This window comes from Aggregatibacter kilianii, from assembly GCF_003129965.1.
In the GTDB taxonomy this organism is placed as follows: domain Bacteria; phylum Pseudomonadota; class Gammaproteobacteria; order Enterobacterales; family Pasteurellaceae; genus Aggregatibacter; species Aggregatibacter kilianii_A.
In genome coordinates this window covers 1-208,287 of record NZ_NRCJ01000003.1, presented here as the reverse complement: position 1 = coordinate 208,287, position 208,287 = coordinate 1, and the positions used below count along the sequence as shown (strand labels likewise).

The 208,287-nt window shown below is 44.9% G+C and carries 180 protein-coding genes, 8 tRNA genes, 1 pseudogene, 1 riboswitch and 1 other annotated feature; of the genes and pseudogenes, 78 read left to right on the top strand and 111 right to left on the bottom strand.

Going from position 1 to position 208,287, the window contains the following annotated elements:
* Window positions 1-150: 150 nt before the first annotated feature.
* On the bottom strand, window positions 151-2,445 hold the full coding sequence (gene cas3 / locus DK430_RS03485) for a CRISPR-associated helicase Cas3' (RefSeq protein ID WP_109077727.1): 2,295 nt from the start codon (window positions 2,443-2,445) through the stop codon (window positions 151-153).
* 248 nt (window positions 2,446-2,693) lie between these two features.
* Between cas3 and glnE the strand changes: the two genes are divergently transcribed.
* Together glnE and DK430_RS03475 are read left to right on the top strand one after the other, a co-directional pair.
* Window positions 2,694-5,627 (top strand): bifunctional [glutamate--ammonia ligase]-adenylyl-L-tyrosine phosphorylase/[glutamate--ammonia-ligase] adenylyltransferase, encoded by a 2,934-nt coding sequence (glnE, locus tag DK430_RS03480; protein WP_109077726.1) that lies wholly within the window; start codon window positions 2,694-2,696, stop codon window positions 5,625-5,627.
* 199 nt (window positions 5,628-5,826) lie between these two features.
* On the top strand, window positions 5,827-6,777 hold the full coding sequence (locus tag DK430_RS03475) for a bile acid:sodium symporter family protein (RefSeq protein ID WP_109077725.1): 951 nt from the start codon (window positions 5,827-5,829) through the stop codon (window positions 6,775-6,777).
* 77 nt (window positions 6,778-6,854) lie between these two features.
* Here the strand turns inward: DK430_RS03475 and DK430_RS03470 are convergent, their stop codons facing one another.
* The 3 genes from DK430_RS03470 to prfC all read right to left on the bottom strand — a co-directional run bounded on the left by DK430_RS03470 (window position 6,855) and on the right by prfC (window position 9,273).
* Window positions 6,855-7,154, bottom strand: coding sequence for a helix-turn-helix domain-containing protein (locus DK430_RS03470; protein WP_109077724.1), 300 nt, complete (start codon window positions 7,152-7,154; stop codon window positions 6,855-6,857).
* Between the two features lie 5 nt (window positions 7,155-7,159).
* Complete coding sequence (locus DK430_RS03465) at window positions 7,160-7,501, bottom strand: type II toxin-antitoxin system RelE/ParE family toxin (protein WP_109077723.1); 342 nt, start codon at window positions 7,499-7,501, stop codon at window positions 7,160-7,162.
* A 188-nt stretch (window positions 7,502-7,689) separates the two neighbouring features.
* Window positions 7,690-9,273, bottom strand: coding sequence for a peptide chain release factor 3 (gene prfC, locus DK430_RS03460; RefSeq protein ID WP_109077722.1), 1,584 nt, complete (start codon window positions 9,271-9,273; stop codon window positions 7,690-7,692).
* Between the two features lie 829 nt (window positions 9,274-10,102).
* Here prfC and DK430_RS03455 point away from each other — a divergent pair.
* The gene (locus DK430_RS03455; RefSeq protein ID WP_109077721.1) at window positions 10,103-11,116 is read left to right on the top strand and encodes a porin; all 1,014 of its coding nucleotides are present in this window, start codon (window positions 10,103-10,105) and stop codon (window positions 11,114-11,116) included.
* Between the two features lie 4 nt (window positions 11,117-11,120).
* On the opposite strand, the gene DK430_RS13150 is transcribed toward DK430_RS03455, so the two are convergent.
* A complete protein-coding gene (locus tag DK430_RS13150) occupies window positions 11,121-11,264 on the bottom strand; it encodes a hypothetical protein (protein WP_162616800.1) in 144 nt (47 codons plus the stop codon).
* 77 nt (window positions 11,265-11,341) lie between these two features.
* On the opposite strand from DK430_RS13150, the gene DK430_RS03445 reads away from it, so the two are divergent.
* The 7 genes from DK430_RS03445 (at window position 11,342) to rnb (ending at window position 19,911) form a co-directional block, all read left to right on the top strand.
* Complete coding sequence (locus DK430_RS03445; RefSeq protein WP_109077719.1) at window positions 11,342-12,202, top strand: phosphoribosylaminoimidazolesuccinocarboxamide synthase; 861 nt, start codon at window positions 11,342-11,344, stop codon at window positions 12,200-12,202.
* Window positions 12,203-12,266: 64 nt separating this feature from the next.
* Window positions 12,267-13,118: an SDR family oxidoreductase gene (locus tag DK430_RS03440; RefSeq protein WP_109077718.1), complete on the top strand. Its 852-nt coding sequence runs from the start codon at window positions 12,267-12,269 to the stop codon at window positions 13,116-13,118.
* Window positions 13,119-13,186: 68 nt separating this feature from the next.
* Window positions 13,187-14,524 (top strand): argininosuccinate synthase, encoded by a 1,338-nt coding sequence (argG, locus tag DK430_RS03435; RefSeq protein ID WP_109077717.1) that lies wholly within the window; start codon window positions 13,187-13,189, stop codon window positions 14,522-14,524.
* A 179-nt stretch (window positions 14,525-14,703) separates the two neighbouring features.
* A complete protein-coding gene (locus DK430_RS03430; RefSeq protein ID WP_109077716.1) occupies window positions 14,704-14,949 on the top strand; it encodes a YgjV family protein in 246 nt (81 codons plus the stop codon).
* 236 nt (window positions 14,950-15,185) lie between these two features.
* Entirely contained in the window at window positions 15,186-16,955 is a 1,770-nt protein-coding gene (gene ggt, locus DK430_RS03425) for a gamma-glutamyltransferase (RefSeq protein WP_109077715.1), read from the top strand.
* Window positions 16,956-17,068: 113 nt separating this feature from the next.
* The gene (locus tag DK430_RS03420) at window positions 17,069-17,857 is read left to right on the top strand and encodes an enoyl-ACP reductase FabI (protein ID WP_109077714.1); all 789 of its coding nucleotides are present in this window, start codon (window positions 17,069-17,071) and stop codon (window positions 17,855-17,857) included.
* A 74-nt stretch (window positions 17,858-17,931) separates the two neighbouring features.
* Window positions 17,932-19,911: an exoribonuclease II gene (gene rnb / locus DK430_RS03415; RefSeq protein ID WP_109077713.1), complete on the top strand. Its 1,980-nt coding sequence runs from the start codon at window positions 17,932-17,934 to the stop codon at window positions 19,909-19,911.
* A gap of 120 nt (window positions 19,912-20,031) precedes the next feature.
* Here rnb and DK430_RS03410 read toward each other — a convergent pair whose 3' ends face one another.
* Window positions 20,032-20,514: a Dps family protein gene (locus DK430_RS03410; protein ID WP_109077712.1), complete on the bottom strand. Its 483-nt coding sequence runs from the start codon at window positions 20,512-20,514 to the stop codon at window positions 20,032-20,034.
* 197 nt (window positions 20,515-20,711) lie between these two features.
* Between DK430_RS03410 and DK430_RS03405 the strand changes: the two genes are divergently transcribed.
* The 5 genes from DK430_RS03405 to DK430_RS03385 all read left to right on the top strand — a co-directional run bounded on the left by DK430_RS03405 (window position 20,712) and on the right by DK430_RS03385 (window position 26,430).
* The gene (locus tag DK430_RS03405) at window positions 20,712-21,872 is read left to right on the top strand and encodes an EmrA/EmrK family multidrug efflux transporter periplasmic adaptor subunit (protein ID WP_109077711.1); all 1,161 of its coding nucleotides are present in this window, start codon (window positions 20,712-20,714) and stop codon (window positions 21,870-21,872) included.
* 9 nt (window positions 21,873-21,881) lie between these two features.
* Window positions 21,882-23,399 carry a DHA2 family efflux MFS transporter permease subunit gene (locus tag DK430_RS03400; protein WP_109077734.1) on the top strand — a complete coding sequence of 506 codons (1,518 nt, stop codon included), beginning with the start codon at window positions 21,882-21,884 and terminating at the stop codon, window positions 23,397-23,399.
* Between the two features lie 69 nt (window positions 23,400-23,468).
* Window positions 23,469-23,570: riboswitch (TPP riboswitch) on the top strand.
* An 87-nt stretch (window positions 23,571-23,657) separates the two neighbouring features.
* Entirely contained in the window at window positions 23,658-24,716 is a 1,059-nt protein-coding gene (locus DK430_RS03395) for an ABC transporter substrate-binding protein (protein ID WP_109077710.1), read from the top strand.
* Window positions 24,717-24,868: 152 nt separating this feature from the next.
* The gene (locus tag DK430_RS03390; RefSeq protein WP_109077709.1) at window positions 24,869-25,150 is read left to right on the top strand and encodes a helix-turn-helix domain-containing protein; all 282 of its coding nucleotides are present in this window, start codon (window positions 24,869-24,871) and stop codon (window positions 25,148-25,150) included.
* Window positions 25,150-26,430 (top strand): type II toxin-antitoxin system HipA family toxin, encoded by a 1,281-nt coding sequence (locus DK430_RS03385; RefSeq protein ID WP_109077708.1) that lies wholly within the window; start codon window positions 25,150-25,152, stop codon window positions 26,428-26,430. The genes DK430_RS03390 and DK430_RS03385 overlap by 1 nt, the downstream gene beginning before the upstream one ends.
* A 79-nt stretch (window positions 26,431-26,509) precedes the next feature.
* Here DK430_RS03385 and DK430_RS03380 read toward each other — a convergent pair whose 3' ends face one another.
* The 5 genes from DK430_RS03380 to DK430_RS03360 all read right to left on the bottom strand — a co-directional run bounded on the left by DK430_RS03380 (window position 26,510) and on the right by DK430_RS03360 (window position 31,524).
* Window positions 26,510-27,277, bottom strand: coding sequence for an HNH endonuclease (locus tag DK430_RS03380; RefSeq protein ID WP_109077707.1), 768 nt, complete (start codon window positions 27,275-27,277; stop codon window positions 26,510-26,512).
* A gap of 66 nt (window positions 27,278-27,343) precedes the next feature.
* Window positions 27,344-30,208, bottom strand: a complete 2,865-nt coding sequence (locus DK430_RS03375) for a valine--tRNA ligase (RefSeq protein ID WP_109077706.1) — start codon at window positions 30,206-30,208, stop codon at window positions 27,344-27,346.
* 27 nt (window positions 30,209-30,235) lie between these two features.
* Window positions 30,236-30,721, bottom strand: a complete 486-nt coding sequence (locus DK430_RS03370) for a hypothetical protein (protein WP_109077705.1) — start codon at window positions 30,719-30,721, stop codon at window positions 30,236-30,238.
* A gap of 1 nt (window position 30,722) precedes the next feature.
* A complete protein-coding gene (yqfB, locus tag DK430_RS03365) occupies window positions 30,723-31,031 on the bottom strand; it encodes a N(4)-acetylcytidine aminohydrolase (RefSeq protein WP_109077704.1) in 309 nt (102 codons plus the stop codon).
* A gap of 43 nt (window positions 31,032-31,074) precedes the next feature.
* Window positions 31,075-31,524: a DNA polymerase III subunit chi gene (locus DK430_RS03360; protein WP_109077703.1), complete on the bottom strand. Its 450-nt coding sequence runs from the start codon at window positions 31,522-31,524 to the stop codon at window positions 31,075-31,077.
* 212 nt (window positions 31,525-31,736) lie between these two features.
* On the opposite strand from DK430_RS03360, the gene fumC reads away from it, so the two are divergent.
* Both fumC and DK430_RS03350 read left to right on the top strand, forming a co-directional pair.
* A complete protein-coding gene (gene fumC / locus DK430_RS03355; RefSeq protein ID WP_109077702.1) occupies window positions 31,737-33,131 on the top strand; it encodes a class II fumarate hydratase in 1,395 nt (464 codons plus the stop codon).
* 100 nt (window positions 33,132-33,231) lie between these two features.
* The gene (locus tag DK430_RS03350; protein ID WP_109077701.1) at window positions 33,232-33,837 is read left to right on the top strand and encodes a hypothetical protein; all 606 of its coding nucleotides are present in this window, start codon (window positions 33,232-33,234) and stop codon (window positions 33,835-33,837) included.
* A gap of 48 nt (window positions 33,838-33,885) precedes the next feature.
* Here DK430_RS03350 and ycfP read toward each other — a convergent pair whose 3' ends face one another.
* Genes ycfP through nfsA form a run of 3 tightly spaced genes read right to left on the bottom strand, consistent with a single transcriptional unit; the run spans window position 33,886 to window position 36,080 of the window.
* Window positions 33,886-34,425, bottom strand: a complete 540-nt coding sequence (gene ycfP, locus DK430_RS03345; RefSeq protein WP_109077700.1) for an alpha/beta hydrolase YcfP — start codon at window positions 34,423-34,425, stop codon at window positions 33,886-33,888.
* Window positions 34,422-35,339: an ATP-grasp domain-containing protein gene (locus DK430_RS03340; protein WP_109077699.1), complete on the bottom strand. Its 918-nt coding sequence runs from the start codon at window positions 35,337-35,339 to the stop codon at window positions 34,422-34,424. The genes ycfP and DK430_RS03340 overlap by 4 nt, the downstream gene beginning before the upstream one ends.
* Before the next feature lie 6 nt (window positions 35,340-35,345).
* Window positions 35,346-36,080, bottom strand: a complete 735-nt coding sequence (nfsA, locus tag DK430_RS03335) for an oxygen-insensitive NADPH nitroreductase (protein ID WP_109077698.1) — start codon at window positions 36,078-36,080, stop codon at window positions 35,346-35,348.
* 132 nt (window positions 36,081-36,212) lie between these two features.
* On the opposite strand from nfsA, the gene DK430_RS03330 reads away from it, so the two are divergent.
* Complete coding sequence (locus DK430_RS03330; RefSeq protein ID WP_109077697.1) at window positions 36,213-36,476, top strand: GrxA family glutaredoxin; 264 nt, start codon at window positions 36,213-36,215, stop codon at window positions 36,474-36,476.
* Window positions 36,477-36,549: 73 nt separating this feature from the next.
* Here the strand turns inward: DK430_RS03330 and DK430_RS13255 are convergent, their stop codons facing one another.
* The 15 genes from DK430_RS13255 to DK430_RS03255 form a co-directional block, all read right to left on the bottom strand.
* On the bottom strand, window positions 36,550-37,902 hold the full coding sequence (locus DK430_RS13255) for a hypothetical protein (RefSeq protein ID WP_204352505.1): 1,353 nt from the start codon (window positions 37,900-37,902) through the stop codon (window positions 36,550-36,552).
* Between the two features lie 59 nt (window positions 37,903-37,961).
* Window positions 37,962-39,437, bottom strand: a complete 1,476-nt coding sequence (locus DK430_RS03320; RefSeq protein WP_109077696.1) for a VWA domain-containing protein — start codon at window positions 39,435-39,437, stop codon at window positions 37,962-37,964.
* 42 nt (window positions 39,438-39,479) lie between these two features.
* Window positions 39,480-40,985 (bottom strand): vWA domain-containing protein, encoded by a 1,506-nt coding sequence (locus tag DK430_RS03315; RefSeq protein ID WP_109077695.1) that lies wholly within the window; start codon window positions 40,983-40,985, stop codon window positions 39,480-39,482.
* A gap of 42 nt (window positions 40,986-41,027) precedes the next feature.
* Entirely contained in the window at window positions 41,028-42,335 is a 1,308-nt protein-coding gene (locus tag DK430_RS03310) for a vWA domain-containing protein (RefSeq protein WP_109077694.1), read from the bottom strand.
* A 96-nt stretch (window positions 42,336-42,431) separates the two neighbouring features.
* The gene (locus tag DK430_RS03305) at window positions 42,432-42,920 is read right to left on the bottom strand and encodes a hypothetical protein (protein ID WP_109077693.1); all 489 of its coding nucleotides are present in this window, start codon (window positions 42,918-42,920) and stop codon (window positions 42,432-42,434) included.
* Between the two features lie 9 nt (window positions 42,921-42,929).
* Window positions 42,930-43,646, bottom strand: a complete 717-nt coding sequence (locus tag DK430_RS03300) for a hypothetical protein (protein ID WP_109077692.1) — start codon at window positions 43,644-43,646, stop codon at window positions 42,930-42,932.
* Window positions 43,647-43,693: 47 nt separating this feature from the next.
* Window positions 43,694-45,292: an SUMF1/EgtB/PvdO family nonheme iron enzyme gene (locus DK430_RS03295; RefSeq protein WP_109077691.1), complete on the bottom strand. Its 1,599-nt coding sequence runs from the start codon at window positions 45,290-45,292 to the stop codon at window positions 43,694-43,696.
* Window positions 45,285-46,511, bottom strand: a complete 1,227-nt coding sequence (locus tag DK430_RS03290) for an ABC transporter permease (RefSeq protein ID WP_109077690.1) — start codon at window positions 46,509-46,511, stop codon at window positions 45,285-45,287. Before DK430_RS03290 ends, DK430_RS03295 begins: the two co-directional genes overlap by 8 nt.
* Window positions 46,498-47,223 carry an ABC transporter ATP-binding protein gene (locus tag DK430_RS03285; RefSeq protein ID WP_109077689.1) on the bottom strand — a complete coding sequence of 242 codons (726 nt, stop codon included), beginning with the start codon at window positions 47,221-47,223 and terminating at the stop codon, window positions 46,498-46,500. The genes DK430_RS03290 and DK430_RS03285 overlap by 14 nt, the downstream gene beginning before the upstream one ends.
* A gap of 27 nt (window positions 47,224-47,250) precedes the next feature.
* On the bottom strand, window positions 47,251-49,200 hold the full coding sequence (locus DK430_RS03280) for a VWA domain-containing protein (RefSeq protein WP_162616802.1): 1,950 nt from the start codon (window positions 49,198-49,200) through the stop codon (window positions 47,251-47,253).
* A 44-nt stretch (window positions 49,201-49,244) separates the two neighbouring features.
* Window positions 49,245-50,231 (bottom strand): hypothetical protein, encoded by a 987-nt coding sequence (locus DK430_RS03275; protein WP_109077687.1) that lies wholly within the window; start codon window positions 50,229-50,231, stop codon window positions 49,245-49,247.
* 21 nt (window positions 50,232-50,252) lie between these two features.
* Window positions 50,253-52,937, bottom strand: a complete 2,685-nt coding sequence (locus DK430_RS03270) for a putative virulence factor (protein WP_239496780.1) — start codon at window positions 52,935-52,937, stop codon at window positions 50,253-50,255.
* Window positions 52,934-55,981, bottom strand: coding sequence for a virulence factor SrfB (locus DK430_RS03265; RefSeq protein ID WP_109077685.1), 3,048 nt, complete (start codon window positions 55,979-55,981; stop codon window positions 52,934-52,936). Before DK430_RS03265 ends, DK430_RS03270 begins: the two co-directional genes overlap by 4 nt.
* A gap of 20 nt (window positions 55,982-56,001) precedes the next feature.
* A complete protein-coding gene (locus DK430_RS03260) occupies window positions 56,002-57,621 on the bottom strand; it encodes an SrfA family protein (RefSeq protein WP_109077684.1) in 1,620 nt (539 codons plus the stop codon).
* Between the two features lie 105 nt (window positions 57,622-57,726).
* The gene (locus tag DK430_RS03255; RefSeq protein WP_109077733.1) at window positions 57,727-60,756 is read right to left on the bottom strand and encodes a glycoside hydrolase family 2 TIM barrel-domain containing protein; all 3,030 of its coding nucleotides are present in this window, start codon (window positions 60,754-60,756) and stop codon (window positions 57,727-57,729) included.
* A 169-nt stretch (window positions 60,757-60,925) separates the two neighbouring features.
* On the opposite strand from DK430_RS03255, the gene DK430_RS03250 reads away from it, so the two are divergent.
* Window positions 60,926-62,140: an aromatic amino acid transporter gene (locus DK430_RS03250; protein WP_109077732.1), complete on the top strand. Its 1,215-nt coding sequence runs from the start codon at window positions 60,926-60,928 to the stop codon at window positions 62,138-62,140.
* Window positions 62,141-62,225: 85 nt separating this feature from the next.
* On the opposite strand, the gene DK430_RS03245 is transcribed toward DK430_RS03250, so the two are convergent.
* The 6 genes from DK430_RS03245 to ulaG form a co-directional block, all read right to left on the bottom strand.
* A complete protein-coding gene (locus tag DK430_RS03245; RefSeq protein WP_109077683.1) occupies window positions 62,226-64,826 on the bottom strand; it encodes a restriction endonuclease in 2,601 nt (866 codons plus the stop codon).
* Between the two features lie 9 nt (window positions 64,827-64,835).
* Window positions 64,836-66,719 (bottom strand): site-specific DNA-methyltransferase, encoded by a 1,884-nt coding sequence (locus DK430_RS03240; protein WP_204352507.1) that lies wholly within the window; start codon window positions 66,717-66,719, stop codon window positions 64,836-64,838.
* Window positions 66,720-67,111: 392 nt separating this feature from the next.
* On the bottom strand, window positions 67,112-67,807 hold the full coding sequence (gene araD, locus DK430_RS03235; RefSeq protein WP_109077681.1) for an L-ribulose-5-phosphate 4-epimerase: 696 nt from the start codon (window positions 67,805-67,807) through the stop codon (window positions 67,112-67,114).
* On the bottom strand, window positions 67,801-68,661 hold the full coding sequence (locus DK430_RS03230; RefSeq protein ID WP_109077680.1) for an L-ribulose-5-phosphate 3-epimerase: 861 nt from the start codon (window positions 68,659-68,661) through the stop codon (window positions 67,801-67,803). The genes araD and DK430_RS03230 overlap by 7 nt, the downstream gene beginning before the upstream one ends.
* Window positions 68,662-68,701: 40 nt before the next feature.
* Window positions 68,702-69,451 (bottom strand): HTH-type transcriptional regulator UlaR, encoded by a 750-nt coding sequence (gene ulaR / locus DK430_RS03225; protein ID WP_109077679.1) that lies wholly within the window; start codon window positions 69,449-69,451, stop codon window positions 68,702-68,704.
* Between the two features lie 90 nt (window positions 69,452-69,541).
* Window positions 69,542-70,633, bottom strand: coding sequence for an L-ascorbate 6-phosphate lactonase (ulaG, locus tag DK430_RS03220; protein WP_109077678.1), 1,092 nt, complete (start codon window positions 70,631-70,633; stop codon window positions 69,542-69,544).
* 396 nt (window positions 70,634-71,029) lie between these two features.
* Between ulaG and DK430_RS03215 the strand changes: the two genes are divergently transcribed.
* The 3 genes from DK430_RS03215 to DK430_RS03205 all read left to right on the top strand — a co-directional run bounded on the left by DK430_RS03215 (window position 71,030) and on the right by DK430_RS03205 (window position 74,068).
* A complete protein-coding gene (locus DK430_RS03215) occupies window positions 71,030-72,802 on the top strand; it encodes a PTS ascorbate-specific subunit IIBC (RefSeq protein ID WP_109077677.1) in 1,773 nt (590 codons plus the stop codon).
* Window positions 72,803-72,858: 56 nt separating this feature from the next.
* A complete protein-coding gene (locus DK430_RS03210; protein ID WP_109077676.1) occupies window positions 72,859-73,320 on the top strand; it encodes a PTS sugar transporter subunit IIA in 462 nt (153 codons plus the stop codon).
* 73 nt (window positions 73,321-73,393) lie between these two features.
* Window positions 73,394-74,068, top strand: a complete 675-nt coding sequence (locus DK430_RS03205) for a 3-keto-L-gulonate-6-phosphate decarboxylase UlaD (RefSeq protein WP_109077675.1) — start codon at window positions 73,394-73,396, stop codon at window positions 74,066-74,068.
* A 154-nt stretch (window positions 74,069-74,222) separates the two neighbouring features.
* Here the strand turns inward: DK430_RS03205 and DK430_RS03200 are convergent, their stop codons facing one another.
* On the bottom strand, window positions 74,223-74,558 hold the full coding sequence (locus DK430_RS03200) for a DUF496 family protein (RefSeq protein ID WP_109077674.1): 336 nt from the start codon (window positions 74,556-74,558) through the stop codon (window positions 74,223-74,225).
* Between the two features lie 189 nt (window positions 74,559-74,747).
* Between DK430_RS03200 and serC the strand changes: the two genes are divergently transcribed.
* From serC to aroA, 3 genes are all read left to right on the top strand, one after another.
* Window positions 74,748-75,830, top strand: coding sequence for a 3-phosphoserine/phosphohydroxythreonine transaminase (serC, locus tag DK430_RS03195; RefSeq protein WP_109077673.1), 1,083 nt, complete (start codon window positions 74,748-74,750; stop codon window positions 75,828-75,830).
* A gap of 227 nt (window positions 75,831-76,057) precedes the next feature.
* Window positions 76,058-77,155 (top strand): histidinol-phosphate transaminase, encoded by a 1,098-nt coding sequence (gene hisC, locus DK430_RS03190; protein ID WP_109077672.1) that lies wholly within the window; start codon window positions 76,058-76,060, stop codon window positions 77,153-77,155.
* Window positions 77,156-77,165: 10 nt separating this feature from the next.
* A complete protein-coding gene (aroA, locus tag DK430_RS03185; RefSeq protein WP_109077671.1) occupies window positions 77,166-78,497 on the top strand; it encodes a 3-phosphoshikimate 1-carboxyvinyltransferase in 1,332 nt (443 codons plus the stop codon).
* 85 nt (window positions 78,498-78,582) lie between these two features.
* On the opposite strand, the gene rnhA is transcribed toward aroA, so the two are convergent.
* The gene (gene rnhA, locus DK430_RS03180) at window positions 78,583-79,050 is read right to left on the bottom strand and encodes a ribonuclease HI (protein WP_109077670.1); all 468 of its coding nucleotides are present in this window, start codon (window positions 79,048-79,050) and stop codon (window positions 78,583-78,585) included.
* A 67-nt stretch (window positions 79,051-79,117) separates the two neighbouring features.
* Here rnhA and dnaQ point away from each other — a divergent pair, with 67 nt between their 5' ends.
* From dnaQ to DK430_RS13330, 4 genes and pseudogenes are all read left to right on the top strand, one after another.
* Complete coding sequence (gene dnaQ / locus DK430_RS03175) at window positions 79,118-79,879, top strand: DNA polymerase III subunit epsilon (protein WP_109077669.1); 762 nt, start codon at window positions 79,118-79,120, stop codon at window positions 79,877-79,879.
* A gap of 93 nt (window positions 79,880-79,972) precedes the next feature.
* Window positions 79,973-80,049: transfer RNA gene (locus tag DK430_RS03170), tRNA-Asp, on the top strand.
* Between the two features lie 23 nt (window positions 80,050-80,072).
* Window positions 80,073-80,149, top strand: a tRNA-Asp gene (locus DK430_RS03165).
* A gap of 97 nt (window positions 80,150-80,246) precedes the next feature.
* Window positions 80,247-80,327: pseudogene (locus DK430_RS13330) on the top strand (type II toxin-antitoxin system mRNA interferase toxin, RelE/StbE family); the annotation flags it as partial.
* Between the two features lie 65 nt (window positions 80,328-80,392).
* Here DK430_RS13330 and DK430_RS03155 read toward each other — a convergent pair.
* Window positions 80,393-80,731, bottom strand: a complete 339-nt coding sequence (locus DK430_RS03155) for a cupin domain-containing protein (protein ID WP_109077668.1) — start codon at window positions 80,729-80,731, stop codon at window positions 80,393-80,395.
* A 341-nt stretch (window positions 80,732-81,072) separates the two neighbouring features.
* Between DK430_RS03155 and yedE the strand changes: the two genes are divergently transcribed.
* From yedE to queA, 3 genes are all read left to right on the top strand, one after another.
* Complete coding sequence (gene yedE / locus DK430_RS03150) at window positions 81,073-82,134, top strand: YedE family putative selenium transporter (RefSeq protein WP_109077667.1); 1,062 nt, start codon at window positions 81,073-81,075, stop codon at window positions 82,132-82,134.
* Between the two features lie 173 nt (window positions 82,135-82,307).
* Window positions 82,308-83,696, top strand: a complete 1,389-nt coding sequence (gene trhP / locus DK430_RS03145; protein WP_109077666.1) for a prephenate-dependent tRNA uridine(34) hydroxylase TrhP — start codon at window positions 82,308-82,310, stop codon at window positions 83,694-83,696.
* A 288-nt stretch (window positions 83,697-83,984) separates the two neighbouring features.
* The gene (gene queA, locus DK430_RS03140) at window positions 83,985-85,076 is read left to right on the top strand and encodes a tRNA preQ1(34) S-adenosylmethionine ribosyltransferase-isomerase QueA (protein ID WP_109077665.1); all 1,092 of its coding nucleotides are present in this window, start codon (window positions 83,985-83,987) and stop codon (window positions 85,074-85,076) included.
* 58 nt (window positions 85,077-85,134) lie between these two features.
* Here queA and DK430_RS03135 read toward each other — a convergent pair whose 3' ends face one another.
* On the bottom strand, window positions 85,135-86,271 hold the full coding sequence (locus DK430_RS03135; protein ID WP_109077664.1) for a pyridoxal phosphate-dependent aminotransferase: 1,137 nt from the start codon (window positions 86,269-86,271) through the stop codon (window positions 85,135-85,137).
* 504 nt (window positions 86,272-86,775) lie between these two features.
* Between DK430_RS03135 and tgt the strand changes: the two genes are divergently transcribed.
* From tgt to adhE, 8 genes are all read left to right on the top strand, one after another.
* A complete protein-coding gene (tgt, locus tag DK430_RS03130) occupies window positions 86,776-87,927 on the top strand; it encodes a tRNA guanosine(34) transglycosylase Tgt (protein ID WP_109077663.1) in 1,152 nt (383 codons plus the stop codon).
* A 73-nt stretch (window positions 87,928-88,000) separates the two neighbouring features.
* A complete protein-coding gene (locus DK430_RS03125; protein ID WP_109077662.1) occupies window positions 88,001-88,519 on the top strand; it encodes a hemerythrin domain-containing protein in 519 nt (172 codons plus the stop codon).
* A gap of 17 nt (window positions 88,520-88,536) precedes the next feature.
* Window positions 88,537-88,755, top strand: a complete 219-nt coding sequence (locus DK430_RS03120; RefSeq protein ID WP_109077661.1) for a sulfurtransferase TusA family protein — start codon at window positions 88,537-88,539, stop codon at window positions 88,753-88,755.
* 42 nt (window positions 88,756-88,797) lie between these two features.
* A complete protein-coding gene (locus DK430_RS03115) occupies window positions 88,798-89,166 on the top strand; it encodes a hypothetical protein (protein WP_109077660.1) in 369 nt (122 codons plus the stop codon).
* A 154-nt stretch (window positions 89,167-89,320) separates the two neighbouring features.
* Entirely contained in the window at window positions 89,321-89,620 is a 300-nt protein-coding gene (yajC, locus tag DK430_RS03110) for a preprotein translocase subunit YajC (protein WP_109077659.1), read from the top strand.
* Between the two features lie 30 nt (window positions 89,621-89,650).
* The gene (secD, locus tag DK430_RS03105; protein WP_109077658.1) at window positions 89,651-91,501 is read left to right on the top strand and encodes a protein translocase subunit SecD; all 1,851 of its coding nucleotides are present in this window, start codon (window positions 89,651-89,653) and stop codon (window positions 91,499-91,501) included.
* Between the two features lie 16 nt (window positions 91,502-91,517).
* Window positions 91,518-92,483 (top strand): protein translocase subunit SecF, encoded by a 966-nt coding sequence (gene secF, locus DK430_RS03100; RefSeq protein WP_109077731.1) that lies wholly within the window; start codon window positions 91,518-91,520, stop codon window positions 92,481-92,483.
* Window positions 92,484-92,720: 237 nt separating this feature from the next.
* Window positions 92,721-95,342: a bifunctional acetaldehyde-CoA/alcohol dehydrogenase gene (gene adhE, locus DK430_RS03095; RefSeq protein ID WP_109077657.1), complete on the top strand. Its 2,622-nt coding sequence runs from the start codon at window positions 92,721-92,723 to the stop codon at window positions 95,340-95,342.
* 159 nt (window positions 95,343-95,501) lie between these two features.
* On the opposite strand, the gene DK430_RS03090 is transcribed toward adhE, so the two are convergent.
* The 8 genes from DK430_RS03090 to DK430_RS03055 all read right to left on the bottom strand — a co-directional run bounded on the left by DK430_RS03090 (window position 95,502) and on the right by DK430_RS03055 (window position 105,467).
* Window positions 95,502-96,455, bottom strand: a complete 954-nt coding sequence (locus DK430_RS03090; RefSeq protein ID WP_109077656.1) for an ABC transporter permease — start codon at window positions 96,453-96,455, stop codon at window positions 95,502-95,504.
* Between the two features lie 50 nt (window positions 96,456-96,505).
* On the bottom strand, window positions 96,506-98,011 hold the full coding sequence (locus DK430_RS03085) for a sugar ABC transporter ATP-binding protein (protein WP_109077655.1): 1,506 nt from the start codon (window positions 98,009-98,011) through the stop codon (window positions 96,506-96,508).
* Between the two features lie 62 nt (window positions 98,012-98,073).
* Window positions 98,074-99,006 (bottom strand): sugar ABC transporter substrate-binding protein, encoded by a 933-nt coding sequence (locus DK430_RS03080; RefSeq protein ID WP_109077654.1) that lies wholly within the window; start codon window positions 99,004-99,006, stop codon window positions 98,074-98,076.
* A gap of 83 nt (window positions 99,007-99,089) precedes the next feature.
* The gene (locus tag DK430_RS03075; RefSeq protein ID WP_109077653.1) at window positions 99,090-100,028 is read right to left on the bottom strand and encodes a substrate-binding domain-containing protein; all 939 of its coding nucleotides are present in this window, start codon (window positions 100,026-100,028) and stop codon (window positions 99,090-99,092) included.
* A gap of 301 nt (window positions 100,029-100,329) precedes the next feature.
* On the bottom strand, window positions 100,330-101,469 hold the full coding sequence (locus DK430_RS03070) for a Gfo/Idh/MocA family protein (RefSeq protein WP_109077652.1): 1,140 nt from the start codon (window positions 101,467-101,469) through the stop codon (window positions 100,330-100,332).
* Window positions 101,470-101,558: 89 nt separating this feature from the next.
* Entirely contained in the window at window positions 101,559-103,067 is a 1,509-nt protein-coding gene (locus DK430_RS03065) for a CoA-acylating methylmalonate-semialdehyde dehydrogenase (protein ID WP_109077651.1), read from the bottom strand.
* A 235-nt stretch (window positions 103,068-103,302) separates the two neighbouring features.
* A complete protein-coding gene (locus DK430_RS03060) occupies window positions 103,303-104,646 on the bottom strand; it encodes an MFS transporter (protein WP_109077650.1) in 1,344 nt (447 codons plus the stop codon).
* Between the two features lie 26 nt (window positions 104,647-104,672).
* A complete protein-coding gene (locus DK430_RS03055; protein WP_109077649.1) occupies window positions 104,673-105,467 on the bottom strand; it encodes an inositol monophosphatase family protein in 795 nt (264 codons plus the stop codon).
* A 262-nt stretch (window positions 105,468-105,729) separates the two neighbouring features.
* Between DK430_RS03055 and iolB the strand changes: the two genes are divergently transcribed.
* Together iolB and DK430_RS03045 are read left to right on the top strand one after the other, a co-directional pair.
* Window positions 105,730-106,560 (top strand): 5-deoxy-glucuronate isomerase, encoded by an 831-nt coding sequence (gene iolB, locus DK430_RS03050; RefSeq protein ID WP_109077648.1) that lies wholly within the window; start codon window positions 105,730-105,732, stop codon window positions 106,558-106,560.
* Between the two features lie 147 nt (window positions 106,561-106,707).
* Window positions 106,708-107,547 (top strand): MurR/RpiR family transcriptional regulator, encoded by an 840-nt coding sequence (locus DK430_RS03045; RefSeq protein WP_109077647.1) that lies wholly within the window; start codon window positions 106,708-106,710, stop codon window positions 107,545-107,547.
* Between the two features lie 38 nt (window positions 107,548-107,585).
* On the opposite strand, the gene DK430_RS03040 is transcribed toward DK430_RS03045, so the two are convergent.
* A complete protein-coding gene (locus DK430_RS03040; RefSeq protein WP_109077646.1) occupies window positions 107,586-109,496 on the bottom strand; it encodes a bifunctional 5-dehydro-2-deoxygluconokinase/5-dehydro-2-deoxyphosphogluconate aldolase in 1,911 nt (636 codons plus the stop codon).
* A 310-nt stretch (window positions 109,497-109,806) separates the two neighbouring features.
* Between DK430_RS03040 and iolD the strand changes: the two genes are divergently transcribed.
* Genes iolD through iolG form a run of 3 tightly spaced genes read left to right on the top strand, consistent with a single transcriptional unit; the run spans window position 109,807 to window position 113,721 of the window.
* A complete protein-coding gene (gene iolD, locus DK430_RS03035) occupies window positions 109,807-111,753 on the top strand; it encodes a 3D-(3,5/4)-trihydroxycyclohexane-1,2-dione acylhydrolase (decyclizing) (RefSeq protein ID WP_109077645.1) in 1,947 nt (648 codons plus the stop codon).
* Window positions 111,754-111,811: 58 nt separating this feature from the next.
* On the top strand, window positions 111,812-112,708 hold the full coding sequence (iolE, locus tag DK430_RS03030; RefSeq protein WP_109077644.1) for a myo-inosose-2 dehydratase: 897 nt from the start codon (window positions 111,812-111,814) through the stop codon (window positions 112,706-112,708).
* Between the two features lie 2 nt (window positions 112,709-112,710).
* Entirely contained in the window at window positions 112,711-113,721 is a 1,011-nt protein-coding gene (gene iolG / locus DK430_RS03025) for an inositol 2-dehydrogenase (protein WP_109077643.1), read from the top strand.
* A gap of 107 nt (window positions 113,722-113,828) precedes the next feature.
* Here iolG and DK430_RS03020 read toward each other — a convergent pair whose 3' ends face one another.
* The 3 genes from DK430_RS03020 to DK430_RS03010 all read right to left on the bottom strand — a co-directional run bounded on the left by DK430_RS03020 (window position 113,829) and on the right by DK430_RS03010 (window position 117,523).
* Window positions 113,829-114,341, bottom strand: coding sequence for an MltR family transcriptional regulator (locus tag DK430_RS03020; RefSeq protein WP_109077642.1), 513 nt, complete (start codon window positions 114,339-114,341; stop codon window positions 113,829-113,831).
* A 67-nt stretch (window positions 114,342-114,408) separates the two neighbouring features.
* Window positions 114,409-115,557 (bottom strand): mannitol-1-phosphate 5-dehydrogenase, encoded by a 1,149-nt coding sequence (locus DK430_RS03015; RefSeq protein ID WP_109077641.1) that lies wholly within the window; start codon window positions 115,555-115,557, stop codon window positions 114,409-114,411.
* 85 nt (window positions 115,558-115,642) lie between these two features.
* Window positions 115,643-117,523, bottom strand: a complete 1,881-nt coding sequence (locus DK430_RS03010) for a PTS mannitol transporter subunit IICBA (RefSeq protein ID WP_109077640.1) — start codon at window positions 117,521-117,523, stop codon at window positions 115,643-115,645.
* Window positions 117,524-117,884: 361 nt separating this feature from the next.
* Between DK430_RS03010 and DK430_RS03005 the strand changes: the two genes are divergently transcribed.
* Entirely contained in the window at window positions 117,885-118,943 is a 1,059-nt protein-coding gene (locus DK430_RS03005) for a hypothetical protein (RefSeq protein ID WP_109077639.1), read from the top strand.
* 317 nt (window positions 118,944-119,260) lie between these two features.
* Window positions 119,261-119,716, top strand: coding sequence for a hypothetical protein (locus DK430_RS03000; protein WP_109077638.1), 456 nt, complete (start codon window positions 119,261-119,263; stop codon window positions 119,714-119,716).
* A 138-nt stretch (window positions 119,717-119,854) separates the two neighbouring features.
* On the opposite strand, the gene DK430_RS02995 is transcribed toward DK430_RS03000, so the two are convergent.
* The 12 genes from DK430_RS02995 to rsmC all read right to left on the bottom strand — a co-directional run bounded on the left by DK430_RS02995 (window position 119,855) and on the right by rsmC (window position 134,590).
* A complete protein-coding gene (locus tag DK430_RS02995) occupies window positions 119,855-120,976 on the bottom strand; it encodes an SEL1-like repeat protein (RefSeq protein ID WP_109077637.1) in 1,122 nt (373 codons plus the stop codon).
* A 70-nt stretch (window positions 120,977-121,046) separates the two neighbouring features.
* Entirely contained in the window at window positions 121,047-122,051 is a 1,005-nt protein-coding gene (locus tag DK430_RS02990; RefSeq protein ID WP_109077636.1) for a hypothetical protein, read from the bottom strand.
* Window positions 122,052-122,496: 445 nt separating this feature from the next.
* Window positions 122,497-123,642, bottom strand: coding sequence for a tetratricopeptide repeat protein (locus tag DK430_RS02985; protein ID WP_109077635.1), 1,146 nt, complete (start codon window positions 123,640-123,642; stop codon window positions 122,497-122,499).
* A 204-nt stretch (window positions 123,643-123,846) separates the two neighbouring features.
* Window positions 123,847-125,109 (bottom strand): serine hydroxymethyltransferase, encoded by a 1,263-nt coding sequence (glyA, locus tag DK430_RS02980; protein WP_109077634.1) that lies wholly within the window; start codon window positions 125,107-125,109, stop codon window positions 123,847-123,849.
* Window positions 125,110-125,242: 133 nt separating this feature from the next.
* Entirely contained in the window at window positions 125,243-125,785 is a 543-nt protein-coding gene (locus DK430_RS02975; protein WP_109077633.1) for a hypothetical protein, read from the bottom strand.
* 138 nt (window positions 125,786-125,923) lie between these two features.
* On the bottom strand, window positions 125,924-126,619 hold the full coding sequence (locus tag DK430_RS02970; RefSeq protein ID WP_162616799.1) for a YidX family protein: 696 nt from the start codon (window positions 126,617-126,619) through the stop codon (window positions 125,924-125,926).
* A gap of 96 nt (window positions 126,620-126,715) precedes the next feature.
* The gene (locus tag DK430_RS02965) at window positions 126,716-127,945 is read right to left on the bottom strand and encodes a DUF711 family protein (protein ID WP_109077631.1); all 1,230 of its coding nucleotides are present in this window, start codon (window positions 127,943-127,945) and stop codon (window positions 126,716-126,718) included.
* 97 nt (window positions 127,946-128,042) lie between these two features.
* Window positions 128,043-129,332, bottom strand: coding sequence for a phosphoribosylamine--glycine ligase (gene purD / locus DK430_RS02960; RefSeq protein WP_109077630.1), 1,290 nt, complete (start codon window positions 129,330-129,332; stop codon window positions 128,043-128,045).
* Between the two features lie 104 nt (window positions 129,333-129,436).
* Window positions 129,437-131,038 carry a bifunctional phosphoribosylaminoimidazolecarboxamide formyltransferase/IMP cyclohydrolase gene (gene purH / locus DK430_RS02955; RefSeq protein ID WP_109077629.1) on the bottom strand — a complete coding sequence of 534 codons (1,602 nt, stop codon included), beginning with the start codon at window positions 131,036-131,038 and terminating at the stop codon, window positions 129,437-129,439.
* A 165-nt stretch (window positions 131,039-131,203) separates the two neighbouring features.
* Complete coding sequence (locus DK430_RS02950) at window positions 131,204-131,953, bottom strand: hypothetical protein (protein ID WP_109077628.1); 750 nt, start codon at window positions 131,951-131,953, stop codon at window positions 131,204-131,206.
* 124 nt (window positions 131,954-132,077) lie between these two features.
* Window positions 132,078-133,499 carry a sucrose-specific PTS transporter subunit IIBC gene (locus DK430_RS02945; protein WP_109077627.1) on the bottom strand — a complete coding sequence of 474 codons (1,422 nt, stop codon included), beginning with the start codon at window positions 133,497-133,499 and terminating at the stop codon, window positions 132,078-132,080.
* An 86-nt stretch (window positions 133,500-133,585) separates the two neighbouring features.
* On the bottom strand, window positions 133,586-134,590 hold the full coding sequence (gene rsmC, locus DK430_RS02940; protein WP_109077730.1) for a 16S rRNA (guanine(1207)-N(2))-methyltransferase RsmC: 1,005 nt from the start codon (window positions 134,588-134,590) through the stop codon (window positions 133,586-133,588).
* Between the two features lie 67 nt (window positions 134,591-134,657).
* On the opposite strand from rsmC, the gene DK430_RS02935 reads away from it, so the two are divergent.
* Window positions 134,658-135,092 carry a DNA polymerase III subunit psi gene (locus DK430_RS02935; protein ID WP_109077626.1) on the top strand — a complete coding sequence of 145 codons (435 nt, stop codon included), beginning with the start codon at window positions 134,658-134,660 and terminating at the stop codon, window positions 135,090-135,092.
* A 9-nt stretch (window positions 135,093-135,101) separates the two neighbouring features.
* Window positions 135,102-135,545, top strand: a complete 444-nt coding sequence (gene rimI / locus DK430_RS02930; protein ID WP_109077625.1) for a ribosomal protein S18-alanine N-acetyltransferase — start codon at window positions 135,102-135,104, stop codon at window positions 135,543-135,545.
* 2 nt (window positions 135,546-135,547) lie between these two features.
* Here rimI and recC read toward each other — a convergent pair whose 3' ends face one another.
* The 17 genes from recC to DK430_RS02845 form a co-directional block, all read right to left on the bottom strand.
* Window positions 135,548-138,940, bottom strand: coding sequence for an exodeoxyribonuclease V subunit gamma (gene recC, locus DK430_RS02925; RefSeq protein WP_109077624.1), 3,393 nt, complete (start codon window positions 138,938-138,940; stop codon window positions 135,548-135,550).
* Window positions 138,941-138,978: 38 nt separating this feature from the next.
* Window positions 138,979-139,281 carry a DUF5374 domain-containing protein gene (locus DK430_RS02920; protein ID WP_109077623.1) on the bottom strand — a complete coding sequence of 101 codons (303 nt, stop codon included), beginning with the start codon at window positions 139,279-139,281 and terminating at the stop codon, window positions 138,979-138,981.
* Window positions 139,256-139,954: a DUF2572 family protein gene (locus tag DK430_RS02915; RefSeq protein ID WP_109077622.1), complete on the bottom strand. Its 699-nt coding sequence runs from the start codon at window positions 139,952-139,954 to the stop codon at window positions 139,256-139,258. Before DK430_RS02915 ends, DK430_RS02920 begins: the two co-directional genes overlap by 26 nt.
* Window positions 139,951-140,691, bottom strand: coding sequence for a PulJ/GspJ family protein (locus tag DK430_RS02910; protein WP_109077621.1), 741 nt, complete (start codon window positions 140,689-140,691; stop codon window positions 139,951-139,953). Before DK430_RS02910 ends, DK430_RS02915 begins: the two co-directional genes overlap by 4 nt.
* Complete coding sequence (locus tag DK430_RS02905) at window positions 140,681-141,202, bottom strand: type II secretion system protein (RefSeq protein ID WP_109077620.1); 522 nt, start codon at window positions 141,200-141,202, stop codon at window positions 140,681-140,683. Before DK430_RS02905 ends, DK430_RS02910 begins: the two co-directional genes overlap by 11 nt.
* Window positions 141,203-141,407: 205 nt before the next feature.
* Window positions 141,408-141,484: transfer RNA gene (locus tag DK430_RS02900), tRNA-Lys, on the bottom strand.
* Window positions 141,485-141,509: 25 nt separating this feature from the next.
* Window positions 141,510-141,585 (bottom strand) — tRNA-Lys (locus DK430_RS02895).
* A 222-nt stretch (window positions 141,586-141,807) separates the two neighbouring features.
* The gene (gene pal / locus DK430_RS02890) at window positions 141,808-142,275 is read right to left on the bottom strand and encodes a peptidoglycan-associated lipoprotein Pal (protein ID WP_109077619.1); all 468 of its coding nucleotides are present in this window, start codon (window positions 142,273-142,275) and stop codon (window positions 141,808-141,810) included.
* Between the two features lie 14 nt (window positions 142,276-142,289).
* The gene (gene tolB, locus DK430_RS02885) at window positions 142,290-143,570 is read right to left on the bottom strand and encodes a Tol-Pal system beta propeller repeat protein TolB (RefSeq protein ID WP_109077618.1); all 1,281 of its coding nucleotides are present in this window, start codon (window positions 143,568-143,570) and stop codon (window positions 142,290-142,292) included.
* A 34-nt stretch (window positions 143,571-143,604) separates the two neighbouring features.
* Entirely contained in the window at window positions 143,605-144,855 is a 1,251-nt protein-coding gene (tolA, locus tag DK430_RS02880) for a cell envelope integrity protein TolA (RefSeq protein WP_109077617.1), read from the bottom strand.
* A 16-nt stretch (window positions 144,856-144,871) separates the two neighbouring features.
* Window positions 144,872-145,294, bottom strand: a complete 423-nt coding sequence (gene tolR / locus DK430_RS02875; RefSeq protein WP_109077616.1) for a colicin uptake protein TolR — start codon at window positions 145,292-145,294, stop codon at window positions 144,872-144,874.
* A gap of 87 nt (window positions 145,295-145,381) precedes the next feature.
* On the bottom strand, window positions 145,382-146,071 hold the full coding sequence (gene tolQ, locus DK430_RS02870; protein ID WP_109077615.1) for a protein TolQ: 690 nt from the start codon (window positions 146,069-146,071) through the stop codon (window positions 145,382-145,384).
* 29 nt (window positions 146,072-146,100) lie between these two features.
* Window positions 146,101-146,505, bottom strand: coding sequence for a tol-pal system-associated acyl-CoA thioesterase (gene ybgC / locus DK430_RS02865; RefSeq protein ID WP_109077614.1), 405 nt, complete (start codon window positions 146,503-146,505; stop codon window positions 146,101-146,103).
* Window positions 146,506-146,620: 115 nt separating this feature from the next.
* The gene (gene ybgE / locus DK430_RS02860; protein WP_109077613.1) at window positions 146,621-146,908 is read right to left on the bottom strand and encodes a cyd operon protein YbgE; all 288 of its coding nucleotides are present in this window, start codon (window positions 146,906-146,908) and stop codon (window positions 146,621-146,623) included.
* Window positions 146,909-146,912: 4 nt separating this feature from the next.
* Window positions 146,913-147,011: a cytochrome bd oxidase small subunit, CydX/CbdX family gene (locus tag DK430_RS02855; protein WP_109077612.1), complete on the bottom strand. Its 99-nt coding sequence runs from the start codon at window positions 147,009-147,011 to the stop codon at window positions 146,913-146,915.
* Window positions 147,012-147,022: 11 nt separating this feature from the next.
* A complete protein-coding gene (gene cydB, locus DK430_RS02850; RefSeq protein WP_109077611.1) occupies window positions 147,023-148,159 on the bottom strand; it encodes a cytochrome d ubiquinol oxidase subunit II in 1,137 nt (378 codons plus the stop codon).
* 14 nt (window positions 148,160-148,173) lie between these two features.
* Window positions 148,174-149,739, bottom strand: coding sequence for a cytochrome ubiquinol oxidase subunit I (locus DK430_RS02845; RefSeq protein ID WP_109077610.1), 1,566 nt, complete (start codon window positions 149,737-149,739; stop codon window positions 148,174-148,176).
* Between the two features lie 447 nt (window positions 149,740-150,186).
* On the opposite strand from DK430_RS02845, the gene DK430_RS02840 reads away from it, so the two are divergent.
* On the top strand, window positions 150,187-150,513 hold the full coding sequence (locus DK430_RS02840) for a DUF5339 domain-containing protein (RefSeq protein ID WP_109077609.1): 327 nt from the start codon (window positions 150,187-150,189) through the stop codon (window positions 150,511-150,513).
* A gap of 51 nt (window positions 150,514-150,564) precedes the next feature.
* Here DK430_RS02840 and ruvB read toward each other — a convergent pair whose 3' ends face one another.
* From ruvB to aspS, 9 genes are all read right to left on the bottom strand, one after another.
* A complete protein-coding gene (ruvB, locus tag DK430_RS02835) occupies window positions 150,565-151,578 on the bottom strand; it encodes a Holliday junction branch migration DNA helicase RuvB (protein ID WP_109077608.1) in 1,014 nt (337 codons plus the stop codon).
* A 15-nt stretch (window positions 151,579-151,593) separates the two neighbouring features.
* Window positions 151,594-152,208, bottom strand: coding sequence for a Holliday junction branch migration protein RuvA (gene ruvA / locus DK430_RS02830; RefSeq protein ID WP_109077607.1), 615 nt, complete (start codon window positions 152,206-152,208; stop codon window positions 151,594-151,596).
* Window positions 152,209-152,271: 63 nt separating this feature from the next.
* Window positions 152,272-152,844, bottom strand: a complete 573-nt coding sequence (gene ruvC, locus DK430_RS02825; protein WP_109077606.1) for a crossover junction endodeoxyribonuclease RuvC — start codon at window positions 152,842-152,844, stop codon at window positions 152,272-152,274.
* A 58-nt stretch (window positions 152,845-152,902) separates the two neighbouring features.
* Entirely contained in the window at window positions 152,903-153,316 is a 414-nt protein-coding gene (locus DK430_RS02820; protein ID WP_109077605.1) for an ACP-like domain-containing protein, read from the bottom strand.
* A 9-nt stretch (window positions 153,317-153,325) separates the two neighbouring features.
* Window positions 153,326-154,066 (bottom strand): YebC/PmpR family DNA-binding transcriptional regulator, encoded by a 741-nt coding sequence (locus DK430_RS02815; protein WP_109077604.1) that lies wholly within the window; start codon window positions 154,064-154,066, stop codon window positions 153,326-153,328.
* A 12-nt stretch (window positions 154,067-154,078) separates the two neighbouring features.
* The gene (nudB, locus tag DK430_RS02810; protein ID WP_109077603.1) at window positions 154,079-154,534 is read right to left on the bottom strand and encodes a dihydroneopterin triphosphate diphosphatase; all 456 of its coding nucleotides are present in this window, start codon (window positions 154,532-154,534) and stop codon (window positions 154,079-154,081) included.
* A gap of 105 nt (window positions 154,535-154,639) precedes the next feature.
* Entirely contained in the window at window positions 154,640-155,908 is a 1,269-nt protein-coding gene (locus DK430_RS02805) for an NRAMP family divalent metal transporter (RefSeq protein ID WP_109077602.1), read from the bottom strand.
* A gap of 283 nt (window positions 155,909-156,191) precedes the next feature.
* On the bottom strand, window positions 156,192-156,563 hold the full coding sequence (locus DK430_RS13325; RefSeq protein ID WP_239496779.1) for a hypothetical protein: 372 nt from the start codon (window positions 156,561-156,563) through the stop codon (window positions 156,192-156,194).
* A 126-nt stretch (window positions 156,564-156,689) separates the two neighbouring features.
* A complete protein-coding gene (aspS, locus tag DK430_RS02795) occupies window positions 156,690-158,468 on the bottom strand; it encodes an aspartate--tRNA ligase (RefSeq protein ID WP_109077601.1) in 1,779 nt (592 codons plus the stop codon).
* Between the two features lie 151 nt (window positions 158,469-158,619).
* Here aspS and cmoA point away from each other — a divergent pair, with 151 nt between their 5' ends.
* Window positions 158,620-159,345, top strand: coding sequence for a carboxy-S-adenosyl-L-methionine synthase CmoA (cmoA, locus tag DK430_RS02790; protein WP_109077600.1), 726 nt, complete (start codon window positions 158,620-158,622; stop codon window positions 159,343-159,345).
* 84 nt (window positions 159,346-159,429) lie between these two features.
* On the opposite strand, the gene DK430_RS02785 is transcribed toward cmoA, so the two are convergent.
* On the bottom strand, window positions 159,430-162,003 hold the full coding sequence (locus tag DK430_RS02785; protein WP_109077599.1) for a GDYXXLXY domain-containing protein: 2,574 nt from the start codon (window positions 162,001-162,003) through the stop codon (window positions 159,430-159,432).
* A gap of 375 nt (window positions 162,004-162,378) precedes the next feature.
* On the opposite strand from DK430_RS02785, the gene DK430_RS02780 reads away from it, so the two are divergent.
* The 5 genes from DK430_RS02780 to priC all read left to right on the top strand — a co-directional run bounded on the left by DK430_RS02780 (window position 162,379) and on the right by priC (window position 167,974).
* Entirely contained in the window at window positions 162,379-164,334 is a 1,956-nt protein-coding gene (locus DK430_RS02780; protein WP_109077598.1) for a TonB-dependent receptor domain-containing protein, read from the top strand.
* A gap of 150 nt (window positions 164,335-164,484) precedes the next feature.
* On the top strand, window positions 164,485-164,892 hold the full coding sequence (gene gloA / locus DK430_RS02775; RefSeq protein WP_109077597.1) for a lactoylglutathione lyase: 408 nt from the start codon (window positions 164,485-164,487) through the stop codon (window positions 164,890-164,892).
* A gap of 87 nt (window positions 164,893-164,979) precedes the next feature.
* Window positions 164,980-165,633, top strand: a complete 654-nt coding sequence (rnt, locus tag DK430_RS02770) for a ribonuclease T (RefSeq protein ID WP_109077596.1) — start codon at window positions 164,980-164,982, stop codon at window positions 165,631-165,633.
* A gap of 131 nt (window positions 165,634-165,764) precedes the next feature.
* Window positions 165,765-165,894: a sequence feature (His leader region), on the top strand.
* Window positions 165,895-165,993: 99 nt separating this feature from the next.
* Window positions 165,994-167,346, top strand: a complete 1,353-nt coding sequence (locus tag DK430_RS02765; RefSeq protein ID WP_109077595.1) for a Na+/H+ antiporter family protein — start codon at window positions 165,994-165,996, stop codon at window positions 167,344-167,346.
* Window positions 167,347-167,407: 61 nt separating this feature from the next.
* Complete coding sequence (gene priC / locus DK430_RS02760) at window positions 167,408-167,974, top strand: primosomal replication protein PriC (protein ID WP_109077594.1); 567 nt, start codon at window positions 167,408-167,410, stop codon at window positions 167,972-167,974.
* Window positions 167,975-168,037: 63 nt separating this feature from the next.
* On the opposite strand, the gene miaB is transcribed toward priC, so the two are convergent.
* Window positions 168,038-169,462, bottom strand: a complete 1,425-nt coding sequence (gene miaB, locus DK430_RS02755; RefSeq protein ID WP_109077593.1) for a tRNA (N6-isopentenyl adenosine(37)-C2)-methylthiotransferase MiaB — start codon at window positions 169,460-169,462, stop codon at window positions 168,038-168,040.
* A gap of 152 nt (window positions 169,463-169,614) precedes the next feature.
* Here miaB and DK430_RS02750 point away from each other — a divergent pair, with 152 nt between their 5' ends.
* Window positions 169,615-170,790: an FAD-dependent oxidoreductase gene (locus tag DK430_RS02750; protein ID WP_109077592.1), complete on the top strand. Its 1,176-nt coding sequence runs from the start codon at window positions 169,615-169,617 to the stop codon at window positions 170,788-170,790.
* A gap of 15 nt (window positions 170,791-170,805) precedes the next feature.
* Here DK430_RS02750 and DK430_RS02745 read toward each other — a convergent pair whose 3' ends face one another.
* Genes DK430_RS02745 through ispB form a run of 3 tightly spaced genes read right to left on the bottom strand, consistent with a single transcriptional unit; the run spans window position 170,806 to window position 173,453 of the window.
* Window positions 170,806-171,540 (bottom strand): epoxyqueuosine reductase QueH, encoded by a 735-nt coding sequence (locus tag DK430_RS02745; RefSeq protein WP_109077591.1) that lies wholly within the window; start codon window positions 171,538-171,540, stop codon window positions 170,806-170,808.
* Window positions 171,541-171,557: 17 nt separating this feature from the next.
* Complete coding sequence (locus tag DK430_RS02740) at window positions 171,558-172,469, bottom strand: restriction endonuclease (protein ID WP_109077590.1); 912 nt, start codon at window positions 172,467-172,469, stop codon at window positions 171,558-171,560.
* A gap of 12 nt (window positions 172,470-172,481) precedes the next feature.
* Window positions 172,482-173,453, bottom strand: a complete 972-nt coding sequence (ispB, locus tag DK430_RS02735) for an octaprenyl diphosphate synthase (RefSeq protein ID WP_162616801.1) — start codon at window positions 173,451-173,453, stop codon at window positions 172,482-172,484.
* A gap of 265 nt (window positions 173,454-173,718) precedes the next feature.
* On the opposite strand from ispB, the gene rplU reads away from it, so the two are divergent.
* From rplU to DK430_RS02705, 6 genes are all read left to right on the top strand, one after another.
* The gene (rplU, locus tag DK430_RS02730; protein WP_005695431.1) at window positions 173,719-174,030 is read left to right on the top strand and encodes a 50S ribosomal protein L21; all 312 of its coding nucleotides are present in this window, start codon (window positions 173,719-173,721) and stop codon (window positions 174,028-174,030) included.
* Between the two features lie 20 nt (window positions 174,031-174,050).
* Entirely contained in the window at window positions 174,051-174,308 is a 258-nt protein-coding gene (gene rpmA / locus DK430_RS02725) for a 50S ribosomal protein L27 (protein ID WP_005539872.1), read from the top strand.
* 61 nt (window positions 174,309-174,369) lie between these two features.
* Window positions 174,370-175,302, top strand: coding sequence for a DMT family transporter (locus DK430_RS02720; protein ID WP_109077588.1), 933 nt, complete (start codon window positions 174,370-174,372; stop codon window positions 175,300-175,302).
* A gap of 85 nt (window positions 175,303-175,387) precedes the next feature.
* A complete protein-coding gene (locus DK430_RS02715) occupies window positions 175,388-176,305 on the top strand; it encodes a DMT family transporter (RefSeq protein ID WP_109077587.1) in 918 nt (305 codons plus the stop codon).
* Between the two features lie 36 nt (window positions 176,306-176,341).
* Complete coding sequence (cgtA, locus tag DK430_RS02710; protein WP_109077586.1) at window positions 176,342-177,517, top strand: Obg family GTPase CgtA; 1,176 nt, start codon at window positions 176,342-176,344, stop codon at window positions 177,515-177,517.
* Between the two features lie 229 nt (window positions 177,518-177,746).
* Window positions 177,747-181,088: a DEAD/DEAH box helicase gene (locus DK430_RS02705; protein WP_109077585.1), complete on the top strand. Its 3,342-nt coding sequence runs from the start codon at window positions 177,747-177,749 to the stop codon at window positions 181,086-181,088.
* 63 nt (window positions 181,089-181,151) lie between these two features.
* On the opposite strand, the gene DK430_RS02700 is transcribed toward DK430_RS02705, so the two are convergent.
* On the bottom strand, window positions 181,152-182,012 hold the full coding sequence (locus tag DK430_RS02700) for an ABC transporter six-transmembrane domain-containing protein (protein ID WP_109077584.1): 861 nt from the start codon (window positions 182,010-182,012) through the stop codon (window positions 181,152-181,154).
* A 142-nt stretch (window positions 182,013-182,154) separates the two neighbouring features.
* On the opposite strand from DK430_RS02700, the gene DK430_RS02695 reads away from it, so the two are divergent.
* Window positions 182,155-182,586, top strand: coding sequence for a MarR family winged helix-turn-helix transcriptional regulator (locus tag DK430_RS02695; protein ID WP_109077583.1), 432 nt, complete (start codon window positions 182,155-182,157; stop codon window positions 182,584-182,586).
* A gap of 67 nt (window positions 182,587-182,653) precedes the next feature.
* Here the strand turns inward: DK430_RS02695 and smpB are convergent, their stop codons facing one another.
* Window positions 182,654-183,136 carry an SsrA-binding protein SmpB gene (gene smpB / locus DK430_RS02690; protein ID WP_109077728.1) on the bottom strand — a complete coding sequence of 161 codons (483 nt, stop codon included), beginning with the start codon at window positions 183,134-183,136 and terminating at the stop codon, window positions 182,654-182,656.
* 116 nt (window positions 183,137-183,252) lie between these two features.
* Between smpB and ubiD the strand changes: the two genes are divergently transcribed.
* From ubiD to oppF, 6 genes are all read left to right on the top strand, one after another.
* Window positions 183,253-184,719 (top strand): 4-hydroxy-3-polyprenylbenzoate decarboxylase, encoded by a 1,467-nt coding sequence (gene ubiD, locus DK430_RS02685; protein WP_109077582.1) that lies wholly within the window; start codon window positions 183,253-183,255, stop codon window positions 184,717-184,719.
* 205 nt (window positions 184,720-184,924) lie between these two features.
* Complete coding sequence (locus DK430_RS02680; protein WP_109077581.1) at window positions 184,925-186,550, top strand: ABC transporter substrate-binding protein; 1,626 nt, start codon at window positions 184,925-184,927, stop codon at window positions 186,548-186,550.
* 99 nt (window positions 186,551-186,649) lie between these two features.
* Complete coding sequence (oppB, locus tag DK430_RS02675) at window positions 186,650-187,570, top strand: oligopeptide ABC transporter permease OppB (RefSeq protein ID WP_109077580.1); 921 nt, start codon at window positions 186,650-186,652, stop codon at window positions 187,568-187,570.
* 9 nt (window positions 187,571-187,579) lie between these two features.
* Window positions 187,580-188,518, top strand: coding sequence for an oligopeptide ABC transporter permease OppC (gene oppC, locus DK430_RS02670; RefSeq protein WP_109077579.1), 939 nt, complete (start codon window positions 187,580-187,582; stop codon window positions 188,516-188,518).
* A gap of 9 nt (window positions 188,519-188,527) precedes the next feature.
* A complete protein-coding gene (locus tag DK430_RS02665) occupies window positions 188,528-189,511 on the top strand; it encodes an ABC transporter ATP-binding protein (protein WP_109077578.1) in 984 nt (327 codons plus the stop codon).
* On the top strand, window positions 189,508-190,506 hold the full coding sequence (gene oppF / locus DK430_RS02660; protein WP_109077577.1) for a murein tripeptide/oligopeptide ABC transporter ATP binding protein OppF: 999 nt from the start codon (window positions 189,508-189,510) through the stop codon (window positions 190,504-190,506). Before DK430_RS02665 ends, oppF begins: the two co-directional genes overlap by 4 nt.
* A 98-nt stretch (window positions 190,507-190,604) precedes the next feature.
* Here the strand turns inward: oppF and arcA are convergent, their stop codons facing one another.
* From arcA to DK430_RS02640, 4 genes are all read right to left on the bottom strand, one after another.
* Complete coding sequence (gene arcA / locus DK430_RS02655) at window positions 190,605-191,312, bottom strand: two-component system response regulator ArcA (protein WP_109077576.1); 708 nt, start codon at window positions 191,310-191,312, stop codon at window positions 190,605-190,607.
* 263 nt (window positions 191,313-191,575) lie between these two features.
* On the bottom strand, window positions 191,576-191,716 hold the full coding sequence (ykgO, locus tag DK430_RS02650; protein WP_109077575.1) for a type B 50S ribosomal protein L36: 141 nt from the start codon (window positions 191,714-191,716) through the stop codon (window positions 191,576-191,578).
* A 9-nt stretch (window positions 191,717-191,725) separates the two neighbouring features.
* A complete protein-coding gene (locus DK430_RS02645; RefSeq protein ID WP_005559134.1) occupies window positions 191,726-191,992 on the bottom strand; it encodes a type B 50S ribosomal protein L31 in 267 nt (88 codons plus the stop codon).
* A gap of 221 nt (window positions 191,993-192,213) precedes the next feature.
* Entirely contained in the window at window positions 192,214-192,774 is a 561-nt protein-coding gene (locus DK430_RS02640) for an LOG family protein (protein WP_109077574.1), read from the bottom strand.
* Between the two features lie 166 nt (window positions 192,775-192,940).
* On the opposite strand from DK430_RS02640, the gene DK430_RS02635 reads away from it, so the two are divergent.
* Together DK430_RS02635 and DK430_RS02630 are read left to right on the top strand one after the other, a co-directional pair.
* Window positions 192,941-194,707 carry a protein-disulfide reductase DsbD gene (locus tag DK430_RS02635; RefSeq protein WP_204352504.1) on the top strand — a complete coding sequence of 589 codons (1,767 nt, stop codon included), beginning with the start codon at window positions 192,941-192,943 and terminating at the stop codon, window positions 194,705-194,707.
* A 103-nt stretch (window positions 194,708-194,810) separates the two neighbouring features.
* Window positions 194,811-195,209 carry a DoxX family protein gene (locus tag DK430_RS02630; RefSeq protein ID WP_109077572.1) on the top strand — a complete coding sequence of 133 codons (399 nt, stop codon included), beginning with the start codon at window positions 194,811-194,813 and terminating at the stop codon, window positions 195,207-195,209.
* A 233-nt stretch (window positions 195,210-195,442) separates the two neighbouring features.
* Here the strand turns inward: DK430_RS02630 and DK430_RS02625 are convergent.
* Window positions 195,443-195,532 (bottom strand) — tRNA-Ser (locus tag DK430_RS02625).
* A gap of 92 nt (window positions 195,533-195,624) precedes the next feature.
* On the bottom strand, window positions 195,625-198,498 hold the full coding sequence (gene rne, locus DK430_RS02620) for a ribonuclease E (protein ID WP_109077571.1): 2,874 nt from the start codon (window positions 198,496-198,498) through the stop codon (window positions 195,625-195,627).
* 474 nt (window positions 198,499-198,972) lie between these two features.
* Between rne and rluC the strand changes: the two genes are divergently transcribed.
* Window positions 198,973-199,932: a 23S rRNA pseudouridine(955/2504/2580) synthase RluC gene (rluC, locus tag DK430_RS02615; RefSeq protein WP_109077570.1), complete on the top strand. Its 960-nt coding sequence runs from the start codon at window positions 198,973-198,975 to the stop codon at window positions 199,930-199,932.
* Between the two features lie 117 nt (window positions 199,933-200,049).
* On the opposite strand, the gene trxA is transcribed toward rluC, so the two are convergent.
* From trxA to DK430_RS02600, 3 genes are all read right to left on the bottom strand, one after another.
* Window positions 200,050-200,373: a thioredoxin gene (gene trxA / locus DK430_RS02610; protein ID WP_109077569.1), complete on the bottom strand. Its 324-nt coding sequence runs from the start codon at window positions 200,371-200,373 to the stop codon at window positions 200,050-200,052.
* A 95-nt stretch (window positions 200,374-200,468) separates the two neighbouring features.
* Window positions 200,469-201,464, bottom strand: coding sequence for a 2-hydroxyacid dehydrogenase (locus DK430_RS02605; RefSeq protein WP_109077568.1), 996 nt, complete (start codon window positions 201,462-201,464; stop codon window positions 200,469-200,471).
* 23 nt (window positions 201,465-201,487) lie between these two features.
* Window positions 201,488-202,597 carry a methionine biosynthesis PLP-dependent protein gene (locus tag DK430_RS02600; protein ID WP_109077567.1) on the bottom strand — a complete coding sequence of 370 codons (1,110 nt, stop codon included), beginning with the start codon at window positions 202,595-202,597 and terminating at the stop codon, window positions 201,488-201,490.
* 241 nt (window positions 202,598-202,838) lie between these two features.
* Here DK430_RS02600 and DK430_RS02595 point away from each other — a divergent pair.
* From DK430_RS02595 to DK430_RS02585, 3 genes are all read left to right on the top strand, one after another.
* A tRNA-Gly gene (locus DK430_RS02595) sits at window positions 202,839-202,914 on the top strand.
* Between the two features lie 7 nt (window positions 202,915-202,921).
* Window positions 202,922-202,995 (top strand) — tRNA-Cys (locus DK430_RS02590).
* A 30-nt stretch (window positions 202,996-203,025) separates the two neighbouring features.
* A tRNA-Leu gene (locus tag DK430_RS02585) sits at window positions 203,026-203,112 on the top strand.
* Window positions 203,113-203,262: 150 nt separating this feature from the next.
* Here the strand turns inward: DK430_RS02585 and DK430_RS02580 are convergent.
* Window positions 203,263-203,997 carry a hypothetical protein gene (locus tag DK430_RS02580; protein ID WP_109077566.1) on the bottom strand — a complete coding sequence of 245 codons (735 nt, stop codon included), beginning with the start codon at window positions 203,995-203,997 and terminating at the stop codon, window positions 203,263-203,265.
* A gap of 412 nt (window positions 203,998-204,409) precedes the next feature.
* Between DK430_RS02580 and DK430_RS02575 the strand changes: the two genes are divergently transcribed.
* Both DK430_RS02575 and DK430_RS02570 read left to right on the top strand, forming a co-directional pair.
* Entirely contained in the window at window positions 204,410-204,715 is a 306-nt protein-coding gene (locus tag DK430_RS02575) for a hypothetical protein (protein WP_109077565.1), read from the top strand.
* A 28-nt stretch (window positions 204,716-204,743) separates the two neighbouring features.
* Complete coding sequence (locus tag DK430_RS02570) at window positions 204,744-205,136, top strand: hypothetical protein (RefSeq protein WP_109077564.1); 393 nt, start codon at window positions 204,744-204,746, stop codon at window positions 205,134-205,136.
* A gap of 97 nt (window positions 205,137-205,233) precedes the next feature.
* Here the strand turns inward: DK430_RS02570 and DK430_RS02565 are convergent, their stop codons facing one another.
* The 5 genes from DK430_RS02565 to DK430_RS02545 form a co-directional block, all read right to left on the bottom strand.
* Window positions 205,234-205,959: a hypothetical protein gene (locus DK430_RS02565; RefSeq protein ID WP_162616798.1), complete on the bottom strand. Its 726-nt coding sequence runs from the start codon at window positions 205,957-205,959 to the stop codon at window positions 205,234-205,236.
* Window positions 205,872-206,171, bottom strand: coding sequence for an RHS repeat domain-containing protein (locus DK430_RS13500; protein ID WP_109077562.1), 300 nt, complete (start codon window positions 206,169-206,171; stop codon window positions 205,872-205,874). The genes DK430_RS02565 and DK430_RS13500 overlap by 88 nt, the downstream gene beginning before the upstream one ends.
* 186 nt (window positions 206,172-206,357) lie before the next feature.
* Window positions 206,358-206,972 (bottom strand): hypothetical protein, encoded by a 615-nt coding sequence (locus DK430_RS02555; RefSeq protein ID WP_109077561.1) that lies wholly within the window; start codon window positions 206,970-206,972, stop codon window positions 206,358-206,360.
* A 368-nt stretch (window positions 206,973-207,340) separates the two neighbouring features.
* On the bottom strand, window positions 207,341-207,682 hold the full coding sequence (locus DK430_RS02550) for a hypothetical protein (RefSeq protein WP_109077560.1): 342 nt from the start codon (window positions 207,680-207,682) through the stop codon (window positions 207,341-207,343).
* A 66-nt stretch (window positions 207,683-207,748) separates the two neighbouring features.
* Complete coding sequence (locus tag DK430_RS02545; RefSeq protein WP_109077559.1) at window positions 207,749-208,201, bottom strand: hypothetical protein; 453 nt, start codon at window positions 208,199-208,201, stop codon at window positions 207,749-207,751.
* Window positions 208,202-208,287 lie beyond the last annotated feature (86 nt).

The window sequence follows — 208,287 nt, the reverse complement described above, 5'->3', positions numbered from 1 at the left end:
GAACCCACCGAGAGTAGCCCACGCAAAGCGGGGGAGCTAGTAGGAATCCCCGTCCTTTAGGGCGGGGAGGATGTCAATTTTTTTAATTGCGCTGATGATATGCTTTTCAAAAATAAAAAGCAATTTTTTGTTCTAAAAATGTTAAGTTAGCTAAAACACCAAACTCTCCCCCTTCAAAAACGCCGTATCCTCCCAACTCACCCCTGCCATGTCATCATACAAATCCAGCCCAATCAGCGTATAAAACTGTTTGCCGAAGTTTTTTTCGTTAATCGGTTCGATACGTCCGGCTTTATACAAGGCGGTGAGGGCTTTTTCGGGGATTTGGACGGTGTAAGGTTGCAGTTTGCGCAGCAGTCCGCCGACGTGGTCGGCGTGGCGCAGGGTGTCGATGAGGCGTTCGGCTTCAACATCGAACGGGATAATCAGCGGCTGCATATGGCTTTCGATCATGCGGAAGCGGGCGGCGACGGTTTGGAAGGGGAAGTCGAGGCTTTGCCCTGTGTCGCTGTGCATTTTTAGGATTTTTTTGTTGTCCAGTTCGCTGCCTTTTAATTGATAAAGCTCGGCGAAATAGGCGGCGACGGCTTGGGTGGATAAGAGGTCGTCTGAAAAGTCGTCGGCGGTCAGGCGCATGACGGCGGCTTGTGTGGCAAGTTCGGGCGGGGCTTTCCATTGTTCTTCGGGCGCAAATATCCATACGAAGCTGTTTTCAGGTAGCCTTTTGCCTTCTCGGTTGCAGCGTCCGGCGGCTTGGGCGACGCTGTCCAACCCTGCTTCGGCGCGCATCACCAGCGGGAAATCCACGTCAACGCCGGCTTCGATTAAGGAGGTGGCGATGACGCGGCAGGGTTCACCGTTTTTCAGACGACCTCGGATGTCGTCGAGCTGTCGGCTGCGGTGTTTGGCGCACATTAAGGTGGTCAAGTGGAACGTGCCGTCAAACGGTTTGGCTTGGTCGTACAGGCTGCGGGCGTGGCGGCGGTTGTTGACGATAATGAGCATTTGCGGGTGTTCGCCGAGTTTGGCGAGCAGATCGGCGTCGGTTTGCGTGCCGATGTGTTGCACGGTAGTGCGGCGCAATTTGTCAAAAAGTGCGGTCGGTTTTGGGGCAATTTCTCGCACGTTTTCAAAGCCGCGATAGAAGCCGTTTTCCGCTTGCACGGCGGGCTGGGTGGCGGTGCACATGACGACGGAGCAGCGGTAGTTTTGCGCCAGTTCTTTAATCGCCTGCATGATGGGCAAGAGAAGATTGAGCGGCAGCATTTGCGCTTCGTCGAGAATGATGACGCTGCCTGCGATGTTATGCAGCTTGCGGCAACGTGAGGAGCGGTCGGCAAACAGGGATTCGAAGAATTGCACGGCGGTGGTAACGACGACGGGCGCGTCCCAGTTTTCCGAGGCGAGGCGCAGTTTGTCTTTGGTAGCTTCGCCTTGCAGTTTGCCGTCGTCAAAAGTGCTGTGCTGTTCCAACACGGCTTGTTCGCCCAATTCGCCGAAGGCTTTGCGGAACTCGGCGGCGTTTTGTTCGATGATGCTGGTGAAGGGGATGGCGTAGATGATGCGCCGCATACTGTGCCGTTTGGCGTGTTCCAGCGCGAATGCCATGGAGGTGAAGGTCTTGCCACCACCGGTAGGGACTGTCAGCGTAAACAGTCCTGGCGGTTCGGCTGCTTGAGCGACGGCGTGATCGAGAATTTCACTACGCAGGCGGTTTAAGGTGGCGTTGCGTTGTTGGGCTTCGGTTTGCTGCGGAGTTTGGGCGATACGTCGTCTGAACGTGTCGATAAATTGATTGAAATTGCATTGCAGGGCATTTAAATCGGGATAATCGCCGCGTTCGGCAATTTTGTTTTCTAAATTTAAGTAAAAGGCTTCGGTATCGAGATAATCGGCATCCACCAGGCAGGAATAAAGCATTCGGGTAAAAAAGGCGTAGGAGAAATAAGGATGATGCGCGTTGGCCTTGAGCGGTGGTGCAGACAAGGTTTCAGGCAGCTTGATTTCTTGTTGCCATACGCTATCGAGTGCGGGAATATCTTTGCCAAACTGCAATGCCAGACGCTGTTTCAAAGTGCTGCGGTTATCGCCTTCGCTCGCACCATTCGCCAAACCGGCATGATGCCCCGCAATACAAAACGCCATCAGCTTGCCGATAGCAATGTTACCCCAGCGTTCAAAAGCGATTTTGGCACCGGCGGTTGCGTGATCAACTGAAGGACCGCCATGCAAGCGACAATTAAATGGTTCTGAGTATTTCCCCAAATCATGCAATTGTCCGGTGTGGTAGGCAATTTCCTGCGCGCCGAAGATTTGGGCGAACTCCGCCGCCATTTTCCCGACATTTTGAGCGTGGGATTGGAGGGTTTGCCAGCGTCCGTAAGGCAGGAGGTTGCCGAGTGGATCTTGGGCGGAATGAGCGTAGCGAATAACGGATTGGGGCATGGCGGTTTCCTAAGGTTTAATACAATATCGTTTTTATTTAATGCAATAAAGTGCGGTTTCTTTTAAGAATAAATTGCTATTTTTTAGAAACATAAAATCGCGCTTACTTGTAGCTGGAGGGTATCAAAAATATTACGTAGCATCTAATATCTTTCTCTCATTCTGAGACACCAATCACACTTTTTCCCCCCTGAAATTTCCCCCATTTCATGCTAAAGTTGACGCACCATTTTTCATAAGGATTCATCATGTCTTTTGTTGCGCCATTCACAGATAAACTCCATTCCCTTGCCGAAGTGCTGATTCAATCTTTTCCGGAACAATTCGATGCGACGTTGTTTGAACAAATCGACCGGCAGAAAGACGATCCTGCAACGAATATCGGGCAGATTGCCGTGGCGGTGGCGATGTCGGATTTTGTGGCGGATGTGTGGCAAAAACAACCGCACTTTTTGGCGAAATGCTGGAAAAAACTACCGCACTTTGAGGACTGTGACGGCTATGCTGAACGGTTGAATGAGGTGTTGCAGGATGTGCAGACGGAAGAACAGCTTTACCAGGAATTGCGTCGGTTTCGCGCCCGTGAAATGGTCAAGTTAAGCGTTTGTCAGAGCATCAATTTCGCCACGGTAGAACAGATTTTCATTCGTCTGTCGCAACTGGCGGAAAGCCTGATTATCGGCGCGCGGGATTGGCTTTATGTGCGGGCGTGCGAGGAAATGGGAACGCCCACCGATGCGCAGGGCAACGCACAGCAATTATACATTCTCGGCATGGGAAAATTGGGCGGGTTTGAGCTGAATTTTTCCTCCGACATCGACTTGATTTTTACTTACCCGAGCCAAGGGGAGACGGTGGGCGCGCGCCGCAGCATAGACAATGCGAAGTTTTTTACCCGTTTGGGACAACGTCTGATTAACGCCTTGGATCAATACACCGCCGACGGCTTTGTGTACCGCACCGATATGCGCCTACGCCCTTTTGGCGACAGCGGTGCGTTGGCGCTCAGTTTTAACGCCATGGAGCAGTATTATCAAGATCAGGGGCGCGATTGGGAACGTTACGCCATGATCAAAGGGCGAATTTTAGGCGCACAGGCAACGGATCCGAATGTTGCCGTATTGCAAAATCTGCTGCGCCCGTTCGTGTATCGTCGGTACATTGATTTCAGCGTGATTCAGGCATTACGCGACATGAAGCAAAAAATCGAACGGGAAGTGCGCCGTCGCAATCTCACCGACAACATCAAACTGGGCGCGGGCGGCATTCGCGAGGTGGAATTTATCGTGCAGGTGTTTCAGCTGATTCGAGGTGGGCGTGAAATCGCACTACAGCAGCACGAATTGCTGAATGTATTGCCGGAACTGAGCCGGCTCAATTTAATTTCTGCCGAACAGGAAGCGGATTTACGTCATGCCTATCTCTTTTTGCGCCGTGCGGAAAACGTGCTACAAGCCATCAAAGATCAGCAAACCCAACAACTGCCCGACAATGACTTGGATCGTGAACGTCTCATCTTCGCCTGTGCAGAATTCACCCAATGGAACGGGCAACAAGAAAGCGTTGCCGTCGCCTACCCGATTCAGGATTGGGACGGTTTTCTTGCCGTTTTACAGGCACATCAACGCAAAGTGCGGTCGGTTTTTCAGTCATTAATCGGCGACGAGCCGGAAGAAAACACGGCGGAAAATGAGTGGGAAGATTTTCTCGAAACCGATTTCGACGAACAGGAATTGCTCGGCATTTTGCAACAAAACGGCGTGCTGGAAGCGGAACAGGATGCGGTGTTGGATCGTCTGCTACAATTTCGCAACGAACTGCCCCGTTATGCCATCGGTGTGCGCGGGCGGGCGGTGCTCAATCGCTTAATGCCCAATGTGTTGCAACAAGTGTTGCACACGCCCCGTTGCCACATTTTGCTGCCGCGGATTCTGAACATCATCGAAAAAATCCTCACCCGCACCACCTATCTGGAATTGTTGGCGGAGAATCCGCAAGCCTTGACGCAGCTCATTGAGTTTTGCGCCCAATCGAAATTCATTGCGGAACAGGTGGCGCGCCACCCGATTTTGCTGGACGAGTTGCTCGATCAAAAATCCCTGCGAAATCCACCGCACTTTACCGAATATGCTTCTGAATTACAGCAATATTTGTTGCGTCTTCCGCAAGACGATGAGGAGCAATTTATCGACGGCTTGCGCCAATTTAAACACGCCGCCCTGCTCCGCATCGCCGCCGCCGACATTCTCGGCGTGTTGCCGGTGATGAAAGTGAGCGATCATCTCACGTATCTGGCGGAGGCGATTATCGGCGCGGTGGTCAATCTGGCGTGGCAACAAATCGCCGTTCGTTTCGGCGTGCCCGAACATTTGGCGGAAGGGCAAAAAAACTTCTTGGTGGTGGGCTACGGCAAATTAGGCGGCATCGAATTGGGCTACAAATCCGATTTGGATCTGGTGTTTTTATACGATCCCGTCAGCAACAGCCAAACCGTCGGCGGCAAAAAAGTCATCGACAGCAACCAGTTTTATTTACGCCTCGCACAGAAAATCGTCAGCATTTTCAGCATGAACACCAGCGCGGGGATTTTGTATGACGTGGATATGCGCCTGCGTCCGTCCGGCGACGCGGGATTGCTCGGCTGCTCTTTCGCGGCGTTTGAGAATTATCAACTGAACGAAGCCTGGACTTGGGAAAAACAAGCCTTGGTGCGCAGTCGTGCGGTGTTCGGTGAAGCGTCGTTACGGGAGGAATTTGATGCCATTCGTCGCAACGCGCTTTCCGCGCCGCGTGATATGGCGCAACTCAAACAGGACGTACGCGATATGCGCGAAAAAATGTATCGGCACTTGGCGCAACATGAGGAAAGCCAATTTAACATCAAAACCGACGCGGGCGGCATCACGGACATCGAATTTATCGCCCAATATCTGGTGCTCGCCCATTCACCGCAACAACCTGCACTCACCCGCTGGTCGGATAACGTGCGAATTTTCGAGATTATGGCGGAATACGGCGTGATTTCCGAAACAGATAGCGAACGCTTAAAACAATGTTATGTGGATCTACGCAACCGCATTCATCACCTGAACCTGCTCGGCTTGCCTTCCGTGGTGGACGCCTCGGAATTTCATGAGGAGCGGGCGTTTGTGCGGGAGATTTGGGCGCAGTTATTCAATTAAAGTCAGGCGATTCCATTAAAGTGCGGTTGTTTTTGACGACGTTTTTTCATTTCCTTAAAAAAACGTGAATTTATTTACCAAAATAAAATAAATTCACGTTTTCTGCTTTTCAACCCGGAAAATATTTTTTCATTTCGTCTATTTTCTGCTATGTTGACTACCTTTTTTCACTATCCGCATTTCAATTTAAGGACAGTTTATGCACGCATTGCTTAAATTCACACAATTTGTCAGCAAAACCTTTGCCCTTTGGGTTTTGCTTTTCGCCCTTCTCGCCTTTGTTTCGCCGGAAACCTTTTTAGGACTCCGCCAATACATTCCTTATTTGCTCGGCATTGTTATGTTCGGTATGGGGATTACGCTCACCTTCAACGATTTCAGCGAAGTAGCAAAACACCCGAAAGCCGTCATAGTCGGCGTGGTCGGACAGTTTGTGATCATGCCGTCTATCGCTTTTGTGCTCGCAAAAGCATTGAATTTACCGGACGATTTAGCCGCCGGTGTGATTCTGGTGGGTTCCTGCCCGGGCGGCACATCCTCTAACGTGATGACCTATTTAGCCCGTGGCAACACCGCACTTTCTGTGGCTTGTACGACAATTTCCACCTTGTTGGCGCCGTTGCTGACACCGATTATCTTCTATGTGCTCGCCAGCCAATGGATTGAAATCAACGCCACCGCCATGTTCGTTTCTGTGTTGGAAATGGTGCTCTTCCCGATTTTCTTAGGCTTGGTGGTTCGTGCCCTGTTCAAAAAACAGATGTCGCAACTCAGCCAAACCATGCCGCTGGTTTCCGTTGTCGCCATCGTCTTGATCCTTGCCGCCGTGGTTGCGGGCAGCAAAGACAAAATCATCGACTCCGGTTTATTGATTTTTGGTGTGGTCGTGGTGCATAACTGTTTAGGCTATTTATTGGGCTTTATCGCCGCGCGCGCCTTGAAACTCAACAATTACGACAGCAAAGCCATCGCCATTGAGGTGGGTATGCAAAACTCCGGTTTAGGTGCCGCCCTCGCCACCGCCCACTTAAATCCGATCGCCGCCGTACCAAGCGCCGTGTTCAGCTTCTGGCACAACGTCTCCGGCCCGATTCTGGCAAACTACTTCTCCACCTTGAAAAACGGCAATGAAGAAGAAAGTAAGAAGTAAGTAAAAACATCTAAAAAAACGACCGCACTTTGATCGATAAAATCAAAGTGCGGTCGTTTCTTTTATCAAATCAAAATTTAAATCCGGAAAATCCGCTGATGTCCATTAGGCATTTCCACACTAAGGCGCAATTTCCCGCCCATGGCTTCAATATAGCGTTTTAATGTTGCCAACTTAATTTCATTACCACGTTGTTCCATTTGATTAATCGCCGGTTGCGTCACACCTAAGATCGTTGCAAGTTGTTGCTGCGACATATTCAATTCATCACGTAGCAGTTGCAAACCCGTTTCAAGAATTAACTCTTCCGCCATGACTTGAATACGCTGTTGACTGTCTCTTGAACGTTCATTGATGACTTGCTGTAATGTTTTCATGTTACTTACTCCATGCCTGCTAAATAATGATTCAGTTCTTGATCCGCGATCCGAATCATATTGTGATAAAACCGCTTGTCATTGCCCTTATCCCCGCCGCATAACACAACGGCTCTACGCTTCGGATCAAAAGCAAAAAATATCCGAATTGCTCTTCCGGAATGTTGAACTCGTAACTCTTTCATATTGCTATGCGCCGAACCTTCTATACTGTCTACATACGGGCGAGCCAGATTGGGGCCAAAATGTTCCAATCGCACTAAATGAGCCAAAACCCGCTCCTGAATTTTAAAAGATTGTTGATTTAACCAGTTTTCAAACCGTTCCGTTAAAATCACTGTCCACATAACCGCCTCATTTTATAATCTATAACTTATATCTTCAATAATAAATAGGGCAAGTATGAGAAATGCTTCTAAGCAATCAAGAAAGCGAGATTAGTTTTACGACGATGATCGCAAAACATCTAAAAAAAGGACCGCACTTTGATCGATAAAATCAAAGTGCGGTCTTGTTTTTGGGTATTTTCGTGAAATCAGTGTTCGCGGGTTTTGAAGAAGGTTACGTCGGGGTAACGTTCTTGGGCGAGGTTTAAATTCACCATGGTCGGGGCGATGTAAGTGAGGTTATCTCCGCCGTCGAGTGCCAAGTTTTGTTCGTTTTTACGTTTAAATTCTTCGAATTTCTTTGCATCGACACACTCAACCCAGCGCGCGGTTGCCACGTTGACGGTTTCGTAAATGGCTTCCACGTTGTATTCGGATTTTAAGCGGGACACCACCACGTCAAACTGCAATACGCCTACCGCACCAACGATTAAATCGTTGTTCAGCAACGGGCGGAAAACCTGTACCGCGCCTTCTTCGGAAAGTTGTACCAAGCCTTTTAGCAATTGCTTTTGTTTAAGCGGATCTTTCAGGCGGATGCGGCGGAACAATTCCGGCGCGAAATTCGGAATGCCGGTGAATTTTAACTCTTCCCCTTGGGTGAAAGTGTCGCCGATTTGGATCGTACCGTGGTTATGCAAGCCGATAATATCGCCGGCGTAAGCCTCTTCCGCGTGGGCGCGGTCGCCTGCCATGAAGGTTAAGGCATCGGAAATCACCACGTCTTTGCCGATACGTACGTGTTTGAGTTTCATGCCTTTTTCGTATTTGCCGGACACCACACGTAAGAACGCCACGCGGTCGCGGTGTTTCGGATCCATGTTAGCTTGGATTTTAAATACGAAACCGCTGAATTTTTCTTCGTCGGCAGATACTTTACGCACGTCCGCCTGACGGGCTTGTGGCGCCGGCGCCCATTCCGTTAAGCCGTCGAGGAAATGATCCACGCCGAAGTTGCCCAACGCCGTACCGAAAAACACCGGTGTGAGTTCGCCGCTTAAGAATAAATCCAAGTCAAATTCGTTGCTGGCGCCTTTCACCAGTTCCAATTCATCGCGCAATTGTTGTGCCAAGTCATCGCCCACGGCGTTATCCAGTTCAGGATTATCTAACCCTTTGATAATACGTACTTCCTGAATGGTGTAGCCTTGTCCTGTTTGATAAAGATAGGTTTCGTCTTTGTAGAGGTGATACACGCCTTTGAACAATTTGCCGCAGCCGATAGGCCAAGTAATCGGCGCACAGTGGATTTTCAACACATTTTCCACTTCGTCCAGCAATTCCATCGGATCACGAATATCGCGGTCAAGTTTGTTCATGAACGTGATAATCGGTGTGTCGCGCAAACGGGTCACTTCCATCAATTTAATGGTGCGCTCCTCGACCCCTTTTGCCGAGTCGATGACCATCAAACAGCTGTCCACGGCGGTTAACGTGCGGTAGGTATCTTCGGAGAAATCCTCGTGCCCCGGGGTGTCCAGCAGGTTCACCAAACAATCGTTATACGGGAATTGCATTACGGAAGTAGTAATGGAAATCCCGCGTTGTTTTTCCATTTCCATCCAGTCGGATTTGGCGTACTGCGCCGAACCTTTGCCTTTCACCGAACCGGCTTTTTGAATGGCATTGCCGTAAAGCAATACTTTTTCGGTGATGGTGGTTTTACCCGCATCGGGGTGGGAAATAATCGCAAAAGTGCGGCGTTTGTTAACCTGTTCTTGTGGGTGTGTCATCGGTGTTGTCTGTATTATTTGGTTAAAGAAATAAAGAAACCGCCTTAAATGACGGTTCAAAAATGAGTGGCGCAACTATATGCTTTTTAGCCTGTTTTTTCAAGCACGGAAATAGCTGTCGCGATCGTAATGTCGCCATAAAGTGCGGTCGGTTTTCAGAGTGTTTCTGTAGGGTGGGTTTGCTAACCCACCACAGGTTGCCCCCACCCATAGATAAGGTCAAGATTTTATTGGTGGGCTGGCAAGCCCACCCTACCCGTCGCCTTTATGGCTCTCTATCAAGCATGATGTTAAAAATACCTGAAATTTTCACCGCACTTTTTCTTTAAAAACGTATTTTCTATCTAAAATTCATCATAAAACTCAAGTTAAAATGGAGTAAAAAAAGCCTGCACTCCATTGTTTTAAAAGGGATTTATGGTATTGACTCTGTGATCTGAATCACAAAAATAATACGAATTTCTCCGCTTAATTAAAAAATATTAATTTTATTTTTTCGTTAAATTTTAAAATAATTTAATTTCCATGATTATCAATGAATTAGAAAAATATGGATATAAAATCCTATATTAAAAAAATATTGAAAATGTGATCCAAATAACATTTATAAATGATTTAAAAACTTCATATAAAACCATAACACATTGATAAACAATAAATTTCAAAATAAAGAAAAATTTCCTAACCAGTTGACAGCATAAAAGCCTTTGATTAGCGTTAGCTCAAAATTAAGTAAAACACCATTAAATAATAAAAAATGGAGTGAAAAATCTTAATTTTAGTAAAGGATGACATCAATTTTATTTAAACCAACTGCAAGGTGACCAATATGAAAAAAACACTTCTCGCATTAGCCTTAACGGCAATGGCAGCGACCTCCGCAAATGCCGCTGTAATTTACCAAACCGACGGTACGAAAGTTGATTTAGACGGACGTGGAGCGTTAGAAATCGTGAAAGCGAAAGGCAAACGTACCGACTTGGTAGATCGCGGTTCCCGCGTACGCGTTCGCGCCTATCAAGACATCGGCGGCGGTTTTACGGCATTAGGTGCGGTAGAAATTCGCTTTACAACCAACGGCACCGTGGGTGACGGCGTGAAAACCCAACGTTTATTCGTCGGAATGTCGCATGAAGATATCGGTTCATTAACCTTCGGTCGTCAACTCACATTAGGCGACCACATTCCAAAAGCCAACTACTCCTATGAATTAGGCGGCAACGTGTTACATGATTCCGCCCCGAAAGCGGCGCACTTTATGTCTAGCAAATTTGCAGGCTTCCGTTTTGCCGCCGATTATTATTTCGGTGAAGCGGATAAAACCAAAGCCGCAAGCGGTCAAGGCTACGGCGTCGGTGCGTTCTATGACGGACAATGGGATGACTTGGCGGTAAGATTCGGTTCCGGTTATGTGGAAATCACCAAAGGAAACACAAAAGCGGATGACTACAAACAAAAAATGTTGGGTGTAGGCTTTGATGTGAAATATAAAATCGTTAGCGTCGGTTTAGACTGGGCGCATGGTAAATCAATCAAGGGCCACAAAGATTACAATTTCAAACATAGCATGAGTGCTAAATACGAAAAAATCGACCGTTTCGATTTAGGCTTCAAAGTCCAAGCCACCGAGAAAAACGCCGTTTACGGCGCTTACTTGTGGGGTACGGGTAAAAATGCGGATCAGCCGAAAGGTAAATACCGTGGTTGGACATTGGGTGTCGATCATAAATTCAACAAATATGTTTCAGTTTACCTTGAAGGCGGTAAAGCGCAAGTAAAAGAAAACGGCAAAAAAGTGGCGGAAGGCGCCCGTGTGGGTTTAGGTACTCGAATTACTTTCTAGTTTTTTATCTATAACAATAAATACTGTCTTTTTTGACCGATGACGCGAGTTGTCGGTCTTTTTGCTTTTCTTGCCCGTACAGTTTAAAAACACGGTGAAAATCAACCGCACTTTCCGGCAAAAAATCACCCGCCGAAGAATCTTGCATAAAAAATGCAAACGTTTGCGTTAAAAGTGCGGTAGAATACGCGGCACGATTTTTACGCAGATAAAAAGGTAAATGAAATGACACAACTCAGTCTTAAAAAAATCTATTCCGGCAAAGTGCGGGATTTGTATGAAATCGATGACAAACGAATGCTGATGGTGGCGACGGATCGGTTGTCGGCGTTTGATGTGATTTTAGACGATCCGATTCCGCGTAAAGGCGAAATTCTCACGCAAATCTCCAATTTCTGGTTCAACAAACTTTCCCATATCATGCCCAACCATTTCACTGGCGACAGCGTTTACGATGTGCTACCAAAAGCCGAAGCGGATTTAGTGAAAGATCGCGCGGTGGTTTGCAAGCGTTTAACCCCGATTAAAATCGAATCAATCGTGCGCGGTTATTTAACCGGCAGCGGGCTGAAAGATTACAAACAAACCGGCACGATTTGCGGTTTAGAATTGCCGAAAGGCTTAACAGAAGCCAGCAAATTGCCGGAGCCGATTTTCACCCCGTCCAGCAAGGAAGAAATCGGCAACCACGATATTAATATCAGCTACGCCGAATGCGAAAAATTGATCGGCAACAATCTCGCGGCGCAAGTAAAAGAAAAAGCCATCGCCCTTTACACGGAAGCGGCAAAATACGCGCTGAGCAAAGGCATTATTATTTGTGACACCAAATTTGAATTCGGTTTGGATGAAAACGGCACATTAACCCTAATGGACGAAGTCCTGACCCCGGATTCCAGCCGTTTTTGGTCGGTGGAAACCTATAAAGAAGGCACGAATCCGCCGTCTTTTGATAAACAATTTATCCGTGACTGGCTGGAAAACAGTGGCTGGAACAAACAACCGCCGGCACCGAAAGTGCCTGCCGAGGTCATTCAAAAAACCGTTGAGAAATATCAAGAAGCCTTGGATTTATTAACGAAATAACTTTAAAGCCATCCCTTCTATGGATTAGAATAGCGGGGATTTTTCATCACGAAACAGGAGTAATATGAGGTCGGTTGCGATTGTCGGCTTGGGTTGGTTGGGCTTACCGTTGGCACGCCATTTGAAAAATCTGGGTTGGGAGGTCAAAGGCACGAAACGCACGCATGATGGTGTCGAGCAAATGCGTTTATTGCGATTAGAAGCCTATCACTTGGAACTCACCCCTGAAATTAACGCCGATCCTGACGATTTAACCGCGCTGTTGTCCGTTGATTCGTTGGTCATCAATATTCCGCCGAGCCAATATTTTTTCGACCTCAAACAGTATGTGCGCGGCGTACAGAATCTGGTGAACGAAGCCCTGTTGCACGGTGTTCAGCACATTATTTTTATTAGCTCCACGTCTGTTTTTCCTGAAATTTCCGCGCATTTTGACGAATCCGTCACCCCTCGCCCCGAAACGGATGTAGGTCGTGCCTTGGTCGAAATCGAGAACAATCTGGCGCAGTTACAAAACGTCGATTGTGATGTCATCCGTTTTGCCGGTCTCGTGGGGCAGGATCGCCACCCGATTTTCTCCCTCGCCGACAAACCGGATCTCAAGTGCGGTCATTCGCCGGTGAATTTAGTGCATCTGGACGATTGCGCCCGTGCCATTCAGCTTTTACTGGAAACGCCCGGCGGTTATCGCCTATATCATTTGGCAGCGCCCGTGCATCCGCCCCGAGAAGCCTATTATTGTCTGGCGGCAGAAAAATACCGTTTAAATCCACCGCACTTTATCAGTACGCCGGACGATCCGCAGCGTATTATTACGGCGGATAAAATTTGTCGTGAACTGGATTTCGTTTATCAATACCCCGATCCGAATCTGATGTTTGCGGAAGAGAAGAATGAAAGTGCGGTGCGTTTTTAAAATGTTTTTTCACCGCACTTTTACACCAATTAATTAACCCAAAACAAACACAAATAAGGAAAGAAAATATGTCAAATACCATTTTGCAACACTTACCGAAAGGTGAAAAAGTCGGTATCGCCTTTTCCGGTGGCTTAGATACCAGCGCGGCATTACTTTGGATGCGTCAAAAAGGCGCCATTCCTTGCGCTTACACCGCGAATTTAGGTCAACCGGATGAAGATGATTACAACGCCATCCCGCGCAAAGCGAAAGAATACGGCGCAGAAATGGCCCGTTTAATCGACTGCCGCACACAGTTAGCCCAAGAAGGCGTTGCCGCCATTCAATGCGGTGCATTCCACATTTCTACCGGCGGCGCAACCTATTTCAACACCACCCCGCTAGGTCGTGCTGTAACAGGCACGATGTTGGTGTCCGCCATGAAAGAAGACGATGTGCACATTTGGGGTGATGGTAGCACCTACAAAGGCAACGACATCGAACGTTTCTACCGCTACGGTTTATTAACCAACCCGCAATTAAAAATCTACAAACCTTGGTTAGACCAACAATTTATCGACGAATTGGGCGGTCGTTTTGAAATGTCCAATTTCTTAATTGAAAATGGCTTTGACTACAAAATGTCCGTGGAAAAAGCCTACTCCACCGATTCCAATATGCTCGGCGCCACCCACGAAGCGAAAGATTTAGAATTTTTAAATTCCGGCATTCGTATCGTTAACCCAATCATGGGCGTGCCGTTCTGGCGCGAAGACGTGCAAATTAAAGCGGAAGAAGTGACCGTGCGCTTTGAAGAAGGCGTGCCGGTAGCGTTAAACGGCAAAACGTTCGACAACATCGTGGAATTATTCCTGGAAGCCAACCGTATCGGCGGTCGCCACGGCTTAGGCATGTCCGACCAAATCGAAAACCGCATCATCGAAGCTAAATCACGCGGCATTTACGAAGCCCCGGGCATGGCGTTATTGCACATTGCCTACGAACGTTTAGTCAGCGGCATCCACAACGAAGACACCATCGAACAATACCGTATCAACGGTATTCGTTTGGGCCGTTTGTTATATCAAGGTCGCTGGTTCGATCCGCAAGCCTTAATGTTACGCGAAACCTCTCAACGTTGGGTGGCTCGCGCAGTGACCGGCGAAGTCACGTTAGAATTACGTCGCGGCAACGACTACTCTATTTTGAACACCGAATCGCCGAACTTAACCTACCATCCTGAACGTTTGAGTATGGAAAAAGTGGAAAATGCACCGTTCGATCCGCTTGATCGTATCGGTCAATTAACCATGCGCAATCTGGATATTATCGACACCCGCGATAAACTGGGCATCTATTCCAGCACCGGTTTATTGGCGGTAAACAAAGAATCCGCCTTGCCGCAGTTGTATAAAAAGGCGTAAACGTTCTTCCCCTAGGGTAACAAAGTTACCCTAGGTCACGCATAACTCAGCCCCTTTGGGGCTGTTTTTATTTTCCCCAAAAAGGGAATTTAACCGAATTCCCCATCTGCAAAGATTTTGCAACCGACCGCCATTTGCAATATCATAGCGCCCTTTCTTATTTCATCTTTGAGATTATTATGTTTGAAATTAATTCCGTTGAAATTTTAGGCTACGTCGCGACATTGATTGTCGCCGCGTCTTTTTTATTTAAATCCATCGTGCCGCTCCGCATTGTCAACTGTGTCGGTGCCGCATTATTCATGATTTATGCCCTTATCACGCACACTTACCCGGTGGCATTATTGAACGCGTTTTTAGTCGCCGTGCATATTTATCAATTATGGCGCTTGAAACACACCAGCAAACTCAACAGCATTAAATAGTACTTTTCTACTAAAAGTGCGGTCGTTTTTCGGCACATTTTTCATAGCAAACGATTGCTTTCTTCCCTACCACAACTCTCGACTCATAAACGTTATTTATCCCAAGTATTAAAAAAAGTATCAAAAAACATGATCTATGTCACAAAATTACCGTTCATTTTGTGATCGTCTGTTGTTTTAATCAGCAAAATTAGGTTAATCTCAAAGCGGTTATTTCACACACAACAGGAGAAAATATGAAGAAATTTGCCACAAAATGCTTATTCAGCAGTTTAGCGCTTTCTATCGCCCTCGCCGTCGGCTCCCCGGCGATCGCCAATCAGCAAGCTCCCGCCATGAGTTCAACGGAACTGGCGGCAGCCCGTTATGACAGCGCAAACGATATATTTCATCCTGTTTATGCCAAGCACGGCATGGTCGCCAGTGAACAAGGCTTAGCCAGTGAAGTGGGCGCGGCGATTTTACGCCAAGGGGGTAACGCGGTGGATGCGGCAGTTGCCGTAGGCTTTGCCCTCGCCGTGGTGCTGCCGAATGCCGGTAACATCGGCGGCGGCGGTTTTATGGTGCTGCACGATGCCAAAAGCGGTGAAAACTATTCCGTGGATTTCCGCGAAACCGCACCACTCAAAGCCTCTCGCGATATGTATCTGGATAAAGACGGTAACGTGATTGACGGAAGCTCCCTTTACACTCATGCCGCCGTGGGCGTTCCCGGCACGGTGGCGGGCATGGAATACGCCTTGAAAAAATGGGGAACCTTATCCCTTGCGCAAGTCATTGAACCTGCAATTCAATTAGCGGAAAAAGGCTTTACCGTCGGACCGATGCTCGCCAAAACCTTAAAAGAAGAAAAGGATAATTTAGGCAAATGGCCGCAATCCACCGCGATTTTCTTTAAAAACGGCGAACCATTGCAAGAAGGCGATTTGCTGGTGCAAAAAGATTTAGCCTATTCCTTAAAACTGATCGCTAAACAAGGGGCGAAAGCCTTTTATGAAGGCGATATTGCGAAAAAAATCGTCGCCGAAATGGAAAAACATCAAGGATTGATCACCTTGGACGATCTCAAAGGCTACAAAGCCGTCGAGCGCAAACCCATTGAAGGCGAATATCGAGGATTCAAAGTGGTCACCATGCCGCCACCGAGCTCGGGCGGGATTCATTTAGTACAAATTCTGAACATTTTAGAACGTTACCCGCTTGCCGATTACGGCGTGAATAGCGCGAAAAGCATTCACTATCTGGCGGAAGCCATGAAATTAGCCTATGCCGACCGTTCCGAATATTTAGGCGACCCGGATTTTGTGAAAATCCCGATGAAAGGTTTAACCTCAAAAAAATACGCCGACGAACTGGCGAAAAGCATTAACGAAACCGCAGTAAAACCGGCGGCGGAAATCAAACCGGGGAAACCGCAACCTTACGAAAGCGACCAAACCACCCACTTCTCCGTGATGGACAAAAACGGCAACGCCGTAGCGGTGACTTATACACTGAACTTCAATTTCGGTAGTGGCATTGTGGCGGAAGGCACAGGGATTTTATTGAACGACGAAATGGACGACTTCTCTGCCAAACCGGGCGTACCGAACGGCTTCGGCTTAATCGGCGGTGAAGCCAACGCCATCGCGCCGCAAAAACGCCCGCTTTCCTCCATGACACCGACGCTTGTCATGAAAGACAACAAACCTTGGTTAGTTACAGGTAGCCCGGGCGGCGCACGCATTATCACCACCGTGCTACAAAGCATCTTGAACACTGTGGATCACAACATGAACCCGGCGGAAGCCATCGTCACCCCACGCGTCCACCACCAATGGTTGCCTGACGAACTCCGCGTGGAAGAAGGCTTGAGCCCCGACACTTTAGCTATTCTGAAAGCCCAAGGCTACGCCATCAAAGAAAAAGCCCCAATGGGACGCGTACAAATCATCCAAGCCCGCGAAGACGGCTTCTACGGCTACTCTGACCCGCGTAACCCGGAAGGGAAAACGGTGGGGTATTAAAACTTTTAACACTGGTCCAACATAAGGGGATTGACACCATTGCATAATTGCTCAATCCCCCCGAAACAAGTATAATCCTGCCAATTTTTTCACTAAAACAAATAGGAATAACTATGGGTTTCTTAACAGGTAAACGTATTTTAGTCACCGGTCTTGCCAGCAACCGTTCTATCGCTTATGGCATTGCAAAAGCAATGAAAGAACAAGGCGCGGAATTGGCTTTCACTTATTTAAATGAAAAATTACAACCGCGCGTGGAAGAATTCGCAAAAGAATTCGGCGCGAATATCGTGCTTCCGTTAGACGTTGCTACCGACGAAAGCATTCAAAACTGCTTTGCGGAATTAAGCAAACATTGGGATAAGTTCGACGGCTTCGTGCACGCCATTGCTTTCGCACCGGGCGATCAATTGGACGGCGATTATGTGAACGCGGCAACCCGTGACGGTTATCGCATTGCCCATGACATCAGCGCGTACAGCTTTGTCGCCATGGCACAAGCGGCACGTCCTTACTTAAATCCGAACGCAGCATTATTAACCCTTTCTTACTTAGGCGCAGAGCGTGCGATTCCGAACTACAACGTGATGTGCTTGGCAAAAGCCTCTCTTGAAGCGGCAACCCGCGTAATGGCTGCTGATTTAGGCAAAGACGGCATTCGTGTAAATGCCATTTCTGCCGGCCCGATCCGCACCTTAGCGGCTTCCGGCATTAAAAACTTCAAGAAAATGCTGGCGACATTTGAGAAAACCGCGGCATTACGTCGCACCGTCACCATTGAAGATGTGGGCAACTCCGCTGCTTTCTTGTGCTCTGATTTGGCTTCCGGTATCACCGGTGAAATCGTGCACGTTGACGCGGGCTTCAGTATCACCGCCATGGGCGAATTAGGCGAAGAATAATTTTTTCTTCCTTTCTTTATCGGCAGGTTTTTTAACCTGCCTTTTTAATTTTTTAAATCAAATACCGATAATTTATGTTTCAAGATAATCCTCTACTCGCCCAATTAAAACAACAAATTCACGACAGCAAAGAACGCGTGGAAGGCACGGTGAAAAGCACCGATAAAGCCTATAGTTTTTTAGAATGCGACAAAAAAAGCTATTTTATTGCCCCACCGGCAATGAAAAAAGTCATGCACGGCGACAAAATCAGCGCCACCATTGAAAAACAAGGCGACAAAGAACAAGCGGAACCGGAAGCCTTAATCGAGCCGATGCTCACCCGTTTTATCGCCAAAGTGCGGTTCAATAAAGACAAGAAATTGCAGGTGCTTGTGGATCACCCGAACATCAATCAACCAATTGGCGCCCAGCAAGCCAAAGCCGTAAAGGAAGCATTGCAAGAAGGCGATTGGGTGGTGGCGACGCTGAAAACCCACCCATTACGTGACGATCGTTTTTTCTACGCGCAAATCACCCAATTTATTTGCCGTGCCGATGACGAATTGGCACCTTGGTGGGTCACACTTGCCCGTCATGAACAACCGCGCGAACCGGTTCAAGGGCAAGATCAGTATGAAATGCAGGATCCGGAAACGCGAGAAAATCTGACCGCACTTCACTTCGTCACCATCGACTCGGAAACCACGCAAGACATGGACGATGCCTTGTATATTGAGCCATTAACAGAAAACGGCGAACAAACCGGTTGGCAGCTGGTGGTGGCGATTGCCGATCCGACGGCTTACATCAGCCCGGATTCGCAAATTGAAAAAGATGCCAAACAGCGTTGTTTCACCAACTACCTGCCCGGCTTTAACATTCCCATGTTGCCACGGGAACTGTCCGACGAACTTTGTTCCTTAAAACCGAACGAAACCAGACCGGCATTGGTGTGTTACATTCAAACGGATTTGCAGGGCGAGATCAGTGCGCCGGCAAAATTCGTGTTAGCCGACGTACAATCGAAAGATAAATTGTCCTATAACCGCGTTTCCGATTACTTGGAAGGCAAAGAAAACGCCTGGCAGCCGGAAAATCCGCAAACGGTGCAACAACTGCATTGGTTGCACCAATTCACCCTTGCCAGAACGCAATGGCGTAAAACCCACGCGTTGCTCTTTAAAGAAAAACCGGATTACTCTTTCGTCTTGGGCGAAAACGGCAAAGTGCAGGAAATCAAAGCGGAATATCGTCGCATTGCCAACCAAATCGTAGAAGAATCCATGATTATCGCCAACATCTGTGCCGCCCAATTTTTACATGAAAACCTACAATGCGGCATTTTCAACACACACAGTGGGTTCGATAAAAAATTCCTGGAAAACGCGCACAATTTCTTAGTGGCAAATCTTGCTAACGAAGAAAATCAGGCGGCGTTGCAAGCGCGTTATTCTTTAGACAATCTGGCAACCCTAAACGGCTATTGCCAAATGCGCCACGATATTGAACCCATTGAGGGAGATTATTTGGAATTCCGCTTACGCCGCTTCCTCACTTTCGCGGAATTTAAAGGGGAATTGGCACCGCACTTTGGTTTAGGCTTGAACGGCTATGCCACCTGGACGTCGCCAATTCGGAAATATTCCGACATGGTGAATCACCGCTTAATCAAAGCGCATTTAGCCAATCGTGCTTTTGCGAAGCCGGAAGAGTCCGTGCTAGCGCGCCTGCAAGAAGCCCGTCGTCAAAATCGTCTGGTGGAACGCGACATTGCCGATTGGTTATATTGTCGCTATCTTGCGGATAAAGTTGTCGAAAAAGCAGAATTTGAAGCAGAAGTGCAAGATGTTACCCGTGGCGGTTTACGCGTATTATTGTTGGAAAACGGCGCGTCTATGTTTATCCCGGCGTCGACGTTACATGACAACAAGGAGGACGTGCAGATCAATACCGATGAAATTGCTTTTTACGTCAAAGATCAACGACTTTATAAAATCGGCGATATTTTACGCGTGCAGTTAACAGAAGTGAAAGAAGCGACGCGTAGCATTGTGGGAACAGTCATCAAGTAAATAAAAAAGTGCGGTGGATTTTTGACGTGTTTTAAAATACCCGAAAAAACCACCGCACTTTTCATCAAAAAATCCTGCTTAAACACCCGTTCAAGCAGGATTTTTTATTTCACTAACCAACTAGTTTGCACAAGTTTGGCAAGCGGCTTGGAACATCCAAACCAGTTTTTCTTGTTCTTTAATGTAATCACTCATTTGTGAAACGGTGCCTTCGTCATCGGCTTCACCGGCAAGGGCTAAAATTTCACGTTGTTGACTCAACAACACTTTAAAGCCTTCTAACGTACCTCTTAAACAAGCGGCGGCAGAGCTCACGGCAATGTCTTCTTTAATGCGTGAATTGGTCAAATATTGACTGAACGCATTATTCGGCGTGTAACCCAAAGTGAGAATACGTTCTGCCACTTCATCCACTTTTTCCACAAGATTCGTATAAATTTCTTCAAATTTGGCGTGTAATTCAAAGAAATTCACATCTTTGATGTTCCAGTGATAACCACGCACGTTGGTATAAAATACTTGGTAAGTAGCTAATAATTCATTTAATTTTGCAGCTAAAACTTCAGATTTGGCAGTATCTAAACCAATGACTGTTTTTGACATAATGTTTCTCCTATACTTTATCTATTTAATAAAAAGATGAACGATCTCAACCCCAAGACCGCTCGTTTTTGTTGGCGTAAGTATAGAAAAAAGCACATAATAGAACAAATTGTTACATTGAATAGAATTGATAGATTATAGAAATCAAATAACTAAAAACAATTCTCAAAATCTATTAAAAATAAAAAGGATTCCACATGACTGAAGTAAGCGAACCGACCATTTCCGCACAAAAAAATATGCGCAAAAAAGCCTTAGGTATTTTCTTCTTTCTCCTCATCCTTATCAGCGTTCTCACCGGGTTATACTGGTTCTTTTTCGTTAAAAATTACCAAACGACGGAAGACGCTTATGTGAGCGGCAATCAAGTGATGATTTCCTCACAGATCGCAGGCAATGTACGACAAATTAACGCAGAAAATATGGATTTTGTGCACGCAGGCGATGTGCTGTTAGAACTGGATGATGCGGATTATCAACTGAGTTTCAGTCAGGCGCAAAATACGCTGGCAAGCGCCGTGCGTCAAATTTCACAACTCGGTTATACCGTGAAACAACTGGAAGCCACCGTACAAGCCAATCAAATCGCATTGAATAAAGCGCAAGGCGATTTGGCGCGTCGTGAGATGTTAGGTAAAAGCGGCGCCATTGATAAAGAATCCCTTCAACACGCCAGAGAAGCGGTTGTCACGGCAGAAGCTAACTTGAAAGCCGTCAAAAATCAGCTCGCCGCCAATAAATCCTTATTATTGAATGTGCCGCTCAAAGAACAGCCGGAAATTCAAAAAGCCGTCAGCTCGCTGAAACAAGCGTGGTTGAATTTACAACGTACTAAAATTGTCAGCCCGGTAGATGGCTATGTGGCGCGTAGAAGCACGCAAGTGGGACAAAAAGTCGCCGTCGGTAGCGCACTCATGGCAGTGATTGCGACCGACCAAATGTGGGTTGACGCCAATTTTAAAGAAACCCAATTGAGAGACATGCAAATCGGACAACCGGTGAAACTGTCGTTTGATTTATACGGTCACGATGTGAAATTTGACGGCAAAGTGGAAGGTATTGAAATGGGCACCGGCAGCGCATTTTCTTTATTGCCTGCGCAAAATGCCACCGGCAACTGGATCAAAGTGGTGCAACGGGTGCCTGTGCGTATCAGCCTGGATCCGCAACAAATTGCCCGTTATCCGTTGCGCATCGGCTTATCGACCTTAGTTGAAGTGAATATTTCCGACACAAGCGGCGAAATGCTGTCGCAACAAAAACGTACCGCGCCGCTCTATTCCACCAACACCTTGAATTACGATCAAAGTGCGGTGGAAAATTTGATCGAAAATATTATTCGCGACAACACAAACTAAGGCTTGGCAATCATGCAAAAACCGCTTGAAGGTATCGCCCTTGGCATCATTACGTTAGCGCTTTCCCTTGCCACATTCATGCAAGTGTTGGACTCCACCATCGCGAACGTGGCAATTCCGACCATTTCAGGCGATCTGGGTGCGTCATTCAGCCAAGGCACTTGGGTTATCACCTCTTTCGGCGTCGCCAACGCCATTTCCATCCCGATCACCGGCTGGCTTGCCAAACGTTTCGGCGAAGTAAAATTATTCCTGATTGCCACCGCACTTTTTGTTTTTGCCTCTTGGCTATGCGGCATTTCCCACAGCTTGGAAATGCTGATTTTATGCCGTATTTTCCAAGGCTTGGCGGCAGGTCCGATCATTCCGTTATCACAAAGTTTACTCCTCAATAACTACCCGCCGGAAAAGCGCGGTATGGCATTGGCATTTTGGGCGATGACCGTGGTTGTGGCGCCGATTTTCGGCCCGATTCTTGGGGGCTGGATTAGCGATAATCTGCACTGGGGCTGGATATTCTTTATTAATGTGCCCGTTGGTCTCATTATTATCGGCTTTAGCTGGAAAATTTTAATGCCGCGGGAAAGCGAAATCCAACATCAACCCATTGATACTGTCGGTTTAGTCTTGTTGGTACTGGGCGTAGGTTGCTTGCAATTAATGCTGGATCAAGGGCGTGAGCAGGATTGGTTCAACTCCACAGAAATTGTCGTTCTCGCCGTTATTTCTGCCGTCACGCTAACCGCATTAGTGATTTGGGAGCTCACTGACGACAATCCCGTTGTGGATATCTCCTTGTTCAAGCTACGCAATTTTAGCGTAGGCTGCTTATCCTCCAGCTTGGCGTTTTTAATTTATCTCGGCTCAGTGGTCTTAATTCCGTTATTGCTCCAACAAGTGTTCGGCTATACCGCCACGTGGGCAGGCTTGGCATCGGCACCCGTGGGGCTATTCCCGATTTTGTTATCGCCGCTCATCGGCAAATTCGGTTACAAAATCGATATGCGCATTTTGGTCACCATCAGCTTCGTGGTGTATGCCATCACCTTTTATTGGCGTGCCGTCACGTTTGAGCCCAATATGGCGTTCATTGATGTTGTTCTCCCGCAATTGGTGCAAGGCTTAGCGGTAGCCTGTTTCTTTATGCCGTTGACCACCATCACCTTATCCAATTTGCCTGCGCACAGAATGGCTTCCGCCGCCAGCCTATTTAACTTTTTGCGTACCCTCGCCGGTTCTATCGGCACCTCGCTCACCACGTTTTTATGGTATAACCGCGAAGCCGTCCATCACACACAACTCACTGAGGCGATTACGCCTTACAATCCTATCGCCCAGCAGTATTATCACATGATGGAGCGTTTTGGCATGAATGAGGTGTCCACGTCCTCCCTGCTTGCCCGCAATATCACCTCGCAAGGTTTCATCATCGGCGCCAATGAAATTTTCTGGCTGTCCGCGATTCTATTTATGGTGCTATTTATTTTGGTCTGGTTTGCCAAACCGCCCTTTGGTAGCCGCCATTAAAAGTGCGGTCAAAAAATAAAATATTTTCCCTCATACATTTACAAACCAATAACAAGCTCTTATAGTAATGCGCGTTAGTCGGGGTGCTCCGTTGTTTAAATAACGAAGCTGAGAAATACCCGTGAACCTGATACAGTTAGCACTGACGTAGGAAACTAATGCACTTCACTCTGCTTTTCATGGCGCCTTCCGCCGATTTCCCCGTTTAGCTGTTAGCCGGTATTGTTTTTCAATCTTATTTCACCGAGGATTAAATCAATGACCATGCTTTCTAAAAATAGCTCACCATTAAAAACATCGTTAAAAACAACCGCACTTTGCCTGCTCCCAATGCTTTTTTATATGCACAACGCCCACGCGGAGGGCAAACTGACCGTTTATTGCAGCGTGCAAAATGTCACCTGTGAAAAAGTCACCCAACGTTTTGCGGAAAAATATAAGGTCGAAACGAAATTTGTCCGCAATAGCACAGGCACCGTACTTGGCAAAATCAAAGCAGAAAAAGATAACCCGCAAGCGGACGTCTGGTTCGGCGGCACGTTTGAGCCACACTTGCAAGCTGCCGATCAAGGCTTGCTGGCGGTTTATCGCTCCCCATTACAAAAAGACATCATGCCGCAATTCAAAAAGTTGATGGACGAACGGGGCGATTACACCTCGATTATCTATTTAATGGAAGTCGCCATTGGCGTGAATACGGAAAAATTAAAACAGCTCAACATCCCTGAACCGAAATGTTTTGCGGATCTGCTCAAGCCGGAATTTAAAAATCAAATTCAATACGCCGATCCTCGGGTTTCCGGCACGGGGTATTCCTTGCTCACCACATTAGTACAACTTTGGGGCGAGGAAAAAGCCTTCGATTATTTGAAAAAACTCAACGCGAACGTGGCGCAATATTCTAAAAGCGGCTTGGCGACCGGCAACTTAGCCACCGGCGAAGTGGGTGTCGATATCGCCTTCATGCACGGCTATGTGCGGGAAAAAGACAAAGGCGCACCGGTCAAAGGCATTTTGCCATGCGAAGGCATTGGTTATACATTAGGTGCGGCAAGCATTATCAAAGGCGCCCGCAACCTTGAAAACGCCAAGCATTTCATTGACTTCGTGCTCGACACCGAAGCCCAAGAAATCCCATGGCGCGAATCCGACTCTTACCAAATTCCAACCAATATCCGCGCCAAAGCCTCACCCAAAGCCAGCGATCCGACCAAACTTAATTTATTGGATATTGACTTCATCCGCTTCGGCGCCGACGCAGAAAGCAAGCGCCTAATCGAACGTTGGGTTGAGGTAGTAAAAGGCGAAAATAACTAAAAATACAAGTGCGGTGGGTATTTTAATCATTTTGTATTTTTATATCTCATAAGGTATAAAACATAAATTATACTTTACAGGATATAAAATCAACTTTATACTCCATGGCGTATAAAACAAATTCTATACGCTACAGAGTATAAGGAGTAGAAATGGTTATTACCACCGCAAAAATGCTTTCACATGTGATTAGGGAGTTCCGCTATCAAAGCGATCTATCACAAACCGATGTCGCCAAACTCGCCGGCACCACACAAGCCAGAATTTCAGCTTTTGAGAATGAGCCTGAGCGCACAAAGTTAGAAACGCTATTTAAAATTCTGGCAGGATTAGAGTTAGAACTGACTGTTCAACCTCGTAAAAAATCATCGGATACGGCTGCCCATTTAATCCAAGAACCAACAGCAACCTACGATGACGATGAGGCGTGGTAATGAGCAATGCTATCTTAAACGTTGCCATGAATGGTTTGTTGGTCGGCGAATGGCGTAAACGCACAAACGGTGCAACAGAATTTCAATATGCAGAGAAATGGCTTGAATCTGCGCGCTCCCGCCCGATTTCCTTGTCGCTTCCCTTATCGCAGAAAGTTTACCGAGGCGATTCGGTTTATAATTTTTTCGATAATCTCTTGCCTGACAATGAACAGATCCGCTCGCGCATTCAGCAACGTTTTCAGACCTCGACCAAATCACCGTTTGATTTGCTTTCGGCAATTGGGCAAGATTGCATCGGTGCGATTCAGCTTTATCAGGGAAAAAGTCATTCTGTACGGCAAATCTATGCGGAGCCGTTAAATGATAATGAAGTGGAAAACGTGCTAAAAAACTACCGCACTTTTCCCCTTGGCATGGAGGAAAGCGAGGATTTCCGCATTTCTTTAGCCGGCGCACAGGAAAAAACGGCTCTACTTTATTATCAAAATCAATGGCAACGCCCTCTACATTCCACCGCAACCAGTCATATTTTCAAACTTCCTATTGGCATGGTGGCACAAGGACAACTTGACCTTTCCGGCAGCTGTGAAAATGAATGGCTTTGCTTAAATATCATGAAAGCGTTCGGCTTGTCCGTTCCTAGAAGCGAAATCCATTATTTCGGAGAAATTAAAGTATTAATTGTTGAACGTTTTGATCGTCGTTGGTCTGAAAACAGAAACTGGTTAATCCGCTTGCCACAGGAAGATATGTGTCAAGCCCTCAACATTGCGCCTGCGCGAAAGTATGAAAACGACGGTGGACCGGGCATTCTTCAAGTAATGTCGCTACTTAACGGTTCGTCCTATGCACAAGCAGATCGCAAACAATTTTTTAAAGCTCAAATTATGTTCTGGCTACTCTGTGCTATTGATGGTCACGGAAAAAATTTCAGTTTATTTTTAGAGCAAGGAAATCGCTATCGTCTAACGCCTTTTTACGACGTCATGTCCGCCTACCCGCTTATTAAACGCAACGGACTACAAAAGCAGAAAGTCAAAATGGCAATGGCGTGGCACGGTGAAAATAAACATTATCTATGGGATAAAATCCAACTTCGTCATATTTTCAACACGGCTAAGCTCGCAGGCTTGGCAAAAGAAACCGTAGAAGACATTTTGCATGAAATTAACGTGTTATATCCAAGAATTGGAGAAATCAATATAAACGGATTGCCTGATGAAATTGTCGAACCGGTTTTTGTGGGATTGGAAAAGCAGATGAAAAAAGTGCGGTGAATTTTCACCGCACTTTTACTATAAAAATCTAATTTGTATATGAATACCGCTTGAACAGTGCTACACACCTGAGCATATCCTACCCTCTAAAAATATTTTCTCTGTGAAATCTTAAAAAATCTAAACTTGGTGTAAGCCGTTCTGGCAAAATAATTTCTTTATTTTCATAAGGTTTAAACCACTGCATGGCATTTTCTGAAGAACACAACTGATGAGATAAGATAACTCTAAAATTTTCATCTAACGTGAATAATCCTCTATCAAAGGCTTTGTCATGAAGGGCGTTAAGACACAATCCATTTTGTGGATTTAAACGATTTTCCACATCATCTTTCCAAGGTTTAATATGACTCGCAATTAATAGTTCAGGAATATCAATTCCTGTGATACAACAACGATAATTGTAAGCCGCTAAAACGCTATCTCTGAAAAAAGATTGGTTCACGCGCACATTTACTTCTCTTTTTTCTTCCTTTCCATGGAAAGCATTATATCCCGGTACAAATGAAGCATCGGGTACTTTCTGCGATTGTTTTAAAAACTGATCGACGACTTTCTGATATATCTCATTAAGCAGACTCCATTTTCCTTCAAATTCATTCCATACATTTTCATCTAGTTGGCTGGCATTAGGTAAACCACCAATATTTTTTTCACGCAACGTTTTATCAAAACTGCCTAAATTGCCAATCTTCATTGTTAATGCTGATGGCGTTCGCCCTATCAAGGCGGCATATTCTCTAATCAAAGGATGAAATTTATTAACCTTATTAAAAGGAATCGTGAAATAGAGATAAAGCGCAATAATGACCTCATCCCTCGTCCAATTTCTACGCTTGTCGCTCATGCGGTTCTCCAAGTATAAAAAAACAGCTAACCTATTTTCATAAATTAGCTGTTTTACAGTTAAAAACTACAACGCCTCAATCGCCCTATACTGCTCGCGGATTTTATCTAACCCTGATTGGTATTCGGCCATTTTTTCGCGTTCTTTGGCGATGACGGCTTCCGGGGCTTTGGCGACGAAGGACTCGTTGCCAAGTTTGCCTTCGATGCGTTTCACTTCATTTTGATATTTTTCAATCTCTTTGGTTAAACGCGCAAGCTCGGCTTCTTTGTTGATAAAGCCTGCCATCGGTACGAGGATTTCGGTGTTGCCGACCAATTTCGCCACGGCTAACGGGGCGGCCTCACCTTCTTTCAGCACACTGACGTTGTCGAGCTTCGCCATGGCTTTTAAAAGTGCGGTCTGTTTTTCCAGTATTTTTTGTTCGTTCGCAGGAAGGTTGCGGAATAACAAATCCAAGCCTTTGCTCGGTGCGATATTGCATTCGGCGCGAATGTTACGCACGGCAATAATCACGTCTTTCAGCCAGTTGATTTCGGCTTCTGCATCCGCATCAAAGGCGTGCTCTTCCGCTTGCGGGAACGGTTGCAACATAATGCTGTCGGCATCGATACCCACGAAGCCTTTCACTTTTTGCCAGATTTCTTCCGTAATGAACGGAATCACCGGATGCGCCAGACGTAATAATTTTTCCAACACGCGCACCAAGGTTTGGCTTGCCGCGCGGATTTGCGCTTGGCTGCCGTTGGCGAACACCGGTTTGGTGAGTTCCAAATACCAGTCGCAGAATTGGTTCCAAGTGAATTCATAGATGGTGTTCGCGCACAAATCGAAACGGAATTGGCTTAACGCGGTGCGGAAGGTTTCCACGGTGCGGTTGAATTCCGATTGAATCCAACGGTCGGCGACGGAAAATTCAATTTCGCCTTCGCTTAAATCCAATTTTTCATTGGTGAGCACGAAACGGCTGGCGTTCCATAATTTGTTACAGAAATTGCGGTAGCCTTCCAAGCGTTTCATGTCCCAGTTGATATCGCGGCCGTTTGTGGCAAGTGCGGCAAGGGTGAAACGCAAGGCGTCGGTGCCGTGCGCCACAATGCCTTCCGGGAATTCTTTGCGGGTAGATTTGGCAATTTTTTCCGCTAATTGCGGTTGCATCATGTTGCCGGTGCGTTTTGCCACTAAATCTTCTAGGCTGATGCCGTCGATCATGTCTAACGGATCGATAACGTTGCCTTTGGATTTCGACATTTTTTGTCCGTTTTCATCACGGATCAAGCCCGTTACATACACAGTTTTGAACGGCACTTGCGGCTTGCCATTTTCATCTTTGATGAAGTGCATGGTGAACATGATCATGCGCGCCACCCAGAAGAAAATGATGTCGAAACCGGTGATCAGCACGTCTGTTGAGTGGAACATTTTCAGTTCTTTGGTTTGTTGCGGCCAGCCGAGGGTGGAGAACGTCCACAAGCCGGAGGAGAACCACGTATCCAGCACGTCTTCATCTTGTTTGAGCACCACATCAGAATTTAACTGATATTTTGACCGCACTTCCGCTTCATCACGCGCCACATAAACGTTGCCTTCCGCGTCATACCACGCCGGAATGCGGTGTCCCCACCAAAGCTGACGGGAAATACACCAATCCTGAATGTCACGCATCCAAGAGAAATACAGGTTTTCGTATTGTTTCGGCACAAATTGAATTTCGCCGTCTTCCACCGCTTTAATCGCCACGTCTGCCAGCGGTTTCACGCTCACATACCATTGGTCGGTCAACATCGGCTCGATTGGCACGCCGCCACGGTCGCCATAAGGCACTTTCAAATCGTGCGGTTTGATTTCATCTAACAGACCTAACGCTTCAAAATCCGCCACGATTTTCTTACGCGCCGCGAAACGCTCTAAACCGCGATAATCTTCAGGAATAATCGCTTCATAGCCCGTCATCGGTTTGCCGTCGGTGCCGATAATTTCCGCTTCATCGCGAATATCTGCGTTCAGTGTAAACACGTTCACCATCGGTAAATTATGGCGTTTTCCCACTTCGTAGTCATTGAAGTCGTGCGCCGGGGTAATTTTCACCACGCCCGTCCCGAACTCACGATCCACATACTCATCGGCAATGATCGGAATTTCACGATTGGCAAGCGGCAGAACCACGGTTTTGCCGATAAGAGATTGATAACGCTCATCTTCCGGATGAACGGCAACGGCGGTATCACCCAACATAGTTTCCGGACGGGTGGTCGCCACTACCAAATAATCCTTTCCGTCGGCGGTTTTCGCGCCATTGGCGAGCGGATAGCGGAAATGCCACAGACTGCCTTTGGATTCTTTATTTTCCACTTCCAGATCGGAAATAGCGGTGTGCAATTTAGGATCCCAGTTCACTAAACGTTTACCGCGATAAATCAAACCTTCGTCATGCAAACGCACGAACACTTCTTTCACCGCGTCGGAAAGCCCGTCGTCCATGGTGAAACGCTCGCGCGTCCAATCCACAGAATTACCCAAACGGCGAATTTGCTGGCTAATGGTGCCGCCGGATTGCGCTTTCCATTCCCAAATTTTGTCGATAAAGGCGTCACGACCATAATCATGACGGGTTTTATTTTCTTCCGCCGCAATTTTGCGCTCCACTACCATTTGGGTCGCGATACCCGCGTGGTCTGTTCCCGCTTGCCATAAGGTGTTATGCCCTTCCATGCGGTTAAAACGGATTAAGGTATCCATCAAGGTTTGCTGGAACGCATGCCCCATGTGCAGGCTACCGGTTATGTTCGGTGGCGGAATGGCGATGGAATAACTCGGCACATTCTCATTTTCGGAGGGTTTAAAATAACCGCTCTCTTCCCAATGTTGATAAAGGGCTTGTTCTACTGCAGACGGGTTGAATCGGTCTGCCATTTCGAATTTTTGTGTCATTGTTGCTCTCTTTTGTAAAGTTATAACTTACATATCTGAATTTTCTAATGTTTTATCTTTTGCAATTAGCTTAATTAATTTTTCACTACCCTCTAATGATAGAATTGCTATTTCTCTTATAACTTCTATAACTTCTTCACTTTTTGGATTATTTCTTAAATCATCTTCTTGTATATTTTCTAGTCTAATCCATAATTTTCTATATTCGCCTTCAATCTCTTTTCTATTTTCTTCTGTGAAATAAAATAAATAAATTATCGCAGGTTCAATATTCTCAAATATAGTACGCAATTTTATGAAATCATCTACGGTTATAAAGCTGCTTCTTTTTATCCTAAATGCATATTGACTGAATTCTAGAAAATATCTTATTACTTCTCTTATTGCTTCAGGTTCTTTTTGTTCTTTCCAAGAATCTGCAGTATCCTTTGCAATACAGGCTAATTTAATAGTAAATATAGCAATAACAAATGTACTTATAGATGTTATCCAGTCTGTAACATTAATACTCATTTTATTCCCTCAATTTAAATTTAATCAGTACAAATTCATTTTCACCCGGATAAATCCCCCGAATCACCTCTTTCAACTCCTCCAACCCCATATTTTCCTGCTTTGCATGCTGTTCCGTCAGTTCCTCAAGGGTAATCGGCGAGACACTTAACACTTCAATGGTGCAGAAATATTGATTATCTTCAAACCGCCCCACCCGCAAAATATCACCCGCTTTAAAATAGCTTTCGGATTTATCCCGAATGGTGATGGTTTTACGCCCGGCGAGAATATCGGCTTCAAAACGCTGATAGAAAGTGATGTCGTTCATAAAAGTGCGGTCATTTTTTTAAGTGTTTTTGCAACGATATTGCCTATCCGGCTTGTTCCGTACTCAACGCCCAGCCCAATTGTCTCAACTGTTTATAACGCTCCCGCGCCGAGGCTTTTTGCGCTTCTTCAGCGGGGACGAAATCGATAATCTGATTAAAGCTGTTGATGAATTCCGGTAATTGCGGTTGCAGGTTAATCAGTAAATCGCGGCTTTGTGCGTTGCGTTTGCCCGTCCAGCTGATTTCAATGGGCGTGGCGTAAGTAGTGGCTTCGCCGGAAAGATTGTGCGGGACGAATTCGTCCGGCTCGCGCTGCCAAAGGGCTTCATCAATATTGAGCGCCTGCGCTTCGGTTTCACACGCCAACAGAACCCGCTTTCCCAAACGCCAGGCGGACGCCGCCAAATCGCAGGCAAGGCATTCCGTCGCAGACAAATTCGGTTGTGCGGGCGAGGCGTCGGAAAGCAGGTAAAATTGCGCGGTTTTTGGCATAAAACGGTCCAAATAGGAAAAATGAATCGCTAGATTTTAGCGGAAATCAGCCTAAATAGAAAATGTTAATTTCCGAAACGTTTTGCAAACCGACCGCACTTTATGATCTAGGTCACAAAACCGTTTTTCTGTTTGTAATTTCAGTTCATAGATCGCGTTGCCAATGCTAGAATTCAGGCAATTTTGTTAATAATCATTAAGAGGTAATCACAATGGCATTTCGCATTGAAAAAGACACTATGGGTGAAGTTCAGGTTCCGGCAGAGAAATACTGGGCGGCGCAAACGGAACGTTCCCGCAATAATTTTAAAATCGGTCCTGCGGCTTCTATGCCACATGAAGTGATCGAAGCCTTTGGTTATTTGAAAAAAGCGGCGGCGTTTGCTAATGCGGATCTTGGCGTGTTGCCTGCGGAAAAACGGGATTTAATCGCACAAGCCTGCGATGAAATCTTAGCCAATAAATTAGACGATCAATTCCCGTTGGTAATTTGGCAAACCGGTTCCGGTACACAATCCAACATGAACGTGAACGAAGTGGTGGCAAACCGCGCGCACGTGTTACACGGCGGTAAATTGGGCGAAAAATCCATCATTCACCCGAACGATGACGTAAACAAATCCCAATCTTCCAACGACACCTTCCCGACGGCAATGCACATTGCGGCATACAAAAAAGTGGTGGAAACCACTATTCCTGCGGTAGAACGTTTGCAAAAAACCTTTGCGGCAAAATCCGACGCGTTCAAAGATGTGGTGAAAATCGGTCGTACGCACTTAATGGACGCCACGCCGCTCACATTGGGGCAGGAATTCTCCGCTTATGCGGCGCAATTACACTTCGGTTTACTGGCGTTGAAAAACACCCTACTGCATTTGCGCCAATTAGCCCTTGGCGGTACGGCTGTGGGCACCGGTTTGAACACACCGAAAGGTTATGATGTGAAAGTGGCGGAATATATCGCCAAATTCACCGGTTTGCCGTTCATCACCGCCGAAAACAAATTTGAAGCTTTGGCGGCACACGATGCTATCGTGGAAACCCACGGCGCGTTACGTCAATTAGCCATGAGCCTGTTCAAAATCGCCAACGACATTCGTTTATTGGCGTCCGGCCCGCGTTCCGGTATCGGTGAAATCTTAATTCCGGAAAACGAACCGGGCTCTTCCATCATGCCGGGCAAAGTGAACCCTACCCAATGCGAAGCCATGACCATGGTGTGCGCGCAAGTGTTCGGTAACGACACCACCATCGCCTTTGTAGGCTCACAAGGTCACTTCCAATTGAACGTGTTCAACCCGGTGATGATTGCCAACTTCCTGCAATCCGCACAATTGTTGGCGGACGCCTGTGTTTCCTTTGACGAACACTGCGCAACCGGCATTGAACCGAACTATCCACGCATTAAACAACAACTTGAAAATTCATTGATGTTGGTGACTGCGCTGAATACCCATATCGGTTACGAAAATGCGGCGAAAATTGCGAAAACCGCCCATAAAAACGGTACAACCTTGCGTGAAGAAGCCATTAATCTCGGCTTGGTTTCCGCCGAAGATTTCGACAAATGGGTACGCCCGGAAGATATGGTGGGCAGCTTAAAATAAGGCTTAAGCCTTGAATTAAGCCATTAATACAGAAAGACGGGATCAATTTCCCGTCTTTTTTGCTATAATCGCCCACATAAATTTTTATGACGGACTGTTTATGAAATTAAAATCGCTGTTATTTATTTTAACTTTATTTCCAACCGCACTTTCCGCGCATTGGCTCAATGTGGGAAACGCCGATTATAACTGGGGTCCGTTCCTGGTTTATACCATTGATTTGGAAACGGAAAACGGCGCTTATGAAGCGAATCAGTTGCCGTTCATGCTTTCTTTTAAATACGAAAAGCCCATCGAAGGCAAAAATTTTGCCATCAGCCTGGCGAAAGAAATGGAGCATATCAACGTTGATAAAGCGCAAAGCGATTTGTGGCTGAAACAAATGCAGCAGATTTTCCCCGATTTCTCCCCGAACGACATTTTGCGTTTTGTCGCGTTGCCGGAAAAAAGTTACTTCATTTTAAACGACACCATTTTGGATCATGAATTTGAACCGCAGTTTGCGCAGGCACTAATTGGCATTTGGTTGTCGCCGAACAGCAATTTTATTCAGTTACAACCGCAATTATTGGGCAAAGAAAAGAATTCCGACTCGCCGGAAAAATTTAAGCGTACACCGGAAGTGGATACGCTGGGTGAAGACGACGCCAGCCCACAATTGCCGCCGAATTATCAGTTTAGTGATCAAAATCCGGAATTAGGCTAAATCATCCGTCAAAAACTAAGGGTAGCTTTTTTTCGGCTACCCTTTTTTTTATCGCTCTTTAAAGGCTTTGATTTGTTGCAAATGCTGGGAGATTTGCTTGAATTTATGGCTTTCGTTTTCATCCCACATGATGTCGTAATAAGGCGACAGAAAGTCTGCACTGCGCTGTGAATCTAACACACCGTCCTCAACGGACAAAAACACCAAGCAACGATCTTTATTTTTCATACGGAAATTTTCCACACACTTGGTGGCGATGTCTTCATATTCTTCCGGGCGATCGATTTTGCCCGTCATATTTTCCTGCGGGAATAAATTCGGATTAAAAATCGCCTGTTTAATGCCGCACAAAAAGCCGACGCGCTCCGCCCAATAACCGCCTAAACCGACACCGCAAATCAGTGGTTTTTCATCTTTCGATTCGGACACCAATTTGTGCACTTCATTGAGCAAAAACGTCATATCATGGCGCGGGTGTAAAGTGCTGTAATTGACAAAACGCACATCGTCGTCAATAAATTTTAACTGCATGACTTTTTCATGATTGCCCGGACTACTGGAATCAAAACCGTGTAAATAAATAATCATTTTATTACTCCAACTTGATGACGGATTTTCTGCTCTAAATATAAAATCATTTGTAACGCGATATTAATACCGCTGGTTTTCTCAATCATTTCAAGCCCCGGGCTGGCGTTCACTTCCAGCACCAGCGGTCCTTGTGCCGAACGGATTAAATCCACGCCTGCAACATCCAGCCCCAAGGCGTTGGTGGCGTTCACGGCAATTTGTTTTTCCTGTTCGCTTAACACCACTTTCTCTGCCGTTGCGCCACGATGGCAATTAGCACGAAATTCGCCGTTCTGCCCAGTGCGCTGCATAGCCGCAACCACGCGTCCACCAATGACAAAACAGCGTAAATCCGTGCCGTCGGCCTCAGTGACAAATTCCTGCAACAGCACCGGCACATCCGCCTGCTTTAATGTTTCCAAAATACTGACCGCACTTTGCGTCCGTTCCGCCAAGATCACGCCAATGCCTTGCGACCCGCTCAGGGTTTTCAGAATGGAAGGCGCGCCTATGTGTTGCACCGCATGATTGGCGTTCACTTCAATCCCGGCAAACAACGAATCCGGCACGGCAATGCCATGTTCTAATAACAATTGCAAACTAAGCCATTTGTCCCGCGCCGTGCGAAACGCCTCGGCGCTATTTAAACAAGGCACGCCCTGCGCTTGGAAATAATGCAACACGCGACAACCCATCGGCGTGCTGGCGGTGCCGAAACGGGGCAAAACCGCGTCGTAATCGGGCAACAATTGCGCTTCGCTTTCTTCATCTGCCTGATAATACAGAACAAAGTGCGGTGGATTTTTTTGGAGTTTTATCAGGCAACGATTAGGATCCAAAATAGCCATTTGATGCCCGTTTTCTTCCGCCGCCTGTTTGAGCCGTTGACAGCTATACAAACGCGGCTCGCGACACAACATGAGAAATTTCATACAAGGTTATTTTTTAATGAAGCCCTGTTGCTGCAAATACGCCAGCACTTTCGGGCGAATCGGTTTATCCAAACTCTTGATCACATTGCGCGACCAATCCATGTCAATGTTGCTGCGTTGGCGATAATATTCCGCGACGGTGGCGTTATATTCGTCAAGTTTGCCGGTATCCAACGGCTGATAGGCGTTTTCAAAGAACAGGGTTTCTTTCGGCAAACGCGGTTTGGTCGGCGGATCTTGATCCGGATAACCCAAACACATGCCCACAATAGGCAGGCAATGTTCCGGCAGATTTAACAACTTACCTACGGCTTCCATTTCATTACGCAAGGAACCGATATACACGCCGCCCAGCCCCAAACTTTCCGCCGCTAACAATACGTTTTGCGCCATAATGCCGGTATCCACCGCGCCGATTAACAGCACTTCCGCATAATCCAACTGCGCCGTCGGGCAAATTTGTTTGTGCTTATGAAAATCCACGCAGAACACCCAAAATTCCGGCGCGGATTTCACATATTCCTGATTGGAGCTATACACCATCATTTGTTCGCGAATTGCCGGATCGGTAATACGCACGATGGAAACGCATTGCAAATGATTGGACGTAGAAGCAAAGCGCGCCGCATTCACAAGCTGTTTGATCACTTGGTCGGACACCGGCTCATGAGTAAAACGGCGAATGGAACGGTGGGATAAAATGCAATCTAAGGTTTCAGAAGTGCGTTTTTTCTCAGACATAAAAATTCCTTGTATAACAAACATCAAATTTGTTGCTATCTTACACCAATTACAACAACGCCGAAAAACACTTTATTCTTTTTTCGCGAATCCTTAAAATCAGCACGACTTCACTCAAAAAAAGGAAATATTATGTTCGTAACAATTTATGGTCGTCTAAGCTGCCCTTATTGCGTGCGCGCCAAAACTTTGGCGGAAAAACTGAAAAATACCGTAGAAAATTTTGATTATCGTTACATCGATATTATCGAGCAAGGCATGAGCAAAGAAGACATTGCGAAAATTATCGGCAAGCCCGTGCAAACCGTGCCGCAGGTGTTGATTGATGATAAACCTATCGGCGGTTGCACCGATTTTGAAGCCCTCATGCGCGATCAGTTCGGCGATATTGATTAATTCTTCTGATAGAAAAAAGTGCGGTTAAAAAAACACTTAAATTTTTAACCGCACTTTTATTTTCATCAAGTCGTTAATTCGGCACTGTCACATCAGAAATCAGACGTAAATCCGGGTTCACATAAACCACGCGAAAATCATCGCCCTGTTTCACCACTTCAATCATCTTAAGCTTGCGTTGGCATTCCCGAACCGGCTTGCGATAAGCATAGGTGCGCATTCTGTCGTTGAGCTTAATTTGCAGCTCGAAGCCATGCCCGCTATCCAATAATTTACACATATAACCGCCCGGCACTTGATGCGCGCCGAATTGTTCCACAGTGAAAACGTATCTGCCGTTCGGCATTTTATTGCGATTCACCGCCACGATGTTTTCCACCGGGGACGTGAAGTTTCGTTTTTTACTGCCGCAGCCCACGCCGTTCATGTCCACATCCAGCACCGCATACCCATTGGAACACTTGTTGGCATGGGCGTTTAAGGTGTTGAGTTGCAAATCCAAGTCCTCACCGTTATGCCACGCTAAAGATGCGCGGAAATCGCCATTCGGATTGCCGCCCGACGCCTTCACTTTCTCGGCAATGCTGTTGTCGATTTTCTTTGGCTGTTGAACGACTTTCTTCTCTTCTTTCGGTTTTTCCGGCTTCACCTCCTTTTTCGGCTTAGCTTTTTCTTTCACCGGCTTCGGCTCTTCCTTTTTTGGTTCAGGTTTTGGCTCTTCTTTTGGAGGTTCCGGTTTTGGTTCCTCTTTCACCGGCTCCGGTTCAGGTTTAGGCTCTTCCTTAACAGGTTCCGGTTTCGACGCCTCTTTCGGTGGTTCAGGCTTCGGTTCCGGTTTGGCAATTTCAATTTTCACCAGTTCCGTCGGTTCAGGTTTAACAGGTTCCGTACGGAAGAATAGCCACCACGCCAATCCACCTAACAATAACAACAATAACGGCAACAACCAAAGCCACCAACGGGCTTTTGGCGCAACCGGAACAGGTGGCGGCACAGGAACCGGTTTCTTCCCTAAGCCCCACCCTGTGATCACAGGCTGTTTGTTCACCACATAAATCTGGATCGTGTCATGTTGTGCCGCGTCAACCAGTTTCTCTAACAAAGCGGCTTGCTCGGTGGAAATCGCGCCTTTTTGCGTCAGTTCCTGACGTAATTTATCAATGGATTCCAAACGCTGAACAATTAGTGCTTCCGCCTGTTTACGGGTTTGTTGATCAGCTTCGGAATTACCCAATAAGTAAGGTTGTCCCTGTAAATCGGAATACCATTCCACCACATCGCCGTTTACTTCCGGACGCGCCAACATAGTCGCCGTGCTCGGCGGCAAATGACGATTTAAAAGACCGACAATTTCATCATAATGCCCGAACAGTTCAACAGCTTGTGTATTTTGTTGATCTAATGTGACCCGCGCCAAACGCTGCATAATGACTCCTAAAAAACGTTTTAAATTTCGACCGCACTTTTTTGTTTCGTAACGTGCGCTTATTTACACTCTTCTTTTTCCACCATCGGCTTAATGGCTTGGTTAATCATGTTCGTAACCTGCGCGCGGCTATTGGCGGTAAACACTTTGCCTTTAGTCGCCGTCGCCAGGCAGTTAGCCGCTTTTGCACCGCCAATGTCCACCACATTGATTTTCAGTTTCGGTTTTTGTTTGGCGAGTTGGCGTCCCAAACCACAAACATCGAGTTTAGCGCCATTACAGTTATCTTCACCATCACTTAGCACTAAAATGAAAGCTTCCCGCTTAACGCCATCCACCATTGCCGCCGCTTGTTGTAAACCGCTATAAAGCGCAGTTCCGGTGCCTTGATCACTTTCCTTAGGCATTAACGAGCGAATTTGGGCTTTCAACGCTTTTCGTTTACCTGGACCAAACATACCGTGATTACGGGCGCCGGGACACATTTTCAAACTGACTAGCCCAATATCAATATTCGGATCGATTTTATCGATGATCGACGCAGCAGATTTCTTCGCTGTGTTGATCCGATTAGGTTCTCGACGCATATAGGCAAGTTCTTCATCAGATACGCCGATCATCTCCCAACGTCGCTCAAATGCTTCTATTGCTGCCTTAGTTTCACTTAATGACCACAACATTGAACCGGAATCATCAAAAACTATCACCATTTGCGGACGCTGTGCCGGGGTAATGGTTTTGGTGCAATATTTTGGTTTTTCCACCTTCTTAGGCGGTTCTTCCACTTTCGCCGCTTCATCGACTTTTGGTGGTTCCTCCACAGGCGGCTCTTCCACTTTTGGCGGTTCTTCTACCTTAGGTTCTTCCGGCTCCGGAATAAATTCCAGTTTCTGCGGTTCCGGTTTCGGCTCTTCTTTTGGTGGTTCAGGCTTCGGTTCCAGTTTGGCAATTTCAATTTTCACCGGTTCCGTTGGTTCTTCTTTAACGGGCTCAGGACGGAAAAATAGCCACCACGCCAATCCGCCTAACAGTAACAACAATAACGGCAACAACCAAAGCCACCAACGGGATTTTTGCGGCACAGCCACCACAGGCGGTGCTACAGGAATCGGCTTTTTGCCTAAACCCCAGCAGGTAATCACGGGCTGTTTATTGACGATATAAATTTGAATGGAATCATGCTGCGCGGCATCCACCACTTTTTCCAATAACGAGGCTTGTTCTGTTGTAATAGCCCCCTTTTGGAGCAACTCCGTACGTAGCTTATCCACCGCTGCCAAACGTTGTGCAATCAAAGCTTCCGCCTGTTTGCGGGCTTGTTGATCGCGCTCTGAGTTGCCTAATAAATACGGCTGACCTTGCAGTTCGGAATACCATTCCACGATGTTGCCGTTGACTTCCGGACGCGCCAACATAGTCGCCGTGCTCGGCGGCAAATGACGGAGCAACATCGTCGTGATCTCGTCGTAATGGCTGAACAGCTCCACAGCGGCGCTATTTTGTTGATCCAGATTGACTCTTGCTAAGCGTTGCATAATTTCTCCAACTTCAAAAATGCGGCGAAAAACCACCGCACTTTATTCGCAAATTTCTTGTTCTACCGATTTCATTGATTTTCTAATGGCGTTGGTGAGTTTCGCTTGAGACGTCATATCGCCACTAATAATCTGCCCCCCCGTTTCTTTGGCAAGACAGTCAGTGTAATCTACAATTGAATTAATGCTCACGATATTCACTTTTAATTTTGGTCTTGCCTGTTTTTCTTGCTTAATTAGCTGACAAATATTTCGATGCGTACAATCATCATTACCTTCCGTAATTAATACAATCAGTGCCTCACGTTCTTTACCGTCCACTAAGGTTAACGCCTTTTGTAATCCCTCATAAATTGGTGTTCCAGTAGCATAATGCTGACGTACATGCATATTTTTCAACTTTGCTTTTAACCGCCCTCGCTGACCACCGGAAAAAATACCATGATTCGTTGCAAAGGACGTTGCCGTTGAGGTGGATAAACAGCTTTTTAATTCAACAAGTCCAATATCCACGGCAGCAGGAATACGATCAATTAACTGGGCGACGGATTTTTTCGATGCCGTCGAACGATTTGGTTGACGGAACATATACTTAATTTCCTCATCAGTAACACCTTGCATCCCCCATCGATCATTAAAAGCGATTACTGTTCTGGCGCTTTCTAATAAGGTATATTGCATTCCTGACGCATTATTAAAAATAATCGCCATTTGTGGAACATCTGTTGGCTTTTTAACGACACGACAGTTTTTCTGCGGTTTCTTTTTCACTTCTGCAACGGGTTCCAGCTTAGGCTCCTCTTTTACCGGTTCAGGCTCCGGTTTTGGTTCTTCTTTTACCGGCTCCGGTTCGGGGAGCGGTTCTTCTTTCACAGGCTCAGGCTCCGGAATAAATTCCAGTTTCTGCGGTTCCGGTTTCGGCTCTTCTTTCGGCGGTTCCGGCTTCGGTTCCGGTTTGGCAATTTCGATTTTCACGGGCTCCGTCGGTTCTTCTTTAACGGGCTCAGGGCGGAAAAATAGCCACCACGCCAATCCGCCTAACAGTAACAGCAATAACGGCAACAACCAAAGCCACCAACGGGATTTTTGCGGCACAGCCACCACAGGCGGTGGTACAGGAATCGGCTTTTTGCCCAAACCCCAGCCGGTAATCACGGGCTGTTTATTGACGATATAAATTTGGATGGAATCATGCTGCGCCGCATCCACTACCTTTTCCAATAACGAGGCTTGTTCTGTTGTAATAGCCCCCTTTTGGAGCAACTCCGTACGCAGTTTATCCACCGCAGCCAAACGTTGTGCAATCAAGACTTCCGCCTGTTTGCGGGCTTGTTGATCGCGCTCTGAGTTGCCTAACAAATACGGCTGCCCTTGCAATTCGGAATACCATTCCACGATGTTGCCTTTGACTTCAGGGCGCGCCAGCATGGACGCCGTACTCGGCGGCAAATGACGGAGCAACATCGTCGTGATCTCGTCGTAATGGCTGAACAGCTGCACAGCGGCGCTGTTTTGTTTATCTAAATTGATTCTCGCTAGGCGTTGCATAACTTCTCCAACTTCAAAAACGCGGCGAAAAACCACCGCATTTTATTCGCAAATTTCTTGTTGTACCGGTTTCATTGCCTGTTTGATGGCATCGGTTAATTTTTCTTGGCTGGTCATATCGTGGTCAAAAATCTGTCCGCCCGTGGATTTTGCCAGACAATCCGTGGCGTTCCACGGAGAATTAATGCTCACGATATTCACTTTTAATTTGGGGCGTTCTTTGGCGACATTTTCCATTAAGGCGCAAGCTTTGCGCTCGGTACAATCACCGTTGCCTTCAGTGATTAACACAATTAGGGCTTCCCGATCTTTGCCGTCGAGAAGGGTTAAGGCTTTTTCCAATCCCTCATAAATCGGCGTGCCGGGCACACGGTGTTCGCGTACAGTCATGTTTTTCACCTTATCTTTCAACTGATTGCGTTGTGCACTTTGGAAAATGCCGTGATTAATGACGGCGGACACCTCGGGCGACTTACTCTCGCAGCTTTGTAATTCAATCAAACCAATATCAATGGCGTTAGGAATATCATTAATCAAGTGATTAACCGCTTCTTTCGCAGCCACGGAGCGATTCGGCTGGCGATCCATGTAATCAATTTCCTGTTGCGGAAGACGTTGCTCCAACAATTTATCATCAAAGGCTTTAATCGCTTCCTTGCTTTCCAATAAGGTATATTTCATGCCTGTGGCATTATTAAAAATAATCGCCAGTTGTGGAATGTCCGTATGATTTTCGACTTTACGGCAATGTTTCGCCGCTTCCTGTTTAGGCGCCACGACAGGTTCGATCGGCATGGTTTGGGGGCGGAAATAGAACCACCAGAGTAAAAATCCGGCAAGCAAAAGCAATAAAAAAAGTAGAAGCCATAACCATGGGCGGGAGGTTTTAGATTTGGCGATAATCGGCGCCGCTTCAGGCGTTGTCTCTTGCTTCAAGCCGAAACCGGTAATCACCGGCTGATTGTTGACCAGATGAATTTGTATTTCATGCTGTTGAACAAGATCGACGAGTTTTTTCAGTTGTTCGGCTAATTCAGGTGCGATGGCATTTCTTTGCAACAGATCCTGACGCAAGGCATCAATGTGCTGTAAGCGTGAATCAATGAGGTTTTTCGCCTGTTCCCGCGCTGTTAAATGCACGACAGAATCGCTTTCCAATAAATAAGGCTGACCTTGCAGATCGGAATACCATTCCACCACGTCGCCATTGACTTCGGGGCGCGCCAACATGGTTGCCGTGCTCGGTGGCAAATGGCGGGTCAACACCGCAACGATATCATCGTAGTGACGAAATAATTCAACGGCTTCTTGGTGATATTGATCTAAACCGACTCGCGCCAGATGCTGCATACTATGCCTTAAAACAAAAAACACCGCCAAAAGCAACCGCACTTTTGGGACGAAAAGCGGAATAAAAGGGCTACAAACATCGTAGCCCTCGATTTCTTATTGTAAACCTAATGCTTTTTGCAGATTAGATAACTTACGTTGTAATTGCTCCAGCTCCGCTTGTTTTTCCATTTCGGAACCGCCGCTGTTATTCACCGCCTTCATTTGTTTTTCCACTTCGGCGATTTCAGCCTGCAAGTCTTGTCTGCCTTTGGCTTTTTGTTTCAATTCGGTAGTCAGTTTATCCACCGATTGATTCAACTTGGCTTGCTGTGCTTTTTTCTGCGCAATAGATTGGTTAACGGATTTTTGCTGCGCTTTGATGTCCGCATAAATTTTGTTGAATTTGGCGTTTTCTTTCTTCGCGTCTAACACCAATTTTTCTTTTTGTTCAATGCGTTTATCGTAACTGCCGGAAAATTGGCAAGTGGCTTTGCTGAAAATGTTTAATTCAACACTTGGATCGCATTCTTCCGGCGTGTTGGTGCATGCGGAAAGCATGATTGCGGCACTGAAAAGTGCGGTGGTTTTTAGCAACGTTTTCATACTCACTCCTTAACCCACGTTCAAGGCATTACGTTGTTGTGACACAAGCGCAACCTGTTTTTCCAACGCGGCGATTTGTTTTTGGTATTGGGCGATTTGCGAATCAAGTTTTGCCACGTTCATACCGCTGCCGCGCTCTTGTTGCGCCACTCTTTTCCAATCTTGCTCGCTTTCTTTCATTTTCTTCAATTTATCTTTTAAGTAAGCGATATTGCTGTCAATTTCTTTCAACTGACGTTTAGCTTCGTCTTTTTGAATGCTGTTATTTTTTAATTGCGAGTTCAAATTCGCCAAGGTTCTCTGGTTTTGACTCAACACGGTTTTTGCCGAATTCGCCAAGGTTCTTGCTTCTTGAGTATTTTTGTTTAAATCTTTCAAATAGGCGTTTAAACGCTCTTCTTTGTTGGCATAGCTGGTACGTTGTTGTTCTAAATAATAGTTACCGCCCATCAAAATACCGCAACCGGCAACCGCCGCCACCGCAGAACAAAGCGCCGCATTATCGGTACCGCTTAGCAAGCACGCCCCCACACCGGCAGCCGCACCCGCCGCACAAGCAGTTAAACCGGACTTACTAAAAAACTCCGCCTGATGGCCGGAGGTTAAACGGCTATCTACGTCAGAATCGGAACCGAATCCCGGCATGCTTTCACAACCGGTGAGCGCCAATGTCGCAGACAAGGTGAAAACACCCAATAAAGACTTCTTAGATTGAAGATTAAACATATTTTGTTTTCCTTTTTATGATAAAAAATCGTTTTGCAATGAGGACGTTATTTTACGTCACGGCAACTTTTTAACCAACCCTCGCGGTCAACTTTTCCGTCTTTGTTATATTGCGATAATTGCTCCCAATAAGATTGAATAAACTGCGCCGCATTATTTTTTTCTCGGTTTTGCAAGCGTTGTTTGGTGGCTTCCACTTGCTTTTCAATCATGCCCGCGTTGTATAAGGTGGCGTTATCCACCAAGGTGTCGGCATAATATTTCAACGTAAACTTGAGAGCATTTTCCGCTTTCAGTTTTTTCTCGTTCAGATTGTTAATTTGCTCATCGGAACACAAACCCTCTTTCGGTGCGCCGTCACAGGTTTGTTTGATATTTTCCGCCAGATTCAACGCGTTTTGGTAAGTATTGTCCAAATCCACAATATTGGTGCACAGGAAACCACCCAAACGCAAAGACGCCTGAATGGCGGAATCACGCTGTTCGTCGCGGGCTTGGTTGGCTTGACGCAAGGTGTCGTTAAGTTTTTTCAGTTCTTTTTCCAACTGTTCTTTTTCGATAGTTTGGTTTTGTACGTCTTTTGCCAACTGCTCTAACTGACCAACCACATTGGAGCCGGCGCCGTGTTTGTCGTCTTTGTTATCATCCCGTCCGAGCTTCGCCCATTCTTCTTTCAGCTCTTTGATTCGCTGTGCCGACGTGAGTACCGGCGCGACCAACGCTACGCGAAAACCGATGTCTTTGGCTTTATCCGCATTGCCGTTGTTATACAACGGACGTTCAATACGATAAGCGTTGTTCAGGCTTTCCGCCGAATTTAAATAACTGCCGCCGCGCACGGTGACGCCGCCACTTTGCCCGTGGTAATGATCCAAGCGATTGAGTTTGAAGGCATCAAACATCATTTCTGCGGCATTGCCTAAAGTATCGAATAAACCTAACGGATTACCTTCCAACTGACCGGTTAACTGAATTTTGCCGTTGGCGTTTTTATTGCTCCAAACGTACTTTTCTGCGCCGTCTTTCATCGGGAACAAGGGTTCACGGAATTCAGAGGAAGACACCGCCGCCCCACCACGCGCCGCATATTCCCACTCGGCGTTGGTCGGTAGCCGCACGAAGCCTTTCGCGCCGTCTTCCGTCGGCAATTTATCCGCCGCATGTTTTAACAACCATTCGTTGTATTTACGGGTAAATTCCACTGCGTCAAACCAGCTCACATCGGTAATCGGCAAACGCCCTTTCATGTTTGCCGACGGGCATTGCTCGTTCATCACCGACTGATATTGCAACTGCGACACTTCATATTTCGCCAGCAGGAAATAACGCCCTTGGGCTTTATCGCCGAAGCTCCCTGCGATGGAATTCGGGGTAGAATATTCGGCAATTTGATCGGCGGAATTGTCGCTACCCAACACCACGCTTTTTTCCTGTAACGGCGACTGGGTTTCCGTTTTGATCACGCGAAACACCATATTGCCCTCACAAGGCATCGGTAACACCACATCGCCTTCTAAGGGTTTCGGATTATAAAATTTTTCTTCCCAAGGCGCTGCGTGAGCGGCCTGCGCTATAAACTGCGCCAAAAGTGCGGTGGAAAAAAACGTTATTTTTGCGTTACGCCATTGTTTCGTTGTGTTAGACATCCCGTAAACTCTCCGCCGGTTGAATGCGTACCGCCTGTCTTGCGCCGATACCCGCCACCACAGCGGCAAGGAATAAGGCGATAACAAAAGCGATAAGTAAATGAATAAAATGCAGACTGCTGATGAAAATATCGCTAGACAAATTCTGACCTAAGACAAAATTGAAAACCTGACTGCCCGATAGGAACAGCAAATATGACAAAACAAATGCCATACTGCTTAAACAAAGGGCTTGCATGATCAAATATAAAATCACCGCGCCGGTTTGAAAGCCGAATAATCGCAACAGGGCTATTTCTTTGCGTTTGCGATCGATGTTCGCCAAAAATGCACCGATGAGGGATAGCACGCAACCCAACACTGCCGTGGTGGCAATCACCATGAAAATCACGTTCAGCACGCCGTCAATGGCTTTGACATTTTCGATGGCTTTGGCTTCCGTGGCAGTTTCAATATTTTTTTGGCGTAATTTTAACGCCAGCGGCGCCACATCATCTAAACCGTCGGCGTAAATGCGCGCGCGGGCAAAATGCTCCCGTTGTTGTTCGCGAGCAGGATCCTGTCGGTTAGCAAAAATTGCCGTTTGATAACCGTCACGAAAATCTTCCATCGCCAGAAGCGTATCCAGTTGCACAAATGCCCCCGAACGCGGGAAACGGGTTTCCGGCACAATGCCTTCAACCACCAGTTCTGCGATGGCTTTTTCCACTTGATTATGTTGCGAACGGGTTACCACCAGATTGATTTTATCACCCTTGTTTACCTGTAATTTTTCTGCCGTTAAAGCGCTGAGCAAAACGCCGTTCGGTTGGCTTAATGCAGTTTCCGTCAGCGGGTCATTAGGCGCAGTGGGAATGACCTCCACATCCTGCACGAATTTCTTCGCGCTGTTTTGATTAGCGGATAAATCCGCAATGGTATTGAGCGAGCGGGTCAAGGGCACTACAAAACGGGTTTCCGGTTGCTGTTGTAGCCAATCAAACCAGTTTTTATCCAAGTTCAAATTGCCGATAATTTTGATTTCCAGATTACGCGGATCATTAATCAGCTGATGACGCAATTGAGACACCACGCCGAATTTCAAGCTGAACAGCAATAGTAACGGGGCAATCACTGCAATGAGTGAAGCGATAATGCAAAAAGACACTTTGCGATCGTAATACAAATCGCGCAAAGCAAGTTTGCCGAGCAACGCATAGGAGAGTTTAACTTGCTGCATGCGTGGCATCCTTCGGTAAAAATACCGATTGGGCGGGAGTAGAAAGATCCGCATATAAACTGGGTAAGTTGTTGTTTTCCACTAAATCCCAATCGTGGGTCACTAACAGTGCGGTGATTTTTTGTTCTTCCACCAGTTTAATCATCAAGGAAAGCAAAATTTGCGCGTTATTCGGATCGAGTGCTGCAGTGGGCTCATCCGCCAACAATAAACTGGGTTTATGAATCACGGAGCGAATAAAAGACACCCGCTGCCGTTCCCCAATGGAAAGCTGGCGTGGGTATTTTGAAAGCAATGAAGTAATGTTGAGGGATTCCGTTAAATAGACAAACCAGTCCTTATCCAACGGTTTATTTAGCATCTCACAAGGTAATGTAATGTTTTGTTGCACCGAAAGGAACGGCAACAGCCCGCCGGTTTGCAGCATAAAACCGAGTTTAGCCGCGCGTAGCCGAGAAAGTGCGGTCTGATTTTTCTGCAAAATGAAAGGTTGCAAATCTTCTACTTGCTCCGCATCGCCCAGCTGATAGGTTTTAAGGCTATCAGGCTGTAAAATCAGCCCGATCATTTCCAGCAAGGTACTTTTTCCGCAACCGCTGGCGCCCTGAATGGCAAGAATTTCACCGTCCTGCAAGGCAAGTTTCGGCAGCAATACATTAAACTGCTGACCGCCCTGCCCTCGGCGAACCGCCATTTCTTCAATTAATAACACCGCACTTTCTCCGTGACTTAACTGAAATTACGGTAACGCTTCAAGGGGCACAGGATACACATAATCGCGCGGGTCACTGCCTTCCGATAAAGAAATCCAGCGGGATTGGTCTTCGTTAAATACGCGGTAATGGCGTAATTTACTGTTCAAATCACGAATGAATTTTTCCTGCTCCAGCGCGCTCATGCCTTTCCAGACCTGTTCGTCCAAACCGGTGACCTGACTTTTATACGGAATACCGTCCAAATATTCGCCAAGCAAGCCTAATTCACCCAGTTTGGTGGCATTTTCCTGTTTCAACTTATTTGGATCCTGCCCCATGGCGGCGGCAACGGAACGCAATTGTGCGAACATGGAATCCGGCGAAATTAAACCTTCATTCGCCGCATCGGCAATTTTTTTCACCACATCACTCAAATCGCTCAACTGCGCTTTGGTCATTAACACGCGCGCTTCTGCGGTCGGCACGGTCGGTTTCACGAAATCTTTATCGCTAATCCAAGCTTTAAAGACCGGCGGTGCTTTGGTACCGTTTTTATCGCCCAAATACGCTAACTGCATGGCTTTGCCAAGCAATTCGGCATCTTTTTCCATTTCCGTTTTGGCTTTTTCCTGTTTCGGCTCATCAATTACCGTACCGGCGGCATTTTCGCCCTGATACGCTAATTTCACCTGCGCGGTCAACGCTTTTGCCAAAGCATTGGCTTTCTCGCCGAATTCATTTACATCGCCCGCATTCACCGCGTAATACAACGGTTTATTCAGATAATTGTTGAAAGACAAATCCGTGTATTGATTTTTCGCCTGTTCGTGATTTTTCGCCCCAGACGGCGTTTTTAAATGTAACGTATAAATCGCCACACCGCGATGTTGTGCTTCCAGACGTAACTGTTTGGCATCCATTCCGGTGGAAGACAGCGGGTTATTACCGTCCAATGCGCCTGCGTCGGTCACCAACACAATGTAACGACCACCAAAATTATTCCAATTGATTTCATTTAACGCTTGAGAAATACCGGCAAAAGAATCTTCGCTGAATTCTTTACTGGAGACTTTCGCCTGTTTCAACTCGGCGGCTTTTTGCAGGAAATCCTGCGTATCTTTTACCGTGCTCGGATCAACGAACATTTTGGAGACATATTCCAACCCCGGAACCGCTTTGGTACTGGAACGGAAGCCCACCAAACCGAATTTCACCTGCTTACCCAGCTTCTCTTTTTCGATTTGCTCGGACACCTGCTTGATAACATCGCGGGTGCGGTTAATGTAAGGATCCATGGAAATACTGGCATCCACCACAAACACTACCGCCGCGCTAAAACCGGTTAACACCTGCGGCTCGTTTTTGGTGTTTTTAGGATCAGCGGCTTTGGTCGTCTTCGGATCCGCTTGTGCCTTTTCGTCCTGTTTTGCCGTCGGATCATTTTTCGTCACCGACGCCACTTCCAAAATACGCTCATAAAAACCTTGCGCATTCATCACTTCTTCCCCTTGTAAAATCGGTAGAAGATAGAAATTTTTTTGGAAATCGACGAATTCTTTCGGCTCTTGCGCCACGATTTGCGCAGGGGTTTTATTATTGGCTAAGTCGGCGCGAATCGGTTCAAGGATTTTCTTAGCATCATCGGCATTGACCACATTTTCAATGTCCGCCTTGGATTTAAAGAACAATAACGGTTCGCGATCTACCGGATTGGTAAACGCCAGCGTCATTTGCATATTCCAAGCAACGGTGCAATCGCCGTCCAGCCAGCCCACGGTTTTGCCAAAGCTGTCGGGGCCGACTTTCAGCCATTCTTTGCCATTCACATTTTGCCGTTGATAGACATAAAATCGGGAAAATGCCGGTTGTTTTTTGCCTGCCGTCGCCCCCGCACTTTCGGTTAGTTGACAGGTAGGTGTGCTTAACACCCGTTGATATAAGGTTTTCTTGCCTTCTTGTTTAAGAGGTTCATCCGCCAAGACGGTATTTGCCATAAATCCTGCCAATAAGGCGATGGCACTGACTTTAAAAGACTTCATCATTTTTTCAATTCCGCTAAACGTTGTTTGGCTTCCGCTAAATTCGGATTGGCTTCCAAAGCGGTTTCATACCAATAAATTGCTGTGCCTTTGTCGGCTTTAAAGCAACTGCTGTTGGCATTTTCCTCATATTCTTTTGCATAAGCTAACGCAATTTCCGCATTGCCGCCTTGTGCCTGATTGGCGTATAAACGTTGTGCAATGGCACATTTGTTTTCCGCTTTCGCCTGATTAATCAACGCCAAAATTCGTTGGCTGTCAGGCTTGGTTTTTAGACAACTTTGAATGAAAGCTAATTCATCATTTTTATTTTGACTTAAACTGCACTCGTCTGCAGGTTGCGGTTTTTCTTCCGCTTTGTCTTTATTCAGGAAGAAATACGCGGCAGCCCCCGCAATCGCCAATAGAAGCACTAACAAAATAATTAAGCCAAGCTTGCTTTTCTTTTTCGGCTCCGGTTGCGACGGCACGATAATTTCCGGTTCTTCCACTACGGCTTCCGGCTCGATCACGATTTCTTCTTCAAGCGGCACTTCAATTTCTTCAATGGGTTCAATGATCGGTTCCGGCTCAGGATCAGGAATTTCCGTCAAGATCTGATTATCCACCGAACGTACATCATCGCCGCGCTCCGTGTTACCGCTGGCGGAGGACGCCAAAACGTCATTAGACAATTTCAGCACGCCCATGTCTTTGGTCTCGGCGTCACGCACCATCATGCGATATTGCATCGTCGTGCTTTGTTGCACCAAGGCATCAATCAGCCAAGGACCCAACACTCCGCTTAACACGCCATCCTGCAGGCTCAGCTGTTCGTTTACTTTTAACCAAACGGGTTCAATATTCCAATTTTGCCCTTCGGCAAAATAATAAGAATCCTGACTGCGTTGTACGCTGATTTCAATATTTTCCGCGCCCCCTTTCCAGTTGGTTGCGCTAAACTCCGCATAACCGGGACGCACGGCTTTTAATTCTATTCTTAACATAATTTATCCTTGATTTTCGGCTTATTCCGCCACTGCCGAATCTCTGAAAACATTTAAAATTTCACCTAAACGGGCATTTTGTACCGCATCAATTTCACGTCCGGCGCTGTGCCCGGCGTTGCTTTGGGTAAATTCCATAAAGGCAATAAACCAGTCGGCGAGATAATTTTTCGTGTAATCACCGGTATAGTCGCTTAATTTCGGCAAATTATTAATTTTTTCTACCGCTTTGATTTCAAAAATTTGCCCATCACGAATGCGACTTGCCGGACGTTCTGCCGCAGGAACTTGGTCAAAACCTAGCCAAGCAAGGAAATCGGCGATTTCCGTGGTTACCGAGAACACTTGACGCTCCACGATTTGATCCCGTTTACTCGCGCCCACTTCATTGCGATTAATCACTTTGGTTAAGCGATTTAATAAATTCAAGCGGTTAGCGCCGGTAATCAATTCGCCCACGATACCTTCCACACATTGCACCGAGAACGGATAGAAGCGGATGTTGCGCGGATCCATGGAAATACCGCGAAGATGCTCAATCCATGCTTTAAAGACCGCCTGCGCAAAACGGGATTCAGGCAGTTTTTCATCCGCAGAAACGTTCGGATTTTCCACCGCACTTTTTGGCTCATCAAACAAATCAAAGCCGTCATCAAAGCCGAAACCTGATGCAAACGCGTTGGTTTCATTTTGTCCGACACTCTCTTTCGCCGCAGGAGACAACAAATCATCTTCGTTATCGGCAAAATAAAGGGAATGAATGGTTTCTTCCGGCAATTGCAGGCTGCGTAAAAATTCACCGACGATGAGGGCGCTTTTTTGTAGCTCGCCGATCACCAATTTGGCTAATTGTTGTTTACGCTGCACTTCTTCCGCGCCATCACTTTGATACCAGCTTGCAAAGCGATTTTCTACAATGTGACGAATGGCGTGATTCAGTTGCTCCGCAATCCGTTTTTGTTTCACTTGCGGTAACGCCACGGTTTTTAAATAATCGCTGATGCGTTGCATGCCGCCGTCATTGAGCAACATCATGCCGTCCCAGGCTTCTTCCGGGTGGGCGATGTGTTTTTGAATATCCGGATCATCGGCAAAGGTACGACGTAATAAATTCAGCTGCGCCGTTTCATTCGGGCGGACGCTTAATTCCTGTCCGTCGTCCACATCAAGGAAAGGTACTTTGAAACCCGGTTTGCGCACTAAAAAGGTATTATTAAACGGCTTACCGTTGGACCAATCGTTCAGCCAAGGATAATTACCGAATCGCTCCAAAATGGTTTGTTTCAATAATCCGCCGGATCCCCAGCTGATTTTCAGCATATTTTCGTCTTTCGTCAGATCCGCGCTAATCCGTTTATCGAACATGGTGATCGCCCACAACAATCCCGGCTTACGTTGCGCACGGGCTTCCGGCGTTTCGCCTTGGGTTTTGTGGATCCAGCGCTCCAACACCGGCCCAACGCTGTTCACATCGGATTGTTTATCCGACGGCGTACAGACGATAAGCAGGTTCATTTCCTGACTGTCGGTATAGCGTTCAAACAAATACGCCACTTTACCGCGCAGAATTAATTGAGAAACCGGATTGCCTTCCTGAATTTCTTTTAAACTGGCAATCGCCAAACGTCCGCGATAACCCGGAAAATCCAGTAAATCCACGCTTTCCACCGCCGGCACGCGGGTTGGATTCATCAGAGGGAAAACCAATTCGGCGGTAAGTGCGGTCAATTGTGCAAGCGAAATTTGTACCGGCTCACCGATATTGTCATCGGAAAAATACGGACGCACGTGAATTTGTTCGTCTTTGTCCGTATTCAGTCTTTCCAGCATATCCACGTTCATAATGCTATCTGCCTGAGAAAGCTCGCCGTTGACTTCTTTTACCACCGCACTTAAAGGTGCATAGACGCGATCCGCATTGCCCAAAGAGGCTAAAGTTTGCGCAAATTGCACATAAATTGCAGTTAAATCCGCTTCTTCGCCCCATAAAATAGAAAACAACTGAGCGCGATCATTGATGCTTAAATAAGGCGCGATTAAGGTCGCTTTCGCCCAATAACCGCCTTGTAACATCGCCAGCGATTTACCGAAACTTTCCGTGGCATAATCCTGCAAATCCACCACATCGTCTTCGGTGACGCCGGTCACGCGCTGCGCCGACATTTTGCCGGTCATGCGTCTTAACAAGGCATTGATACTTTGCTGTTCCAGTTTGTAATCGACTTTTTCTTTATCGAAATCGTTGAAATAGGAGTTCATCAACATTTTCGCAATTTCAATTTCATGGAACAGGCGAAGTTCCAGCGGATAGCCCTGAATCCCGCCTCTTGCCGTGCGGCTGAAACGGGTAACCAAACCGGTGGCTTCTTTACCGCCGCCCGGCGGGTTGACATGTTTGATGAAGTCTAATTTGCGACCGTCGAATAAGGTCTCCAGATTGCCATTGGCATCGGCGGCTAAAGCGGAAATTAAGAAAGATTTGCCTGCTTGAGATAAGCCGAAAAAACCCGTTGTCATCGGACGTTCGGACACGGCGCCAAGGCGTTTTGCGGTGTTGCGCAGACGGCGTAATTCTAAAATTAAGCCGTCCGCTTCGTTATTTAAGCGGGCGACATTCGGACGAACCTGATTGACCCAATCAATTGCCTGTTGGGAACCGTCAAAAATATTTTGCCATGCTTGGGCTAATTGATTTTCTGCACTCATCTTTTCACACATCCACTATCTAACCAATATTGCGTTTCGCCTAAACCGGCATCCACCATGGTGTTCAAGGTCAATTTAATATCTTCGTTGCGACGACAAGAACGTCCGTCGGAAGCGGAAACGGATTTAATGTAAAAATTCTCCGCACTTTCCTGACTGTTGCCCGAACCATTTTTATTTTTCACGCCGAGCACCACTTTCAACACCGTACCGTCAATGGCTAAGCGGCGTTTAATGTCATCATTTTCAATGGTTAATAAATAAATCGGTGAAGCCACCCAACGTTCTACGTTTAACTGACGGAAACCGATACGCATTGCCCCGCGCACCTCAAATTCCGTATCCGGGAAGTCGTAATCCTCATTATCCAAATCAATTTCCGAGTAATACAGATTGCTGTCTTTGATCACATTATTGTTATCCAACAAGCCGATGTAGCGGATAGTAGAATAAGAACGCATAGACGCCGCACGGAAATAGAAGTTCGGCAAACGCATATTGTTACTTAAGAAACACAGCATGGCGCCCACGGCAGCGGTGGTTTTCGGATCGTCAATGCGCCCTTGTTTATGGAACGGATACCAGTTGCCGGTGCGATAATGATGCAACGGCATAATACGTCCCACCGGCAACGGCAAACGGGTACGGAAGAAACTTTGTACCCCCGGCAAACGGGAAGGACGACCCGTTAATAACAAGACATCACATTGATATAAATTGATAATTTCGCATAACGCATTGAAAGTTTTACAAATATCAAAATGCCCGCGAATAAATAATTTATGAATCGCCGCCAAATCCACATGAATCGGTAAATCCAGAATATTAAAATTCGGATCGCCAAGTTCACGGGCAATCGGCGTATTAATGTAATTCAGCACATTTTCCGTCGGCTCATCCACTTGTGCCAGCAAGCTACGGAAGGTTGCGCCGGCTAAGGTATTCTCGGAGCCGAACGGATCGAATTCTTCATATTCTTTCAAAATACGCAAACCGATCGGACTAAACACTTGTAACGTAAGCTGTTGACGCAACAAGGCATCTTGTACTTTCAGGGTTTGTGAACCGATATATTGCGCCAGAATCGGTTCGGGATCGCGCAAACCGGCTTGTTTCAAACCGTTGCTTAATGCGGGAACCACAATATCACGAATTATATCCAGCAAAATATCATCTCCCGCCACTTTGAAACCGTCGCGGAATAACTGCTCCGGTTCAATGTAGGCGTTACTGCTGTTAGTATTGCTGTTTTCGCCGTAATCCATTTTATATTTGTTGATCACCAAATCCGTGGTACCGCCGCCAATATCTACGCTGGCGATAGTGATCGATTTATCTTTTGCCAATTTATCCGGGCGGGATAAGGCGGCAAAAAATTCTTCCGGGCGACCACCGTAGTTATTTTGCGTTTCATTAAATAAATATACGATTTGTCCGCAAGTAGCTTCATCCCACTGAATATGCACTTCCGGCAACATCGGCCAATATTTTTCTCTGCCTTCCGGGGTAGCGAAATCAAAGTTATCGTCGGATTTATCCCAACCCAAACTTTTCCACACCAGCCCGATTGCCTGATACATGGCATTTTTGAAAATTTCCCGTTCCGGCTTCGGCATTGCCGGCGGAATGGTTAAGATGATAGAACGCAGGAAACGCGGGGTGCGGGAATGTTCCAGTTTGGCGCGTTGCGCCGGGCTGTTAATTTGCATTAAAGCGTGCATTAACACTTCCGACAACATAAACGTCATTAAAGAACTGCGGGAATATTTCGGTTGGAACACCGGCATTTTGCGCTCAAACTCTTCTTCCACGTCATCGCGTAAAATATGTAACGCTTCGCCGTATTCGTTAATTAAGCCGGACAGCGGTTCCGCCGTAGCATAAGGCTCGTGATCGGTTTTGACATAAGCGGAATTGAAGCGCCACATTTGCTCGTATTTATCCAAATCCCACAAATAACGTTTCGGGCTGGATAACCCGGTGGATCCTTCATTACCGTTACGGCGACTTGCCAAACGTCCCGCCTCTTTTCCCACGCGGGCGATGGTCGGCCATTGGAAGGCATCGCGGCGACCGCTTTGCAATGACCAATGATCCTTGCCGAAAAAGGCTTGGGCAAATTCCACACGGCTTTCAAACGGCTCGCTGTAAATACGTTCCGGGTTGGTTAAATCACGCAATTCCAATTCATAACGTTTTTTCAACCCGTCTTTTTCCTGCACATGGTCTTCAATGAGAATACCGCAAGTACGGGAGTTGCCCACATCCAGCACCATATCTACCGGAATGGCTTTCATGATGTCATCGGTTTTGTTGGAAACCACTTTGATTCTCGGCATGGCGATTTCAGAACCTAAAATCGCCAAAATATTGAGATAATGCCCTTGGTGAACTTTGCGTTCGATTTCCTGTACCAAATCTTCCGGATGAATTTTTAACCGATTGGCTTCCGGTGCTAATTCTTTAAACAATTCCAACAACCAATTATTTACCCAGTTGAAATCCAGGAACCAGGACATTTGATCGGATTGATGCGCCAAACCGAACAACACGCCGGAGCGCACGTCTTCACCGGTCGGTGCCAAATAAGCGGTATCTTGGCTGTTCGGGAAAATTTTGGTATCAAACGCAAAAGTGACGCGGTGGGTATAACCGTCCGGATCCGCGCCCTCTTCCAACGCTACGATACGCACGCGCGCCCAGTTGTACGGCCCTTCATCAAAACGATCGGGCGGCACGGTGCGCAACACCGGCACCGGCAACCAAACGCCGTCAAATAATTTAAAGGATTGTTCTACGCTGATTTCTTGTTCGGTGCGCACCAAAATCCCGGGGCGACTCGGGTCGCAGTAACCTTCGCCGTTCTTATCGGCGATTAAACGGCGCAACGGACCGTTCACGGCGGATGACACGAAATTACCATTGCCTTTTTCGCGCCAGGCTTTATCTTTCCAGTTGATGTTCAGCGCAAAATCGATAAATTGCACGCCGCTGTTCATCACTAAAGAAAGCTCTTTACCAAAATGATGTAATTCAGGAAACATAGTCTATCTCTCTATCATGCTTATTTCTTAATGGTAATCGGGAACTGATTGTCGCCGTAAGAACCGTTACAATCCGCCGACGCGCTATTCGGTTTACAGCTGATTTCCGGCAATTGATAAGTGGTGCCGTCGCTGCAACTTGCCACGTTCTTATTGGAAATGGTCAATCCACCGCCGCTCACGTTGGCATTCACATCACCTACACATTTCACGCCGTCACCGCGTTGTAGCGTCACCTGACCTTTACCTTTATCGTCAAAGTTATAGCTCAACCGCATCGGTTTACCGGTAGTCTTATCCTGAATACCGCCGCCCGCATTCCACGCGCCGTTCAGGAAGTCCACTTTGCCTTCTTTCAGACTGTTTTCCGGAATTTGCAGTTTTTGTTGAGCCGTATTGTCCGGCTTATTGCCATTGACATCGGTCTTACTATCAGCTTTGTTATCCGTTTTATTGTCAGTTTTGACATCGGTTTTATTATCTGTTTGCGGATTATTTTTATCCTTCCCGTTCAGGTTCGGATCCGCCGGCGGCAATTTCGGATCATTCGGATTCACCTGATTTTTATCCAACTCGTTCTGTGCCAAGCCTTTGTTCAGCTCGTCTTTATTTAGTTCATTGGCTAAATCGGTTTTATTCTCTGCGGTGACATCAGTCTTCACATCGGTATTGCCGGTGACAGCAGTGTTATCCGTCGCATTCACCTCAGCCGCTTTATTTAGCTCACTTACCAAGTTGGTATCGGAAACCACCGTGCCGTTGGCATCTACCCATCGACCGTTCACATAACGATAACTCGAGCCGTTGATGTTCACCACGCTGTCTTTTTTATCATCAACCACAAGCGCTTGTTTCTCGTCCTTTTTCTCTTTATCGTCTAAAAGTGCGGTGGTTTTTTCAGGTGTTTTTTGCACTTCCTGCTTGGTCAGCGGATCCAATTCGATTTTCTTGCTAGCAGAATCAAAACAACCGAGCAAATAGCAAAGCAGCAAGGCAAGCAACAATAACAAAGGTAGCAACCACCACAGCCAAGACATGTTTTTCTTGGTCGGTTCGGCAGCGGCTTCAGGAATCGGTGCGGCTGCCACTAAGGGCGCGGCAGGTTTTAAGCTGAGGAACGGATCACCGTGCAAATTGGTGTTTTTCTCAATGAAGCCCCAGAAGGTAATCACCGGGCGATTATTCACCAAGTAAACATGTTCCGGGTTTGGAAAGCGAAGGGCTTTTAGGTTTTCGGCGGATTGCGGGTTGTTCGGCTCCGCCCAAAGCAGACGGGAAAACAGCAGTTGATCGCCTTTTAGGTTGGCTTGTTTGCTCATTTCCAAGCCGAGATCCGCCATGTTTTTTTCAAATACTTTCAGCTCGGCAAGGGCTTGTTGACGTTCCTCATCGGTGGCGGAAGACCAAGGAATAATCATGTATTTGCCGTCGGCGCGCTCCGATTCAAAAGGCACATACCAGTCAATTTTGCTGCCTTGGTCATTGCGTTGCGGAATCGCCAGATAATCGGAAAACATTCTGCCGCGTTTCAGGCGAATGGTGTCGCGTAATTGGGAAGCAACGGAATACACCGCCTGGCCGTCTTGTCCAAGAGCGGTATAATCTTTTATATCGCCGGTTCTTAAAAGAGTGCTTAACATACACAGTCCTCAAGTTGAAAATCTTATCGCTTATCAAGGTGTTAATCGGGCGGGATTTTACCGCAAAAACCGCTAAAAACCTAATATTCCAAGTAAAAATATAGGTTATTCACACATCAGCTTCAGTTTGAAATCAAAGGTCGTTTCATTGAATCGATACACTTCTTTCAAACTTGGACCGCAGGAATTGGAGCCGATTCCGCTCATTTTGTAATCCACGCACAGCACCGTGCTGTCGCTTTCCTCCAGCTCATATTGATGTTGTTTCGTCGCCAATTCCTCTTGGCTGTAAGGCGACAAATTGAAGCTAAACGGCGCGTTTGCCGTGACAAAAAATTCTTGATTTTCCGACCGCACTTTAACGTATGAACAACCGTAATGACTGCCGTTTTCCTGCGGTTTTAAATAAGGCGCATGATTTTGTTGTGGCGTGGTTTGGTAAACGCCCAACTGCGTGGCGTGGTGTTTATCCACATAGCTTTCCGTCGGGCCGTAGCCGAAATAATCGGCGAAATCAAAGGATTTCCGTAGGAAAAATCGCAAACCGAAACGCGGCAGGAATGGCAAATGCGGTGCTTTTTCGCCGTGAATTTTTATCGTCAAATCGCCTTGCACATCAATGTGATAAATCACCGTTAAAGTTAAAATGCGCGCTTTCGACACGGCGACCAGCGCCGATTTAACCAAAATTTCCACCGCACTTTCATGCTGCGCCACACGGCATTCATACGCCCGCGTTTCCGCCCGATCATAACCCGCCGCCTGCCAATGGGCTTTGATGAGCGCGTCATTATCCAAAGGCGCGCGCCAAATGTTGAAATCCGCCGGCGCATTCAGCCAAGGCTCGCCCGCCTTGCTGATTTGCTGAAGAATGCCTTTTTGCTTATCGAAAACATATGCCTTATCCGCCACGGCAACCTGAATTTGCCGAGGATCTTCGCTGACAGAAATCGCTTGCGCAGCTTTTTCCGCGTCATGCGGCAACGGCAGGGTTTGTTCCGCCAAAATAATTTGGTCAAAACCCAAACAATGATTTTCCGGCACTAAACCTTGCGCGACTTTTTGGTCATAACGCAAGGTTAGCATTTGCAACGTGCCGTTGGATTCGGGCAGTTCCAGCGGCAAAAGTGCGGTCTGTTTTGGCGCTATTTTTAACTCGTTAAATTCGCCTTCCTCCACGATTTTGCCGTTTTCCGTAAGTTGATAGTGAATCCGCAACATCTCAGCAACGTCGGTGAAATCCAGATAATTCGTAAGCCAAACCTTGCCATCGCACAAGTGAGCACGCAACGGGCGTTGCACATTTTTCAGTTCCAACAAATTGCTTTGAATTTGACGATCCGCCGTTACCAATCCGTCGGCGCAAAAATTGCCGTCGTTCGGCACATCGCCGAAATCGCCGCCGTAGCCCATGCGTTCGGTTCCCGCCAAATACGGCGAATGATTGCACCATTCCCACACGAAGCCGCCACAGGCGCCGGGATATTTTTGCATGGCTTGGAAATAATCCTCCGCGTCACCGCAGGAGTTGCCCATGGCGTGTAAATATTCGCAGAACACATAAGGCTTACGGTTTTTCGGATCGGCAAAGTAGGCGTCCATGTCTTCAGTACTTGTGTACATTTCGCTGTGTAAATCCAAATTAGACGTGTCATTTTGATGTGCGGAATGTTGGAAAATGGCGTTTTCGTAATGCACCAAACGGCTAGCATCACGCCCTTTCACCCAAGCGGCGACGGCTTCAAAATTCTCGCCGTAACCGCTTTCGTTGCCGAGCGACCAAATCACCACAGAGGGGCGGTTTTTGTCCCGTTCCACGTTGGCAAACGTGCGGTCTAAAATCGCTTTTTTAAATTCCGGTGCACGGGCGGTGTAGCAATAATTGTCAATGGTTTGTTGGCGAATGGCTTCATGATCGATGTCCGTTTTCACGCCGAGCAAAATGCTGGTTTCCGGAGTCGGCACGTACACCGCGTTGGTGCCGTGGGATTCGATATCGCTTTCTGCAATCACATAGAAACCGTATTCATCACACAGTTCGGTAAACCACGGAGCGTTCGGGTAATGGGCGGTGCGAATGGCGTTGAAATTATGCTGTTTCATCAGGCGCAAATCTTGCAACGCCTGCTCGCGGCTAATCGCATAGCCGGTGCGCGGTTCGCTGTCATGGCGGTTTACGCCCTTGAATTTAATCGCCTGCCCGTTGAATAATAACACGCCGTCGCGCACTTCAATTTTCCGCAAGCCGATACGCTGACAAATCACTTCCAAACCGTAACTCAACACCAAGGTATAAAGCGTCGGCTGCTCTGCGTTCCAAAGTTTCGGTTGTTTAATAAAACACTCGAAATTTTGACCGCACTTTTCCGCCAGCAGTTGCTGTTGCGGGTCAAATAACTGCCAATGAATCTCGCGTGCCGCTCCGTCGGAAAAGTCACATTGCACGGTAATTTTCGCTTCGCTGAAATCTGCGTTCAGTTCGGTTTGAATAAAGAAATCCTGCAAATAATGGGCTTCCCGTTCCAGCAAATACACGTCGCGAAAAATCCCCGACATGCGGAATTTATCCTGATCTTCCAAATAGCTGCCATCGCACCATTTCAGCACGATGACGGTAATTTTATTCTCACCAGACTGTAAATAATTCGTTACATCAAATTCGGAGGTACAATGGCTGATTTGGCTATAGCCCGCAAATTGCCCGTTCACATACAAAAACAAACAGCTGTCCACGCCTTCAAAATTGAGTAAATAGCGCTTGTTCGGTTTCGGTTCCATATTCAATGAGCGCTGATACCAACCGCACGGGTTCTGTTGCGGCACATAAGGCGGGTCGAATGGGAAGGGATAATTCACGTTGGTATATTGATGTTGATCGTAGCCGTGGTTCTGCCAGTTGGACGGCACGGGAAGTTGCCCGTTCGGCGTAAGCTGCTGAAAATCATCCGGTAAATCCCAATAACTCGCAAAATATTGAAACTGCCACTCGCCGTTTAGGCTGGTGAAATACGCAGAAAATTCTCTTGGATTTTCCACCGCACTTTTGCGATTTGGATGAGGAATAAAATAAGCATGGTGCGGCGTCGTATTGATGTGTAACACATCAAGATCTTGAAAATAATTCGGCAATGTCATGGGAATTCCTTACTGCTTGGTGAAAGTGCCTACTATACTCAATCCGCACCATGAATTTCATCTAAAATTAAAATTTTGTGAGTAATATCACGATCTTTGTTTTACAGAATGTAAAATTTGAAATACAATCGCTGTCAATTTTTCAATACACATTTAAGGAACATCTATGATGAACAAAACCGTTGGCAGCACCCTGCTGGTGTCGGGCACGATGATTGGGGCAGGTATGTTGGCAATGCCGCTCACCTCCGCCGGTATCGGGTTCAGTTTCACCCTGCTTTTATTATTAGGCCTATGGGGACTTTTAACCTTCACCGCCTTATTATTCGTCGAGCTTTATCAAACCGCACCGAGCGACGCCGGCATCGGCACCCTTGCCGAGCAATATTTCAGTCGCCCGGGACGCATCATTGCCACTGCCGTGTTAATCATCTTTTTATACGCCCTCATCGCGGCTTACATCAGCGGGGGCGGTTCCTTATTGGCGGACACCCTGCCGACCATCGGCGACAAAGATATCACGGGCAAAATCGCCGTGCTCATCTTCACTGTTTTCTTCGGCGCCTTTATCGTGATCGGCACGCACAGTGTGGACAAAATCAACCGCTTGCTGTTTTTCACCATGATCGCCACTTTTGTGGTGGTATTGGCGCTCATGTTGCCGGCAATCAAATTGGACAACCTCATGGCAATGCCGATTGATAATGCACTTATCATCTCCGCCAGCCCGGTCTTTTTCACCGCCTTCGGCTTCCACGGCTCCATTCCGAGCCTAAACAAATACCTCGACGGCAACGTGAAAGCCCTGCGTATTTCCATTTTAGTCGGCTCCGGTATCACCTTATTCGCCTACATTTTATGGCAGCTTTCCACCCACGGCTTGCTCACACAAAACGAATTTCTGCAAATTCTGCAACAGGATCCGACCCTAAACGGCTTAGTCACCGCAACGCTCACCATCACGCAAAGCAGCATTATGGCGAATGCAGTGAAAATCTTCTCCGCCTTGGCGTTAATCACCTCATTTTTAGGCGTGGGTATCGGCTTGTTGGAATGTATCGAAGACTTGCTCAAACGCTCCTTTAACATCAACGCAGGGCGTTTCTCTCTAGGCTTGCTCACTTTCATCCCGCCTATCGTCTTCGCCCTGTTCTATCCACAAGGCTTCATTCTAGCCCTCGGCTACGCCGGACAAATGTTCGCTTTCTACGCCGTGGTGCTGCCGGTGGCGCTCGTATGGAAAGCCCGCCGAATCCACCCGAACCTACCGTATAAAGTTTGGGGCGGCAATCTGACGCTGGCGGTGGTTTTAGTGCTGGGCGTGATTATCACCTCTATCCCATTCGCCATTCGGGCTGGGTATCTGCCGTTTGTGGTGGGATAAAACGTTTGGGAAAATGACCGCACTTTGATCGCCAAGCTCAAAGTGCGGTCTGTTTTTGAAATGAATGTTGAAGTAATCAACGAAACTAAATCGCCAGTTCTTCCACTTTTTCTACCACGCGATATTCCAGATCATCGTAATCGTTATGCAAGTGTTCAAAATTCTTTCTGGCATACGCGATTTTCATTTGTTCCGAAGGATCTAGTTTATTTTCATCGACGCCGCGCTGAATGCCCTTGCCGGTGTTTTTGGTTTCCGCCACAAAGTAAACCTTATTCTGTCCTTTAAATACTACCGCCCAGTCGGGATTGTAGTTGCCCAACGGCGTGGGTATTTTAAAATTTTTCGGCAGTTTAAAATAAAACTCGACGTTTTCACTGCTTTCACAATGATGCGCAAAGGTATTTTCGGTGTTGGAATCCAGTGCGATATAGCCTTCATAAATGGTTTTGGCTTGATTGGTGACGGCAAAACTGTATTGATTCAGATAAAACTCAAAATCCTTAAATAAGGTCATTTCATACGTTCTGCCTGCAATGCGGTGATATTCCACGCCGTCCGCCATAATGTGGCTTAACGCCTCATTGATTTTTTCCGCAACCAGATCAATAAACCGTTGTGGATTGTGGTAAATCTCACTTAAACGCCCCGATTGCTGCAAAATGCGACAAAGGGTTTGGCGCGTTAGCCCGGTTTTCTTCTGTAATTCGCCCAACACATCGGGAATATCCCAGTGCGTTTGCGCTTTTGCCTGACCTGAAGAACGATATTCCGGCGTTACGCCTTTTTCATTAATCGCAAAGGCAACCTTTTCATGTCGAATTTTCACTTCATCAATGCGCGGCATTTTAACCACATTTTTGACCGCACTTTGAACCAGTTCATCCTGTGAAAAACTGACCCGATAAGTCGTTTGATGTTTAATACGCTCCCAAATGGCGGAAAATTCCGGGTGTTGGCTAAAATCTTTGCGATAACGTACATATTTTCGGTCTTGTTTATTTTTGATTTGCCCTTTATCAAAGGACACACCGCAATCTTCTTCGATTTCCCGCTGTAATTTGGTTGCAAATTCCTCATAGCTTTCATTGGCAATCACCGTCAGGATATTTTTATCCCGCTCATGGCTTCTTACGCCCGATTGGTTCACCGGCAGGCGCAACCCGCGTCCGATTTCTTGCCGTTTTTTCATGTTCGAATGAGTGTCATTTAATGTACAAATTTGGAACACATTCGGATTATCCCAGCCTTCACGCAAAGCAGAATGAGAGAAAATAAAACGCAACGGTTTATCCAACGACAACAAGGTTTCTTTATCCCGCATAATCAAATGATAGGTGTCATTGTCCGCCTGCGTTGTGCCGTTGGTATCTTTCAATACGCCTTTTTTATCTTTAGAGAAATAGCCTTCATGCACACCCGCAGGATCTTCATCGGTTAATTGGCGATAAATTTCTTCAAACCATTGATAAAATTTACCGTCGTTGCGGTAGTTATCCACTTTATCAATAAAAAATAGCGACAACACTTTAATGCCTAAGGGGTTTAAACGTTTTTCTTTACGCAAGTGTTCCTCGATGGTGCGACGAATTTGCATTTTTTGAATGTCATCTTTCAATAGCGAATTATCAACGCCTTTCGTGACCTTTAACCCGCCGGAAAACTGAATCCATTGTTCATCCACGTTCATTGCTTCCAAAATATAACCGGTGCGATAAACCTCATTTTGTTTGGAAAGATCAAATAAGTCTTGATTTGGCTTAACGGTGACGACTTTCTTTTTCATCGACTTATCATTCACCAAGATTTCCACTTTTGCCGACCAGCTTTTCGCACCGGCGTTAATTTCTTTTAACGCCACATAAGCGCCGTTCACGTCGTTATCCGCCAATATGCTGTCCACTTCGATTTGTTTTACCAAACCTAATTCATACGCCTGTACGGGGTTGAGACGAAAAATTGGGTTATACGCGTTTTTGTGGGTCGCCGAATAGCGCAGCGTAAACAAGGGATTGAGGCCGGCAATGGCATCACGGCGAATGTCCGTTTCCATATTTTGCGGTTCATCAATAATCACAATGGGATTGACGTTTTGAATATAACGAATGGGCGCATCCCCGCTTTCATTCGGCGTATTAATCACATTGCTTTCCTTAGCAAAGGCATCAATGTTCATCACCAAAATTTCAATATGATTGCCGGTGGCGAAAGCTTTTAAGCGGGAAAGTTGATTGCTTTTATACTCATATTTCGGGTTCACGCTCGGGTTATCAAACAAGGTGGCGAAGTGATTACGCGTCGTTTCCAACGTATGCAATACCCCTTCACGAATGGGGACGCTCGGCACCACAATCACAAACTTCTGCCAGCCATATTGACGATGCAATTCGAAAATCGTGCGCAAATAGACATAGGTTTTCCCCGTGCCGGTTTCCATTTCTACGGTGAAATGCCTACCCTGCTCATGAACCAAAGTGCGGTAAGTATTCAGGTTATTTTGTTGCGCATCCAAGTTTTCTTGCAGCTGCTCCTCGCTAATTTGCAACGACAAATTCGCCACGAAACGCATATCATTTTGCGCCGTTAAACCGAATTCCGTTTGCTGATTAGGTTGCCCGATGAACAAATCCACCGCAGCTTGAATGGCGCGCGTTTGGTAATCCAAGGTTTCAAATTGAAGTTCCATTTCGCCTCCTTAAAGCACAAAGAAGGCAATGCCCGCGTCATTCATTTGCAACTCGGCATTTTTCTTTAAGGCATCATTGCCGTGAAACAGCAAATCCAGCGTCACCACTTTTTTCGGCTGGGCGGCAATCACCTGATCCAACAAATCCGCATTCAGGGTTTCAAGCAACAAGGCAAACTGCTGCCCGTTTTCATCACTCACCCAAAACACCTGATTTTCCGACCGCACTTTTGCCGTTAATTTCAAGCCCAAGCGCAATAGTATTTCATAAAGCATAGCGTCAGGCGTTGCCTCTTTCCGCAGGGGATCTACAAATAATTCGATTTGTTGCGCTAAATTTTCTGCCGACGGCGATTGCCATTGTTTAAAGTGGCTGTCGGTCAGTTTGAACACTTTAAAACCGGTATCCAGTTGTTTATCAGGATGATTTTCGGCAATCTGTTTGCCGGCACGGCGGATGCGTTCTTTGGAGATTTCGGCGATGTTTGTAGGCTTACCTAATTCTTTACATAATTCATAAGCTGATTTTTGATCTTTATCATTTGGATCTAAACACTCCATTAATTGAACACAAATATACTTACGCTTGCCCTGATCCTGAGAATTAAGAGCCATCACAGAATGAGCAGTTGTTCCGCTACCACAAAAGAAATCTAAAATTAAACAATCTTTATCGTCTTGCATTTCTAACAAACGTTTTAATAATGCAACAGGTTTCTTGCCATTTGGGAATGGTATATTTCCTTCTTTTGTCAAATTTTTAGTTTCTGAAACAAAATCCCAGTAAGTTCCTTGCATTTCTTTTTTATATAAAACACCGTTAATTTCTTCCGAAACATCTCTTAACCAAGCAAATAATCTGAAGCTATCTCCCTTATAAAATTGTTCATAAACAATTCCTTTATTTTTTCCGCTTCTAGGAACATATTTAATAGAAAATAGCTCACTCTTAATTCCTAGTTCTGATATAGCTCTCATAACTCTAGGTCTTATAGAACTCTGTGGCATTGCTGTCTGAAAAATTTTAGAAGCATATTTTTTATAAACTTCTGTTTCTGGTAAATTTTCTAATTTAGATAACTCTGAAACTGATTTTATTTCGTAATTTTCTCTTGAATAAATTTTAATTTCATTACCATCTCCATCAACAGTAGAACAAACATAATTAGCTTTTCCATCATCTACTAATACACTAGTATATTTCCAACTTTTACCGATTTTTTTATACTCCTCAACTAAATCACTAATTTCTATGTATTCATAAACATTTTTAAATCCCTTAAAATTTTCATATGACTTTACATAAACTAGGAGAATTTCTACATTTTTCTTTAATCTTTTATCCTCTCCACCACCTGAAGCTCCTGCAATATTTTTCATATTGATAGCAATGGAATTAACAAAATTCTCCTCCCCAAACACCTCATCGCATAACAACTTCAACTGCGCCTGTTCATTGTCATCAATGGAAATAAAAATCACGCCGTCCTCTTTCAGCAAATTTTTTGCCAAGTGCAAACGGGGCAACATCATATTCAGCCATTTGCTGTGGAAATGTCCGTTTTCTTTATTGTTTTTCTTAAACGCCAGTTTGAGTTTGCCTTCCTCATCCAATTCACCGCTTTGTTCCTGATAATCCTTAAGATCCTGTCTGAAATTATCGTTATAAACAAAATCATTGCCCGTGTTATACGGTGGATCGATATAAATCATTTTGATGCTGTTGAAATAGGATTTTTGCAAGACTTTCAACACATCCAAATTTTCGCCCTCAATAAAAATATTTTGGCTGGCATCAAAATTGACGCTTTCCAAAGGTTGCGGCGTAAGGGTTTTGTGGGTTTGTTCCTGCAAGACGCGATAAGCTTCCGATTTACCTGCCCAGTTCAGCATATAACGTTCGGGCTCGGAGGTGATGTGATGGGAAAAAAGTTGTTGGAATTTTTGGAAATCAATTTGCTCTTCGCAAAAAATTTCAGGAAGAAACGATTTTAGTTGCGTTAATTTGATGGATAGGTTATCCAAGTGCTGTGCTGTGCTGTGCTGTGCTGTGCTGTGCTGTGCTGTGCTGTGCTGTGCTTCAGGCATTGTAGTGTTCCTTAAGTGGTTGTCAAACGATAGGTTGAGTATTTTTGAAATTAATAAATCCGCTGTCAAGGAAATTGATGATATTTTCTCCCCTGCCGAAGCCTAAAAAACACCGAAAAAAATGACCGCACTTTTGAGGCGTTGACGTCTCCTACAAAAGTGCGGTCTGTTTTTAAAATGAATTTTAACGTCTGAAATTACTGCCCGTAATACGCATTTTTACCATGCTTACGCAGATAATGTTTATCCAGTAATTCTTGTTGCATGGATTGTAGGTTCGGGCGGAGTTGGCGGCTAAAGAGGTTCATGTAGCCGATTTCTTCCAGCACGACGGCGTTATGCACGGCGTTGTCGGCATCGGTGCCCCAGGCGAATGGGCCGTGGGAATGGACTAACACGGCGGGCACGTCTTTCGGGTCGATGCCGCGTTTACGGAAGGTTTCCACGATCACTTTGCCGGTTTCCAGTTCGTATTCGCCTTGAATTTCTGCCGGGGTCATTTTGCGGGTGCAAGGGATGGAGCCGTAGAAATAGTCGGCGTGGGTGGTGCCGGCAGCGATTAAGTCTTCGCCCGCTTGTGACCAAATGGTGGCGTGGCGGGAATGGGTGTGCACGATGCCGCCGATGGTCGGGAACTCGCGGTATAATTCCAAGTGGGTCGGGGTGTCGGAGGACGGTTTTTTGCTTCCTTCCACCACTTTGCCGGTGAATAAATCCACCACCACCATGTCTTCCGCCGTCATCACGTCATATTCCACGCCGGACGGTTTAATCACCACCAGATTTTTCTCGCGGTCAATGGCGGACACGTTGCCCCAGGTGAAGGTCACCAAATGGTATTTTGGCAACGCGAGATTGGCTTTGAGTACTTTTTCTTTCAATTCTTCTAACATTGGAAACCCCCTTCTTTCATTTTTTGTTCAATCCAATGGCGGGCGTTAATAATTTCCGCAATCGGCTCTTCCGCTTTTTCCGTCCACATTTCAATTAAGAATGCACCACGGTAATTCAATTCCGCCAAGGTTTTGAAACAGGCGGCAAAATCCACGCAACCGTCGCCGAACGGTACGTCGCGGAATTGCCCTTTGCAAGTTTCGGTGACTTTGTAAGTGTCTTTCAAATGGATGGCGGAGATTTTATCGATACCCAGTGTTAATTCCTCTGCGACGTTGTCGTTCCACGCGCTTAAATTGCCGAGGTCAGGATACACGGTGAACCACGGGGATTTGATAATGTCATCCCATTTTTTCCAACGGCTGATGGAACTCATAAATTGGGTGTCCATAATTTCCACTGCAAGCGTTACTTGATTGCTTGCCGCCAACTCCACCGCCCATTGCAAGCCTTCTTGGAAGCGTTGAATGGTGCCTTCGTCCTGTTCTTCGTAATAGACGTCATAGCCTGCCAGCTGAATGGTGCGAATGCCTAAATCCACGGCTAACTTAATGGCTTTTTCCATGATTTCATAGGCGCGTGCGCGGGTGGCTTCGTCACGGCTACCGAACGGGAAACGGCGATGTCCGGAAAGGCACATGGAAGGAATGGTGACGCCGGTTTTAATGATGGCTTTCACCAACTGAATGCGCTCTTTTTCGCTCCAGTCCAAACGTGCGAGGCGTTCATCGCTTTCATCAATAGAAATCTCGACGAAATCAAAACCGCACGCTTTGGCGATGGACAGACGATCCTGCCAGCTGATGTTTTTCGGCAGGGCTTTTTCGTAAATCCCCAGTTTATGTTTTCTCACAATACGCTCCTCTACTTATGTGTCAGCAATCAATCTGTCATCAGGCGAGAATGACTTCTAATCCGTGTTCCCGTAATTCCCGAATAATTTGGGGATCGGCTTCTTTTCCCGTCACCAATAAATCAATATCTTTCAGTTCACTAAATAACATCCCGACTTCGCGCCCCAGTTTGGAACTGTCCACCAACGCCACCAATTTGCTGACTTTTGATAAAATATGCTGTTCCGAATTAGCGATAATCATGTCGGTTTTATATAAACCGTCTGTGGTCATGCCTTTGCCGCTGGTAAACATAATGTTGGCGGCATAGGCGGGTTCATTCGTGGAATTCAGGGATAAGGTTACTGCTTTATTTTTATTGTATTGACCGCCCATGATCACCACATCGTCGTGGTTGTGTTCGATTAAAAAATTAGCAAGCGGCAAATAATTGGTAATGATTTGTACGTTGCGTCCGCACAGGCTATCCGCCAGCATTTGCATAGTGGTTCCGCAAGTAAGCACCATACTTTGCCCGTTTTCACACAATTTGGCGGCGGCTTCGGCAATGCGTTGTTTTTCTTCGGCATTATTCACAACATGGGTTTGCGCATATTTTTTGCCGTTAAGGGCGAGATATTCGGCGCCGTTGCGCACTTTTTTGAGCAAACCCTGTTCGTTCAATTTGTTAATATCACGACGTGCGGTTGCCGGCGAAATATTAAAGGTTTCGATAATTTCGTTAGTAGAAAGAAGACTTCGTTCTTTCAATAAATCTAATATTTGATTATGACGATAACTTTCGTTCATTATGTTTCCTTTTTCTTCTCTGCATCCATAACCTAATGAACTCGCTAAACATTACCGCCGCTAAAAAGCGACGGCAATGTGTTATATGACTTAAAGCATAGATTTAAACTGGATGTTCGGTTCCTGCTCGAAGCAATCATCAAAACCGCGCGGATGATGATATTCAATCAAATCTTTATCACGCGGATAAACATATTTACCACCGACTTCCCAGATAAACGGATGGAATTTATATTGCAGGCGATCTTTACGCATACGCCATAAATCAATGATTTCCTGCGTGCTTGCCATAAAGTTCGTCCAAATGTCGTGGTGAACAGGAATGATGACATTGGTGCGCAAACATTCTGCCATACGAAGTAAATCAATTGAAGTCATTTTATCGGCGATACCGACCGGGTTTTCACCGTAGTTATTTAATGCCACATCAATGTCAAATTCTTTACCATGTTTGGCAAACTGAATGGAATAGTGGGAATCCGCACCGTGATAAATGTTGCCGCCCGGGGTTTTGAACACATAGTTTACCGCTTTGCGTCCCATTTCTTCATCAGACGGGCAAAGACCTTTCAATTCGCCGCCTTGTGCTTCCGCGCCTTCCACAGGCAAAGTCACCAAGCAAGTGCGGTCAAAAGAATCTAAGGCGTGAATTTCAACGTCTTTCAGTTTCACCACATCACCCGGTTTCACTACGATAATGCGTTCTTCCGGCACGCCCCATTTTTTCCATAATTCGGCACAATGCCACGGACCAACGAATTTTACATGATCTAATTTAGGATTATTCACAATCGCCGCCGCCACATTAACGTCAATGTGGTCGCTGTGGTAGTGAGAAGCTAAAATGAAATCTACTTCGTTAATGGCAAACGGATCCAACACCATCGGCTGTGCGCGCAGGTTCGGTTGCAGTTTGCGCACGCCCGCCATGTTTGCCATTTGGTGACCGCGCACCATGTCTTTTACTTTTTTGGTGCTTTTACCACGACTGCACCATAAATCCATACAAATATTGGCGCCGGCAGGGGTTTTGATCCACACGCCGACACAACCTAACCACCACATGGCAAAATTGCCTTCAGGCACCACTTCGTTTTCAATCTCTTCATTCAACCAAGTGCCCCACTCAGGGAAAGTAGAAAGAATCCAACTTTCACGGGTAATTTCATTAACTTTAGCCATATGCTAACTCCTTATATTTAAGTTTCAGGGGAGGAATACATCTAATCATTTACAATCATAAACAATCATAAAGAAAAAGGGAATCTTTTTTTCAAAAAATTTTTGAGAAAATAGGCGAACAACTTATCGGACCACTAGATACAGCATAAACCAGCATTGCATAAGCATTCTATAACTGCATAATCTCTCTCATATAAATGCACCTTAAAATAATCACCCAACGATTATTCATGATTAAAAATCGTGACGACACTCACATTTTATCAAAAATAATCTTCCATAATGCATTGGGAATCGTTATTATTTAGCAGATCGCATTTATCCCGCCTCATCGGTGTATAAATGATTAGCAGGGTTCTCCCGGCTTCATATCAATCCCATTAGGAGAATATCACTATGGAAATCTTCATGTGGATCAACGAACAGATCCTCTCTAAAGCACCGTTACTGCTCGGTATCGTAGCCTGTATCGGTTATATTCTGTTAAGAAAAGACACGGCAACCATCATTAAAGGGACGATTAAAACCATCGTCGGCTTCATGTTGGTACAAGTGGGTGCGGCGACCTTGGTTGCCGGTTTTAAACCGATTATCGAAAATCTGGCAAAATTCCATAACTTAACCGGTGCGGTCATTGACCCGTACACCAGTATGCAGGCAACCATCCAAACCATGGGTGATAACTACGGCTGGGTCGGTTATGCCGTATTACTGGCGTTAGCATTGAACATTTTATTAGTGGTATTCAGACGTTTTACCGGTATCCGTACCATCATGTTGACCGGTCACATCATGTTCCAACAAGCGGGCTTGGTTGCGGTGTTCTATATGATTATCGGCGCCTCTATGTGGGAAACCGTCATCTATACTGCCGTGATCATGGCGCTCTATTGGGGGATTTCATCCAATATTATGTATAAAGCCACCCAATCCGTGACCGGCGGTGCAGGGTTCTCCATCGGGCACCAACAACAGGTAGCCTCATGGATCGCCACCAAAGTCGCACCGAAACTGGGTGACAAAAACGACAACGTGGATCACATGGATTTACCGAAATGGTTACACATTTTCCACGACAGTATTTCCGCCACCGCCATTGTGATGTCCGTGTTCTTCGGCATTATTTTGCTTTCCTTCGGCTTGGATAATCTGCAAACCATGGCAGGCAAAACCCACTGGTCTATTTACATTTTAGAAACCGGTTTGAAATTCGCCGTAGCAATTCAAATCATCGTTATGGGTGTGCGGATGTTCGTTGCAGAACTTTCCGAAGCCTTTAAAGGGATTTCCGAACGCGTCATTCCGAATGCAGTACTCGCTATCGACTGTGCAGCGATTTATGCCTTCTCGCCGAACGCCATGGTATTCGGTTTCATGTGGGGTGCTATCGGTCAATTCGTGGCGGTAGGTATTCTGCTCGGCTTCAGCGCACCGATTCTCATCATCCCGGGCTTTATCCCGATGTTCTTCTCTAATGCCACCATCGGTGTGTTCGCCAACCATTTCGGCGGTTGGAAAGCGGTCATGAAAATCTGTTTCGTGATGGGTATCGTTGAAGTATTAGGTTCCGCTTGGGTCATTCAACTCTTAGCCAGCCAAGGCACGACTTTCAACGGCTGGATGGGTATGGCTGACTGGGCGTTGTTATTCCCGCCGGTCTTACAGGGGATCGTCAGCGTTCCGTTCTTCTTCTTTGTTATCGTCGCCTTATCCTTGGTTTACATGTTCTTCGCCTCTAAAAAATTACGTGCTGACGAAGCCGCAGCCGCTGCCGCAGGCAAAACCTTGGAACAAATGGACGGCTACAATTTAGATGACGAACCGGTCACTGAAATGCAAAGCCAAGCGCAAACCGTGGAACAAAGTGGCGATCGCCCGATTCGCATCTTAGCCGTATGCGGCTCCGGTCAAGGCTCCTCCATGATGATGAAAATGAAGATCAAAGGTTACCTGGACAAACGCGGCATTCCGAATATTATGGATTCCTGCGCCGTGACAGACTACAAAGGCAAATTAAATGAAGTGGACATCATCGTCGCTTCCAAACACTTAGCCGGCGAAATCGAAGTGGGCGAAGGCAAAGCCGTACTTGGTGTACAAAATATGCTTAACCCGAACTCTTTCGGCGATGAATTGGTCGAATTAATTAATAAACATCATTCCGCCTAATCACCTACCGACTTCTCCTGCACACAGGAGAAGTCCTACTTAAAAGGAGTAACGCTATGTTAAAAGAATCCCTTATTGAAAATAATTCCATCAAACTTAATCAAACCGCATCAACTTGGGAAGAAGCCATTAAAATCGGAACGGATCTCTTAGTCGCCTCCGGTGCCATCGAGCCGCGTTATTATGACCACATTGTCGATAACATCAAAAAACTCGGGCCTTACATCGTACTGGCACCGGGGCTTGCCATGCCTCACGCACGTCCGGAAGAAGGCGTGATAAAAACCGCATTCGGCTTAACCACCTTAACCGCACCGGTGGATCTCAACGGCGAATCCATTTCTGTGTTACTCACCCTCGCCGGCAGCGACTCCAACTCCCACATGGAAGGCATTATGGAAATCACCCAAATCTTCGACGATCCCGATAGCGACGACGGCGTGAATATCCAAAAATTCCTGGATTGCAACACCACAGAAGAAGTTCTGGCGGTAATTGACGCAGCGCTGAATAGTTAATCCCATTCAAGCCAAAAAACATCTTTAAAAATCACCGCACTTTTATCAACGAATATCAAAAGAGGAAGCAAAAATGAGCAAACCATTACTTCAAATCGCCCTGGATTCACTCAGTTTAGAAAAAGCCGTTGCCGATGCCAAACAAGCAGAAAGCCTTGTAGAAATCATTGAGGTAGGCACGATTCTTGCCTGCGCCGAGGGCATGAAAGCGGTCTCCACCCTGCGCGCATTACATCCGGATCACATTATCGTATGTGACTTAAAAACCACCGACGGCGGCGCTATTTTGGCAAAAATGGCTTTTGAAGCGGGTGCCGACTGGCTCACCGTCTCCGCAGCCGCCCACCCGGCAACCAAAGCCGCCTGTAAAAAAGTCGCCGATGAATTCAACGCGGAGCATCCGAACCTCAGAGTGAAAAAAGAAATCCAAATTGAAATTTATGGCAACTGGACATTGGACGACGCCAAAGATTGGGTTGATTTAGGCGTAACGCAAGCCATTTATCACCGCTCTCGCGACGCCGAACTTGCCGGCAAAGGTTGGACACCGGAAGACGTAGAACTGATGAAACAACTCTCCGCTTTAGGACTTCAACTTTCCATTACCGGCGGCATCGTGCCAAAAGACATTCATCTGTTTAAAGACATTAAAAACGCCAAAGCCTTCATCGCCGGTCGCGCATTAGTCGGCGAAAACGGCAAAGCCACCGCCGAAGCGATTCGCGCCGAAATTAATCAATACTGGTAATTAAAAAATACCGTAAAAACAGACCGCACTTTGATTTTCACGATCAAAGTGCGGTCGTTTTATAGGGTGTTTTTCTACCGTGCCGAATGGCGGCGTTTTAAAAAAAAACAAAACGGCGACTGAGAAGGTCGCCGTTATTTTCATGGAACTCCGCTTATGCTTTCTTTGCGGATTCGTTGTGGGATTTGGTTTGATTTTTCATTTTGCTATTGATTTCGCGACGTTGTTTGGACAATTCGGCGTTGCGGATAATGTAGTCGTCTACGCGGTTTTCATAGTCATCACGCATATTTTCGATAATCGCACGCACATCTTTCACTGTCATGTCGTCACGCATATATTGGTTTAAGTTATCCAGCAACAATACGCGTTTTTGGTTATCGCGAATTTTACGGTTGTTATCTTCCATATCGCGCAAGAGTTTATTTTTTAAACGATACATACGCACATACTCCAAAACATCCTGAAAAGATTTATTCACATTGTCCATCGATTTGCTCCCTTGTTATAAAAAAATGAATGGCGATAATGTAGCCTTTTTTCGCTATTTCGTCAAAGAATTCGCGCTTTTTTCGGCAAGATGGAGAAATTCCTAAAATTTGCGTAAAAAACATTGATTAGAAAACAGCGAGGTGATAAAACGTAGTTCTCTTTTTATTTATTTTAAGGAAATAATTATATGGCGAACGTATTTAATTTCAGCGCCGGTCCGGCGATGATGCCCACCGCGGTGTTAGAACAAGCGCAACAAGAATTACTGAACTGGCAAGGGCAAGGCACCTCCGTGATGGAAGTAAGCCACCGCGGCAAATTGTTCATGGAATTAATCACCCAATCCCAAGCGGATTTTCGCAAGCTCTATAATATTCCCGACAATTATCAAGTGCTGTTTTTACAAGGCGGCGCGCGCGGCCAGTTCGCGGCAATTCCAATGAATTTATTACGTGAAAACGGCAAAGCCTTATATTTAAACAGCGGTCACTGGTCTGCCACCGCCGCCAAAGAAGCCCGTTCTTTCGGCGAAATTGATGAAATCAACATTTTAGAACCGGGCGATGAACTCAAAGTAAAATCCCTCGATTTCAGCGACATTGCCGAACAATACGATTACGTTCACTACTGCCCGAACGAAACCATCAGCGGCGTGGAAATTTTTGACGTGCCGAACGTGGGCAACGGCGTGTTAGTGGGAGACTTCTCCTCTACCATTCTTTCCCGCAAAGTAGATGTCAGCAAATTCGGTTTAATCTATGCCGGCGCACAAAAAAATCTCGGTCCGGCGGGCATCACTATCGTTATCGTACGCGATGATTTAATCGGTCACGCGCGCAAAGCCACACCGTCCATTTGGAATTATGAAATCCAGAAAAACAGCGATTCCATGATCAACACCCCGCCGACTTTTGCGTGGTATTTGTGCGCTTTGGTATTCAAACATTTATTGTCCATCGGCGGCTTACCGGAAATCGAACAACGCAACCTCGCCAAAGCCAAATTGCTTTACGATTATTTAGACGGCAGCGATTTCTATTGCAATAACGTGGCAAAAGCCAACCGCTCTTTAATGAATGTGACCTTCACCACCGACAATGACGAACTGAATGCAAAATTCGTCGCCGAAGCCACCGCTGCAGGCTTGCAAGCGTTAAAAGGTCACAAAGTGTTGGGCGGTATGCGCGCCTCTATCTATAACGCGATGCCGATTGAAGGCGTGCAAGCGTTGATTGCCTTTATGAAAAAATTCGCGGAAGAAAACACGTAAGTATCATAAAAGTGCGGTGAAATAATTCCTCTCGCCCGCTTGCGGGAGAGAGACGACAAAAATTGCATTGCGCAATTTTTGTCAGAGAGAGGGCAAACCAACTCCCCTCTCCCTCCGAAAATCCTATGGATTTTCTCCACCCTCTCCCGTAAACGGGCGAGGGGAAGATGTAAAAAACACCCAAATTTTCCACCGCACTTTTCCTCTATCACTCACTCGGAGCAACCATGCAATATCTTGATCGCGCCAATGAAGGCGTCAAAACACTGTTGCCTTATCAAGCGGGCAAACCCATTGAAGAATTGGAACGGGAATTAAGCATCGAAAACATCATCAAACTTGCCTCCAACGAAAACCCTTTCGGCTTGCCGCCAAGTGCCAAAAAAGCCATTGAAGCGCAATTAAACAGCCTCAATCTTTACCCCGATTCCAACGGATTTTATTTCAAACAGGCGGTTTCCGAAAAATTCGGTTTACAGCCGGAGCAAATCACCCTCGGCAACGGTTCCAACGATTTGATCGAACTCATCGCCCACACCTTTGCTTCCGAGCAGGACGAAGTGATTTATTCCCAATACGGCTTTATCGTTTATCCGTTAATCAGCCAAGCCTTGAACGCCAAGCGTGTAGAAATTCCGGCGAAAAATTACGGCAATGATTTGCAGGCATTTCTGAAAGCCATTACACCAAAAACCAAATTGATTTACATCGCCAACCCGAACAACCCGACAGGCAGCTTCTCAAGTGCGGTAGAAATTTCAGACTTTTTAGCCCAAGTGCCACCGCAGGTGATTGTAGCGTTGGACGAAGCCTATGTGGAATTTACCGATCCAAGCGAGCGTGTGGATTCTTTCGGCTTATTGGCAAAATACCCGAATCTTATCGTGTGCCGCACCCTTTCCAAAGCCTACGGATTAGCCGGTTTGCGTATCGGTTATGCTGCGTCCTCGGTAGAAATCGCGGGGCTACTAAATCGCGTACGCCAGCCGTTTAACTGCAATAGCCTGGCGCTTGCTGCCGCGACCGCAGCGATTCAAGATGACGAATTTGTAGCGAAAGTCGCCGAAAATAACCGAATCGGCTTGCAATTGTTGCAGAACTTCTTTGATGAAAAAGGCTTGCGCTATGTGCCGTCCAAAGGCAATTTCGTGATGCTGGATTTGCAACAACCTGCCGCGCCGATTTATCAGGCATTGCTACGCAAAGGCGTGATTGTGCGCCCACTTGCCGGTTACGGCTTGCCGAATCATCTGCGTATCAGCATCGGTTTGCCGGAAGAAAATCAGCGTTTTTTAACCGCACTTAGCGAAATTTTAGGCTTATAACGGACGATTTATGCAACAAGCAATTTCCATTACGCTCAACCCCATTGCCCGCGTTGAGGGTACGATCAATTTGCCCGGCTCGAAAAGCCTTTCCAACCGCGCCTTATTATTAGCGGCATTGGCGCACGGCACGACGAAAGTCACTAATCTACTGGACAGTGACGACATCCGCCATATGCTCAACGCCTTAAAACAGCTCGGCGTACAATATACTTTGTCCGACGATAAATCCGTCTGTGAAGTACAAGGCTTGGGCGGCGCGTTTCAGTGGCACGACGGTTTGGCGTTATTTTTGGGCAATGCCGGCACGGCAATGCGTCCGCTCACGGCGGCGCTTTGCTTGGCGCGTGAAGGCGTTTCGGCACAAAATGAAGTGATTTTAACCGGCGAACCGCGTATGAAAGAACGCCCGATTCGTCATTTGGTCGATGCATTGCTACAAGCAGGCGCGGACATTCGTTATTTGGAAAACGAAGGTTATCCGCCCATTGCCATTCGTAACACAGGCTTACGTGGCGGCACGATTAAAATCGACGGTTCCATTTCATCGCAATTTTTGACCGCACTTTTAATGGCGGCACCGCTGGCGGAAGGCGACAGCGAAATTGAAATTATCGGCGAACTGGTCTCCAAACCTTATATCGACATCACCCTCGGCATGATGAAAATCTTCGGCGTGAGCGTGGAGAACCGGAACTACCAACGCTTCGTCGTAAAAGGCAAACAAGCCTATCAATCCCCGGGTTCGTTTTTGGTGGAAGGCGACGCTTCCTCTGCATCTTATTTCTTGGCAGCGGGCGCCATTAAAGGCAAGGTCAAAGTGACAGGCATCGGCAAAAACAGCATTCAAGGCGACCGTTTATTTGCCGATGTATTGGAAAAAATGGGGGCTAAAATCACGTGGGGTGAGGATTTCATCCAGGTGGAACACGCCCCGTTGCACGGCGTGGATATGGACATGAATCACATTCCCGACGCCGCCATGACCATCGCCACTACCGCATTATTTGCCGAGGGCGAAAGCGTCATTCGTAACATTTACAACTGGCGCGTGAAAGAAACGGATCGCTTAACCGCCATGGCGACAGAACTGCGCAAAGTGGGCGCAGAGGTGGAAGAAGGCGAGGATTTTATCCGCATTCAACCGTTAAAACTCACGGATTTTAAAGCGGCGGAAATCGAAACTTACAACGATCACCGCATGGCGATGTGCTTTGCGCTCATCGCGCTTTCCGACACGCCGGTGACGATTTTGGATCCGAACTGCACGGCAAAAACTTTCCCGACTTTTTTCAAGGAATTTTTAGCCATCGCACAACAGCCGTCGAGCGAAGCAAATTAATCAGGAAGCAACTCAAAAACGCCGAAAAAAAAAGACCGCACTTTATGCTGTATCACATAAAGTGCGGTCTTTTTTCCAAGAGAATTTACGCCTCCGACCGATACCCTTCATCATTTAACGTGGGGTTTTCCGCGCCCTGCTTTGCCAACTGATCGCAAATTTCATTTTCACAATGCCCCGCATGCCCTTTCACCCAGCGCCAATCTACCTTGTGGCGGGCTATGGCTTGATCTAACGCTATCCATAAATCCTGATTTTTCACCGGTTTGCCGCTGCTCGCCTTCCAATTGTTTTTCTTCCAGTTGAAAATCCATTGGGTGATACCGTTTTTCATGTATTGGCTGTCGCTGTATAAATGAATGTCGCAAGGCTCTTTCAGGCTGTTTAACGCCTCCACCACCGCTAACAATTCCATGCGGTTATTGGTGGTTAAAAAGAAGCCTTTGGACAGCCGTTTTTCATGTTGTTTATAACGTAACAAAATGCCGATGCCGCCCGCGCCGGGGTTGCCAAGGCAGGAGCCGTCGGTAAAAATTTCGATTTGTTTGCGCATATTGACTACTAATTTATTTCAAATGCGGCGATAATACCCGAAATTTTTGCGGATAAAAAGCTAAGTTATGAGTATTCAAATTAACCCGAATCGCCAAATTGTACTGGATACGGAAACTACCGGTATGAACCAGTTGGGCGCCCATTATGAAGGCCATTGCATTATTGAAATCGGTGCGGTGGAAATGATCAACCGCCGTTACACCGGCAATAATTTTCACATTTATATTAAACCGAATCGCCCGGTGGATCCCGAGGCGATCAAGGTGCACGGCATCACCGACGAAATGCTGGCGGATAAACCGGATTTTAGCCAGGTCGCCAATGAATTTATCGAATACATCAAGGGCGCCGAGTTGCTTATTCACAACGCGCCCTTCGATGTGGGTTTCATGGATTATGAATTTGCCAAACTGAATCTGCCGATTAAGACCAATGATATTTGCCTAGTCACCGACACGCTGACTATGGCGCGTCAAATGTATCCCGGCAAGAAAAACAACTTGGATGCGTTATGCAGTCGTTTAGGCATTGATAACAGTAAACGCACCCTGCACGGCGCGTTACTGGATGCGGAGATTCTGGCGGACGTGTACCTTGCCATGACGGGCGGACAAACCAGCCTGTTTGACGAAAACGAACCGGAAATTGTTCAGCACGTCAACGAGCAGCAAGTGCAAAGTGCGGTTGCTTTTTCCCACAATTTACGTCTGCTTACACCCACGGAAGAAGAGCTGCAAGCGCACTTGGAATACCTCAAATTGATCAACAAAAAAAGCAAGGATAATTGCCTGTGGGACCGTCAATCTCAGGAAAAAACCTTGCAATAATAAAATCGTTCACCGATTAAACAAGTAACCCCAAAAGAGAAAAAAAAAGTTGACGGAATGCCCCGCCGCCATTATTATGCACCTCACCTGTGCGGAGTGGTAGTTCAGCTGGTTAGAATACCTGCCTGTCACGCAGGGGGTCGCGGGTTCGAGTCCCGTCCATTCCGCCAATTCTTTTTATCTATTCTAATTCGGAGCGGTAGTTCAGCTGGTTAGAATACCTGCCTGTCACGCAGGGGGTCGCGGGTTCGAGTCCCGTCCGTTCCGCCAATTTTCTAGAGTGTCCAAATTTCCTATCTTATTTGTCTTTATTATTTCTAGGTAACAAAGGTTTTGGGTTTTCTATTAAATATTCTCTATCATTTATTTAGTTTATGAGGTCAATGATAACCAAATTTATATTTTTGTTTTATCCGTGGGCAAGCGAGATAGATTAGATGTTTACTAAAACGCAGAATTCAGACAAGCTCAATAATAAAAAGGCACTTTCTCAAGTGCCCTTCCACCTTCACCCTATCTCCCCTCTTTCGGGAACACCACAGTCAAAAACATTTTAAAATTCTCCAGCGCATATAATGCATGGGGAATGTCTGCCGGGAGGACGATGCTTTCGCCGGCGTTGACTTCATAGTCGGTGGTGTCGATAGTAATTCGGGCTTTACCTTCCAGCATAGTAACCAACGCATCGCCACGGGATTTATGGGCGCTGATTTCTTCGCCTTTCGGTAAGCAAAACATAGTCAACCCTACCGCCGGGTTTTGTGAGAATGTCTTGCTGATGACTTGTCCGTCTTGATATGCCAAAAGATCGTTAAGTTTAAGCACAGTGGCTTTTTCAATGTTTTTTAACATATTTTTACTCCTTTTACGTCGTCAAATGAAAATGCACGCCCGTCTGAGAAACGAACGACAAGATGATTATAACCCCACACCAAATGCAATTCATTATCATCTGAATATTTATTAGCCTACATCAAAAAACACCGTAAAAATCTACCGCACTTTAAGCGAAAACGCCGCCCATCCTCATCAAAAGTGCGGTCGTTTTTTCAGACAAAAATAAATCCTTGATCCCGCTCACAATATCATCATAAGAAACTTCCCTTATGTTCATCGTCTTTTTACAATGAAAACGTTTTTAAGAAATTAAAAACACCATTCAATTTAACATCAGATATCACAAGGGTCTTATTATGAAAATCTTAACTTGGCCTGTGGTTGCAGGTGCTGCACTTGGTATCGTTGCTCCACTTCTAACCTACGATGGCAATCCCGGCAATATGGGCTTTTGCGCAGCCTGTTTCTTGCGTGACACTGCCGGCGCACTAGGCTTACATCGCGCCGCCCCCGTCCAATATCTCCGCCCTGAACTTATCGGCTTGGTGTTGGGCGCATTAATCAGCGCATATCTTTCCAAAGAATTCCGTCCGCGCGGTGGATCGGCGCCTTTAGCGCGCATTAGCTTGGGCTTCTTTGCCATGATTGGCGCACTTATTTTCTTGGGTTGCCCGTGGCGTGCTTATTTACGCTTAGGCGGTGGTGATTTAACCGCAATTGCCGGCATCGTCGGCTTATTCGCTGGTGTCATGGGCGGCATTTTTTTCGCAAACCGAGGCTTTTCCTTAGGCAAATCTGCCGAACAAAGCACATCTTCAGGCTTAATCGGTCCGATATTCAGCCTGATTTTATTGGTGTTGCTTTTGACGCAATTTAAATTCGGTGAAAACCTGCCTGTGTACTTTTCCGAAAAAGGCCCCGGAGCACAACACGCCACCCTTTGGCTGTCTCTTGGCGGCGGGTTATTACTTGGCGTGCTCATGCAAAAATCCCGTTTTTGCACCATCGGCGCATTTCGTAATTTTGTGCTGTTCCGTGATGCACACTTATTAAACGGCGTCATTGCATTAATCGTATTCGCCGCCCTCACCAACAGCCTGCTCGGACAATTCCATGTGGGATTTGAAAAACAACCCATCGCCCACAATCAATATGTTTGGAATTTCCTGGCGATGGCACTCTGCGGGCTTTGCTTCTCCCTCGGCGGAGGCTGTCCGGGCAAGCAATTGGTGAACATCGGCGAAGGCAACAATGACGCAGCGCTTTTTGTTTTGGGTATGTTATTAGGTGCAGCTGCTGCGCATAATTTTGCCCTTGCCGCTTCCCCGGTAGGCGTGACACAATCTACGCCCTATGTTTTAGTGATCGGCTTTGTCGTTTGCCTGTATATCGGCTTGACCAATAAATCCAAGATTTAGTCTTTTATGCACCACCTCACGCCCGCCGATGACGCGGGCGTTTTGCTTCGTTAAAAACACCGCCAAAAAGCACCGCACTTTTGCTTTACAAAAGCCAAAATCCGCCTAAAATAGCCGTCTTTACGATTTGCCTTGGGCAAATTCCTGACTTGAGATCAGACCTAGAGACTTTTATGACAACCCAATTTAAACCCGAACTACTTTCCCCTGCCGGCTCCTTAAAAAATATGCGTTACGCCTTTGCTTACGGTGCGGACGCAGTCTATGCCGGTCAACCTCGTTACAGCCTGCGCGTGCGCAATAACGAATTCAATCACGCGAATTTAAAAATCGGCATTGATGAAGCCCACGCCCTTGGCAAAAAATTCTATGTGGTCGTGAACATTGCCCCGCACAATTCCAAACTAAAAACCTTTATTAAAGATTTACAACCGGTGATCGACATGAACCCGGACGCGCTGATCATGTCCGATCCGGGCTTGATTATGCTGGTGCGCGAGCACTTCCCCGACATTGATATTCACCTTTCCGTACAAGCCAACGCGGTGAACTGGGCAACAGTGAAATTCTGGAAGCAAATGGGCTTGACCCGCGTGATTTTGTCGCGCGAGCTTTCCCTCGATGAAATTGCCGAAATCCGCCAACAAGTGCCGGACATTGAACTGGAAATTTTCGTGCACGGCGCCCTTTGCATGGCATATTCCGGTCGTTGCCTGCTCTCCGGCTACATCAACAAACGGGATCCGAACCAAGGCACCTGCACCAACGCCTGCCGATGGGAATACAACATGGAAGAAGGCAAATTGGACGACGTCGGCAACATCGTGCCGAAAATCGACCCAAGCCAACAAATTGAAGTGAAAAATGTTGCGCCGACCTTGGGCGAAGGCGCCGTCACCGACAAAGTCTTCCTTTACACCGAAGCGCAAAATCCGGACGAACAAATGACCGCCTTTGAAGACGAACACGGCACCTATTTCATGAATTCGAAAGATTTGCGCGCCGTACAACATGTGGAAAAACTCACCGCACTTGGCGTGCATTCCTTAAAAATCGAAGGTCGTACCAAATCTTTCTACTATTGCGCCCGCACCGCCCAAGTTTATCGCAAAGCCATCGATGATGCCGCCGCCGGCAAACCGTTCGACGAAAGCCTGATGGACACGCTGGAATCTTTGGCGCATCGTGGCTACACCGAAGGCTTCCTGCGTCGTCACACGCATGACGAATACCAAAATTATGACTACGGCTACTCCATTTCCGACCGTCAGCAATTTGTCGGTGAATTCACCGGCAAACGCAACGAACAGGGCATGGCGGAAGTTGCCGTGAAAAATAAATTCCTGCTCGGCGACGAAGTGGAAATGATGACACCACAAGGCAACGTGGTGTTTAAAATCAACAAAATGCTCAATCGTAAAAACGCCGAAGTGGATGCCGCATTAGGCGACGGACATTTTGTCTTCTTAGACGTGCCGCAAGACATTCACTTGGACTACGCATTGCTCATGCGAAACCTGGTCAACACCAACACCCGCAACCCGCACGAAAAGAAAAGTTAATTTTTTGTTAAATAAATGTTGCAATCTTAATTTAGGTGTATATAATGCGCGCCATACCCTAAAAAAATATGACTCCAAATACTTTATTCAGCCCTTCCCCCTTGAAAGGGCTTTTTTTTCGTCTTGAGGAAAGTGAGATTTCAGAAGAAATTTTATTAGAATAGGCACCGCTTGTATTTAAGAAAGGCACTAACATTATCTCTTTTCAAACCATTACTTATTTTCCCTTGAGATTCTCCCCGATTCGCACTAGACTACCGCCCTCTTTTTCAAACCGACTTTTCCATTATGCGTGTTGCCGATTTTTATTTTGATTTACCTGACGAATTGATTGCCCGTTATCCGAAACCGGAACGAACCGCCAGCCGTTTGTTACAGCTGAACGGCGAAAACGGGGAAATTTTTCACCGCACTTTTGCTGATGTGTTGGAACTGGTTAATCCGGGTGATTTGATGATATTCAATAACACCCGCGTGATTCCTGCGCGGATGTTCGGGCGCAAAATCAGTGGTGGGAAAATTGAAGTATTGGTGGAGCGCGTGTTGAGCGATTCCCGTTTTCTCGCCCATGTGCGTGCCTCCAAAGCACCGAAGGAAGGCACTGAGCTGGTTTTAGGCGAGGATAAATTAGGCGAGGGCAATGGCATAAAAGCCTTGATGATTGGTCGCCAAGGTAGTTTATTTGAGATCGAAATAGCCGAAAAACAGACCGCACTTTTTGATGTGTTGCAGCAAATCGGGCATATGCCGTTGCCGCCGTATATTGATCGTCCTGATGAAGAAGCGGATCAGGAGCGTTACCAAACTGTCTATAACAAAGTGCCGGGGGCGGTTGCGGCACCGACGGCGGGCTTACATTTTGATGATGAATTATTGGCGCAACTCAAAGCCAAAGGGGTAAGTTTTGCGTTTGTGACACTACACGTCGGCGCGGGGACATTCCAACCGGTGCGCGTGGAAAATATTGAAGATCACATTATGCACGCAGAATATGTGGAAGTGCCGCAAGCGGTTTGCGATGCCATTTTAGCCACGAAAAAAGCGGGCAAACGTGTGATTGCGGTGGGGACGACATCGGTACGCTCCATTGAAAGCGCGGCATTGGGAGCAGAAGAAAAGCAAAGTGCGGTGCTCATTGAACCGTATTTTTCCGATACCTCTATCTTTATTTATCCGGGCAAAAAATTCCGCGTGGTAGATTGCTTGATTACCAACTTCCATTTGCCGGAAAGTACGCTGATTATGTTGGTTTCTGCCTTTGCGGGTTTTTCGCACACAATGAATGCCTATAAAAGTGCGGTGGAAAATCACTATCGTTTTTTCAGTTACGGCGATGCTATGTTTATCAGTAAAAACCCGAATGTGAAGGGATTGGAATAACGGATTTCAGAAAGAATAAAGGTGAGATTGCCCCACCTTTATTTTTACTTCACTTATTTTACACCCAGCCTTTTTGCCGAAACTCTTTTAACACGCTGACAAAACGTTGCATTTCTTCGGGTGTACCTAACGTTAAACGACTCCAGTTTTGAATCGGTAAAAACTCACGCCCCACCAGAATGCCGTTTTCTTTCATGCGCTCTTGGTATTGCGGCACATCACCTTTAATCTCGTGGAAAATGAAATTTCCGTTAGAAGGCGCAAAGTCCAATTCCAGCTCTGACAATGCTTTTTCCACAATTTGACGGGATGCATTGTTGCTTTGTAAGCTGAGTTCTGCAAAGGTTTTATCTTTTAAGGAAGCCAATGCAGCAACTACGCCCGCAATATTATTGTTATCAATGGACATGAATTTATCCACTTCTTCCACCACATCGGAATTAGCCAACATATAGCCGACGCGATAACCTGCCATGGCATAAAACTTGGAGAACGTGCGGGTAACAGCAACATTTTTAAAGCCTTGTTTAATCAATTTAACGCCGCTTTCAAACTCGGGATCCTGCACATATTCCGCATAGGCTTCATCCAATAAGAAGAAATAATTCTCCGGTGATTTTTTAATCCAGTGAAATAATTCTTTTGCCGGCGTAACGGTTGAAGTCGGGTTATTCGGGTTACACAAGTAGATAATACTAACACCACTGAACTTCTCGGCGGCTTCCTGCAATTTATCCAAATCAAATAGGAAGTCATCTGCCAACGGCACTTTGACAACCGACACATTCATTGCTTGCGCATATAATTCGGCATAATTAAAGGTAGGATCCGGTACAATTAATTGAACCGTTTGCTTGGCTTGTCTTGCTTTGAAAACCTGTGATTGAATAATCCCCCGAATATTTTCGGAAGAACCGTTTCCTAAAGACACGAAATTATCTTCCAGATTATATTTTTCGGCTAATCGGCGGATTAATTCACTACGTTGGTCATCAGGATAACGGGAACCAATACCGATGCTATTTATAACCGCCTGCTTGGCTTTTTCAGACATGCCTAATGAATTTTCATTAAAATTCAAATGCAGCATAGCGGAACCATTACCCGTGCCTTTCTTTTTCGCCATGAGCGATGGCGCAATCGTCATGCCGATAACGGCTGCGCCGGTTAATTTCAGAAGCTCTCTCCGTTGCATAAACTGTGTTCCCAAGTGAATAAATAATCAACATAAAGCCATAAATTTGCATACTAATACAAAAAATAGCTTTTTCAAGAAAAATCTTAGTTTCTTTGACAACAATTATAGAAAAAAAATTGAAACTTCTTTAAGAATGGGAAAAGGCGAAGTTTGACTTATTTTCGGGCAAGTCATAAAATAAAAAACAAGGAATGGCGGGAACCATTCCTTGAATCGGTGAATCTGCTTAGCCAGCGCTACCTCTTAATAGCAGGCAAAGCAGAATAACGATGATTAATTTAACAATAAATTTAATCATAATTTTTATCCTTAATTGGATATTGTGAAAAATTAAGGATCTACTTAAACAGCCCGTCAGGTGCAACTGGCGGACTGATTTTTCACAGATCCGCCTCTGCTCTAAAGAGCATTGCCAAAAATTATAGCATGAAGCCTGTATATTTAAACAGGCTTTTTTATTGACTAAAAACCTTCGAACTGTTTATTCGTTGAGGAAATTGAATGAAGTATGAATTAGATAAAACCATTGGCAACGCCCGTCGCGGTCGCTTGGTGTTTGAACGCCCGCAAGGCACGTTTACGGTTGAGACGCCGGCATTTATGCCTGTAGGAACTTACGGCACGGTAAAAGGCATGACACCGGAAGAAGTACGTGCTACCGGTGCGGAAATTTTGCTCGGTAACACCTTCCATTTGTGGTTACGTCCGGGGCAGGAAGTGATGCGTAAGCACGGTGATTTGCACGATTTTATGCAATGGCACAGACCGATTTTGACCGATTCCGGCGGATTCCAAGTGTTCAGTTTGGGCAAATTGCGCAAAATTACCGAAGAAGGCGTGAAATTTCAAAATCCGATTAACGGCGAACGCATTTTTTTATCGCCGGAAAAATCCATGGAAATTCAATATGATCTGGGTTCCGACATTGTGATGATTTTCGACGAATGTCCGCCTTATCCGTCAACCTTCGATTACGCCAAACAATCCATGGAATTGTCCTTACGTTGGGCGCAGCGTAGCCGCAACCGTTTTGATGAATTAGGCAATAAAAATGCGCTGTTCGGCATTATCCAAGGCGGTACCTTTGAGGAATTGCGCAAAGTTTCCTTGGAAGGGTTGGTGAATATCGGCTTTGACGGCTACGCAGTGGGCGGTTTAGCCGTGGGCGAACCGAAGGAAGATATGCACCGCATTTTGGAATACATTTGCCCGCAAATCCCAACCGATAAACCGCGCTATTTAATGGGCGTAGGTAAACCGGAAGATTTGGTGGAAGGCGTACGTCGCGGTATCGATATGTTCGACTGCGTCATGCCGACCCGCAATGCGCGCAACGGACATTTATTCGTCACCGACGGCATCGTGAAAATCCGCAACGCTAAATACCGCGACGACGTAAGCCCGCTGGATCCGCACTGTGATTGCTACACCTGCAAACATTACACCAAAGCCTATTTGTATCACTTGGATAAATGCGGCGAAATCCTCGGCGCGCGCCTGAATACCATTCACAATTTACGTTATTACCAACGCTTAATGGCGGAAATTCGTCAGTCAATTGAAGACGATCGCTTTAATGATTTTGTGGTGGAATTTTATGCTAGAATCGGCAAACCCGTTCCGCCGTTGCAATTAGCGGAATCCGGGAAATAATCAGTGAAAAGTGCGGTCGTTTTCAAAAACGTTTTTTAAATCGACCGCACTTTTCCCAACCACAGGAGCACTTATGCAAATCCTTGAACCCCAACAATTCGCCAGTTGGAACGAACCTATTGAGATGCTGTATGCCTGCCATGGCAAAGTGAAGCGTTTTTGTCGCCAGTTGACGATTTTGCCCGATTATTTGGCGAAACATGGTTGTAATCAGGCGGTGAAAAATGATGTGCAACAAATTCTGAATTACTTCAACCAATCCGCGCCATTGCACCATGACGACGAGGAAAAGGATTTTTTCCCGATGTTGGTAAAATATGTGCCGGAAGCGCAGAAAGACATTGACGAGTTGGAAAGACAGCATGTGATTTTGCACGATAATTGGGCGAAATTATCCGCCCAGCTGGAAGCCCTGTTGAGCGGCGAGCAGGATAATGTGGACGTCGAATTAATCAATAACGTGGTGTTGGGTTACGATAAACATATCGCATTGGAAGAGCCGTTATTTGAACTGGGCAAACAGCACCTGTCGGAGGCTGAATTGAACTCCATCGGGAAAATCATGTCAAACCGTCGTCAGTTGCAGCGATAACCCATAATCAATAAAGTATGGAATATCAACTTGATACGCGGGATTATCGCTGTCCGTTGCCTTTGTTAATGACGAAAAAAGCATTAGTAAGGCTAACGGCGGGTGACGAGTTAGTCGTGTTGCTTTCAGCTGAAAGCACTGTTGAAGAATTTCGTTTACTTTGCGAAAAACAGCATTGTGTTCTTGAAGTGAATGCGCAACATCGGCAACTCAAAATTCGTAAGATCGACAACTGATTGTTGATGTTACATAACATTTTGTTATCCATAAGGATTTCTATGAAAAATATTCTGAAAGCTACGCTATTGGCGACTGTACTTGGTTTGACTTCAACTACTGTGTCGGCGAAATCTATTCCGAGTGATATTTATAAACCCCGCAACGCCGAGGTGGTGAAAGTAGATCGTCAGGATCGCGGTGAATATGAAGTGGAGTTTCGGCTATACGGTGATGATGTGCGTCCCCTTGCCAAACGTGTGATTGAACACGCCAAAGATCGCGGATTCCGTATCGAAGAGTCCGAAATCAAACGTGATGATGCGGATTTAAAATTTAAACGGGGCGATCAGGAACTGGATGTTTCCATCGAACTGAAAAACAAAGATCGGATTGAATACAAAGCCGATTTGGATTTAGATAAAAATTAGTCGGAAGACCGCCAAAGTGCAGTCTTTTTTACCGCCGTTTTTACAATATCATTTTCACATTTCAGCGGAATTATGGTATTTTAGGCGGCGATTTTTATCAGTTACGGACGCTTCACGGCGTCTTTATATTTTCATTAACTAAAAGGAAATTTGAATGGAAGCGCAACAAGGCAGCCCAATGTCAATGTTATTTATTTTCGTCATGTTCGGATTGATTTTCTATTTCATGATTTATCGTCCGCAAGCAAAAAGAAATAAAGAACACAAAAAACTCATGTCCGAATTAGCCAAAGGCACCGAAGTGCTTACCGCCGGCGGTATTATCGGCAAAATCACCAAAGTGGTGGAAAATAGCGATAGTATCGTTATCGCCTTAAACGATAGCACTGAAGTGACCATCAACCGTAACTACATTGCGGCGGTATTACCGAAAGGCACAATCAAAACCCTTTAATTTTACATTCCTCAAGGGAACAGGAAATCTATGTTAAATCGTTACCCTTTATGGAAGAATCTAATGGTGATCTTTGTGGTCGCCATTGGTATTTTATATGCTCTTCCAAATCTTTACGGTGAAGACCCTGCCGTACAAATTTCAGGAACTCGCGGTCAGGAAGCTAATTCCACAGTCCTCAGCGAAGTTCAATCCGTGCTCAAAGATAATGATCTGGCAACCAAATCCATCGTATTGGAAAACGGCTCGATTTTAGTGCGTTTTAACAATACCGATACCCAATTACTCGCCAAAGACAAAATTACCGAAAAGTTAGGCACAAACTATTCTGTGGCGCTCAACCTTGCGCCTGCAACCCCGAAATGGTTAAGCAGCATCGGCGGCAACCCGATGAAATGGGGCTTAGACTTGCGCGGCGGCGTGCGCTTTCTGATGGAAGTGGATATGAATTCCGCACTGACCAAACGTCAGGAGCAGTTACAAGATTCCTTGCGAACCGAATTACGCAAAGAAAAATATCAATATAGCGCCATTAAATCCACCGAGAATTTCGGCACCAGCGTTACCCTAGTCAACGCGCAACAACTTTCCGACGTGCAACGCTATTTGCGCAGACAGCACCCGAATTTAGATGTGCGAGCAACCTCCGATAACACCTTGTCTTTAGGTTTATCCGATACTGCATTAAACGAAGCACGTGAAAGCGCCATTGAGCAAAACTTAAGTATTTTGCGTAAACGTGTGACGGAATTGGGTGTGGCGGAAGCGGTAATTCAACGCCAAGGTGCAGAACGTATCGTAGTGGAATTGCCGGGCGTACAAGACACCGCCCGCGCGAAAGAAATTCTCGGTGCGACAGCAACGCTTGAATTTCGCATGGTCAACGCAAACGCCAATTTAGACGCGGCGGCGCGCGGTATGGTACCTTCCGACTCTGAAGTGAAATACGATAGAAATAATCGCCCGGTGGTGCTTTATAAACGTGCGGTACTTGGCGGGGAACACATTACCAACGCCAGTTCCGGTGTCGATCAAAACACTTCATTGCCGCAAGTCAGCGTAACGTTGGATAGCGAGGGCGGCGAAATCATGTCGCAAACCACCCGTTTAAATCTGAAAAAACCGATGGCGACTTTGTATGTTGAATATAAAGACAGCGGTAAAAAAGACGAAAGCGGCAAAACCATTTTGCAAAAACACGAAGAAGTCATTAACGTGGCGACCATCCAAGGTCGTTTCGGCAGCCAATTCCAAATTACCGGCATCGACTCCCCTGCGGAAGCGCAAAACCTAGCAGTGTTACTTCGTTCCGGTGCGTTAATTGCGCCGATTCAAATCGTGGAAGAACGCACAATCGGTCCATCTCTTGGTGCGCAAAACGTAGAACAAGGGTTGCAGGCGAGTTTCTGGGGCTTAATGATCGTGGTGGCATTTATGGTGATTTACTACCGTAAATTCGGCATCATCGCCAATATTGCCTTAATCGCTAACATCGTCTTATTGGTCGGATTAATGTCTTTACTGCCGGGTGCGACACTCACCATGCCGGGGATTGCCGGTATCGTATTAGCAGTAGGGATGTCTGTGGATGCGAACGTGTTGATCTTCGAGCGGATTAAAGAAGAAATCCGCAACGGTCGTCCGATTCAACAAGCCATTAATGAAGGTTATAACGGTGCGTTTACTTCCATTTTCGACGCTAACTTAACCACCATTTTGACTGCCGTTGCATTGTATGCGGTGGGAACCGGTCCGATTAAAGGCTTCGCCATCACCTTATCCTTAGGTATTGCCATCTCAATGTTTACCGCAATCACCGGAACACGCGCAATCGTGAACTTCTTATACGGCGGCAAACGAATTGATAAATTATCAATTTAACGGCGAGGAACATATTGTGAATTTAGAAAACAGAAGTCAGCCAATCAGAGAAATTCAAGGCATTAAACTCCCTTTCCGTTTAGTTGAGTTTATGAAATACCGTATGTGGGGTTATCTCGCATCGATTGCAATTATTGTCGTGTCCCTGTTCTTTGTGTTTACCAAAGGCTTCAACTGGGGATTGGATTTTACCGGCGGCGTGGTGGTGGATACCCACTTTTCTCAACCGGCGGATTTGGAAAAAATCCGTTCGACTTTAGTGCAAAACGGTATTGAAAGCCCATTGGTACAAACCACCGGCGGCGTACGTGACGTGATGATCCGCCTGCCTGCAACAGAGGATGCGCAAATCGGCGATCATGTGAAGAAAATGCTGAGTAATTTGGATAACGACATTCAGATTCGCTCCATTGAATTCGTGGGTCCGAATGTGGGTGAAGAACTCACTCAAGGCGCCATTTATGCCACCTTAGCAACACTTATTATGTTGTTGGTTTATGTAGGCATGCGCTTTGAATGGCGCTTGGCGACAGGCGGTGTGCTTTCCCTTGCGCACGACGTTATCGTGACCTTAGGGGCATTTTCCTACCTGCAAATTGAAATGGATTTAACCTTCATCGCAGCAATCCTTTCTGTGGTGGGTTACTCGTTAAACGACAGTATCGTGGTGTTCGACCGTGTACGTGAAAACTTCCGTAAAATCAGACGGATTTCCGCCATCGACATCATTGATATTTCCTTAACGCAAACCCTCTCCCGTACCATTATGACGTCGGTCACAACGTTAATTGTGGTCATCGCCCTCTTTATCTTTGGCGGTCCGACCATTCACAGCTTCTCGCTAGCGTTATTAATCGGTATCGGATTCGGGACTTATTCTTCCATCTTCATTGCTATCGCTATCGCTTATGACTTGGGTCTGAATCGTGAACACATGGTACAAGCCAAAGTCAATAAAGATGATATTGATGAATTACCTTAAGCCATAACACCAAAGTGCGGTTAAAATTCACGACGAATTTTAACCGCACTTTTTCTTTCTTTGACGCCTTAATTCACTTTCTTTTTGAATAAATAATAATCACTCCAAATAGTCACTTTTCTTGATCTAGATCAAACTTCAAAGCTAATCCACAAAAAATGTGATCAAGATCACTGGGGCATACAATATAATCCTAAATAGTTATATTTTAATTTTTAAACTTTAGGAGAAAACATTATGAGTAATGTTGAAAATGCAGTAAGCCCTGCACAAGCAGAAGTGAATGCTCTGGTTGAGAAAGGTTTGGTTGCGCTGGAAGAATTCCGCCAGTTGAATCAAGAGCAGGTGAACTACATTGTGGCAAAAGCCTCAGTGGCGGCGCTGGATCAACATGGTGTGCTGGCGATGCACGCTTATGAAGAAACCGGGCGAGGCGTATTTGAGGATAAAGCGACGAAAAACTTATTCGCCTGCGAATATGTCGTAAACAATATGCGACATTTGAAAACCGTCGGCGTGATAAGCGAAAATGATGTGACGGGCATTACGGAAATCGCCGATCCCGTTGGTGTCGTTTGCGGGATCACCCCGACAACCAACCCGACTTCCACCGCCATCTTCAAATCTCTCATTGCTCTCAAAACCCGTAACCCAATCGTTTTTGCCTTCCACCCTTCCGCCCAACAATCTTCCGCGCACGCCGCACGCATTGTATATGAAGCTGCCGTGGCCGCCGGTGCACCGAAAAATTGTATTCAATGGATCGAAAAACCATCCATGGAAGGTACGTCCGCATTGATGAAACACCCGGGCATCGCCACCATTCTTGCCACCGGCGGGAACGCCATGGTGGAAGCTGCTTATTCCTGCGGTAAACCGGCATTGGGCGTAGGGGCGGGTAACGTACCTGCCTATGTAGAAAAATCCGCCAATTTAAAACAAGCGGTACATGACATTGTGATGTCCAAATCTTTCGATAACGGCATGGTGTGCGCGTCCGAACAAGCGGCCATTGTTGATGAAGAAATCTACAATGATTTCGTAAAAGAAATGCTGTCTTACGGCGTTTATTTGGTCAACAAGAAAGAAAAAGCCATGTTGGAAGAGTTTATGTTCGGCGTAAAAGCCAACAGTAAAAACTGTGCGGGCGCCAAACTCAACGCCAATGTGGTGGGCAAACCTGCCTCGTGGATTGCAGAACAAGCAGGCTTTAAAGTACCGCCACGCACCAACATTTTACTTGCCGAATGTAAAGAAGTAGGAGAAAAAGAACCGCTCACCCGCGAAAAACTTTCCCCTGTCTTGGCACTCTTAAAATCCACCTCCCGTGAAGATGGTTTAGAAAAAGCGGAACAAATGGTGGAATTCCACGGTTTGGGTCACTCCGCCGCCATTCACACGGCAGATGCCGACCTTGCCAAAGAATTCGGTAAACGCGTGAAAGCCATTCGTGTGATCTGGAACTCACCGTCCACCTTCGGCGGTATCGGCGACGTGTATAACGCCTTCCTGCCTTCCCTCACCTTGGGTTGCGGCTCTTACGGTAAAAACTCCGTAGGCAACAACGTAAGTGCGGTCAATTTAATTAACATTAAACGAGTAGGCAGACGGAGAAACAATATGCAATGGTTTAAAGTGCCGTCAAAAATCTATTTTGAACGGGATTCAATTCAATATCTTCAATCCATGGGCGGCATGGAACGCGTGGTTATCGTCACCGACCGTACCATGGTGGATTTAGGTTTCGTAGAAAAAATCGCTCATCAAATCACGGCGCGCGGTAATTCCGTCACCTATCAACTCTTCGCTGATGTAGAACCGGATCCGTCCATCGAAACCGTTCGTCGCGGTACGGAATTAATTCGTAGCTACAAACCGGATACCATCATCGCCTTAGGTGGTGGCTCGGCAATGGATGCGGCGAAAGTAATGTGGTTATTCTATGAACAACCGGAAGTGGATTTCCGCGATTTAGTTCAAAAATTCATGGATATCCGTAAACGTGCGTTTAAGTTCCCACAATTAGGTCGTAAAGCCAGATTTATCGGTATTCCGACCACCTCCGGTACAGGTTCTGAAGTGACACCATTCGCGGTAATCACCGAAGGCAACAAAAAATACCCAATCGCCGACTACTCGCTTACCCCGACCGTTGCCATTGTGGATCCGGCATTAGTGATGACCGTGCCTGCGCACGTTGCCGCCGACACCGGCTTGGACGTATTAACCCACGCCACCGAAGCCTATGTCTCCATTCTCGCCAATGACTTCACCGACGGTCTTGCCTTGCAAGCCATTAAATTGGTGTTCGAGTTCTTGGAAAAATCCGTGAAAGAAAAAGATCCGGAAGCGCGCGAAAGAATGCACAACGCCTCCACCATGGCGGGTATGGCATTCGCCAATGCGTTCTTAGGGATGAATCACTCCTTGGCACACAAAATCGGCGGTCGCTTCCATACACCGCACGGACGTACCAACGCGATTTTAATGCCGCATGTGATTCGTTATAACGGTACTCGTCCGGAAAAAACCGCAACCTGGCCGAAATACAATTACTACAAAGCGGATGTGAAATACCAAGACATCGCCCGTATGCTCGGCTTACCTTGCGCGACACCGGAAGAAGGCGTGCGCTCTTATGCCCAAGCCTGCTACGATTTGGCGGAACGTTGCGGTATTAAGATGTCCTTCAAAGAACAAGGGCTGGATGAAAAAGCCTGGATGGATGCCCGTCGCGACGTAGCACTCCTCGCTTTTGAAGACCAATGTTCTCCGGCAAACCCTCGCTTACCGATGGTCAACGACATGGAAGACATCCTCACGCGTGCTTATTATGGTTATGATCCGAAGGATTATTAACGACTCGTCATTGAGCTACAAAAAAAGCCTAGCAGTTTTGCTAGGCTTTTCTTTTACTCACTAAAAGTGCGGTCAAAAAATTCAACGGATTTTGAACGTTGGCTTTGCCAACACTCCTAAGGAGCTCATAAATCACGGAAGTGACGTATGAGCCCAAATTTATCCTTTTTTACGACGTTTTAAGGTATCAAGTAATACGGCGACAACGATAATCGCGCCTTTTACAATTTGTTGCCAATACGGGTCAACACCAAGCATATTCAGCCCTTTGTTGGTTGTCCCGATAATCAATGCGCCGATAACACACATTGGGATTGTACCGAAACCACCACTCAAGGAAACCCCACCGATAACCGCCGCAGCAATGGCGTCAAGCTCCCATGCCAAACCGTAAGACGGGTTACCGGCATAAGTACGGGCGGCCAATAATGCGCCGGCTAAACCGGATAACGCACCGCCAAGAACATAAACCCAGATTAAGGTACGGTTAGTATTGATACCGCAAATTTTCGCCGCATTCAAGTTTCCGCCCACAGCGTAAACATGGCGACCAAATGTTGAGCGACTCAGTAAAATGTGAGAAACAATAACAATTAAAATATACAGCAATACCAATCCCGGCAGTCCTAGAATATTGACATCCGCAATCCAGGTAAAGGCTTCGGAAGAAGCGTCAATCGGGCGTCCGTCGGAGTAAAGTTGTGCTGCACCGCGTGCAATAATCATCATCCCCAATGTAGCGATAAACGGCGGAATGCCCCCGATTGCGGTAAGTCCGCCATTAATAAGCCCCAATCCGGCACCGATTAAAATAGACACGGCAAAGGCAAGCAAGGCGGCAGAAACCGTATCTCCGCCGGTAACAACCGAAGCGGAAACGACGGCAGTTAAGGCAACCACCGAACCTGATGATAAATCGATCCCGGTGGTAATAATGATAAATGTCACCCCAATGGCGATAATACCGAACATGGAAACCTGTTCAATAATACTCCACACTGTTCTTGCTGAGAAAAAACCATCAATTGAAACTGATAATCCCAAAAAGAGAAGAATTAAAATTAAGACCATCCCATAAGCATTGATAATTTTCTTCAATGTCACGTTTTCCATAGTAAACCTCTCATTTTTTTAATTTAAAACCGATCGTGATGAATACAAAACTAACCTGAAGCCAATTCAAGAACCCGCTCTTGTGTTAGCTCCGTATGAGGAATAATGCCCACTTGATGCCCTTCGTGCATGACCATCACGCGGTCACTCATAGATAAAAGCTCCAGCATATCCGATGTAATCATAATGATGGTTTTGCCTTGTTTTGAGAGTTCAACCATCAATTTATACAATTCTGCTTTTGCCCCCACATCAATCCCTTTGGTCGGCTCATCCAAAATCAGAATATCCGGTTCCAGCAATAACCAACGGGCAAGTAAAACTTTCTGTTGATTACCGCCTGAAAGATTATTGGTAATCACCTCAACATTCGGGGCTTTTATCTTGAGTTTGGTTTTTTGTTCGTTTGCCGTTTTTTGTGCCCTTACGACAGAAACCAGGAAATTTTCCAGATAAGGCGACATTTTCGGCATAATCATGTTGTCTGTAATGCTCAGATTTAAAAACAATCCGGTCAGTTTTCGGTCTTCCGTCACAAAGCCGATTTTATATTTCATGGCATCTAACGGATTATTAATAATCGCTTTTTCGCCTTTAATATAAATTTCACCGCTATCTGCCGGTTTATAACCGAATAGCCCTTCCACAATTTCCGAACGACCGGCACCGACCAATCCTGCGATACCGAAAATCTCGCCTTTACGTACGGCAAAATTAATATCCTGGTATTTTCCTGCACGGGTAAAGTGTTTGATCTCCAAAACAATCTCGTCGGATAAATCAAAACGCTCACGCTGGAACATTTCCGACATATCGCGTCCGACCATCATGGAAATAAGCTGTTCTTTGGTGACTTCTTTGGTTGGTTTGGTGTCCACATATTGACCGTCACGAATAACCGTGATCTCATCGGATACGCGGAAAACTTCGTCTAATTTATGGGAAATAAAGATAATCGCGATGCCTCTGGCTTTTACCGTTTCAATAATTCGGTAAAGCTGCTCCACTTCATTTTCAGTCAATGCCGTTGTCGGTTCGTCCATAATGATAACTTTTGCATCATTGGAAACCGCCGTAGCAATCGCCACCAACTGTGCTTTCGCCACCGACACATCGGACATTTTTGCCGTCACATCCATAGGCACACCGAGGTCTTTTAAGATCGCAGAGGCTTGCTCATCCATTGCTTTTTGATTAAGAAAAAATTTCCCTTGGGTAATTTCACGTCCCAAATAGAAATTATCGGCGATAGTTAAATTCGCGGCGGGAGAAATTTCCTGCGGCACCATGGTTAAACCGCTGCGAATGGCATCGATAGGACGACTTGGCTTAAAGGGCTTATCATCCAAAATCAACTCACCGCCCTCATCCGGAATATAGATTCCGTACAGAACCTTCATCAACGTTGATTTTCCTGCACCGTTTTCCCCCATGAGCGCATGAACGCTTCCGCGTTTCACCCGAAGATTAATTCGATCCAGTGCTTTCACCCCGGGAAATGTTTTTGACACATTTCTCATCTCTAAAATATAGGGAGAATTTGAACTGTTAGTCATTTTTAACTCCTTAAATCGGTTAAGAACGAATATTAGAATAGTCGTTATAAAGTGCGGTCAATTTACTCCTTATATTTATTGATATATTGCTCCTTCATATCAGGTGTCACCAATTCAAAAGGAATCCAGTTATATTTTGGAATGTCTTCGCCTAACGCGGCTTTATATGCCATCTCGGCACTCAAGCGACCTTGTCCGGAGGCGGATTGATAAACCGTAGCATCAAGGCCGTTACCTAAATACCCCAATGCATCCGGTGTCGCATCAATGCCTACAATCAGCAAATCTTCATCTTTAAAACCTAATTTTTTCGCAGCAAGCAGTGCGCCAATCGCCATTTCATCATTATTACTAAGAATCACGTTGGCATCGCGATGTGCTGACAGCAAATTTTCTGCCACTTCCATGCCTTTTGAGCGATCCCATTTCGCCTCTTGTTCAGCGACCACTTTAATTTCAGGATGCTGTGCAAAAATCTTTTTATTGCCTTCCGTACGCTTGATTTGCGCTTCTAAACCCAACGGTCCGAGTAAAATAATCGCTTTTGCCGGTTTGCCCTTCAGCGAATTAACAATAAATTCCCCCTGCATTTCCCCACTTTTAATTTCTTCGGAACCCACATAACTCGCCACATATTGCATATCTTCTTCATTCGGCTTCACCGTGACTACAATCAGAGGGATCTTGGCTTTCTTCGCTTTTAATCCGATGGCTTTGACGATTTTTTGATCCGTTGGCATGATAATTAATGCATCCACCTTAGAATCAATAAAATTTTCCACATCATTTAGCATTTTGGCAGGATCACCGTTAGCATCCGCATATTTAAACTTCAGATCAGACTGTGAACTGACAAATTTATTCATTGAATCCTGCAAATAAGTGGGATATTTATCTGCGAGGCTATACATGGAAACGCCAACAACAATAGATTTAGCAAGAATGATCGGAGTGAAAAAGAGACCAAGAACCAAGATGCATATCTTTTTTAACATTGTTTATCCCTCCGTTTATGGAATAAATGACTGAGTGAATAGCGGAAAGGACAAACGCCCTTTCCGTTACCGTTGATTTAAAACTATTTTTTGTATTTCGCTTGGTATTCCTCTTTTTTGTCCGGTGTCACAAGCTCGAAAGGAACCCATTTCACGGACGGCACTTTCTCACCTTTCGCTGCCAGATATGCCATTTCCGCTCCTGCAGCACCTTGACCGGCTGCCGATTGGAATACCGTAGCGTCTAAGCCTTTACCCAAATAATCTAGGGCATCAGGTGTTGCATCAAGACCTACGATAATTAAATCTTCGTCTTTAAGGCCTAGCTTTCTACCTGCCAATACGGCACCAATCGCCATTTCATCGTTATTGCTGACCACAACATTCAGATTCTTGTTTGCGGCAAGTAAGTTTTCGGCGATTTCCAAGCCCTTAGCTCTATCCCATTTACCTTCTTGCTCAGTGAAAATTTTGACATTTTTATTATGCGCAAAAACTTCTTTATTACCTTGTGTCCGTTTAATTTGCGCATCCTGTCCCAAAGGTCCCATCAAAATAGCGGCTTCAGCTGGTTTACCTTTTAATGTATTCACAATAAAGTCCGCTTGAATACGTCCACCTTCAATTTCATCGGAACCCACATAGCTGGTGACATACTGCATATCTTCATCTAACGGTTTGCGATTAATAATAATAAGAGGAATGCCGGCACGTTTGGCTTTTCTGCCGATAACCTTAACAATATTCGGATCGGTCGGCACAACCAGTAACGCATCGACTTTTTGGTCAATAAAGGTTTCCGCATCGTTTAATAAGCGGGCAGGGTCGCCGTTAGCATCGGCAAGTTTGATTTCTACATCATCGTGAGTTTTATCAAATTCACGAATCGCATCTTGAAGATAGGTTTGCCATTTGTCGGAGAAGGCAACCATTGGAGCGCCAATAACAACATTTTTAGCGATAACGGCTTGAGACGTTAATAGGATTCCACCACAAAGTAACGCAAGTAGTGACTTTTTCATAATGCAACTCCCTTTTATCGGTTAAATGAATAACAATAAAAATTGAAATACAGCTATACCCCACCACAACAGTTATATGCGAATATAAATTTCACCACTAGACAATTTGAAACAAATTATCCGTTAAGTATATGTACCATTAAAAGAAGATTCCCTGCAATAACCATTTTTTGAAAGTGTGAGATAGATCTTATTTTTTGGAAGGAAAATTTAACTATCATAAAAATAAACTAAATATTTTATTTTTAGCGAAAAAAATAGGCATCTCCCGATGCCTATATAAATCATTAATGCAGTTTATTTATGCGACCTCTTCCACCTCTATCCAGCGTTTTTGTTCACAGGAAAGCGCAATAGCATCCAATACTCTGGAAACCTTATAACCTTCTTCAAAATCCGGATATAGTCTGTTTGCCGATGAAGCTAACCCATTAACTAAATCCCGAATCTCTACGGTTTTCTGATCATTAAAACCGATACCATGACCGGCACTTACACAAAAATTCTTATAATCCGGATGCAACGGGCCGGTAAGAATCGTTTTAAAACCTTGTCTGGCCGGATCTTCATCATGCAAATACAGTTTTAATTCCGCCATTCTTTCCTGAGTATAAGTAATCGTGCCTTTCGTGCCTGTAATGACATAACTTAGCCCCATTTTACGTCCGCAAGCAATACGGGAAGTTTCAATGGTTCCCATGCAACCGTTTGCAAAACGGACTAATGCCGTTGCCTGATCTTCATTTTCTACCGCTAAACGTTCTTGCAGATTATTGGGATTCGGTCTGGTTTTAATTACCGTTTGCATATCACCGATAACGGAACGAATCTCCTGCCCTAATAAGTATTGGGACATTTGAACAATATGCGCAGCAAGATCCCCCAACGCCCCTAACCCTGCCTTTTCTTTCACACAGTGCCAGTCTAACGGGGTATTTTCATTAGCAAGATAATCTTCATTATGCGTACCGTAAAAATGAATCACCTCACCGATTTCGCCGTTTGCAATGATTTCTCTCGCTAACTGCGTTGTCGGGTTCTTTATATAATTAAATCCGACCAATGTTTTCACACCGGCCTTTTTTGCCGCCTCATACATCAACTTGGCATCTGCCGCCGTCAACGCAAGCGGTTTTTCAGAATAGACATGTTTACCATTGGCAATTGCCGCTAAAGCAATTTCTTTATGGAGGAAATTTGGCGTACAAATATCCACCACGTCCACATTCGGATCCTGCACAATATCATGCCAATCGCCGGTAAAACGTTTAAAACCGAATTCTTTTGCTTTCTTTTCTGCCAATTCAGGCGTGACTTCCGCCAAATACTCCAACACCAATTCCGCATCAAGGGGGAAAACGGTTGGTGCCTGTGCATAAGCAATTGCATGGCAACGCCCGATATATCCTGTTCCGACTAAACCGATACGCACTTGTTTCATACCCTATCCTTACCATTTATGACATAAAATAAGAGGAGATAAGCCCTAATGTTCATTATCTCCTCCTGATGATTTAAAAACGAAGCCGATTACAATGTCGGCATACTAAATGCCGCATTCTCAATCACATATTTATTCGGCCAACGTGTAGTCACGGTTTTCATCTTCGTATAGAAACGAACACCGTCCGGACCGTAAACGTTCAATGTGCTGTAAGAAGAGTGTTTCCAACCGCCAAAGCAATGGAATGACATCGGCACAGGAATCGGCACATTAATGCCCACCATACCTGCTTGAACATGATACGCAAACTCACGCGCGGCACCGCCGTCAGAGGTAAAGATCGCCGTACCGTTTCCATAAGGATGTTCATTAATCAACTTCATTGCTTCCTCAAAACTTTTCGCTCTGACAATACCTAAGACAGGACCGAAGATTTCTTCTTTATAAATCACCATATCGGAAGTCACATTGTCAAATAAGGAGCCGCCGATGAAGAAGCCATTTTCATGGCCGGCAGGTTTTTTACCACGACCGTCAACCACTAAGGTTGCGCCTTCCTCTACGCCGGTTGTAATGTAATTGGTGACATTATTAAGATGTTGTTGGGTAATTAACGGACCAAAGTCCATTTCTTTTTCACCCGGTTTCGGAATGCCCGGACCATAACGAAGGGCTTCCACTTTCGGTTTTAAGGCGGCAACTAATTTATCTGCGGTTTCATCATCAATCGTTACGGCTAATGCCAACGCCATACAACGCTCCCCTGCCGCACCGAATGCCGCGCCTAACAACGCATTGGCGGTAGATTCAATATCCGCATCAGGCATGATTAATGCATGGTTTTTCGCCGCACCAAAGGTTTGAACCCGTTTACCGAACTCAGAACCGACTTTATACACATGCGCCGCTGCCGGTGTGGAGCCCACAAAGCTCACTGCATGAACACGCGGATCACGCAACAAGATTTCATTGTCATTGCGATCGCCATGCACCACATTAAATACACCGTCAGGCAAACCGGCTTCTTTTAATAACTCTGCCAAACGAATAGATAAAGAAGGATCGGCTTTTGCCGGCTTCAAAATAAAGGTATTACCGCAGGCTAATGCAATCGGGAACATCCACATCGGCACCATCGCCGGGAAGTTAAACGGAGTAATCCCCACTGTCACCCCTAACGGTTGCAAGGACGAGTGAATATCAATACCGCGTCCTGCCTGTTCTGAAAACTCACCTTTCAATAAATGAGGGATACCGCATGAAAACTCGACAACTTCCAAACCACGGGTCAATTCACCACAAGCATCGGAATAAACTTTACCATGTTCTTCAACAATCAAACGCGCCAATGAATCCCAATCTCTTTCCAATAACTCTTTAAATTTAAACATAATACGGGCACGGCGTAGCGGAGAAGTTGCAGACCAATCGGCAAAGGCTTTATGCGCCACTTCAATCGCCTCATTAACATCATCAGGCGAGCTCATAATCACTTGGCGAATCTGCTCACCGGTTGCCGGGTTATAAATCGGATGCGCTTTTGTCCCTCTGCTTGGAACTTGTTTACCATTAATAAAGTTATAAACGGTTTCCATTTTGAACTCCTTCTTATAGTTTAAGAAATTAACATGCGATAAACGAATGGCAATTTACATAAAACAACGATGCTTATCACCCAAGGTAGCTATAGAGTAGAAAAATAAAATAAAACTTTCAAATCATTTTATTTTAAATTGAATATTTTATTTCATTTTTGTGATCTGTGTCTGATTTTAATCCGCAGATAAAAAGTGCGGTCAAAATCCACCGCACTTTTTTGTCCGTCAACCATTAATTTGCTATACGTTTAGTTTGGTAATACACCACGATGGCAAATAACACAGACGCCAATACGGAACACACATCTGCACCAACCCAGAAGTAAGACAGACTGTCAAAATCATAGATTTTCTTGCCTGCTTCGTTAATAACGGTAGTTTTATCCAACATGAAGCCGGTTAGGAACTCACCTGCCGCTGCGCCGGCATAACCAAAGACACCCATCATGCCCAATGCAATGCCTGACGCGGATTTGTGGGAAATATCCGTTGCCAATAAACCGCCCAAGAAACATAACTGAATACCAAGCGTGATACCGAAGACGGAAAGGGCAATAATGGAGAACCAGGTATTGCCGTTTGGTGCAAACAAGAAAGCCGCTAAGGCGATGGCGTTCAACAGGCTGACACCGATGGTCATAATGTTTCGTTTCCCATGCAAGAAGCGATCGGATAACCAACCTGAAACCACCGTGCCTAAAATACCGACGATACTGTTCACACTGATGATGGAAGCGGCTTCAATAGTGGTATAACCTTTGCCGTTTTCAAGAAAAAATACGCCCCAGCTGTTCACACCGTAACGGGCGATATACATACAACAAGACGCGACAGCCAAAATCCAAATAGCCGGATTTTTAATGACTTCCCATTGGTGTCTTAACACTTCCTTATTATCAAAAACTTCCTCTTTCGATTCGGTTTTAATAATCGGTTTATAGCCGCAGGATTCCGGCGAATCTTTCATAAACATGATGGTCACAAGCACGCCTAACAAGCCCGCAACACCGGCAAAATTAAATCCGGCACGCCAACCGAATGCGGTGATGATTGCCGCCGTCACCACAAAGGTAATACCTTCGCCGACATTATGTGCGACTGACCAGAAGCCGTAATAAGAACCACGTTCTTTATCATCGTACCAACGGGATAATGCCACGACACAAGGTCCAACACCCATGGATTGCACCCAACCGTTAAAACCCCAAATAATGGTGAGTACAATGGCACTGGTATTCATGCCCATAGCAAAATTGGCGAGTGCGGAAAAGAACAATCCTACAGAAAAGAAACGGACAATATTGGAATGATCCGCCAAAGCGCTGTTAACAAACTTACCGACGGCATAAGTAATGAAGATCGCGGAACCGATAACCCCTAATTCCGTGGCAGTTAAGATACCATTATTGACTAACGCGGGTTTCGCCACATTAAAAGACAGGCGACAAACATAGTAAATTGCATAAGCAAAGGAAAATGCCCAAAAGTTTTTCATGCGCGTGCTCTTGAACATTTTCTCCGTATAATCCTTCAACGGAATCGCCGAACTGGCTCTGAAAAAGCTGAGAACAGACATATAGCCTCCTTTCTACTTTAACGTATTTAGTGTGAATTTCTGATGTGATTCATTGTGTTAAATAAGGCTTCGGTACAACAACCTAAAATATAATTTCCTTTGGATAATCCGTCATTTTCAAGGAAATTATTCACATAACCGCCCGCTTCTTGAACAATAATTATGGCGGCACAAACATCCCAAGCGTTAATGTGCGGTTCAAAATAGCCAATCAAGCGACCGGCAGCCACATAAACCAGCATTAATGCGCCGGAACCATTACGAATGAACATACCGCCATCAAGTAAAATTTGGTGTAACACAGGGGTGAAAGTGTCGGGATGAACGCGGTGGGAGACACCTAATCCCATTAACCCTTCTTTTAATGAGGTGGAAGAGGAAGCGTGAATAGGTTGATCATTAAGAAATGCACCGTCGCCTTTCATGGCTCTGAATAATTCATTATGAACGGGATCAAAAATCACACCGGAGACTATTTGATTTTTATGCAGGATTGCAATGGAAACGCACCAAGCGTTTAATCCATACAAAAACGGGCTGGTACCATCAATCGGATCCACTACCCAACAATATTCACAAGCTAAGTTTTCCGCGCCGGATTCTTCGCCTAAAAAACCATCTTGCGGAAAATGTTGTTTTAAGGCTTCTTTAATTTTCGCTTCGACGGTTTTATCCGCAATACTCACTTGATCTTGCAAATCGCCCTTTTTACACTCAATTTTCAGCTCCTTACGTTTAAGGTAAAAATCCAGTGCAATTTTCCCAACTTCTTTGACTAACTCCTGAGAAAATAAATATCTATTTCGTAGTTCAACGTCCATATAGATTCTCCTGATTAATACATCGTTGTAGGCTTATGATATGAATTGGTTAAGTTACAATAGGCGTCGTTCCCTCCTTAATTTCTTGATAAGCACTTTCACGCTACGCCTGTCATTTGAAAAATTCAATACGTATGAATCTAAAATGAACTTTTTGTTCCACTTTTGTGATCTGTATCTGATTTTAAAGAAAAGCCTGTGGATTAATTAAGTTAAGGGAGTATTATCCAAGGAGTTTATTGAGTCATTTTAGGAGAATGCGATGAGTCACTTACTATCCAAATCAAAGAAAAATCATCCTGAAAAGAATGGTGAAGTACAAAAAATCACCCCAAAAACAGCAAACTGGGAATATGTCGGTTTTGAGATGTACCACCTACAAAAAGACCAAAAGCTTACCTTCGATACGGAAAACACCGAAGTTTGCTTCGTGCTGGTTGCCGGTCAAGCTACCGTTGCCACAGCACAAGCCACATTTGAACATATAGGCAACCGCACTTCGCCATTTGAGCGGATTCCGCCTTATTCGGTATATGTTCCGCATCAGCAAAAAGTCCAAATTAAAGCCGAAAGCTATTTAGAGCTGGCAGTTTGTCGCGCACCAAGTCAAGGCAATTTGCCGGTACGCTTAATCGAACCGAAAGATGTGGGCGTGGAAAAACGCGGCTACGGCAACAATAAACGTCTGGTACACAATATCCTGCCGGAAACCGAAACTGCCGATGCGTTATTGGTCGTTGAGGTATTTACTGATGAGGGCAATACCAGCTCATTCCCAAGCCACAAACACGACGATAAAAACTCGCCGACGGAAACCTACTTGGAAGAAACCTACTACCACCGTTTCTCTCCGTCACAAGGTTTCGCCTTGCAACGGGTTTATACTGACGACCGCTCGTTAGACGAATGTATGGCGGTCTATGACGGCGATGTGGTGCAAGTACCGAGAGGCTATCATCCGGTTGCCACCATTGCCGGTTATGACAACTATTACTTAAACGTGATGGCTGGACCAGTGAGAAAATGGCGTTTCACTTGGGAGCAGGATCATTCTTGGATTAATACCGAAGAATACGCCGATAAGTTTAAATAAAGGATGCTTAAATCCATAACCCGACTTAAAGTGCGGTCATCTTTTTCGGTGTTTTTTAAATTCACTGAAAAAAATGACCGCACTTTTCTTGAATTTTTCGTTTATCTCTATAATATTTAGGAATATTTATTTTATGGATATAACAATATGAAAGAAAAATCTCAATTAACCAATTTACAAACAGAAATTCAAACCCGCTACGACAGTTTAAGCAAAAGACTGAAACAGGTTGCCCAATATATTTTAGATAACAGCGATAGTATCGTTTTTGATACGGTAGCAACCATTGCCGAAAAGGCTGATGTGCCGCCGTCCACATTGATCCGCTTTGCCGCCGAATTCGGTTTTTCCGGTTTTAACGAAATGAAACAAATCTTTCGTGAAAATCTCATGGAAAAAACCACAAACTACACCGAACGCCTCCAACTTTCACACAAAATCGCTCAATCGGAAGGGGAAGAATCGCCTGAAGATATTTTAACCATCTTCTCGCAGGCCAATAGCCAAGCCTTGATTCAATTGGCAGAACAAACCACAAACGAACAAATTTATGCTGCCGCCAAGATCTTAAAAGAAGCCAATAACATTTTTATTATCGGGTTAAAACGTTCTTTCAGTGTCGCCTGCTATCTTAATTATGCCCTGCACCATTTGGATTGCAGCTCCTTTTTAATCAACGGACTGGGCGGAATGTTTGATGAACAGCTCAATCAGGTCAAAGAAGGCGATGTTGTGGTGGCGATCAGCTTCTCCCCGTATGCTACGGAAACCGTCAACATTATGAATACCAGCGCCAAGAAAGGCATCAAACAAATTGCCATCACCGACAGCCAAATCAGCCCGTTGCTTGCCTTCAGCGATATAGCTTTCGTGATCAAAGAGGCTCAAGTATTGGGATTCCGCTCACAATGCTCCACCATGACGTTAGTGCAAACGCTGGCGATTGTGCTCGGATTGGAAAAAGAAAAAGAGAAAAATGCGAAGTAACAAAAATGCCCCGAAACGGGGCATTTTTACATGTAGGCTTATTTGCGGGCTTGCCACAGTTTAATCAGTCTTCTGTATCTCTCACCCACTTCGGCAATCAGCTCGTCATCCGTTAATTTTCCGGCAAACCAATCTGCCGACGGTTGTCCGAAAATCGTCCGTCCGACCGCGAAACCTTTGACTAAAGGCGCATTGGCGGAGGCGTCAAACACCGCTTTGAATTGCGCTTCAGGCGCGTCCAAACCTAAAATTAGGATGCCACGGCAATACGGGTCGTTTGCCTGAATCACCGCACTAATACGTTCCCAACCTTGCGCCGAAACACCCGGTAATTTCCACCAATCCGGTTTAATGCCTAACTGATAGAAATGCGCGATGATGTCCGCATAATATTGTTCGTTTTGTTCCATATCCGCAGGCAGAATCACTTCCAACAGTAGCTCATGACCTGTGCGGCAACAGGCTTGATACACCTGTTTTAAGGTTGCATCTTGATCCGCTTTCATTTCGGCACTGTCTTTCGGATGATAAAAGACCAGGCATTTCACCACATGTTCCTGCGGCCAGCCGGCTAATTGACTACCTAAATCACCGTGTTCCAAACGTAGCGGACGGGAAGAAGGAAGCTCGATCGGGCGACCAATCCACCATTTTTTACCGGTAATTTCATTTAATGCCGCTTGCCCGAAAGTCGTATCGGCAAGGATCCCCGCTTGTCCGTCATAAATGCCTTCTTCTCGCGCCGTTTTTTCTGCCGCCTGCAATAAAAGCTGTTTTAATTTAGGAATACGTTTCACATCCGCACCGTATTTTTGCGCCATATCCACCAGCTGTTTACGATGATCAAAGGCAAAAATGCATAAATTATCCCATTTCGCTTTTCGGGTGGTGACGCGGTGTAAGTGATTCAGTTGCTCGTCCAAATCCGGACGAGGCACCGATTGCGCGCGGGCAAGATAATTATCCAACTCGATTTTGGTCGGCATTGCAGGGGCACAACCATGACGGGAAACCACCAACGCGCCGCAGGCATTAGCATAACGGCAAGCTTGTTCCCAGCCTTCATTATTGATATAGCCGCGAATTAACCCTGACATAAAGGCATCGCCTGCGCCCAGCACGTTCAGCACTTCCACTCTGACGCCATACACGTTTAATCCGCCGTCTAAATCGTCAGGAATATCGCCTTCAAATACGGAACAACCTAATGCGCCGCGTTTGCAAACTAAAACGGCATGACTAAATTGACGCACATTTTTAAGTGCGGTCAGCGTATCCGTCGAACCGCCGGCAATATGGAATTCTTCTTCCGTCCCCACCAGCACATCAAAATGGTGCAACACTTCCTGCAAGGATTTGGTCACCGCCGCCGAATCAATAAAACGGGTTTCTCCGTCGCCCAGCGAAGTCAGCCCCCATAACACCGGACGATAATCAATATCCAGCAAACGTTTCGTATTATTTCTGCCCGCGTATTCCAACGCCGTCAACACCGCCTCTCTGGTTTTCAGGTGGGATAAATGGGTGCCGGTGATTGCCAAGGCTTTAGCGGAAGCAATATAACTTTCATCAAAGTCGTCTTTGGTAATTGCCATATCCGCACAATTATCACGATAGAAAATCAACGGGAATGTATCCTGATCTTTAATCCCTAAAATCACCAGTGCGGTTAACCGCTCTTTGTCGGTAATCAAATGGCTCGTATCCACCCCGACACGTTGCAATTCCTCGCGCAAAAAACGTCCCATATGTTCATCGCCGACACGCGCCAACATAGAGGATTTTACGCCCTGCACCGCCGTACCATAAGCCACATTACCGGACGAACCGCCGAGATATTTGGAAAAAGAAGAGGCATCTTCCAATCTGGCACCGATTTGTTGTGCATAAAGATCAACAGCCACCCGACCAAGACAAATAAGGTCTAATGTTTTTTCTACCGTTTTCATAATGCAATTCCTTCTATTTTTAGTGAAATTGTGTTACCCGCACAAATTGAAACATATATTTCAAAAAAATCAATATTGGAATTTGATTTTTTAGAGGTTAATCACAAAACCGAGGAATCCCGATTTTTTATCGGAAGTATTATGTTGCAAGATTTAACAGGCTGTTAACCTGATTTTTTAATATAAAACATAAATTCGGAAAAATTTGATCTATGTCTCAAAAATGAAATTTTTGTTTCAAAAAGATTTAAAATTAAAAGAATGCTTATATACTTGTTTCAATGCTAGCTACCCGTAAAAGGAGATTCTAATGAAAACCGTAAGACTTACTGTTGCGCAAGCGCTTATAAAATTCCTTGATAATCAATATATTGAATTTGACGGCAAAGTAACAAAATTTGTTGAAGGTATCTTTGGTATTTTCGGTCATGGCAACGTGCTCGGCATCGGTCAGGCGTTGGAGCAGGACAGCGGCGACCTCATCGTACGCCAAGGGAGGAACGAACAAGGCATGGCGCATGTGGCGATCGGTTTTGCGAAACAAAATCTGCGCAAAAAAATTTATGCCTGCACCTCCTCCGTCGGTCCCGGTGCCGCTAACATGATTACCGCAGCCGCCACCGCAACAGCCAACCGCATTCCGCTTCTTCTTTTACCCGGCGATGTGTTTGCTACCCGCCAGCCGGATCCGGTATTGCAACAAATTGAACAATTTCATGATTTAAGCATCAGCACCAACGATGCTTTTCGCGCCGTCAGCAAATATTGGGACAGAGTCAGCCGCCCGGAACAATTGATGACCGCCTGCATTAACGCCATGCGGGTATTAACGGATCCGGCGGACACCGGCGCAGTGACTATCGCCCTGCCACAAGACGTTCAAGCGGAAGCCTATGATTTCCCGGAATATTTCCTGCAAAAACGTATTCATCGCATCGAGCGCACGCTACCGACCGAACCGATGCTGAAAGCCGCCGTTGATCTGATCATGAATGCGAAAAAGCCGTTAATCATTTGTGGCGGCGGCGTGCGCTATTCCGAAGCGGCGGAACAGTTAAAACAATTTGCCGAAACCTTCCAGATTCCTTTTGCCGAAACCCAAGCGGGTAAAAGTGCGGTCGTTTCCGAGCACGTTTTGAATGTGGGCGGCGTGGGCGAAACCGGCTGTTTGAGCGCCAACCTGTTGGCAAAAGAAGCGGATCTGGTGATCGGCATCGGCACGCGCTACACGGATTTCACCACCTCCTCCAAATGGATCTTCCAAAACCCGGATGTGAAATTCCTGAATATCAACGTTGCCCGTTTTGACGCTTATAAACTGGACGGTGTGCAAGTGGTTGCCGACGCCAAAGAAACACTGGAAAAACTGACCGCACTTTTGGCGCCGACCGGCTATCGTTACCGCGCCCACTGGGGCAACGCTGTCGCCGAAGCCAAAGCGCAATTTGCCCAAGAGCTGCAACGCATTTATCACGCCACTTATACGGAAACCGATTTCGTGCCGGAAGTAAATGATGCCCTCGATCGGGAAAAAGTGTATGCGGAATTTATCAAACTCACTCAATCCCGCCTAACACAAAGCCGCGTTTTAGGCATTCTTAATGAAACTTTGGGCGAAAACGACATTATCGTGGGTGCCGCCGGTAGCTTGCCGGGCGACTTGCAACGGGCTTGGCAATCTAAAGGTGAAAACACTTACCACTTGGAATACGGCTATTCCTGTATGGGCTACGAAGTCAACGCCGCACTAGGGGCAAAATTAGCCAAACCGGAAAAAGACGTTTACGCCTTGCTGGGCGACGGCTCCTACATGATGCTTCATTCCGAATTAGTGACATCGGTACAGGAACACAAAAAAATCAATGTGATTTTATTCGATAACATGACCAACGGTTGCATTAACAATCTGCAAATCGGCAACGGCATGGACAGTTTCGCCACCGAGTTCCGTTTCAGAAATCCGCAAACCGATAAACTGGACGGCGGGTTCGTGCCTGTTGACTTCGCCATGAATGCCGCCTCTTACGGATGCAAAACCTATAAAGTCACCACAGAAGACGAATTGCGTACTGCCTTAGCGGACGCTAAGAAACAACCTGTTTCCACGTTAATTGATATTAAAGTGTTGCCGAAAACCATGATTCACGGTTACGGTAGCTGGTGGCATGTGGGCGTGGCGGAAGTGTCGGAAAAAGAAACCATCCGCAAAGCCCATGAAAGCAGCGTGAAACACATTAATGAAGCAAGACGTTATTAATTCGTGATTCAAAAATCATTATCTCCAATTTAACCATTCTGTTGAGAAGGAAAAAACTATGAAAGCTGAAAACGTGAAATTAGGTATCGCGCCAATCGGTTGGACAAATGATGATATGCCTGATCTTGGCAAAGAGAATACCTTTGAACAATGTGTGAGCGAAATGGCGCTGGCGGGATTCACCGGCTGTGAGGTCGGAAATAAATATCCGCGTGATGTAGAAGTGCTAAAACATAAGCTGAGTGTTCGCGGGATTCAAATTTGCAATGCCTGGTTCAGTACGTTTTTTGTGGACGGCAAAAAAGAAGAAACCATCAAAGAATTTATCAAACATCGTGATTTCCTGCATGCCATGGGCGCCAAAGTTATCGGTTGCTCCGAACAAAGTCGCAGTATCCAAGGCACCACAAAATCTGTTTTCAAAGAGAAAACCGTCTTCACCGAAGAGGAATGGCAAAAATTAGCGGAAGGTTATAACGAGCTTGCCAAACTGGCTGCCGAAAAAGGCATGAAAGTCTGCCTGCACCACCACATGGGCACCGGCATTCAAACGCCTGCGGAAATTGATAAATATATGGCGGTGGTCAACGACGACGTGTATTTGTTATTCGATTCAGGTCACCTTTATTATTCCGAAGGCTCGCAAAAAGCCATGCTGGACGTCTTGGAAAAATACATCGACCGTATTTGCCACGTCCACCTCAAAGACGTGCGTGATGAAGTGGTAGCGGAAGTGAAAGCCAAAGATCTGAGCTTCCTGGAGGGCGTGCGCAAAGGTACATTTACCGTGCCGGGCGATGGCGTTATCGACTTCAGACCGATTTTCGACATTCTCGAAAAACACAATTACAAAGGTTGGATGGTGGTTGAAGCAGAACAGGATCCGGCGATTGCCAATCCGTTTGAATACGCCGTCAAAGGTCGTAAATACATTAAAGAAACAGCGGGGATTTAATTATGATTAAAGTAGGCATTATCGGCGCAGGCCGCATCGGTCGCGTGCATTCCGAAAGTATTACAAAATATGTCAAAGGCGCTGAAATCAAAGCGATCTCTGATGTGCGCGTGACCGATGAGCTCAAACAATGGGCAAAAGGCATGGGCATTCCGCACGTTTATGAAGATTACAAACAAATCCTACAAGACCCTGAAATTGATGCGGTGTTGGTGTGTTCCTCCACTAACACTCATGCGCCGATTTCTATCGAAGCCGCCCGTGCCGGCAAACACATTTTCTGCGAAAAACCGGTGGATGCCGACGTAAATCGCATTAAAGACGTGTTGGCGGAAGTGGAAAAAGCCGGTGTGAAATTCCAAGTAGGTTTCAATCGCCGCTTCGACCACAACTTCAAAGCCATTAAAACCCGCGTAGCAAACGGCGACATCGGCGAACCGCACTTAATCCGCGTCACCTCCCGCGATCCGGATGCGCCACCGATCGAATATGTGAAAGTGTCCGGCGGGATGTTCTTTGATATGACCATTCACGATTTCGACATGATCCGTTATTTATCCGGCAGCGAAGTGGTAGAAGTGTATGCCGCAGGCGGCGTGCTGGTGAATCCGGAAATCGGCAAAGCCGGCGACATTGACACCGCCGTCATCACTTTAAAACTCGCCAACGGCGCCATCGGCGTCATCGACAACAGTCGCAAAGCGGTTTACGGCTACGACCAACGGGCAGAAGTGTTCGGTTCAAAAGGGGCAGTACAAACCCGCAATGATACGGATTCCACCGCCGTGTATTCCTGCGAAGCGGGCGTGATTGCCGAAAAACCGAAATACTTCTTCTTAGAGCGCTACATGCAATCTTTTGCCGATGAAATGGCGTGCTTTGTGGATTCCGTGGTGAACGACAAACCGACTTTGGTGAACGGCAACGACGGGTTACAACCTGTAATTATCGCCCTTGCCGCCAAACGCTCTTTAGATGAAGGACGTCCGGTGAAACTGGCAGAAATTGCTTAACATCCATTATCCAATAGTAAAAAGACCTGAAGCCGATTCAGGTCTTTTGTTTTTTATGGCGAGATGAAAAACATCTGAAAAAACGACCGCACTTTTCCGCCCAAAATCTACAACGGGCTTTCCACTTGCAGGCGTTCGCAAATGTCGGTGATGGTGAGAATCAAGCTGGAGCGGATGACTTTTTCTTTACGTTGATGTTTGATTTGGTAAAGCAAAGAATCCTGATTTTCGACTTCCGGCGGGAAATTAAGGAGCGATTTATCTTCCAATAAATTTAAGTTTTGCGCGAAATCCTGAATAATCTGATCGGAGAAATCATATTCTTTTTCGTCGTTGTTCAGGCTTTCTTTTAGCTCGATAAATTGCATGATGTCGGCAAAGATCGGTTGTTCCACAATGCCTAAACCGAGCAAGACTTTTAAACGAATGCTGAGGTCGGAGAGGGGGCCGGAGGTTTCAAACAGGGAATCCACCACGGATTTTACGGCAAAATCCGTTTTACGAAAAACGCGGTTAATCAACTCGTCAATGGCTTCATCAAAAATCGCCACGGACGCCGTAATAAAACCGCGAATGGAAATTGCCCCGTTTAATTTCTCATAAACCTGATCAATCGGCACCTGGACATCCTTTTAACATTTGAAATTTATTAAACCCTGAGGGCGAATTCTCATTCGCCCTGTTCGTTTAAATTGCCTGATACGCCGCCACAATGCGTTCAATCACTGCGTTATCCTGCAACTCGGTGTATTTGCGCACGGTTTCCGCCACGCCGTTTTCGGCAAGGGATGTTGCCAATTCCTGCGCTTGCGGATCCTGTTCGTTGCGGTACGCCAAGGCTGCCGCAATAGCGTTAATCAAATGCTGATTCGGTAAGCCGTATTCCAGCGTGCCGCGCAACGGTTTGATTAGACGGTCGTTGTAGCTTAATTTGCGCAAAGGTTCGCGCCCCACACGATCCACGTCATCCACCAAGAACGGGTTAGCGAAACGTTTGAGGATTTTTTCGATATACGCCGCGTGCGCCTGCGGGTCAAATCCGTAACGTTTAATCAACACCGCGCCGCTTTCTTCCATAGTGGCTTTCACATCTGCTTTAATGCCTGCATCTTCAATGCTTTCTTTCACAAAGCGATAGCCTTTCAATTTGCCTAAATAGGAGGTGGTAGCGTGTCCGGTGTTTAGGGTGAACAATTTGCGTTCCACAAACGCCATCAGATTGTCGGTTTTTTCCATGCCGTCAATCGCCGGGATTTGCCCTTTAAATTGGGTTTCGTCCACAATCCATTCGCTGAACTCTTCCACCGTAACCAACAACGGCTCGCTTTCATCCGCTTGTACCGGCGGCACAATACGATCCACGGCGGAATCCACGAAACCCACCAGTTCTTCGGCTTTGGCTTGTTGTTCCGGCGTTAAATGGGTGAAGACTTGTTCTTTTAAAAAAGTCGTGCCGCGCACCATATTTTCGCAGGCGATGATATTTAACGGCGTATTATTGCCGGCGGCAAAACGGGCAACCAAGCCTTTCGCAATGGTGCCGGCTATGATTTTCAATACGTTCGGGCCTACCGCCGTAGTGACTAAATCCACGCTGTTGAATAAATCGATGACGGCATTTTCATCTTTGGAATTCACACCGGTGACATTGGTCACTTTTTCTACGGTATTCACGCTATCACCGACGATTTTGACGGGATAAGCGCGTTGCGCTTTGAGCAGGTCGATGACCTTATCATTCACGTCGGCAAAAATCACTTCAATGCCGCTGCCCGCTAACAATTTTCCGATAAATCCGCGGCCGATATTGCCCGCGCCGAAATGTAATGCTTTCATGTTATGACTCCGAGTTTGAATAAATTTGTTGTGAAAGGCGGTGTAAAAAACACTGCAAATTTACACCGCACTTTTCCGTTACCCTTTACGGTTTTAACAGCGCCAACACTTTTTCCACATCGTTGGTGGTGGTCAGCAATTCAATGGCTTCGTCGCTGTCCAAGGCGTTAGTAATCGCCGATACCACTTGGATATGCTCGTTGTTTTTCGCCGCGATACCCACTACCAGTTTGGCAACGCCGTCTTCTTCCTCGGTAAAGCGTACGCCTGCCGGGTATTGACACACTACGATACCGGTTTTCAGCACCGCATCTTTCGCTTCAATCGTACCGTGCGGCACGGCAACGCCTTCGCCTAGGTAAGTTGATACCAGTTTTTCACGTTCGAACATGGCATCCACATAGCTCGGTTCAACAAAGCCCGCTTTGACTAATTGCTCGCCGGCAAAACGAATGGCGTCTTCTTTGTTATCGGCTTTTAGACCTAAGAAAATTTGTTCCGGCGTTAAGGTGAATTTCGTGCCGTTCACTTCCACCACGTCTTCTTTCGTCGGCGCAGTTTCTGCTGTCGGCTGTGCGCTTAACTGCTCTTTCAAATCCTGTACCAAACTGTCGTAGAATTTGTTATCCAAGAAGTTGGTTAAGGATAAGTGCATGGCGTTCGGCACTTGTTTTTTCGCACGCAAGGTTAAATCTTGGTGAGTGATGACCAAACGGGCATCTTCCGGCAAGTCGTTAATCGCTACGTTGGTGACATCCAACGGCAAGCCCGCGTCTTTCACTTTCTTGCGTAACATACTCGCGCCCATGGCACTGGAGCCCATGCCAGCGTCGCAAGAAACATAAATTTTGGTTAAGCCTTTGTAATCGGTCACGACGCCTTGATTGGCATTGCCGGATTTCATCGCTTTTGATGCCGCTTGCATTTCTTCCAAGTTGGTGGATTCTTCTTTTTGGATTTTCAAGAAGAAGGCGGACAACGCAAAGGAAACGGCACAAGCCACCACCACGGAACTCAACACGCCCACTAAGGAGGCTTTCGGTGTCATGAGCAATACCGCAATGATAGAACCCGGAGACGCCGGTGACACTAAGCCCGCGTTAAATAAAGTCAGCGTGAACACACCTGACATCCCGCCAGCGATGACCGCAAGCAAGAGACGCGGATTCATCAACACATAAGGGAAATAAATTTCGTGGATACCGCCGAAGAAGTGGATCACCGCCGCACCGCCTGCGGTTTGTTTGGCAGAACCTCTACCGAAGAAAATGTAGGCTAACAACACACCCAAGCCCGGGCCCGGATTCGCTTCAATTAAGAAGAAAATAGATTGACCGAATTCTTGTGATTGTTGAATACCAAGCGGTGAGAAAATACCGTGGTTGATCGCGTTATTTAAGAACAAAATCTTAGCAGGTTCGACGAAAATCGAGGTCAATGGTAACAAATTGTTATCCACCAACACTTTTACGCCCGCCGCCAACACTTCGGTTAAAGATTTCACCACCGGACCCACAACCCAGAAGAACAAAATCGCCAGAATCATCCCGATAATGCCGGAGGAGAAGTTGTTGACCAACATCTCGAAACCGCTTTTGATCTTACCGTGCGCCCATTTATCAAAGGTTTTAATCGCCCAACCGCCTGTCGGACCGGCAATCATCCCCCCTAAGAACATTGGAATATCCGTACCGATAATCACACCTGCCGTGGTAATCGCACCGACCACCGCGCCGCGATCGCCGCCAACCAATTTACCGCCCGTATAACCGATTAATAACGGCAATAAATAAGTAATCATCGGGCCGACCAATTTCGCCAACGTCTCGTTCGGCAACCAACCGGTCGGAATAAATAATGCCGTAATAAAACCCCAGGCAATAAACGCGCCGATATTCGGCATCACCATATTCGATAAAAAGCGTCCGAAGCTTTGAATCTTCACTTTCGCATTTGCTGATAACATAATTGTCTCCGTCACAGGTTTAAAGTGCGGTCAAAATAGCACAAGAAAATTTTAGTCAGAAACTTTTTTAGGCGAAAATGTGAACTACATCACAATATTTTTTAATCAATATTTTTATAAAATGTGACCAAGATCACAGTTTTGAATTTACTGCCATAATTTTGTGATATAGATCACATTTTTTCGGAAGATAACGATATAAAAAACACTTGAAAAACACACCGCACTTTTATTATTTCCCCATCACGTTTTCTCTTCTTAACATCCGCAATTATAGAATCGGCAATAGCATAAATAATGTCGCTTATCCTCTTGAAATTCATTAAAATACCCAGGTTTTTATTAGCACAAAGGAACTTTTATGGATGCTGAAACAATTGGCTTACTTTTAGCTGCGGGCACGTTTATTGCTTTTTTGGCATGGTTAGCTGAATGGGAAAACAATCGAGATAAATCCCCCGAGGCACGCCGTAATACTGCACGCACTTTTCTCATTTTATTTTTGGTTGTGGACGGAATCATTGCCGGCTGGATCGCTTTTTTTATTCTTTCCTTTGCATCAGGATTTGAAAAAGATCACAGTTTCATTACCGAACGCCTTGCCACCGAACAAGAAATTCAAGAATTCGCCGAGCGCGGTTTGCCGAATTTGCCGGCTGGAACAATCATTGCTGTCGAGGACAGTGGTGATCAGCGCCAATTAAGGGCACCTGAAGGTAGCACCATTCCTTGGGGAAACTTGCAGCTTGATGGCTTTAATTTGGTCTCGAATGTGCCCGTTTTTTCCATTAATAACCCGGCTATTCATGTGATGGGGGTAAAAGATGTGGTTTGCGTTGATGACCAGATGCCTATTTATCGTGCTAAACCCAATACTACTGAGACTTCACTACGTTTTGAAGATTACAGGCTTGATAGTTGCAAGGTTGCCACTGTCACCTTTAAAAATTTCTCTCCAACACTTAAGTTGACTAACCCCAGTTATCAAGCCAATACGGTTGAGCTTTTCCAAAGCCCTTTTTTACCGAAAAATGTGGCGGCTCGGTATGAAGTCAATCAGTATGAGGATGTGATCACATTTCATACACAAAACCAATCAAAAAATGCCTGGGTTAAACTTGAAGAAGCTTATACGGATGAGCAAAACCGTTTATTAGCATTGGATCTACGGTTAACTGACCCTCCGCAAGAAGAAATCGAAGAAAGCCACGAAGTGGAAAATGAAAGCTACGCAGTGGAAAATGACAGCAAGGTGAGAATCGGAAATTGTGATTATGTGCCTTATCGAACATCCATTCTTTTAACGGATTTCAATCAAGGCAAGGCAACTTGGCATTTTGAAAGTGAAACCCGTGAAATTGCCAAGGAATGCCAAACGCAGGTGTTGCCATATAAAATGGAAGTGAGAAAAGTGCGGTAGAAATTTGAGGCGTTTTTAACAAATAGCGATGATGGCAATTAATGCCGGCACTATCTATGAAAGAATAGAGGAAACGATAGCGCACCCTTATAGCGTGTGTTTGTAACTAACAGATTTAGGCACACATTGGGAAACGAGCTCCTTAACGATGGCGCAAGCGTCCGCGCTTGTGCCGTAAGAATAAACAAAACACAAGCGTGGACGCTTGCGCTATCAGAGGGGGAGTACAATACAAATTTTGTCTGTTTTAAGTGATTTTAATTTCTATGAAATAAAGTATTATTTTCTCAAATCCATTTAATTCCTTAAGGGACGATATGCTTAGAAAAATTCTTTTCATTATTTTGGCGTTTTCAATCACGCTATTTCTCTGGATGACGACTTTTTATTTCGTGCAAAAAGGTAATAAACTGGCGCGCTTTGCCGACGAACCGTCAAAAATTGCTGATGTCTATGCTGATAAGCACTATCATTTTGAAACGGTTGGCAAATCAGGTAAATGGCATCGTGGTGATGTTAAATTTATGACAGAAGGAAACCGCCTTATTATATTAAAGACTTATCAAGTCAATACGGCGGAACGTGATATCTTAATGACGGGCGGCAGTATAAAACGGCAATATTTAGTGAATGAACCGCAGATAATAAAAAGACCCGATCCTGAGGATGACAGTTTTGCGGAATATGCAATGGCAGCGCTTTTCTTTGCTTGTTCACTCCTCTCCTTTTGGACATTACTTGCCGTTTTTAGTAGGAAATCCAAACATATTTAATCCCATAATAAAATGAATTTGTAGCAAGTTTATAAGATATCTCCAGATGACGACGCCCAACGCATACCTTTCTTTTACAACCAAGTGCGGTCACAAAAACGCTATTTTTATGACCGCACTTAATATGGCTTATTTAACTTATTCGCTGTTTTCTGGAATGGCGAGGATCTCTTGATAGCGAGGCGAATTTTTAAATTCTTCTTTAAAATCTTCAAAAATCCCTTCATCGATCTCATAGGCTTTTTTCATCCAATAAATGCCTTTTTCATCATCTTTTTCATCAACTGCCCAGCTAATTAAAGCACCTAAGGCATCGATATTTCCCCGTTCGCCGGCAAGGGCTAAATATTCGCGGTATTTTTTCTTATCTGCCGGTACGTCTTCGCCTTCACGATAAAGGGTGCTTAGCAAATAAGGAGCCAAATCATCGCCCAAATCAATTGCTTTTTGTAAATATGCAATGGCTTTTTCGCCATCATAATGGACTCCCAAGGCATTTAATGCGTCAACATTATTGTTTTCAGCCGCTCTTTCCATCCAATAGATATATTTCGGGTCCCCAGGCTCAAAGACATGATAGGCTAAGTTATATTGTGCCACCGGGTTATTTTTTTCTGCAGATGTGAAGAGAAACGGTTCGGCTTGCTCAAGCTTATCCTGTTCAAGATAAATTTCACTTAAATGCCCCATTGATAATGTGTTGCCCTGTTTTGCGCCAAGTTTAAAGTAGGCAATGGCTTTTTTGGTATTTTCCTTTGTGCCGATGCCATAACGATAGCTGTAACCGACTAAATTCACATAGTGTAAATCGCCTTTATCCACTGCATTTTTCATGGCGTTAAAGGCTTGACGGTAATCTTCGGTATATAGTGCTTCAGGCATGCCTCTTTCTATGCCGATTTCAGCTAGAAGATAAGGCTCTTTATCATTTCCAAGGACTCTCGCTTTTTCGGTATAGATCTCGGCTTCATCAAGATTTCCGTCGTTGATCATATTCAGCGCATAGAAAAAAGCTGCATCGGCATTGCCAAGATCGGCAGCCTGTTTCAAAAGCTCATTCGCTTTTTTATTATTAATGGGTTGTGTGATTCCATAGCGATAATCAAAGCCCTCTTCAAAAAGCGCATTAACCTGCTCGGTTGTCATTTGAGCTTGTTGACTTGTCAAAAGTGCGGTGGAATTTTGCGGCGTTTTTATCTCGTCTAACGGCGTATTTAGATTTAATACGGTGATGACAATGATTGAAATGGTTTTTAACATTTTTATCCTTGTGTTTGAGGTTATTTATGCCGATGGATAGCTTGTTATCCACGGCATAAATATCTGTGAATTATTTTTCAATCACCAACTTATACGGCAACACCTGCATTTTGCAGTTTTCAGCAAGGTCTTTGCCTGAAAAATGCCAGTGGGCGGTGGTTGCGGTTAAATCTGTAAGAGTGATATTGACGTAAGGATCATATTCACATTCGCCAATTTTTATCACGTCATCGTATTCCCCCATAAAGCGACCGCCAAACCCGATAAACTGTTGTTGGTTGTCTGTGTAAATTTCGTTTAAGAGAATTTTTCCATTAGGCACAGGTAAGCTAAAAATGTAGCCAACAGGATAATAGGTTTCCAATGTGCCAAATTTTTGCAGAGTCTCTGTCTCTTCTGGTCTAACCATATTGTTATAATTAATATTAAAAAAGGTGCTACCGTCTAAATTCAGTGTGCCTTGCGGCGTTTGCACGCTAAAATTTGCAACTGTGCAACCATCCAGCACGTAATCGTCAGGCCGGTAACTGTCAATGGTTTGGCTATTTTTACGTTTAAAACGTAAATCCATATTGGTTAAACAATGGCGTCCATCTATTTCCACCACTGCCGGCAGTTCACTTTTGCCTTGCATGCCTGTGAGCTTAAAACTGAGATATCCAGTCGCCCCCAAAAAAAGCTCTTTAAACTGAGACGCTCCCCAAGAAATATTTCCTGATTGTTCTTCGGTAAGGTAAATCCTCTGTATTTCTTTGTGGTTGCCATTTATTTCCAACCAAGAGCCTTGCGGGATCTGAATGCCTTTGTCTTGAAATTGCTGAATCTCGGCAGCCGTTGCTTGCCGATATTCAAGGGGGCGGTGATGTTCAGCAAACAATAAATAAATGAAAAGATACAATACCGCCACGCAAACTACAGGTAAACTCAAAAAAAACAAAATCACCATCAGTACACAGGCGATGTGACTGCGTTGGCTTTCGTCTTTATGGCGGTTATTTCTCATCTCCATAATCCATGCACCAAAGGCAATCAAAAACGCAATCACCACAAAATAATCGTATTCAAATAAAAACATTTTTTCTCCTAATTATCCTTTTACCCTTCAATCGGGAAATCCAACATTCGGGCGAGTTCTAAGGCGCGGTATTGTACATCTTTGTGGCAGATTAACAACAGCACATCATCGCCGCCGTTTCGACATCCAGCGCAGTGTGATCGTTTTTTTCTTCCACTTTGGCTTTAATCGGTTCAAATTCATCTAAGGCTTCTTCAAAGGTTATTTCAAAATCTGTGCCTGTGCTCGTTGAAATAAATTCGCTTAATGCTTCGTAATCAATTTTCCAGTCATCATTGAAATGGTGGAAATAGGCTTTTAAAAAGAATTGTTTGGCAAAATCCCCATTTGATGGCGCGCATTTCCTAACATGCGTCTCTATTGTTAGATATATACTGTCAAATGCATCTAAGATTTTATAAAAAATACAATAAAATCTGACCGCACTTTGTCAATTTTCGTCGAGTTATTTGCTTTCAAACGCTTTTAAGCTTGGCTCTAAAATATCCTTTTTAAACGTTTTAAAGGCTTCGTTGCCTTCATCGTCTTTAAAGCCCAATTCTTTCCACCAGTAGGCAGCTTGTTTTTCATCTTTTTCCACACCGCCCGTGCCGGTTAAATAACGTTTTACCAGTTCAGTTATCGCATCGCCGTTGCCGGCTTTTGCTGCGCGTTTTAAAAATTCCAAGGCTTTTTGCGGGTTTTCTTCCACGATGTCGCCATCTTCATAGAGTTCACTTAAGGCGAGTAGGGAATCCGGCTCATTCATTTCTGCGCCTTTTTGATAGTAATAAAGCGTCTTTTTCGGATCATTTTCGCGATAATATTCAGCTAAATGCGAAATGGCTTCACCATTGCCATTTTGAGCCGCTTTATCCAACCAATATAAAGATTCTTTCGAACCCTCTTTATACACAGTAAAACCTAAATGAGATTGGGCGAATGTATCATTCAATTCAGCGGCTTTTAGGAGTAATGTTTTGGCTTTTTCAATATCCCTATCCATAAGAGCAATATAGCCCAGTTGCCCTATAGCAGAAACAACACCATGTTCCATCGCTCTTGTGAAAGCCTGTATTGCTAATTGTCGATTCTCTTCTGTGCCAATGCCTTGAAGGTAAGCATAACCAAGCCAACCGGCATAATGCCAATCACCTTGTTCAAACTTAGCTTTTAGGGCTGTAAAACCTTTCTTATAAAATTCTTCTGCCTCCGCTTGTGATAAGGGGCGTCTTTCCGAAAGAAAGCCTAACATATAATTGGCGGCCTCATTTCCGGCTTTTAGGGCGGCGTTGGCATATTCCGTGGCTTGGGTTATATCTCCTTCATTAAAGAGATCGACGGCAAGGAAAATCATGGCGTCCGAATTGCCGAGTTTGGCGCTTTCGCGAAAATACTCATGCACAAGCCGGCTATCTTGTCGTTGGTTTACGCCATATTGATATTCAAACCCTTGTTCAAATAATGCCTTGGCTTTTTCCGCACGTTGTTCCGCCGTCATGGGCATGGGATCGATCATCACGGCGGATTTTTCCAAGCCTTGCGTTATTGCCAAATTTGTCGAAAAACTCAAAAGGCTTGATGCGAGTATTACAGCGATATTGGATGGCATAATGTTCCTCTTAAAAAAGTGCGGTTAAAAATCACCGCACTTTGGCTAATAAAAATGAATGATGAATTGTGCGGGATAATATATCAATCCACTCAAGTTCTCAACGCACAAGCAGAAATAAAATACTTAAAAATCAACAAAATACCCACAAAGAAAAAGCGACAATTTTCATTGTCGCTTTAATTATTCTTCGTTTGTTTGAAATTATGCGTAAACCGGAAGGCGTTTACAAATTGCCAACACTTTTTCTTTGGTGTCGGCAATCACTTGTGCTTCGTTATCTTTGCCGATGGCATCTAACACATCGCACATCCAGCCTGCCAGTTCTTTCACATCCGCTTCGTTAAAGCCGCGACGGGTGACGGAAGGGGTACCCACACGAATACCGGACGTCACAAATGGTTTTTGCGGATCGTTCGGTACGGAGTTTTTGTTCACGGTGATGTTTGCTTTGCCTAATGCGGCATCGGCGGCTTTACCGGTTAAGCCGTGGCTGACCAAATCCACTAGGAACAAGTGATTTTCAGTGCCGTTGGAAACCACTTTGTAGCCGCGTTGTTTGAACACTTCCACCATGGCTTTGGCGTTTTTCAACACGTTTTGTTGATACACTTTGTATTCCGGTTCCAAGGCTTCTTTGAAGCACACCGCTTTCGCCGCAATGATGTGCACCAACGGACCGCCCTGCCCTGCCGGGAATACGGCACTATTGAGTTTTTTATAGATTTCTTCATCGCCGCAAGCAGACAGAATCAAACCGCCGCGCGGACCGCCTAAGGTTTTGTGGGTGGTAGTGGTCACAACGTGCGCATACGGCAATGGGTTCGGATAAATGCCGGCGGCGATTAAGCCCGCAACGTGCGCCATATCTACGAATAAATACGCGCCAACTTCATCGGCGATTTCGCGCATTTTTTTCCAATCCACCACTTGAGAATACGCGGAGAAACCGCCCACGATCATTTTCGGTTTTACCTCGTGCGCTTGTTTGCGTAAGGCATCATAGTCAATCAAACCTTCGTCGGTAATGCCGTATTGTTCCGCATGATAAATTTTACCGGAGAAACTCACGGACGCGCCGTGGGTTAAGTGACCGCCGTGTGCCAAGCTCATACCTAAAATGGTATCGCCCGGATTGAGTAACGCCATGTAAACCGCCGCATTGGCTTGTGAACCGGAATGCGGTTGTACATTCACATAATCGGCTCCGAATAATTCTTTTGCGCGATCAATGGCAAGCTGTTCCACAATGTCCGCGTACTCACAACCGCCGTAATAACGTTTGCCCGGATAGCCTTCTGCATATTTATTGGTGAATTGTGAGCCTTGCGCTTCCATTACGCGCGGGCTGGCATAGTTTTCGGAGGCAATTAATTCGATATGTTCTTCCTGACGGCGATTTTCATCTTGAATGGCTTGCCATAACACGGGATCGTAATCGGCAATATTCATACTTTTTTTAAACATGGTGTTTTCCTCTTGGTAGTGAATTGGAACTGCGGCTTATTGTACTCAATTTCGCCGCGAAATTTTAATAAAACCGGGTGTGTTTTTTTCATCTTAAACATGAAAAATTTTCACCCGGCGGTATTTATCGTTGTTATTGGCGAATACAGGATGTGGTGTAGCTTTTTTGTGCCGTTTTTTGCGCTAACACCATCACATCTTTGCCAAGCTCGGCATTACGTGTCAGTGAGGTTACCACAAAATTAATGGTGCTCGCTTTGTTTACGCGTTTGCTGTATTTCTTAAACAAATTTTCTTCGTAAGGTTTATATCTGGAATCTTTTTCAATGGCATCCAATGCCTCTTCGGTATGCTTACGTTGCACGGAATTGGTGGTCATCGTATAAGTTAATTTATGGTCAACCTCATTGAACTGCCATGTGCCCGAACCCGTCGTTTCATAAACGAAAAACGGCTTATCAATCGGTTCAATAATAGAACTGTTATTCACTAATGTGCCATCCCGATTAAGTCTGAGATTATTCACGGTTTTTAAATTATGTTCAGGGTAAGTGCTGGTACATTGCCACTCCCCGCTGACTTTACGTTGGGTAATTTTGCCGTCGTCCAGCATATCGGGTAGCGTACAGCCGCTTAAAAAAGAAAACGTTAATCCGAGTAAAATGAGTTTTTTCATGTGTTTATCCTCTATATTCACAAAAGTTAAGCCACCAGAGCACCGATTGTTTGCACAAAATCACTTAAAACCTGACAAAGCAAATACGGAACCAAGCACGCTTTTATTTAGCTAAAAATAGCTTAGACATGTTTGCAACTATTTTTCAGCCTCTTTATCCACTAAAGTTTCAATCCCTCCTAATGAATAAAAAACAGCATCAAATGCTAAAGTTAATGGGGTTAAAATAACTTTAGTATCCAAACCATCAAAATTTCTTTTTGTTTTATAATCGACAAGCTCCAACTCAATCGGAACTTTGATTCTAAGCGGGGTATCTGCTTTTACGCTATCCAGCTTCATATAAACCTTTCCATTTGCATGGAAGCAGTTGCCCCAAAATTTACTCTTTTCATCAAAATTAAAATCAAGTTTTTTTAACTGTTTTACATCTGCATCGGAATGAGGCTTATAACCTAAGCAGACATAAGCGGAAAACGTACTGTCTTTGCGGTTCAACGTAGCTCTTATTCGATCGGTAGCCCGATATTCCCCTTCATGGCTTCGATACTCGACTAATTTCAATGGGCGGGATAATTTGTTTCGCGTTAGCAATGGCAACAGTATCTTGCTTTGTTCCGGATCGATGACATACCAAAACCCACCTGTCATCACTAAACGATCAGGATTCTGCTTATCTTTAATAATGCCAAAGGCATCCAAATCATCTTGCTGTGTTTTTATATGAACCACTTCCGTTTTTGTTTCACCGAAATCCTGCCACAATAACTTAGTACATCCGTTCAACATAAAAGCTGTCACGAAAAGAATAAAACTCAATAATAATTTTTTCATATTTGTCAAATTGTTGAGTAGCTCATAAAGACTAAAAACAGAGATAAAAACCACATCATACCGCTCAAAAGTGCGGTGCATTTTTTTAGTGTTTTTTCATCCCGAATACGGAATATCCAAAATACGACAATTACACAAATCATCGCTCTCAAACTCCGACATCTCGCCGGCAATTTTGTTCGGAATCGGGAACAAACGCACGGTTAGCGGTTTATTTAAGCGAAACGCCATGGTACCCGTGTCGCGCATGATTGCTGCAATACTTTCCGCGCCGGCATTGCCCGCCACCGGTACGGTGTCCAAACCGATGCCACAAACTGCGCTATAAGTCAGCAACGCGCGAATATCAAATTGTTGTTTCTGTGTGCCGGCAGCCAAACCTAAATCTTCCGTCGCGGCTAACATTAATCCTGAGAAGCCCACCAACGGCACATTTTGCACGGATTTAAACACCTTGGTTAATAACGCCGAAACCTCCACAGTTCCTGCCGCACCAAAATACGGCACGCCCATGAGTTCATACACGTCCGTCATCGGTGCACAATTTTTGGATGGTGCCGCCGAGCTATCAATACCGGCAAATTCAAAATCGCCGGATAATTTGACCGCACTTAACATCGCCAAAACTTCATCAACATGGTATTGAAGGGCTTGAGACATAGCGCGATAACAATCGGCATAAAATGAATTATGCTCGGATTTCGGCACAGATTTCAGCACGGCGACCAATAAATCCGGCGTTTCCAAGCCAATTACGAAACTGTTTGGCAAATGGCTCAAATGGTAACCTGCCGGGAAATAAGGAATGAAGGGTTTGCAGTTAAAATTCACGGTGAAATTGAAATTGCCTTCACCGCGCGGTGTGATTTCTGCAATACGTTGCACCGCTTGCACGGACTGTTCAATCAGAGCATTGTCCAACACGCCGTTGTCATCTAACGGCACATTCACACAGGCATTACACAAATCCCCATAAGCGGCGATGAGTTCAGGCAATAACGCAATTTCCTGCGCATTGGTTGCAGCCCCGATAGCAAAACGAATACGCACGCCGCTTTCGTTCAATTTGTTCAGCAGTTCCGTTAAATATTGCAAATCCGCTTTGGCGCTTTCCAGATTCGTTAAATCCAAATATTCGCCGAAAGGATTGGTAATAATTCGAATGGATTGCAAAGTATAGCCCGATTTTTCCACCGCAGGCAGTAACACATCCACCTCACGCTTAACGGAATTAAGTGCCGTCGCCCATTGGGATTTGTCTTTATGCAAGGTCAGAAAAAAGCTGATGGTACGAATGCGACAAAGGGATTTGTTTTGATAATCCATTCAATTTCCTTATTTTTTTTAAAATGGTCTCAGCATACTATCACTTTACAACGAATGAAAAAACCGCACTTACAAAAAAGTGCGGTCGTTTTTTCAATTATTTTTGTTGCTCACGCGCTACCGCACGATAACCGATGTCTCTACGATAGAAACGTCCGCTCCATTGGATTTGCTCGGCAAGTTTCAGGGCTTTTTGTTGCGCGTCGAATACGCTCTCACCTAAAGCCGTGGCACATAACACGCGTCCTCCGTTGGTGAGCAATTTGCCATCTTTGGCTTCCACACCGGCTAAGAAAACTTTTTCATTTTCCACCGCACTTTTTGGAAGACCTGTAATTTCATCTCCTTTGCGATAATCGCCCGGGTAACCTTCCGCAGCTAACACAATGCCTAAGGAGGCTTTCGGATTCCATTGCGATTTCACTTCATCCAGCTTGCCATCACTGGCTTTCAAGCAAAGTTCTACAAGATCCGACTCCAAGCGCAGCATAATCGGCTGGGTTTCCGGATCACCGAAACGGCAGTTAAATTCAATCACTTTCGGTTGCCCATTTGGCATAATCATCAAGCCGGCATATAAGAAACCGGTGTACACATTGCCTTCTTGCGCCATGCCATTCACGGTCGGATAAATCACTTCGCGCATAATACGATCGTGGATTTCAGGTGTAACAACCGGTGCAGGCGAATACGCCCCCATACCGCCGGTGTTCAAACCGGTATCTTTTTCGCCCACGCGTTTATGGTCTTGGCTGGTTGCCATCGGCTCCACATTTTTGCCGTCCACCATCACAATAAAACTGGCTTCTTCGCCGTCTAAAAATTCTTCAATCACCACGCGACTACCCGCTTCACCAAAGGCATTACCGGAAAGCATATCGCGCACAGCATCTTCCGCTTCTTGCAACGTCATCGCCACAATCACGCCTTTGCCCGCTGCCAAACCGTCCGCTTTCACCACTATCGGCGCGCCTTTTTCGCGCAAGTAAGCCAGTGCTGGCTCCACTTCGGTGAAGTTTTGATATTCCGCCGTCGGGATCTGATGACGCGCCAAGAAATCTTTGGTAAAGGCTTTGGAACCTTCTAACTGCGCGGCGGCTTGAGTCGGTCCAAAGATTTTTAACCCAGCTGCGCGGAACGCATCCGCCACACCAATCACAAGCGGTGCTTCAGGCCCCACGATGGTTAAACCGATTTGATTATCTTGAGCAAATTTCACCAAAGCAGGAATATCAGTGGCGGAGATATTAACGTTTTCTACGTTATTTTCTAAGGCTGTACCTGCATTGCCGGGCGCAACGAAAACTTTCGTCGCAAGAGGAGATTGTGCTACTTTCCAAGCAAGGGCGTGTTCACGACCGCCGTTTCCGATGATGAGAATGTTCATTTATTCGTCCTATATTTAATCTTGTTTCTACGTAGGGTCGGGTCCTGTGCCCGACCGAATATCAGCGATAAATAGGTCGGGCACAGGACCCGACCCTACAAAATTTAGTGTCTAAAATGTCTCATCCCCGTCAACACCATCACCATCCCATGTTCATCCGCCGCATCAATCACTTCTTGATCGCGCATAGAACCGCCTGGGTGGATGACGCACTGAATGCCCACTTTCGCCGCCGCATCAATGCCGTCGCGGAATGGGAAGAAGGCATCGGATGCCATGACGCAACCTGCCACTTCCAAGCCTTCATCTTGTGCTTTAATGCCGGCGATTTTAGCGGAATAAACGCGGCTCATTTGACCGGCACCGATGCCGATGGTTTGGTTGTTTTTCGCGTAAACAATGGCGTTGGATTTCACGAATTTCGCCACTTTCCAGCAGAATAATAAATCTTTCAGTTCTTGTTCAGTCGGTTGACGTTTGCTGACCACTTTTAAGTCGTCCAAGCCCACCATGCCTAAATCTGCGTCTTGCACTAATAAACCGCCGTTTACGCGTTTGAAATCTAAACGTTGAGTGCGAGATGTCCATTCGCCACATTCAAGTAAGCGCACGTTTTTCTTACGTTTTACCACTTCTACCGCAGCTGCAGAGACTTTCGGCGCAATAATCACTTCCACGAATTGACGTTCTACGATTTCGTTTGCGGTGGCTTCGTCTAATTCACGGTTAAACGCAATGATGCCACCGAATGCAGAAGTTGGATCCGTTTGATAAGCGCGGTTGTAGGCTTCCAAAATATCTTTGCCTAACGCCACGCCGCATGGGTTCGCGTGTTTGACGATCACGCACGCCGGCTCATCGAATTCTTTTACGCACTCAAGGGCGGCATCAGTGTCAGCAATGTTGTTATAAGAAAGGGCTTTACCTTGAAGTTGGGTTGCCGTTGCCACGCTTGCTTCTTTCACGTTTAAATCCACATAGAACGCCGCATTTTGATGGGAATTTTCGCCGTAACGCATGGTTTGTTTACGCACGAAATTCAAGTTTAAAGTACGCGGGAATTGACCGCACTTGGCACTCACATCTTCTTCTGCCGCCACGTGATAAGGTTTCACCAACTGACCAAAGTAGTTCGCGATCATGGAATCGTATTGCGCGGTATGTTCAAAGGCTTTAATGGCAAGATCAAAACGGGTTTCTAAAGAAAGGCTGTTTTGATGTTGATCCATTTCCGCAAGAATTGCATTGAAATCGTTGTTATTGACCACGATCGCCACATCTTTATGGTTTTTCGCTGCAGAACGCACCATGGTCGGGCCACCGATGTCGATATTTTCTACCGCATCTTCAAGGGTGCAATCCGGTTTTGCCACCGTGGCTGCGAACGGATATAAATTCACCACCACCATATCAATGCCTTCAATGCCGTATTGTTGCATGATAGCGTCGTCCGTACCGCGACGACCTAAAATACCGCCGTGCACTTTCGGGTGTAAGGTTTTCACGCGACCGTCCATCATTTCAGGGAAGCCTGTGTAATCGGATACTTCCGTCACCGGCAAGCCGTTTTGTTCTAAAAGTTTTGCGGTGCCACCGGTAGAAAGCAGTTTCACACCGCGTTTCACTAAGCCTTGGGCAAATTCCACAATACCGGATTTATCGGACACACTAAGCAACGCTTGGCGGATAGGACGATTTGATTGCATGAATAATTTCCTTTGATTTATGAAGTAAAATTTGAGGTGGCGTATTATAGCGCAAACGTTTGCGTTTATGTAGGCTGATTTTACGAACAATGGTTGGATCTCACACAAAAAATTAAGGGCGTCGAAGCCCCCTTAAAAACACCCAAAAATCACACCGCACTTTTACTATTGCAATGCGTTGCGTAACTGTTTTGCGCGTTTGATCCATTCCGCATTTAAACGTTTCACATGCGGCGGTTGGCGCTTAATATGCAGCTCCGCCACATCCAATAATTGTTTCGCTTTTTCCTTTTCATTCCATTGCAACAGAATTTCAACATAGCTGATATGTGCCTCCAAAGTCGGATAATACGCCACCAACGCATTAAATTCGCGCATGGCACCGACGCGATCATCCAGCTTGGTTAAAATTTTGGCGTACAACAAATGCCCTTCGTTAGACTGATAATCGGGATTTTCCACCCGTAAATAATCCAATTGCTGTTTCGCTGAAGCGGCATCGTCGGCAAGATACAAAGCGTAAGCATAAGCCAATAAAATATCGGGCATGGTTTTGTATAAATCCATTTGTAACACGGTTTGATAATGCGGTAATGCCTCTGCAACCCGATTATTATCCACCAAGGCTTTGGCTAGCGCTAAACGGTTCGCCACCGTTTCCGATTGTTCAAAATTTTGCTCCGCTTCGCGCAATTCCCGTCCCGGATCCAGCGCTCGGCGCAGTTTGCTTTCCAGAATTTGCCCTGAATAACCACTACGGAAGGACGGTAGAAAAATAGCAAAAAAATAGACCGCACTTCCCAGAAACGGAAAGCTGAACATGATGAATAACCAATAACGATCTTGCCCCGTTCTCACGGCATGAATGGCGAAATAAATAGCAATAAGAAAACTTAACCCCAGCAGCAACGGCATATTTAATCCTTAGTTTTTAATAAGTTAGATAAGGTCGCACAATGTAGCATAGTTTTTAAAATTAGAAAAACAAAAAAGCACGAACCGGCTTGAGCGGATTCGTGCTTTGCTAACGAAGTTTAAATTACGCTTTTGCTTGCGCGCGTTTAATTAAAATGGTGGAAAGGCTGAAAGCGACAATAAAGGAAATCGCCATACCGATACTGTACATTGCCAGGCTGTCCGGTTTGATGGATGGGATCCCCAAGAAGCCGGCAGCGCCAAGGGCGATGGCTTTTACGTTAAAGAACGCGATGAACGCACTGGCAAGACCGGAGCCAATCATGGCGGCAATAAAGGCTTGGCGGTAGCGCAAGTTTACCCCGAACATTGCAGGTTCGGTGATGCCGAGTAGCGCAGAAATACCGGACGGAATGGCTAAACCGCGTACTTTCGGATCTTTTAAGGCGAACGCCACACCCAAACAAGCTGCGCCTTGCGCAATGTTAGACATTGCTGCAATCGGGAAAATGAAAGTGCCGCCGGTGCGTGCCATTTCCGCTAATAACTGGGTTTCCACGGCGATAAAGGTTTGATGCATACCGGTGATGACGATCGGCGCGTAGAACGTACCGAAAATCGCCCCGCCGATAAAGCCTAAGGTGTCGTATAACCAAGTTAAGCCTGCGGCGATTAAAGAACCCGCCTCACGTCCGATAGGACCAATTACGGTAAAGGCTAAGAAGCCTGCGATAAATAAGGAAAATAACGGCGTAACCAGATTATCCAAATAAGACGGCACGAATTTGCGGAACGTTTTTTCCAAAGTTGCCAGCACCCATGCGGAAATCAAGGTCGGAATCACCGTGCCTTGGTAGCCCACACGTTCGATTTCCAAACCGAACACGTTCCAATATTGAATTTTGCCTTCCGCTAAAGTTAAGGCGTAGTTCCAGCCGTCGGCAAGCGCCGGGTGAACCAGCAACATCCCCAACGCCGCACCAAGGAACGGGTTGCCGCCGAATTTACGGGTGGCGGAGAAGCCGAGTAATACCGGTAAGAAGACGAACGGCGCATTGGCGATGGTGTTAATGAAATCCACCAAATCTTTCAGTTCCGGATGCATGTCGATGACACTGAGTTCATCCACAAAGAACCCTTTGGCGGTAAGCATGCTGTAAATCCCCATCAGCAAACCGCCGGCAACGATAGCCGGAATGATCGGCACGAAAATATCCGCCAAGCCTTTCACCAACCTTTGCAGTAAACTTTGGTTACCGCCTGCCGCTTCCGCCACTTCCGCTTTACTCACATCGCCGATGCCAAGCAATTTGGTTAATTCGGCGTGGACTTTATTTACCGTGCCGGAACCAAAAATAATTTGGTATTGTCCCGCTACGGCGAACTGCCCTTTCACACCCTCAATGTTGTCAACGCCTTCCTTGTCTACTTTGCTTTCATCATTCAGCACAATACGCAAACGGGTGGCGCAGTGGGCGGCGGTTACGATATTTTCTTTGCCACCAAGTTTTTCAATAACCTGTTGGGCGATTTTAGGAAAGTTCATAGTCTTCTCCGAACGTAGTCAATAATGGGAATGGATTCTAACTAAAAGGTTTTAGTCGTGCTAGCAAAATTTAGTGCGAACGCCACTCATCCGCGCACCGAATACACCTTAAACTTGTTATTTTTCGCCAACACGTCATGGCTGCCGAAATGTTGATCCAGCCAATCGGCGTAAGGCAGAAACGCATTTGCCACAAGGCGCAGCTCTCCGCCTGCTTTTAAATGCCATTTTGCCTGTTTAATCAACTCGCTGACGGCGGTGTAGGCGGTATCAATGCCGTCGTGGAACGGCGGGTTGGAAATAATCAGGTCAAATTTACCGTCAATGTGAGAGAACACATCACTGGCAAGTACCGTGCCCGATAAACCGTTTTCCAGTAACGTGCGCCGTGCGGATGCCAGCGCCATAGCGTGAATGTCCGTCATTACCAGGTTAGTTTGCGGATTGTGTTTTTGAATATAACTGCCGATCACGCCTGCGCCACAACCGACATCCAACACATCCCCCGATACCCTTTGCAAAGTGGACAGCAACAATGCCGTGCCACCGTCCAGTTCGACAGCGCTGAATACGCCCGGCAAGGCATACACGGTTAAATCGGCGAGTTGTGGCGATTGATAGGATTTCCAGAATTTGGCTGGCTCAAAGTGCGGTGGATTTTTTAACTGAAAATGATACAGGCTGCAACGGCGGGCAGAGTCGATTTTGTGAATGTCCCCGTACTCCGCCAACATATTTTCCGCAGAACGCACACCGCTACGATTTTCACCCACCAACAACACCTCTTGTCCCGCGACACATCGCGATAACAGTTGCATAAGTTGGAAATAACATTCTTGCTTGTTCTTCGTCCAATAAAACAGAATCAGATCGGCGTTGCCCTGAAATTCAAGGGAAAAATCCACCGCACTTTGCTGCGTTTGATTTTGTCGGTTGGCATAATCGAAATACCAACTCCAAGCACGAGCGTTAAAACCTTGGCGACGCAAATCAGCGAGAAAATCATCGTTCACCGCGCCCGTGAGCAACAGCGATTTCCCCGTTAAAAGATCCAAATGCCGCGCCAGCACTTCACTTTCTGCACAAATCACGCTATTCATCCTCTGTCTTATTGGTTAAAATGGGCGCCCATTATACTGGATTGAATTGATTTTAGATATGCAAGAAACGCGCCAACCTTACTCCCGCCGAGACATATTACTGCAACAAATGGGTATCAGCCAATGGCAGTTGGTGCGTCCGGAAGCCTTGAAAGGCGCCATTAATATCGTCGTACCCGAACACATCCGCTTGGTTATTGTCAGCCGCCAAAATCTGCTGCAACAGCCGATTATGCAGGATCTGTTGCGCAGTCTGGCGCTTGATGGCAGCGACGTGCTGAATATCACCTTTGAGCAGCTTTCTTATTTGCAGGTCGAACACGCTGTCAGCTATTGGCTACTAGATAAAAACACTGAAAAAAATGACCGCACTTTTTCGCTCCGGCAGCCGTTAAATGTATGGCAATCCGTTGATCTCGACGAATTAAAACGGGATCCGCAGGCAAAGCGTCAGCTCTGGCAACAAATCCAACAATCCGCGTCAATAAAATAAGGTTCCGCCGTGATAACCATTTCCCCCGTTGAAACACAAGATTTCGATCGTCTTTATGCGATTGAACAGGTGGCGCATGCTGTTCCGTGGTCGTTCGGCACGTTAAAAAACAATCAGGGCGAACGCTACCTCAATTTGAAAATCGGCGAATACGATGAGATTTACGGCTTTGCCATTTGCCAAACGGTGTTGGACGAAGCAACCCTGTTTAATATCGCCGTGGATCCGAAAAAACAGGGCTTGGGGCTGGGGCGTCAATTATTGACCGAACTCATGGCGCAGCTAAAACAACAAGGCATTCTGACGTTGTGGCTGGAAGTGCGTGAATCCAATAAAAAAGCCCAAGCGCTTTACGATTCGCTGGGCTTTAATCAGGTGGATGTGCGTAAAAACTATTACCCCACTGCCGACGGCAAATGGGAAAATGCCGTGGTGATGGCGGCCTATTTGTAAGGCTATTTTTCTTTTTTTGTCTCTTTTTTGATGGCTTGCCACATTGGCGCAAACCAGTTTTTCACCTGCTGATTTATCTCATTCACATCCAATTCCTGCGTTTGCATCAACACGCGCTGCCAATATAAATCCCCGCGAGAACGCTCATCCCCAAAAGCGATTTTATTTAACAAGGCAAAACATTGGTCAAAATCCACCGCACTTTCATCACCAAGCAACTTCAGGTACGCCTCAAGGTTTGCGGTTGGAATCAGCTGCAAGTGCGAACGCCCTACCAAATAACATTGCACATACCTTTGTAATTGCGCCATGGCGTCCGGCGGGAACAGCACATCAAAAATCACACGCTTATCCTTACCTTGGAAAATAGATTCCGTCGGTTGCGGCTGCGTCGCACAGAGCAATAAATGATACAGCCAGGCTTCAATACGATCTTTGTCTTTCACCGTTGCCATGCGCCAGGAGACACGCGCTAGAGGATCGCCGTACAAACGGGACAGGTTGCCCGATAACGTCACGTCGCCGAATTCCGTCGGAACGACCAGTTGCACAAAACGGCTTTGCGGCGTTTGTTCCGCATAATCGACGATATTCTGTTTAAATTCGGCAACCTCCGCCACCAGCTGATTGGCATAAAGGGTGGCAAATGCCCCTCTCGGCAACACGCCCTTGACTTTTAAACGGGCAAAAAACGCCTCCGTTTGCTGTTCGTCCGCCGCTACCAAATCCGCATGAATACCGTATTTTTCCAGCGCATTATCCAAAGCGAAATTTTCACTGTCGGCAATGCTTTCTTCCTGTTCAAAAAAATTCACGCCAAGGCGTTTTTCAAAGAAAAACCGCACGGGATTTTTCACAAACGCCACCAAACGGGCGAATTCAATTTCCGTTTCCTGTTCAGAAAGATCCTGCGACATCGCTGGCTGAATGAAATCCGACAAGGTTTGGTTGGCTTGCGAATTTGCCAAAGGTAACCATTGTTGCGCAAAAGACGGCGTAAAAGTGCGGTCGTTTTTTTCAAAGTTTTTTCGACTGAACGCCGTCATGCCATGTTGTTGCACCAATTTTTCACGCCAATTCGTGCCTTCCGCAGGCAGATTTTCCACGATGTAATCCAACAACTGGCTCACCAACACCGACGGCTCGCGTTCCTGATTATCGGCAATGGAACGCCCGATATAGCTGATATACAAATACTCCTGCGCAGACAGCAAGGCTTCAAGGAACAAATAACGATCGTCGTCACGGCGCGCACGATCGCCTTTGATACGATGGTATTGCATTAAATCGAAGCTGCTCGGCGGCAGCTGGCGCGGGTATTCGCCGTCATTCATGCCGAGCAAACACACCACTTTGAAGGGAATGGAACGCATCGGCAACAAGGTGCAGAAGTTCACTTTGCCGGCTAAAAAGCGATAGTGATTCGGGTTTTCTTGCAAGGCGTTGCTCATCACATCCGCCACCACATCAACGCCCAAATCTTCGGTAAAATGCACCTCCTGCAACTGCTCGCCAAACTGCTGAATCACCTCTTTAATATAAAACAGGGTTTCCTCGGTTTCCGTCGTGGCGGCGAAGAACGTCTCCGTCAGAGCTAGCAAATGTTGTTGCCATTGAACTGCGGAATAGCGGTTTTGCAGGGTTTGGAACCAATTAAATAACGCTGCAAGAAATTCCGCCAGCTGCCCCGCCAACTGCCCTTTTAAGCCGAAGCTGTTATCCAATCCGAGGCTGTCCTGCCAAATGCCGTTTTCTTCCCGCAGGGCATAGCCTAACAACATACGCTCCAAGCCCGCCTGCCAGGCATTATAGTTGCTTTCCGCCTCGTCATTTTTCGCTAAGCCGAAGCGCACGCCCGCCTGTTTCACCCAATCGCGAATTTGCGCCAAGTCCTGCAATTCGATATTAAACCGCTCCCGAATCGCCGGCACGTCTAACAACGCCAGCACATCTTCCGCGCTGAAAATGCTTTCTTTAAGCTGCAATAATGTCAGAAAAGCGGCGATAATCACGTCATTTTCCGATAACTTATTATCAGAAATGGAAAACGGTATCGCAGTTTGTGGCGTCGCATTTTGCCCGAACACGGCGCGAATATAAGGCGTGTATTTATCAATGTCCGCCACCATGACAATGATGTCTTTCGGAGTTAAATCGGGTTCCTGTTGTAACAAATGTAGCAGATAATCCTGCAACACTTCCACCTCACGCATCATGCTGTGGCAGGCGTGGAAAGTTAAAGTGCGGTCATTTTCCCGATAGTTTAGCGGCACGGCGCCGCTCGGCGTTAAGTGCAAAATTTGATGCTGGATTTGGCTTAGCAAATTACGCGGTTCAATCTCCGCATAAGCGGAAATTTCATTCGGCTCCAACTGCGTCAATAAATAAGAAAAATCACGCCCCAGCTTGCCCCAAGATGCCAACAGCGGATGACCCGTCTGTAATTTTTCCTGCGCATAAGTGACATCCCACTGTTGCTTCGCCTTTACTGCCTGCTCCGCAGATAACAAGGGCTTGTCGAGCTGCTTGAAATAATCGGTGCGGACGCGCAACGCCAGTTTCTCCACAAATGCGGGATCCACAATATCGCCCCAATATTCTTCACAAGGATTATTAAAGAACAAATGCACGTCGCAATATTGGCTGATTGCCTGAAAAATTTCCAAATAGGCTTTTGGCAAGGCGGGAATGCCGAAAATAAACAAGCGTTCGGGCAAAAAGAGCGGTCGATTTTCACGGAGTTTTTCCAGTAACAATTGGTACAAATGGGCACGATGTTGTACCAAATCCAACCCTGTCTCCGTTTTTACCGCCTGCACCAAGGCACGCCATAACTCGCCTTGCCAGGTGATATTCTGCTCAATCTGCGCCAACAATCGTTCGTTATTAAGGCTTAATTGGGTTTCGATTTGTCGGCGAATTTCAGTATCCCGATGCGCTTCCCAGGCGGCGATCCAGTCGGGGCGATAGACCAAATATTGGTCGAATAAATCGGCGATTTTCCCGGCGAGTTGATAAAGTTTGAATTGCTCCGACTGGGAGGAATGAGTCAAATAATGACGTAACGGACGGAAAGTCTCCCGTTCTAAATATTGCGGAATAAGGCGCACCAAACGCCACATCATGGCGTTCTTGTTAAATTGGTTACTTTGCGCCACATCAGGCAAATTTTCCGCATAAAGTTGCCAAATAAAACTCGCGGGCATGGGGAAAGCAAAATTCGCCGCAATATTTTTTTGTTCGGCGATTTGTAATTGTAACCACTGTGCCATACCGGGGCTTTGCACCAGCACGATTTCCGGCTGTAACGGATGGGCTAGCGGTTGGCGTTGAATTAATTCAACTAAAATGTCCTTTTGCACTTCAAGTTGATTGGAATGATAAATGGTAAACACGCCGCCTCCGAAAATTCGCCCTTATATAAGTTGCGCTATTATAAACTAATTTCACCGCGAGGATATTTCACCGACACCTGATTTTGCATACAAATCACCCGGAAATGAATTTGATTTTGCCGCACCTGCGTTTCGCAAGGCAAACCGAGAAATCGGCGTTGGTGTTGATTTTCGGCGATTTGAATGGCTTGAAAACGCTGGTAAATTTCTACCGCACTTTTTCGTTGCACGTTGCCCCATTGGTTAAAGGTGAGAAAAAGTCCGCTGAATAAGGTCAAAGCCACCAATAAGGACAACAGACTCATGCCTTTATGGTTAATTTTCCGAAACGGCAAAATCATACCAACTGTTCTCCGCTAAACGCCATCGACTGTATTGTTGCACGATCTGCGCAACGGTGCTTTTGGAATAAGTGACTTTGATGTCCTCATCCAGCGTTAATCGTCCTTTCGTGATAATGCTCCCGCTGATTTTGCCCTTCCCACGAATAGATAAATCGCCCTCCGCCACGATCACTGCATTCACATTGTGATCAAGCGCCCACTCTGTGTTGTTAGCCTCAAACCAATACAATGCAGGCGACGAATTTCTTGTAATATGCTTCGGCGAAGCAGCAAGTTGATCGCGAAAAATCGCTAAATCGCTTTCCGTAATAAATTGCTCAAAGGCACCTTCATGACGATTCCTGACCGGCGATTTTTGAAATAACTTATCGCGCTGACACCAAGCATAATGCCGAATACCATCGGGGAAGACTAATTCCTCATTCAAGTCAAATTTCAATAAGAAAGTATCACCGTTTTCCTCAAGCGGCAGCTGCTCGCAGCGTTGCCGTTGGGTTGTTTGGCTTAATTCCTGCAATTTCACCTGCTGTGCCACGTACAGATTTCGCTGGGCGGCAATGGAGGAATAAAGCCGCAGTAAGTCATCGTTAAACAACATCGTCAGCAACAAAAATGCGCTCAATAGCAATAACAAACTTATCGTCATGATGCCGTGATGAAGTCGTTTCATTCTTTAGCTCCGTTCAATAACGGCACGATAAGCGAAGTTTCATATTCAATTTTTTTATGATGTTTAACATTCCCGACCAAACGAATTTCAATGCCTTTTTGGTCTGATAACCAATCAAAACTCAATTGTGAAATTTCATATTCTTTATCATCTAACAAATCCGCCCACCCGCCGTGATTGCAGGCGGATTGCCGAGTATAGCCGCGACACTCTTCCTGTGTGCAATTTTGTTTTACCGAATTTTTGTAGGTCAAACGGGTTTCCAGCATTTTTTGATTCAGTCGATAGCCAAACAACTCGCGTTCTATTTCTTTTGTCGCATTGCGTCCATTCACTACGCAAGCATCGCCTTTATAGTTGCCGCCGATACAGCCGTTAGCATCTAAATCATAAAAAAACAGCACGCAACTGTTATTTTTCTCGCTATTCATTTGGGCAATAAGCATCGTTGAAGGGGCATTTTCCTGTTCAAATAACGTGAGATTATTTTGTTTTAATTTATCGTTAACCGCACGAAAACCGCTTCTCGCCAAATCTTTGCCCATTAATTGAATGACACGCTGCAACTCCGTTTGTAGCTGCAAACGAAGCAACATTTCCCGATTTTGCTGTTGATGTTGGCTATAAAACTGCATAATCACGAGCATTAAAAAACTGGAAAGCGCTATTGAAACCATGAGCGCAACGAGACTTTGTCCGCGATAACACTTCAAGCTATAAAAAATTCTATTCTTCATCGTTCACGCAAGCACTTAAAGATTGGTTGTCCTTTAATTTCAGGCTTCCCACATTAAAAAATGAAAACAACGTGCGTTGCTGATTGGCTTGTAGCACAAAACAAGCAGTGGAGGCGGTGTTACGAATGCCGCTTAAACGGGTAAATTCCAGCGGATAATAACGTTTGCTGATCAGCATGGTTTCAGCAAAAGCGGGATAATAAAAATGCGCAGAAGTCTTTTGCGGGCAGGACTGCGGACTCAAGCAATCACACAGGTGATCATGTTTTAGCTGCGCGGTCAAACACCAACGCTTTCCGCTTAAATCCCGATTCGCGATTAACAACCAAATATCTGCCGAATTTTCTACCCTCGCCTGAATTTGGCGCAAGAAAACATAAAGTTTTTGTTGCTCTTTTTGCAGAATATTTTGCTGTGAATGCTGTTGCCATGTCGGCAAGGCAAGCGTCAGTAACAAACTGATAATAAAGAGTGCAATTAACATTTCCAGCAAAGTAAATCCCTTTTGCATAAACGTTCCTTTTTTTGACCGCACTTTAAAGGAATAAAAGCTTGCACAGAATAAACTCAGGCAAATTTTGCGATTCGGATCGCAAAGTTAAATCATTTGATTGAAATTTTTAGGGTATGAAAAGAGAAATGACATCGCATTTACGACAAAAAAACGTTGCAAAAAGGTAACAGCTTAAAGATTATAGTTTGAAACATAAAGATTTTGGTGGGTCGTATAGGATTCGAACCTATGACCAATGGATTAAGAGTCCACTGCTCTACCAGACTAAGCTAACGACCCATGTTTGGGAAATACAGCTTTAAATTGGTGGGTCGTGAAGGATTCGAACCTTCGACCAACGGATTAAAAGTCCGCTGCTCTACCGACTGAGCTAACGACCCGACAACGTTTGACAACGAGGGCTTATAATACTGATTTTATTTTAATAATCAATAAAAAATTTCGTTTTTTTATCTATTTGTTTGAATACTCATCAAACATAATCTATTTCAAATAGATAAAGTGCGGTTAGTTTTACAGATATTTTTTTGAATAAGGCAAGTACTTTCGCATAAAACGAAAAACCGGGCTTAACCCCGGTTTTTCTCTACGTTATAGCAAAATTAGTATGCTAACACTGCACGACGGTTTTTAGCATAAGCAGATTCATCATGACCTAATACTGCCGGTTTTTCTTCACCGTAAGAAACAGTAGATACTTGACCTGCTTGTACGCCTTTAGAAGTTAAGAAACTTTGAACTGCATGCGCACGACGTTCACCTAATGCCATATTGTATTCCGGTGTACCGCGCTCGTCGGTATTACCTTCAACACGCACGCTTGTTGCCGGTGTTGCGTTTAAGTATGCTGCGTGAGCATCTAAGATTTGAGTGTATTCACCTTCGATATCATATTTATCAAAACCGAAATACACGGTGTTGTAGCGTTGTTGCAAATCTTGAACGGAATAGCCACCAAATGTTTGACCATTATTGCTACCATTACCGCTTTCGTTTTTGTTGGATGATCCACAAGCCGCTAACACAGCCACAGAACCAGCAACTAACAATGCTTTAGTAAATTTATTCATTGATTTCTCCTTGTTTATTTAGTTAAGTATGGTGACCAAGCTGGAAATTTAACTTGTCCATCATTCCCAGGTAAACGTGCTTTAAAGCGACCGTCAGTGGACACTAATTGTAGCACCTTTCCTAAGCCTTGGGTAGAACTATAAATAATCATGATACCGTTTGGTGAAATGCTCGGGCTTTCATCCAAGAAAGTGGAACTTAACACTTCTGAACTGCCTGATGTCAAATCTCTTTTCACAATATTATTGCTTCCATCGATCATGACTAACGTACTACCATCTGAACTGATTTGACCACTGCCGCGTCCACCAACTAAAGAAGCACCACCACCGGATGCACTCATGCGATAAACTTGCGGGGATCCGCCTCTATCGGAAGTGAACACAATGGATTGACCGTCAGGAGACCAAGACGGCTCGGTATTATTTCCCGCACCACTGGTCAGCTGAGAGACCTGCCCGCTTCCTAAATTACTCACATAAATATTCAACACGCCGTCTTTTGAAGAGGCAAATGCCAGTCTTGAGCCATCAGGAGAGAATGCCGGTGCACCATTATGTCCCGGGAAAGAAGCAACCACTTTACGCGCCATTGAACCGAGATCCTGTAAAATAATTTGTGCTTTTTTGTTTTCAAAAGACACATAGGCTAATTTTTTACCGTCCGGAGACCATGCCGGCGACATAAATGGTTGAGAACTTCTGTTCACAATAAATTGATTGAAACCGTCATAGTCTGCTACGCGCACTTCATAAGGCTGAGAACCGCCATTTTTTTGTACTACATAAGCAATACGGGTTCTGAATGCCCCCCGAATACCGGTGAGTTTTTCAAAGGCTTCATCACTGACGGTATGGGCGCCATAACGCAACCATTTTTGAGTCACCGTGTATTGGTTTTGTGACAAAATTGAGCCGGCACTCCCCATGGTGTCAACTAATTGGTAAGCGATATCAAAGCCGCCATTTGAAGGCGTAACTTGCCCTACAATAACCGCTTCAATACCTTGAGCAGACCAAACCTCCGGATTCACCTCGGAAGCAGAAGTCGGTTGCTGTGGCATTTTACTGACGTCCATCGGATTAAATTTCCCACTATTACGCAAGTCGTCAGAAATAATTTTCGCGATATCCGTAGGCGCACTGCCCGGACCATTCCACTTAAACGGCACGACGGCGATAGGACGGGCGGAATCCATAACTTCATCAATCACGATACGGACTTCTGCCTGAGCCACCGAAGTAAGCCCGAGCAGCATGATAAATAAGCTGAAAATTCGAATAACTACTTTCATTTTTTCTCCTATTGTTTAAAAGTGCGGTAAAAATCTACCGCACTTTTCTTGGGTCGAAACCTAAAGTAAAGCTTTTAAACATCTCATATTCTTCCGGTGTCGGTGCTCTACGCATTTTTTTTGCTTGTGAAATGGCATTTAATGCAGCCGCACACAAGTCATTCGGACCGGATTTTTTCTCGTACGACAAGATTGTACCGTCGCTGGCGATTTCCATTTTAATATCACAGACTTTACCGATAAAACGTGTGTCACCACGGAAATACGGCTTAATGGAAGAATAAATCACGCCGGCATAAGCAGAACCTGTTTTACCGCCATCACCCGCCCCCATTGAAGCACCGGAACCTTGGCTGCCTTGTTTGTTCGCATTGCCACCTTGTACAGCACTACCGCCACCGACATCGCCGCCGTTAAAGAAATCATCTAAAGCATTTTGGTCGGCTCTACGTTGCGCATCAGCTTTTGCTTTAGCCTCAGCATCTGCTTTCGCCTTGGCATCGGCTTTTGCCTTCGCATCGGCTTTCGCTTTAGCATCTGCCTTGGCTTTGGCTTCTGCATCCGCTTTTGCCTTCGCATCTGCTTTTGCTTTGGCATCAGCCTCAGCTTTGGCTTTAGCATCGGCCTCCGCCTTCGCTTTTGCATTAGCTTCTGCTTTAGCCTTAGCTTCCGCTTCAGCTTTGGCTTTTGCTTCTTGCTTTGCTTTTTCAACAGCTTGCGCTTTCGCTTTTGCCTCTTCTTCCGCTTGTTTAGCGGCAGCCGCTAAACGTTTTGCCTCTGCTTCGGCTTTTAGTTTTGCCGCTTCAGCAGCTTGCTTGGCTTTCGCTTCTTCAGCTTGTTTTTGCTTTTCCAGCGCTTCTAAACGGGCTTTTTCTTCCTGTTGTTTTTTCTGTTCAGCCAAGAGCTTTTGTTTTTCCTGCTCTTTCTGCTGTTCCAACTCTTTTTGACGGGCGATTTCTTGTTGACGTTGTTGTTCTTTTAGCGCTTCCTGCTGTTTTTGTTCTTCACGTTTCTGTTCTTCGCGCTTTTGATCTTCAAGAGCTTGTTTCTTTTGACGCTCAGCCTGACCTTTTTTCTGTTGTTGGATTCGACCCCATTCTTGTGCTGCCGACCCCGTATCAACCATCACAGCGCCGATAACCTCTCCGTTATCGCCTTCACCACCGCCCATAATGTCTATATTATGGTAGAGCGAGCTTAAGATTAACAATCCGAACAAAGCTAAGTGCATTATGACCGAAATCACAACTGCATCAACATCACCTTTTTGTCGCTTATTCTGCACAATGTTACCTATTTGATTAGATTGGATTTGTCATCAAACCAACGGATTTGATACCGGCAAGATGAAGTAAATTCAACGCCTTGATGACTTCTTCATAAGGCACTTCTTTGGCGCCGCCGACTAAGAACATTGTATTGTTATCTTTATCAAATTCTTGTTTTGATAATTGGGTAACCATATCTTCGGTAAGATTTTCCGTACGGGTGCCACCGATTGAAATGGCATATTGACCGATTCCCGACACTTCTAAAATCACCGGCGTTTTGTCTTCCGTAGAAACATTTTGACTTTGAACTGCATCCGGCAACTCAACTTCTACGCTTTGACTAATAATTGGCGCTGTAGCCATAAAAATTAAAACCAATACCAAAAGCACATCCAGAAACGGCACAATATTGATTTCGGATTTTATATCACGGCGCTGGCGACGATAAGACATATCAACCTTCTAAATCTGTAATCTAAAAAATGCTTAAAATAATGACCGCACTTTTCACGTAAAGTGCGGTAAGAATTTCCGATAAATTTAACTGTGATGGTTTTTACCAAACACTTGACGGTGCAAAATGGTGGTAAATTCATCAATAAAGTTGCCGTAATTTTGTTCAAGTTTATTCACACGCAAACTCAAACGGTTATATGCCATCACGGCTGGAATTGCAGCAAACAAACCGATTGCCGTAGCGATCAAGGCTTCTGCGATCCCCGGTGCAACCATTTGCAAAGTAGCCTGTTTTGCTCCGCTTAATGACATAAAGGCGTGCATAATCCCCCAAACCGTACCAAACAAGCCGATATACGGACTGATGGAAGCTACCGTTGCCAAAAACGGCACACGGGTTTCAATATCTTCAATTTCACGATTCATTGATAAGTTCATGGCACGGGTGCTTCCTTGAATGATCGCTTCAGGCGCATCCGGGTTGGCTTGTTTTAAGCGGGAAAACTCTTTAAACCCGACATAGAAAATTTGTTCGCTACCGGTTAAACCATCACGGCGGTTAGATAAGCCCTCGTAAAGTTTGTTTAAATCTTCACCGGACCAGAAACGATCTTCAAATGCCATGGACTCTTTCAGTGCTTTTGTAAGCACGCGGCTACGTTGAATAATAATCGCCCAAGAGGTAATTGAAAAAATGATTAAAATTAAGATAACGAGTTGAACTACGATACTCGCTTTTAGAAATAAATCTAAAAAATTTAATTCTGCAGTCATTACATACTCCGAAAACAACTAATTAATTGCTACTTGATTAACGTTGCCTTGATTTCCTGTGGAATAGCCACAGGTTTCATCTTACCAAGATCAACATAGGCTACCTTGACGGTAGCCCGACATAAAACTAACTCATCCCGTTTAATGGTTTGAGAAAAAATAATTGAGGCACCTTTTAGTTCGGTGACAAGCGTTTCCACTTGTAATAGATCATCCAATTTTGCTGCCGCACAATAATCAATATTCATTGATTTGACAACAAAAGCGGCTTTATTCTCATTCAATAATGTTTGTTGGGAAAAATGAAATTCTCTTAAACATTCCGTTCTCGCACGCTCCAAAAAATGCAAATAGCGTGCGTGATAAACTACCCCACCGGCATCGGTATCTTCGTAATAAACGCGCGCGGAATAGTGAAAAACTTTCTGCTCCAAGATTTCTTCCTTACCCTACGGGAATTTAGAATACAGGAAGTTGGTTATTTTAGAGTGCCTAAAAATGATTAGCAAGCGTCAAATCACGTTATGTAAAAATATTAATGATTTGCTTTTAATTTGCCAAGTTGTGCAACAATGCGCCGATTCCTGCGATATAGCCTATCCAAGGCATGAAAAACGCACGCCACAGACTTAGGCGAATTTCAAATCCAATGCCGTGAATCCATAAAATTACCGTTCCCCAAATCAAAGCGAAAACGTAATAAAATTCGACCGCTCTTAACTGTGTAGCAAATTGGTTGACATTAAAAAAGAAAAATCCTGTGAGTATTAGAGCTAAAATAAATGAAAGGGTTCGAAACGAACCCTTATTTACTGATTGGTACAATGAGTTAATCATTCAATTACTCGTCAAATTTACCTGTTTTTTCAATGCTAATGGTAACAACAACACTTAGCATAATGGCTAACAAAACACCCAATACCCAGATGACATAAAACATAATATTTCTCCTTAATATAATGAGTTTTTGTTATCTTCAATGAAGCTACTGTCAATGCGACCAAACATTTTGTAATAAGCCCAAATAGTGTAGGAAAGTAAAATCACTACGAAAATCAATGCAAGGAAGAACATTAATGTTAAGGTTAACTTACTTGAGGTCGCATCCCACATTAACAGACTCATTTCCGGATGAGAAATGGACGGCATCACAAATGGGAACATGGCAATTGCAGCGGTTAAAATCACGCCTGCCATGCTTAGTGATGAGAACAAGAACGCAAAGCCACAACGATTTGCTTTCGAGAAAAGCACATTCAGCAACGCGCCGCCTACAGCTAATGCAGGGAATAACCACAAAATCGGCATCTCTTTATAGTTGTTAAACCATGCACCTGCTTGTACCGCTACTTCTTTTCCGATCGGGTTAGAAGGCGCATTATGATCAATCACACTGGTGACAACGAAACCGTCTTTGAAAGAAAGCCATACGCCGGCCAAGACAAAGGCAATTAAGGTCACAATTGCGCCGACTTGAGAAATCATACGAGCACGCTCACGCAATTCTGATGTGGTTTTCATTTGTAGCCAGTTTGCGCCATGTGTGGTTAACATCGCCAAGCTGATCACACCGCAAAGTAAGGCAAACGGATTTAATAGTTCAAAGAATGTACCGGTATATTGTACTTGTTGTAACTCATTGAATTCAAATGGAACACCTTGTAATAAATTACCGAATGCCACACCGAATACCAAAGAAGGAACAAAGCCACCGATAAACAACCCCCAGTCCCAAGCTTTACGCCAAGTCGGGTTATCAATTTTAGCGCGGTATTCAAAACCCACCGGACGGAAGAATAATGCCGCTAAAACCAGAATCATCGCAATGAAGAAACCGGAGAATGAGGTTGCATAGACCAACGGCCAAGCAGCAAACATAGCACCGCCGGCTGTTAACAACCAAACTTGGTTGCCGTCCCAGTGCGGCGCGATCGTATTGATCATAATGCGTTTTTCAACTTCTTTCTTACCGGCAAACGGTAACAGATTTAAAACGCCCATATCAAAACCATCGGTAACGGCAAATCCAATAAGCAATACGCAAACTAAGATCCACCATACGAAACGTAGAAATTCATAATCAAGCATCGTTAAGCTCCTGCTTATTTAGAGGATTGTTCGAAATAATAACGACCGGTTTTTAATGCGCTAGGACCTAATCTGCCGTATTTAAACATTAAATACATTTCTACGACAAGGAATAGGGTGTATAAGGCACAAATTAAACCGATGGAGAACCATAAATCGCCCGGTGCAAGTTTAGAAGCGGAAACGCCAACCGGTAACACTTCATAAATTGCCCATGGTTGACGACCATATTCTGCCAGGAACCAGCCACATTCAATACCAATCCAAGGCAATGGCAAGCCCCATAATATGGCTTTTAACAGTAACGGACTACGACCTACGGTTTTACGCACGTTTTGTGCAAATGCAAGCAACATTAACAGTAAAATCGCACCGCCGGCAGCCATCATCGCACGGAAAGACCAGAATGTTGGTGCCACTTTTGGAATCGTATCTGCTGCCGCTTGTTTGATTTGCTCTTCAGTCGCATCAACCACATTATCGGTATAACGTTTTAATAATAAACCGAAACCTAAATCTTTTTGTACTTGATCAAATTTCGCTTTGGTCTCTTCACTTGCCTGACCGTTAGCTTTTTTCTCGGCACGCAACTGTTGTAATAATGCATAAGCTTGAATACCACTACGCACACGTTCAACATTACGCTCTTGTAAATCAATCAAACCGCTAAATTGTTTGTCAAATGAACGGGTAACGATAATCCCCGCAGCATATGGGATTTGCAAAGCAAAATCATTTTTTTGTTCCGCCTGATTCGGCACAATAATCATATTCCAAGCAGCCGGAGCGGGTTGGGTATGCCACTCACCTTCCATTGCCGCTAATTTGGTCGGTTGCGCATGACCGATTTCATAACCGGATTCATCACCCATAATTAACACGGAAATAACGGCGATAATACCGAAAGTAGAAGCTACGGAAAAAGAACGTTTGGCAAAACCGATATCACGACCTTTCAAGATGTAATAAGAACTGATTGCCAATACAAAGAATGCACCAGAAACATAACCGGCAGATAAGGTATGCAAGAACTTACTTTGCGCAATCGGATTCAACCATAAATCCATAAAACTGGTCATTTCCATTCGCATAGTTTCAAAATTAAATTCGGAACCCACAGGTGCCTGCATCCAACCGTTTGCCACCAGAATCCACATAGCGGAAAGGTTTGAACCGAACGCCACACAATAAGTGGCTAAAAGGTGTTTACCTTTACTTAAACGATCCCATCCGAAGAAGAATAAACCAACGAATGTCGATTCTAAGAAGAACGCTAACAAGGCTTCAATGGCAAGAGGCGCACCAAAGATATCTCCTACATAATGAGAATAATATGACCAGTTAGTACCGAACTGGAATTCCATCGTAATCCCGGTTGTTACCCCAAGGGCGAAGTTAATACCAAATAACTTACCCCAGAATTTTGTCATATCTTTATAAACTTCTTTACCTGTGACCACATAAAGGGTTTCCATAATCACCAGAATGAATGACATCCCCAGTGTCAATGGCACAAATATGAAGTGATACAGTGCTGTCAAAGCAAACTGTAGTCTTGAGAGTTCAACAACGTCTAACATCTCGACTCCTTGTAAATGCTACAAGTCCTTAAATTATGATTACTTCGTAACCACCCCAATAAACTCAAAAATTTTGAATTTTTATTCAGAATTACCTTTATAATGACCGTCACTTGCAGTTGTTGGAGCCGATTATTACATAGATAATCCAAGTAAGCGGCATATTCTACTACTAAACATAAGGATAAAAAATAGTAAATTTTGCTACGCCGCTCACATTTTTGGATATAAATCAAAAATAACAAAAAATAGATAATTCTAGCTATTTTGATGAAGATCAAATTATAAATTTTAATAACATTTTTGCAACATAAAGCAATCGCAAAGCCAACTGATATGATTCAGTTCTCAAAATTGAGATTAAAAACTAGACATATCCCATAAATTCTGTTACTTTTCAGGGCAATTTTATTGTTCTTACCCAATTCGATGACACAGGTCTCTCAGATGACAAAAAAAATAGCCGGAATTCTGACCGCACTTTGTATGGCGGTCGCAGTCACCAGCGTGGCAAATGCTGCTGAAAATGATAAAAAAGTTGCAGAAAAAACTGCGGTAGAAATGCCAAAACAATGTAAAGATTTATTTAGCGAAACAGAAAATTTAATTGCTGAAGCAGAAAGACAACCCGGCACACATACGCAGGTTAATAAAATCCGCAGCAAGTTAAATCAAAGTAAAAAGCAAATTCTGGAAATGGAATTAGCAACACAAATCAAAAGTTGCGATGTCGCGTTAGCAAAGCTCAATAGCATGAAACAACAGCAACAATAATGAGTTATTTTATGACAAAAAGGCTTATTGGATTCCAATAAGCCTTTTTGTTTAATCCTCTCGGGAAATTTTCTCAATGCCGAAATGACGATAAGTAGTTGAGGTCGCAATTCGCCCTCTTGGCGTCCGCTGTAAGAAGCCCTGCTGAATTAAATACGGCTCCAACACATCTTCAATAGTGTCCTTCTCTTCGCCAATAGCTGCCGCCAAGTTATCTAATCCCACCGGGCCACCGTCAAAACGTTCAATCACCGCCGTAAGCAATTTTCTGTCCAAATAGTCAAATCCGGCATTATCAATATCCAACATAGATAACGCCGCTTTCGCGATCGCTTCCGTAATCACACCGTTATTGCGCACATCGGCATAATCACGTACACGGCGCAATAGTCGATTGGCGATACGCGGTGTACCACGGGAACGGCGGGCAATTTCATAGGCAGCCGCATCATCAATATTGAGCTGTAAACAGACCGCACTTCTTGACACGATAGAGGTTAAATCCGGCACAGAATAAAACTCCAAGCGTTGCACGATACCGAAACGATCCCGCAACGGAGAAGTTAACGAGCCGGCACGGGTGGTTGCGCCGATAAGCGTAAAAGGGGGCAAGTCCAATTTAATGGAACGCGCCGCAGGCCCTTCGCCGATCATAATATCCAGCTGATAATCTTCCATTGCCGGATAAAGCACTTCTTCAATTGCCGGTGAAAGGCGATGAATTTCGTCAATAAACAGCACATCATGCGGCTCAAGATTGGTTAACATTGCTGCCAAATCGCCCGCTTTTTCCAATACCGGACCGGATGTGGTACGAATATTCACGCCCATTTCATTGGCGACAATGTTCGCTAAAGTGGTTTTGCCCAATCCCGGCGGACCAAAAATCAACAAATGATCCAAGGCGTCCTGACGCAATTTTGCCGCTTTAATGAAAATCTCCATTTGTTCGCACACCTGCGGTTGTCCCACATAATCCGCCAACAGTTTCGGGCGAATGGCACGATCAATGAAATCTTCGTCGGTTTTTGCCGTAGCACTGATAATTCTATCTGCTTCAATCATCTTGGTTATCTCGAATTACAGCGCCGCTTTCAAGGCTTCACGAATAAGTTGTTCGCTGGAAAGTTCAGGTTTAGACACTTTTTTCACCATTTTTTCCGCATCCAACGGCTTGTATCCTAAGGCAATCAATGCGGCAACCGCTTCATTAGAAGGCTCAACCGTCGTCATGCTTTCCACATTAAAACTCGGCAAATGATCCGCCTGCATAAAGAAATCGTTATTTTTGACTTCTTTAAATTTACCTTTTAGTTCAACCAATAAGCGTTCGGCGGTTTTTTTACCGATACCGGGAATTTTCACCAATCGAGAAAGTTCTTCACGTTCAATGGCATAAGCAAATTCATCCACCGACATGGCAGACAAAATCGCTAACGCCAATTTGGGTCCGACACCATTGGTTTTAATCAATTCACGAAATAAAGTGCGGTCGGTTTTTTGGGTAAATCCAAACAACAAATGCGCATCTTCGCGCACCACCAAATGTGTAAACAAGGCTGTTTGTTTGCCCACTTCCGGCAGATTGTAAAAGCTTGTCATCGGTAGCAACAACTCATAGCCGACACCTTGTACATCCAGCAAAATTTCCGGCGGCTGTTTTTCCATTAAAATACCGGTGAGATGACCAATCATAAGAATCCTAGTGATGAATAAAAAATTGTGCGTAGCATAAAATAAAACTGGATAAACATCCAGTTAAATTTTTAAACGGAAGCGACCTCGGCTGTATCGGGTACGCAAAAGTGCGGTCATTTTTTCCTGCGTTTTATGCTGACCGACAGCATCTGCAACATGGAAAGAATGTTGAATAGAATGGGCATGAGTAATGGCGATTGCCAAGGCGTCCGCCGCATCCGCTTGCGGTTTATCGGAAAGTTTCAGAATGCGGGTGACCATTTCCTGCACTTGAATTTTATCTGCCGAACCGATCCCCACAACGGTTTGTTTAATCAGGCGCGCCGCATATTCAAATACCGGCAAATTATGATTCACCGCCGCAACAATCGCCGTACCGCGTGCTTGCCCAAGCTTTAATGCAGAATCGGCATTTTTTGCCATAAACACCTGTTCGATAGCAAACATATCCGGCTGAAATTGCGTAATAATTTCTGTTACACCTGCATAAATTCGTTTTAAACGAGTCGGCAAATCTTCCACTTGAGTGCGAATTGCGCCGCTACCAAGATATTCCAACTGCCGCCCGTGCTGTCGAATCACGCCGTAGCCTGTCACGCGAGAACCGGGGTCAATACCTAAAATAATACTCATGAATTGCTCATAAACAAACGGGTAGAAATCCTCTACCCGTTTTGCCTTATTTTAAAAATTATTTATTGGCTCTTGCTGTGGCTTTTGCATTAACTTTACAGTTTTTAGCCAAAATTCTGTCCACTTTTTTACCGCGTTGAGTCAACATAACACCTTCAGTTTCAGTGGCGGTATTCAATGAGAATCCATTGTCAACGCTCCAAATATATTTATCGGAAACGAATGAAGGGAAATCTTTATCAACATTGCTCAATGGTAGTGATTCCGCAATTACTTTCTTGCGCATCACCACTTTGGCTTCTGTTGGCTCTTGGTTTTCAAATTGGTAGGTCACGGTCACTGCTCGCTTGTTACAGGAATAAACCACCGTTTTCTCGGATTTCACCGGCGGTGGTGGTTCTTTCTTGGAAGCAGAACATGCGGACAATACCGCAATGATTGCAACAGCAGATAATGTTTTTACTAATTTCATACATGCTCCTTATAGCATTGCTGCGATTTCATCACTAATTTCACCGTTATGATATACGTTTTGCACATCATCACAGTCTTCTAACATATCAATTAAACGAAGTAGTTTCGGCGCGGTTTCCGCGTCTAAATCTACTGTGGTGGACGGAATCATGGTCACTTCGGCATTTTCAATTTTAAAGCCGGCGGCTTCAATAGCATCGCGCACAGCACCCAAATCTTCCCATGCGGTATAAATTTCAAAGGAACCGTCTTCCTGCGGTTGAACATCATCGGCACCGCCTTCGATCGCCGCTTCCATCAGCGCATCCTCATCCGCTTGGTTCACTAAAATCAGACCTTTTTTGCTGAATAAATAACCGACAGAACCTTCCGTACCTAAGTTACCGCCACATTTGGTAAAGCTCGGACGCACTTGGGAAATAGTACGGTTAGCGTTATCGCTTAAACATTCCACCATCACCGCCGTACCGCCCGGTCCATAACCTTCATACACGCGGGTTTCCATATTGGTGTCGTCACCACCGCCCACACCGCGTTCGATAGCTCGATTAATGGTGTCACGCGTCATATTATTGCTTAATGCTTTATCTACCGCCGCACGCAAACGCGGGTTGGAGGCTACATCGCCACCGCCGATTTTGGCAGCAGTCACCAATTCACGAATTAATTTAGTAAAGATTTTACCGCGCTGGGCATCTTGTGCCGCCTTACGGTGTTTAATATTTGCCCATTTACTATGGCCTGCCATTTTGTTTTCCTTCTAATTTTCAAAATTTAATAAATATTTTCTAATCGCTTCCGCATTATTTGGCGACTTCGTCATTTGCGCGGCTTGTTCCGCAGAAACCCATTGAAACGCCAGATGTTCCGTTAATTTTGGGGTAAATTCCTGCTCTACGGCGAATAAAAACCAATGCTCCCGACAATGGGTAATATTTGGTGCGTATTTATAACGGAAATGCGGAAAAATTTCAAATTCTATACTTTCATGACAATCAAAAAGTGCGGTTGTTTTTACAGATATTTTTAAACCGACTTCTTCCCACACTTCACGAATTGCAGTTTGGCGCGGCGTTTCGTTTTCCTCAAGTGAACCGGTTACCGATTGCCAAAAATTAGGGTCATCACGACGTTGCAACATTAAAATCCTGCCGCTATTTTGCGCATAAATCACAACCAAAACCGATTCATTATTTTTATATTTCAAGGGGGGCATTCGCGTTGTTGGAAATGAAAGGCATAATACCTTGTTTATTAAAAACTTTCAAAAAAATTACCGCACTTTACGGGAATAAAGTGCGGTAATTTTCTACGATGTTTTTTAACTTAACCAGCCAGCTTGTTGCACAATAAATAATGCGGCAAATGCGGTTAAGTAGAATAAGCCGATCAAGGACAACCACAATAATCCGCCTTTCACGCTGTGTTTGGCTTTCATGGTTAAGGATAAATTTAACCAGGCAAAAACCGGCGCGGAAACAAAGGAGGCAATCATGGCGAATTTGAGCATCGGACCAACGGCATTATTAAAGTAGAAAATAATCGCCAAACCGGATAACGCCGCCAATACCATCGCGATGTTTAAGGTTCTCACCGAGCTTTCGTGTTTGCCGAGCAATAAACGCAAGGATTCCACATTGGTGCGGGAATAGCCGTCGATAACGGTAATGGTGGTACCGAACATACACATAAACGCGATAACCGCAATTAATAAACGTGCCCAATCACCGATGGTGCTGGCATACATATTAATCAGTTGCGCGATATATTTAACACCTGCGATTTCCACGGTTTCAGGCGAACCGAATTGCACCAATGCGCCCAATGCCAAAAATACGACCGCCAAAATTGCCGTGCCAATATAACCCACATTGAAGTCAAACAAACCATCCTGATAAGACACCTTCGTCAAGCGGCGTTTCGCTACCACCCACATAGAGTTAATCGCAGAGATTTCAATCGGTGCCGGCATCCAGCCCATTAACGCCACCAAGAACGCCAAATTGGCAAGTTCCCACGGTGAAGGTGCAACAAAGTCCGCCGGTGCCACGCCTTGCATACCGTTCCGCATAAAAGCAATTACCACTGCGCTCACCGTTGTTACCGTTAAGGCAATCATGATGATCTTGGATAGGCTGTCTAAAAGACGGTATTTGCCTAATAATAAAATGGCTGTTGTGACAACAATCACTAATGAACTTAACACCGGCATTGGCAACGGGATTGGAATAACAAATGTTAAAATCGCCGCCGTTAATAAACCAACCGCTGCAGTATTAATCACGGTGGCAAAAATGTTTAAAATCAGGAATAACCATAAATAGAATTTGCCTTTTTGGCGATAGCCTTCCAACAAAGTATTGCCGGTATCCAAGGTATATTGCACGCCGAAGCGGAAGAAAGGATATTTGAATAAATTGGCAAGAATCACAATGCTCACTAACTCCCAGCCGTAAATTGCACCGGCTTGTGTAGAGGCGATAATGTGCGAACCGCCGACGGCAGCGGACGCCATCACAATTCCGGGGCCTAAGGCGGCGAATTTAGTCGCCCATGTGGACTTCTCTACTGGATTTGAAACTTCACTCATAGCATTTTCTCTTATAAATTGACCATAAAAACAGAAAAAGAAGCCATTTATAATAGAATTTAACAATTGAGTAAAGAAAATAAAATTCCGCGCTATGCCAAATAACAGTGTAAAAATCTGATTATTTCCTCATTTCAGCATATCACTTCAACATAAAACACAATAACAAGCAATAACACCAAAAAAGCAATTTATTTCAGTGAATAAAATTTTTCTAATAAAAAGAAAGTGCGGTTAAAAACACCTACGTTTTTAACCGCACTTTTCCTCAAATAGCAAACGATTAACCGACTTTCTTTGCAAAAAATTGATTGGCGGAGGAATGGTATAAACACACAATATTAACAATGGAAAGGGCAATGCCAAGCAAGGTAATTTCTATATCATTGAACACGGAATAGCCCAAAACATTGAGAAAAATGCACCAAGCCATAAACACGTTTCTTGCGCCACGCCGCCCGCGCAAAATCATATTGTTTAAATACACCACTAAAATCAAATTAAGGTAAGGCATAAGAAGCAACACATAAAAATCCCCAAAGTCCATCGACGACGTACCCACAGCTAAAATCACCAATGTCATACCTAAAGCAATCAGATAGTTAATGGCAATGTTAGTCCAACAAATGATAGGAATGGATAACGGTCTTTTCATGTGATTGGTCTTATTTTTTACGGCTTGTTGATAAAAAAACGATTTTGCAACACAGGCAACAGAAAACAAATTTCCCGACAAATGTGTGCATAGTAACATTTATCGGTAAATTTGTTTATCTTTAAATCACTCGTCCGCTTTGCTTGTTTTAACCACTTGAATACTTAATTCCGCCAACGCTTGCGGATTCGCAAAACTTGGCGCTTCCGTCATCAAGCACGCTGCCGCCGTAGTTTTCGGGAAGGCGATCACATCGCGGATGTTTTCCGTGCCGGTTAAGAGCATGGTTAAACGGTCTAAACCGAAAGCAAGACCTGCGTGTGGTGGTGTACCGAATTTTAAGGCATCCAACAAGAAGCCGAATTTTTCGCGTTGTTGTTCTTCGTCAATGCCAAGAATACGGAACACGGTTTGTTGCATTTTCGGATCGAAAATACGTACAGAACCGCCGCCCACTTCGTAGCCGTTGATGACCATATCGTAAGCATTGGCAACCGCACTTGTCGGATCCGCTTCTAATTGTTCCGGGCTGAAATCTTTTGGTGAAGTGAATGGGTGGTGCATTGCTGCCAAGTTGCCTTCGTCATCACGCTCGAACATTGGGAAATCGATGACCCAAAGCGGTTGCCATTCGTCTAAACGGGTTAAACCTAAATCACGGCCCAGTTTCAAACGCAATGCGCCCATGGCATCGGTGGCGGTTTGCCATTTGTCCGCGCCGAAGAATAAAATATCGCCGGTTTGTGCGCCTACGCGTTCAAATAAGGCTTTTAACACCTCTTCATTTAAGAATTTCGCGATTGGGCTTTGCACGCCTTCAAGACCTGCGTTGACATCGTTCACTTTTAACCACGCCAAGCCTTTCGCGCCGTAAATACCCACGAATTGCGTGTATTCATCAATATGTTTACGGCTAATTTCATTGCCGTTCGGCACACGAATCACGGTGACGCGACCATTTGGATCATTCGCAGGTCCGCTAAATACTTTGAAATCCACGTCTTTCACGATGTCTGCTACATCCACCATTTCTAACGGGTTACGTAAATCCGGCTTGTCGGAACCAAAACGGCGCATTGCTTCTTGCCAAGTCATCACTGGGAACTTGCCTAAATCCACGCCGATGATTTCTTGCCACAAACCGTGCACCATACGTTCCATAATTTCACGCACTTCAGGCGCGGTTAAGAAAGAGGTTTCCACATCGATTTGAGTGAATTCAGGCTGACGGTCTGCACGTAAATCTTCATCGCGGAAACATTTCACGATTTGATAATAACGGTCAAAACCTGACATCATAAGAAGCTGTTTGAAAAGCTGCGGCGATTGTGGCAACGCATAGAATTTGCCTTTATGCACACGGCTCGGCACCAAATAGTCACGCGCGCCTTCCGGGGTCGCTTTGGTGAGCATTGGGGTTTCGATATCCAAGAAACCGTTGTCGTCCATAAAACGACGCACAAAGCTGGTGATTTTCGCGCGGGTTTTCAAACGTTGCGCCATTTCTGGGCGACGTAAATCCAAATAACGGTATTTTAAGCGCTGTTCTTCGGTGTTGTTTTGGTTGAAGTCGAGTGGTAACACATCAGAAGCGTTGTAAATGTTAAGTGCTTTTGCCAACACCTCCACTTCGCCGGTCGCCATATTTTTGTTGATTTGATTTTCCGGGCGGGCAATCACTTCACCTTTGATTTGAATACAAAATTCGTTACGCAAGCCTGCCGCGGCGGTTAAGGCGTCTTGGAATTTAGGATCGAAACACACTTGCACGATACCGTCACGATCGCGCATATCAATAAAAATCAACCCACCTAAATCACGGCGACGGTGTACCCAACCGCTTAATATCACTTCTTGTCCGATGTTGCTACGGTTCAACGCACCGCAATAATGTGAACGCATCATTTTTATATTCCTTTTTTCTAATTCAGAGATAAATTAACCGCCTGATTATACGGAAATTGCCGGGGCTTTTGAATTGGAAAGCGAAATTTATTTGCGCTGTGAAAAACTTTCTCTAAAATGACCGCACTTTTTTGCACAGTTTATAAAAACCATGAACAAAGACACCATTTTCTCCGCGCCCATTGAAAAATTGGGCGATTTTACCTTTGACGAAAGCGTTGCCGAAGTGTTTCCCGACATGATCCAACGCTCCGTCCCCGGTTATTCCAACATCATCACGGCTATCGGCATGCTTGCCGAACGCTTTGTGACCGCAGATAGCAATGTGTACGATCTCGGTTGTTCCCGTGGTGCGGCGACCCTCTCCGCCCGTCGTCACATTCGTCAGACTAATGTGAAGATCATCGGTGTGGATAATTCTCAGCCGATGGTGGAACGTTGTCGTCAGCATATTGCCGCCTATCACAGCGACATTCCCGTAGAGATTTTATGTGATGACATCCGTCAAATTGACATCCAAAACGCTTCCATGGTCATCCTCAATTTCACCTTACAGTTTCTGCCGCCACAAGATCGCATGGCATTATTAGAAAAGATTTATCAGGGTTTGAAACCAAACGGCATATTGGTGCTTTCGGAAAAATTCCGTTTTGAAGACGGGAAAATTGACGAACTGCTAATCGATTTACATCATCAATTTAAACGTGCAAACGGCTACAGTGAGTTAGAAGTGAGTCAAAAGCGCACCGCATTGGAAAATGTGATGCGCACGGACAGCATCGAAACGCATAAAGTGCGGTTAAAAAACGTGGGATTTTCTCATGTGGAACTGTGGTTCCAGTGCTTTAATTTCGGTTCAATGATCGCCATTAAATAAACCTGTATCTTAAAACATAAAAAAGTGCGGTGGATTTAAAAAACGTTTTTAAAAACCACCGCACTTTTTTCCTCAATACCCTTTCTACAACGGTTTCAAATCCTTATCCAGCAAACGGGCGAGCAATAAGATGCCGTCTTTAAAACGGTATTCGGCATATTCCGCCTGCGCATAATGCTGTCCCTTGCCTTCTGCGAAGAAATATTCCTGACTTGGTAATGTTGGAAACCAACCCACGTTATTTATCGGCAAATACACGTCCGGCACGCAATCAAAAAAATCTGTCGGAATGCGGCTTTCCACGCGACATAAGGTGGCAACGCCCTGTTCGTCCTGATGAATTAAGGCATAAAGCCGTTTCGGGCGTTGTTTTGGCTCGGGCACCTCATCAATGAGGTTTTCCGAATGGTTGGCAGATTCGTTTAGTTGCGCACGGATGTCCGTCAAAATGGCATAGTTGAGGGACATATAATCCCCTTGCATAATGGAACGCGGGTCAACAGGCGCGATTTTCAATACTACCGGCTTACCTGTCGCCAACACATTTTCAAACTGCCAAACTTTGTAATTCAACGGTAGCAAAATCACCAGCACCGTGCACAAAGCGATGAGCGGCTTGACTTTAGAAACGCCGGACAAAACGACCGCACTTTGGGGCTGCGGTTTATGATTTCGGTGCAAATAAATCGCGACGGCGGAGAATAATAAGGCAAAAAATAGGAGCAATAACGCCTTATAAAGCAACGGGATAAATAATAGATAATAGTAAAGTCCCAAGTTACACACCAAGGCAAACACGGCAATGAAAAACAAGGCGCGACTTTCCGTGAAGTATGCCAGTAATAATAAGGTGACGAAAAATAAGGCGGAAGGCTGACCGACGAAAATGAAGGTAAAGGTTGCCAATACCGCTGCCACAGCCGGTTTTTCATGGGATGCTAAGGTGAAAAAACGACTGATGACAAAATAGCTGATTAACGGGGCGAGGCAAACCAACAAGGAAACCCACCAGCCGAATTTGAAACCGGCACGGGAATAAAAACCGGCGGTGATCATATTGAAAAATTCGCCAAAGGTGTCAATTTCCGGCAAGGAATTAATGGTTTCTGTCACATTAAACACGAACGGCGACAAAAAATTATCCGCAGAAAATGCCCAACCGCCAATGCTGAATAATAAAAACGCCCAAGCGAAAGGGGTAATTTGTTCTGTGATCTTGCTGTTTTCGGCGTAGATTTTTTGCACAAAAAATGCCATCACACAGCACAGCATGGTGACAAAATACAAAGGTGCATAACTGTGTTCAATGCGATTGGCATGGTTAAGATGCACCATGGCACAATCGGTAAAATAAATGTGCCACATCATCAACACCGTCACAATGGTGAGCGTTCTCAGCCAAACTTCTTTGCGTAAAAAATAAAGTACCGCAACGATGGCAGTAAAGCATAATGGCGCGTCACAGGTTAATTCCCCTTCGCCGTAGGTATCAAAAGTATCGGCAAGGAAATAGCCGGCAAGCAGGTTGTATCCCATCAGGAAAAAGATCCCGATGATAATGGACATATGTGTTTCAGCGTGAGGATTACCGAAATTCAGCCCCAAGGCGATAAATAATACGATGACACTGAGAATCAACAAGCCGGTTTTCGGTTCGGACACGTTTAAGGTTAAGAAAAGCCAAATTAAGGCGGTTACGATGCCGATAAAAATGGCAAAAATCAATAAAATCGACAACGCCCAAGAAATATTTTTACGCTGTGGGTAATGTTGTTTATACCAGCTATGCAACAACATAATGGCAAAAATCGTAATGATAAACGTCAGCAAACCGGCTAACACGGCAAAATCGCCGGAGTTCACGTTAGAAAACAGGAAAACGACAAACGCAATAATGGAACACGTGGTTGCCGTGATCAAATTCACGAAATCAAATCGATATTTTTTATACACATAAATAAATATCGCCGACGGAATCGCCACCTGCAAAAACAACGTAAAAAAATACACGGCAGGATGGGTATCAAGGGGCAAATTATCCGTGATGATATCGACGCCAAACAGAAGGCTTAACACGAAAAAAGTGAGAATCTTCGGCAAAATACGCCAATTCTGATCGTGTAATTGACGAATAAAAATTTCACTTAACAATAAGAAAACAAAATTCAAAAGGAAAGCATGATTAATCACATCATACTCAGACCAAGTGTCGTAGTACAAATACGAGGTTAGATTCGTGGTAGCGATAAATAATAAAGCGGAAGCGATATTCGGCAGCAAAAAAAGCAACGGAAGCTGGCACAACGACCAAATGGCAAACAACTGCCACGCATTAGCGCCCGTTTGATAGGTCTGCCCCACTAAAGCGAACACCGCACCGATAAGCACGGCGGTAAGAAAGAAAAAGGTGGCAGAAAGCAGTTTTAATTTTTCCTTTTCCAATTTTCGGCTTTCACGCAAAAAGAAATGGCATCCCAATAAAACGGAAAGGATTAACACCAGCTGCAAGCCGTAAATTTTGGCTAAATCGGAAAGGTAATCTAAATTGGCGGCAATCAATGTCACCACACCACTGGCTAAAAACCCTGCGCTTAATAATAAAAATAACAAATTCAAATAGCGCGGCCAGGATAAATTAAACAAAGAAGTTTGGTTCATGGTTTTGCTTTCCTTGGAATTTATAATTATGAATAAAAAATTGGTGCTATTCTGCCAACTTTGGCGAAAAAATGAAAGGGAAAGTGCGGTTGATTTTTATCGTGAATTTCAACCGCACTTTCGGTAGGTTATACCCAAAAAATCGATTTGTGGCATTCGCGTTATGACATACGCTCTTAAAAAACTCAACATCACATCAGACCAGCTTATTGGGGAACTTTTTCGTATAAAAATAAACATGATTTCCCATTCAATAACAGCAGGTTAACAAAATCATTTAAAATCAATAACAATTATCATTTGCAAACCTTACTTAAATAGGCTAAATTGCCCCGCGATTAATTTCAAACTTCATTAACCTTTACAGGAGCATTTATGCGTAAACATTTTGCCTTGCTTCCTCTGGCAATGTTAGTTGCCACTGCCGTTCAAGCTGAGGAATTAGATGTCATTAATGTGGTGTCCGAAAATACCGGCGCCAAAAGCAAAACCAATGTGATTACTACCGAATCGGTAAATCGCAGTACCGAAACCGAATTAAAAGGCTTATTAAAAGATGAGCCGGCGATTAACTTCGGTGGAGGTCGCGGAACCTCACAATGGTTTACCATTCGTGGCATGGGACAAGATCAGGTGGACGTTAAAGTGGATGATACCTACACCGACGCACAGTTGTTCCACCATCAAGGACGTTTTATGTTTGATCCGACGTTGTTTAAGAAAGTCAGCGTACAAAAAGGGACAGGTTCAGCCAGTGCGGGCATTGGTGCAACCAGCGGTGCTATCGTCGCGGAAACCGTCAGTGCAAAAGACTTGTTGAAAGACGGTCAGGATATCGGATTCAAAGTCAATGCAGGGGTCAGCTCCAATAGCGGTTGGAGCAAAGGCGCAACCGTATATTCCCGCGCCGGCGCAATGGACGCATTAATTTCCGGTAACTGGGTAAAAGAACGTGATTACAAAGACGGCAATGGTTACAAAGTAAAAAATAGCGCGTTAAGTCAACGTGGTTTATTAGCCAAAGTCGGCGTTGATATTACCGAAGATCAACGCGTTGAATTAAGTCACCGCCAAGAACGCCACTACGGTGTTCGTGCATTACGTGAAGAATTTGACTTTGCACAAGCCGGCAATGATGCAAATAACGCTCCGCGCTATCGTGTCACCACCAATGACACCAGCAAAATTGAATGGACAGGAAAAAACATGGGCTTTATCAGTGTGGCAAAAGCCAATGTTTGGCGTAGCGTGATTAGCCGTGAAGAACCAAGTGAACGCTCCCGCTCCCGTTTAATCGCCAATGGCGCAAACCTCAATTTAGATTCTCAAATTGGCGAATCCCACTTAATCAAATACGGTGTCAATTACCGCGATCAAGAAGGTAAACCGAATTCTCTTACCGTACAAAACGGCGTGCAAATGAAAACCCAGAAAAAACGTGATGTGGGCGTTTATGCCGAAGGTATCTGGGGCTTAGGCGCATTCACCTTAACCACCGGTTTACGTTATGATCACTTCTCCTTCCGTGCAATGGACGGTTCAAAATCCGACAAAGGCAACCTAAACCCAAGTGTCGGTTTAATCTATGAAGTCACCAATGATTTAAGCTTAAATACCAGCTTAAACTACGCCACCCGTAGCCCGCGTTTCTTTGAAGTCATGCTTGCATCCGGAACGACTCGAGGAAGCACTGCGGTGTATTCCATTGCAAACAACATTAAACCGGAAAGATCACGCAACGCAGAAGTCGGTTTCAACTATAAATTAGCCGATAGTCTTTCCTTAAATGGTAGCTATTTCTGGCAAACCGTTCAGGACACGCACGCCTTCACGCGAATCAGACCGGGTTATTATGAAATCCAAAATGCGGGTAAATTGAGAAACCACGGATATGAGTTGGGCGCGGCATATAAATACGAAGGCTTAACTTTGCGTGCCGGTGTAGCTTACAGCAAACCGGAATTAGACGGCAGAACCGTGGACAGCACCGTAACCGCCATTCCAATCGGTCGTACTTGGACAACCGGCGTGTCTTATCACTTTGAACAACCTGATGTAGAAATCGGTTGGAAAGGACGTTTCGTACAACACACCAGCTATAACAGCGCTACCAATAGCCGTGGCGGCGGTGGCGAGTCAGTGACTAAACGTCCGGGCTACGGCGTGAACGATTTCTATGTTACTTGGAAACCGGTTGAAAACGTCAACATTAACTTAGCGTTAAATAATGCGTTCAATAAATACTATCGTAGCCACAGCCAACGTGCAGGCATTTCAACCTTGCCTGAGCCGGGTCGCGATGTTCGCTTAAGCGTGAATTACACGTTCTAAGCCATAAAAGTGCGGTGGATTTTCACCGCGTTTTTATCACTCGAATAGAAGGATTAAGTTGAAAGGCTTAATCCTTTTTATTTTCCCAAAGCAAACGCCGTTATTCTGTGGCATAATTGGCGCGATTTTATTCATTTGAAGGAGAATATCATGCGAATTTTACACACTATGTTGCGCGTCGGCGATTTACAACGTTCCATTCGGTTTTATCAAGAGGTGCTTGGCATGCGTTTATTGCGCACCAGTGAAAATCCCGAATATAAATATTCTCTGGCATTTTTAGGTTATGACGATGAAGACAAAGCCTCGGTGTTGGAACTCACTTACAACTGGGGCGTAGACAAATACGATTTGGGCAATGCTTACGGGCACATCGCCATCGGCACTGACGACATTTACGCCACCTGTGAAGCGGTACGCCAAGCCGGCGGCAATATCACCCGCGAACCCGGCCCGGTAAAAGGCGGCAAAACGGTGATTGCTTTCGTGGAAGATCCGGACGGTTACAAAATCGAATTTATCGAAAATAAAAATGCACAAGCGGGCTTAGGCAATTAAAGTCGGCATAAAAGTGCGGTAGAAATTTCAAACGTTTTTCAACGTGGATTATGAGCGATAATCCACGTTTTATTTTTAGGATGAGATATGTCTGAAACCCAAGAACCTATCAATTACAACTTACTAAAACACCGATTTCGCGGCTATTTGCCAGTGGTGATCGACGTGGAAACCGCAGGTCTCAATGCCAAAACCGATGCGCTATTGGAGCTGGCGGCAATTACGCTAAAAATGGATGAAAACGGAAATTTAATGCCGGATCAGAAATGCCATTTCCACATTCAGCCTTTTGAAGGCGCCAATATTGATCCCGAATCCATCAAATTTAACGGCATCGACATCGACAACCCGTTGCGTGGTGCGGTGAGCGAAAATATCGCTATCAGCGAAATGTTTAAAATGGTTCGCAAAGCACAAAAAGACGCCGATTGCCAACGTTCCATCATCGTGGCTCACAATGCGGCGTTCGATCAGGGGTTTCTCATGGCGGCGGCACAACGTATGAATGCCAAACGCAATCCGTTCCATCCGTTCTCTACCTTTGATACGGCAACCTTGAGCGGTTTTATGTTCGGGCAAACGGTGCTGGTGAAAGCCTGCCAAGCGGCAAAAATCCCCTTTGACAGCCAACAGGCGCATTCGGCGTTATACGACACGGAACGCACGGCGGAACTGTTTTGTTATATGGTGAATCATTTGAAGCGGCTGGGCGGGTTTCCCCATGTTATGACGGAAGATTAAAAAACATCAGAAAAACCAACCGCACCGCACTTTTAAATTTTTTTGAAAAAATGCTTGCGGTAAAAAATTTTTTCCAGTAGTTTAAAAAGCAATTCACACAGGAGAGCCAAAATGAACGTTATTCGCAACCATTATCACCATCATGTAACTGAATAATCTTTCAGGTATGTGGTGTGCTTGGAAGATCACTTCCGGGCAAGGTGCGAAGAATTCACGGTTTATCACAACCCCTCGGAAGTCCGCTTTCGAGGGGTTTTCTTTTTAGCCCGGATTGTGCCAAATCAAAAAGATCGTGATTTCATTCGACAAATTTTATTTTTCTAGTAAATTGTCAACAACTTAACTTACAAGGATAAACACATGTTAACCAACCCTGTTGTCATTTCGATCGTCGTTTTGCTGGCGCTCAGTTTGCTACGCATTAACGTGGTCATCGCATTGGTCGTTTCCGCCTTAACCGCCGGTTTAGTCGGCGATTTAGGCTTAACCAAAACCATCGAAGCCTTTACCGGCGGGCTTGGTGGCGGTGCCGAAGTTGCCATGAACTACGCCATGCTCGGTGCTTTTGCTATCGCCATTTCCAAATCCGGCATTACGGATTTAATCGCTTACAAAATCATCACCCGCATGAATAAAGTGCCCACCGCAAACAGCCTCGCCATGTTCAAATATGCCATGCTCGGCATCTTAACGCTGTTCGCCATTTCATCCCAAAACCTATTGCCGGTGCACATTGCCTTTATTCCAATCGTTATTCCGCCGATGCTCGCCATTTTCAACAAACTGAAAATTGACCGCCGTGCCGTCGCTTGTGTACTGACGTTCGGTTTAACCGCGACTTATATGTTATTGCCGGTAGGCTTCGGGAAAATCTTTATTGAAAGCATTCTGGTAAAAAATATCAACACCGTGGGCGGTCCGTTGGGCTTACAAACGACTGTGGGCGAAGTGTCATTGGCGATGACCATTCCCGTTATCGGCATGATTTTGGGCTTATTAACCGCCGTGTTTATCACTTACCGCAAACCACGCGAATATGTGGTGATGACCGCCGAGCCGACTGCTCAGGATATTGAACAACACGTCGCCGACATTAAACCGAAACAAATCTTAGCCAGTTTAATCGCCATTGTCGCCACCTTCACCGTGCAATTAGTCACCAGTTCCACCATTATCGGCGGTTTGGTCGGTTTAGTTATCTTCGCCGCTTTCGGTATTTTCAAACTCAAAGAAAGTAACGACATTTTCCAACAAGGCTTGCGTTTAATGGCAATGATCGGCTTTGTGATGATTGCCGCTTCCGGCTTCGCCAATGTGATTAACACCACGAGCGGCGTAAAAGAATTAGTAGATGTGTTAAGCACCGGCTTAGTTCAAAGCAAAGGCGTCGCCGCCTTCTTAATGTTATTCGTCGGCTTGCTGATCACCATGGGAATCGGTTCCTCCTTCTCTACCGTGCCGATCATCACCTCCATTTATGTACCGCTGTGTTTATCTTTCGGCTTCTCCCCGCTTGCCACCGTGTCCATCGTGGGCGTTGCAGCCGCGTTGGGTGATGCGGGTTCACCGGCATCCGACTCCACACTCGGACCGACTTCCGGCTTGAATATGGACGGTAAACACGACCACATTTGGGATTCCGTGGTGCCGACCTTTATTCACTACAATATTCCGTTGTTAGTCTTCGGCTGGATTGCCGCCATGTATCTATAAGCCTAAAAGTGCGGTCAAAAAAACAGTTAAATTTTCGACCGCACTTTTCTTCCCTACGCCTATGAACAAGATTTCCATTCAACACCTTAAACAAAGCCTTCAGCATTTCTTTGCGCGTTATGAGGCGCAAAAGGAAGAAACGCTTTATGCCAAATTTTCGGCAAATCTGTTTACCGAAAACTGGCAGAAAACTGCGTTTTATTTTCAGCAAATCGAGCAGACGTTCTCTCAGCTTGAACAGGTTGGAAGCGACAATCTTGAAGCATGGCAGTTTTACACGCAAAAACTGTCGGCGCAATGCACCGCACTTTCCGATGCCTTAACCCGCCAGCAACAAAATACGCGGATCTTTTCCGCTCATACCAAAGAAGAAAACAAACGTACGGATAAACGTCATCACCCCGTGCACAGCCTGCCGCCGCGTGAACGCTTGGCAAAATATTATGACTATTTAGCTGCGTTTAATGAAAAAATTCAGTTTGAACAGGATCAGGCGAAAAAAGCACAACGGGCAGGACTGCCGTTTGATAAACAAAAACTGGCACAGTTGGAGCAACGCCGCGCCCGCTGTTTAGAAGCCATTGAAATGTTAGAAGAATATTTGGTTTTCATAGAAAATCAGAAATAAGGAAAAACAGAAATAAAAAACCTCGCCGGACATCGCGAGGTTTTTTAGTTTCTTAAGAGCTGATTAGCCGACGTAGCGTCCGACACCGAGCTCATCTTCTTTACGGGTGCGGTTAATCACCATTTGCGGCGATTGCAACACGCGCAGCCCCATTTGGTCTTCGGTGCGCACCACTTCACCACGCAAGGAATTCGTGAAAACATCGGTGATTTTAATATCCACAAACTTACCAATCATATCCGGCGTGCCTTGGAAATTCACGATGCGGTTGGTTTCCGTACGACCGGTCAATTCCATAATGTCTTTCTTCGACGGACCTTCCACCAAGACGCGCTGTTCCGTCCCCAACATGGCGCGACTAAATTGTGCCGCCTGATTATTAATACGTTGTTGCAACAAATACAGGCGTTGTTTTTTCTCTTCTTCGCTCACGTCATCAGGATAATCCGCCGCCGGCGTGCCGGGACGCGCGGAGTAAATGAAGCTGAAACTCATGTCAAAATTCACTTGCGCGATTAAATTCATGGTTTGCTCAAAATCTTCGTTGGTTTCGCCCGGGAAGCCGACGATAAAGTCGGAACTGATTTGAATATGCGGGCGCACCGCTTTCAGTTTGCGAATAATGGATTTGTATTCAATCGCCGTATGACCGCGTTTCATCATGTTCAGCACACGATCGGAACCGGATTGCACCGGCAAATGCAGGAAGCTCACCAATTCCGGCGTATCGCGATACACGTCGATAATGTCGTCGGTAAATTCAATCGGATGGCTGGTGGTAAAACGCAAACGGTCAATGCCGTCAATTGCCGCCACCAAACGCAATAATTCGGCAAAGGTGCAAATGTCGCCGTCGAAAGTCGGTCCACGATACGCATTTACGTTCTGACCGAGCAAATTCACTTCGCGCACGCCCTGCTCTGCCAACTGCGCGATTTCAAATAAAATGTCATCCACCGGACGACTCACTTCTTCACCACGGGTGTAAGGCACCACGCAGTAAGTACAGTATTTATTGCAACCTTCCATTATGGAAACAAAGGCGGTCGGACCTTCCGCACGGGGTTCCGGCAAGCGGTCAAATTTTTCGATTTCCGGGAAGCTGATGTCCACCACGGAACTTTTGCCGCCACGAATTTGGTTGATCATTTCCGGCAAACGGTGCAGGGTTTGCGGCCCAAAAATAATATCCACATAAGGCGCACGGGTGCGAATATGTTCACCTTCTTGCGATGCCACGCAACCGCCCACGCCGATCAATAAATTCGGATTACTTTTCTTTAATTCTTTCCAGCGACCTAATTGATGGAACACTTTTTCCTGCGCTTTTTCACGAATGGAACAGGTGTTTAACAACAACACATCCGCTTCTTCCGGCACTTCGGTGAGTTCCAAGCCGTGCGTGCTGTGCAATAAATCCGCCATCTTAGATGAATCGTACTCGTTCATCTGACAGCCCCAAGTTTTAATATGTAGTTTTTGCGTCATATTGGCTAAAATTTACTCTAATGATTCATAAAAATTGACTGGCTATTCTACAGAGTTGCGCTTTTTCTGGCTAGTTAAAAAGCAGATTTTCTTTAGAATTTTACCTGTTGGGGGTAGAATAAACGCCGGTTTACATCGGCAGGAAATGAAAAATGACGGCAATTCAAAAAGATATTATCGTAGTAGGTGGCGGCATGATTGGTGCGGCTTGCGCCCTGGGTTTAGCGGAGCTGGGTTTACAGATTCAAGTCATTGAACGCGCCCCGTTGCCCGAATTCTCTCCCGACGCGCCTTACGATTTACGCATTTCCGCCATCAGCGCCGCGTCGGTGAAATTATTGCAACAGCTGAAAGCCTGGCAATACATCGAAAAAATGCGCCTCAATCCTTACCGCACTCTGGAAACCTGGGAAATCGAAGGCTTTTCCACCCGTTTCGAAAGCCGGGATCTTAACCTGCCGGAATTGGGATTTATGATCGAAAACAATCTGATTCAACTGGGTTTATGGCAAGCATTTGCCGCCTACCCGAATCTCCAAACCAGTACCAACGTTGCCATTCAATCCATGCAAAAGTGCGGTCAAAATTGGCAGTGTTTTTTAGCCAACAACGAATGTTATGAAGCGTCTCTGGTTATCGCCGCCGACGGCGCCAATTCCCAATTGCGTGACATCGCGGGTATCGGTTTGACGGGCTGGCAATATCGTCAAAGCTGCATGTTGATTCTGGTGGAAACAGAACTGGGTGAGCAGGATATTACTTGGCAACAATTTATGCCTTCCGGCCCCAAAGCCTTTCTTCCGTTATTAGGCAATCAAGCCTGTTTGGTGTGGTATGACGCACCGCAACGCATTCGCGAATTAAAGCAAATGAGCAAAGAGAAACTGGCGGAACAGATTGCACACACGTTTCCGGCGCGTTTAGGCAAAGTGAAAGTGCAAAATGCCAACAGTTTTGAGCTCACCCGCCGCCACGCACAGCAGTATTTTCATCAGGGCATCGTGTTGGTGGGCGACGCGGCACACACCATCAACCCGCTGGCAGGACAGGGGGTAAATCTCGGTTTTAAAGATGTGAGGGCATTAATTGAAGTGATTCGTTCTGCGCTGCAACATCAGGAAAATATCGCCGATGATACGGTGCTGGCACGTTACCAACAAAAACGTAAAACCGACAATTTACTGATGCAATCGGGCATGGATTTGTTCTATAAAGCCTTTAAGGAAGACATTTTGCCTTTAAAAGTGTTGCGCAATTTGGCATTGGCGGCGGCAGATAAAACCCCGATACTGAAAAAACAGGCGTTGCGTTACGCGCTGGGATTTTGATCTGCCGTTACTGACTTAGTGATTCGGCGAATAATACAGTTTACCGATTTCGATTTTCTGGCGCCCGCTTTGTTCACGCCATTTATTGCTGTCGCGTAGGGAATACACGCAGCCGCAATATTCCTGTTGGTAAAAACGTTCGCGTTTGCTGATTTCAATCATGCGTTGCGAACCGCCTTCTTTGCGCCAATTGTAGTCCCAATAAATCACGTCATCATATTTTTCCGCCGCACGATGACCGCAACCATTAATTTGATCCATGTCTTTCCAGCGGGAAATGCCAAGACAACTGGTGAACACCGGAAAACCGTGCTCGTGAGCATATTCGGCGGCTTTCTCAAAACGCATATCGAAACACATAGTGCAGCGAATGCCGCGCTCCGGCTCCCATTCCATACCTTTGGCACGATCAAACCATTCTTGGCGATCGTAATCGGCGTCGATAAACGGAATACCGAATTTTTGCGCAAAGCGAATATTTTCTTCTTTGCGGATCAAATATTCTTTAAGCGGATGGATATTCGGATTATAAAAATAAATGGTGAATTCAATACCAGAGGCAAGAATCGCTTCCATCACTTCGCCCGAGCAAGGCGCGCAGCAGGAGTGTAAAAGCAATTTATTGTGCCCTTCAGGCAGCTCGAGTTTTTCACGAATAAAAGGCGCATTGGGATCTTTACGCGGTTTTTGTTTGCGGGTTTTGTTCGGAAAATTGACCGCACTTTTAGGAGATTGAGTTTGTTCTATCATTTGTTTTAAATAATAAATTAAATTTTATAGAAATCACCCAATTGATAGGTTGTAATTGGTGTCATATATAATTGATATTTTTCAACCAACTCAATAATTTTATTACCGTCAATTAGAGTAATTGTTCTTGTTCCTTCATTTTTTGCATTGATATATGCATCTTTGGCAAAACGAGTAGTCGCAATAAAAATACCATATTCCGCTCTAAACTTATCCATTGCTCCACGAAATTTATCAATTTCAGGCGAGCCGATCACTTGATTTTCATTCCAGCGTTTTGCTTGAATTGCTACACGAGTGGTCCTGAAATCATCAGAAATTGTGTAGCCAAATCCATCTATCCCACCGTCTCTTGTTGCTGAAACACCAAGGCTACTATCAATTTCAACTCCCATCTTTCTGACTAGGGCGCGACAAAACGCTTCAAATTTCTTCGGTTCCATTTTCAGCAATGCCTGTTTTAATTCTTCTTTCCAAGTTTCGCTAGGATCTGTTTCTTCTACGGTGTCTAATTCTTCGAATAGGATTTTAGGGTCATTAATTTTAGTTTTTTTACTTTTCTTACTTCGATTTTTCCATTCAGCATTTGAATAAACATAAATATCTTTATCAATATTCAGCTTTGCGAGATCTTGCATAATCCCTTTTGTTGTTAGTTGAACATCTCCTCTTTTGGGGCAAGTGAGAAAACCAGCCATTTCAAGATTCGTGATGCTAAAATTAAAAACAAAATCAAATGGGCGATACGAACTTCCGTTTTTAGCGGGGCGTGTTTTATCAATAGCTTCTTCTGAAATCACATCAGAATTTCGAAGTTCACTTTTTATCTCATTTCTTGTTGCTTGCCCTCCTAATTCTTGCAAAGTTTTTAGTAGAATAGGCATTAGTATACGTTCTTGTTGGCTTCGGCTCATATCTTCAAATAACATATCTTTAACTCCTTAATAAGATCGAGCTACCGACAAATACGCCAAGGAAATTAACGCCTGCTTATATTCACTTTCTGGCAAAATGGAAATCGCATCCACGGCTTTTTGCGCTTCCTGTTTGGCGCGATCCATGGCGTAGTCTAAGGATTTGTGTTCTGCCATAATCGCTAACACTTCATCAATGGCTTCGCGTTTTCCGCCTTGCTCAATGGCTTCGCGAATTAACGCGGCTTGTTGCGGGTTGCCATGGAGCATGGCGTGTAACAAAGGCAGTGTCGGTTTCCCCTCTGCCAAGTCATCACCCACATTTTTGCCGAGAGCTTGAGCATTGGCACTGTAATCCAATACATCATCCACAAGCTGAAACGCGGTGCCGAGATAACGGCCGTAATTCTGTAATGCCTGTTCCTGTGCCTCATTGCCACCGGCGATAATGGCTGCCGCCTGCGCCGCCACTTCAAATAAACGGGCGGTTTTGCTGTAAATCACCCGCATGTAATTTTCTTCGCTGGTTTGCGGATCATTTACGTTCATTAATTGCTGTACTTCGCCTTCCGCAAGTACGTTGGTGGCATCCGCCATAATGCGTAAAATTTTCAGGGATTCCAGTTGAGCAACTAACTGAAAAGCGCGGGTATAAATGAAATCGCCCACCAGCACGCTTGCCGCATTGCCGAACTCCGCGTTTGCCGTGGCACGCCCGCGACGCATATCGGATTCATCCACCACATCATCATGTAATAAAGAAGCGGTGTGAATAAATTCTACAAAAGTCGCACAGGTAATGGCTTGTTGCCCTGCAAAGCCCAACGCTCTTGCCGCCAACACGGCAATCAGCGGACGAATGCGCTTACCGCCCCCTTGCACGATGTAGAAACCCAGCTGATTAATTAACACCACATCGGAGTTCAGCTGGGCTAAAATTGATTCGTTGACTTGTTGCATATCCGCGTGGCTTAACGCCTGGATTGCCTGCATATCCATTAAGTTTGTTGTATTCATTTTGTTAATTCGACTGATTAAAACCAATAAAATCAGGTCTTGGTGAAACGAAAAAGTAAAGTGCGGTGGATTTTACCTGATTTTTCAGGCTTTCTGAAATCAAACTGCCGAAATTGCGAATTTTTTTATTTTCCCGCAAATAAATTCTTGCTATCCCCTAAAAATTTCCGTAGAATTTGCGCCCTATTTATATGAATTTTATGTGCGAAATGAAACAACATTAGAGCACAATTATAGCGGAGTATTTATGTACGCAGTTTTCCAAAGTGGCGGTAAACAACACCGAGTAAGCGAAGGTCAAGTGGTTCGTTTAGAGAAACTTGAACTTGCAACTGGCGCAACAGTTGAGTTTGATTCAGTGTTGATGGTCGTTAATGGTGAAGATGTTAAAATCGGTGCACCGGTCGTTGCCGGCGCGAAAGTAGTGGCTGAAGTAGTTGCACAAGGTCGTGGCGATAAAGTTAAAATCGTTAAATTCCGTCGTCGCAAACACAGCCGTAAACAACAAGGTCATCGTCAGTGGTTCACAGAAGTGAAAATCACTGGGATTCAAGCATAATTTCAGAGGAGATCAAGTAGATGGCAACTAAAAAAGCTGGTGGTTCAACTCGTAACGGTCGTGATTCTGAAGCTAAACGCCTTGGTGTTAAACGTTTCGGTGGTGAATCTGTATTAGCAGGTAGCATCATCGTTCGCCAACGTGGTACTAAATTCCACGCAGGCAACAACGTTGGCATGGGACGTGACCACACCTTATTCGCGACAGCTGATGGTAAAGTAAAATTTGAAGTAAAAGGCGAGAAAAGCCGTAAATACGTAAGTATCGTTACCGAATAATTTTACTAAAACAGAATAAAATGCCCTGCTTTCATGCGGGGCTTTTTTTATAAGTGAAACAATGAAACAACAACCTTTAGCCGGTTTTTTACTCGCCTTAACCGCCGTTTGTATGTGGGGCTTATTACCTATTGCGTTACAACAGGTGGTAGCGGTGATGGATGCTCAAACTATCGTGTGGTATCGCTTTATCACCTCGGCTATCGGTTTATTCATTTTATTGGGCTTGACGCAAAAGCTACCAAAACCCACCGCACTTCGTCAGCGTTATTTAATTTTGATTATTCTGGGAATCGTTGGTCTTTCAGCCAATTTTTTCTTATTTAATCTGGCATTGAAGTACATTCCGCCCACCAGCAGCCAAGTGCTCAGTCCACTGTCTTCATTTATCATGCTGTTTGCCGGTGTTTTTGTCTTTAAAGAACATATTGGGTTGCACCAAAAAATCGGTTTAGTCATTTTACTCATCGGCTTAGGCCTTTTCTTCAACCAACGTTTTAACGATTTTTTGCAACTAAACGACTACTTCAAAGGCATTATCATTGCTTTATGTGCCAGTTCCTGCTGGGTTGCTTATGGCATGGCGCAAAAACTCATGTTAAACCGTTTCAGTTCGCAACAAATTTTGTTGATGATTTACCTCGGCTGCACCTTGATTTTTACGCCGCTGGCAAATATTCAACAGGTAACAGAATTAAACACCTTTCAGCTAAGTTGTCTGATTTTTTGTTGCTTGAATACCATTATCGCTTACGGCACTTACGGCGAAGCGTTGAATCGCTGGGAGGTGTCAAAAGTGAGCGCCATCATGACGCAAATTCCGATTTTTACCATTATTTTTACTGAAATTTTAACGTCCTTTTATCCGCAACTATTTGTTGACCAACCCCTTAACTGGATAAGCTACCTCGGTGCTATTGTGGTGGTATCCGGCGCACTCCTTTCCGTGGTAGGGTACAAATTGCCCGGTATTTTTGCTGGCAAAATTCGCTAACATGAATAATTTCCCGTATAGTCGTAAAACGTTGGAAAAAACAACCGCACTTTTAGAGACAAATATCCAAACTAAAGGAAGATAAATGAAACAACAACCCCTGTTAGGTTTCCTTTTTGCATTGATTACCGCCATGGCGTGGGGCTCCCTGCCGATTGCCTTAAAACAGGTCGTCACGGTGATGAATGCGCAAACCATTGTTTGGTATCGTTTTGTTGTGGCGACTTGCGCCCTCTTGCTATTACTCGCTTATAAAAAAGCCTTGCCCGATTTCTCCAAACTTGGCTATTTTGCCGGGTTGGCAATTATCGGCGTAATGGGATTAGCGGGAAATTTTTTCTTATTTAACAGCTCGTTAAATTATATCGAGCCTTCCGTGGCGCAAATTTTTATCCATTTATCCTCCTTCGGTATGCTCATCTGCGGCGTACTTGTCTTTAAAGAAAAGCTGGGCTTACACCAAAAAATCGGCTTGGTGTTACTACTCATCGGTTTAGGTTTATTTTTCAACGATCGCTTAGACATTTTTAGCGGACTGAACACCTATTCCACCGGCGTGCTTATCAGCATCAGCGCCGCGCTTGTGTGGGTAGCATACGGTATGGCACAAAAACTCATGCTCAGAAAATTCAGCGCACAACAAATTTTATTCATGATGTATTTCGGCTGCGCCATGGTTTTCACGCCCTTTGCCGAATTTTCACAAGTCCAGGAATTGACGCCATTTGCCTTCGGTTGCTTTATTTACTGCTGCTTAAACACTTTGTTCGGCTACGGTGCTTATGCTGAAGCTTTAAACCGATGGGAAGTGTCAAAAGTCAGCGTAGTTATCACCCTCGTGCCTTTATTTACCATTTTATTCGCCCACATGGCGCACTATTTCGCCCCTGCCGATTTTGCCGCTCCGGAACTAAATACTATTAGCTATATCGGCGCGTTTATTGTAGTATGCGGGGCAATTTTATCCGCCATCGGGCACAAGTTATTCCCATCCCGACCATAAGTGCGGTGCAAATTTTCAGTATTTTGGAGAAATGAAATGAAATTTATTGATGAAGCTTTGATTCGTGTCGAAGCCGGTGACGGGGGCAACGGGTGTGCCAGTTTCCGTCGTGAAAAATATATCCCGAAAGGCGGCCCGGACGGGGGGGACGGTGGGGACGGCGGGGATGTTTATTTGATCGCCGACGAAAACCTGAACACCCTTATCGACTACCGTTTTGAAAAGCGCTTTGCCGCCGAACGCGGCGAAAACGGACGCAGTGCAAATTGCACCGGTCATCGCGGTAAAGACATTACTTTACGTGTGCCGGTCGGCACCCGCGCCATCGACAACGATACGCAGGAAGTTATCGGCGACTTAACCAAAAACGGCATGAAATTATTGGTTGCCAAAGGCGGCTATCACGGGCTGGGCAACACCCGCTTTAAATCCTCCGTCAACCGCGCGCCGCGCCAAAAAACCATGGGTACGGAAGGGGAAAAACGGGATTTATTGTTAGAGTTAATGTTGCTTGCCGACGTGGGTATGCTCGGTTTGCCGAATGCCGGTAAATCCACCTTCATCCGCGCCGTTTCCGCCGCCAAGCCGAAGGTTGCCGACTACCCGTTCACGACCTTAGTGCCAAGTTTAGGCGTAGTAAAAGTGGACGACAATCGTAGTTTCGTGATCGCCGATATTCCGGGCTTGATTGAAGGCGCGTCGGAAGGCGCCGGTTTGGGTATTCGCTTCCTGAAACATTTGGAACGTTGCCGCGTGTTAATTCATTTGGTGGACATCCACCCGATTGACGACTCCGATCCTGCGGATAACGTGGCGATTATCGAATCGGAATTGTTCCAATACAGCGAATCCCTAGCGGAAAAACCGCGCTGGTTAGTGTTCAACAAAATCGACACCATGAGCGATGAAGAAGCCCGTGAGCGCGCAGAAGAAATCACCGAACGTCTTGGCTGGGAAGAAGACTATTATTTAATCTCCGCCGCCACCGGCAAAAACGTGCCGCAACTGTGCCGCGACATTATGGATTTCTTAGAAGCCCATCCTCGCGAAACGGAAGAAACGCCGGTGGAAAACGAAGAAGTCAAATTCAAGTGGGAAGACTACCACCAAGAACAACTGGAAAACGCCGAGTTTGACGATGAAGAAGACGATGACTGGGACGACTGGTCGGAAGAAGATGAGGAAGGCGTGGAAATTATCTACAAACCTTAATCTGATGTAAAAAAAGTGCGGTCACAAAATCCAGTGAATTTTGTGACCGCACTTTTATAAATAAAAGCGACTACACCTCCACCCGCTTCCCAATATCCTTCAAATTGGAGAACTATCGATATGCTATTACATCATAACGATATAATGCATATCGTTCAGGCTTTCTGCTTGCTACTAACTATACGAATGCATAAAATAAGAAATCTAAATACATTCAGGTAGTTATTAAATGCAACAGCACACATTGACACAAGACCAAATCGCAATTTTAGACTTTTGGCATAAGATTGAATTTTTTCTTCCTTATGATTTGCAAGAAGCCCTATCGAAGATTAAAAAAGAAAAGCAAATTTACCAACCTTTTCATTCTCATCAAGTTGAAACTTTGCCAATTAAACAGTTATGGTCTAATCCTTACCAAGAGAAAGATGATGCTGTTGTCGGATTTGAGCTTTTTATTGGTGTTTATAATAAAGATGAATTATCGGCACAATTAAAAGAACTGCTAGATGTAGACGATAGTAGCGATAATGTTCGTTTTATTGGTAATGTACGAGATAGTATTCAGTCAGTCGATGGAAAAGGGTTAAGTTGTTGCGCTCGGATTAACTTAGATGAATTTGGGCGCTTAGACCCCTATAAGTCAGGTAATATCGAAGTTTCCACAGCACCATGGGCAATCGGGCAAATTCGCAAATATGACGGAGATCTGAGTTGTCTTGATTTTGATAGGTTTGATAGTGAAATGAGATTGCTAAAAGACAAGCTTGCTGAATTTTTGAGAACCAATATTGCTTTACAAGTAACAGAAGAAAATCCGTTTCCTCCTCTAAATGGACAAAATGTAGCAAAGCTTATTGACGTAGTTATGAGATGGATGAACTTCCAAACCAACATTGATACACTACCCTTGTTTTATTTATATCCTAAAAAAGGAAAAGTTAAAAAAGATAACAACTCTTCTAATATTCCTCCGTTTGTCGTTGAAGTTGAACATATTCAAATTTCTATTTTAAATAGTTTCTTTGCAAGCGATATTGCAAAAGTTATTCAAGTGGGTAAACAGCAGGGGGAAGTAAGTTCTCCTCTATTTTCCTACCTTTCAAAGGAATACAAACGTATTGATTTATATAACTCTTTAGCAGGCAAAGAGTGCATTATTGAAAATTTAAAGCCTGAATATATTAATCGTGGACATTGGTTCAGTGAAAATACTCATCATATGAGTTTGATGCAACAATTTGCTATCAATACCATTTTCAAAGAGTTGGACAAAAAACAACAAAGCCAATCTCTTTTTTCTGTAAATGGTCCGCCGGGAACAGGAAAAACTACCCTGTTGCGCGATATTTTTGCTGAAAATATTGTGCGTAGAGCCTCTGTATTAGCTGAATACTCTAGTGTAAAAAATACCTTTAAAACAGAGAAAATCAAAGTTAACTTCGGCAAAGCGACTTTTCATTTGTCTGTTTTAAAAGACAATCTTACTGGTTATGAAATGGTCGTTACTTCATCAAATAATGCGGCAGTCCAAAATATTTCCGAAGAACTACCTCAAGTAAAATCCTTGGGTAAAAATTGGCAAGATGAAGCTCAACAACCTAAAATCACTTACTTACAAACTGTAGCAAGAAATGTAATTGCCTGTAAGAAAGAAAAAAAACAAAAAAAATATATTGAGCTTGAACCTAAACAATCGCCTTGGGGACTTATCGCTTGTATATTAGGAAGAAAAGATAAACGAGAATTCTTTATTGATCAATTTATCAATAATCCTGATGAGGAAATAGAAAAAGATAAACCTAATTATTATGACAGCATTCTTTCTTGGGGAGAAAAATATTCAAATTTAAGTTTTTATGATGCAAAAAAACAATTTCTAGAAAAGAGGAATGCAGTTAATCAACATATAGAAAAACTAACTCGCTATATGCAATCAGTTTTGAGTTGGTATGAACTAGAAAAATGCAATTTTGAACAAGATATTCAACTTGCCAAAATAGGAGTTGGGCGTACGACTTCCGAACTTGAAACATTGAAACAAGAAAGAGAGTTGATCGAGCTACGTAAGCCTAATTACTTCATTACGTTATTTTGCCCTCAGAAAAATAAAGCTTACTTAGAAAAAATTGAAAGTAATAATAGGGCGCAAGCTACACAACGCGCTCTTAAAATCAACTTTGAAAGTGGCTTATTACAGGCTCAAAAAAATCAAGAAGAAAAACAACATTTACTTAAAGAACTCACTAAGCTAAAAGAAGAATTACATTGCAGTGATATTTTCAAAGAAAACAAAGTTAAAACACCTACAAATATGCTTGAAGATTTAGAGCAAGATCAATGGCAGATTAGTGGTTTTTGGTCTGATGAGAATCTAAATCAAAAGCGTGCCGAATTATTCCAAGCAGCATTAGTTCTGCACGAAGCTTGGATTGCAGAGAGTATGGATTATGGATTTAAAGCCAATATTTGGGCAATAAACAACCTTATCTCAGGTAAACAACTTCAAGGTGAACAACATAAAGTTGAAGAGGTCGCCTCTGTAATTTGGCAAAGCCTATTTATGATGGTTCCGGTTGCATCCACAACCTTTGTCTCTTTTGGCTTTTTATTTCGTTATCTGGGAGCCAAAAGCCTAGGATGGGTATTTGTCGATGAGGCAGGGCAAGCTATTCCGCAGGCCGCCGTAGGTGCATTATGGCGTGCTAAAAATGCCGTAGTAGTAGGTGATCCATTGCAAATCGAACCAGTATTTACAACTCCTGAAAAATTGACGGATATTTTACTTAATGCAAGCAAAATCAAAGCTGATTTTGAAGTATCGCCACATAAAACATCAGTACAAGTTTTAGCTGATAAAGCAAATCCTTATGGTGCAAATTTAAATTTAGATGGGGAAGAAAAAGAAACTTGGATAGGTAGTCCACTACGTGTACATCGTCGCTGTTTAGAACCTATGTTTTCCATTTCTAACCGTATTGCTTATCAAGGGAAAATGGCGTTTGGTTTAAATAATACATTACCAGACAGAGATCCTTGGTTAATGGAAAACAGTGCATGGATTCACCTCTCAGAAGGTGAAAAACAAGAGGAAAAAGAGGTTGAATTAGTCACGCATATTTTCCGCCAGCTTTGCCTTCAGCGTTATAAAGATAAATTATTACCTCCCGTATATATTATTTCCCCGTTTAAAGGGATGTGCGAGAATATTCGTTTAAATCTTAAGAAAAATAAGAAGTTATGGCAGAAGTTCGGAGTGGATAGCAATGATTGGGTAAAGAAAAATGTAGGAACAGTACATACATTTCAAGGTAAAGAAAGTAGCATTGTATTACTTGTTCTGGGACGAAATAGCTCAGATATTGGTAAAGCGACACCATTAGTCAGTAAACCGAATTTATTAAACGTCGCCGCAACACGAGCGAAAGATCGTTTCTTTATCATTGGCGATTACTATGTTTGGAAAGAAAAATATGAATGTTTCAAGAAGGCGGTCCCCGTACTCAATAATGTTATTGAAGCAGAAAATTTTTTGGAAGGACTAAAACAGAGAGTTGGTGCAATTAAGTAAAGATGAATAAAGCAAGCGGTGAAGTTGGGCATTTTGTTATAAACATCACCGCTTGTTTTTATATCACACCTCCACCCGCTTCCCAATATCCTTCAAATTCGAAAACTGCTCAAGCAACCTAGGCGCATCATCAAGGCTCATGGCAAATGTCCAAAGATAGGTGATAACGGCATAAATGTGCCCGGCTTGTACCCCCTTTGTGGTGGCGAGATTGACTACGGTGACACCGAATAAAATCGCCGATGCCACACCAATCCATAAATAACCCGCCGCTTCGCGATTGGATAAACGAATGCGTAAATGCGCCAGCCAATCATAATGTTTGTTTAAGTGATAATGATCTTTTTGCTCAATGACGGTGACTTCTTTTTCCAAGCGGTCGTTCAATTTTAAATAGAGCAAATCGTTGGTTTTGGCGTATTTCGGTAGTAACAAACCAAAGAACAACAAAATCAAACAAGCCGTCACGCCCGACCAAAATTCCAGAAATAACAACATTACCGCAGCCCCAATAATCGAAAAGCCGGACATCATCAACGTGGGTAAATGTTGTTCAAAGAAATCCACGAATTGACGGGAAAGTGCCACACGCGCCGTAATCGCCGAAGTATCCAAGCCTTTTTCCCGCTGGCTTAATACCACCGGTACGGCAAGTTCCGCATAAATGCGGGCGAAAGCACGAGTGTCCACCGCTCGGCGAGCCGCCCCGATTCCCCAAATAATGATCACCAACAGCGAATAACTGAGCGAGCTCCACACATCCCCGCTTATCATCGCATTCACTGCAAAACTGCCGAACACCGGGTAAGTAATAAAGAGAACGTTCTCTAGCGTTACCAAACTAAAGGTATAAAACAGCCTCTTTTTGTTATTTTTCGCAATAGATTTAATATTCTCCAACGCATTGGAATTGAGTTGTTCCACTTTTCACCTCTAAGAAGTCCTAATTTTTACTAATACAACAAATTATAGTCTTAAAAATAACTAAATCAAGTCAATTTTAAGACTATGTTTGTATTTTAAACGTGATAGAATGAGCAAAATTTGAAAACGCGAAAGGATAAAAATGAATAACTTTGACTTACTCGGCAAACACATTTCGGAAATTGATGATGTGTTGGATAGTTGGGTTGAGCGGACATTCGCCATGAATTACAACTACTTTGCCGTGCTGTATAGCTTAGCGGGAGCGGAAAACGGGCAATGTACGCAAAAGCAGATTGGCGATGAGTGGTATATGCCAAAACAGACGGTGTTTAACATTTGCAAAGAATTCCGTGAAAAAGGCTGGATTGAATTTTACCCAAGCCCGACGGACAAACGCGAGCGAATTATGTGTTTAACGGAATCGGGCAAACAGCAGGCAGAACCGATTTATCGCACAACAATAGACGCGGTTGATCGCGCATTTAAGGTATTCGGCAAGCAAAAAACGGCACAGCTTTTTGCCTTAATGGCGGAATTTAGCGCCGTTTGTCGGGAGGAGATGAATAAATAAAAAAGTGCGGTCATTTTAAAAAACGTTTTTCAAAATGACCGCACTTTTTATTCCCCGCGAGAGAACACTACCCTCTTCGCGCGTTTTTCATAATCCGCTCTTTCGCCACTTTCCATTCGCGTTCTTTAATGTCTTCCCGTTTATCCTGTTGTTTTTTCCCTTTTGCCAAGCCGATTTTGACTTTCGCCCAAGCGCCTTTCCAATATAAAGAAAGGGCGATAAGCGTAAATCCGTCGCGGTTTGCTTTGCCGAATAGGGAATCCAGTTCACGTTTATTCAGTAATAATTTGCGGGTACGGGTCGGGTCACACACAATGTGTGTGGATGCCACGCTTAAAGGTTGGATGGTCGCGCCGAATAAAAAGGCTTCGCCATTTTTGAAAATCACATAGCTGTCGCTTAAATTCGCTTTGCCGGCGCGCATGGATTTTACTTCCCAGCCTTGCAATTCAAGCCCAGCTTCAATTTCGTCTTCAATAAAATAATCATGTCTGGCGCGTTTATTCAGCGCAATGGTGTTGGAACCGACTTTTGCTTTTTTCTTCGTCATATTTTGTTGGAAATTAAACATAAATTGGGGCTCATTCTACCGAATCCGCACAAAGATAGCAAAACCCGCCGGATTGCTATAACATAGCGCCCATCATTGGTAAAACGGGTTACAGCATGAAATATAAAGACTTACGCGATTTTCTGACGCTTCTGGAAAGAAGGGGCGAGCTTAAACGCATTACGCAGGAAATCGATCCTTATTTGGAAATGACGGAAATTTCCGACCGCACTTTACGCGCCGGCGGCCCTGCGCTGTTATTTGAAAATCCGAAAGGATTTGATATTCCGGTGCTGTGCAACCTTTTCGGCACGCCCGAAAGAGTGGCGTTGGGCATGGGGCAGGATGACGTTTCCGCCTTGCGTGATGTCGGCAAATTGCTGGCATTTTTGAAAGAACCCGAACCGCCGAAAGGCTTCAAAGAATTGTGGCAAGTGTTGCCGCAATACAAACAAGTGTTGAATATGCCCACCAAGGTCTTAAACAAAGCGGATTGCCAGCAAATTGTGTTAAGCGGCGATGAGGTGGATTTATCTAAGCTGCCGATTATGCACTGCTGGAAAGATGATGTCGCGCCGCTCATTACTTGGGGGTTAACCATCACGAAAGGCCCGCATAAAAAACGTCAAAACCTGGGCATTTATCGCCAACAACTGATCGGCAAAAATAAATTAATTATGCGCTGGCTTTCCCATCGCGGCGGTGCGTTGGATTTTCAGGAGTGGCAAGAAACACACCCGAACGAGCCGTTCCCCGTTTCCGTAGCATTAGGCGCTGATCCCGCCACCATTTTAGCCGCCGTGACACCAATTCCCGATAGTTTATCGGAATACGCCTTTGCGGGTTTGTTGCGCGGCAATAAAAGCGAAGTCGTGAAATCCATAAGCAATGACCTGGAAGTGCCGGCGGGCGCGGAAATCGTGTTGGAAGGTTATATTGATCCGCAGGAGACCGCACTGGAAGGGCCTTACGGCGATCACACCGGCTATTACAACGAACAGGAATATTTCCCGGTGTTTACCGTCACCCACATCACGATGCGTCGTGACCCGATTTATCACTCCACCTATACCGGACGCCCGCCCGATGAACCTGCGGTGCTCGGCGAAGCGTTAAATGAAGTGTTTATCCCGATTTTGCAGAAACAATTCCCGGAAATCGTCGATTTTTATTTGCCGCCGGAAGGCTGCTCTTATCGTCTTGCCGTGGTGTCCATCAAGAAGCAATATGCCGGTCATGCCAAGCGTGTAATGATGGGAATCTGGTCGTTCCTGCGTCAATTTATGTACACCAAGTTTGTGATTGTGTGCGATGAGGATGTAAATATTCGCGATTGGAAAGATGTGATTTGGGCGATCACCACCCGCTGTGATCCCGCCCGCGACAGCACTCTGATTGAACATACGCCGATCGATTATTTGGATTTTGCCTCACCGGTTGCCGGCTTGGGCTCTAAAATGGGCTTGGATGCCACCAATAAATGGCAGGGCGAAACCCAACGTGAATGGGGCACGCCCATTAAAAAAGATCCTGAGGTGGTAAAACGCATTGATGAGATTTGGGAAAGTTTGAACATCCTTTAGACAAATAATTAACTTGATTTCCCGCTTTAAAAAAGCGGGATTTTTTTAAATAAAACATAATTTTCCGGCTTTATTTCGTTCTTTTTTACGAAAAAACAAATAAATCGTCCTTTTTTGTTAATTAATCTTTACAAAATAAGGATTTTGCGATAAATCCTTTTTCAGACTCTTACGATAATTCATTGCTCACAACAAGGAGATTCAAATGCAACAAAAATTACTTGTCTCAGCCATTGCGCTCGCGTTGTCTTGTAGCGTTTATGCCGCCAAAGTACCCGAAGGAACACAACTTGCAGAAACCCAGAATATCGTGATCAATAACGGTTCCGAACCGCAAAGTTTTGACCCGCATAAAACCGAGGGGATTCCTGAAGCCGAAGTGGCGTATCAATTATTTGAAGGCTTAGTAACAACCGATTCCGACGGCAATTTAATTCCCGGTGTCGCTGAAAGCTGGGAAAACACACCGGATTACAAAACCTGGACATTCCACCTGCGCAAAGATGCTAAATGGTCAAACGGCGAACCTGTGACGGCAAATGATTTCGTCTTCGCCTGGCGTCGTTTGGTGACACCGGCAACTGCCTCGCCTTACGCCAGTTTCTTAGATTATCTTCAAGTTGAAAACGCCCAAGATATTATCGACGGCAAGAAAAAGCCCGAAGAACTTGGTGTGGAAGCTAAAGACGATCACACCTTTGTAGTGCGCACCAGCAACCCTGTGCCTTATGCCGTGGGCTTAACTACGCACCAATCCTTGTTACCGTTACCGCAGAAAACGGTAGAAAAATTCGGCGATGCTTGGGTGAAAAAAGAGAATATCGTCGGAAACGGTGCGTATAAATTAAAAAATCATGTGATTAATGAAAAAATCGAATTTGAACGTAACCCGCAATATTGGAATGACAAAGAAACGCAAATTAACAACGCCACTTTCTTAGCCATTGAAAATTCCAGTACCGACGTGGCGCGTTATCGCGCAGGCGATTTGGACATTACCAACTATGCCCTGCCGCCGGAACAATTTGCCAAGTTGAAAAAAGAGATTCCGGATGAAGTCTTCACTGCCAGAACGCTTTCAACTTACTTGTACGAAATCAATCACACCAAAGCGCCGTTCAACGACATTCGCGTTAGAAAAGCGCTTAACTTAGCCTTGGATCGTAATGTGATCACCGATAAAGTGTTAGGACAAGGCCAAACACCGACCTATGTCTTTACACCGACTTACATTGCCGAAGGCGAGCTGATTCAACAACCGGCTTATAGTAAAGAACCGATGGCGCAACGTAATGAAGAAGCCATTAAACTTTTGGAAGAAGCGGGATATAGCAAAGCCAATCCGTTAAAATTCACGATTCTCTATAACACCAATGAAAACCACAAAAAAGTGGCGATTGCCGCCGCCTCTATGTGGAAAGCCAATACCAAAGGTTTGGTGGATGTGAAACTGGAAAATCAGGAATGGAAAACTTACATCGATAACCGTCGCGGACAACGTTATGACTTGGCGCGTGCAGGTTGGAGCGCGGACTATAACCAAGCCAGCACCTTCGGTAACTATTTCTTATCCAACTCCAGTAACAACACGGCGAAATACAACAACCCGGAATACGACAAAGCCATTGATGCGTCTTATCTTGCCAGCGATGAAAAAGGTCGTGCGCAGGCTTACGCTAAAGCGGAAGAAATTCTGGCAAACGATTTTGCCGTCGTTCCGGTGTATAACTATGTGAATCCGCGTTTAGTGAAGCCTTATGTTAAAGGCTACACCGGCAAAGATCCGCAAGACACCATTTTGTTACGCAACCTTTATATTATTAAACATTAATCAAAAAGTGCGGTCGGAAAATTCAATGAATTTTTTGACCGCACTTTATTTTATTTTTGATTTTACGTCCGTATTTTATCAATACGTTGGGGCAATTTCATGTTTAAGTTTATCTTAAAACGCGTGTTGGAAGCGATACCTACATTATTTGTTCTGATAACCTTTTCTTTTTTTCTGATGCGGCTTGCACCGGGTAGCCCGTTCACCTCGGAGCGCGCCTATCCGCCTGAAGTGATGGCGAATATTGAAGCCAAATACCACTTGAACGAACCGTTGCATACGCAATATTTTTTATATTTAAAAAACTTGGCCAAAGGGGATTTCGGTCCGTCTTTTAAATATAAAGATCAAACGGTGAATAACTTAATTGCCACCGCCTTTCCCGTGTCATTAAAAATCGGCACTATCGCCTTTTTCTTTGCGGTAACACTGGGTGTTGCCGCCGGTACGATTGCCGCGCTAAAGCAAAACAGCAGGTGGGATTACATCCTCATGAGCTGTTCTATGGTCGGCGTCATCATGCCGAGCTTTGTCTTTGCGCCATTGCTCGTATTGCTGTTTGCCATCACTTTGGGCTGGTTGCCTGCGGGCGGCTGGAATGACGGTGCATTAAGCTACATTCTGCTACCCGTAGCCTCCCTAACCATCGGCTATGTGGCAGGCATTGCGCGGATTATGCGCGGTTCCATGATCGAAGTGCTGCATTCCAATTTTATTCGCACCGCCAAGGCAAAGGGGTTATCCACCTCCCGCATTATCCTAAAACACGCGCTCCGCCCTGCCCTGCTACCGGTAATTACTTATTTAGGGCCGGCGTTTGTCGGCATTATTACCGGCTCCATGGTGATCGAAACCGTGTTCGGCTTACCCGGCATGGGCAAACTTTTCGTTAACGGCGCGCTCAATCGCGATTATTCTCTGGTGTTGAGCCTCACTATTTTAGTGGGTACGCTGACCATCGTATTTAATGCGATAGTCGATATTTTATATGCCGTAATCGATCCGAAAATTCGTTATTAAGGAAGCCACATGACGAAAAATAAGGGTGTAAAACCTATAAATCAAAAAAATACCGAATTCGTTGAACAACTGGCTGAACGCATGGATGAAATGCAACTGGAAGGACGCAGCCTGTGGCAGGATGCCAAACGCCGTTTTTTCCGTAATAAAGCGGCGGTGGCAAGTTTAATCATGTTGTTCGTGATTGTGCTGTTTATTACCTTTGCCCCACTCGCTTTTCCTTTTACCTATGAAGACACCGACTGGAACATGATGAGCGTAGCGCCGACGACGGAAGGTTACCATTTCTTCGGTACGGACTCTTCCGGGCGCGACCTTTTGGTGCGTACGGCTATCGGCGGGCGTATTTCCTTGATGGTCGGCATTGCCGGTGCGCTCATATCCGTCTTAATCGGCACCATTTACGGCGCCATTTCCGGTTATTTCGGCGGCAAAATCGACATGGTGATGATGCGCTTTCTGGAAATTTTAAGTTCTTTTCCGTTCATGTTTTTTGTCATTCTATTAGTGACCTTATTCGGACAGAATATTTTCCTAATTTTTGTAGCTATCGGCGCTATCGCCTGGCTTGGTTTGGCGCGGATCGTGCGCGGACAAACCCTTAGCCTGAAAAATAAAGAATTCGTAGAAGCGGCAATCGTATGCGGCGTACCGCGTCGGCAAATCATTTTCAAACACATTATTCCAAACGTATTGGGTTTAGTGGCGGTATATGCCTCCCTTGAAGTGCCGGGTTTCATTTTATTTGAATCCTTCCTGAGCTTTTTAGGTTTAGGCACACAAGAGCCGATGAGTAGCTGGGGCGCTTTATTAAGCGATGGCGCGGCGCAAATGGAAGTGTCGCCTTGGCTGCTGATTTTTCCGGCGTTCTTTCTCTGTTTAACCCTTTTTTGCTTTAACTTTATCGGTGACGGGCTACGCGACGCCCTCGATCCGAAAGACCGTTAGGAGCTGCGCATGACAAACTCAACGCACTTATTGGATGTGCAAAATTTACATGTCAGTTTTAAAACCCCGGACGGCATCGTTACCGCCGTCAACGATCTGAATTTTACCCTAGATGCAGGGCACACCCTTGGTATCGTGGGCGAATCCGGTTCCGGCAAATCGCAAACCGCTTTTGCGCTGATGGGTCTGCTTGCCGCCAACGGCATGGTTTCAGGCTCTGCCCTATTTGACGGAGTTCAGCTGGTAAATTTGCCCACAGCGAAACTGAACAAGATTCGTGCAGAACAGATCTCCATGATTTTCCAAGATCCCATGACCTCGCTGAACCCCTATATGAAAATCGGCGAACAGTTAATGGAAGTGCTCATGCTGCATAAAGGCTACGACAAGCAGACCGCCTTTAACGAATCGGTAAAAATGTTGGATGCGGTAAAAATGCCGGAAGCCAAGAAACGTATGGGCATGTTTCCCCATGAATTTTCCGGCGGTATGCGCCAACGGGTAATGATTGCCATGGCGTTATTATGTCGCCCGAAACTGTTAATCGCCGACGAACCGACTACCGCATTGGACGTCACCGTACAAGCACAAATTATGACCCTGTTAAATGAACTGAAACATGAATTTAATACGGCGATTATTATGATCACTCACGATCTCGGCGTAGTAGCGGGTATTTGCGATCATGTGTTGGTGATGTACGCCGGGCGGACTATGGAATACGGCAATGCGGAACAGATTTTTTATCACCCGACCCATCCTTACTCCATCGGCTTAATGGACGCCATTCCACGTCTGGATATGGATGAAGAACATTTGGTCACCATTCCCGGCAATCCGCCGAATTTATTGCATTTGCCACAGGGCTGCCCGTTCTCGCCGCGTTGCCAATTTGCCTCAGAGCAATGTCAAAAAACGCCGCCAAAACTGACCGCACTTCATGACGGGCGACTGAGAAATTGTTGGATCCCTGCAGAGGAATTTGCCCTATGAGCGAACAATTGGAACGAAAATTGCTGTTAGAAGTAAACCATCTCGGCGTGAGCTTCAAAATTAAAAATGATAAATCCCTGTTCTTTGCCAAACCGCAAACCCTGAAAGCAGTAAAAGACGTGTCTTTCAAACTCTATGCCGGCGAAACGCTCGGCGTGGTAGGCGAATCCGGTTGCGGCAAATCCACGCTGGCACGCGCGATTATCGGCTTAGTGGAAGCCTCCGAAGGGCAAATTTTGTGGTTAGGCAAAGACTTACGCAAACAGTCGGCAAAACAATGGCATGACACCCGTAAAGACATTCAGATGATATTCCAAGATCCGCTGGCGTCGCTTAACCCGCGTATGAACATCGGCGAAATCATTGCCGAACCGCTGAAAATTTATCAACCGCATTTGAGTAAAGCACAAGTCAAAGAAAAAGTGCAGGCGATGATGTTAAAAGTGGGACTGCTGCCGAACCTGATTAACCGTTATCCGCATGAATTTTCCGGCGGACAATGTCAGCGCATTGGTATCGCCCGCGCGTTAATTATCGAACCGAAAATGATTATTTGCGATGAACCGGTGTCTGCGTTGGACGTATCCATTCAGGCGCAAGTGGTAAATTTGCTGAAATCCCTGCAAAAAGAAATGGGCTTGTCGCTGATTTTCATTGCGCACGATCTTGCCGTGGTGAAACACATTTCCGATCGCGTGCTGGTGATGTATTTGGGCAATGCCATGGAGCTTGGCACTGATGATGAGGTCTATAAGCACACCAAGCATCCTTACACCAAGGCTTTGATGTCGGCGGTACCGATTCCCGATCCGAAACTGGAACGCAATAAATCTATTCAGTTACTGGAAGGTGATCTGCCCTCGCCGATTAATCCGCCTTCCGGCTGCGTTTTCCGTACCCGCTGCGTTCTCGCGGACGAATCCTGCGCCCGACAAAAACCGGCATTTAACAGCGAAAATAACAGCCATTTCGTAGCTTGCCTGAAGGTTTCTTAACGCAAAAAAGTGCGGTCGGAAAAAACATTATTTTTTTCGACCGCACTTTTATTAATTCAAGATAAAAAAATCAGCGCATCATGCGCTGATTTTCTTTTTTATGATTCTAACTCGCCACAGAAGCGATATCCTTCGCCGTGAATGGTGGCGATGATTTCCGGCGTGTCGTGATGATCTTCAAAATGTTTACGAATACGACGAATCGTCACATCCACAGTACGATCTTGCGGTTTTAACTCACGTCCGGTCATTTTCTTCAACAATTCTTCACGGGTTTGGATTTTGCCCGGATTTTCGCAGAAATGTAACATGGCGCGGAATTCGCTACGCGGCAATTTACGCTCTTCGCCTTCCGGTGTAATTAACGTACGACTGTTTAGATCCAACGTCCAACCGTTAAATTTATATTGCTCCACATGATGCGCGCGCTGATTTTCCTGCATAGTGCGTTGTAGCAGATTACGGGCGCGAATAGTCAATTCACGCGGGTTGAAAGGTTTGGTGATGTAATCGTCGGCACCGATTTCCAAGCCGAGAATTTTATCCACTTCGTTATCCCGACCGGTTAAAAACATCAGGGCGATGTCGGCATTTTCACGCAATTCTCGGGCAAGCATTAAGCCGTTTTTACCCGGCAAATTAATGTCCATAATAACCAAATGAATATCTTCGGTATCAAGCACTTGATGCATTTGGCTACCGTCGGAGGCTTCAAAAACTTCGTAGCCTTCCGCTTCAAAAATGCTTTTCAGGGTGTTTCGGGTGATCGTTTCATCTTCAACAATTAAAATTCGTGGTGTTTGCATGGGCAAATCCTTACTTTTGTCGTTATAGCTTTTCCATAAGGCTGTTAGATTTTAAATAAGTTCCATTTTATAGTTGCAACATTATTGTAACAATAAAAAAATGCAAAATTAGGTGTATTAGAATTTGATTTTATGATCTAAGTCATAAAATGACGCACTTCAACCTCTTGTTGCCAAAATAAAAAATCCTCCAATGGAAGAAATCATCGGAGGATAATTGAACACAAGGTTCAAATTTACACACAAAAACAAGAACACATTTTTTAACGTTTTTTCTTACCGCCCTGACGCGCTTTAAAACGCGGGTTTTCTTTGCAAATTACATACACCACGCCGTGACGACGCACCACTTTGCAGCCGGGGTGACGGCTTTTCGCGCTTTTTAATGAAGATAATACTTGCATGAGACGTCCTTATTTTGATTTAAATGCACCGAACTTGCCGTAACGATTAGCAAAATCGCTGGCGCGACCTTCATTGGCGACTTGGCGGGTTTTGCCGGTGTAGAAGGGGTGCGATGCGGAGGACGTATCACACATAAAAACCGGATATTCCTTGCCGTCTTCCCATTTCATGGTGTTCGTGGTTCTGGCACAGGAGCGGATTAAAAAGCCTTGTTTGGCGTTGGAATCGTAAAAGAGAACGGTGCGATAATTTTCCGGATGAATACCTTTTTTCATTTTTCTGCAATCCTTATTTTTTGATGAAAAATAACAATACGCGCCATCTTACACAAAAAATTTTGCAGAAGCAAACTTATTTTTAAATAAAAAATAAGAACCTCATAAAATCTAAAATAGAAACGAGAGAAAAGAAAATGTCGTCAAAAGACACAAGAAAAGGACAACTTAATTCTCATAAAAAATGATGTTATTTTGTGAATTGCATGTTTATGTACAGATTAATAAGTACGAATTTCAGGCACTTGATAAGTTTTAATAAAGTGTTCTATTTCAACAAGATCATCACTAAACAGCAATTTATCAAAATGGGGTTGTGTTAGAAAACCTGCCGTCACCATGCTTTGATACATCATTTTTAAAGGCTCATAAAAACCATTCTGATTGAATAAAATACAAGGATGAGGATTTTGCCCGATGCGAGCCCAAGAATAGACTTCACAAATCTCTTCCAAGGTACCGGGACCACCCGGCAAGGCAATACAGGCATCGGCTAATGCCAGCATTTTTGCTTTACGCGTCGCCATGGAATCCACGATGATAATTTCCGTGCAACCAAGATGCGCCAATTCGCGTGCTTGTAAAAATTCAGGAATCACACCAATAACCATTCCGCCGTTAGATAACACAGCATCCGCCAATACGCCCATTAAGCCCGCCTTGCCGCCACCATAAACCAAGGTATGTTGATTTCCGGCAATCCATTCGCCCAACCGAACCGTCGCTTGTCTATAGGCTTCAATATAGCCAATTGCCGCACCACAATACACCGTAATATTCATTTATTCCCTCTGCTATTTTTTATTGGTGAATTTTACGCCGAATTCAATGCCGAATAAATGACAACAATAGGCGCAATATCACGTTAAAGCACGATATTTTACAGCAATTCATTTTGCGTAGTGCTAGAATGAGCGACATTTTATGGAAGATAATCGCAATTATTTTATGAAGAAATTTCTCTTTTCTGTCCTCTGTTTTTTTGCTGCATTGAGTACGCAAGCGGTGGATTTATTTAACCAAAAACCGAAATATTTGCCGGTCGATCAGGCATTTCAGCTTCAGGCTGAACGCCGAGACAATCACCTTTCGTTAAATTGGCAAATCGTCGAAAATTATTATCTCTATCAGGATAAACTGGAGTTTTCCCTGAATGGACAACCCGTTGAAAGCCAACCGCACTTTTTAAGTACAGCGGAACAATATGAAGATCCCTATTTCGGCTCGGTGAACATTTTTAAGCATCAGCTTGCTCTGAATCTGGCATTGCCTAACGGCAAACCGCAAGATGTGCTCGCCGTGACCTATCAAGGCTGCACTCAGGGCTTTTGCTATCCGCCGGAAACCAAGCAATTTACGCTCGGTGAAATATCGCAATCGGCGATGACGGTACAAACGGAAGCGCCAAACAACCGAAGTGCGGTCGAAAATCCAAGTGTTTTTTCATCGCAACAAAATCAACTCGCCGACAGCCTATTCCAGAGCAAATACGCCATATTATGGTTTTTTGTTTTAGGTATCGGCTTGGCATTCACCCCTTGTGTGTTACCGATGTTGCCGTTGTTATCGGCAATTGTCATCGGTAGTCGAGCAGAAAACAGCAATACTTGGCGCGCGTTTGCCTTGAGTTTCGTTTATGTACAAGGCATGGCGCTGACTTATACGTTACTGGGCTTATTGGTGGTACTTATTGGTTTACCGTTCCAAGTGGCATTGCAAAGCCCTTACGTATTAATAGGCTTGTCTTTTATCTTTATTTTATTGGCACTTTCCATGTTCGGCGTGTTTACCCTGCAACTGCCGCCATCGTTACAAACCAAGCTTACCCAACTAAGCCAACAACAAAAGCGCGGTGCGTTTTTCGGCGTGTTTGTCATGGGGGCTATCGCGGGGCTCGTCGCCTCGCCTTGTACCTCCGCCCCACTGTCCGGCGCGTTACTTTATGTGGCACAATCGGGTGATTTTGTGATCGGTGCATTAACCTTGTATTTATTGGCGCTCGGCATGGGGTTGCCGCTTATTTTAATTACTGTGTTCGGCAATAAAATCCTACCGAAATCCGGTGCATGGATGGAAAATGTAAAAATCGGTTTCGGCTTTGTGATGTTGGCGTTGCCGGTGTTCCTACTTGCCCGCGTCATTCCGGCAGTCTGGGAGCCCCGGCTCTGGGCGTTACTTGGCGTGAGTTTCTTTGTTTGGCTTGCCACACAAATGCGTTCTCATGGTATCGGTTTGTTTTTTCGCATTATTTTCTTGGTCGCTGCCATTACGCTGGCACAACCATTACAAACATGGATTTGGCAAAATAATACACAGCATACGGAAGCCCAAAGTGCGGTCAAAAATTCACTTGAATTTCAACAAGTACAAAGCTATGAAGAACTTCAGCAGGTGTTAGCGCAAAATCCAAAAGCAATGGCAATGCTGGATCTCTATGCAGATTGGTGCGTGGCGTGCAAGGAATTTGAACATAAAACCTTTACGGATGCCAAGGTGCAGAATGCGTTAAAAGAGGTTTTGTTGTTAAGAATCGACATGACAAACAACAGCGAAAACAACCGCACTTTAATGAAGCAACTGAACGTCACCGGGTTACCGACGCTGATTTTCTTTAACGCACAGGGCAAAGAAATCTCGTCTCATCGCATTACCGGTTTCCTCGATAGCGATGAATTTTTACAAACATTCGTGGCGGCAAAAAACGCGAATCATTAACCGATAAGAAAAAATCCTTTTCTATTTTTCTTGTTTTTTTCTTTTAGATTTATTGTTAGCATACACATCCTCAATTTTCATTATTTTATTTAAGGAAGAAAAAATGTTTTTAAACAAATATAGCAATTACTTTTTAGGCTTATTACGCATCGCGTCAGGCTATGCATTCGTGTTACACGCTACTGCAAAATTCTGGGAATTCCCGGTTTCCATGACCGGCGGTAACGGCTCCGTAGAATTGGCTTCATTAATGGGCGTTGGCGGCGTTATCGAATTGGTATTTGGTATTTTATTGATTTTAGGTCTATTCACCCGCGTTTCCGCTTTCTTATTGAGCGGTCAAATGGCAGTGGCCTATTTCATGTTCCATGCACCAAAAGCCTTCCTGTTCCCATTAGCAAACGGCGGCGAACCTGCATTTCTATACTGCTTTATTTTCCTCTATTTTGTTTTTGCCGGCGCCGGTGCTTTCGCATTGGATAACAAAATCGGTAAAAAATAACCTCTCACACAATACGTAAAAAGGATTAGGCAAAACCTAATCCTTTTTTATTGTCTGCCAATAGCATAAAAGTGCGGTTAATTTCCAATGCCTTTTAGTTGTTAACGCGTTTGCCGCCAACAAATAGAAATCGTTTATAAAGGGGGATATTTCCATCAGAAAAATAACACAATGCAGAAAAATGAGTAATACAAAAAGGCGCTAAGTTTACCACTTAGCGCCTTTTTTGAAAATGGCGGAGGAACTGGGATTCGAACCCAGGGAGGGCGTAAACCCTCGCCGGTTTTCAAGACCGGTGCCTTCAACCGCTCGACCATTCCTCCGTGTTTTGAGCGTGGTGAATAATACGGACTTTGCTACATCAAGTCAAGCAGTTAAATAAAAGATTCTATTTAACTGCTTTATTTTCAGGCGATTACTTTAACGCCTCGGCTTTTGTCGGCTCGGCGTAAACATGGCTAATTGCCGTGTGATGCCCTGCCGCGCCCTTACCGTAGAAATAATAGCGGGATTCCTGCCATTCATGTATCGGATAAACCGTAATTCGCTCATCGGAAGCTTTCGCTAATGTCGCTTCCGCCTTGGTGTGCGTAACGGCAGAAAAAGTGCCTGCACGTCCGGTAAAACTAAAAGTGCGGTCAATATCCGCCATGAATTTCACCTCCGGTGAAATCGGTGGCAATTCGGCGCTTGCTGCTGCGGCCTCCGTTGGTGCGGATACTACATTATTACTTAAACGTTGTAATGACGCCTGTACTTTTTTCTCAACAGAATCATTTGCCGGTTGGGTAATAAATTCCGTTAGCGGTTGGACGTCATTTTTGCTTTTTTCAACAATCATATCTAGCGCCGGAACAGTAATGCTCTGCTCCTGCTCGCCGGATTGATTTTGTTGTTCAAGTAGCTCATCAACGGACAAAAAACTGTTTTCTTTCGGTTGATTACCTTGCGGCATCTCAATCCAGACTTTACCGCTTGCTAATTCAGGCGAAGCCACTGCTGCAAATAATGGCATCGGTGATTTTTCTTGCGCATTGCGACGACGGCGTTGATTATTCACCCGCAAATGACGCGGTAAGCGACGTTGACGAGAACTATCACGCAATGATTTATCCCCTTCAGTTTCCACATCCGCTACATCTGTTGCTGTTGTTGCAGCCAATTCATCAGCTGACGACTCAGCAATTACATCCTCAGTAAGTTGCGTAACTTTCGGTTGAACCGGCTGAACCACACCAGCATCTTCTTCATTGAGTCGCACTTTTTTGCGCAAATCACGACGCTGACGACGTTGTGTCGGCTCGGCTTTTTCTTCAACCGTCGCTGATGATTCCGGTTTTACCACCTCTTCAATCACTTCAGGCTTGCGGCTACGTTTGGCGTTACGCTCCTGATTTCGACTGCGGGTTTCGGACTTCTCCGTATTTTGTTCATCAACTACGCTTTCCGCATTATCACTGCGGGAACGGCGATTATTTCGACGCTCCTGATTACGACGATTACGGTTATTATTGCTGTTTCTGTTATTGTTGCTACGAGTTTTCTTATTCTGCTCTTCCTGTTTCGGCTCGGAAGCAAATAAACCTTTTAACGCAGAAACTAAACGGCTTAACAAAGACGGACCACTTGATTCTTTACGCTCAACAGGCTCCGGCGCAGGCATGGTAATTGCCAAAGACACCGCTGCACTTTCCACTGCTGGCGTTTCTGCCGGCGTCGCGTCAATATTACGGGAAACCAAAGATTCCTCGGCAATAAAGGTTTCATCCTGATCCTGATGTAATCTCGCCAAGTTGTAACTTAACTCATTGATCTCTTCGCCATCACGCACACGGAATACGCTAAAGTGCGGTGTTTCCATGGCTTCATTTGGCACGACGATAATATCCACGTCATGACGTTTTTCGATACTATGAATCGCCTTGCGTTTTTCATTCAGCAAGTAAGAGGCGATTTGGACGGGCACGATGGTGTGAACCTGTTTAGTATTTTCTTTTAACGCTTCCTCTTCCAGCAAACGCAAAATGGAAAGGGAAAGAGATTCGTTATCGCGGATTTTACCGGTGCCTTGGCAACGCGGGCAAACGTGATGAGAAGACTCACCCAAAGACGGACTCAAACGTTGACGGGACATTTCCAACAACCCGAAGCGGGAAATACGGCTAATTTGAATACGCGCACGATCTTGACGCACCGCGTCGCGAATACGATTTTCCACTTCGCGTTGATGGCGAACCGGCGTCATATCAATGAAGTCGATAACGATTAAACCGCCCAAGTCACGCAAACGTAGCTGACGGGCAATTTCATCGGCGGCCTCGAGGTTGGTGTTTAATGCGGTTTCTTCGATATCGCCGCCACGGGTAGAACGTGCGGAGTTAATATCAATGGCGGTCAATGCTTCTGTGACATCAATGACGATAGAACCGCCGGAAGGCAAGCGCACTTCACGTTGGAACGCCGATTCGATTTGTGATTCAATTTGATAATGGCTGAATAACGGCACTTCGCCTTGATACAATTTCACTCGATTAATGAAATCTGGACGCACTAATTTAATGTGCGCTTTGGCTTTTTCATACACTTTTGGGCTATCAATGAGAATTTCGCCGATGTCTCGACGCAAATAATCGCGAATCGCACGTACGATAACATCACTTTCTTGATGAATTAAAAACGGAGCCGGACGGCTTTGTGAGGCTTGTTTAATGGCTTCCCAGTGGTGCAACAGCACTTTCAAGTCCCATTGCAATTCTTCCGGCGATTTGCCGACGCCTGCGGTACGCACGATTAAACCGACGCCTTCAGGCACGTCCAAAGAACTCAAAGCATCTTTTAACTCTAAACGTTCATCGCCTTCAATGCGCCGGGAAATTCCGCCTGCACGCGGGTTATTCGGCATGATCACCAAATAACTTCCCGCCAAGGAGACAAAGGTGGTCAGCGCCGCGCCTTTATTGCCGCGCTCTTCTTTGTTGACCTGAACGATGACTTCCTGTCCTTCCGAGATAATATCACGAATATTCGGGCGCCCTTGATAGACATAATCCGCCGGAAAATATTCGCGCGCAATTTCTTTTAACGGTAAAAAACCGTGACGTTCAGCGCCATAATCGACAAAGGCGGCTTCCAAACTCGGCTCAACGCGAGTGATTTTTCCTTTGTAAATATTGGCTTTTTTCTGTTCATGTCCCGGACTTTCAATGTCCAAGTCAAATAAGCGTTGTCCATCGACTAACGCGACGCGCAACTCTTCTTTTTGAGTTGCGTTGATTAACATTCTTTTCATTCGTTTTCTCTTTTATAAAAAAGGGCTAACCCTAAAAACTCCACCAAAAATGACCGCACTTTTCATAGTAACGCTTAGTAATCGACCTCGTGTCTGTCGCAGAATGTCTGTCTTCCCGACCGTCATCTGCTGGGTGCATTGACTACCTTATTAAAATCCGTCAAATGCCGACGTTTTAATAAAACAAAGCCTATAAATAAAAAGGTTTGCAAGCCAACGTCCATTTTTGATGCTAAAAAATCACTGACCTATCAATGTCTTACGCCAAACGCCGCATGATATCTCATCAATGATAACGTATTTATTTTTAAGCGTTTTTTAACACTTAAAAATGCTCGTTATTATCGCCTGAATAGGGATTTTTAGCAAGGCAGTTATCATGATTCGGCGAATATTCCTTGCGACATTCAAAGCCATAGCACGATGTGCTATCATGCCTGCCGAAATTTATAACGAATACGATAATGAACATTTATGAGTGAAAAAATCATCAACTCCAGCGTGCAATTTTTAACCGTCAGCGATGACGAAGCCGGTCAACGATTGGATAATTTCCTACTAGCGCGCTTAAAAGGTGTGCCGAAAAGTCTGATTTATCGCATTGTGCGCAAGGGTGAAGTGCGGGTGAACAAAGGCAGAAGCAAGCCGGAATATAAATTACAGGCGGAGGATGTGTTGCGCATTCCGCCGGTGCGTGTAGCAGAAAAGGCACAGGATACGATTTCCAATAAGCTCACTAAAGTCGCCCAATTAGAGCAACACATTATTTTTGAAGACAATTACTTGCTGGTGCTTAATAAGCCTTCCGGTATTGCTGTGCATGGAGGTAGCGGATTGGATTTCGGCGTCATTGAAGCCTTGCGTGCCCTTCGCCCGGAAGCGCGTTTTTTAGAACTGGTACATCGTTTGGATCGCGACACTTCGGGTATTTTATTGGTGGCCAAAAAGCGTTCGGCGTTGCGCAATTTGCATGAACAACTGCGCGAAAAAACCGTGCAAAAAGATTATTTGGCACTGGTGCGCGGTCAATGGCAATCTCATTGCAAAGTCGTTCAAGCACCACTCTTAAAAAATGAACTTTCCGGTGGTGAACGTATTGTGAAAGTCAGTGAACAAGGCAAGCCGTCGGAAACCCGTTTTTCTGTGGAAGAGCGCTATGCCAACGCCACCTTGGTGAAAGCCTCACCGGTCACAGGGAGAACCCACCAGATTCGCGTGCATACCCAATATGTGGGGCATCCTATTGCATTGGATAGCAAATATGGCGATAAAGCATTTGATCAACAAATGGCGGAACTGGGATTAAATCGTTTATTTTTACACGCCTATTCCATCCGTTTTGAACATCCGCACAGTGGCGAAACGTTACGCCTAACCGCGCCGTTGGATGAAAAGATGAAAGGTATTTTGAAACGGTTGCGCGAGATGAAATAAAAAGTGCGGTATATTTTCCTGGCGTTTTAAAAACGCCTCGAAAAATGACCGCACTTTTAGATCGCGTAATACAAAAACGCCAAGCGAAATGCTTGGCGTTTTTTACTTATTTAACAATTAGATATTTTGATTGATAAACGCAGCTAATTGATTTTTTGGTAAGGCACCCACTTGTGTCGCTACCGGCTTACCGTCTTTAAACAACAGTAATGTTGGGATGCTACGCACGCCGAATTGTGCCGGAGTAGCTTGGTTGTCGTCGATATTGATTTTCACAATTTTTACTTTACCGTCGAACTCTGCCGCTAAATCATCAAGAATCGGGGCAATCATCTTGCACGGTCCGCACCATGGCGCCCAAAAATCTAATAATACCGGGACTTCTGAATTTAATACGTCTGCAACGAACGTTGCGTCGCTGGAATGTAATACTTCGCTCATTTTCTTTCCTTACTTGTTTACTATTACTGCTTAAGTGTTCGCGCATAATAGCACAGCACTACGCGAATGGCACAAATTAGTTTAATTGCTAAAAGCTAAGAAGGCAAAACCACATTGTCGCAAGTCTTGCCTTTGCTGACCGCATAAATATTTGATAAGGTCACATCGGCAATGCTGGTCAGCGCTTCTTCCGTCAAGAAGGCTTGGTGCCCCGTTAATAATACGTTGTGGCAAGAAGACAAACGGCGGAACACGTCATCCTGAATCACTTCGTTAGATTTGTCTTCAAAGAATAAATCTCTTTCATTTTCATACACATCCATGCCCAACGCACCGATTTTACGTTGTTTTAGCGCATCAATTGCGGCTTTGGTATCAATTAGCGTACCGCGACTGGTGTTGATAATCATCACGCCGTCTTTCATTTTGGCAAAAGCTTCGTGATTCAATAAATGATAGTTTTCCGGTGTTGCCGGGCAATGTAATGTAATCACATGGGAGCGCTTATAAATTTCGTCCAAACTAACATATTCTGCGCCTAACTCTTCCGCTACGGGATTTTTAAACGGGTCATACGCCAGAATGTGCATACCGAAGCCTTTCAGAATACGCATGACGGCAATGCCGATTTTACCTGTACCAATCACACCAACGGTGCGCCCGTGCATATTAAAACCGATCAAGCCTTCCAATGAAAAATTAGCTTCACGGGTACGCTGATAAGCACGATGAATACGGCGATTTAAAGTCATCATCAAGCCCACCGTATGTTCCGCCACCGCTTCCGGCGAATATGCCGGCACGCGAACTACGGTCAGTCCCAGTTCCTGCGCCGCTTTTAAATCGACGTTGTTAAACCCGGCACAACGTAAAGCAATGATTTTCACCCCAAGTGCGGCGAGTTTTTCCAATACTTTTCGACTGCCGTCATCATTCACGAAAATACACACGGCTTCACAATGTTCCGCCATTTTGGCGGTGCGTTCACTGAGCATAAAATCGTAAAATTCCAGATCCAAACCATACTTAGCATCAATTAATTCTAAATATTTTCGGTCGTAACTTTTCGTGCTATATACCGCAACTTTCATTTTGCCCTCCGAATACATGACGTTTATTTAAGTTGTGCAAATGCCTGCGCTAAATCCGCTTCGATGTCTTCGGCATTTTCCAATCCGACGGAAAAACGCAGAAGATTATTGGTAATCCCACGCGCAATGCGCTCCGCTTCGGGGATATCCATGTGGGTTTGGGTTGCCGGGTAAGTAATAAAACTTTCCGTACCGCCAAGGCTTTCGGCAAAGGTAATGAGCTTAATCGCTTTTAAGAAAGGATTAACCCAGTTTTCATCTTGTAAACGGAAAGACAACATTCCGCCTTTATTTGGGTACAACACATCTTTTACCTGCGGTTGTCGGTGCAAAAACTCTGCAATCGCTTTAGCATTTTCCTGATGACGTTGCATACGTAGCGCCAAGGTTTTCATACCACGAACGGTTAACCAAGAATCAAACGGCGACAACACCGGACCGGCGCCATTTTGAATATAAAATAGACGATCACAAAGTTCCTGCCCTTTCGCCACGATTAAACCGACTAAAACGTCGTTGTGCCCCGCAATATATTTGGTACCGCTATGAATGACGATGTCCGCACCATGTTCCATCGGGCGGAACAAGACGGGCGTTAAAAACGTATTATCCACGATAAGTAATAAATTGTGGCGTTTGGCGACTTTTGCAATGGCATCCACGTCGCATTCTTCCATTAGCGGATTAGATGGCGTTTCAATAAAAATCGCTTTGGTATTCGGCGTAATCGCCGCTTCAATGTCTTGTACGGAGGCGGTGTTCACATAAACCGGTTTAACGCCGTGGGTATTTTTGTAAGCGAAATCCAACAAACGATAAGTCCCGCCATAAACATCGCTGGAAACGATCCATTCATCAGGAGAAGTAAATAATGACATCAATAATTGGATTGCCGCCATCCCCGAGGAGCAGGCAAATCCGCGCTCGCCTTTTTCTAACCGTGCAATGGTTTCTTCTAGCACGGCACGGGTTGGGTTTTTGGTTCGGGTATAGTCAAAACCGGTACTTTCACCAATACCGTGGTGACCGTAAGCGGTAGAAAGGAAAATTGGGGTGGAAACGGCGCCTGTGCGCTCGTCGGTGCGATTTCCTGCTTGGGCTAATAAGGTGTCAATCGCATATTCTTGTGTCATAAATCCTCCGCGAAAATAAAATATTTTTATACCGCACTTTTTAATAAAAAATGTGCTTCATTTTGGCACAAAGTGCCATTCTATAAAAGGAAATTTTATAACCCGTTGATTGCACAAACTAAAATTAAATTCAGGATTTCTTTGCGCTTTTGCATTTTTTTTCAACAAACTCACTGATTTTTTGAATTGTTTATTGACAGTTTTAGATAAGTCAGTAAAATGCACCGCACTAACAGCAAACGCGGGAATAGCTCAGTTGGTAGAGCACGACCTTGCCAAGGTCGGGGTCGCGAGTTCGAGCCTCGTTTCCCGCTCCAAAATCACGGCGTGTTAGCAAAGCGGTTATGCACTGGATTGCAAATCCATGTAGCTCGGTTCGACTCCGGGACACGCCTCCATAACACCCCATGCAGTTAGCAAATCACTCAGCCCGAGTGGTGGAATCGGTAGACACAAGGGATTTAAAATCCCTCGCCTTTCGAGGCGTGCCAGTTCAAGTCTGGCCTCGGGCACCATTTAAAACCTCATAAAAAAAAGATAGTCGCATAAGCGGCTTTTTTTGTGTCCGGAATTTGATATGTCTCCATATCCCAAATTATATAAATAAAAAAGGCCAATGTTAGCGATTAACGCTAAATCAGCCCCACTAGTGACGAATTATAAAATCATCTTACATTAACGTTCATTGGAATAATACGTCTCCAACCTCTTAACACAATAGCCTCACCGGAAGTTAATTTCTCTTTTTCGACTTGAGCACCAAACAATCGATTTCCAACTATGCTTGGCTCATAAAAGATATTAATTCTATATTCTTTAAAATTACCGGGAAAAGATTGATATTCTTTGATAATATCCTTTCGATTAGCAAGTGTTACAACTCGACCTCTAATTTTATCATCTCCTTTCTTATTCACGTTAAATGTATAGTCTACAATATTTTTTTCATTAGTTTCATGCTCAACGACTAACTTCATTGAACGATCCTTCTTAACCATTCTTTCAAGCTGTTTTAAAAGCTGTTTGGCTTTATTATTTTTAGCATAGAAACCCTTAATTTCTGCCGTATCTTTTCTGGAAAATTTTTGATTCTCTTCTTTATAAACACTTAATATGGCGTCATTAAATGAAAAATCGACGCTACGCTCCTTTACCCACATACGTGCACTAATCGGCTGTCCGATCTCAGCAAACACCGGGGATAATTCAAAAAACAACTTAATATCTTTGCCCTTAGATTTTGGAAACTCATAATCAAGTGTTTCTGTCAACACGTAAAGATTACCATTTGGTGCGGTGACTACGGCCATAATTTTCTCATCCCCTGAAGAGGTTTTTGAACTACAGGCAGACAAGAAAATCACACTCATACATAAAAATAGTTTAAATAACATTCTCATTCTTTGTTCCTTAAATGAATATCAGCAATTACTCTCTATTTGCTAACTACATAGCCTCAAAATTGATTACAGTATGGATGCTCGCATTCGTTACACAATAATTAAACTCAACGAGAAAGAAGTGTATGTGAATAGACTCGACCTAAGAATCTCAGCGATTGAAATCCTTGGATACCAGTCTATCTGCACCACATCTTGAACATACACAATCATAACGAAGCAATAAGCACGGGTGCAGATTATATACTGATTTACTCAGGATGCGTATAACCTTTTTATAGCAATTAAAGTGCAGTTGAGTTTTCTAGCACTTTATAAAATCAGAAGGATTCAAAGCACTTAATACATTTATTGTTTTTTTCAGCCAAGTGATTAGAATAAAAGCAAACTACATACATAGGAGAAAACTTAAATGCTAACTCAAACTTTACCTTGCCCACATTGCAACCAATCCATAAAAGGGACTGCATTTAAAGGTTTTATGGGGATAAAATCTTGTCCGCACTGCAACAAAAAAATAAAACTTCGTAAAGGTCCTGTGAAAAAGACATTACTGGCTTTTTTGCTCTGGTTGGTTGTCATGATTCCACTTCTTGCGGTTTACATCAGCCTTGTTGGTCCTGAAATGAATATAGGGCTGATATCATTTATCATTATTTCTTATATGCCACTTCTAATTTACAGCTCAAAACAGATCTCTTTTGAGAAAGACGAATAACTTATCAATCAACTCTTCAGGAGGTCTCATGAAATCACCTTGGTCTGTTAATATAGCAGGAGGTATCTATACTGTAGTAGCGCTGTTAAGTATATTTGTCTTTGTAGCACACACCATTTATACGCCCCCTGGAGAGTTTTTTTCTACAATCTCAGAAAGCATACCGTTTTTGCCACCGTTGTTATCCGCTATCGTCTATATAATATTAGTCATGCTGCCGGGGATTGCTTCTGTAGGCATATTCGCCGGCAAAAAATGGGCAAGAATCCTATTTATCCTTATTGCTATATTTGACATAAGCATTACTTTACTAGGCGAATTTGAAATGAAGGCTATTGTAGTAAAGTTGCTATATAACGGAATTATTGCAATTCTTCTATTTACCCCATCATCTTCAAATTATTTTAACTCCACAAAATAATTAAGAACAAACATTAAGTTTAACTATGACCGGTTATTTATTGTTTTGGCAAGTAATGTAGTAACGGAAGGATTTTTTGTAGTTTAAAGACGAAAAGCTACTCTATGACTCTACTATCCTGTGTGTGCATCAGATTAAACGCCTTGTCATATTGCCATTTACGGCTGATTTGGGTGCCCGCTATCGGGTAGGTGTGATTCGGTTGGTAGTTATCGAGTTGCTCTTCAGTCAGGTTATTATGCCAACCACCGCCTTGCGCTTGCAGTAAGCCTGATGGTGAGAAGTGTTCGGCAAGGATAAAACCGTTTTGGTTCTGTTTTCTGGTTTGTCTGCCCAGTTTGTCGTAGCCGAGTGTCAGCGGGTTGTGGTCGTTAACTTGGAATTGCGTCAGTTCGCCGTACCGGTTAAATCCTTGCGAAATTCTGACCGCACTTTGTGCGTCGGTCGAAGCGGCGGATTTGCCGTTCGGTAACAGAAGGACAGTTTGTCTGCCGTATTTATCTAATTCGACTTCAACCCGTTCACCATCCTGAATCTCCGCAATCAAGCGATGTTGTTCGTCGTATTCAAACTCGGTGATGTGTGTCGCATTGAAAGGAAGGTATTGTGTGTTGACGGTTTTACTCAGTTGTCCTGTTTTCTTCGTATAAGAATAGCTCATCTGATGGGCAAGTCCATAACCCTCAAGATTGATATCATCTAAAAGTGCGGTCAGTTTCTCCGGTGTTTTTCCAATTATTTGGACCTTATTTTTTTGATACTTCGGCAGCCATGTCTGACAGGAAAGTAACTTATCTTCCACATCATATGCGTAGGTTTCCACACACTGCCGTCAACTTGAGTTCGGCGGATTAATCTGCCTGCAATATCATAGGCGTAACGTCTTGCTCTTCCCGTAAAGTCCGTCTCTTTGATTAATTGACCAGCCTTGTCATATTCATAACGATAGCTATCCCCCTGACTATTTCTTACCTCAGTCAGACGCGTCAGTTTGTCATAGTGGAAACTGAAGGTTTCGCCTCGTCGAAGTGTCATTGTAATAGTTAATAATTAACTATAAAAGTGTAATGAATTTTCTAAGTGTTTTTGGATTAAGAAACATCTTGAATTTTAACCACACTCTTATGTGTTATTCCTTATTTTTTAAGGACAATTTTATATAACACAAAGCATCGCAATCAATTGATATAAAATAAAAAGGCACACTGCACCATATCGGACTTAATGACTCTCTTTATTGATATCTATTAAATGTAACGTTCCGCTAAGTATAAATTCAACCAATCCATCTACATTTTTAGAAAAATCATTGCTGATCAGTGAATAGACTCTTTCTATAAAATCCTTCTTGTAATCAAGATTTTTATTGGCATATATCTCTTTTTTAAATTCAATGACTTGTAATTTTGTTAACTTAGTATAAAAAACTAAAAAATCAAATAAGGAATCACTTAATTTAATAGCTTTATCGTCTCCTGAAATGAGACCATATACAGGATTTTTTTCATCTCTAATATCACAAAAAATAATATCATCCGAAATCGTAGCAGCAAAAATAATATAATCACGATTTTGAAATCTTTCATTAGCTTGCAATGCCCATGCCTCTGGTTCAGTACTTTCTGATAGCGCAGGAAAGAGTATCATACCAAAAAGTTGATCGCCAAAATAACAATCGCCTTCAAAAGAAAGATGTTGATAGTACTCCAACAATTGACCAGAAATATCCTCAGCATTAACTTTTAACGGCATTTCTGAATATTCTAACTCGCCATCTATCGGTTCGCTCAAATAAAAACATTTCACTAAATCTGGCAATATATTTTCTAAATTCATAAACCCGCCCCTAACTATATTTACTTTGTTTTTGATTTAATTTTTGTCTTAATGTTGTTTCATACTCCATCTTAAATTTTAATATCCTTTAACTCTTAAATTATAATAACCAGATAAAATAACAGCACATGTTAGAAACATGTGCCATCAAAAGTTAGACCATTTTTTCAAATATATATACCGAGCCATTCTAATTTTGAAATTAAAACAGCGTCAGTCTCTAGCTCATTTTTAACTTAGATCAATAAAAAATCCACTACACTCCAATAAAATGCAACACCCAAATATCATTGATGATTATATATCAAAATACCATTCAATAAATTTAGAAAAGCTTGACCATTTTCCAATAACCTTATCTTATTCACTTAGTTTAAAATGAAAGACTTCAGCAGTTTTATCATTATAAAAAAACCATTTTCACCTTCAAAGTTATCCAATGGAATATAATCCTCTGATAAATCTAACAATTTATTAATTGAGTATAGATTCCGCAATAAATTTGTATTAATAAGAAACCATCCCAGCTGGTATATTTCTTTCCCACGGCTATAAAAAGTTGCTCCATCTTCGGCATGTAAATAAAACTGAATAAAATCGCTATTCATATCTACACCAAGTTTAGACAATGCATCTCGATAATCAACGCTTTCATCTTGATACCACCAATTTTTTTCTTTTAAAAAAGAAATAACTTTTTGATTCAACATATGTCACCTATAATTAATTTAGAGGTCATATTAAATTAGCAGTTATGCTAGCCTAATACAGCCTTATTAATTATCCAAAAAAGCACTTTGATATCTTGAGGCTATTACCTCCACATAACTATCATAACCAATAATCAGATAATGTTTTAAGCCAAGTTTATTATTGGGGTCAAATATCTTACCCTTTTTATTCAAAACTCCTGAGTCTGCAACTTGATAAAAAAGAGGATCAGGATGGTATTTATTTTCCTTCCAAAAATCTATTTCCCTAACTCTTTCATTAAAATTTTCAATTTGAAAATCATTATAATGATTTTCAAAAAAATTTAAGGTTGTACATTTAACCTCTGCAACCACACTAAAATGAACCTCCAATTTTCGATAATTATTTACCTCAAAATCATCATACGTCTGAACATCTACATATAGTTTAACCCCATTTGACTCTGTATAAATAACTTTAAGATCAGTGGTCGATACTAAAAAATCTACTTTTTCAGGTACTAATTTTATTACCATATATTTTCTTTTATCCAACGTGCCGTAAAACTCCGTCCTTCAGGGCGGAGATATAAGGCACAAACGGCGTAAGCCGTTTCAAACCT

Excerpts from the sequence above, each read along its gene's own strand:
- tolQ (WP_109077615.1), bottom strand. The coding sequence starts at position 146,071 with ATGACTGCAGAATTAAATTTTTTAGATTTATTTCTAAAAGCGAGTATC.
- argG (WP_109077717.1), top strand. The coding sequence starts at position 13,187 with ATGTCAAATACCATTTTGCAACACTTACCGAAAGGTGAAAAAGTCGGT.
- DK430_RS02705 (WP_109077585.1), top strand. The coding sequence starts at position 177,747 with ATGCAACAGCACACATTGACACAAGACCAAATCGCAATTTTAGACTTT.
- queA (WP_109077665.1), top strand. The coding sequence starts at position 83,985 with ATGCGTGTTGCCGATTTTTATTTTGATTTACCTGACGAATTGATTGCC.
- DK430_RS03380 (WP_109077707.1), bottom strand. The coding sequence starts at position 27,277 with ATGAGCGACAAGCGTAGAAATTGGACGAGGGATGAGGTCATTATTGCG.
- DK430_RS03075 (WP_109077653.1), bottom strand. The coding sequence starts at position 100,028 with ATGAAAAAGTCACTACTTGCGTTACTTTGTGGTGGAATCCTATTAACG.
- DK430_RS13500 (WP_109077562.1), bottom strand. The coding sequence starts at position 206,171 with ATGACACTTCGACGAGGCGAAACCTTCAGTTTCCACTATGACAAACTG.
- DK430_RS02840 (WP_109077609.1), top strand. The coding sequence starts at position 150,187 with ATGACAAAAAAAATAGCCGGAATTCTGACCGCACTTTGTATGGCGGTC.
- DK430_RS13150 (WP_162616800.1), bottom strand. The coding sequence starts at position 11,264 with ATGCAAGATTCTTCGGCGGGTGATTTTTTGCCGGAAAGTGCGGTTGAT.
- pal (WP_109077619.1), bottom strand. The coding sequence starts at position 142,275 with ATGAATAAATTTACTAAAGCATTGTTAGTTGCTGGTTCTGTGGCTGTG.
- aroA (WP_109077671.1), top strand. The coding sequence starts at position 77,166 with ATGCAACAAGCAATTTCCATTACGCTCAACCCCATTGCCCGCGTTGAG.
- DK430_RS03265 (WP_109077685.1), bottom strand. The coding sequence starts at position 55,981 with ATGTTTCCTGAATTACATCATTTTGGTAAAGAGCTTTCTTTAGTGATG.
- DK430_RS03215 (WP_109077677.1), top strand. The coding sequence starts at position 71,030 with ATGGAAATCTTCATGTGGATCAACGAACAGATCCTCTCTAAAGCACCG.
- DK430_RS03290 (WP_109077690.1), bottom strand. The coding sequence starts at position 46,511 with ATGCAGCAAGTTAAACTCTCCTATGCGTTGCTCGGCAAACTTGCTTTG.
- DK430_RS02855 (WP_109077612.1), bottom strand. The coding sequence starts at position 147,011 with ATGTTTTATGTCATCTGGGTATTGGGTGTTTTGTTAGCCATTATGCTA.
- gloA (WP_109077597.1), top strand. The coding sequence starts at position 164,485 with ATGCGAATTTTACACACTATGTTGCGCGTCGGCGATTTACAACGTTCC.
- purH (WP_109077629.1), bottom strand. The coding sequence starts at position 131,038 with ATGCAATCAAATCGTCCTATCCGCCAAGCGTTGCTTAGTGTGTCCGAT.
- DK430_RS02910 (WP_109077621.1), bottom strand. The coding sequence starts at position 140,691 with ATGAAGAATAGAATTTTTTATAGCTTGAAGTGTTATCGCGGACAAAGT.
- ruvB (WP_109077608.1), bottom strand. The coding sequence starts at position 151,578 with ATGATTGAAGCAGATAGAATTATCAGTGCTACGGCAAAAACCGACGAA.
- nfsA (WP_109077698.1), bottom strand. The coding sequence starts at position 36,080 with ATGTCTGAGAAAAAACGCACTTCTGAAACCTTAGATTGCATTTTATCC.
- DK430_RS02780 (WP_109077598.1), top strand. The coding sequence starts at position 162,379 with ATGCGTAAACATTTTGCCTTGCTTCCTCTGGCAATGTTAGTTGCCACT.
- DK430_RS03410 (WP_109077712.1), bottom strand. The coding sequence starts at position 20,514 with ATGTCAAAAACAGTCATTGGTTTAGATACTGCCAAATCTGAAGTTTTA.
- DK430_RS02905 (WP_109077620.1), bottom strand. The coding sequence starts at position 141,202 with ATGCAAAAGGGATTTACTTTGCTGGAAATGTTAATTGCACTCTTTATT.
- serC (WP_109077673.1), top strand. The coding sequence starts at position 74,748 with ATGGCGAACGTATTTAATTTCAGCGCCGGTCCGGCGATGATGCCCACC.
- DK430_RS03000 (WP_109077638.1), top strand. The coding sequence starts at position 119,261 with ATGCTTAGAAAAATTCTTTTCATTATTTTGGCGTTTTCAATCACGCTA.
- DK430_RS03120 (WP_109077661.1), top strand. The coding sequence starts at position 88,537 with ATGGAATATCAACTTGATACGCGGGATTATCGCTGTCCGTTGCCTTTG.
- DK430_RS03320 (WP_109077696.1), bottom strand. The coding sequence starts at position 39,437 with ATGCAACGCTTAGCAAGAGTCAATCTGGATCAACAAAATAGCGCCGCT.
- DK430_RS02555 (WP_109077561.1), bottom strand. The coding sequence starts at position 206,972 with ATGAATTTAGAAAATATATTGCCAGATTTAGTGAAATGTTTTTATTTG.
- DK430_RS02935 (WP_109077626.1), top strand. The coding sequence starts at position 134,658 with ATGCAAGAAACGCGCCAACCTTACTCCCGCCGAGACATATTACTGCAA.
- DK430_RS02970 (WP_162616799.1), bottom strand. The coding sequence starts at position 126,619 with ATGAAAAAATTATTATTGAGTTTTATTCTTTTCGTGACAGCTTTTATG.
- glyA (WP_109077634.1), bottom strand. The coding sequence starts at position 125,109 with ATGTTTAAAAAAAGTATGAATATTGCCGATTACGATCCCGTGTTATGG.
- DK430_RS03395 (WP_109077710.1), top strand. The coding sequence starts at position 23,658 with ATGACCATGCTTTCTAAAAATAGCTCACCATTAAAAACATCGTTAAAA.
- oppC (WP_109077579.1), top strand. The coding sequence starts at position 187,580 with ATGACGAAAAATAAGGGTGTAAAACCTATAAATCAAAAAAATACCGAA.
- ggt (WP_109077715.1), top strand. The coding sequence starts at position 15,186 with ATGAAGAAATTTGCCACAAAATGCTTATTCAGCAGTTTAGCGCTTTCT.
- iolG (WP_109077643.1), top strand. The coding sequence starts at position 112,711 with ATGATTAAAGTAGGCATTATCGGCGCAGGCCGCATCGGTCGCGTGCAT.
- nudB (WP_109077603.1), bottom strand. The coding sequence starts at position 154,534 with ATGCCCCCCTTGAAATATAAAAATAATGAATCGGTTTTGGTTGTGATT.
- DK430_RS03135 (WP_109077664.1), bottom strand. The coding sequence starts at position 86,271 with ATGCAACGGAGAGAGCTTCTGAAATTAACCGGCGCAGCCGTTATCGGC.
- DK430_RS02695 (WP_109077583.1), top strand. The coding sequence starts at position 182,155 with ATGAATAACTTTGACTTACTCGGCAAACACATTTCGGAAATTGATGAT.
- iolD (WP_109077645.1), top strand. The coding sequence starts at position 109,807 with ATGAAAACCGTAAGACTTACTGTTGCGCAAGCGCTTATAAAATTCCTT.
- DK430_RS03205 (WP_109077675.1), top strand. The coding sequence starts at position 73,394 with ATGAGCAAACCATTACTTCAAATCGCCCTGGATTCACTCAGTTTAGAA.
- DK430_RS02785 (WP_109077599.1), bottom strand. The coding sequence starts at position 162,003 with ATGAACCAAACTTCTTTGTTTAATTTATCCTGGCCGCGCTATTTGAAT.
- arcA (WP_109077576.1), bottom strand. The coding sequence starts at position 191,312 with ATGCAAACACCACGAATTTTAATTGTTGAAGATGAAACGATCACCCGA.
- ruvC (WP_109077606.1), bottom strand. The coding sequence starts at position 152,844 with ATGAGTATTATTTTAGGTATTGACCCCGGTTCTCGCGTGACAGGCTAC.
- DK430_RS03200 (WP_109077674.1), bottom strand. The coding sequence starts at position 74,558 with ATGGACAATGTGAATAAATCTTTTCAGGATGTTTTGGAGTATGTGCGT.
- DK430_RS02680 (WP_109077581.1), top strand. The coding sequence starts at position 184,925 with ATGCAACAAAAATTACTTGTCTCAGCCATTGCGCTCGCGTTGTCTTGT.
- ycfP (WP_109077700.1), bottom strand. The coding sequence starts at position 34,425 with ATGATTATTTATTTACACGGTTTTGATTCCAGTAGTCCGGGCAATCAT.
- DK430_RS03465 (WP_109077723.1), bottom strand. The coding sequence starts at position 7,501 with ATGTGGACAGTGATTTTAACGGAACGGTTTGAAAACTGGTTAAATCAA.
- DK430_RS03310 (WP_109077694.1), bottom strand. The coding sequence starts at position 42,335 with ATGCAGCATCTGGCGCGAGTCGGTTTAGATCAATATCACCAAGAAGCC.
- DK430_RS02915 (WP_109077622.1), bottom strand. The coding sequence starts at position 139,954 with ATGAAACGACTTCATCACGGCATCATGACGATAAGTTTGTTATTGCTA.
- DK430_RS13325 (WP_239496779.1), bottom strand. The coding sequence starts at position 156,563 with ATGAAAAGACCGTTATCCATTCCTATCATTTGTTGGACTAACATTGCC.
- DK430_RS13255 (WP_204352505.1), bottom strand. The coding sequence starts at position 37,902 with ATGCAGCGTTTGGCGCGGGTCACATTAGATCAACAAAATACACAAGCT.
- DK430_RS03470 (WP_109077724.1), bottom strand. The coding sequence starts at position 7,154 with ATGAAAACATTACAGCAAGTCATCAATGAACGTTCAAGAGACAGTCAA.
- araD (WP_109077681.1), bottom strand. The coding sequence starts at position 67,807 with ATGTTAGAAGAATTGAAAGAAAAAGTACTCAAAGCCAATCTCGCGTTG.
- DK430_RS03005 (WP_109077639.1), top strand. The coding sequence starts at position 117,885 with ATGGATGCTGAAACAATTGGCTTACTTTTAGCTGCGGGCACGTTTATT.
- DK430_RS02630 (WP_109077572.1), top strand. The coding sequence starts at position 194,811 with ATGTTTTTAAACAAATATAGCAATTACTTTTTAGGCTTATTACGCATC.
- DK430_RS02815 (WP_109077604.1), bottom strand. The coding sequence starts at position 154,066 with ATGGCAGGCCATAGTAAATGGGCAAATATTAAACACCGTAAGGCGGCA.
- DK430_RS02750 (WP_109077592.1), top strand. The coding sequence starts at position 169,615 with ATGACGGCAATTCAAAAAGATATTATCGTAGTAGGTGGCGGCATGATT.
- DK430_RS03010 (WP_109077640.1), bottom strand. The coding sequence starts at position 117,523 with ATGTTATCAGCAAATGCGAAAGTGAAGATTCAAAGCTTCGGACGCTTT.
- DK430_RS02580 (WP_109077566.1), bottom strand. The coding sequence starts at position 203,997 with ATGAGAATGTTATTTAAACTATTTTTATGTATGAGTGTGATTTTCTTG.
- DK430_RS03060 (WP_109077650.1), bottom strand. The coding sequence starts at position 104,646 with ATGTCTGTTCTCAGCTTTTTCAGAGCCAGTTCGGCGATTCCGTTGAAG.
- DK430_RS03280 (WP_162616802.1), bottom strand. The coding sequence starts at position 49,200 with ATGGCAAATACCGTCTTGGCGGATGAACCTCTTAAACAAGAAGGCAAG.
- DK430_RS03305 (WP_109077693.1), bottom strand. The coding sequence starts at position 42,920 with ATGAAAACGTTGCTAAAAACCACCGCACTTTTCAGTGCCGCAATCATG.
- DK430_RS02550 (WP_109077560.1), bottom strand. The coding sequence starts at position 207,682 with ATGTTGAATCAAAAAGTTATTTCTTTTTTAAAAGAAAAAAATTGGTGG.
- DK430_RS03055 (WP_109077649.1), bottom strand. The coding sequence starts at position 105,467 with ATGGACGTTGAACTACGAAATAGATATTTATTTTCTCAGGAGTTAGTC.
- DK430_RS03300 (WP_109077692.1), bottom strand. The coding sequence starts at position 43,646 with ATGTTTAATCTTCAATCTAAGAAGTCTTTATTGGGTGTTTTCACCTTG.
- DK430_RS02975 (WP_109077633.1), bottom strand. The coding sequence starts at position 125,785 with ATGAAAAAACTCATTTTACTCGGATTAACGTTTTCTTTTTTAAGCGGC.
- DK430_RS02720 (WP_109077588.1), top strand. The coding sequence starts at position 174,370 with ATGAAACAACAACCTTTAGCCGGTTTTTTACTCGCCTTAACCGCCGTT.
- DK430_RS03385 (WP_109077708.1), top strand. The coding sequence starts at position 25,150 with ATGAGCAATGCTATCTTAAACGTTGCCATGAATGGTTTGTTGGTCGGC.
- ulaG (WP_109077678.1), bottom strand. The coding sequence starts at position 70,633 with ATGGCTAAAGTTAATGAAATTACCCGTGAAAGTTGGATTCTTTCTACT.
- DK430_RS02990 (WP_109077636.1), bottom strand. The coding sequence starts at position 122,051 with ATGTTTTTATTTGAATACGATTATTTTGTGGTGATTGCGTTTTTGATT.
- DK430_RS03045 (WP_109077647.1), top strand. The coding sequence starts at position 106,708 with ATGAAAGAAAAATCTCAATTAACCAATTTACAAACAGAAATTCAAACC.
- hisC (WP_109077672.1), top strand. The coding sequence starts at position 76,058 with ATGCAATATCTTGATCGCGCCAATGAAGGCGTCAAAACACTGTTGCCT.
- DK430_RS02605 (WP_109077568.1), bottom strand. The coding sequence starts at position 201,464 with ATGAAAGTTGCGGTATATAGCACGAAAAGTTACGACCGAAAATATTTA.
- DK430_RS02665 (WP_109077578.1), top strand. The coding sequence starts at position 188,528 with ATGACAAACTCAACGCACTTATTGGATGTGCAAAATTTACATGTCAGT.
- DK430_RS03250 (WP_109077732.1), top strand. The coding sequence starts at position 60,926 with ATGAACAAAACCGTTGGCAGCACCCTGCTGGTGTCGGGCACGATGATT.
- ubiD (WP_109077582.1), top strand. The coding sequence starts at position 183,253 with ATGAAATATAAAGACTTACGCGATTTTCTGACGCTTCTGGAAAGAAGG.
- DK430_RS02715 (WP_109077587.1), top strand. The coding sequence starts at position 175,388 with ATGAAACAACAACCCCTGTTAGGTTTCCTTTTTGCATTGATTACCGCC.
- DK430_RS03330 (WP_109077697.1), top strand. The coding sequence starts at position 36,213 with ATGTTCGTAACAATTTATGGTCGTCTAAGCTGCCCTTATTGCGTGCGC.
- DK430_RS03475 (WP_109077725.1), top strand. The coding sequence starts at position 5,827 with ATGCACGCATTGCTTAAATTCACACAATTTGTCAGCAAAACCTTTGCC.
- DK430_RS02600 (WP_109077567.1), bottom strand. The coding sequence starts at position 202,597 with ATGACACAAGAATATGCGATTGACACCTTATTAGCCCAAGCAGGAAAT.
- DK430_RS02740 (WP_109077590.1), bottom strand. The coding sequence starts at position 172,469 with ATGTTATTTGAAGATATGAGCCGAAGCCAACAAGAACGTATACTAATG.
- DK430_RS02640 (WP_109077574.1), bottom strand. The coding sequence starts at position 192,774 with ATGAATATTACGGTGTATTGTGGTGCGGCAATTGGCTATATTGAAGCC.
- cgtA (WP_109077586.1), top strand. The coding sequence starts at position 176,342 with ATGAAATTTATTGATGAAGCTTTGATTCGTGTCGAAGCCGGTGACGGG.
- DK430_RS03260 (WP_109077684.1), bottom strand. The coding sequence starts at position 57,621 with ATGTTAAGCACTCTTTTAAGAACCGGCGATATAAAAGATTATACCGCT.
- yedE (WP_109077667.1), top strand. The coding sequence starts at position 81,073 with ATGAAAATCTTAACTTGGCCTGTGGTTGCAGGTGCTGCACTTGGTATC.
- DK430_RS03270 (WP_239496780.1), bottom strand. The coding sequence starts at position 52,937 with ATGAGTGCAGAAAATCAATTAGCCCAAGCATGGCAAAATATTTTTGAC.
- DK430_RS03360 (WP_109077703.1), bottom strand. The coding sequence starts at position 31,524 with ATGCCAAAAACCGCGCAATTTTACCTGCTTTCCGACGCCTCGCCCGCA.
- DK430_RS03065 (WP_109077651.1), bottom strand. The coding sequence starts at position 103,067 with ATGGAAACCGTTTATAACTTTATTAATGGTAAACAAGTTCCAAGCAGA.
- DK430_RS02820 (WP_109077605.1), bottom strand. The coding sequence starts at position 153,316 with ATGAAATTAGTAAAAACATTATCTGCTGTTGCAATCATTGCGGTATTG.
- yqfB (WP_109077704.1), bottom strand. The coding sequence starts at position 31,031 with ATGAACGACATCACTTTCTATCAGCGTTTTGAAGCCGATATTCTCGCC.
- DK430_RS03040 (WP_109077646.1), bottom strand. The coding sequence starts at position 109,496 with ATGAAAACGGTAGAAAAAACATTAGACCTTATTTGTCTTGGTCGGGTG.
- tolB (WP_109077618.1), bottom strand. The coding sequence starts at position 143,570 with ATGAAAGTAGTTATTCGAATTTTCAGCTTATTTATCATGCTGCTCGGG.
- ykgO (WP_109077575.1), bottom strand. The coding sequence starts at position 191,716 with ATGCAAGTATTATCTTCATTAAAAAGCGCGAAAAGCCGTCACCCCGGC.
- rluC (WP_109077570.1), top strand. The coding sequence starts at position 198,973 with ATGAGTGAAAAAATCATCAACTCCAGCGTGCAATTTTTAACCGTCAGC.
- DK430_RS03080 (WP_109077654.1), bottom strand. The coding sequence starts at position 99,006 with ATGTTAAAAAAGATATGCATCTTGGTTCTTGGTCTCTTTTTCACTCCG.
- DK430_RS03315 (WP_109077695.1), bottom strand. The coding sequence starts at position 40,985 with ATGCAACGCCTAGCGAGAATCAATTTAGATAAACAAAACAGCGCCGCT.
- DK430_RS02920 (WP_109077623.1), bottom strand. The coding sequence starts at position 139,281 with ATGATTTTGCCGTTTCGGAAAATTAACCATAAAGGCATGAGTCTGTTG.
- DK430_RS02945 (WP_109077627.1), bottom strand. The coding sequence starts at position 133,499 with ATGAACTTTCCTAAAATCGCCCAACAGGTTATTGAAAAACTTGGTGGC.
- DK430_RS03210 (WP_109077676.1), top strand. The coding sequence starts at position 72,859 with ATGTTAAAAGAATCCCTTATTGAAAATAATTCCATCAAACTTAATCAA.
- DK430_RS02845 (WP_109077610.1), bottom strand. The coding sequence starts at position 149,739 with ATGTTAGACGTTGTTGAACTCTCAAGACTACAGTTTGCTTTGACAGCA.
- rne (WP_109077571.1), bottom strand. The coding sequence starts at position 198,498 with ATGAAAAGAATGTTAATCAACGCAACTCAAAAAGAAGAGTTGCGCGTC.
- DK430_RS03275 (WP_109077687.1), bottom strand. The coding sequence starts at position 50,231 with ATGTTAAGAATAGAATTAAAAGCCGTGCGTCCCGGTTATGCGGAGTTT.
- tgt (WP_109077663.1), top strand. The coding sequence starts at position 86,776 with ATGAAGTATGAATTAGATAAAACCATTGGCAACGCCCGTCGCGGTCGC.
- smpB (WP_109077728.1), bottom strand. The coding sequence starts at position 183,136 with ATGACGAAGAAAAAAGCAAAAGTCGGTTCCAACACCATTGCGCTGAAT.
- priC (WP_109077594.1), top strand. The coding sequence starts at position 167,408 with ATGAACAAGATTTCCATTCAACACCTTAAACAAAGCCTTCAGCATTTC.
- yajC (WP_109077659.1), top strand. The coding sequence starts at position 89,321 with ATGGAAGCGCAACAAGGCAGCCCAATGTCAATGTTATTTATTTTCGTC.
- DK430_RS03155 (WP_109077668.1), bottom strand. The coding sequence starts at position 80,731 with ATGTTAAAAAACATTGAAAAAGCCACTGTGCTTAAACTTAACGATCTT.
- DK430_RS03370 (WP_109077705.1), bottom strand. The coding sequence starts at position 30,721 with ATGAGTATTAATGTTACAGACTGGATAACATCTATAAGTACATTTGTT.
- dnaQ (WP_109077669.1), top strand. The coding sequence starts at position 79,118 with ATGAGTATTCAAATTAACCCGAATCGCCAAATTGTACTGGATACGGAA.
- cmoA (WP_109077600.1), top strand. The coding sequence starts at position 158,620 with ATGAACAAAGACACCATTTTCTCCGCGCCCATTGAAAAATTGGGCGAT.
- oppF (WP_109077577.1), top strand. The coding sequence starts at position 189,508 with ATGAGCGAACAATTGGAACGAAAATTGCTGTTAGAAGTAAACCATCTC.
- DK430_RS02765 (WP_109077595.1), top strand. The coding sequence starts at position 165,994 with ATGTTAACCAACCCTGTTGTCATTTCGATCGTCGTTTTGCTGGCGCTC.
- DK430_RS03390 (WP_109077709.1), top strand. The coding sequence starts at position 24,869 with ATGGTTATTACCACCGCAAAAATGCTTTCACATGTGATTAGGGAGTTC.
- rpmA (WP_005539872.1), top strand. The coding sequence starts at position 174,051 with ATGGCAACTAAAAAAGCTGGTGGTTCAACTCGTAACGGTCGTGATTCT.
- iolB (WP_109077648.1), top strand. The coding sequence starts at position 105,730 with ATGAGTCACTTACTATCCAAATCAAAGAAAAATCATCCTGAAAAGAAT.
- adhE (WP_109077657.1), top strand. The coding sequence starts at position 92,721 with ATGAGTAATGTTGAAAATGCAGTAAGCCCTGCACAAGCAGAAGTGAAT.
- DK430_RS02635 (WP_204352504.1), top strand. The coding sequence starts at position 192,941 with ATGAAGAAATTTCTCTTTTCTGTCCTCTGTTTTTTTGCTGCATTGAGT.
- DK430_RS03445 (WP_109077719.1), top strand. The coding sequence starts at position 11,342 with ATGACACAACTCAGTCTTAAAAAAATCTATTCCGGCAAAGTGCGGGAT.
- cydB (WP_109077611.1), bottom strand. The coding sequence starts at position 148,159 with ATGCTTGATTATGAATTTCTACGTTTCGTATGGTGGATCTTAGTTTGC.
- DK430_RS03340 (WP_109077699.1), bottom strand. The coding sequence starts at position 35,339 with ATGAAATTTCTCATGTTGTGTCGCGAGCCGCGTTTGTATAGCTGTCAA.
- DK430_RS03090 (WP_109077656.1), bottom strand. The coding sequence starts at position 96,455 with ATGGAAAACGTGACATTGAAGAAAATTATCAATGCTTATGGGATGGTC.
- ybgE (WP_109077613.1), bottom strand. The coding sequence starts at position 146,908 with ATGATTAACTCATTGTACCAATCAGTAAATAAGGGTTCGTTTCGAACC.
- DK430_RS03015 (WP_109077641.1), bottom strand. The coding sequence starts at position 115,557 with ATGAAAGCATTACATTTCGGCGCGGGCAATATCGGCCGCGGATTTATC.
- aspS (WP_109077601.1), bottom strand. The coding sequence starts at position 158,468 with ATGATGCGTTCACATTATTGCGGTGCGTTGAACCGTAGCAACATCGGA.
- tolR (WP_109077616.1), bottom strand. The coding sequence starts at position 145,294 with ATGTCTTATCGTCGCCAGCGCCGTGATATAAAATCCGAAATCAATATT.
- secD (WP_109077658.1), top strand. The coding sequence starts at position 89,651 with ATGTTAAATCGTTACCCTTTATGGAAGAATCTAATGGTGATCTTTGTG.
- trhP (WP_109077666.1), top strand. The coding sequence starts at position 82,308 with ATGACAACCCAATTTAAACCCGAACTACTTTCCCCTGCCGGCTCCTTA.
- miaB (WP_109077593.1), bottom strand. The coding sequence starts at position 169,462 with ATGACGCAAAAACTACATATTAAAACTTGGGGCTGTCAGATGAACGAG.
- DK430_RS03070 (WP_109077652.1), bottom strand. The coding sequence starts at position 101,469 with ATGAAACAAGTGCGTATCGGTTTAGTCGGAACAGGATATATCGGGCGT.
- DK430_RS02645 (WP_005559134.1), bottom strand. The coding sequence starts at position 191,992 with ATGAAAAAAGGTATTCATCCGGAAAATTATCGCACCGTTCTCTTTTAC.
- DK430_RS03255 (WP_109077733.1), bottom strand. The coding sequence starts at position 60,756 with ATGACATTGCCGAATTATTTTCAAGATCTTGATGTGTTACACATCAAT.
- DK430_RS02965 (WP_109077631.1), bottom strand. The coding sequence starts at position 127,945 with ATGGATTATCAAAACAAATCCCTTTGTCGCATTCGTACCATCAGCTTT.
- cas3 (WP_109077727.1), bottom strand. The coding sequence starts at position 2,445 with ATGCCCCAATCCGTTATTCGCTACGCTCATTCCGCCCAAGATCCACTC.
- DK430_RS02805 (WP_109077602.1), bottom strand. The coding sequence starts at position 155,908 with ATGAGTGAAGTTTCAAATCCAGTAGAGAAGTCCACATGGGCGACTAAA.
- DK430_RS02545 (WP_109077559.1), bottom strand. The coding sequence starts at position 208,201 with ATGGTAATAAAATTAGTACCTGAAAAAGTAGATTTTTTAGTATCGACC.
- ulaR (WP_109077679.1), bottom strand. The coding sequence starts at position 69,451 with ATGAACGAAAGTTATCGTCATAATCAAATATTAGATTTATTGAAAGAA.
- DK430_RS03440 (WP_109077718.1), top strand. The coding sequence starts at position 12,267 with ATGAGGTCGGTTGCGATTGTCGGCTTGGGTTGGTTGGGCTTACCGTTG.
- DK430_RS02570 (WP_109077564.1), top strand. The coding sequence starts at position 204,744 with ATGAAATCACCTTGGTCTGTTAATATAGCAGGAGGTATCTATACTGTA.
- rnt (WP_109077596.1), top strand. The coding sequence starts at position 164,980 with ATGTCTGAAACCCAAGAACCTATCAATTACAACTTACTAAAACACCGA.
- DK430_RS02995 (WP_109077637.1), bottom strand. The coding sequence starts at position 120,976 with ATGTTAAAAACCATTTCAATCATTGTCATCACCGTATTAAATCTAAAT.
- trxA (WP_109077569.1), bottom strand. The coding sequence starts at position 200,373 with ATGAGCGAAGTATTACATTCCAGCGACGCAACGTTCGTTGCAGACGTA.
- DK430_RS03115 (WP_109077660.1), top strand. The coding sequence starts at position 88,798 with ATGAAAAATATTCTGAAAGCTACGCTATTGGCGACTGTACTTGGTTTG.
- DK430_RS03430 (WP_109077716.1), top strand. The coding sequence starts at position 14,704 with ATGTTTGAAATTAATTCCGTTGAAATTTTAGGCTACGTCGCGACATTG.
- ispB (WP_162616801.1), bottom strand. The coding sequence starts at position 173,453 with ATGGATATGCAGGCAATCCAGGCGTTAAGCCACGCGGATATGCAACAA.
- DK430_RS03420 (WP_109077714.1), top strand. The coding sequence starts at position 17,069 with ATGGGTTTCTTAACAGGTAAACGTATTTTAGTCACCGGTCTTGCCAGC.
- DK430_RS02950 (WP_109077628.1), bottom strand. The coding sequence starts at position 131,953 with ATGCCGTTGCTGCTGGGGTTAAGTTTTCTTATTGCTATTTATTTCGCC.
- DK430_RS02575 (WP_109077565.1), top strand. The coding sequence starts at position 204,410 with ATGCTAACTCAAACTTTACCTTGCCCACATTGCAACCAATCCATAAAA.
- purD (WP_109077630.1), bottom strand. The coding sequence starts at position 129,332 with ATGAACATTCTCATCATCGGAAACGGCGGTCGTGAACACGCCCTTGCT.
- DK430_RS03375 (WP_109077706.1), bottom strand. The coding sequence starts at position 30,208 with ATGACACAAAAATTCGAAATGGCAGACCGATTCAACCCGTCTGCAGTA.
- DK430_RS02985 (WP_109077635.1), bottom strand. The coding sequence starts at position 123,642 with ATGCCATCCAATATCGCTGTAATACTCGCATCAAGCCTTTTGAGTTTT.
- fumC (WP_109077702.1), top strand. The coding sequence starts at position 31,737 with ATGGCATTTCGCATTGAAAAAGACACTATGGGTGAAGTTCAGGTTCCG.
- glnE (WP_109077726.1), top strand. The coding sequence starts at position 2,694 with ATGTCTTTTGTTGCGCCATTCACAGATAAACTCCATTCCCTTGCCGAA.
- DK430_RS03125 (WP_109077662.1), top strand. The coding sequence starts at position 88,001 with ATGCAAATCCTTGAACCCCAACAATTCGCCAGTTGGAACGAACCTATT.
- ruvA (WP_109077607.1), bottom strand. The coding sequence starts at position 152,208 with ATGATTGGTCATCTCACCGGTATTTTAATGGAAAAACAGCCGCCGGAA.
- DK430_RS03085 (WP_109077655.1), bottom strand. The coding sequence starts at position 98,011 with ATGACTAACAGTTCAAATTCTCCCTATATTTTAGAGATGAGAAATGTG.
- DK430_RS03350 (WP_109077701.1), top strand. The coding sequence starts at position 33,232 with ATGAAATTAAAATCGCTGTTATTTATTTTAACTTTATTTCCAACCGCA.
- rplU (WP_005695431.1), top strand. The coding sequence starts at position 173,719 with ATGTACGCAGTTTTCCAAAGTGGCGGTAAACAACACCGAGTAAGCGAA.
- prfC (WP_109077722.1), bottom strand. The coding sequence starts at position 9,273 with ATGACACACCCACAAGAACAGGTTAACAAACGCCGCACTTTTGCGATT.
- DK430_RS03295 (WP_109077691.1), bottom strand. The coding sequence starts at position 45,292 with ATGTCTAACACAACGAAACAATGGCGTAACGCAAAAATAACGTTTTTT.
- DK430_RS03455 (WP_109077721.1), top strand. The coding sequence starts at position 10,103 with ATGAAAAAAACACTTCTCGCATTAGCCTTAACGGCAATGGCAGCGACC.
- rnhA (WP_109077670.1), bottom strand. The coding sequence starts at position 79,050 with ATGCGCAAACAAATCGAAATTTTTACCGACGGCTCCTGCCTTGGCAAC.
- rnb (WP_109077713.1), top strand. The coding sequence starts at position 17,932 with ATGTTTCAAGATAATCCTCTACTCGCCCAATTAAAACAACAAATTCAC.
- iolE (WP_109077644.1), top strand. The coding sequence starts at position 111,812 with ATGAAAGCTGAAAACGTGAAATTAGGTATCGCGCCAATCGGTTGGACA.
- oppB (WP_109077580.1), top strand. The coding sequence starts at position 186,650 with ATGTTTAAGTTTATCTTAAAACGCGTGTTGGAAGCGATACCTACATTA.
- DK430_RS03240 (WP_204352507.1), bottom strand. The coding sequence starts at position 66,719 with ATGCTGAACTGGGCAGGTAAATCGGAAGCTTATCGCGTCTTGCAGGAA.
- DK430_RS03245 (WP_109077683.1), bottom strand. The coding sequence starts at position 64,826 with ATGGAACTTCAATTTGAAACCTTGGATTACCAAACGCGCGCCATTCAA.
- DK430_RS03405 (WP_109077711.1), top strand. The coding sequence starts at position 20,712 with ATGACTGAAGTAAGCGAACCGACCATTTCCGCACAAAAAAATATGCGC.
- DK430_RS02745 (WP_109077591.1), bottom strand. The coding sequence starts at position 171,540 with ATGATAGAACAAACTCAATCTCCTAAAAGTGCGGTCAATTTTCCGAAC.